We start from the raw sequence: 228,969 nt of genomic DNA, 5'->3' as shown, positions 1-228,969 counted from the left end.
GACGCCTGCGCGACAAGGTCCCGATCGCATCGCTGGGCGACTGGACACCGCCGCCGGATCGCCCGGACCCGGTGCAGCAGATCGAGTACTCGCACCAGGGCCGGATCGAATGGCTCATCCCCACGCGCCTCGAGCGCATGGTCGAATCCCCGTACGGCTTCCTGCGCGGGACGGCCATCGTCATGGCCCGTGACGTCGCGATGCTGCCGTCGACCGGCATCAACCCGGTGATCAGCGGCGACGCCCACCTCGGAAACTTCGGGTTCTACGCCTCCCCCGAACGCGACCTCGTCATCGACCTCAACGACTTCGACGAAGCACACCCGGGTGCCTGGGAATGGGATCTACGACGCCTCGCCGCGAGCATCTGGGTGGCCGGCCGTCAGAACGGACGCAGCGAGGATCGGTGCCGCGATGCCGTCGCCGCCTGCGTGTCCGCGTATCGAATCGAGGTCGCGCGCCTCGCCGACGAACCGCTGATGTCGCGGTCGTTCCAACGGCTGACGGCCGAGAAACTGCAACGGGATGCCACTGCGGGATCGTTGCGCAAGGAGATCAAACGCGCCACCAAGAAAGCGCGTCGACGCACGAGTGACCGCGTCCTGCCGCGATTTACCGAGGAACACGAGGGCACTCGCAGGATCGTCGAGGAGCCGCCGATCACCACCCGAATCTCGGCCGAGGACGAGGAGTTGCTGGCCGTCGGACTGGACGAATACCTGGGCACTCTCACCCCGCATTGGCGTCGGGTATTGGGGGGATACACGTTGATCGACGTCGCGCATCGCGTCGTCGGAGTCGGCAGTGTCGGGCTCCGGGCGTACGTGGCACTGCTCGAAGGCACCAGCGCGGACGACGTCGTGTTCCTGCAGCTCAAGCAGGCCAGACGGTCGGTGCTCGCGCCATATGTGCACGGCGAATCGGCCTGGCACGACCACCAGGGACAACGCGTGGTGGAGTACCAGCAGGATCTGCAGACGGTCAGCGATCCACTGCTGGGGTGGTGCACGATCGCCGGACGGCAGTACTACGTGCGGCAGTTCCGGAACATGAAGGGGACGATCGACCTCTCGTCGATCGATGCACCCGCGCTGGTGGACTACGCGCGGGTGGTGGGGCGACTGCTCGCGAAGGGACACGCTCGCACCAGCGGCGCGTCGATGATCTCGGGATACACGGGCGATTCCGATGAACTCGACGTCGCACTGTGCCGATTCGCGCGGCTCTACGCCGACCAAACCGAGGCCGATTGGGAGCGTTTGAGCGCTACGCGCATGTGAGTGTGGAGCCCTCGGGTCGTTCCGCGGGCTCCACTCCCACCTCGTACCCTGCTACGAATTTCCACTCACATGCGGCGAAGCCGCTCAGGCGTGCTTGGCGACCAGATCGCCGACGCGCGGCAGTGCCTCGGTGACGTTCTTCTTCGCCGAGCCACGCAGGCTGCCGTAGAACTTCTTCACGACGGACTTGTCCGTCTCCTCGATGCGCGCATCGGTGACCGAGAGCAGAGCGTCGGACGCGGCATCTCCGTTGGCAGCAAGGTACTCACCGAACGTGCCCTGCGGGGCGGCGTTGTACGACTGCCAGAACGGATCGAGCTTGTCGACGAAATCGGGCCACAGAGCCGAGACCGCATTGTCGATGTAGGACGGACCGACCTTCTTCACTGCGCCGTAGCCCCCCTTGACCGCGAGGCCACTCGCGCCCTTCTTGTCGGCTACCTCGGCGTCGATCAATGCCAGTACGTCGACGCGCAGAGCGTCGGCCTTCGACTCGTCGAGCAGCGAATCCTTCAGTGCAGCAACCACTTCGAACTTCCTCCCAGATGTCGGCGGCCCCACGCGGACCGGGCGCAACACTACCGCAGCAGTGCGTGGCAGCGCCGCACTCGCTCGATCCACCACTGCGTGCGCTCGGCGTCGGCACCGAGTTCGATCAACGCGTGCGGATCCGGCTCGACGCTCTGGACCGGATACGTTCCGTCGACCACCTCGGGTGCCGGTGCGACGTCGCGAACGAACAGGCTGCCCGTCCCCAGTCCGCAGGCGAATTCGAGATGCGGCAGCGCGGCGGCAGCGGCGAGCCCGGAGGCGATGCCCACAGCCGAATCGAGTGCACTCGACACGACCACCGGCACGCCGTACTCCCCCAGTTCGCCGGCCAGTTCGAGCAGTGCGCGCATGCCGCCGAGCGGAGCGACCTTGAGTATCGCGATGTCCGCGCCGCCGGCCCGCACGACCTTCATCGGATCCTCGGCCCGGCGGATGCTCTCGTCCGCAGCCACCCGTACTCCCGGAGCCCGGCGGCGCAGCTCGACGAGCTCGGCAACCGTGGCGCACGGCTGCTCCGCGTATTCGAGTGGCCCGTCCGCAGTGAGAGCAGCCAACGCAGTGACTGCCTCGTCGACGGTCCAGCCCCCGTTGGCGTCGATCCGCACCCGCGGCACCAGCTCGCGCACCGCACGAACGCGAGCCACGTCGTCGGCCAGGCTCTGCCCCTTCTCGGCCACTTTCACCTTCGCCGTTTCGGCCCCGGGTGAGCGGCTCAGCACGCCCGCCACATCGGAGGCGTCGACCGCGGGCACGGTCGCGTTGACCGCGATGCGTCGACGCACCGCATTCGGTGGGCCCTTCCACGCGGCCTCGATCGCCGACGCCAACCACGGGGCGGACTCGACGTCGTCGTACTCGGGGAACGGCGAGAATTCACCCCACCCACCGGGACCACGAATCAACATCACCTCACGGGTGGTGATCCCACGGAACTTCGTCCGCATCGGCATCGAGAGCACGTGCGCACCGTCGAGCAGATCGTCGATCGGGGGAATCATTGCTGCCCCGGGAGCAACTGCACCATCAGTGCCTCGCAGTCGGCGAGCAGGTTGCCGTCCAGATCCGTCAGCCTCGCGCTGATGAACGTCTTACGACCCTCCACCTTGTCCACGGCACCCTCGACGACCAACTCGGTGTTCAGTGGGGTCACCTTGCGGTAGTTGATGTGCAGATATGCGGTCCGGCTGATGGGCCGACCGTAGGCATGCTGGATCAGGCCGAAGAGGTCGTCGAACAGCAGCGGAAGAGTGCCGCCGTGCGCGGCGGCGTTGCCACCGAGGTGGAAGCGACGGAACATGCCACGGCTACGGACGCCGTCGGCTGCGAATTTCTCGATGATCCACGGCGGCAGCAGCAGTGAACCACGGCCCGGCAGAGCAGGTACCCGCCCCGCGGTCTGCTTGCCTTCGGCGACCACGTGCGGCTCCAACAACTCGATCAATTCTCGAGTCTTGCTCGCGGCTGCCTCGGTGACGTCTGCGGGCAACGACGTGGACACCGCGAGATCCTGGACCGTGCGCAGTGCCTCGAGCAACTGTCCGTATTCCGGCCCCACCTTCGCCGGAACGAAACGAGGGAAGCCGCCGTGGTGGTCGTAATCGGGGTCGGAACTGCGGTCGAGCTGCATCGGATCGGTCATGACCTGCACGCTAGCTGCATCACCCGGCCGCAACGGATTCAGCCCTCGCCACCGTTAAGCTGGCCCACGTGACCTTCACTCCCGCACTGTGGCGTCCCGTTCCCGGCTTCGAAGATCTGACCGACATCACCTATCACCGCCACGTGTCCGACGCGACCGTGCGGGTGGCGTTCGATCGTCCCGAGATTCGCAACGCTTTTCGGCCGCACACCGTCGACGAGCTCTACCGCGCGCTCGAACACGCACGCGTGAGTTCGGACGTGGGAACGGTGCTGCTCACCGGCAACGGGCCGAGCAGCAAGGACGGCGGCTGGGCGTTCTGTTCCGGCGGCGATCAGCGCATTCGCGGACGAAGTGGCTACCAGTATGCGGACGGTGAAACGGCCGAGACGGTCGACAAGGCGCGCGCGGGCCGACTGCACATTCTCGAGGTGCAGCGGCTGATCCGCTTCATGCCCAAGGTCGTCATCTGCCTCGTCAACGGGTGGGCAGCGGGTGGCGGGCACAGCTTGCACGTGGTGTGCGATCTGACGCTCGCGAGCCGCGAGCACGCTCGCTTCAAGCAGACCGACGCCGACGTGGGCAGCTTCGACGGTGGTTACGGCAGTGCGTACCTGGCCAAGATGGTCGGGCAGAAGTTCGCCCGAGAAATCTTCTTCCTCGGCGAGACGTACTCGGCCGAGGAAATGCACCGCATGGGCGCGGTGAACAAGGTGGTCGATCACGCCGAACTCGAGAACACCGCCATCGAGTGGGCCGCGAAGATCAACGCCAAGTCGCCGCAGGCGCAGCGGATGCTCAAGTACGCGTTCAACCTGCAGGACGACGGTCTCGTCGGCCAGCAGTTGTTCGCCGGTGAAGCCACCCGGCTGGCATACATGACCGACGAGGCCGTCGAGGGACGCGATGCGTTCCTGGAGAAGCGCGAGCCCGACTGGTCGCCGTTTCCTCGATATTTCTGACGCTTCGTGACCCCGAACTCACATCACCGCGATCGCGGTACTGCCGCGGGTGCTCTGTGGGCCTGGTTCACGCAGCCGTACGACTACCGCTGGATGGCGGACTTCCAGAACTCGCGGCCCACCGGAAAGCTCATCCGATGGGTGATGGCGATCCTGACGCTGAACTACGGCGCTCTGGCGGTGGTGGCCCTCTTCTCCGACGGTGCCACGCGGAACGCCGCGGCGATCGGCTGGAAGGCATTCCTGGTCGTCATGGCGGTGGCGGTCGCGGCCGCGTGGATCGTCAAGCCGTTCCCGGGTCGTCTCGGGGTGGTGGCATTCGCGGTGTTCGCCGATCTGGGCACCGCGTCGTCGATCCTCGTCAACCCGATCGCCGACGCGATCCTGACGTGCGCGTTGTTCGCCGTCATCGGCACGTTCTGCACGTTCTTCGTCAGTCCACGGTGGCTGGTGGCTCACCTGATCTTCTCGGTGGCGTGCACCGTCGTTGCCGCGGCGGCGACGTACCGCACCGGCGACGTGGACGTCGCATCGCTGATCTTTCGGACCGACGTGGTGTTGCTCGCGATCGCCGGGGTGCCGCTCACCTCGCATCTGTTGGTCACCGTGTTGACCGACGACGCCCGTAGTTCGTTGCTCGACCCGCTCACCGGGTTGCTGAATCGGCGCGGGCTCGAATCGGTGATCCACGACGTCTGGTTGCTCGGCCGCGAGGAGGATCGCTGCTCGGCCGTCGTGGTCGTGGACATCGATCGCTTCAAAGCCGTCAACGACGACTATGGGCACGAAGAGGGTGACGCCGTCATCGTTCGCGTCGCCCAGCGTCTGGGCGCACACATGGGGCGGTACGGCGTGATTGCACGCACCGGCGGCGAGGAATACCTCGCCGTGGTCTCGACGTCGCGCCTGCACATCGATGCGTTGATCCACGGTGTTCGACGAGCCATGCGCGATCCCGACGACGGCGTCGCCGTGACGGTCAGCGTGGGGGCAGCCATCCTGCACGCGAGTTCACCCCTGTGGGAGCAGAACGTCGACCTCGTGACGCGGGCGATGCGGGTGGCGGACTCGATGATGTACGAGGCCAAGGCAGCCGGCGGAAACCGGATCGTCACGACGGTGCTGTGACGCCACTGATCGATGCCATTGATCCGGGTCGTTCCGCAGGCTCCACTCTCGCTGTGACCATCCTGCGGCAGTGATGGTCGGTTGCGTGATATCCATGCGAGGTGGACATCCTCGCTGCACGTACCATCCTGCGCCCGGTCGACTACCGGAAGACCCTCGAGTTCTATCGAGACGGCCTGTCCCTTGCGGTGTGCCGTGAATATCCCGGCGGCACGGTGCTGTTCGCAGGCCAAGGACTGATCGAGATCGCAGCGCACGGTGGCACCGAGGAGCCGGGATCGTTCTCCGGGGCACTGTGGCTGCAGGTTCGCGACATCGATTCTGCCACAGCGGAATTGGAGCAGGCCGGCATTGCGATCGTGCGGGAGGCGACCACCGAACCCTGGGGGCTCATCGAGATGTGGATCGAGGATCCCGACGGAATTCCCATCGTGCTGGTGCAGATTCCGCAGGACCACCCACTACGCCGGGATACTCGCTAGCCACCCGAGACGGTTCGCAGCACCGCCGACGCCGATTGCGGCCTCGACCACAGATATCCCTGCGCCAGAGTGCATCCGAGATCGAGAGCGGCGTCGGCCTGAGCTCGACTTTCGATCCCCTCGACGATCATCGTCAGCTCCAGATCCTTGGCAACCGAGGCCAACGACTTGATCATCGCCCGACCGGCCACGGTGTCGATGAACCGCGTCAGATGTCCGTCGATCTTGATGCCGTCCGGTTGCAACGTCACCAAGCGTTCGAGAGACGACCAGCCGGAGCCGAAGTCGTCGAGCAGGACGCGGAAACCCAGCCGGTGCACGTCGTCGATGTGCTTGCGCAGCAACGGCCCTGGCGTCACCGACGAGGTCTCGGTGAGTTCGAGCGAAATGGACTTCGGCGACACCTCGGTCGACGAGATCGCACGTTCGAGTTGGCCGACGCCGTCCGGATGCGCCAGATGACGTCCGGAAATGTTGACGGTCAGCCGCAGGTCCGGTCGGTGTACGTGCCACTTCTTCATCTCCGCGGCTGCCTGCGCGAGCACGCTCAGATCCACGTCGATGATCAGTTCACTCGCCTCGGCGAACGGCACGAAGTCCGCGGGCACCACCAGACCCCGAGTGGGATGGTGCCAGCGCGCCAATGCCTCGAAGCCGACGATCTCCTCTGTCCGTAGGTCCACGATCGACTGGAACCACGGCACGATGTGACCGTCGGCGAGGGAGTCGGCAATGTCGTTGTCGCTGCCGAGTCGGGTGGATCCCGAGCCGACCCGCCGATGCAGATCGAGCTGCTCTTCGAGGACGGACGCGAACTGTTCGAGCTCCTGCATCTGGTCGTTGGAGAGGGGCCTCGAAGTGCGGTCGAGCAGACACAGAGTGCCGATCACCAGACCTTCTCGTCCGCGAAGCGGAACCGAGGCATAGGACTCGATGCCGTTCTCGTCGAGCAGCGCGCGTTGCCGGGTGGTGGCATCGACCCGGCCGTGGGCGACGACCGCAGGCACTCCCGTGCGCACCACGTCGTCGCACAGGGTGTCGGCCCGAACCACGGTGGACATCGGCGGACCGCCGATGTTGACCAGTGTGTACTGGGTGTCCTCGTCCAACACGTTCAGCTGGGCGATGGCGAATCCGACACTGCGTGCCGCGAATTCGACGGTGGAGCGCAACGCGGGTGTGGTTGCTTCCAGATCGAGGTAGCGGCGAGCCGAGTCGCTCTGCCGCCGAGACTGGGAGCGTGCGGTGTCGTGCACCTCACCGTCCACCAGCATCTCCTCGCAGCCGACATCCGGGCACGCTCTCGACCCGGGTGGAACCGAGTTTAACCGTGCACGAACGGCAGACCGCAGGCAAACCCCATCTCGAGCTCGTCACAATGCCGGGAAGCGTGTGTGCAGGAGCCGATGACGCAACACAGCCGCGGCCACCCGTGCGCCTTCGTCGGTTGCGACGCGGTTGTCGGCCGAGCGGAACGCTCCGAGAGCGTCGAGTTCTGCGATCAACGTGTCCGCCAGAGTCTCGGCGTGCTCCGACTCCGGCTCCTCCCCCGCGTGGGTCCATCCCTCCGCACGCAACAGTCGAGCCGAATCGTCGGCCGTCGCCTGCGCGTCGGCGATGTCGTTGCCCAGGATCATCCGGGCCAGGAGAACCTCCGCAGCGATCGAGTCGGGGTGGTAGTCACTGCCGACGATTCCCCCGGTGAGCACGCGCCACAATCCGTCCGAGCTCAGCTGCCGGGTGCGCGTCATCGGAACCAGCCGGCCTGCGGATCGACGCATCAACCGAAGTCGCATCACCAGACGCCGGAGAGCGAGAACCTTGTCGGTATCGAGTTCGCGTCCGACGAACTGCGGACGCTCGGCCACCGGAAACACAGTGCGAGCGATCCGCGCCACCAGATCGTCCGGCAGATACCCGCCATCGGTCAGCGCCACGCCGTCGCCGATGCACCCGATGAAGCTCTCGAGTCTGCGCACGCACCCGTACACCGGCTCGACCGCCTCGTGCAGCGCCTCGCGCAAACCCAGGTAGAGCTCGGCACGTGGAGCGCTGTAACTGCTCCACAGTTCGATGCGGTGGTCGAGAAGTTGTTCGAGCAGAACGTCGTCGGTGCCGTTCTTGCCCTGCTCCGAGGTCAGCACCGCGTCGGTCACGCCGCGACGACGCGTCGCCCGTGCGGTGACTCCCAGCGGCCTGCCACCGGGCTTCGACGGCTCGAACTCACCGGCAATGGTCGCCACTTCGAGTGTCTCACCGATCTTTTCGACGATGGCCCGCTCGACCCCGGTCGGAGCGTCCTGCCACGTCACCAACTCGGTGTCGACTGCTCCGATACCGGATTGCTCGGTGGCGGCGCGGTACTGCTGCAGCCAGATCACATCGTCGGTGGCACGTACGAGCTCGTCCGTCACGCCGCTGCGTGCGATCTCCGCATACGCGACGCGTCCCAGCCGCTCGAGCAGATCCCCGAGCGCACGGGCGATGTCGACGGCCCGATCGGGGCCCTCGGCCGCGTGGCGCAGATAGATCCACAGAAACGTCTGTACGGAATGCTGTGTCGGCCCCGCAGGCGGCGACACCGCGGCCAGTCCGTCCCACCCGAGCCGGGCGTCGGCGGCAAGAGCCGGATCGACGGAATCGAAGTACGACAGGGCGGCCGACACCGCATCATCCATACCCGATCCCTTCACGTCGTCCACTGTTCCACAATGCTTCGACCGGAGGAGACCACCGCCGTGCGCTACGCCACAGACGAAGTGGACATATAAGGCAAAAAGGTGAACTGCAGGTGAACTGGAGACGACTTCGCGGCACCCGAGAAGAACACTTCGCAAGAAATTTCCTTCAATGACCGTTCGTGTCCCACACTTTCCACCGTGAGCGCTGAATTTCTCGTACTTCTCGTGGTGGTCGTGACGGCCCTGGCCTTCGACTTCACCAACGGTTTCCACGACACCGCCAACGCCATGGCGACGTCGATCGCAACGGGGGCATTGAAGCCCAAAGTCGCGGTCACCCTGTCTGCCGTCCTCAACCTGGTCGGCGCCTTCCTGTCCGTAGAGGTCGCAGCCACCGTCGCGAAGGGGATCGTCAATCTCGGCGACACCGGCGGCCAGGCCCTGCTGACCATCATCTTCGCCGGCCTCGTCGGCGGCATCCTGTGGAACCTCGCCACCTGGCTGCTCGGCATCCCGTCGAGCAGCTCGCACGCACTGTTCGGCGGCCTCATCGGTGCCACCATGGCGGGCCTGGGAACCAGCGGCGTCGTGTGGGACGGAGTGTGGAGCAAGATCGTGTTGCCCGCCGTGCTGGCCCCCATCGTCGCCGGCCTCGTCGCCACCGTCGGTACCTGGATCATCTACCGCATCACCAACGCAGTTCCCGAGAAGTCCAAGGAGCGCGGATTCCGCTGGGGCCAGATCGGTTCGGCCTCACTCGTCTCGCTCGCCCACGGCACCAACGACGCTCAGAAGACGATGGGCGTGATCTTCCTGGCGCTCGTCGCGTACGGGACCGTCTCGCCGGACGCCGAGATGCCCCTGTGGGTCAAGGTCACGTGCGCCCTCGCCATCGCGTTGGGCACCTACCTCGGCGGCTGGCGTGTCATCCGCACCCTGGGCAAGGGCCTGGTCGAGATCGCATCTCCGCAGGGCATGGCCGCCGAATCGTCCTCTGCAGCAATCATTCTGACGTCGAGCCACCTCGGCCTCCCGCTCTCGACCACCCAGGTTGCCACCGGCTCGATCCTCGGATCGGGACTCGGCAAGCCCGGTGCCGCCGTGCGCTGGAACGTCGCAGGACGCATGGCCGTCGCTTGGGTCATCACCTTGCCGCTCGCCGGCGTGGTCGGCGCTGCATGCTGGCTGCTCGCCCACACGATCGGCGGTCTGCCCGGCATCCTCGTGGTCTTCGCCATCCTCGTCGGCCTGGCCACCGTCATGTACATCCGCTCGCGCCGCGAACCCGTCGATCCGGACAACGTGAACGCCGAATGGGACGGCGGACTCGTTCCTGCCGCCGCCGAAACCGACTCCCCCGCGAAGGTCTGAACATCATGGAAACCCTCAAGCACACACTCGATTCGCTCTGGCAGGTCGTTCTCGTCGGCCTGCTGCTCGGTGCCGGACTGCCCGCGATCTTCGCTTTCGGACTCAAGGCACTCTCGGTCGGTGAGCCCTCGGACGAGGCCACTGCCTCGGGCACCACACGCGTGGCCCGACCCGCAGTCGCCACCGCCGCGGCCGTCCTCTGTTTCGCAGTGGTCGTCGTCGCCATCGTGGCCGGAATTCTCTTCATCATGAAGAACTTCCTCGACAGCACATTCGGCATCTCCGTCTTCTGACACACCCGAGAAGGGGTACAGCTCTCATGACCGACTCCACCAAGACCGCATTCCCGGCCTCGGTGCTCGAATGGCTCCGAGCCGGATACCCCGAGGGCGTTCCGCCCAAGGACCGATTCCCACTCGTCGCCCTTCTGCGCCGCGCCGCACTCACCGACGCTCAGGTGCAAGAGATCGTTCTCGAACTCGTCTCTCCCGCCAACGGTGCACTCGACGACGGTGCCATTTCGACCGAGGAGATCGCGACGTACATCCGCGACCAGATCGACGCCGAGCCGACGGCCGAGGACATCTCCCGTGTCTCGGCACGACTGGCCGCCGGTGGCTGGCCGCTCGCGGATCCGGCTGCCCTGTAAGACCATGGCGGTCCCGTCGTTCCTCCACTCGATCGTCGAGTGGCTCCGCGGTGGGTATCCCGACGGGGTACCCGAAGCGGATTACGTTCCCCTCCTTGCCCTTCTGAATCGGCGGCTGTCCGACGACGAAGTGCAGTCGGTGATGGATGCCCTCATCGCCGACGGCCAGTTACCTGCCGACAAGGCCGGAATTTCCGTCACCATCACCAAGGTCACCAACGAGCTGCCCCGAGAAGAGGACGTCAATCGGGTGCGCGCGAACCTCGCCGCCGGGGGTTGGCCTCTGGCCGACCCGTTCACGATCCGGCGCAAGGACTAATCTCGCCAGTGTGCTCGAGAGCGTTCCCATTCCAGCAGGCTCGGCCGCGGCAGACATCCTGCCGCGGCTGAGCCGTCTGCTGGCCGGCGACGGCCCGGCCGTCCTCCCCGTCCCCGCCGACGATCCACGCGAGATCCGACGCCTGCACGACGCGTTGGCCCCCGGAACCCCCATCGACGACGACGTCGCATTGGTCGTCGCGACATCGGGGACGACGGGAATTCCCAAGGGTGCCATGCTGTCTGCGTCCGCACTGGTCGCGTCGGCGACGTCAACCGAGGAGCGTCTCGGCGGCCCCGGCTCGTGGCTGCTGGCTCTGCCCGCACACCACATCGCCGGGATGCAGGTGTTGCTGCGCAGCGTGCTCGCCGGCACGTCGCCGGTGATCATGGACGTATCTGCCGGCTTCGACCCGGCCGCGTTGATCGAGGCCGTGGGACGGATGTCGGGTCCGCTGCGCTACACCTCCCTGGTGCCCGGCCAGTTGGTCAAAGCACTCGAGAACCCCGAGGCCACTGCTGCACTGGCATCGCTGGACGCCGTGTTGCTCGGCGGCGCTGCCACGCCGATTCCGTTGCGCGAGAGAGCCATTGCCGCGGGCGTTCGATTGGTACGCACCTACGGCATGAGCGAAACCGCGGGCGGCTGTGTGTACGACGGAGTTCCGTTGCACAGCACCGTCGTTCGGATCGACGACGGACGAGTGGTTCTGGGCGGGCGGACTCTGGCCTCGGGCTATCGCGGATTACCCGATCACCCGGCGTTCGCCGAGCCGGGATGGTTCCGCACGGACGACGCAGGCACGATGATCGACGGGGTGCTGAGCATCACCGGTCGACTCGACGAGGCCATCTCGACGGGCGGCTTGACCGTCGTACCGCAGGTGGTCGAAGCCGCGCTGGCAACGCATCCCGCTGTCCGCGAGTGCGCTGTCGTCGGATTGCCGGATGAGCGCCTCGGCCAGAAGGTGGTGGTAGCAGTGGTTGCCTCTGCGCCGGTGACGTTGGCGGAGTTGCGCTCTCACGTCGAGCAGTCGCTCGATGCCACCGCTGCACCGCGGGAGCTGTTCCTCGTCGACGCACTGCCGACCCGAGGCCCGGGCAAACTGGACCGCGCGGGATTGCGAGCCGCGTTGGCAGCGCGGTGAGAGCACCCGACGCGCGTATCCGTCAGGACACGATTCGACCGTCCTCGAGTCGCACGACTCGGTCGGCCGCGGCCAACACCTCGGGATCGTGAGACACACACGCAACGGCAACTCCGCGCATCGTCTCCTCACGCATGACGGCTCGAATCCGTTGTCCACTAGCGGCGTCGAGACCTGTCGTGGGTTCGTCGAGCAACAGGAGATCGGCCCGGCGGGCCACACCCTGCGCCAGTAGGGTCCGCTGACGCTGCCCTCCGGACAGGTCGGCGAACGGCATGCCGGTCAGTTCCGCGATGTCGAGGCGCTCGAGAGCGTCGCGCACCGATGCCCGAGCCTCGGTGTTCATCGGACGCCACCGGCCGAGGCGTCCCCACGCACCCACTGCCACGACGTCCCATACGGTCAACGGCAACCGATCCGGCACAGCAGCGCGCTGCGGAACGAATGCAATTGCGCGAGTTGCGCTTCGGGTCCCGCCCGTCAGTGGCCGGGTGCCGGCGACCACCTCGAGCAACGTGGACTTGCCGGCACCGTTCGGCCCTGCGATGGCCGTGAGCCGACCGGGTAACAGGTCCAGATCGACGCCTGCGAGTGCCGTGTGGCCGGAGAACTCGACGCGGACGCCCCGGAGGCGAGCGAACTGGGACGACGCGCTGACAGCTGAGGTGTTCACATTGCCACTATACGATTTTGAATATCGTTATCAATCTCATTAAGCTCCCGAATGTGCCATTTCAGACAATCGACGCGCTGTTCGAGCCGTTCGACCTCGGTTTCGTACAACGCGCCCTGTTCGGCGGAGCCCTGGTCGCCGTGCTGTGCGGGGTGGTCGGAACGTGGGTGGTGATCCGCGGCATGGCATTTCTGGGTGAGGCGCTCGCACACGGAATGCTGCCCGGTGTCGCTCTCGCGACCGTTCTCGGAGTTCCGGTGATGATCGGCGGCGCACTGAGCGCGGTCGCCATGAGCCTCGGGATCACCGCGCTGCAACGCCGCGGAACACTGTCCTACGACACGAGCATCGGGATGTTGTTCGTGTCCATGTTGGCGCTCGGCGTCATCGTCATCTCCCACTCGGGGAGCTTCGCCACCGATGCCACGTCCATACTGTTCGGCGACATTCTTGCCATCTCGCACACGGACCTCTATCTCCTGGCAGGAGCGGCCGCACTCGGAGTTGCTGTCGCGGCGCTGTTTCATCGACCGCTGGTCGCCGTTGCGCTGGACCCCCGAATTGCCTCGGTGCTCGGACTCGGGCCGCGCTCGGCTCAAGCAGTTCTCGTCGCACTGGTGACGCTGGCAGTCGTCGCGTCGTACCAAGCCGTCGGCTCGCTGCTGGTCGTCGGACTCCTGCTCGCCCCTGCCGTCGCCGCCGGGCAGTGGACCACCCGCATTCCCACTCGAATGCTGGTGGCGGCCGCCCTCGGCGTGCTGTCCGTATTCGGCGGCCTACTGATCTCCTGGCACGCGGCCACCGCCGCCGGTGCCTCCGTGGCGGCGACCGCGATCGCGGTGTCCGGCCTGTCGTACGCGATACGCAGTGCCGTCACCGCCATCCGTCCTCGCCCCACTTCACCCGAAAGGAACACGTGCGCACCCGCATCCTGACCACCACAATCGCCGTCGGTGCCCTCGTTCTCGCATCGACGGCCTGTTCCTCGGAGACGAACCTGCCACGCACAGACGAACCCGCAGGCGAAGGCCACGGGGCAATAGCCGGTGCCGCCGAACTCGCCGAACCGCGGCTCGGGCTCACGTCCGTGGACCCGACGGGGCGGGTGTCCCATCGCGATCTGCTCGACGACACCGTCACCGATCTCGGGACCATCGGAGCCCCGCAGGCTCTGCACACCGACGGCCGCTACCTGTTCGTGCAGACCGACGCGGGCGTCGAGATCGTCGACAGCGGGGTCTGGACCTGGGACCACGTCGACCATTTTCACTACTACCGCAGCGAGCCTCGACTGCTCGGCACGGTCGGCGGCTCAGGTTCGGCAACCGTTGCCACGTCCAACCTTTCGACTTCGGGAGGTACCGGACTGTTCTTTGCCGACTCCGGCGAGGCTGTGCTGCTCGACACCGAGGCCCTGTCGAAAGGCACAGTCGTGGAACGATTCCGAAAGGTCACCACGCCCGGTGCCGGAACGGTCGTTCCCGTCGGCACTTTCGCGCTCGTGACCGAGGGCTCCGGTCCGTCGACCTCGGTCGTCGGATACACCGCCGACGGAGAACGCACCGGGCCGGTCGAACCGTGCCCGCACGCCCGCGGCACGATCACCACCAGGGTCGGTGCCGTGATCGGGTGCGCCGACGGCGCACTGCTCGCCTCGGCCACCGGTGACGAGTTGGCGGTCGAGAGAATCCCCTACCCGGCCGGCGCTACCGCCGCGGCAGCGACGTCGTTCGACAACCGCGAGGGCCGCCCCACGGTCGCAGGTTCTGCCGGTGCAGAGGGCATTTGGATGCTGGATACCCGCGAACGGTCGTGGTCCCTACTCCCGGCACCGGCACCCCTGGTGCACGTCACCGCCGTGGACGATGCGGACGAGCACGTGCTGGCCCTCACCGAGGATGGCCGAGTCCTGGTATTGGACGGCAACAACGGAGCAATTCTGGCCGAAACCGAACCGCTGGTGGCCGAATCACTCGAGGCCGGCGCGTCCCCGACTCTCGTCGCCGACGATCAGCGCGCCTATCTCAGCGCCCCGACCGAACGACGGCTGTACGAGATCGACTACGCCGACGGTGCCCGCACAGCGCGGACCTTCGACACCGCCACCGAACCGGCCTTCACCGCGGAGACCGGACGATGACGAGCGGACGCGTCAGCCGCTTCTCATCGGCAGTGGCGGTGGCCGCAGCAATCGGACTGTGCCTGAGCGGCTGCTCCGCCGACGGTGACGACCGCCCGGTGGTGATCGTGTCGACGAACATCCTCGGCGACGTCGTGCAGCAGCTCGTCGGCGACGAGGCAGACGTGGTGACGCTGATGAAGCCGAACGCCGACCCGCATTCCTTCGAGATCTCGGCGCAGGAAGGTGCCCGCCTACGCACGGCAGACCTGATCGTCTCCAATGGTCTCGGCCTCGAGGAAGGTCTGCAGCAACACCTCGACGAGGCAGCGGCGGAGAACGTGCCCACCTTCGTCGCGGGCGACGCCATCGATGTCCTCGAGTACACGGAAGGGGACGCCGCAGGCAGTCCCGATTCGCACTTCTGGACCGATCCCGCGCGCATGACAGCCGTCGTCGATGCCCTCGAGCCGGCGCTCGCCGGGCTGGACGGTGTCGATTCTGCCGAGATCGCCGACCGCACAGCAGGTTACCGGCTGCAATTGAAGGGGCTCGACGACGACATGAGCGCCACCTTCGCTGCGATCCCGGATCAGCGCCGCGCACTCGTCACCAATCACCATGTATTCGGTTATCTCGCAGACCGTTTCGATTTCACGGTGATCGGGGCAGCCATTCCCGGCGGCACCACCCTGGCGGCACCGTCTGCTTCCGATCTGGCCGAACTCGTCGGAGCCATCGAGAAGACCGGTGTTCCTGCAATATTCGCGGAATCGTCTTCTCCGGATCGTCTCGTCCAGGCCTTGGCGAGTGAGGCCGACATTCGCGTCGCTGTGATCGAACTGTTCACCGAATCCCTCACCGCACCCGACGGCGGTGCCCCCGACTACCTCACCATGATGCGCGTCAACACCGAGCGCATCTCCGATGGACTCACCAGCTGACCGATTCGTCACACAGAAAAGGAACAATCATGCGTATCAACGATTTTCGAAGGGCGAGCGTCACCGCGCTCGCCCTCGGTGCGGTAGCGACCCTGGCGGCGTGCGCCTCCGGCACCACACCCGCCGCCGAATCCACAGCGATTGCGGCCGGGCCACGGGTCGCAGTGTCCTACGAAGGCGGCCTTCGGGTGCTCGACGCCGAGACGTTCGAGACCGTCGCTGATTTCGACTCCGAGGAGTACACGCGCCTCAACCTCGCCGGCGACGACCGCAACGTCATGGTCACCACGAGCGAGGGCTTCCGTGTGCTCGACACCGCGGCCGGGACGACCGAGCAACCGCAACTGACCGACACCGTCTTCGAAGCCGAGAAGCCCGGTCACGTCGTACGACACGGCGGCAAGACCATCCTGTACGCCGACGGCACCAGCGACACCACGATCTTCGACACCGCAGCGCTCGAATCCGCAGACGGGCTCCCGGAGACCGAGAGCATCCCCGGTGTCGACGCGCACCACGGCGTCTCGATCGTCCTCGAAGACGGCACGTTTCTCACCACGGTCGGGAACTCGAACGGCCGCACCGGCATCGAGGTTCGTGACGCATCGGGCGCGGTCGTCGCCAAAAACGATCAGTGCCCCGGCGTCCACGGAGAGGGAACAGCGGAAGGCGAGATCGTCGTCTTCGGTTGCGAGAACGGCGCTCTGATCTACGACAAGGGCCAGATAACCAAGCTCGACGCTCCGGACCAGCCCTACGGACGGACGGGCAACGCGTATGTGAGCGAGACCAGCCCCCTCATCGTCGGAGACTACAAGGACGACCCGGACGCAGAGGGCTCACTCCTGCACGCGGTCACCGTCATCGACCCCGCGGCCAAGACCCTCGACGTCGTGAAGCTCCCCGACGGTGCCGAATACACCTGGCGCGGAGTCGCCCGAGGCCCCGGCGACCTGGCCTACATCATCGGATCGGACGGCGCAGTCCACGTATTCGACCCGACGACAAAGACATTCACCGCCTCGTACCCCGTCATCGACGCCTGGGAAGGTCCCGCGAAATACCAGGACGCCCACCCCGGCATCTCCATCGCGGGTGACACCGCCTACGTCACCGAACCGGCCGGCAACAGCATCCACGCCGTCGACCTCACCACCGGAAACGTCACCGAGAGCAAGCAACTCGATGTCACGCCCAACGAATTCGTCGTCGTGACTGCCTGACCCTGCAACCCGGGGACGCAGAAATCCACTCTGCGTCCCCGGGTTCGGCTACCCCGTCCGATCCGGCGGACCGTCGACCACAGGTGTGCCTTGGTGATGCACCAGTTCCCATCCATCGGAGGTGCGTCGCCAGATCGACGATCGACGGGCTCGACGTCCCGACCGTCGTGACGTCCACTGCACCAGAACGACACCCACGCCCAGTATCCGTCCGGAGAGATCGTGGACCTCGATGATGCCGTCGTCCGCACTTTCTCCGCCCAACAGCTCGAGTATCGACTGCTTGGTCCACACCACCCCCGATGCTCCGATCTCGACGAAATCGTCCGCCAGCAGCGCCACGAGTCTGCTTCTGTCACGCCGGGTTTCGGCCCGCTGCAACTGCCGCTCCAGCTCCAACACCTGGCCGACCTCGTCGTTCTCCCGCACCGATGTCAACCCGCCCTTTCGAGGTACAGCCGCTCGACGTCGGCGTCGGACCATCCCGGCGGTTCGAGGATGTCGGCCCACATGCGCACCGCGTCGGCTCCGTAGCTGTGGCCGTGCCCGTCGTCGACATCGGTGGAGAACACCTGGTCGAAGGTCAATTGCCAGAACGTCACGAACGGGAACCACTGCACTCCCGGATCGACGTCGGTGCCGCGGGGTTCCCGCAGCCAGTCGGGCCTGCCGAGGATCAGATCGGGTGACCACCACACGATCGGGTCGGATGCGTGCTGCCAGTACACGATTCGCGGCTCTTCCCACGGACCACCGATGTCGAGATCCCCGGACGAACTCGCGAATCGCACGTGCTCTCCGCCGTCGATGACAGGCAGGATCTCGCGGGAACCGGCGTCGCGTCCACCGGTGATGCGGGCCCACTGAGGCGTGAAATTGGGGTTGCCGACCCACAAGGCACCGTCGATGCGCGCGATCATGTCCTGCGCACCGCTGAATGCATCCTGCCCGCCGTAGGCGCCGAGGCTCTCGCCGAACAACACCAATTTGGGTCGTGAATCTTCCGGGAGTTCGCTCCATACCGCGTAGATCGCCTCGAACAGGGCTCGTCCGGCATCCTGCGGGGTCTGCCGGTCGGCCAGAAATGCCATCGGGCTCGGCAGGAACGAGTACTGCATCGACGCAATCGCCGAATTTCCGTCGTACAGATACTCGAGAGGGCCGGCGACGGATTCGTTGACCCAGCCACGTCCGGTGGTGGTCGCGACACCGAGCACGGCCCGTGAGAATGCGCCGGTACGTTCGAGTTCGGCCACCACCCGCTCTGCCACACCCTCGACCGTTTCGGCCGACTCGACACCGGCGTACACGCGGATCGGTTGCACTGCAGGCCTTCCGGTGAAGTCACTGATCTCGTCGGGCGATGCCCCGGAGACCACGAAGCGTCGCCCCTCCTGACCCAGCGACTCCCAGTCCTCGTTCGACGCATCGGACCCCGACAGTTCTGCTGCATCAGGCTTTTCCACACCCTCGTGGTTGCCGCGGTCGGCGGTCGACGCCGACTTCTCCGCGACGGCCACGATCCCCCGGATCAGTGCACCGTTGACGGCGAACACCACCAGCAGGGCAACGACGATCACGCTGGCGATCCGCGCCACCGGCCTCGGCACGTACTGCTTGCCCCATCGCGTCAGAGCCCGAGTTGCTCTGCGCAGCAGGCGGCCGAGAGCAAGCACCCCCACCGCTACCACCAGCGAGAGCACCAGCACCGCGATGTAGAGCGGCCGGCCGGGGTCTTCCACGCCGACCAGCTTGCGCACGATCTGCTGCCACCACGAGCCGAGGATCAGGAAGAGCGGAATCACCACCACCGCAGCCGCGGCCAACGCCCACCACCCACGTCGACGCCACTGCTCCGACCAGTCCGGTGACACTCCGCAGAGCCGAACCACCCAGGCAACGAGGCACCCCACGCCGTACCCGATCGCGACGCTGATCCCCGTGGCCACCGCCTGCAGGTACCACACACGAGGTAGCAGAGAGGGAGTCATCGACAGCGCGAAGAACACCAGAGCGAAGAAGATCCCCACCGGATGTAGTGCGCGACAGTACCGATCCGCTCGCGAATCCCGCCAATACGAACGTATCGAGGCCGACCGCCGTGTGGTCACCCATAGATCGTATTGGCCCGCCGACTGGGCCGCACCCACTTCGACGTGCAAGCATTCACGCCATGAGTGTTCTGGTCTGCTTCCACGCGCATCCCGACGACGAAGTGTTCGGCACGGGCGGCGTCATGCGGCTCGCGGCCGACGCCGGCCACCGCGTCGTACTCGTGACGGCCACCGACGGTGCCGTCGGCGAATATCCCGACGGCATCCTCGCCGACGGGGAGACGTTGGCCGCGCGCCGACACATCGAATTGGACCGTTCGGCTGCCGTCCTGGGCGTCGCGCGCGTCGTTCGCCTGCACTATGCCGATTCCGGAATGGCCGGCACACCGGAGAACGGCAACCCGGAGGCGTTCTGCAATGTCGACGTCGACACCGCGGCTGGGCGATTGGCCGACGTGTTGCGCGAGGAGCAGGCCGACGTCGTCACCATCTACGACCCGAACGGTGGATACGGCCACCCCGACCACATTCAGGTGCACGTCGTCGGCAAGCGCGCCGCCGAGATCGCCGAGACGCCGTACGTGTACGAGACGACCACCAACCGTGACCACATGCGCAGGTTGATGGAAGCCAATCCCCACTGGAGCGAAGAGGCGTCACCACCGGACATGGAGTCGTTCGGACTGCCGGAAACCGAAATCACCACTGTCGTGGACGTGTCGAGCGTCATCGCGGCCAAGCGGGCCGCGATGGAAGCGCACGAAACGCAGGTCGGCGATTTCGGGCCGTTTCTCGCAATGCCGATCGAGCAACTGACCACAGCGTTCGGTCTCGAATGGTTCCGCAAACTGCGGGGCACCGGCGGGGTCGGACTGACAGAGACATCGTTGCCGCTCTGACGAGACAGCTGCTGCAAGCGCGACGTATGCGTCGTGCAAGCGGTCGGGGCGATCGTTGTCCCATGACCACACCAGCTATCGAGGCCGACGGCCTCATCAAGACATTCGGCAAGCAACGCGCGGTCGACGGCGTCAGCCTGACCGTCCCAACCGGGGCGGTCTACGGCGTCCTCGGCCCCAACGGCGCAGGTAAGACCACCACGGTCCGCATGCTCGCCACCCTCCTTCGACCCGACGGCGGCTCAGCCCGAGTTTTCGGCCGAGACGTCGTCGCCGACGCCACCGCGGTCCGGTCGTTGGTCGGCGTCACCGGTCAGTACGCATCGGTGGACGAGGATCTCACCGCAACCGAGAATCTGGTCGTCTTCTCACGGCTCCTCGGCCTGAGCCGCCGCGACAGCAAAGCCAAGGCCGTCGAACTCCTCGAGGAATTCGGGTTGGCGGACGCAGCGTCCCGACCCTTGAAGTTGTTCTCCGGTGGCATGCGGCGGCGCCTCGATCTGGCCGCGAGCCTGATCTCGGCACCGCCGTTGCTGTTCCTCGACGAGCCGACCACCGGTCTCGACCCCCGCACCCGAGCCCAGATGTGGGACACCATCCGCCGGCTCGTCGCGGCGGGCTCGACAGTTCTACTGACCACTCAGTACCTGGACGAGGCCGATCAACTGTGTGATCGCATCGCCGTCATCGATCATGGCCGCGTGATCGCCGACGACACCGCCGACGGGCTCAAGTCTTCGGTAGGCACCTCCGCACTGTCACTGACTCTCACGGATCGAAACCAGATCGACGACGCCAGAGCTCTGGTCGCGAAGCAACTGGGCACAGAAGTGTCGGTCAGCCCCGAGTCCGCTCGTCTGACAGCACCCATGACCGACACATCGATCACCCCCGACATCTTGATTCGCCTGCGCGACTTCGGCATCGACGTCAGCGAAATCACCGTCACCAAACCCAGCCTGGACGAGGTATTCCTGACCCTCACCGGCAAGAGCGCAGACGAGGACGCAGCATGACCACTACTCTCACTCCGCAACCGGCGACGTACATCGACCCCGCCGACCGTCCGGTCGTCCGACACATCGGCCTGGCCCGCACCGCCGCCCAGTCCGCCACCATGGGATATCGCGGGCTGCTCAAGCTTCGCCACAATCCCGAACAACTCACCGACGTGGTGCTGCTACCGGTGATCTTCACCCTGATGTTCAGCTACATCTTCGGCGGCGCGGTTGCCGGCGACGTCACGTCCTACCTGCCGATGATCGTGCCCGGAATCCTGGTACAAACAGTCATCACCGGTTCCGTCGTCACCGGCACACAGCTGCGAGAAGATATGGACAAGGGTGTCTTCGACCGATTCCGATCTCTCCCGATCGCCCGAATCTCCCCGCTTGCAGGAGCATTGATGGCCGACGTCATCCGCTACCTGATCGCGGCTGTCGTCTGTTTCCTCACCGGGTTCGCGATGGGTTACCACCCGGCCGGAGGATTTCTCGGCCTCGCCGGAGCCGTCCTACTGGTGATGTTCTGCGCCTGGGCGATCAGCTGGATCTTCGCACTGCTGGGCACCCTGATGAGCAAAGCCTCCTCGGTCCAGGGCATCTCGATGCTGGTGCTGTTCCCGCTGACGTTCCTGTCCAACGCCTTCGTCGACACCTCCACGATGCCGAGCTGGCTCCGGTCCTTCGCGAACATCAACCCCGTCTCGCACCTGGTGACCGCGGTGCGCGAGCTGGCGAACAACGGGCACTTCGGTATCCACGTCGTGTACTCACTCGTCGGAGCCGTGGTCATAGTCGCCGTCTTCGCCCCACTGACCGTGAAGTCGTACATGCGCAAGGCCTAGGACACGGGTAGCGAACTCAAGATCTCTTGCAGTGCAGCATGTCTGGTGATACCAGCAGCCCGCGCGATACCGGCATCGACCGTAGGGTCACCGACAATCGCGCGGGCCGCGGCGACGTGCCGATCGATGCGCATCGACGGAAAATCCTGGCGACCCACCGCCCGCTCCGACGCCGCCAACAAGCGCAGACCCAACTCTGAGTCCCCGCAGTGCACCTCGAAAGAACCCACCGCGCAGGCGACGGCACCGAGCATCGGGATATCGTGGAAACCGCTCGGCATCAGCTTATTCCACGGTGTGCGCACCAGCTGCTCCACCGCGCCGCGCACATCCTCGGCACGTTCGTGCAACACATGTGCGCCCACGGCTGCGCACACCAGGATCGACATGAACGGATCCGTCGGATCGTCCGACGGCCACCCACCCATCTCCAGCGCCTCACGAAACAGCGTCAGCCCCTGCTCGATCGAACCGTCCTCCAGATCCGCCGCGGCTCGCGCCGCGGTCAACGACGCCGACGTCGACCTCTGTTGAGCTCGATCCCATCGAGCACCGACACCGTCGCCCTCACGTTCCGTTTTTTCTGCACCCCCATCGAGAACCCACTCCGGTTGCCCCGTCGACGAGGATAATTCGTCGATCAGCGTCCGAGCCTCGGCAGTCTGCCCCGCGCCGGTCAAGGCCATCGCGAGAAAGGTTCGGGTCTGCACACTCTCCTCGTACGCATGCATCTCCCACATCACGTCAGCGGCCGTGCGGTAGTACTCGGCCGCGCGAGCGTGGTCACCGGACAGACCGTACGAGCTCGCCAACGTCTGCGACGTCGACCCGACCGCCCACAGGTCGCCGCGTCGACGAGCGATACTCAACGCGCGCTCACCGTCCCTGATCGACTCGAACAGTCGACCCGAGTTCTGCGCGAGCATGGAGCGAACCACGTACGCGTTGCACCGCACATCCTCATGTTCGGAACGACTGGCGCGGGCCAGTTTTCGGGCCAGCCCGCGGCCGCCCGTGTGATGGACCACCACCTCGGAATTGAACCTCAGACCCGGCGACATTCCGGGCCTGGTGCGCAGGAGATGCCGTAAGTCGATCCGCATCCTCGCCACCTGGCGCAGGTTCCCGCCGTAGGCGAAGTGCGCCACCAAGACCAGCAGGCACATCGCGGCATTGTCGTCAGGTGCCCCGGCAAGGCCGCGGCGCATACTGTCCTGCACTCGGCCGGCCCAATTCAGCACCTCCGCGTGCGCGCCGCGCATGGCCCAGAAATAGCCCAACACCGAGAACAGGGTGCACACGTTGGCCGAAACATCATGCGCGAAGGAATGTCTCATCACCGACAACAAATTGTCGTGCTCGGCCTCCAACACCAGAACCATCTCGGCCGGTTGTCCAGCAGAGTAGCCCGTGGACACCCGAACCGCGACGGCCTCGGCCCACAAGCGCATCCGCGCGGCGACGTCGGCCGCCTCTCTGCTGACGTCGAGCTGCTCCTCACCGTACTCACGGACCGTCTCGAGCATGTGATAGCGGATTCCCGACTGCGTTTCGGCAACGGAGAGCAAGGACTGATCGACCAACCCATCGAGTGCAGCCGAAACATCCTCGACGTCGGCCCATTCCGCGACCCGGCGTGCGGCATCGAGATCGAAGCCCGCCGGAAACCGACACAGACGCCGCAGCGCCGCCTGCTCGATGGGTGCGAGCAGATTCCAACTCCAGGCGATCACCGCATGCAGGGTCCGGTGCCGTTCGGGCCTCGTCCGATCGACCGAACGTAGCAAGACCAAACGCCGGTCCAATCTGGCGGCGATGTCCTCCACCGTCATTGATTTGACCCGCGCCGCAGCCAATTCGATCGCCAGCGGCAACCCGTCCAACGATCTGCACAACCGCGCGACCGCATCGAGATCGAGCACCACAGAAGGGCGAACCGCGCGTGCCCGAAGGCAGAACAGTTCGATGGCAGGCGAATTCGGACCGGTTGACCCCAGAGGCGGCAGCGGATATACCGTTTCCGACGTCGACCCGATCGGAGAACGTGAGGTCGTCAACACGGTCACCGCATCGGTCGCCGAGACCAGCTTGTCCACTACCGCCGAAACCTCATCGATCACGTGCTCGCAATTGTCGAGAACGAGCAGACCGGGTCGGGCCGAGAACACGTCGACCAGGCGTTCCTGAATCGAATGTATCCGAGCGACCTGCAACCCTCCCACCAGGTAATCGGCCTCGGCCAGACCGAGGGTCGCAGCCACGGCGGATGCCACGTCCTCTCCGCTGCGGAGCGAGGCCAGCTCGACGAACGCAACCGGCATTCTCGCAGCAGCCCGACGTCCGAGCGCGTGAGCGATCCGCGTTTTTCCCGCCCCACCGGGCCCGAGCACGGTCGTCACGCGCGAGCCGGCCAGGACTCGTTCGATCGCGACGAGATCGTCGTCTCGACCGATAAGGGCATTGGGTGCGGCACGCAATCCTATGGTGTGCAACACCTTCGGGGCCGCATTCATCCGTCCGAGAATGTCGGCGTTCACAGCCGCCGCCGCGGGCGACGGATCGGTTCCCAACCGCTGTGACAATTCGGTTCGCAGCGACGCGAACACCATCAACGCATCGTTCGATCTACCTGCGCCGTGCAGAGCCCGCATGAGCTCCACGGCAGCGCCCTCGTCCGCTGGATCGGCCGTGACCCGAGCTCTGACGAGCGGGATCACCTCGCCGAATCGTCGCAGCCCTAGCAACGCGGCTATCCGAAGGGATGTCAGGGCAGCCTCCACCACGTCGGCCTCGACGCGCACGGTTTCCGGTGGCTCGCCGCGCCACAGGCCCAGCGCCTCGGTGACGGTATCGAGGGCCTCCTGACAGTGCCCGTCTTGGAGCATGCTGCCCGCTGCCCCAGCCAGCGCCTGCGCACGGCCGAGGTCGGTGTCCTCGGCACCGAGGACCAACCGATAGCCCCCAGGGCCGCCGGCCAGTGCACCCTCGGGCAACACCGACCGCAACCGAGAGATCTGCGTCTGTAACGCGTTCTTGGGAGATCGAGGCGGTTCGTCGGGCCACACGTCGTCGATGAGAGTTTGCGGTGATCGCGCCCGCCCCGGATGCAAGGCCAGAGACACGAGCAGGGACTGCGCTCGCGCACCGGGAACCGGCACCGAACGGCCGTCGATCGCCGCGGTGACCACGCCGAGAAGCCCCACCACCGGTTTGTCGGTCGTGGGGTCCGTCGTATTGGGGTCGGAGATGTCACTGCGCACTGACATCAGATCGTAGGCCGCCCGTCGAACACCCTCGACCTGACGTTCGGATTGTTTTGGACCTCTAATCAAACCTCGAGACGGTACAGTGTCCACGTCGCCGTACAGGAGAGGCCGGTTGGAGATGCGTTCGTCGGTAGGTGTGTCCCTGGGAACGTGCGGCATCCGCACGTCTCGGACGACCGAAGACGGCACGTGGACAGACGCCGCTCCCTTCGACGACTGGCAGCTCTCCCCCTCCCCCGAGGACGTCGCGCGGGTCGTTCGCGGAATCGTCGACCGCCCGGACGCGCCGCAATCGCTGGGCATTGCATACCGGACCGCCGACGAGCGTGATCGCATCACGAAGGCTCTGGCCGAGGAATACGTCTCGGACGTACATCTGATCGACGAGACCGACGCTGCCCTCGAGTACCTCCGTCCCGGCCTGGCCAGCCAGCACCGCACCATCGCCCTGTTCGACGCAGGCGAGACCGGTGTCGACATAGACATCGTCGACGTCGAATCCGGCCGCTCCTACGGCTCGACTCGTACGACAGCAATCAGCGGAGCCTCGTTCGACGCGGTGGTTCGGGAACACATACTGGGCCTCGGCATCGTGCGGGAGCCGCACACACACGACGAGGACACTGCTCTGACGGCATTCTGCCGTGGCATCAAAGAGGCACTGTCCACGCACGAGACCACGAGCACGCCCGACGGCGAACACATTCTTCTCGAGCGCCACATCTTCGAGCTGTCGATCGCCCGGGCCACCGAACAGGCGGCCACCACGGTCCGCCAACTGGGGCTCGAAGCCGAGTTCTATCCCGACGCCGTCATCGCCATCGGCGGTACGAGCAATGTCCCTCTGGTCCGCACGACACTCGAACGGTTTCTGCAGCTGCCGATCATCGTCCCCGAGCAACCAGAACTCGTCGTTGCAGGTGGGGCGGCCGTGCACGCTGCACGCGTCGACGTCGACCGCATTGCACCGGTCGTCTCGCACCGACCGGCGCTGGCGCGGCTCGGATTGATCGCGCTACCGATCGTGGGCGTCATCGCTGCCGTCGGACTGTTCTCGGGCCTGAGTTCCGAGAGCGAAGACCAACCGCTGAGCACCCCTGCCAGCGTGGACGAGGGCATCCGGCAGACCACGACACCCTCGGCTGCACGGACCACCACCGCCACACCGTCACCGACCCCGGACATCCCGGCCCCGCCGCCGACGTCAGCTGCACCACCTCCGGCCGCCGACAGCGTGCCGTACGTGCAGTATCAACCGCACTACAACCCGCCGCCACCGCCGCCCGCTCCGACGGTGCCGCTACCGCAGATCCCCGGAGTCCAAATGCCTGTCATCCCGCTGCCGGTACTGCCGCGTCTGCCGTTCTGACCGGCCGCGTCCGCACCCTTCCGGCAGATACGGAAAGATCGTCGCTCATGGCCACCACAGCACAATGGATCGAAGGGGCGCGACCCCGAACGCTCCCCAACGCTATCGCCCCCGTCCTCGTCGGCACCGGTGCAGCCGTGTCCCTGGACGCAGGCGTGTGGTGGAAGGCTCTACTGGCACTGATCGTCTCGTTGGCGCTGATCGTGGGCGTCAACTTCGCCAACGACTACTCCGACGGAATCCGCGGCACGGACGACGACCGAGTCGGCCCACTCCGACTCGTCGGCTCCAAGGCCGCCTCGGCAGGAGCCGTCAAACGGGCAGCCATCGGCTGCTTCGCGGTCGGTGCCGTCGCAGGTCTTGTCCTGGCCGCCACGAGCGCTTGGTGGTTGGTGATCGTCGGCCTGATCTGCATAGCCGGTGCCTGGTACTACACAGGCGGCTCGAAGCCCTACGGCTACAGCGGATTCGGCGAGATTGCCGTGTTCGTGTTCTTCGGACTCGTCGCCGTGCTCGGCACCCAATACGTGCAGGCCGAGCAGATCGACTGGGCGGGCGTGCTGGCCGCGGTAGCCGTCGGATCCTTCTCCAGTGCCGTACTCGTCGCGAACAATCTTCGGGACATCCCCACCGATACCGAGTCCGGAAAACGGACGCTCGCAGTGCGATTGGGCGATACCCGCACACGCTATCTACACCTGGCACTGCTGGTCGTCCCGTTCGCCATGACCGTCGCGCTGATCGCCCGAACCCCATGGGCCCTGGTCGCTCTGCTCGCGCTACCCCTCGCTGCGCGCGCCAACTCGCCGGTTCGCGGCGGTGCTCACGGCTTCGAGTTGATTCCTGCGCTGCGTGATTCGGGATTGGCAATGCTCGTCTGGGGTGCCGCTACCGGTGTGGCGCTGGCGTTCGCCTAACGCTTCTCGGGCACGAATGCGCCCAGCAGAAAGTTCACGATCGAGATGATGATCGCGCCCCAGAACGCGGCCGCGAAACCGACGATCTCGAGGCCGTAACCGGTCTGCGACGACAGCCACCCCGTCAACATCAGCATCAACGCGTTGATCACGAGAGTGAACAGCCCGAGGGTGAGAATCAGCAGCGGCAGTGACAACAGCTTCACCATCGGCCTGATGAACGCGTTGACGATCGTCAACACGGCCGCAATACCGAGCAGGACCACGATGTCCCACCCGTCACCGCGGCCCGAGCTGGTCACGGTGATGCCGTCCACGAATTCCTTCGCAACCCAGATGGCGACGGCATTGATCACGAGCCGAATCAGAAAGTTCATGGCGCCCATCGTAGAGTTCGGGCCCGCTCGGAGCTATGACGTGTGAACCAGCAGGACGGCGTCGCGCAGATCGTCCAGGCCTCCGCGAACACTCACGAGCTCGGTGAACGATGGATCGGCACCTGCGATCACACCGAGAAGCATGTGCTCGACGCCGATCTCCCTGTCCCGCAATCGGACGGCCTCCTTCAAGGCCCGCTTCAGCGCTTCCTTGGCCGACGGCGCGAACGGCAGGTGAGAATCGTTCGAATGGTCGACGTCTCCGAACCCCACCGCAGTCTCGACGGTGTCGATCACATCGTGAAGGTCGATGCCGATGGACCGTAGGGCCCGGGCGTCCCTCGACAGCACGTCCTCGAGCGCGTTGTCGAGGGTGAACCCCGCCTCGGCCAGCGCAGACCCGAGCGGTTCGTCGGCATTGTCGAGCGCACCGAGGAAGAGATGAATGGGTTCGACCCGCTCCGAGTGCAACACCCGGGCGTGCAGCCGGGCACTGATGACGACCGCCCTGGCCTGAGTGGTGAATCGCTCGAACATGATTGTCTACCTTCCCTTTCCGCCGTGCTTCTTGTGAACCGCCTGTCTGCTGACACCCAGCGAATCCGCTATCGCCTGCCACGCCCATCCCTGATTCCGTGCGTTGCGAACCTGGACGGCTTCCAGACGTTCGAGCAGACGGCGAAGTGCGGCTACGGCACGCAACCCCTCCCCCGGATCGGAACTGGCGGCCGCGGCGGCCAATGCAGTGGCTTCTGTCATGTATGTCAATTTAGGTTGACAGAAAGGGGGTTGTCAACCTTTATTGACATACAGGTCGGCCGGAGCGTCGACGCCCCTCGGCGACAGATCAGTGGTCCACAGTGATATCGACGGACACCCGCCCACGGTCGTCACGGGTCGCCGTCGCGAGCCCGGAGTACTGGACACCGCCGAGGTCGACATCGACACGACCGCCGCCGTCCACGAAGTTTCGCCACCAGTTCTTCTTGTCCGGCATCGCCACCCTGACCTTCAGGTGCTCACCCTTCCGGCTGATCGCAACCGGCAATGCGATCCTCTTGCCGGACTTCCGGCCGGTGTAGGTCAAAATGCCCATCGAGCGTCCGAGCACCCTGTCGAGCACCGGTGCCTTCATCACGACCATGAAGACCTTGTTGAACCCTGCCGCCGACTTCTGAAATGTGTTCATCGTGTCCGCCTTACGAATCGCCCCGCACGTGTTGGCGAGCGTAGCCGTGACACAGGCCGACAGGAACGTCACTGAGACGGCAGACCGGACTCCATCGACTCGGCGAGCGTAGTCAGGGCCTCGAGAACACGGTTTCGACGTGCACCCAACGCATCGAACAATCGTCCGTGCGCTTCGAGCTCTCGGGGAAATACATCATCCACGATGCGCCTCCCCTGATCGGTCAGGGTGATCGACGCAGACCGTCGGTCTTCGGCGCTGGGCACGCGCTGCAGAAAGCCGCGACGTTCGAGCTTTCCGAGCGTCTTGCTCACACCTGCGCGGGTCATGCCGAGCAGCTCCGCCAACCGCGCTGCCGTCACCGGTTCGATCGCGTAACGCAGGGGCACCATCAATTCCACCTCGGCGACGGATACATCGGCCGCGGCGTATATCGGTTCGACGGCCACGTCGAGCAGCGCGACGATGCGCTTGATCTCGGCCACCACCTGCATCGGCGAGGTGTCCAGCTCCGGGTTGAACTCGGCCCACCGTGCACAGGTCAGCTCACGAAGCGAGGCATCGGTCATCGGCACCACCAATATTGTTAACTAGTTGACAGTTCTGCTACGTTCACAACATATCGCACCACCGAGGAGGCATCTTGACGTACGACACCGTGGTAATCGGTGGCGGCCCAGCCGGACTCAGTGCCGCGACACTTCTGGCTCGCGCCCGCCGAAAGGTGATCGTTGTCGATGCCGAAGAACCACGCAACGCGCCTGCCGACCATGTTCACAACTTCCTCTCGCGCGATGGTTCCACACCCGAGGAGTTGCATCGGGCTGGATGCGAGGAAGTCCTCCGATACGGTGGAGAAATTCTGCGCGGCAAAGTAATTGGACTCGACGAGGGATTCGAGGTCCGCCTCGAGGGCGGCGAGTCCCGGCACTCGCGGTCGGTCTTGGTGGCCACCGGGCTTCGAGACGAACTGCCCGATATCCCCGGCGTTCACGAACAGTGGGGCTCGGGAGTACTGCATTGTCCGTACTGCCACGGCTACGAAGTTCGGGATCAGCCGATAGCCGTGGTCGGCGGATCCAACCGACCGTTCACGATCCACCAGGCGTCGCTGATTCGCCAATGGTCGGACGACGTCGTCTTCTTCACCAACGGCATCGAACTGAGTGAAAACGAACGCCTTCGACTCGACGCGCGGTCCGTCGGAATCGTCGACGTACCGGTTGCTCGAATCGTTGTGCAGGACGGTCGCGTCATAGCCATCGAGCTGACGAACGGGACCGTCGTTCCTCGAACAGTCGTGTTCGTCGGGCCGACGTTCGTTCCGAACGACGCGCTCCTGCGATCGATCGGATGCACTCGCCTCGACAACGGCTGGGTGGCCACCGACCCGACCGGGCTCACCAGCGTCGACGGCCTGTGGGCTGCGGGGAACGTCTCGGATTCCCCCGCCCAGCTCATCAATTCGGCAGCCGCAGGATCGAAGGCTGCAATCGCCATCAATCACTACCTACTCGAACTCGATGTGACCCGAGCCGTCAGCGCGGTCTGACGCCTCCTGCCAGCGCCGAAGAATGTGTCGGTGCCCTGTTCTACACTTGCCGCAGTGGATCGAATACGTGTTCGACCTTCAGTCGCTGGGGGGGGTGACATGGGGCTACGGAAAGCGGTGTGGGTGACGGGGGACCATTCTCCGCTCGCCGACGTTCTGGGAGCGCGACGGACGATCAACGCTGCCGTAGCTTCGGAACTTGCTCTGCTGGACGAGTATGTCCGCAGCCGAACGGCCAGCGCGGCACCGTGGGACACCGGGGTCAACGAGAAGGATCTGTTCAACTCGGCAGTCTGTGAACTGGCGGCGGCTCTGTCGTCCACGTTTGCCGCCATCAACAACAAGGTGCAGATGTGGCGTCAACTGCGCCCTCTCGTGCGTCAGGGCTTCATCGACGGTGCCCTCGATCTGGAGCGAGTCAGAACGATCCACGATCATCTACTTCATGCCCGTCCGGAGACGGCCGTTGCCCTGGAGACCGAGATTCTCAAGGCCGCCCGGGAGATGGCACCGGGAGCTCTGGGCCGCGAAATCGATCGACTGCTCATCGAGGCCGACGCCGACTGGGACCGTGCGGTACGCAAGCGTGCCGCACGCACCGAGAAGCGAATCCGCCTTCGTCGCCGGGCACGAGGACTGTCGAGCCTGACCACACTGATGACCGACGGCGAAGCCGACGAACAACTTGCGCGGATCGACGCCGAGGTCATACGCCTGCACCCGGAGGATCCGCGGTCGGACGACCAACGACGGGCCGACGCTCAGACCGCCTTGATGCGCGGGGAGACACTGCTGTGCGAGTGCGCGACATGCCTGACGCCGCGCGACGGCGACAGGGCCCCCGAGCACGATGATCCGGACACAGCGGACAACGAACCATCGGACACCGACTGCGCCGCAACCGACGGAACACGCAGCGGCAGTTTTACTTCCGCTGCACCGGGGGACGAGCCGCCGACGAGCCAATCACCGAACACGATCCCACCGGACGCACCGCCACCCAGGCTTCCCACGCCCGGCTCTGTGAATACCAGAGCTACCCGATCGCGGCCGGGTGGGGGAACGCTGATCGAACGGTGGCGTGCCATCGTCGGGGACGACCCCATCGGGATCCACGCCTTGTACCCCGACGGCCATGGGGGCATGAAACTCCCGCCGCCAGGCGCGCTGAGCTATACGCCCAGTCGAGCTCTCGCGGCGACGGTTCGAGCCGAGAACCCGTACTGCCTGCATCCTGGCTGCAACGTGCCCTCGGAACGATGCGACCTCGACCACATCGTCGAATTCGACCGACACCGCCCCGAGAAGGGCGGCTGGACCATCCTCACGAACATCGGTCCGCGCTGTCGGCTCCACCACAACCTCAAAACGCGCAAACTTTGGCGCACCGAACTGCTTCCGGACGGAGTGCTGCATATCGTCGATCCACTCGGACGTCACTACTTCACCCCACCCGCCCTGTGAAAAACAATCACCTAGGGTTGGTTCGGTGAGCACCGCGAATCTGACCCGAACCGAAACTCGCAGGCGATCGCGCCACATAGACGGGGTGAAATATCTCGTCGATCTGAACCTCTTGCGCGCCGAGGACACGGACGTCGACACCTTCGAGTCGGTGACGACTATCGAGTTCGATGCCACGACTGCGGCGACATGGGTCGATTTCATCGGTGCGTCCGTGGACGAGGTCACCGTCAACGGCACCGATGCGCAGGTCGATTACGACGGAGCTCGCATTCAACTGGTCGGACTCGCCGACCACAACGTCGTTCGGATACGGGCACGCGGGCGGTACAGCAGGTCGGGTGAAGGACTCCACCGCTTCGTCGACCCCGTCGACGACAACGTCTACCTGTACACCCAGTACGAACCTGCCGATGCGCGACGGGTGTTCGCGAATTTCGAGCAACCCGATCTGAAGGCCTCGTTCACGCTGAGGGTCACAGCACCCCCGGCATGGACGGTCCTGTCCAACCGCGCGGGAGTCACCGACGGCACAGTCACCACGTTCGCCCCGACGCTGCCCATATCGACGTACATCACCGCGGTTGCGGCCGGGCCGTACCACGGTGTCGAATCGTCCTGGACCCGAGGCGATCTGACTGTCCCGCTCGGCGCGTACTGCCGCGCATCCCTCGCCGAGTATTTCGACGCCGAGGACATCTTCGACATCACCGAGCGTGGCCTGGACTTCTTCCACGACAAGTTCGACTATCCGTACCCGTTCGGTAAGTACGACCAGATTTTCGTCCCCGAATACAACCTCGGTGCCATGGAGAACCCCGGTCTCGTCACGTTCACCGAATCGTACGTATTCCGTTCGGCGGCAACCGAAGCCCAGTACGAGGCTCGGGCGAACACGATTCTGCACGAGATGGCGCACATGTGGTTCGGCGACCTCGTCACGATGCAATGGTGGGACGATCTGTGGCTCAAGGAGTCGTTCGCCGACTACATGGGTGCGTACGCGTCGGCCGAAGCCACCCGGTTCACCGATGCCTGGGTCAGTTTCGCGAACCGCCGAAAGGCGTGGGCCTATTTGCAGGACCAGCTTCCCACCACTCACCCGATCGTCGCCGACATCACCGACCTCGAGGCAGCCAAGCTCAACTTCGATGGCATCACCTACGCCAAGGGCGCAAGCGTGCTCAAACAGTTGGGGGCGTTCGTCGGTGCCGACGCCTTTTTCGCAGCGTCCCGCAACTACTTTCGTACGCATGCCTTCGGTAATACGACCCTGACGGATCTCTTGAGCGAGATGTCCACCGCCAGCGGGCGAGACCTCGAGACCTGGGCGGGCGCGTGGCTGCAGACCACCGGCGTGTCCACCCTGACTTATACCGGCGACGCCGTCGAGCAGACGGATCCGCGTCCGCACCGCATCGCGGTCGGGCTCTACGATCCGGACGAGGCCGGAAATCTCACGAGGACCCACCGCTACGAACTCGACATCACCGACTCGCGAACGCCCGTCGACTTCCCCGATTCTGCACTGGTTCTGCTCAACGACGACGATTTGACCTACGCCAAGATCCGATTCGACGAGCGCTCCACCGCCACAGTGCGGACCTCCCTCGATCGCATCGTCGATCCCCTTGCACGAGGGCTGGTGTGGTCGGCACTGTGGAACTCCACCCGGGACGCCGAGCTCTCTGCGATCGAATACCTGGACATCGCAACCAGATTCGCGCCGACCGAACCCAAGATCGGGTTGCTCTCCGCAGTCACGGCCAACGTCGCGTACACACTCGCGCACTACCTCCCCGAAGACCGACGGGACGAGCCCACCCGGCATTGGTTGGAAGCGTCGTGGCGGCAGCTGCAATCTAGCGAACCCGGAAGCGACGCGCAGTTGGTGTGGGCGCGGGCGGTCGCATCGGCTGCGCAACTCGATGACTTCCTGGCCGACGATCTACGCTCCCTGCTCGATGGCACCGCGACCATTGCCGGGCTGAGGCTGGACCCCGATCAGCGCTGGGCATTCTGGCTGGCACTCGCCGCCACCGGACACGCAACGACCGCAGAGCTGGATACCGAACTCGGTTCGGACGACACACTTTCGGGGCGCACTGCCCACACCGCGGCGGCGACAGCGATCCCTGACGCCACAGTCAAAGCGAGCGCGTGGACTTCCATCACCGAGCGCGACGACGTGTCCAACGATGTTCTCGACGCCTTCATCACCGGGTTCGGGGCGGGTCACCGACCGGACCTCACTCAACCGTACGAGGACCGGTATTTCGAGTCCATCTCCTCGTTGTGGACCTCACGCAGCATCGAGATCGCACGGAGGATAGTTGTTCGCCTCTTTCCTCAGCGATCGTCGACCGACAGTGCAGACGTGTGGCTCGCCGAGCACGAGTGGGCACCGGCTGCGTTGCGGCGCTTGGTGATCGAGCAGAGAGATCACCTGGCCCGGAGTTTGCGCGTGCAGGCTCGGCTAGGGTGACGATCATGTCCGACCATGATGCTCGACGTTCGTTCGCCACGTCCGCTCTCGCCGCAGGCGGCTTGCTCGGCGGCTTCGCTGTTGCTCGCCGGTCGCACAATCGCCAACTCGGCGGAGCAGTGCTCGCTGCAGTCGGCGTTGTCTGCACCACGCAATGGCAGAAGTCGTCGGGCTCGGCTCGTGCCGGCGCACTGCTCGGGACGTACCTCGTGGCGTTCGGTGCGTCGCACCCGCTCGCGAAGAAGATCGGTGCGTGGCCGGCCGTCGGGACGGTCGCCGCTGTCACTGCGGTGACGTCGATGGTCGTGACCTGGTAGATCTGCTCAGAACACCCCGGTACGGATGAACTGCTCGAGCGCGGCGGTCGGTTCGTCGAGATCCATCCCCTGGCCCGCGACCCAGGTGTCGTCGAAATAGGTTTGCGAGTAACGGTCTCCGCCGTCGCACAACAACGTCACCACACTGCCGGTGCGTCCCGCGGCAATCATCTCGGAGATCAATCCGAAGGCACCCCAGATGTTGGTGCCGGTGGATCCTCCCACTCGTTTACCGATCGCAGCCGAAGTGAATCTCGCGGCCGCCACCGACGCAGCGTCGGGCACCGCGATCATTCGATCGATCACTTGGCCGACGAAGGACGGTTCCACCCGCGGTCGCCCGATGCCTTCGATTCGTGAGGACTTACCGGTCTCGAAACTCGCGTCACCGGTTTCGTAGCCTCCGATGAAGGCCGAGTTCTCGGGGTCCACGACGGCCAAACGCGTTGCGTGTCTGCGGTATCGGATGTAGCGACCGATGGTGGCGCTCGTTCCGCCTGTTCCCGCGCCTACGACCACCCAATCGGGGATGGGACATTTCTCGAGCCGGAGTTGATCGTAGATGGACTCGGCGATGTTGTTGTTTCCTCGCCAATCGGTGGCCCGTTCGGCGTGGGTGAACTGGTCCATGTAGTGGCAGTCGGGTTCGGCTGCGAGCCGGTGCGCTTCGGTGTACATCTCGCCGGGGTGGTCGACGAAGTGGCAGCGCCCACCGTGCGATTCGATGAGGGCGATCTTGGCGGGACTTGTACTTCTGGGCATGACTGCGACGAATTTCAATCCCAGCAGGCCGGCGAAATATGCCTCACTGACCGCCGTGGAGCCGGAAGACGCCTCGACGACCGTGGTTCGCGCGGTGACCCAGCCGTTGCAGATCGCGTACAGAAACAGCGATCGCGCCAGCCGGTGTTTCAGGCTGCCGGTGATGTGAGTGGATTCGTCCTTGAGGTACAGCGAGATTCCCCATGCGGCAGGCAGTGGATAGCTCAGCAGGTGTGTGTCGGCACTGCGCTGAGAATCGGCTTCGATCAACCGGACTGCGTTGTCGACCCACTCACGCGATCCGGAGCGGTCCACCGATGCGGTCACTTGCGGCCGTCTTCACCGCGCAGCTTGGACTGCAGGTCCGCGCGAGCGGTGCGTCGGTGTTCGTCGACCGCAGCGATGGACTCGTTGACGCGGATGCGCATCTGCTTGAACAGAAGCAGGGACAACGGCAGCGAGATGAGGACGCCGAAGATCGCGGCGACGAGGATCGGAACCTCGATGCCGAAGAGTAAACCGACACCGATGATGATCGCGGCAATGACGATGACGAGCGCCAAACGCGCGAACGTGTACACGGCGAGATTGATGGCAAGGGACTTCTTCGCAGAACGGCCGGGCGTGGGGTTTCCGCTGGTCGGGTCGCTTCGGTCGGCATTCGTCGCATCGCTCACGAGCTCAAGGTTACCGGGCCGTGCGGGGCTCACCACCCACCCCTAACGTGACCGATTTGTCCATTACCTCCCCTTTACCAACCTTGTATCAGTCGAGTACCTAGGGGTCCGAGTGCAACCATGGGGCTCACAACACCGCAGACCGATATCTCCGGTTCGACGCAAATGCACAGAACCGCACCGTAGGAGGACACGACAGATGAGCGCACCCACGTTCCACAAAGCTCAGGACTCACTTCTCACACCGGGTCAGGTAGCAGCGCTTTTTCACGTCGACCCCAAGACCGTGACTCGCTGGGCGCACGCCGGACGTCTTGGATCGCTCCGCACTCCCGGCGGACACCGTCGCTTCCGCGAAACCGAGGTCATGCAGCTGCTGACTTCTCTGACGACCGAAGCCGGCGTACAGCACTGAGACAGGCCATTCGGCGCAGTTTCGGCAACGACCTCCGCACCCGTACGAACTCATCGAACATTCTCAGGAATCTTCGACGCTCGACGGGTGCGGAGGTCGTTGCATGACGGCTACCCTCGTAGTAGGAGGTGCGTCGTGATCTATCTATTGGCGTTAATCGGTTTGGTGGCAGTGATTGTGCTGCTGTGGAAGGCATTCGGACCCAGCACGCAACCTGAACCCCCGCGGACTGTCGGACCCGATGACGATCCGGAATTTCTCTGGAAAATCAACCGGGACGCTCGTCGCGGAGGCAAGGACGGGACCGACGCCGGCACTGAAGTCGGCGAATAAAGTTTCCGATCAGCTGCGGCGAGAAGTAGTGGGCGAGGCCGGAAAGCCTGCTGCCACCGCCGCAGCTACTTCGAGGAGTGCCTTTCGCGTGCGTCCACGAAGCCTGCCCAGTTCGATCTCAGCCCCCTCCTCCAGATGCGGGTCGAACGGAACCGTCCGAACCTGAGCGCACCGCTGCTCGAAATGTTCGACCACCTTCTGCAAGTCGACTTTTCCCGCCCTCGGTCTTACCGCGTTGACCACCGCCACCGACGTGGCCACCAGTTCTCGATAGCCATGAGCATCCAGCCAATCCAATGTCGCCGACGCGCTCCGCGCCCCGTCCACAGACCCTGAGCTGACGACGACCAGAGTGTCCGCGCCCTCGAGAATGCTTTCCATCGCCGAATGCATCAATCCGGTGCCGCAGTCGGTGATGACGATGCTGTAGAACTTCTCGAGCAGTGTCACCGTTCGGTCGTAGTCGTCACCGCTGAATGCCTCGGACGCCGCCGGGTCCGAATCGGAGGCCAGCACCTCCAGCCGATGGACGTTCTGTGAGGTGTAGGCCCGAACGTCGCTGTAGCGCTCCAAGGAATCCATGTCTCGCAACAGATTTCGGACCGTCGCCGTCGTTTCCGACGGTACTTTCTGCCCCAGCGTTCCGCGGTCGGGGTTCGCGTCGATCGCAATCACGCGGTCACCGCGGATGTCCGCGAACGTCGAGCCCAACGTGGCCGTTGTCGTCGTCTTTCCGACCCCACCCTTCAACGAGAGCACCGCGACGCGGTAGCACCCCACCAATGGTCGATCGACCTGCGCGGTCAATTCGAGGCGTCGCTGTTGCGCCGGACTGTTCCCCACATCGATCCGACCACCGGACATCAGATACAGCGCACGACGCCACCCGGCCACCGGAGCGACACTTGCCGACCTGATCAGCAACGAATCGCCGAGGTCGGCCGCCGACATCGGCTGCGACAGCGGTCGATGATCCGGCTGAACGACAGCAGCCACGGCAGGAACCACAACAGGAACATGGGCGGGCAACATCGGTTGCGGCCACGAACCGGGTTGCGGAGCCCACTGCCCATACCCCTGACCCTGCCCATTTCCCTGCCCCTGCGTCGGCCAGCCGTTCTGGGCCTGCCACTGATTCTGGGCTGCCCACTCGTTGTTCGGCTGCCAATATTGCTGGGGCACAACAGCATTCTGGGGAAACACCATCCCGTTCTGCGGCTGGACAGGGTGCTGACCCTGTTGCCCAGGCGGCTGCGGCTCGCGCATGGGCCGAGTCGGCGGACCAAGGGGCATGGCCATGTCGGACGAAACAGGTGACACAACCGGTGGACCCGATGCTTCGGGCATCGTCGGCATCTCGTCGGTCGGTGGCGTCGCCTCGACGGGTGGAGTCGACATTGCCGCGACAACAGGAGTCGGGCTCGGAGCATCCGCGGGCGGCATGGAGATGGGGGTGGATCGGAACGGTTCACGCTCCCCCGAAACCCGAGACTCCCCCACAACCCGAGAAGACCCCGCAGGCTCAGCAGACCCCGCAACCCCCGAAACTTCCCCAACCCCGGCAGACCCGACAACCGGGGTCTCGGTCACCACCGGCTCCGGCGTGTTCGGGGTTTCGTCGTCGTCCATCGGTCGGACGGGTTGCCAATTGTTTCCGTGCCGATCGGCCATGACCGATTTCCCCCCAGTGTGCGTCCCGCGTCGAGTGCCGGCTCGGATGTCTCCCCCATCGAGCCGGATCGGACGCTACCAGCTGCACGTCGGCAGCGGAGCGTGTGGAACGCGCAGAGGTCAGTTCAGTCCTGCGTAGCTGTGCAGACCGGAGACGACCATGTTGATTATGAAGAGGTTGAACAGCATGGCAGTGAATCCACCGACGTTGATCCACGCGGCGCGGGTGTTTCGCCAGCCGGAGGTGGCGCGGGCGTGCAAGTAAGCGGCGTAGATGATCCACGTGATGAAGGACATCGTTTCTTTGGGGTCCCAGCCCCAGAAACGTCCCCATGCGGCCTCGGCCCAGATCGCGCCGAGGATGACGCCGGCTCCGAACAGCGGGAAGGCGACGATGGTCGTCTTGTAGGCGAGTCGGTCGAGGGCTTGGGCGTCAGGGAGCTTGGAGGCGAAGCGGCCCCAGAATCCCACGCTCTCCTCGCCGAGCGGTTGTTTGATGCGCAGCAGGAACAGCAGGCTCGCGACTCCGGAGACCAGCAGGATGCCGCTGCCGACGCTGACGATGGTGACGTGGATGGGCAGCCAGTAGGAGCGCAGTGCCGGGACGACGGGTGCGGCGTCGGCGTAGAGCTTGGTGGCGGCAAAGAACATCAGCACGATGATGGGTGCGAGGACGAACACCAGCATCGGGCGCATCGTCTTCTTGCGCAGCACCACCACGGAGGTCAGTGCTGCGGCAGCAGTTGCCATGGTGACGAACTCGTACATGTTGCCCAGCGGGAATCGGTGGGTGGCGAATCCGCGGAGCACGACCGAGGCGATGTGTAGGACGAGGGCCGGTGCGAGCAGCGCGAAGCCCATGCCCGCGAGGCGTTCGGACAGCGGGCGCTTGGGTGCCTCGATGACGCGTCCCGGGCCGGAGGACGCAGCCTGCGACGACGCGGTTACGGGGGCTCCGGCACCGACGAGTTCCTTGGCCTGAGCGGCCGTCGCCTTGGCGGAGGCGTACTGAGCGATGAGCAGGACGAATGCGAGCACGTAAATGGTGAAGGCTGATTCGAACGACCAGTCGCTGTACTGCGAGAGTGTCTCGTTGATCGGCATCGGTCAGTTCTCCTGTTTCGAGGTGTCGCCGAGCAGGCGGGTGCACAGGCGGTCGAACTCTTCGCCCCACCCCGCCTGATCGGTGCGTGCAAGTCCGCCGAGTTCTACTACAGTACGTCGTGAGTCGCCGTCGGCGGTGAGTCGGACCCAGATTCTGCGACGTTTGATCACCAGTGAGACGAGCAGTCCGCCCATCATCGTCAGCGCGAACACCAGGACCCAGGTCTGAGCCGGGTCGTGCGAGACCTGCAGGTTGACGAATTCCTTTGCCCCGTCGAATCTCACGACGGTGCCGTCGCTGAGTGTGGCCGATTCCCCGGGCATGAGGTTGACGCGGTCCTGCTTGACGAGCCTGCCCTGGGCGATCATTTCCTGATCGAGCGAGAAGATGGACTGCGGGAGTCCGGTGTCGAGTCCGGTGTCGCCTTTGTAGATGTCGATGGCGACGGCCGGGTCGTTCATCGCCGGGAAGCTCGACGACAGCAGACTGCCGTGGAACGACGCCGTCGGGGCGAACAGTCCTTCGATGGCGATCTGGTTCTTACGCCGGTCCAGCGCGTCGGGGTAGAGGCCACCGGGTGGGTCGACTCGCAGTACCCCGCTGGAGAGGAATGTGGTGGCGTCCGTCGGCTGCCATTGGATGGTGTCGGTGCGGGTCTCGCCGTTCGGGAACGTCACCGTGAACGTGGGCGCGTAGCCGTGGCCCTGCAGGTAGACGCGGTCGCCCGCGACCCGCAGCGGGTGGTTGACCTGCAGTCGGTCGTCCTGCCAGACGTTGTTCGCCAGGTCTTCGCCGGCCTGGTACTGGATGTTCGAGGTGAACATTTCCGCCTGGCCGTTGTCGAGGTAGTCCGCCTGGAAGTCCTTGACGCGCAAGCACAACGGCTCGAGGTCGGTGCCGTCGACGAGGTTGCCCGCCCGGAACGAGTCGTAGTTGGCGGGCGTGGAAGTGCAGAATCCGGGGCCGTCGTCGGCGATGACGATGCGGTTTCCCTCGTAGCCGAGCAGCTTGCCCATGGCGATCGCGGCCAACAGTCCGACGAGCGAGAGGTGGAACACGAGGTTGCCGAGTTCGCGAACGTAGCCCTTCTCCGCCGAGAGCGTCACTGCCCCGCTGCTCTCGGACCGTTGCGCGACGCGCCACCCACGCAGCTGAGTACGGACCTGGGCTGCGATCTCCTCGGGTCCTCCGGCGACGTCGTACCGGGTGTGGTGCGGCAGGCGCGAGAGGTTCCGCGGCGCACGAACGGGCTTGGTGCGCAACTGTTTTGCGTGCTCGATGCACCGCGGCAGGATGCAGCCGATCAGGGAGACGAACAGTAGTGCGTAGATCGCGGTGAACCAGAAGCTGCCGAACACGTCGAACAGTTCGAGCTTGTCCATGATGGGGCCGAGGGTCGGACGGTCGGCGATGTATTGGTCGACCTTGCCCGCGTTGAGGCTGCGTTGCGGTACCAGGGCACCGGGCACGGCGGCGAAGGCCAGCAGGAACAGCAGCACCAGTGCGGTCCGCATACTGGTGAGCCCGCGCCAGGTGTTGCGCACCACGGCCACGGCCTTACCGAGTACGGATTGCTTGTGCGGCGGCGACGCTTCTGTCCGCTCCTCGGTCTCGGTGGTCATATCGGCAACACCACATCGGAGACGAAGGCGTCGCGCACCCAGCCGACGAATTGATCCCAGGCACCGGTGACCAGTGCAATTCCTACCGCTATCAACATGATTCCGCCGAACACCTGTATCTGTCGTGCGTGTGTACGTAGCCAGCCGACGCCTCGAAGTGCGCTGACCGATCCGAACGCGAGGATCACGAACGGCAATCCAAGACCGAGGCAGTACGCCACGATGAGGGTGACTCCGCGGGCAGCCGTGGCACCGTCGGTGCCTGCGGCGAGCGAGATGACGCCGGCGAGGGTGGGCCCGAGGCACGGAGTCCAGCCGAGTGCGAACACTCCCCCGAGCAGGGGCGCTCCGGCGAGGGAGCCGATCTGCTTCGGCTCGAACCGCACATCGCGCTGCAGCGCGGGAATCAGTCCGACGAACACCAGGCCCATGGCGATGGTGACGACGCCGCCGATTCGCATGAGCAGTTCGCGGTTGATCGCCAGCACCGAAATTGCGCCGAACACCGACGCGGTGGCGAGAACGAACACCACGGTGAATCCGAGGACGAACAGCCCCGCGGCTCCCGCGACGCGCAGCCGACCGCTGCGCACCTTCGTCTTGACGGCCGCTTCGTCGGCGCTGACCGCCGGTGCGTCGGCTCCGACGACCCCGGCGAGGTACGACAGATATCCCGGAACCAGCGGTACGACGCACGGTGATGCGAAGGAGACGAGCCCGGCCAGGACGCAGGCTCCGAGGGCCAGCAGCAGCGGCCCGGAGGCCGCAGCTTCCTGGAAACTCGCGCCGACGCCGGCTAGGTACATCTCGCTCACGGCTGCACAGGCTCCTCGGCTGCTACGCGCTCGACGACGGGCTGCAGGTCCTCGACGAGCAGTTCACGCAGGAACACTGCGGCCACGCGGTGCTGTCGATCGAGCACGATGGTCGTCGGAATGACGGAGGTCGGAACACCACCGAGCGCGGTCAGGGTGCGCATCGGCGGGTCGTAGATCGAGGAGTACGTGACGTTGTTGCTGACGACGAAATCCTGTGCTGCGGTCTGTGATTCGTCGCGCACGTTGATGCCGAGGAATTCGACGCCGGAGGCCTTGGTGGCCTCGTAGACCTTCTCGAGGTCGTCCGCTTCTCCGCGGCACGGTCCGCACCACTGACCCCAGACGTTGAGGACGACGACGTCACCCTCGTAGTCCGACAGCGAGGTCGTCTTGCCCTCGGTCATCAGATCGGGCCCGGAGAGTTCGCCGAGTGCGCCGCGGTCGGACGGCGGATCGTAGAAGATTTCGGTCTTTCCGCCGGGCGAGACGAACTGGAAGGTACCGCCCTGAGCAACCGCGTCGGTGCCGGTCGAACACCCGGCGACGAGGGCCACAGCGGAAACCGCGAGCAGTAACCTACGCACCGGTGATCCTCGGGTCGGATGCTCCTGCTGGCTCGGAGTAGACGAGATCGACGAGCTGATCGCCCTCGTAGACCAGTGACGTCAGCGACGCGAGTCCGCACTGGCGATTGCGCGGGTCGTGCCAGAGCCGGTCGCCCTGGAGGAACCGGCGCAGCGTCCAGACCGGGAGTTGGTGGCTCACGCAGACGGCCTCGTGCCCGACGGCTGCGACTCTGGCCGCGTTGACGGCGGCGAGCATGCGGTGTGCGATCTGCAGATACGGCTCGCCCCAGGACGGGGTGAACGGGTCGCGCAGCTTCCACCAGTGCCGAGGCCTACGCAAGGCTCCGTCGCCGACAGCAACGCGCAGCCCCTCGAACTCGTTACCCGCCTCGATGAGGTTCTCGTCCTCGGACACCGTCAGGCCGTGGGCTGCCGCGATCGGGGCAGCAGTCTCCTGGGCGCGTTGCAGCGGCGACGCGACGACGTGCGTGATGTCGTGACCGGCGAGCGCATCTGCGACGGCCTTGGCCTGGGACTGGCCGGTGACCGACAGCTTGAAGCCGGGCAACCGCCCGTAGAGGATGCCCTTGGGGTTGTGCACCTCGCCGTGCCGGAGGACGTGCACGATGGTGCGCGTCGTCGAGTGCGGGTGTGTTGCGGGGGCCTCGGTCACGTCGGGGTCCTGTTTCTCGCTAGTCGGGTGGTGATCACTTCTGAGTGGACGTCACAGTGGTGCTACAGCGGCTGCCGCAGCCTTCGCGGCAGCCGGGGCCGCGTCGGCGATGATCTCGAAAGCTCGGTCGTCGAGAGCAGCCGAGACGAACCATGCCTCGAATGCGCTCGGCGGCGGGTACACCCCGCGAGAGAGGAACGCGTGAAAGAACGCCGGGTAGCGCCACGTCTGGGCAGCCTTGGCCTGCGCGTAGTCGGTGACGGGTCCATCGGCGAAGAACACACTCACCATAGTGCCCGCGAACTGCACGTGGTGGTCGACGCCTTCGGCGGTGAGAGCGTCGCCGAGCAGTGTTCCGAGTCGCTGCGAGTTGGTCTGCAGCTTCTCGTAGACGGCGGCGTCGGCCAGTTGCAGGCTCGTCAGACCGGCAGCGACGGCGACGGGGTTACCGCTGAGGGTGCCCGCCTGGTACACCGGCCCGGCCGGTGCGAGGTAGGCCATGACGTCCGCGCGGCCACCGAATGCTGCGGCCGGCAGCCCGCCGGACATGACCTTGCCGAAGGTGTAGAGGTCGCCGGCGACACCGTCGATGCCGTACCAGCCTGCGGCGCTGACACGGAATCCGGTCATCACCTCGTCCATGATCAGCAATGCGCCGCGCTCGGTCGCGAGTCGGCGTAGTCCCTCGTTGAAGCCGGTGACCGGCGGGATCGCGCCCATGTTGCCCGCGGCCGCTTCGGTGATGATGCACGCGATCTCGCCGGGATTGGCGTCGAACGCGGCGGTGACGGCGTCGAGGTCGTTGTAGGGAACGACGATGGTGTCCGACGCCTGCGCGCCGGTGACTCCAGGCGACGTCGGGAGTCCGAAGGTGGCCAGACCCGAACCGGCGTCGGCCAGCAGGGCGTCGACGTGGCCGTGGTAGCAGCCGGAGAATTTGAGGATCTTGGTGCGGCCGGTGAAGCCGCGCGCCAGACGCACCGCGCTCATCGTGGCCTCTGTGCCCGAATTCACAAGGCGAACCTGGTCGACGGGGCCGACGCGGCGCACGATTTCCTCGGCGAGTTCGATTTCGCGCTCGGTGGGTGCGCCGAACGACAGTCCGGTTGCGGCCGCCTTCTGGACTGCCTCGACGATGGCCGGATGCGCGTGTCCGTGGATCATCGGACCCCAGGACGAGATGAGGTCGACGTAGGACTTCCCGTCCGCGTCGGTCATCGTGTATCCGCTGGCCTGCGTGATGAAGCGTGGAGTGCCGCCGACCGATGCGAACGCACGCACCGGAGAGTTGACGCCACCTGGAATCACTGTGCTCGCGCGGGCGAAGAGTTGGGCCGATACGGGGGCGTCGTTGCCGTCAGGAACAGTCACGACTTCCAGTGTCCCAGGTTCTGCGAAATCACCAACTACAGGGCGTAATAATCACCGAAACGGGGAGTCGGCCTGGTTTCGGCGATTGAAGACCCCCGCCCCGGGTATTTACTTTCGATGACAAACACCGAGGGCGTCACCAAGGTCGCCGAACTGATGTCCGAAGCCGGACTGTGCATGTTCACCACCGTGGGCCGGGACGGCCACCTCATCTCGCGTCCGATGGCACTGCAGGAAGCGGAGTTCGACGGGGACCTGTGGTTTTTCGCAGCGCAGGACTCCAGAAAGGTACGCGACATCGCCGCCGACCCGGCGGTCAACGTCTCGTTCCAATCCGGTCAGGGCTGGGTGTCGCTGTCCGGTACTGCTGCGGTCGTCGAGAACAAGGCCAAGGCGGAGGAGCTGTGGAATTCTCGGGCGGCCGCGTGGTTCGAGAAGAACCCCGACTCGCGTGAGGTCGCTCTGATCCACGTGGCCGCCGAAGGTGCCGAGTACTGGTCCACCCCGGGCTCGAAGGTGTCGACCCTGCTGGCCTACGCCAAGGCGAAAGTCACCCACGAGCGTCCGAACCTGGGCGAGAACGACGTGGTCGAACTCGAACTGCCCAATACCTCGACGAGCTAGTTGCGCTCGTGCCGGGCCGCCGTCGGGGGCAGGTCCGGATTACCGGTCACGTCATGCTGTCCTGCCTCGGACCGGTCGGCACTCGCGTTCCGATCGACAGTCGCATTCCGATCGGCACTCGCGTTCCGATCGACAGTCGCGTTGTGCTGCGCACCGAAGTCCCGATCCGCGCCCGCGTCGCGGCCGACGTTGTGGTCACCGGTCACCTTGCGGTCGCCCTTCACATCCGGATCGATGTGGTTCGCGCGCTCGAACTGTGAGTTCACTTCGTCGCGTGATGCCGCCGCGACTCCCTGGTGAGACTGGGCCTGCTGAGCAAGTTTCTCTGCCTCGGCAGCTTTGACGTCCGCCTCCGCCTGGGCGCGGCGTGCCTTGGCCTCGCTCTCGCGGGCCTGCAGTTCACGCTCCTCGACGACGGTCGCTTGATCGGCCGCCTTCTCGCGAAGGTGGTTCGCTTCCAGCCTCTTTCGCTCTTTGCCCTTGCGTGCCACAACCAGGGCGACGGCAACGACCAACACTACGACTACTACTGCAACGATGATCCACACTGCGGTGCTCATGATGGAACTCCCGATCTGTTCCGACTGCCGAAGTGGCAGACGTTCCGAGCCGGTTACCCGAGTAATGAGCCGGCAAACTCGCCGAACATCGTCCAGGCGAGCGCACCGAAGTCCTGTGCGTCCAGCGCGGCGGCCCCGTTCGGCACACATGCCAGCAGCTCGACGCCCGTCACGAGCGGCAACTCCTCCACGTTGACCCGCGCCGCCAGATCGGGTTCGGCCGGCCACGATCCGATCACCAGGCCCGCACATGTCACACCCGCTGCGCGCACCGCGGCGACGGTCAGCGCGCTGTGGTTGAGCGTCCCCAGCTCTGCCCCTGCCACGATCAGGACCGATGCGCCGACGGCACCGGCGACATCGAGTGCAGTAAACCCGCCGGCACCCAGGCGCACCGCTACCCCGCCCGCACCCTCGACCACGACGAGATCGTGGGCCTCGTCGAGCCCTCGCACCGCGTCGACGACGTGGTCGAGTTCGAGCATCGACCGACCCGAACGGCGTGCTGCGACGTCGGGCGCGAGTGGCTCGGGGTACCGCGCCAGCTCGATTCCGCGGACTCCCGAAAGACGTTCCACCACATCCATATCCGACTCGTCCAGGCCGTCGTCACCGACTCCGGTCTGCGCCGGTTTGCACACCGCCACCGTCCGTCCATGTGCCCGGGTTGCGGCCGCGAGCGCCGCGGTCACCACGGTCTTGCCGACGCCGGTCGACGTTCCGGTGACGAGAAGAACCGTCATCCCGACACCGCCGCACGCAACACCGTCGAGAGAACGGACGTGGCACGGTCGATATCGGTGTCGCTGAGGTCGGCACGGGCGGTCAATCGCAGCCGAGATGCGTTCGCGGGAACCGACGGCGGCCGAAAGCACCCGACGCGCACGCCCAGGTTCAGACACTCCCCGGCCGCGCGGACGGCACGCACGGCGTCGCCGAGTACTACCGGAACCACCGCCGACGCCGTCGGCGATACACCGGCGGCCACCGCCAATTGCCCTGCCCGCCGACCGATCGCAGCGACCCGATCGGGTTCGCTGCGCAGCACCGCCAGCGCTGCCGATGCCGCGCCGACCGCGGCCGGGGCGAGCGCGGTATCGAAGACGAAACTGCGCGCACTGTGCAGTACCTGGTGCCGTACCGCCGCCGGCCCGAGCACCACCCCGCCCTGCGATCCGAGCGCCTTGGACAGCGTCGCGGTGATCACCAGGTCCGGCAGTCCCGCCACACCGGCGTCGTGCACGGCACCGCGCCCACCGTCACCTCGGACGCCCAGCCCGTGGGCTTCGTCGACGACCAGAACCGCGTTCCATCTCCGGCAGGCCGCGTACAGCTCGTGCAGCGGCGCGAGGTCGCCGTCGGCGCTGAAGATCGAGTCGGTCACCACGAGCGCGCGAGATTCCGTTCGTTCGCGGAGCAACTGCTCGACGTGCTCGACGTCGCGATGCCGCGCCACGGCCACCCGCGCCCGAGACAGACGGCAGGCATCGATCAACGACGCGTGCGACGCAGCGTCCGAGATCACGACGGAGTCGCGGTCGGCGAGCGCGGTGACGACTCCGAGATTGGCGGTGTAGCCGGACGAGAAGACCAGTCCGGTCTCGGCACCGACGAAGTCGGCAAGGTGCTGCTCGAGCTGTTCGTGGGCGGTGGTCGTGCCGGTGACCAGTCGAGATCCGGTGGACCCGGCACCCCACCGACGCGTGGCCGCGCAGGCCGCGTCGACGACGTGCGGATGACGAGACAGGCCGAGGTAGTCGTTCGACGCCAAGTCGAGTGTCGAATCCTCGGGACTGCGAGCGTGGACGACGCGCTCGAGCCCGGCCGCGCGACGGTCGTATGCGGCGGCGTCGAGCCAATCGAGTGCACTCATGTCCACGACCATACTTGAACAGTGTTCAAGTATGGGTGTTCAAGTATGGTCGCGCGCCACCGCCACCATGGCGTCGGCGATGGCTGCCACATCGGCCTCGGTACAGACATACGGCGGCATCGCATAGACCAACCTGCCGAACGGCCGCAGCCACACACCTGCGTCCACGGCGACGGCCGTCGCACGTGCCATGTCGACCGCGCCGGTCAGTTCGATCACCCCGATTCCGCCGAGCACGCGCACGTCGGCCACGCCCGGGAGCGACCGGGCCGGCTCGAGCCGTTCGGTCAGTACGTCTGCGACGGCGGCGACCTCGGCGCGCCAGTCGCGCGAGAGCAGCAGCTCCACCGACGCCACCGCGATCGCGCAGGCCAGCGGATTGCCCATGAACGTGGGCCCGTGCATCAGACCGCCCGCCTCACCGCTCGACACCGTCTCGGCCACCTCGGTGGTGCACAGCGTCGCCGCCAGCGTCATGTAGCCACCGGTCAACGCCTTGCCGACACACATGATGTCGGGTGCGATGCCCGCGTGATCGGCGGCGAACAGCTCACCGGTGCGGCCGAACCCGGTGGCGATCTCGTCGAAGATCAACAGCACGCCGTACTCGTCCGCGAGTCGGCGTAGTGCGACCAGCAGACGTGCGTCGTGGAAGCGCATTCCACCGGCACCCTGCACGATCGGCTCGACGATGATCGCGGCCACGTCGTTCGCATGCGCCGCGAGCTGCTGCTCGAACTCGGCGACGTAGGCGGCGATACCCGCCGCATCGGACGCGGCAGGTGGCGCGGGCGCGAACACCTGCTGCGCCAGCACACCGGTCCACAACCTGTGCATCCCGCCGTCCGGATCGCAGACACTCATCGGCGCGAACGTGTCCCCGTGATAGCCGCCCCGCCACGTCAGCAACTTCGTACGCCCGCTCTCACCCCGCCCACGCCAGTACTGCAATGCAATCTTCACCGCGACTTCGACGGACACGGACCCGGAATCTGCGAGGAACACCTTGTCCAGCCCGGCCGGCGTGATCGAGACCAGCAGCTCCGCCAATCGCGCCGCCGGCGCATGAGTGAGGCCTCCGAACATCACGTGACTCATGCGGTCGAGCTGGTCTCGCGCTGCCGCGTCCAGCACCGGATGCCGGTAGCCGTGCACCGCCGCCCACCACGAACTCATGCCGTCGACGAGTTGGCGGCCGTCGGCCAACGTCAGTCGAACCCCGGACGCGCTGTCGACGACCAACGGTGTCGTCGTCGACGGAAACCCGCTGTAGGGATGCCAGAGATGCTCGGTATCTATTCGACGGACGTCGTCTGAAGTCAGCACGCCAGAGCACACTGCCACAGCACCCGACCGGCCGTACCGAGACTGGGCGGGTGGCGAAATGTCCGAATCCTTTAGCATTGCGACATGACGACGCGCACCGTGACGAGACTGGCAGGGGTGGTCGTGGCCGTAACTCTGACGCTGTCCGCCTGCGGGGGACCGTCCGAAACGCCGACGCCCACGACCACCACGGCACCGGCGTTCGCGATCGACACCTCGACGCCGCTGGGCGCGATCAACGACCGAATTCTGCAGTGGATCAACGCCGACGCCGCCCCGGATCCGGCGGCGGTGGACGCCGTAACCGGCGCGGAGCTGGCGGCAGCACTCGAGCCGATGGGCGGGCTCGTCACCCCTCTCGAGCAGTTGCGCGCCGGGGCGCCGAACGTGGCGACGGGTTTCGAGGCCGGCCCGGACAGCGCCGTTCTTCGCTTCACCACCGCCGGCATTCCGGCCACGATCACCACTTCCCTCGGTGCCGACGGCACGCTCGACGGCATTCTGGCCAGTCCGGAAACTCCGACGATCTCGTCCTTCGACGAGCTCGATGCTGCCCTGTCGAAGGTGGCTCCGAATTACTCCTACAGCGCGTCTCGTCTGAACGGCGGTGAGTGCGAGTCGGTGTACTCGGTCAATGCCGACGCGATGCTCCCGCTGGGATCGGTGTTCAAGCTGTACGTTCTCGGGGCGCTGACCGACGAGATCGAGGCGGGCAGCGTGCGATGGGACGACCAGCTCACCATCCGCGACGAGAACAAGAGTGCGCCATCGGGTGAGCTGCAGAATCGCCGCGACGGCACGACGGTGTCGGTGCGCGAGGCCGCGGAGAAGATGATCTCGCTGTCCGACAACACTGCCACGGACCTGCTGATGGAACGCCTCGGTCGGGACCGCGTCGAGGCTCAGCTCGCCACGATGGGTCATCACGATCCCGCGGCGATGACGCCGATGATGGACACCCGACAGTTCTTCGTCATCGGATTCGGGAATCCGAACCTTCGTTCTGAATGGGCGGACGCGGACGCCGACGCTCGCGAGCAGCTCCTGAAGCAAGCCGATTCCCGGCCGCTGGACATCGACTTCGAGAATTTTCTCGACAACCCGGCATCGGCCGACGGCGTGGAGTGGTTCGCCAACGCGCAGGACGTGTGTGCGGCCGTGGGGTACCTGGCGACCGGCCCGTCGGCGGAGGAGAACCGTCGGATCCTGGCCATCACCCCGGGTGTGCAGCTCGATCCCGCTCGATGGCCGTACTCCGGCTTCAAAGGCGGAAACGCTCCCGGCGACCTCGCCGCGGCGTTTTTGACAACCGACGCCTCGGGCCAGGACTGGATCGTCACCGAGCAGTTCCGGGCGGACGGTGCCATCGACCTGATCCCGTCCAGCTACGCGTTCCTGGTTGCGCAGGAAGCTTTCGCTCTGTTGAAGTGAGTGGGATTTGTAACACCGGTGTTACCGCTGGATTACACTCGTGCCCGTGGAGGCACAACACGAACCGGCTCAGCAGGCGTGGCCGACGGGCTTCAAAGAGTTCCTGGTCTGCGAGTTCACCGACTTCAGTCCCCTGGTGACCAGGGCCATGGAGGACAACTGCGCGTCGCTGTTCCACGACGGTCCCTACGGCAGATCCGGCTTCTGGCGGACCTTCCGGGCCGTGTTCCGAGAATTCGTCTGGCCGGTCTGAAGTTCCGGGCCTCACGGGCCGCGGCAAAAGGTTACCGTCGAGTATGGCAACCACAACGGATCACCTTCGGAACACTCTGGACGGCCGCTGGCGTGATGTGAAGAACGAGGCGCGCAAGCAACTCGCGCGCGACGAGTTCCGCCCGCATTACACACCGAATACCGTCATCGCCCGCACCAAGGCGCTCGAGCAGCTCAAGCTTCTCGCCGCGGCCGGGGCTGCCGACAACGGATTCAAGAAAGAACACGGCGGTACCGGAGACGTCGGTGCCGCGGTGACGATGATCGAAATGCTCGCGATGAGCGACCTGTCGTTGATGGTCAAGGCCGGGGTCCAGTGGGGACTGTTCGGCGGTGCCATCGAGAACCTGGGTACCGAGCGGCACCACGAGGCGTACGTACCGAAGATCATCAACCTCGAGTTGCTGGGTTGCTTCGCCATGACGGAGACCGGACACGGCAGTGACGTGCAGTCTCTCGAGACGACGGCGACGTACGACCCGAAGACCGACGAGTTCGTGATCAACTCACCCACTCCGTCCTCCCGCAAGGACTACATCGGTGGTGCCGCCGAGACCGCGACCGTCGCTGCCGTCTTCGCGCAGCTGATCACCGCAGGGCCGGGCGAGGAGCCCGAGGGCCACGGCGTGCACTGCTTCTTCGTACCGCTGCGGGACGAGAACGGCGACGATCTCCCCGGCGTGACGACCTCGGATTGTCAGTACAAGGGCGGACTCCCCGGCGTGGACAACGGCCGACTGATGTTCGACCATGTCCGCATTCCGCGGGACAACCTGCTCAACAAGTACGCCGACGTCTCTGCCGACGGCACGTACACCTCCCCCATCGAGAATCCGTCCAGGCGGTTCTTCACGATGCTCGGCACGTTGATCCGCGGGCGCGTCACAGTCGGTGGCAGCGCTGCGGCCGCAGCTCGTGTCGCCCTCGACATCGCGACGCGATATGCGTTGCAGCGCAGGCAGTTCGCTGCCCCCGGTTCCGATCAGGAAGTGCTGATCATGGACTACCTGGTGCATCAGCGTCGACTCTTCCCGCTCATCGCCAAGTCGTACGCACTGCAGTTCGCGCAGAACGAGCTGGTGTCGAAGATGCACGAGCTGCAGACTGCGGACAACCCGGATGCCGAGGAGCAGCGCGAGCTCGAGTCGCGTGCCGCCGGCCTCAAAGCCGCCAACACCTGGCACGCCACTGCCGCGATCCAGGAAGCACGCGAGGCATGTGGCGGCGCTGGCTACCTGGCCGAGAACCGGCTGATCTCACTCAAGGCCGACACCGATGTGTTCACCACCTTCGAGGGCGACAACCACGTGCTCACGCAGTTGGTGGCCAAGGAACTGCTCACCGCGTACGCCGACGACGTGAAGTCGATGAGCCCGGTCGAGTGGGTCAAGTTCGCAGCCGACATGGTCGGCGATCGCGTCGTCAAACGCACTGCGGCGCAGGCGATCATGCAGACCATTCTCGATCGGCGTCAGGACAACGAAGAGGAGGGGTCGCTGTTCAACCGCGGCACCCAGGTCAAGATGTTCGAGGATCGTGAGGAGTACCTGCTGTCCACGGTCGCGCGCCGTCTGCAGTCGAAGTCGAAGGAGAGCAGTTCGTTCGACGCGTTCAACGCGGTACAGGACCACGTTCTGCACGCTGCGAGCGCCCACATCGACCGCATCATCTTCGAGGCCTTCATCGCCGGTATCGAGTCGTGTGAGGACGAGACCACCAAAGACCTGCTCGAGGAGGTCTGCGATCTCTACGCCCTGTCGGTGATCGAGGACGACAAGGCCTGGTTCATCGAGCATCGCTACCTGTCCACCGAGCGCTCCAAGGCAGTGACTCGCGCGATCAACGAGCGGTGCCGCACCCTGCGTCCGCATGCGGAGTTGCTGGTCGACGGCTTCGGCGTGCCCGAGGCTCTCGTCGGTGCCGCGATGCTCGGCGAGCCCGGAGCGGGTACCGAGGAAGAACCGGCCGGAAACCCCAGCCACGCGCACTGACGCGTAGTCGGGGTTCAGCCGGGAGAGATCGCGAAGACCCGGCAGGGACCACCGGTCGCGCCCGCGTGCTTCGGTGCGCCGACGACGACCGTGGCCCCTGCCGGGGGCACGGCATCCAGATTCGCCAGTGCCTCCACTCCGTATCGGCCCGCGCCGAGTACCGCTGTGTGCGCTGGATAGTCGCGGTCGCTCATCCGATCGAGACTGAGCGTGTCTACCCCGATTCCGACGACGTTGCGCTCGCGCACCAGCATCCGTGCCGCGTCACCGCCGAACCCGGGTGCGGCACGTTCGGCGAGCCGGTCCTGCCATCGACTGTGCATGACCACCAGTGCGCGATCGGGTATCCGTCCGTGCTCGCGCTCCCACCGGGCGATGTCCTCGGTCGTCACGACCGATTCCGGATCCGACGCGGCCCGCGCGGAGATGTCCAGCACGACCAGCGGGGCGATCAGGTCTTCCAGCGGCAGGATGTCGGCCGTCGCACCTCCGCGCACTCGATGCGCGGGGGCATCGATGTGCGTGCCCGTGTGCTCGTAGTACGAGAGCTTGTTGACGAGGAAGCCGCCCAACTCGTAGGCGGCGACCGGGTGCATCGAGAACGGTTCGTTACCCGGCCACACCGGAAACGTCGGACTCAACGTGTGCGTCAGATCGATCAGTCGACCTGCGGGGATCACCGCTGCGACCGCCGGTGCGGCGCGTGCAGCACCGCCGGCCGCGACCGTCAGAGCAGCTGCCCCCAACGACCCGAACAGCGCCCTACGTCCGATCCTGCGGTGAACAGACTCGACGACCTCGGGGCCGCACATCAGTCGGCAGCAGGGGTGACGAGAAGAACCTTGTCGTCGGATCCGTTGTCCGTGGTGAGCAGGAAGGCTCCGTCGCTTCCGAAGCTGGTGAGCGAGCGCAGCCGACCGTAGGTACCCACCAGGGCGTCGGCTTCGTCGACGTAGTCCGTGCCGTCCTCGGACAGCTTGAGGAACACGAGCTTCTCGCCCTGCTGACTCGACACCACTGCGGAACCGTTCCAGGAACCCCATCCCGCGCCGTTCGCGAACGTCAGGCCGGGCGTCGCGATCGTGGGGCTACCCGAACTCCACACCGCCGCGCGGGCCCCGGGCACCCGGGTGGGATCGGTCATCGGCACCGACTCGTCGTAGACGAACGGCAGCCGATCCGGCCGGTAGCCGTAGTTGCCGCCGGGGACCAGTAGGTTGAGTTCGTCGTCCCTGGTGGTTCCCTGCTCCACCTCGTAGATGTCTTGAGTGCCGGGCCGTATCGCGAGCCCCTGTACGTTCCGATGACCGAGCGTGAAGACACGTCCGGGTGCATCGGCCGCCGCCGAGCCATCGGCGTTGATGTGCAACACCTTGCCGCCCAACGAGTTTCGATCCTGCGGCACCGACGGCGACGCGGTGTCGCCGGTGCCGATGTACAGGGTGCCGTCGGGGTGGGCCAAGATGCGGCAGCCGCCGTGGCGACCACCGTCGGCGACGGGGATGTCGTCGACGAGTGTGCCGGTGCGCGTCAACTCGGTCCATGCAGAGTCGACGGTCCACGACACCACGGCGATGTGGTTGTCGGTGCCCCCGCCCGCACTACCGGTGCCCGCACTGCCGGCACCTGTTCCCTGACCCTGCACGCCCTGGCAGGTGTAGATGGTTCTGGATGTCGCGAAGTCCGTCGCCAGTGCGATGCCCATCAGGCCTGTCTCGCCCGACGCGTAGAGATCGCCGAGATCCGCTTCGAGCTCGCGGGTGGCACCGCCGACGTCACGAATGACGAATTGCCCCGCTCGCTCGCCGGTCAGCACCGTCCCGTCGGGAGCAACCACGGCATCCCACGGTTTCGCGAGCCCGTCGAGCACTGTGGTGACCGTCAGGTCGGGCAGTGGATCGGCCTGTGCCGTCGCTCCCGTCGAGCATGCCAGCGTCAGGAAGACGCTGGCGGCGAGTACTCCGGAACTGGACACCAGCTTGTTCATCCACACTCCTGACGACGATCGGCCACCAGCCCGATATGACCGGTATCACACGATCATAAACACACCGAGGAGATGGCCGACGCAGTCAGGACGCGATTCGGTAGCCGGCTTCTTCGATCGCGGCGTCGACGGCAGCAGCGTCGAGTTCCGCGTCACTGCTGATTACGACGGCTCCGGTGTCGACGTCCACATCGACGCCCGTGACGCCCGGAACCTCGGACACTTCTTCCTTCACCGACGCTGCGCAATGCGCGCACGTCATACCCTCGACGGAGTAGGTCGTCTGCATTTTGTTGCCTCCCATGTCTGGTCAGGAACGTACGAGACGCGCAATGGCCTCGGACGCCTCTTTGACTTTGGCGTCTGCTTCGGGCCCGCCCTGCCGGGCGGCGTCGACGACGCACCCGGCGAGGTGGGCGTCGAGCAGCTTCAGCGAGACGGACTGCAACGCCTTCGTCACCGCGGATACCTGCGTGAGAACGTCGATGCAGTACCGGTCGTCGGCAACCATGCGTGAAATGCCGGCCACCTGCCCCTCGATGCGACGCAGTCTTTTCAGCAGGTCGTCCTGTTCGGCGCTGTAGCTGCTCATGCCGTCGATCATACCCCTACCCGGTATGGGAAGGTTCGTCTGTCAGCAGTCGACGGACGCCATCGATGGCAACCAGTCCCCCGACGATCACCGCCAGGGCGGCGACCGCAATCCACGACCCCGAGTAGTAGGTGCCCGTGTACGCCGGAGACACGTCGGGAACGGCGGCGAATTCGGTGGTGCGCACGCCTGCCTTCCAGCACACCACCGCGCAGATCACCGCGACCACTGCGAGGACCAGTTCCACCCAGCCGACGAACTTCCTCACACGTACTCCTGCTTCGCCGTCTCGAGTGCGGCGCGCAGACCGTCGTCATCCTTCGCCCACGCTTGCACCAGACCGCCGCCGACCAGTCGCAACCCGATGCCGTGCCGTTTGCGCGGCACCCCCGAGAGCTCACCGAGAACGCGTGCGGTTTCCCACTTCTTCGGCTCGTATTCGCCGTCCTCGTACTCGGCAGGCGGGAAGATCTCCGTGATCTCGGCGACGTCGACGGTCTCGGTCCCCTGGCGCAGCTGCCGAGTGGTCAGCTCGACGCTGACATGCATCCGGGCCGCGCGGAGCTGTACGTAGGTCAGTCCGACGAGAATGAGCGAGAACAGCGCCAGGGCGAACCAGTGAATCACCGGTCCCGACGCCAGCTCGACTGCGAGCACCACCAGACAGAACGCGGGGCCCCACAGCAGGGCGCGCCAACGGCCACCGGGCTCGTGGAACAGAACGGGGTCGGTGCCGCCGAGATCATTGCTCACGAACGAACCACTCTCGCGCCGACGGGCGATACACCAGCACCGATGCAACGACCAGTGCGATCGTGATGATCAGCAACACGAACGGGAAGACGAGCGCGGCGAAGGTCAAGAGCAGCGCGGTGGCCCCGGACAGCGCCACCAACGCCCGTCGGAACCGTCGGTCGCCACCTCGGACGGGGCCCGACATCAGCCCCACTGCCAGGCCGACCACGCCGAAGATGACACCGAGCCCTCGGAACACGGTCAGAAAAGAGTCGATCTGTTCGTCGCTCGCACCGCCGTCGGTGAACGACGCGCGGATCTGATCGACGGGCAACGTGAGCGCGATCATGCAGACGACGATCAGCATCACTGCCGACGCCAACCACAACCAGTACGCGGTGGAGACCACCCGGGGACGAACCATCGATTCGTCAATGTCAGCACTCACGCTCGACATACTGCCACCGCGCGGTGGCACGGAGTTCAGCCGGCAGAGATTCCCAGCGCCATGATGGCGATGGCCGCCGACACGGCGAGCAGCAGACCGAGCAATGCCCACCCGGGCCTGCCGTTCTCGGCGGGACACGCGTTGCTCTCGGCCGCCGCGATCGACTCCGGGAGGGCACGACTGGGCGGCACCGGAATGTTCTCTGCCATGTTCGATCCGATCACTCGATACGTTTATCGAAAGTGATGGTAGTCACACCGACAGGCTCGGCGCGCGGAACACGCTCGAAATCAGCGCTTCCGCGAGGACAGGAAGTACTCGTTGGATTCCTTGCGGTGCATCAGGTAGATCGCACCCGCAGCGAGCACACCCTGGCCGATGCTCAGCACGCTCATGACGATGTTCATCGCACCGGTACTCGATGCGATCGCGAACAGGTCGAGAATCGTGGTGAACACGGTGATCGAGCCGATGATGGTCAGCAGCATGCGCGCCCACATCTTGCCGGCGCGCATCCGCTTCACCCAGAACAGGAACAACGCACCGAATCCCGCGACGACGAACAGCGTCACGACGAGCATCACCGTCACCATGGACTGCGTGGATTCGACGGTCATGTCCGCCGCCGCACCCTGTGCTGCGAGGTCGTCGAGCAAAGACTGCGCGAATTCCGCGCGTGCGCCGAACAGCGTCCACACCGAGTACAGCGCCGAGATCGCACCAATCAGTGCAACTCCCCACCACAGGTGCCGGGCAGTCTCCACATCCACCGGTGCCGGGCGAGCGGACGGCTCGAGCTCGGGACCGGACTGAGGGAAGCCGTGTTCGAGCTCCCAGCGCTGCCAGTCCGGTTGCAACGGAGGATTGTTCGGCACGTTGCTGTCAGGATTGCTACCGTCCGCGTTGTTGCTCGGAGGAAAATCGTTCACAGCCAGCCCGCCACTTCGGTTGCCCAGTAGGTCAGTACGACATCTGCACCGGCGCGCCTGATGCCGACGAGCGATTCGAGGACCGCGGCATCCCGGTCGATCCACCCGTTCTGGGCAGCGGCGGTGATCATGGCATACTCCCCCGAAATCTGGTACGCCGCAACCGGAACCGGTGACATCTCGGCCACGTCGCGGAGAATGTCCAGATACGACATCGCCGGCTTGACCATCACCATGTCGGCACCCTCGGCAAGATCGAGCTCGACCTCGTGGGTCGCCTCACGGCGGTTGGCCGCGTCCTGCTGATACGTCCGACGGTCACCCTGCAGCGACGAGCCGACCGCTTCACGAAACGGTCCGTAGAACGCAGACGCGTACTTCGCCGAATACGCCAGCTGCCCCACCTCGACGTGACCGGCCGCATCGAGTCCAGCCCGAATGGCACCGACCTGGCCGTCCATCATGCCGCTCGGCCCGAGCAGGTGCGCTCCGGATTCCGCCTGCGCGACGGCCATGTCGACGTACCGCAGCAACGTCGCGTCGTTGTCGATCGAGCCGCTCTCGCTCAGCACACCGCAGTGGCCGTGCGAGGTGAACTCGTCGAGGCAGGTGTCGGCCATGATGACCGTCGAGTCACCGAGATCGGCTTTCAGACGGGCCAGGCCCCGGTTGAGGATTCCGTCCGGATCCGTTGCCCCCGAACCGATCTCGTCCTTGTCCTCGACCTTGGGGACACCGAACAACATCACGCCGCCGACACCGGCTGCGACTGCTTCCTCGGCGGCCCTGCTCAGCGAGTCCAGCGTGTGCTGGAACACTCCGGGCATCGAGCTGATCGCGCGTGGCTCGGAGATGCCGTCGGCGACGAACATCGGCAACACCAGATGCCGTGGCTGCAGCGACGTTTCGGCCACGAGGCGGCGCAGTGCCGGAGTGCGGCGAAGGCGTCGGGGACGGTCGGTGGGGAACAAGCGAACCTGCCTCACTTAGTTCGTCGTGCGCGTTGTGTGTGGCCGGAGCTACGCACAACGCGCACGAGGCGCATTCAGCGCCTGCGTGACTTCTTACCGCCTGCGTGACTTCTTACCGCCTGCGTGACTTCTTACCGCCTGCGTGACTTCTTGCGCGGTGGCGGCAGTGCACCCTCGGCCCGCAGCCGAGCCGCGTGTTCTGCCAGTGCCTCGACCAGCGGTCCGACCTGAGCCGACTCCGGCTGCACGTCCACGCGCAGACCGAACTCGACGGCCGTCTCGGCGGTCTTCGGGCCGATGCACGCGACGAGCGTACGAGCGTGCGGCTTACCTGCGATGCCGACCAGGTTCCGCACGGTGGAGCTCGAGGTGAAGCACACCGCGTCGAATCCACCGGTCTTGATCATCTCGCGGGTCTCGGCGGGGGGCGGCGCTGCCCGGACGGTGCGGTAGGCCGTGACGTCGTCGATCTCCCAGCCGCGTTCGCGCAGCCCTTCGGCGAGCGTCTCGGTAGCAATGTCGGCGCGCGGCAACAGAACTCGATTGACCGGGTCGAAGACCTCGTCGTACGGCGGGAAGTCCTCGAGCAGTCCGAGCGAGCTCTGCTCCCCCGACGGAACGAGTTCGGGATTGATGCCGAACGAGCGCACCTTGGCCGCGGTTGCCTCACCGACACAGGCGATCTTGACGCCGGAGAACGCACGCGCGTCCAGGCCGAATTCCTCGAACTTCTCCCACACCGCGCGAACGGCGTTGGTCGAGGTGAACACGACCCACTGGTAGCGGCCGTCGACCAAGCCCTTGACGGACCGTTCCATCTGAGCCGGGCTGCGCGGGGGCTCGACGGCGATGGTCGGAACTTCGATGGGGATGGCCCCGTGGGTGACGAGGCGATCGCTCATCTCGCCGGCCTGATCCTTGGTGCGCGGCACCAGCACGGTCCAGCCGTACAGTGCGCGAGACTCCCACCAGGACATCTTGTTTCGTCCGGAGACGACCTTGCCGACGGTGACCACCAGAGATCCGACGAGCTCGGATCCCGCGTCGTTGAGGGTGGCCAGTGTTGCCTCGACGGTGCGCTGCTGACGGGTGGTGCCGCGCACGGTGATGGCTGCAGGTGTCTGCGGTGCCAGGCCGTGTTCGACGAGGGCACTGGCGGTTTCGGCCAGGTGCCCCGCCGTGGCGTGCAACACCAGCGGGCCGGGAGCAGCCGCGAGTGCAGCCCAGTCGACCTCGCCGCGAACGTCCGCTTCGGTGTGGCCGGAGCCGAGTGCCATGCCTGCGTAACTGGGTACCGCGGAGCCCGAAGGCAGACCGGGCAGCACCTCGAACGGCACGTGAGTGCGGGCCACGGCACTGACCTCGGCGATCACCGAGTCGGTGGTCAGCGGATCTCCCGAGACCAGACGCACCACATCGTGGCCGTTCTTGGCTTCGGCGAGAAGGGTTTTGGCGACCTCGGCGGGCTCGCCCAGTGCCGGGCGCACCTCGACCCCGTTCTCACCCGTCTCGGCATCGCGAGGGACGTCGGCACCGACGAGAGCGGTGACACCCTTGTCGACGTCGGGATCGGTGAAAGCGAGCTCGGCCGCTCCGAGCACTTCCCGTGCCCGGACCGTGAGCAGAGCCGGGTCACCGGGCCCGGATCCCACGAACAGGATCCGTCCGTTGGTGTTCTTGCGGACTGGGCTCATCGGTTGTTCTCCAGTGCTGTCTTGTATGGGTACTGCAGTTCTATCGGGGTTGCGGTGCCCCGTTTGGGAATCAGCCGGGCAGTGGCGATCGACTCTCTTCGCACTACGGGACGGGTCGCCGCGCGTTTGGCGCGTCCGCGAACGGGTGCCGTTATTGCCCTAGACATGAGATCCGCCCTGTGCTGGTTCGGTGACCGAAACGAGTTCGCGTGCACCGAGATCGAGTAGTTCGCGGGCCAGTTCGCGGCCCAGTTCCTCGGCCCGGTCGGGTGACCCGACGATCGACGCGCGAATGGTGTCGCTGCCGTCGATGGCCGCGACGCAGCCGCGCAGCGACAACTCGTCGAAGATGCGGCCGTCCTCGTCGATGGACTCGACGACCTCGGCGATGGCACCCACCGGCGCGGTGCAGCCGGCTTCGAGTTCGGCGAGCAGTCCGCGTTCGGCGGCCACTGCGGCCCGCGAATGTGCATCGTCCAGTGTGGCGATGGAGGTGGCGAGATCGGTGTCGCCACTGCGACATTCGACGGCCAGTGCACCCTGTGCGGGAGCCGGCAGCAACTGCACCGGATCCAGCGCTTCGGTGACGACGTCCAACCTGCCGATACGGGCCAGTCCTGCCCGCGCGACGATGACGGCGTCGAGCTCACCCGAGGCCACCTTGCCGATGCGGGTGTCGAGGTTGCCGCGCAGGGGTCGAACGTCCAATCCCTGTCCGAGAGCACGCAATTGAGCAATTCGGCGGGGTGCGGAGGTACCCACCTTCGCGTCGGCGGGCAGCTCACCGAGCACGAGCCCGTCGCGGGCCACCAGTGCATCGCGGGGATCTTCACGCGCCGGAATGGCAGCGATGGTGAAGCGCTCGTCGGCGGCGGTCGGCAGATCCTTGTACGAGTGCACGGCGATGTCGACGGTGCCGTCGGCCAGGGCCTCACGCAACGCCGCGGTGAACACCCCGACGCCGATGGTCTGCACCGGTGCTGCCGACAGGTCGCCTGCGGTCTTGACGATCACCAGTTCGGCTTCGACTCCCGCCGCAGCGAGAGCCACCCGAACCGTATCGGCCTGAGTGGTCGCGAGAAGGCTTCCGCGAGTACCGATCTTGACGACGCCGGTCATTCCTGATCCCCCTCGGCGGTAGTTCCGGGGCGAAGATCGGTACGGCTTGCCGTGAAGTCGTCGACCAACTCCAGGGAACCGATTTCCATGGGAGTCGCCACGGCATCGACCGAACCGGGGCTGAGCTCGAACAATTCGCGCAACGCCGCAGCATAGGAATCTCCGCCGGGAGTGCTGGCGAGCTGCTTGACGCGCACCGTCGGTGAATGCAGCAACTTGTCGACGACGCGGCGCACGGTGCGGGCCACTTCGTCACGCTGCGGGGAGTCGAGCCCGGGCAGCCGCGACTCGAGCCGCAGCAGTTCCCCCTCGACCACCTCGGCGGCGCGCTGGCGCAGCGCCGTGACGGTGGGGGTGACCTCGGCAAGTCGTTGTCCCGCAAGGTAACCCGAGAGTTCGTTGGAAACGATCTCGCGTGCGGCCGACGCGTCGTTCGCGGCAGCTCCGGCAGCGGGGTCGCGCTGCAGGGATTCCATGTCGAAGACGGTGATGCCCGGCAGACCGGAGACGGCCGGGTCGACGTCGCGCGGTAGTCCCAGGTCGCAGATCACGAGCGGCCGGTCTGCGTCGCGGCGGGCGAGTGCGAGGTGGGCGTCGGCGATGGAGACGACGGCCCCCACCGCACCGGTACAGGTGACGAGGATGTCGGCGGCGGCCACTGCGTCGGCCAGGTTCTCGAGCGCGACCGAGGAGGCGGTGATTCCGTTCGAGACGGCGTTCTCGGCCAGGTGGTCGGCTCGTTCGCGGGTGCGGTTGACGACGGTCAGCGAGTCGATTCCGGCGCGGCCCAGGTGTGCGACGGCGAGTCCGCCCATCGCTCCTGCGCCGAGGACCACCGCGGTGCGGCCGCGGAGCGAGCCGCCGAACACGTCTGCGGCGCGGTCGAGAGCGACGGACACCACCGAGGCTCCGGCGGCGTCGATGCCGGTTTCGCTGTGCACGCGCTTGCCGACTCGCAGAGCCTGCTGCGCGAGTTCGTGCATGACGCGGCCCGATGCCTGCTGACCGTCCGAGGCGGCGTAGGCCGATCGAATCTGGCCGAGGATCTGCTGCTCTCCGATGACCATCGAGTCCAGGCCACTGGCCACGGCGAACAGGTGCTCGACGGCTGCCTCGCTGTACCGAACGTAGGCGTGCTTGGTCAGGTCGGCGATTTCGAGGCCGGAGTGCTCACCGAGAACTTCGCCGACGGCGGTCAATGCGCCGTGGAACGCGTCGACGACCGCGTAGATCTCGACGCGGTTGCACGTGGAGACCACCATGACCTCGGAGATGTTTCCGCTGGCCATCAGTTTGTCGGTCAGTTTCGGGCGATCGGTGTCCGTGATGGCGACACGCTCGAGGACTGCGACGGGAGCGCTACGGTGCGATATCCCGACGAGAAGGACACTCACGGTGCAATCACCGATCCGTTTCTTGTCGAACTGTTGACTGGGCTTGGATTACCGGCGATGCGCGGGCCGTGACTGCGGCCCAGACGCGAGGTGGAAGGCAGTGGTGACGCCGACACGGGCGTCGGCACCGGGGCCGTCACGATCGTCGGCCCGGACACGTTGCGGGAGCTGTTGAAGGACAGAACCTGCATCTCGACGGCCAGGTCCACTCGGCGTACCTCGACGTGGTCGGGGACGTCGAGCACCATCGGCGAGAAGCTCAGGATGCACTCGACTCCGCCCGAAACGAACCGGCCCGCCACCTGGTGGACGGCCTCGTCGGGAGTGGCGATGACACCGATGGTCGCCTCGAGTTCGCGGCAGGCGTCTTCGAGCTCGTCGATATGCCGAACCGTGAGTCCTTCGACCTCGGTGCCGACTCGCGCGGGGTCGTTGTCGAACAGGCCGACCATGGTGAATCCGCGACGTGCGAAGCCGCCGTATCCGGCGAGAGCCTGACCGAGGTTGCCCACACCGGCCAGTACGACGCGGTGGCCACGGTCGAGCCCGAGAGCACTGTCGATCTTGGCGCGCAGGCGCGCGACGTCGTAACCGACTCCGCGCACACCGTTGGGTCCGAGGAACGAGAGATCTTTGCGCAATTTCGCAGATCCAACGCCTGCTGCGGTGGCAAGCTCTTCACTCGAGACGATGAGAACACCTTCGTCTGCAAGGATCGAGAGGACCCGCAGGTATGTCGCCAGACGAGTGACCGTAGCCTGAGGGATGACCCGCTCTACGCCGCTGGGCGACGGGCGCTCTTCGGTCACGTCTGGGGCTCCTCGTCCGAACGGCGTCGATGCCGGTCTTCACGCTGATCCTGCGTTCGTGTCTATTTCACGAATGCTGTTCACACCACGGTAACTGCTTGTGAACGAATGAACAAAGTTGCGCATACCGGCCCTCACCTGCACACGGAGAGCAATCACACGTTCTTAGGGTGCCCTGCCCGGCCCAGATCGGCCCGCAATCGGGGCACGTCGACCTCCCAGTAACTGTGCTCGACACCGTCGAGTAGCACCACGGGCACTCGATCCCCGTACTCCGCGCGCAGGTCAGGCGATTCGGCCGCGGCCTCGTCCACGTCGATGACCGTCACGGCGACGCCGAATTCGGCGCACACCTCGTGCAGCACCGCGGACGCGTGGGTGCAGGAATGGCAGCCTGCGCGGGTGAGAAGTGCCACGCCGGACGGAGTCGTTTCCATCCGTCCACTCTGACATGCCGGTAACAGAGACGAAGGTCACAGCTGCGCGGTGCGTCGGGAACTGTTCATCGTCGGTAGGTGCCGTCGTGCGACGCTCGTGTCGGACGCACGCATTAGGCTGCGAGTGACGTACTGGCGAGGGAGGTGGACGTGGTGACTGACGGGGGCACAGACCTGCCGATCGAGGACACGCCCGATGTCGACATGGTCGACACGAACGATCCGGACGGGGACAAGCAGCGCAAGCGGCGTATTCGCCGGATTCGCAATCCGTTCGGCCCGTCCGATGCGGAGGTCCGCGCCAACGTCGCGGGTGAAGCGAGCGCCGATGCCGCTCTCGCCCTGCAGGTCGAGTCCGAGGGAGCGGTTCCCCGCGATCTGACCGCAGCCGCCTTCTTCGACGTGGACAACACCATGGTCCAGGGCGCATCGATCATCCACTTCGCGCGCGGACTCGCCGCCCGAAAGTACTTCACCACGGGCGACGTGGCCCAATTCGCTTGGCAGCAAGTCAAATTCAGGGTCAGCGGCAAGGAGAACAGCGAGGACGTGGCCAGTGGCCGCGAGAAGGCGCTCTCGTTCATCACCGGTCGTCCCACTGCCGAACTGAGCCGGCTCGGCGAGGAAATCTACGACGAGATGATCGCCGACAAAATCTGGGCAGGCACCCGTGCCCTCGCCCAGATGCACCTCGACGCAGGTCAGCAGGTGTGGCTGGTTACCGCCACTCCCCTCGAACTGGCGCAGATCATCGCCAAGCGGCTGGGCCTGACGGGCGCGCTGGGAACTGTCGCCGAGAGTAAGGACGGCGTCTTCACCGGCCGTCTCGTCGGCGACATCCTGCACGGCATCGGCAAAGCTCATGCGGTGCGGTCGTTGGCCGTACGAGAAGGCCTCAACCTCAAGCGGTGCACCGCGTATTCGGACAGCCACAACGACGTGCCGATGCTCTCGCTCGTCGGTACCGCGGTCGCGATCAACCCCGATCCGGACCTGCGTGAGCTGGCGAAGAACCGCGGCTGGGAAATTCGCGACTATCGCACCGGACGCAAGGCCGCCAAGATCGGCGTTCCCACTGCGCTGGCCCTGGGCGCGGTGGGCGGCGGTCTCGCCGCGGTGATCGGTCGCCGCAAGGCCTGACCTCGCTCGCCCGTCGGGTCAGAGCGTCAGTTGCATCAGGGTCAGGTCCAGCCAGCGCCCGAACTTGACCCCCACCTCCGGCATCTGTCCGACGCGAACGAATCCGAACTTCTCGTGCAGTGCGATGGACGTGGTGTTCTCGGATTCGATGAACCCCACCAACACGTGGATGTCGCCGCCTCGGGCGCGGTCGATCAATTCGCTCAGCAAGGCACTGGCCAGGCCGCGGCGATAGAAGTCGCGGTGGATGTACACCGAATGTTCCACCGAGTGCCGGTAGCCGCTCTTGACTCGCCACTGGCCGTACGACGCGTAGCCGGCGACCCGGCCGTCGACCTCCGCGGTGAGTACCGGGTACCCGGCAGCGATCCGTCCCTCGAACCACGCTGTGCGATCGGCGAGGTCCACCTGTTCCTCGTCCCAGATGGCGGTGGTGTTGGCGACCGCATCGTTGTGGATGTAGAGAATGTCTGGGAGGTCTTCTACCGTGGTGTCGCGAATATGCACTGGCAGAGGATAACCCGAGCTATCCGAGAAACACGTTGCGTCTCTTGGCAAGCAGTCGGTACAACGTGTGCTGAATGGTTTCGCGCACGTGGTCGGTCAGCTCGAAGAGCACCATCGGATCCTCGAACGCGGTGGCGTCGTAGGAGTCGGTGTGGATGGGCTTGCCGAACTCGATGTACCACTTCGACGGCAACGGAATCAGGCCCAGCGGCCCGAGGTGCGGGAAGAACGGTGTCACCGGGAAGTACGGCATCCCCATCAGTCGTGCCAGCGGGGCGATGTCGCCGATCTTCGGGTAGATCTCCTCGGACCCGACGATGGAGCACGGAATGATCGGCGCACCCGTTCGCAGTGCAGCCGAGACGAAGCCGCCGCGGCCGAACCGCTGCAACTTGTACCGCTCGCTGAACGGTTTGCCGATCCCCTTGAAGCCCTCCGGGAACACGGCGGCAACTTCCCCGGTGCGCAGCAGCCGCTCCGCGTCGGGATTGCACGCCAACGTATGCCCGGCCTTGCGGGCGATCGTGCCGACGCCGGGCATCTCGAATGCCATGTCGGCAGCCAACATTCGCAACGGCCGGTGGGCAGGGTGATGATCGCGCACGGCAACCGACGTCATCAGCGCGTCGACCGGTACGACTCCGGCGTGGTTGGCTACGACGAGTGCACCTCCCTCGACGGGGATGTTCTCGATGCCTTTGACCTCGACGCGGAACCACTTGTCGAACAGCGGACGCAGCAGTGGCAACCAGACGGCATCGGCGAAGTGCGGGTCGTAGCCGAACTCGTCGACGCTGTAGTCGCCGGCCAGGCGTCGACGCACGAATTCGGCGACCGAGGAGATCTGGTCGACGATCGCGGTCTTGGTGTCGTCGATCATCGACAGCACGGGTGCCGCTTCTGCGGCGATCGTGGCCGCACCGGCGGCGGGGGTCGGGTCCACCAGCGGCGTCGGCTCACGTGGGTCGGCGTAGGCCGATGGGTGCCGCTCGCGTGAACCCTGCGCTGCGCGGGCGGACCGGGCGGACGCGCCGCCGTGCAAGGGAATGACTTTGGCCACGTCGCTCACCTGTCCGCTCCGGATTCTCGCGCCGTGTCGGCACTGCCGAGCGAGGCCAGTACGCGCGCCGCGGACGCCCCCGTGTCGACGGCCCCGAGCAGCCGATTCTCGATGGCGTCGACCCATTCGGTTCGGACGACCGGCCGAAGAGCCGCGCCGCGCACGAAGTCGTCGAACGCCTGGACTGTGGTCCACCGAGGCTCGAACCCCAGCACGGACCGCATCCGCGTGGTGTCCAGCCCGCAGCCGAAATGGAAGTAATCGAGTTGCTCGGTCGTGAATTCGCGCATCATTCCGCCCATGAGCGCCCGCCCCACGCTCTTGAACAGTGGAAACGGCACCGGAACCTGCACGCGACCGGCACGTCGAATCGCCTGCGACAGCATGATGGTGCCGTCGGCACCGATGTTGAACGTGCCTGCAGGCCCGCCGATGGTCGCGCGTTCGAGGGCCGCAAGGGCGTCCTCCTCGTGCAACAGCTGCATGCGCGCGTCGCGTCCGACGATGCTCGGAATGAGGGGTGACGTCATGTACCGCGAGATGGTGCCGTTGAGCCGCGGGCCGATCAGTGGGGCCATACGCAGAATCGACACCGCGATATCCGGGCGACGACGACCGAGTCCGCGAATGTAGCCCTCGATGTCGATGGTGTCCTTGGCGTACGCGCCGCTCGGTGGGCGTCGGGCACTCATCTCCTCGGTGAATTTCACCGGATCCTTGGCGCTGCATCCGTATACCGAAGACGACGACCGCAGGACCACCTTCTCCACGGTCGGCGACTTCTGGCACACCGCGAACAGCTGCATGGCTCCGATGACGTTGAGGTCTTTCATCGTCGCGCGGCCGCCGGATTTCGGAGGCTTGGCGACCGTGGCCGCATGCACGACGGTATCGACGCCGGCGTTACGAATCACCTTGCCGATCAACGGGTTTCGAATATCGGCACGAACGAATTCCGCGCGACCCATACGTCGCAGCAGATCTTTGCTCGGAGATTTCTCGTCGACAGCGATAACACGTTCGATGCGAGGGTTCTGAGCGAGCCGGGTGACGAGGTATCCGCCGAGGAATCGACTGGCACCGGTCACGAGCACCACTCGGGGCGCGGCAACACCACGATCGCTCGGACTCACTGCGCCTCCCCAACTTCGGCTCCCGTGCCGAGCCTACTGGATCGACAGGTTTCCGCGAGGTCTGAAAGGAAAGGAGGCCTGGAAAGGAAAGGAGGTCCGAAAGGAAAGGTGCCACTCGCCTTCGAACGAGCAGAGCCCGCCACCGATGGTGACGGGCTCGGCCGTGAAGCAGATGACGGCAGGCTTATTTGCCGAGTTTCCTGCGCTGCACGCGGGTACGACGAAGCAGCTTGCGGTGCTTCTTCTTCGACATGCGCTTGCGACGCTTCTTGATCACTGAACCCATGCGGGTGTCCTCACGTTCTTCTCTAGCGTTTTCGCGCACGCCGTTTGCGTACGCCTACCTGACAACCAAGCCCGAAGGCTTCGAGCCAACAACCTTGGTCACCGAGCTGGCGCTGGGGCCACGTACTCGCCCACGGCTGCACACCGGCTGGCTGGCACGACGAACGCCAATCCTACCGGTGTGAGCCGTGACTTACGAAACCGGCCCGGTCTTACGACCTAGCTACGTGCACTAGCCTGCGTCGAAATACGAGGTCTCGAGATAGTCGTGTACCGCCTTGGCGTGCACACGAAAAGATCGACCCACCCGTACTGCGGGCAGCTCTCCGCCGTGCACCAGTCGGTACACGGTCATTTTCGAAACTCTCATCAGAGTCGCCACCTCGGCGACAGTGAGGAACTGTGTTCCGGCCAGAGCCGGTTGACCGTCCGGGGACGAACCCTTGGACGGCTTGTTTATAGACGCCATCAATCCACTTACCTCCGGCACGTCTCATGCGGCAGGCTTCCCCTCCTGCCGAACAGACACGCACGTGCTGCCCCCGAGCCTATAGGGACAGATGGGGTTACTGCGACGGGTGTGGGGAAAAGATTTTTTATTCTGCTGTGATGCCCATCTCAATCGATCGGGCGTTGGCGGCACCGAGAGCATCGAAAAAGGCAGCTCGGAGGCCGTTTCGCTCCAATTCGCGCACCGCCGCGGCGGTCGTTCCGCCCGGCGAGGTCACGGCATACCGAAGCTCGCTGGCGGACTCGTCCGAGCGATCCAGCATCGCTCCCGACCCCACCATCGTCTGCGCGACGAGTGCAGACGCGACATCCCGGCTCAATCCCAGGCCCACTCCCGCGTCGATCATGGCCTCGGCGACCAGGAAGAAATAGGCCGGACCGGACCCGGACACGGCCGTCACCGCGTCGAGCTGATGTTCCTTGACGACGACGACCTTGCCGACGGCCGAGAGGATGGAGCGCACGAGCTCGAGGTGCTCGGCGCGGGCGTACTTCCCCGGGGCCAGCACACTGACGCCCTCCCCTACCAGCATGGGGGTGTTGGGCATGACCCGTACGACCGGGAATCCGGCGGGGAGCTTGGGCTCGAACTTGGCGGTGGGCACGCCTGCGGCGAGCGAGACGATGAGTTGTTCGCGGTCACCGTCGAGCTCGATCTTGGTGATCTGATTCAGTGCGCCCTCGACGTCGGCCGGCTTGACCGCCAGCACGATGACGTCGGCTCCCTCGGCCGCGTCGGCGACACTGGCGGTCAGTACTCCGAAGTCCTTCGCGATCTCTTTGGCGCGCGGCTCGGACTTCTCGGCGACCACGAGGTCGCGCACGGCATGACCGGCCTCGAGGAGTCCCGCAATCAATGCCTCGCCGATCCGTCCGCCACCGATCACTGCAATTCTCGTCATATGGCCAAGCCTGCCATGTCAGTTCGAGCGCGGCACCATCGCCAACTGTCGGCTCTGCACCACCACGGCACCGGTCGAGTCGAGTATCAGGTGGTCCTCCTCGAACCAGGTGCTGCCGATGACGGAGCTGGTCGCTGCCACTCGCAGCCACCCCGGAGCCGGGCGGCGACGCAGATATGTCGTCAGCTGGACCGTCGGTGCCCAGCCGAACATTCCGCGGTTCATCGTCACCGGGGCCGAGATGTCGCCTGCCATCAACGCGAAGAGCACCGACGTGTCGGCGTCGGCTTCGTCGCCCGCGAAGGGGCGCACCCACAGTCGAATTTCGGCCTCACCCTGCTGACCGGTGAGAAACGATGCCGACGACGGTTCGATCCGCATCTCGCAGCCCTTGGCGACGTGCACGATCGACGCCATGGGGTGATCGCCTGCCACCGCGAGGGTGTCCGCAGGAGGCTCCGCGGCCATCGACGTCAGCGACAACGGGGTTTCGTGGTTCGGTTCCTCCGAGTCGGGCCGACCGAGGGTGACCACCGCCCGCACTGCGACGCGTCCGGCCTGAGTCAGCTCGACGTCGACGTGCGAGACCTGCCTGCCGCGCTTGCGCACGATCGTCGTGAGCGCCACTTCGCCTGGGTCGGGCGCGGCCAGATAGCTGACGCTGACGGCCAAAGGCTGGATCTCGACCTGGGCCGGGTCGATCAGCACGATCTGCTGACGCGCCGCGGCCGCGCAGATGGCGAGCATCGCCCCGCCGTGCACTTTGGGGCCGATGGTCCAGGTGGAATCGATCGCACCGGCGAAGGACGCCGTGTCTGCGGAGACGTCGAGTGGGACCAGTGTGGTTGCGGCCCGGAACGGGCTGGTGGAACTCATTCCGGACAACTTACCGGCAGTCAGGACAGGTGTGCGCGGGCGAACTGCAGCGCCTGGTCCAGCATCGACGAACGCTCGGGCACCGTGCGCGCATTCTGAGTGTTGATCTCGATGACGGCTTGACCGTCGAATCCTCGCCGCACCAGTTCGGTGCAGACCTGGGCGCAGGGCTGGCTGCCGTGCCCCGGGATCAGATGCTCGTCCACGGACGCGCCGCGGCCGTCGGCCAGATGCAGGTGCGCTATCCCGTCGCCCATCCGGTCGAGCATCTCGAGTGCGTCCGAGCCTGCGGTCGCGGTGTGCGAGAGGTCGAGTGTGTAGTGGCCGTGACCGACGTCGGTCGGGTCGTACGACGGCGAGAACGCCGACAGGGCCGCTCCCGGGCCTCCGCGTCGTTCCAGCCGTTGGGCGGATTTCTCCTTGCGCCCGAAGAATCTGTCGGCACGCATCGGGAACATGTTCTCCACCGCGACCACGACGTGGGAATTCGATTCCAGTTCCGCCACCTGATCGGCGAATCCGTCGCTGTACTTGCGCTGCCAGCGGAACGGCGGATGCACGACGACGGTCGCCGAACCCAGCTTCTCGGCCACTTCGACCGACCGGGCCAGTTTGACGATCGGATCCGATCCCCACACCCGCTGTGAGATCAGCAGACACGGCGCATGGATGGCCTGCACCGGTATCGAGTACTCACGTGACAGCGCAGCCACCGCATCGACGTTCTGACTGATCGATTCGGCCCACACCATCAGTTCGACGCCGTCGTAACCCAGATCGGCGGCATAGCGAAACGCTGCCTCGGTGTTCTGCGGGTACACCGAGGCCGTGGACAATCCGACTTTGATTCGCTTCGCCGCCATCGTTGTCGAAACTCAGCCGGTACTGAGCTGGAAGGCCAACGGACCGAGCGTGACGAACACACCGACGGCTATGGCAATGACGATCGAGACCAGATCATCGGTACGCCGGAGAATCCTCACCACCGCGACGAGACCGACGATCACCAGAACCGACAGCACCAGCGCCACCCATGGCAACACGTCCCACAGCTGCTCGAAGCCCTTGAACAGCAGCGCACCGACGACGATCGACACCACGGCCTGCCCGATGAGCACCAGCCACTGCCGAACCGCGCCGCCCTTGCCCTTGACCGGGGACTTGTCCTTGCTTCCCGTGTCCTTGCTCGCCGTGTCTTTGCTCGCCTGATCCTTACTCGCCGACTTGCGACGATCGGCACGCGACCCGGTACTCGGGGTGTCGGCGGTCTTCGGGTCGACGGTCTTCGGGTCGGCCGTGTCTTCGTCGGTAGTCGGCTTCGTGAGGTCGACTAGCTCGGGTATGACCTGAGTGCCGGCCTCGTCGGCCGATTCATCAGTGGCCTTCTCGTCGGCGGTCTTCTTGTCGGCGGTCTTCTTGTTGGCGGTCTTCTTGTCTGCGGTCTTCTTGTCGTCGACCTCGTTGCCGCGCGTGATGCGCGGGGTGACCGCAGTCTTCGCCAGGTCGTCCACCTCTACGAGAGCGGCATGTGGGCTCTCCACCAGCGGCGCACGCGAGGTGACGTCGGTCTTGGGTTCGGCGGATTCGGTCGAACGCGGCGGCTGGAATCCCGCCGATCGGCGGGCCCGTCCCTGCTCGGCCTGGGTCGACCCGTACGGGCGTCGCTCCGATCCTTGCGCGGCAGGAGCAGCGGGCCGCAACCCGCGCGCGGTGTCGTCGTGAGATCGATTGAGCAGGTCTCCGGCGACGGTCGTGGAGCCCGACAGCAGTTCCGGTTCGGGCTGCTGCTTGTCGCGCTTGCCTGCCGGTTGGTACGGGGTCGGGCGGGTGCTCTGGGGCCGGGCCGGTTGCGGCCTGGACGACGTGGTCGTGTTGCCGTCGGATGCACTGCTCGTGGGCTCGTTCGCAGCGGTATCGGGAGCTTCGTCCTGCGGCTCGTCGACGACGGGTGCGCTGCGGTCGCCGGGTTCGTCACGAACGACGGGAATCTCCCCGGTCAGTTCGGCCACGGAGATGCCGCCCTTGACGCCTCGCCTGCGTCGCCCTCCTGCAGTCAGGTTGGTCTTCTGGCCGTTTCTGGCCAACAGCTCGGCGACCGAGATCTGCCCGGTGTCTTCCGGGTTGGCGTCGCTCATCTCGAACTCCCCACCAGATCGCCGTCGGCTTCGGTGTCCAGCTTCCTCAAAATCAAACCTTCCCTCAGCGCCCACGGACAGATCTCGAGTGATTCCACCGACAGTGCCCGCATGCTCGCCTCCGCTACCAGCGCCCCGGCCACCAGTTGTGGTGACCTGTCGGCACTGATGCCTTCCAATTCTGCACGGTCGGCGGCCGTCATCCGCGATATGAACGCGATGAGTTGCCTCAGACCGCTCGCCGTCAGCGTTCTCGTCACTCGCGGACCGGCCGCGGAAGGCGCAGCACCGGTCAAGCGAGCCAACGAACGAAATGTCTTCGACGTTCCCACCGCGCGGTCCGCATCGCCCGCAGCCAACAGTTCTTTGGCCGGTGTCGCGAGTTCGGCATCCAACCAGTCACGAAGAACGGCAATACGACGCTTTCCCGGAGGATCCTCGTCGAGCCAGTCCCGGGTGAGGCGGCCGGCACCGAGCTGCAGGGAGAACGCCACGTCGGGATTCTCGTCGCTGCCGCTGGTCAGTTCCAGCGATCCGCCGCCGATGTCGAGTCCGAGGATGCGCCCGGCGCTCCAGCCGTACCAGCGGCGCACGGCCAGGAACGTCAATCTGGCCTCGTCCACGCCCGACAGAGTTTCCAGGGCCACTCCGGTCTCGGCGAGAACACGCGCGAGAACGTCGTCGGAGTTGTAGGCGTCGCGCACCGCAGAGGTGGCGAACGCCATCAGTTCACTGCAACCCGACCGGGCGGCGATGGCGGCAAACTCACGCACCTCGTCGACGAGCCGATCGGCACCTGCAGGAGTGATGTTGCCGAACGCGTCGGTGTTCTCCGACAGGCGCAACGTCGCCTTGCTCGAGCTCATCGGCGTCGGGTGTGCGCCACGGTGTGCGTCCACTACGAGCAGATGCACCGTGTTGCTACCGACGTCGAGCACCCCTAATCGCACAACCCCACGGTACTGGGTCTACCGTCGTCATTTGTGACAGCAGGTCGTGAGCAGCAGTCGTTCGCTGCAGAGGTCGAGTTGGATTTCCCGCGAGAATGGGTCGAGTTTCCCGATCCCGACAACTCCGAACATGTCATTGCCGCCGATCTGACGTGGCTGTTGTCCAACTGGACCTGCGTGTTCGGCACCCCCGCCTGCCAGGGCACCGTCGAGGGTCGCCCCGACGACGGATGCTGCTCGCACGGCGCGTTCCTGTCCGATGAGGACGACAAACGCAAGCTCGACGAGTCGGTGAAGTTGCTCACGCCGCAGGACTGGCAGCTGATGGACAAGGGTCTGGGCAAGAAGGGATACGTCGAATACGACGATCTCGACGACGAACAATCTTTGCGCACGCGGCGGTACAAGGGTGCGTGCATCTTCCAGAACCGACCCGGGTTCGAGGGTGGCATCGGGTGCGCACTGCATTCGATGGCGCTGCGCAAGGGCATCGAGCCGCTCGAGGTCAAGCCCGATGTGTGCTGGCAGTTGCCCATCAGGCGCACTCAGGATTGGGTGACGCGTCCCGACGGCTCCGAGATTCTCAAGACCACCATCGGCGAGTACGACCGACGCGGTTGGGGCGAAGGCGGACTCGATCTGCACTGGTACTGCTCCGGCTCACCCGACGCGCACGTCGGAGCCAAGCAGGTGTTCGAGTCGTACAAGCCGGAATTGACCGAGCTGCTCGGCAAGGCTGCGTACGAGGAGTTGGCGTCCCTGTGCAAGCGTCGCCGTGGCCTCGGTCTGATTGCCGTACATCCGGCCACTCGTGAGGCCCAGCGCCGGTAGGGCGGCTGGCGCCGCACGTGAGTGGAAACTCGTAGTGGGCTACGCGTTTCCACTCACATGCCGCAGGCTCTACCCCTCGAGCTTGTAGCCCAGACCGCGCACGGTGACGAGATGCTCCGGCTTGGCCGGGTCGGTCTCGATTTTCGACCGCAGTCGTTTGACGTGCACGTCGAGAGTCTTCGTGTCGCCCACGTAGTCCGCACCCCACACTCGGTCGATCAACTGGCCCCTGGTCAAGACCCGGCCGGAGTTGCGCAGCAGGTATTCGAGCAGGTCGAACTCCTTGAGCGGCAACGTGATCTGATCGGATCCGACCATCACCACATGCCGTTCGACGTCCATCCGCACCGGCCCGGCTTCGAGCACTCCGGTGTCGGTGCCGCCGTCGACCTCGGCGTCACTGCCGCGGCGCAGTACGGCGCGGATACGAGCGATCAGCTCACGAGCCGAATACGGCTTGGTGACGTAGTCGTCGGCACCGAGTTCGAGCCCCACGACCTTGTCGATCTCACTGTCACGCGCGGTCACCATGATCACGGGAACGCCTGAGCGCGAACGCAATTGCTTGCACACGTCGGTGCCGCTCATTCCGGGAAGCATCAGGTCGAGCAGCACGATGTCCGCGCCGGCACGATCGAATTCGGCAAGAGCCGACGGACCGTCGCCGACGACGGTGGCCTCGAACCCCTCTTTGCGGAGCAGGAAGGCCAGTGGATCGGCCAACGACTCTTCGTCTTCCACGATCAGAACGTTGGTCACTGATTCTCTCTTTCTGTAACCGCGGCGTCGTCTTCTTCTTCGAAGTACGCGGGGATCTGGAGGGTGAAGGTGGATCCGGTGCCCAGCTTGCTCCACAGCGAGATGCTGCCGTTGTGGTTGGCTGCGACGTGTTTGGCGATGGCAAGGCCCAGGCCTGTGCCGCCGGTGGCCCGCGACCGAGCTTTGTCGACGCGGAAGAATCTCTCGAAGACGCGTTCCTGGTCCGCCTTGGCGATACCGATTCCGCGGTCGGTGACGGCGAACGCGACGTTCGATCCGCGCAGTGCCCTACTGACCGAGACGGGCGAACCGTCGGAGGAGTACGCGATCGCGTTCTGGATGAGGTTGGCCAGGGCCGTCACCAGGAGCGCCTGGTCGCCGAGTACTTCGAGCCCGCTCGGGTGGTCGGTGGTGACGGAGATGCCCGCGTTCTCGGCAGCGAGTTTGGACCGGTCCATCGCCTCGTTGACGACGGTGTCCACGTCGACCACTTCCAGGTCGGGCAGTTTCTCGGCCCCCTGCAGACGCGACAGTGCGATCAGCTCGGTCACCATGTTGCCCAGGCGTTTGGATTCGGCGACGACCTTGCCGCCGAAGTGCCGGACGGAATCGGGATCGTCGGCGGATTCGAGCAGCGCCTCGGCCAGCAGGCTCATCGCACCGACCGGCGTCTTGAGTTCGTGACTGACGTTGGCCACGAAGTCGCGACGCGTGGCCTCCATCCGTACCTGCTCGGAATCGTCGTCGGCGAAGAGAACGACGAACCGTCGGTCCTCTTTGCTGAGAAGTCTCGCGACGCACCGGACGGCGATCTTGTCGCGGCCGGGCCGGGGGGCCTTGGCACTGAGATCGACTTCGACGGGATTGCCGTCGGACAGCACTTTCGTCGCCGCGGCCCACGCCCGCTCGTCGATGGAACGGTTACGCACCAGGCCGAGCTCCTCGGCCCGTGGATTCGACAGCACGACGTCGTGAAATTGATCGACGACGGCGATACCGCTCTCCGACGCCAGCACGATCAGGTCCAGTACCTGCGACATCGTCAATCCGGAGGTGGCGCGGCGACGCTCCGAGTGTCGAGTGTTGAGGTACGGGATCAGAACACCGCCGACGAGGTATCCCACGAAGGCCGCGGCAATTGCCAGTAGTACGGCCGATGCAACACTCACACCGGAATCGTACGTTCGATGGACGGCTCACATACGCAGGGTGCAGGCATTTCCCTGGTCGTCATAGCCCTCGTCGGCAGTGTTCTTCGTTCGTTCACCTGCAGTTTCGACAAACTGCCGGTTTGTGCGTGGCGGAGTTACTTACCGCCCTGGTTTGCCACGGCAGCCGCACCCGCAGCCGCTGCTTCCGGATCCAGGTAGGTGCCACCCGGATTGGTCGGCTTCAGCTTGCCGTCGACCTCGGTGAGGTCGTACTGCAGTGGGATGCCGGTGGGGATGTTCAGTTCGGCGATGTCCGCGTCGGAGATCTCGTCGAGGTACTTCACGAGTGCACGCAGCGAGTTGCCGTGTGCGGCGACGAGCACGTTCTTGCCGGCCTTCAGATCGGCGACGATCGTCTCCTCGAAGTACGGGATGAGCCGTTCGACGACGTCGGCGAGGCATTCGGTCAGCGGAACGCTGTCCAGGTCGGCGTAGCGGGGATCGGCGTCCTGGCTGAACTCGCTGCCTGCCTCGATGGCGGGCGGCGGCGTGTCGTAGCTACGACGCCACAGCATGAACTGCTCGTTGCCGTACTTGTCCTTGGTCTCGGCCTTGTTCAAGCCCTGCAGTGCGCCGTAGTGACGCTCGTTCAGACGCCAGTCGCGCACGACGGGGATCCAATGCCGCTCGGCCGCGTCGAGCGCGAGGTTCGCGGTGCTGATCGCGCGGCGCAGCAACGAGGTGTACAGCAGGTCGGGCAGTACGCCCGCCTCGGCGAGGAGCTGGCCGGCGCGCTTGCCCTCGGCCTCGCCCTTCTCGGTCAGTCGCACGTCGACCCAGCCGGTGAACTGGTTGGACGCGTTCCATTCGCTCTCGCCGTGACGAAGCAGAATCAGGGTTCCGATACTCATGTGGTCAGTTTCTCATGCGGGACGCTGGGGAGTGGAGCCTGCGGAACGACCTAACGCTGGGGGTCGTGGCCCGCGTGCGACGAGCACGCCGACGACGACGATCATGACGACCGCGGTGAGGGTGATCGGGATGGGAATGATCGGGTCGAACAAGACGAGCACGGCACCGACCGGAACCGCGATGTTGACGACGCGATCCGCGTGGGCGCGCATGGCGATCAGCCAGACGCCGAGGACGAATATCGCAATCGGCACCGTGACGGTGAACGACGCGGCGACGTCCCCGAGCTTGCTGTGTTCGGTGAGCACATCGATCTCGACCTCGATGCCGGCCGAGAACGCGCCCGCCGCGGCGAAGATGAAGTAGTGCGTGTAGCCGTAGATCAGCGAGTTGCCGAACTTTCCGATGGCCCGGTGATGCGGCGGCCAGAAGTAGATCCACCACAGACTCGCGGTGACGACGAGGGTGAGGACGGAAATCGAGATCAAGGGTGCCAGCGCCGTCTCGTCGTGCAGCGCTTCGATGATGGCGTTGGCCGATGCGAGCAGACTCTCGCCGAGCAGTATCAGCGTGAACAGCCCGTAGCGTTCGGTGATGTGATGCGGGTGCCATGGCGTCGACCCGCTGCGTTCGGCGATCAACGGAACCGCCATTTCCGCGGCTGCCAACACGAAGAACAAGACGACGGCGGCTGTGCCGTCGAACAGCACCAGCCAGAGAATCCACAGAACTTGAACGCCCGCAATGCCTGTCGCGTATGTCAGTGCGGTCTTCTTGTAGTCACCGGTCCGAGACGCTCGAACCCATTGCGTCACCATCGCCACGCGCATCACGACGTAGCCGAGCACGACGACCGCAAAGTCCTTGTCCACGAACGCTGATTCGACTCCGGCGGCGAGCACCAGCACGCCGGCCATCTGTACGACGGTCAGCGTTCGATAGAGCCAGTCGTCGGTATCGAAGGAGGTGGCGAACCACGTGAAGTTCATCCACGCCCACCAGATCGCGAAGAACACGAGCGCGTAACTGAGCAGGCCGTCGGCGACATGGTTCTCGGTGAGCGCGTGATGGAGTTGCACCGCCGCGATACTGACGGCCACGACGAACACGAGGTCGAAGAACAATTCGAGTGGACTCGCCGCGCGATGCGGTTCGTTCGGATCGCGCGGACGCATCTGTACCAGCCGGGCCGTGGAAAGATTCACGAAGGCAGAGTAAGGCATCCGATTCGCGAATGTTGTCGTGATTGCGTTGCCGTAGTTGCCTTTACGGACATTTCGGGCAGGTCGACGGTATGGCGTTGGCAATGCACGGAACCTCCCACCCTTTTGGGCGACCGCACGCCGGGGTTCCGCGCATAGCGGGGGTGCGAGGTCCGGAGAAAGGGTGTGAGGTTGCGGGACTACTCCCCCAGCGCCGCCCCGATCTCGCCGACCCGAGCACCCACACTCTGATCGACCTCTTCGGTGTCGACGAAATAGCGACGAAATAGCGACGAAACACCGAGCGCATCAATTCGATGACCTCGATGTGTTGCCTGATCGCAACAGCCGCCGACCGTTCCTCACCATCGGCCAGTCGCTTGAACTTGCGACCCAGCTGTCGAGCTGAAGGAAGCGTTCCGAATGCGTCGAGATCGACGAGAAACTCCGTCTGCTGCACCATGCCCTCCAGGTGGGCGATGTACGTGACGCATGCAGCGTCGCACTGCGCCGCAACACCTTCCGGTATATCCAAAATTCCGGCTGCGGCCTGATGCGACAAGTGTCGCCAGTTCTGCATCGAGTCGAACAGATCCCCGGGGTCTTGTCCCACAGTCATACCCTCCAGTTCAGTTCGAAATAGGTGGGAGCGATGCGCGCGTACTGCGCGCAATATTCTCGATTTCCACACACGGATCTCTTGCTGGCTCGCTCGCCGCGCGAGTGTCGAGGACGAAATACACCAGACCCTTCTCCACCTCGAATGCCATGCCACAACTTCGTCCGGCGGGGCGATCAGCGCGCAAGAACTGGTAACCGCCGAGACCGTCGACTTTCGAGAATTGATTGAAGCGGTCGTTCGCCTCCAGATCGTCCAGCGAGTGGAAGCCCGAGAACGCGCCCAGGAAGTACCACGATCCAGGGTCAGGGTCTGTCCAGATACACGTCTTCCAGTCGTTGGACAGCGGGGCGTCTCCGAACAAGTTCGAGCTTTTGCTTTCCACATCCAATCCCGCGGCCTCGACGGCATTGTCCGGGATGGTGCATGGATCCCAGGGCTCGGTGGCGATCGGCGCAGCGCTGGTCGACGTCGGCAACGCAGCATTCGGTGCACTCGGCGTCGACTCACCACATCCGGCGACCAGCATCATCAGTCCGACCACACCCGTCACCCAGCGCCCTGTTGCTCTCACAACTGGTTGGACGCGGCGAGCACCCTCTCGGTTCCCCGGCAACCTCACACACCTACTACCGACTGCGCGCCCCCGCTCACTCAGGAGCGAGGGCGCGCAGTCGACAAATGCAGTGCGAGGTCACCACCCAGCGGACATCAGCCGCAGTTCGACGGTGCCGGCTCTCCTCGGAATCGTGCGTCCACGTAGGCGTAGGCCTCGGGCAGTCCGACGATCGATCCGCTGAAGTGCTCGGCGAGTGGATACGCCCGGAACTGCACGGTTGCCCCGGCTGCGCAGTAGCGGTCGACCGTCTCCTTCACCGGCGCGTAGGGGGTGATGAAGTCGTTGATCCCATGCCAGATGTACACCGGGGCCGTGGGGACGCCGTCGTAGTCGACGAGACTGTTCTTCTTCAATACCGCCTGCGCAGAGGGCAGGGACGCGATGTCGACGTTCGACAGATCTCTTGCGCTCTTGAACGCTCCGCCGATGATGATGGGCGCCTGCATTCGTTGCTCACGCGATCTCGCAGGGCCAGGCCCGCTGCATTCAGGTTCTCCGAGACGGGAAATTCGGTCGGGTATTCACGTTCGAGTCCCAGTGATGCCGCGAGTGCCATTCCGAAGGCGGGGTGCGGAATCGCGCTGTAGCCCAGGTTCTGTGCGATCAATCCCAGGTCGGCCGGAGTTCCGCCGTGCACGCTGGCCACGATGTTCAGCTCCGGCGCGTAAGTGGGTGCCATGGCACCGGCCCACGAGGTCGCCAGTGCGCCTCCCGAGTAACCCAACAGTGCAACGGGACTGTCCTTCAGCGGCAACTGCTCGAAGTTCTGCACGGCCCGCACGCCGTCGAGCGTCAGACGACCTTCGTACTCCGCGGCTCCGTAGGCTCCGGTCGGGCCGAGGTAATCCGGCACCGCAACCGCCCAACCGCGGGCGACCATACCGACGTACAGGCTCGGCGCTTCACCGATCTCGTATGTGAAAAGACCATGCGACGGTGCACATTTGACGCCCAGGGCATTGATGACGGCTTGATAGGACACCAGTGGGGTTCCCGCGCCCTTGCCTCGCGGCATCAGCACGGTCGTCACCGCGGCGACGGGTGCACCTGCGGAGTTGGTGGACCGATACTTGAGTTGCCAGATGTCGGTGTTGGGGTACATCCAGGCGTCGGCCCGTCGGCTGGCCAGGATGTCACCCGGCGCGTGATCGGCGATGTCGGCCGGTGCCGCGTAGAAGACGTCCGGATCCGGGGCAGTCGGCGCGGGAGCCGCCGAAGCTGTTGTGCCCACTGCGAACAGGGACGCGCAGAGCGCCACCAGGATGGACCCCAGGGTAAAGAGTTTTCGGATCACAGCGAGCCTTTCGGGTGAGCAAAATCGAAGATCACGGGACTACGGGAAGAGAGAACTGGTTGATCGGATCCGTCGAGGACACGGTGACGTCCGCTGGGCCCGGCCCACCTGCGAAGGACGGATCCGACGCGGTGATCTCGACGGCGACGCGATGACCGCGGTCGAATCGATGGACGATGCTGGGTAGCGAGATGGTCACCGGTTCAACGGATCCGGTGAGTACGGCGGGTGCAAGGAGTCCGTGAATCGGGCTCCGCGCACCGTCGGGTGCTACGTCGAGCACGGTGACGAAGACGGTCGCGGGACCGGACACCGTGGGACCGATGGACAATTCCGGGGCGCCGACGACGTCGATGGGTTCGGTCAGTGGCGGCGTCGTCCAGTGCGCGGCAGAGCCGGGTAGCGAGACCCGCGGCACGGGCAACTCGGCCGCGAGATTCGGCAGTCCGAACGTGGTGGGCATCGACGCACCTGCACCCCGAATCGTCTGCGTCCACACTTCGTTCGACGAATCCCGCTCCGCCAGTGATCCATTCGACAAACGGAACGCGCGGCGAGCACCGACGGGAAATGTCTCGGATTCGACGTAGGCCGGCGACGCGACACCGGTATAGGGCACCCAGTCCCGGAAGTAGGTGAAAGCCGGTCCTGGGTCGACGTCACGATCCTTGAGGTATCGGTCGAGCCAATTGCCCACCAGTGCCGCTTCGTGCTGCGTGAACGGGTCGGGGGCCTTGATGTCGAACTCACCCGGATAACCCTTGCGATCGTTGTGTCCCCACGAGTGCCAGACCATGGACGTCTCCACTCCCCTCGCCCGCAGGGCCTCGAATGTGGCTACGGCCTCGTCGAGACTGAACAGCGAATCTTTCTGACCCTGCGTGAGCAGCACCGGCACATCGACTCGATCGAGGTAGTCGACGGGCGAGACATGACGCATCGCCGCCAGAGTTCCCGGGTCGGGTTCGCGATTGTCAGTGAAGGCGGACGCGGCGTCGCACACCCACTGGGCGTAGTTCGGGCACCCCTGTGCCCGTGCCGGATCGACGGCGTATCCGCCCGGGCCGGTCAGAACGGCACCGGCGGCCAGAAATGCCGAACCGAACACGCTCTTGACCGGCCCGACGGATCTGCGGCCGGCCCCGTCCGGTGCCAACGACCGCGCCAGATCGTTCCAGGTGATCATCGAAGCGACGGTGTCCAATCGTGGATCGACCGACGCCGTCGCCAATCCCGTTGCGCCGGCGTAGGAACCGCCGAGGTAGCCGACGCGCGGGTCACCCGGTGCGTCGAGGCGAACGACATCCAGTGCCGGGGCGGCCACCGTCCGTGCGGGATCGGTGAACACCCCGCCGCTCTCACCGGCCAGATAGCCGATCAGAGCCGATGCGGCCATGCCGTCGTAATCGGGATCGGCGAAGTAGATCTTGCATGTCGAGCCGCCGAAACCCAGGGCCGAGTACGTCAGAACCACGTAGCCGTGAGTGGCGAATCTGGCAGCGGCACCGGCCTGGTCGTCCTTGGATCCGCCGAAACCGTTGCTGGTCAGAATGGCTGGAGCTCGGTGGTCCGGTCCGAGCCCGACAGGAACGTACACATCCCCGACGACGGTGCAGTGCTGGTCGTGTTCGGGCCCCACTGCGACGTCGAAGTACCGAGTCTGCACCGAGAAGTCGCCGAGTGTCTGCGGTGCCAGGACCGGAAGATCCGCTGCATATCCGGGCGCGGAAGCCGCGACCAGAGCCGTCGTCACAGCAGCGACGACGGTTGCCAGTCTTCTCATCGGAGGCAGTTCGTCGGCGGCGCGACACCCCGGAACCTGTTGTCCAGGAATGTCAGTGCCGCGGGAAGACCCTCGAACGCCGCCTGGATGTGCTGCGGTGCGTGGACGACGTCGAACTGCAAGGTGGCACCACTCGCGCAGTACCGAGCAGCAGTATCACGCAACGCTCCGATCGGAATGAGCGGATCGTTGTCGCTTCCCCACAGAAGTGTGGGTGCCGTCGGCACACCCGCGTACTTGACCAGACTGTTCTCGTCGATGATCTGCTGCGCCTCGGGGCTGTCCACCAACGACGTAGTGGTCGAGACCGCCAGCGCACTCTTGAAGGCTCCGGTCGCAAGAATCACCGGCGTGCACGCATTCGACACCTGATCCTTCAACGCCAGACCGGCGGGATTGAGCTGCGCGGTGATCGGCAGGCGATCCGGGTATTCGCGTTCGAGTCCGAGGGCGGCCGCGAACGCGAGACCGAATGCCTGATGGGGCTGAAAACCCAACGCGCGAGCGATGTTGTCCAGATCCGCAGGCACACCTCCGGCTGCGGCACCCACGATGTTCAGCTCGGGTGCATAGCTGGGAGCGAGCGCCGCGGCCCACGCCGTCGCCATACCGCCGCCGGAGTAACCGGCCATACCTACCGGGCTTGCTGCCAAACCTAGTTCCGGCACGCGCTGTGCGGCGCGGACGCCGTCGAGCGTGATCTGTCCGCCCAACTTGGCTGCGCCGTACGCACTTTTCGGCCCGAGGTGGTCCGGTACCGCCACGGTCCATCCACGCATCAGCGCGAGGTTGAGAAATTCACGTTCCTGCACACCGGTCGTCGGGTCGGCACCGAACAGGGACTCCGACGGTGCGCACTGCAATCCGAGCGCATTGACGAACGGCTGATACGACAGTAGAGGCCCACCGGGTGCGCGGTTCGTCGGTGCCAGAACGGTTGTCACTGCGGCGATGGCGTCGCCTCGGGAATCGGACGACCGGTACTGGAGCTGCCAGATGTCGGCACCGGGATACAGGGGGCTCGAAAACCGCCGACTGGCAACGACATCGCCGTTGTTCTTCCCGTTCAGGTCCGCAGCCGCCGCATACAACGTGCCGGGTACCGGGGCCGGATCACCGGGCGCGGCCGACGCATGGGGAGCAGATACGAACAACAGCGACATCAACCCGACGACGAGTGTCGAGGTCACGAGGGTGCGAAGCATGGTGTAACTCTTCTCGATTTCGATCGGCCCGAACTCCTGGTCCGGGTGAGACATTGTTGGATACTGTTGCGGGACAATCACTTACGAATATTCACGGCACACCCTGGGAGACCATCGACGAGCTGCGTTCGACGACGCCGCGGGGCAGCGCGGCCGCGACTGCGGTGGCCACCACCATGGTCGCGGCCAGCCCGAACAACACCGTCCGCTGAGACGCCAGATAGTCCGCGGCAACCGGCTCCGCAGGAAGCAGACCGAAGTACAGGGCCCCGGTCACCGCGGTTCCCACAGCCGATCCCACTTGTTGGACGGTCGGCAGAATTCCCGATGCCGAGCCGATGGCGTGCGGGGCCACCCCCGCGACGATGGTGCTCTGCAACGGCGCGATCACCGACCCGAGACCCGCTCCCAGTACCCCGAGCGGCACGACCGCCCACCAGGGAAAGCCGGCACGGTCCAGATATTCGGTGGTGACTCCGAGAACGAGCAGAGCCAGTCCCATGGCAGCCGCGCCGGCCGCAACGACGCGAGAATCCCAGTGTTGGAACGAGATCGGTGCGGCCACGGAAGCGAGCACTGCCCCGAGCGCGAAGGGAACAGTGATCGCACCGACCGTCGACGCGCTCTCACCCAGTCCGGATTGCAGTGTCACCGACATCGTCAGAACGAACCCGGTGAAGGTCCCGTACACGAGAGCCGATACGGCGCATCCCACGGAGAATCCTCGCTCACCGAAGACGCCGATGTTCACCATGACGTGTGCTCCTGCAGCACGTCGACGACGCTCCCACATCGCGAACCCGGCCAGCGTCGTCAGACCGAGCACAGCCGCGGGCAACGCTGCGGCGACACTCGAGCTGATCATGACGGGACAGACGATCAGCAGGGCCCCGATCGACCACAGGATGGCACCGACCGGGTCGAACCGCCCGCCGTGTCCGGCCGGGACCTGCTCGGTACCCGATGCCACGAACCTGCGGCCGAGAACGACCGCCGCCGCCGCGATCGGGACGTTGATCAGAAACAGTGCTCGCCAACCGGTTCCGAGGATGTCGAGGTGCAGCAGCGCTGCGCCGATGGACGGCCCGGCGAGCCCGGCCAGCCCCGCGGTGCCACCGTACAGCGCGAACGCGGTGGTGCGCCGCGTGCCGGAGTAGGCCGCTGTCACGATCGCCACCGTCTGCGCCGACATCGCCGCTCCCGCGAGCCCCTGCAGCACGCGAGCGAGGACGAGCAGTTCGACCGTGGGCGCGTAGGCGCAGAGCACCGATGTCACGGCGAACAGCGCAGTGCCGGTGACGAATACCGTTCTGCGCCCGAACAACTCACCTGCGCGCGCCATCGTGAGCAGCGCGCAGGCGAAGGCGAGCAGATACGCCGTCGGGATCCAGACCTGCTGGGTGCCCGACGCGTCGAGGTCACGCGCGATCGTCGGCAACGCCACGGTGACGGCGGTGACGTCGATCATCTGCATCGTGACGGCCAGCAGGCAGGCACCCAGCGTCAGCCACGACCCGCGGCGAGGGAGCGTCATACCCTGCTGACGTCCGGAAGCTCGTGGGCCAACACGTGAGCCTCGGGTGGCTGTGGGATGTAGTCGCCCTCGTCGACCACGGCGGCGTAGATTTCGGAGATCTTGGAGAAGTACAGGTCGATCGAACGATCGGCCTCGTCGGTGCCCGGGTACAGGAACTCGACGCCGGTGTGGTCCTCGAAGCGGTTGATCCACATGAAGACTTCCTCGGAACTGCCGCGGTTGCCGTACAGACCCGCTCCCGCCGCATCCAATTCGGCTTCGCCCGGCAACTTGCGAACGTCGACGTACGAGATCATCGGCGCGGTCCATCCCGGCTGCGTCGTGATTCCGTGTTCCGGCAAGGCCAGCTCGAGCACCCGGTGGTACGACGTGTTCGCCAGCAACTTTCCGGAGTCGAATGCTGCCTGTGCGAGCACTGCGAGGGTCCGGAACGTCGGCTGCTCACCGAGGTCGAATTGCACCGGAATCAGGCTCGAATACCACCCGATCGACGCGAATTCGCCCGGGGTCGCCCGAGTGCTCTTGGGCGTCAGACCGAGGTAGCTGCCCCGGCCGGCGAGCTCGTACTCCGCCAGAGCTGCGGCGGCGAAGATTCCGCCGATGAACTTGACTCCCACGGCTGCACACGCCTCGTCGACTGCCTGCGCGGTGGCACCGTCGAACAACGGGAACGAGCTGTGCGAGGTCCGCGTGTAGTCGACACTGCTGCGTCCCAACGGAAGTGGGAACGTCGGCAGATCGCCCCCGTTGTCGGTGACCAAGTCGATCCAGGTCCGAACCGCAGGGCTCTCGAGGGTCGTCGCGTCGCTCTCGAGGCGTTCGCGCTGGCAGTACTCGAGGTAGCTGCCCGGGGTGAACAGGCCGTCGGACTCCCCCGTCACCGCGTTGCGATAGAGCTGGCGCAGTTCGTAGTAGGTCAGGGCCTGCGAGATGCCGTCGGTGTCGAGGTGATCGACTGCCGCGTACACCACGAAGTGATCGTCGTGTTCGATCGTTCCGAACGAGAAGCAGTCCCAGCTCTCGGGACCGGGCGTGCTGTCCTGCACGTGACGCCGAATGGCCTCGGAGTCCGCAGGCGTTCCGAAATCGGTCGCTTCGAGCGCGATGTCGGCGACGTCGACGAGGTGGCGCGTCGAACCCTCGGCCGTCGTCGAGAACCAGCTGCGGAACGAATCGTGTCGGGTGACGAACGTGTTGAATGCTCGTCCCATCGCGGTGCGGTCCAGTGCGCCTTCGATCTTGAACGTCACCAGGCACAGCCGCGAGAATCGGAACGACGATCCCCGGTTGCGGTAGGCGGCTTCGAGATACGCCTGCTGGATGTGCGAGGGCGGTGCCGGGTGAACGGGCGCAGCCGCGGCAGCAGCTCGTGAGGCGACGGTGGGTGACCACGTGGTGAGCGGTCCTGGAGCGGGCTTCCACTCGTCGATGAGTCCGAATGCGACCACGACACAACCTTTCGAAGGAGACAGAGCGATTCGACGCGGCGAGGTGCGTCGGAGGGGCCAGTGCATCACCCGGGCAGAGGCCGAGAAACCCCGTCGACGAGCATTTTGGAAAATTGACAACGATTCGCGGGATATCTGTGTCAGAACTGAAGGATCGTCAACATTGTTGTCGACACCAGTGATTCGCATTACCGTCCAAAGGCACATCGCGCTCGCCGGAGATTTGTCGTGCGTGGCTCCCACAATGTCAGGAACCGTTGATGCCCAGTCGATTTCGCCTCGGTCAGGCGACCTTGTCGGCTCTGAGTGTGCTCGCTACCGTCGTCGTTCTCCTATCGATCACGACGGGGTCGGCTTCCGCCGACGCCGTCTCGTCGGTGGTCGGCGTCGAGGGAGTTGCCGACCGACGAGGCATCGTGTGGGTGCATTCGGCAGCCATGGACCGCGATATCCAGCTCGACGTATTTCGGTCGGCGCAGCCCGGTTCACCCACGCTCTATCTACTCAACGGAGCGGCGGGCGGTGACGGGGGAAGCAGCTGGTTCGACCAGACCGACATCGCCGGCTTCTTCGGAGACAAGAACGTCAACGTGGTGGTTCCGCGGGGCGGCGCTGCGAGCTATTACACCGACTGGTTGCACGACGATCCGGTACTGGGCCGAAACATGTGGTCCACCTTCCTCGGTCGCGAACTTCCTCCGGTGATGGATGCTCTGCTCGACGGCAACGGGGCCAATGCGGTCGCCGGTATATCGATGGCAGGCACGTCCGTTCTGCAGTTGGCCATCGCCCATCCCTCGGTGTATCGATCCGTCGCCGCGTTCAGTGGATGCGCACGCACCAGCGACCCGGTGGGTGCCATGTACGTCAGGTCCGTCGTCGAGGCCCGCGGCGGTGGGTCGACCGCCAACATGTGGGGACCACAGGGCAGCGCCGACTGGATTGCCAACGACCCCTACGTCAATGCCGAGGGGCTGCGCGGCATGGCCGTCTACATCTCGTCCGGAACGGGAGCGCCCGGTGCGTTCGACGTGCCGGGCGGCCCCGGTATCGGCAGCGATTACGGCAAGCTCGCCCAACAACTCGCCGTCGGCGCAGTGATCGAAGCGACGACCGATGTGTGCTCGCAACAGATGCAGAAACGGTTGCAGGAGTTGAACATCGAGGCCACCTACAACTTCCGACCCAACGGGACCCATTCCTGGGCCTACTGGCAACAGGATCTGCACGATTCGTGGTCGGTGATCGCACCGTCGTTGGGGCTGCCGACCGGCCCGTCCTGAGCCGTGCACTCCTCGAGCGATGACGAAGGAAAAGCGATGAACCGAACCGACGTTGCGGGCACTCCGGCTCTGGCTGCCACCTGGGCCCGCTCTCCGTGGCCACTGGCAGACATCATCCGGGCCAAACGTGGCCGGACCGTCTCGGTCGTGCTGCCCGCTCTCGACGAGGAAGACACCGTCGCCGGCGTCATCGCCTCGATGACTCCCCATCTGGGCAGCCTGATCGACGAGCTGGTGGTGCTGGATTCGGGGTCGACCGACCGCACCGCGGCGCGGGCCCGCTGCGCCGGTGCCACCGTCGTCTCCAGGGAGGACGCCCTACCCGGCACACCCGTGGTTCGCGGCAAGGGTGAAGCGCTGTGGCGCGGAGTGGCTGCCACCTCGGGCGACCTCGTGGTGTTCGTCGACTCCGATCTGGTCGATCCCGGTTCGCACTTCGTTCCCTCCCTCGTCGGTCCACTGGTCATGTCCGACGACGTCGAGTTGGTCAAAGGCTTCTACCGTCGGCCGCTGACGATCGGTGACACGACCGACGAGGACGGCGGCGGCCGCGTCACGCAGCTGACGGTACGTCCGCTGCTGACGGCGCTTCGGCCCGAACTCGCCGGCGTCTTCCAACCGTTGGGCGGGGAATACGCCGCGACTCGTCGCCTCCTGGAAGCACTTCCGTTCGCCCCCGGCTACGGCGTCGAGATCGGTGTACTGCTCGATACGTGCGACCGGTTGGGTATCGGCGCGATCGGACAGGTCGGACTGGGAACCCGACGGCATCGAAATCGGCCGACGTCGGAGTTGGCGGTCATGAGTCGGCAGATCATCGCCACGATGTTCTCGCGCCTGGGTCTGAGCGATTCCGGAGCCGGGTTCACCACGTTCTCCACCACCGGAACTCAGCTCTCGATGAGCGTGGCACCGTTGTCTCTCGTCGACCGTCCCCCACTGACCACCCTGGACGAATACAACCGCCTCACCCGATGCCCAGCGATGAGTGCACCCGGCTGATTCGAGCGCGGTTCCACGACAACCTCACACCCCTGCTACCGACTGAGCGCCCATGTTTGCCCCCGAGGAGGGTCGCGCGGTCGAGAAAAGGGTGTGCACTATCGAAACGTCTGCGCCACAACACAACACCCCGCCCCACTGAGTGTGGGACGGGGTGTTGTCGTGGAACGGAGTATTACTTTCCGGCCTCCGCTGCCCGCAGATCCTTACGAAGAATCTTGCCGGCCGCAGACTTCGGGACGATGTCGATGAACTCGACGCGTCGAACCTTCTTGTGCGGGGAGACGCGCTCGGCGACGAACGCGATGATGCCCTCTTCGTCGATCGTGGCACCCTGCTGGCGGACGACGAACGCCTTGGGGATTTCCTCGCCCTCGTCGTCGAGAACACCGATGACGGCCGCGTCGGCGATTTCCTCGTGCGTGAGCAGCAGCGCCTCGAGCTCCGCCGGGGGCACCTGGTAGCCCTTGTACTTGATCAGTTCCTTGAGGCGGTCGACGATGTAGACGACGCCCTCGTGGTCGGCGACGGCGATGTCGCCGGTGTGCAGGTAACCGTCGGAGTCGAGGGTCTCCGCGGTGGCGGAGGGATTGTTCAGGTATCCCGCCATCACGTTCGGTCCCTTGACCCACAGCTCGCCCGGCTTGCTCAATCCCTCTGTGGGCAGCTCGATTTCCTCGAGCGTGCCCGGGTCGACGAGCTTGTTCTCGGTGTTGGCCAGTGGCTGGCCCACCGAGCTGAGCGGCATGTCGTCGCGATCGAACGGGATCGCGTGGCTGACCGGGCTGAGCTCGCTCATGCCGTAGCCCTGACGCACCCGCGTGTTCAAGCGCTTGGCGACGGCCTTGCCGAGCTCCTCGTCCAACGGTGCGGCGCCGGAGAAGATGGTGTGCACGCTCGAGAGGTCGTATTGATCGATCATCGGGTGCTTGGCGAGCGCGACGGCCACCGGCGGGGCGATGAACAGGTAGGTCAGCTTCTGGTCCTGGATGATGCGCAGGAACTCGACGAGGTCGAACTTCGGCATCGTGACCAGGTGCGCGCGCAACTTGAGGGCGATGTTGAGCAGCACCGTCAGTCCGTAGATGTGGAAGAACGGCAGCAGCGCCAGGATCGCGTCGTTGCTGTCGATGCCCACGCGCGGTTCCATCTGGGCCACGTTGGCGACGAGGTTGCGGTGCGTGAGGATGACGCCCTTGGGCACACCCGTCGTGCCGGACGAGTACGGCAGCACGGCAACGTGCGTCGCCGGATCGAACGAGACCTCGGGAGCAGGCGCGCCCTGGGTGAGCAGGTCGCGCAGGCTCGGGTGGCCCTCGGCGCCGTCGAGCACGATGACGTGATCGGCGTCGATGCCCACCTTGTCCGCGGCGGCCTTGGCCTGCGGGTACAGCGGGGAGACGGTGAACAGGAACTTCGCGCCCGAGCCGGTGAGCTGCTTGGCGATGTCCTCGGCGGTGTAGAGCGCATTGATCGTCGTCGCAGTTCCGCCGGCACGCAGAATGCCGTGCAGCACCGACGCGAATGCGGGGACGTTCGGCGAATGCAGTCCGACGACGTCGCCGACCTCGAGCCCACGGGCAGCGAGCGCCCCGGCGATCGCGTCGACCTGGCCGATCAGGCTCTTGTAGGTGGTGACGTCACCCGACGTGCCGTCGATGAGCGCAGGCTTGTCCAGATCGGACTCGGCGATGGACCCGAACAGGAAGTCGTAGACGCTCAGATTCGGGATCTCGACGTCGGGAAAGGGACTGCGGAAGCTCATGGCTCTCCTTCGAAAAACTGCGGCAACAATGATCGAACCTTACAGTGAAAGCGGTCACATCGGACAGCGACCCTACCGCTGAGTCAGATGGCGAAACCGTCAACTCCTGGACGCGTACGGTTTGCCCGCCGCTGCTGGTCCTCGCACGTGGCCCACCAAACCGGCGACGGCGAAAATGGTGACCACGTACGGCAGCATCAGCATGAACTCGCTCGGCACCGGGGACCCGATGATGCCCAGTACGTTCTGCAGATTCGACGCGAATCCGAACAGCAATGCGGCCAGGGTTGCACGCACCGGATCCCATCGGCCGAAGATGACCGCGGCGAGTGCGATGTAGCCGGCACCTGCGGTCATCTCCTTGCCGAAGGCTCCGACGGACCCGAGCGTGAAATACGCACCGCCGAGCCCGGCGATGGCACCGGCGAGGCAGACGTTCCAGAACCGCGTTCGGGCGACGTTGATCCCGACGGTGTCGGCGGCTTGCGGATGCTCGCCCACGGCACGCAGTCGCAGACCCCACTTGGTGTGGAACAGACCGAAGAACACCAGGGCCACGGCGATGTACATCAGGTACACGATGAGCGTCTGCCGAAAGAGCACCGGCCCGAGGATCGGAATCTGCGAGAGCACCGGAATGTCGATGCGGGCGAAGCGCGGTGGTGAGTTGAGCGTTTCGGCGTTCTTGGTGAGCACCACCGAGTACAGGAAGCTCGTCAGTCCGACGACGAGCACGTTGAGCACCACACCGACGATGACCTGATTGACGAAGTAGCGAATCGAGAACACGGCCAGCAGAGACGCCGTCAGTGCGCCTGCGACCAGAGCGGCGAGCAAGGCCACGTAGGTCGAACCGGTGATCGACGCGACGACGGCGCTGACGAAAGCCCCTGCCAGCAGCTGCCCCTCGATGGCGATGTTGATGACGCCGACACGCTCGGAGATCACTCCGCCCATCGCACCGAAGATCAGCGGTGTGCTCAAAGCGACTGCGCCGATGAGCAATCCGGGTACGGGGATCGTCTCCCCGTCCGCGGCCCACGCGAGAAATCCGAATACGAACAGCACTGCGAACACGGCGAGCAGCCACAGCGGCGTCGACCGGTAACGCGACGCCAACAGGGCCGCGTAGCCGGTGATGACGGCCAGCAATACGACCACGACCAGGCCGGCACCGTACGACGGTACGCCGACGGCGGGCAGTGCGAAGAAGTCGTCTTCCGAGGCCAGCGCGAATGTACTGGTTCCTGAGCCTTTTCGGACCACGAACAGCACCAACGCCAGCAGTGTCACGACCCCGAGGATCGTGGGCACCTTCCAACTACGACCGAGGACCGTCTCTGCGGGTGAGTCGACGGAGGTGGTCACAGTGCACCCACCTTCGCGGTCTCGGCTTTGGCGAGTTTCTCTTCACCGGGTTTGGGCAATCGGAACACCGCTCGCACCAACGGCGGTGCGGCGATGAACAGCACGATCACCGACTGCACGACGAGCACGATGTCGATGGGTACGCCCTCGGCCGCCTGCATGGCGAACCCGCCGGCCTTGAACGCGCCGAACAGGATTCCCGCGAAGAAGACGCCCCACGGTTTGGATCTCCCGAGCAGGGCCACGGTGATGGCGTCGAATCCGATACCGGCGTCGATGTCGGCACTGAAGCCGGTGGTGACCGTACCGAGCACCTGCGCTACACCGGCCAGGCCGACGAGAGCTCCGGACAGGATCATCGCGTAGAGGTAGATGCGGTTGACGTTCATTCCGGCGACGCGGGACGCGTGCGGGTTCTCACCGACGGCACGGAATCGGAATCCGAGGCTCGATCGTTCGAGCAGCCACCACACCGTGACCGTCACGAGGATGACCAGCACGAACCCGAGATGCAGGTTGTACTTGTCGCCGAACAGCTTCGGGAACACGGCCGTCGATTCGATGGGGGGCGTCTTCGGATTGTTCGATCCCGGAGCCTGCAACGCACCGGGAGTACGCAGCAGGTACGAGATGAGATAGAACGCAACGTAATTGAGCATGATCGTGACGATCACCTCGTGGGCACCGGTGCGGGCCTTGAGGAATCCGGCGATGCCGCCCCAGACCGCGCCGCCGACAACGCCTGCGACAACGGCCACCAGCAGATGGATGCCGGCAGGCAGGCTCACCCCGAAACCGACCCAGCCCGCGCATGCGGCGGCGATCAGCATCTGGCCACGACCACCGATGTTGAACATACCGACCCGAAAGGCAAGGGCCACACCGAGTCCGGCGACGATGAGCGGTGTCGCGAACGTCAACGTCTCGGTCAACGGCCGGATGCCGTTCTCGAACCCCGGACGACGGAAGTTGTACACCGCCCCCTGGAACAGCGACGAATACGCGCCGGACACCGAATCCCAGATCGCCGTCAGCATGTCCGACGGACGGGAGAAGAAGTAGCCTGCCGATTCCTGGACGCCGGAGTTGGTCGCGGCAATGAGGACGGCACCGACGATCAGCGCAAGCAACACCGCGAGAACCGAGATGATCGCACTGCCGGTGAAGATCTGCCGAAGCACGACATGAGCTTTCGACGGCTGCTCGGTCTCACTCACCGCGCTCGCCGCCCATCATCAATCCGAGTGTTTCGCGGGACGTATCCCCGGGGACGATTCCCACGATTGCTCCTCGATACATGACGGCTATGCGGTCGGCCAGTGCGGCGACCTCGTCCAGTTCGCTCGACACCACGATGACCGGGATCCCCGAATCCCGGGTGGCGACGATGCGCTTGTGTACGAATTCGATGGATCCCACGTCGATTCCGCGAGTGGGCTGCGCGGCGACGAACAGTCGCAGATTGCGGCTCAGTTCGCGTGCGAGTACCACCTTCTGCTGGTTACCACCGGAGAGGCGTCCGACGGCGGTTCCGATTCCCGGTGCCCGCACATCGAATTCGGTCAGTTTCTCCGACGCGAACGTGTCGAGATACTCCCGCTGTACCGCTCCGCGCCGCACGAACGGCTCGCTGATGGAGCGGTCGAGCATCAGGTTCTCGGCAATCGAGAACTCCCCCACCAGGCCGTCGACGGTCCGGTCCTCGGGCACGAACCCGACGCCGGCGTCGAGCACCTGCTGAACTGTCGCCCCGACGAGCGAGCGACCGTCGAGGGCGATCTTTCCGGATACGTTCTCCTGCAAGCCGAGTAGCGCCTCGACGAACTCCGTCTGGCCGTTGCCCTGCACGCCGGCGATGGCGAGGATTTCTCCCGCGGCGACCTCGAGACTGATGTCGTCGACGGTCTTGTTGCCCTGGGCGTCGAACACCGACAGGTTCTCGACGACCAATGCTGCAGCACCCGGCTCGGCCGGTTCCTTCGAAACGGTCAGCTGCACATCACGTCCCACCATCAACGCGGCGAGTTCGGTGTTGCCTGCCGTCGGCTTCGCTTCGCCGACGACCTTGCCGAGCCGGATGACGGTGATCTTGTCTGCTACTTCGCGCACTTCACGGAGCTTGTGGGTGATGAACACGATGGTGGTGCCCGACGCCGCAAGTTCCCGCATGATCCGCATCAGATCGTCGGTTTCCTGCGGCGTCAGCACGGCCGTCGGCTCGTCGAACACGAGCACCTTGGCTTCTCGGGAGAGCGCCTTGACGATCTCGACCCGTTGCTGCACGCCGACGGGGAGATCGTCGACGAGAGCATCGGGGTCGAGGTCGAAGCCGAACCTCGCGGATATTTCTCGTACCAGCTTTCGTGCTGCCACGAGGTCGAGTCGTCCACCGAGCGAGGTGGTTTCGTTGCCGAGCACGATGTTCTCGGCCACGGTGAACACCGGAATCAGCATGAAGTGCTGATGCACCATGCCGATTCCTGCAGTCATCGCCTCGCCCGGTCCGGCGAAGTTCTGCTCGACGTCGTCGAGCAGGATCTGGCCCTCCTCGGCGCGGTACAGGCCGCTGAGCACGTTCATCAACGTGGACTTGCCTGCGCCGTTTTCACCGAGGAGGCAGTGGATCTCGCCGGATTCGACCGTCAGATCGATGTGATCGTTGGCGATCAACGAGCCGAATCGTTTGGTTATACCGCGAAGTTCGAGCTTCATATCCCTTTACGACCGGGGCTACTTGGGTGCCGACGGCGATTCGACGGTGATGGACCCGTCGACGATGCCGGCCTTGATCGTGTCCAGTTCGCCCTGCAGCGCGGGGTCGACCTGGGACTCGAAGTCGTGGAACGGCGCGATGCCGACGCCGTCGTTCTCGAGCGTGCCCACGTACGGGCTGTTGTCGAAATTGTCTGCACCGGAGTTGGCCACTACCTCGTCGACACTGGTCTTGAGGCCCTTGGTCACCGAGGTGAGCAGCAGGTCGCCGACCGACGGGTCCGACTCGAAGACGTCGGCGTCCGCACCGATCAGCGCGACCGGACGAGAGGAGTCCCGAATGGCCTGCGCCGCACTCTGATAGATGGGTCCACCGACCGGGAAGATGACGTCGGCGTTCTGGTCGATCAGGCCCTGGGCGGTGTTCTTGGCGACCTCGTTGGCGGTGAATCCACCGGTGAACGAGCCGTTCTGGGAAGGCACGTCCCAGCCGATGACGCGGACTGCCTTGCCCTTCTGCTCGTTGAAGTAGTTCACACCGTCGGCGAAACCGTCCATGAAGATGGTGACGGTCGGCAGCTGCGAGCCGCCGAAGGTGCCGACGACTCCGGTCTTGCTGTAGCTGGCGGCGGCGTAACCGGCCAGGAATGCCGACTGCGACGCGTCGTAGGTCAGCGGCTTGACGTTCGGCAGATCGATCGAGGAGTCGTCGATGATCGCGAAATCGATGTCGGTGTTGGCCTCGGCCGCGACCTTGGTGGCGTCGGCCAGGTCGAATCCGACGGTGACGATCAGGTTGCAGCCCTGATCGACGAGGTTGTTGATGTTGGGGGCGTAGTCGGTGGGCGACGTGGACTCGACGGTGCGCGGCTCGACGCCGAGCTCGCCTGCGGCCTCGGTGAGTCCCTCGAATCCGAGCTGGTTGAACGACTTGTCGTCGAATCCGCCGCTGTCGGAGACCATGCAGGGCAGGAAGTCACTCGAGCCGCCCCCGCCCGATCCTTCGTTCTCGGGTGCGGATCCACAGCCTGCGATCAGGGCAATGGCACCGAGCGACGCGACGCCGCCGAGTGCTGCCTTCCGCGTACTCGTGCGGGTAACGAATGACAAGATGTCCTCCAATATCGATGTGTGTTTCGTCTGTTTCGGGACGGTACTCGCGCGAACCTGGGTGCGCAGGATTTCACTCAGGTATCGGTTTCGGGCGCGACCTTGCCGGGCAAGGTTCCGCCTTTGCCGAGTACCCGTGCTTCGTCCTCGCGCACCATCACTGCCGGGCCCGCGGCGACCACCGATGGATTCGACGGCGTACCGGGCTTGAATACGTTGAAGAATACGTTGAGCACCACTGCGACAATGCTTGCGGCACTGATTCCGGAATGGAACACCGTGACGAACCAGTCCGGGAACTCGTCCCAGAAGTCGCTCGCAACAACAGGAATGAGACCGAAAGCCAAGGTCACCGCCACGATGACGACGTTGGCGTTGTTGTCGTAGTTCACCTTGCCGAGGGTGCGGATTCCACTGGCGGCGACGGTTCCGAACAGGGCGATTCCGGCGCCGCCGAGCACGGGCAGCGGAACCACGCCGACGACCGCCGCGAGAATCGGCGAAAGCCCCAGCAACGCAAGCACGCCGCCGCCCAAGGCGACGACGAAGCGGCTCTTGATGCCGGTCATCGCAACCAGTCCCACGTTCTGTGCGAACGCCGTGGCCGGGAACGTGTTGAAGATGGGGGCGACGGCCGAGGAGACCATGTCTGCGCGCAAACCGTCGCCGACGCGTCGGGAGTCGACGTCGGTTCCGACGACCTCTCCCACGGCCAGGATGTCGGCCGTGGTCTCCACCATCACCACCAGGATCACGATCGTCATCGACACGATCGCGCCGACGGCGAAGATCGGCGAGCCGAAGGCGAACGGGGTGGGCACCGCGACCACCGCGGCGTCCCCGACGCCGCCGAAGTCCGTCTTGCCCACGATCAGTGCTGCGATCGTCCCGACGACGAGCCCGAGCAGGATGGACAGGCGCGAGAGCACCTTGATCTTGGTCATCACCAGCACCGCGAGCAGGGTGAACATCGCCAGTCCGATGTTGCCGGGGTCCAGGTACTCGGGGTTCGGCGCACCGCCCACCATCTCCTGGCCGGTGATCCAGCGTGCGGCGACCGGCATCAGCGACAGCCCGATGACGGTGATGATGCTTCCGGTCACCAGGGGTGGGAAGAAGCGGACGATCTTCGAGAAGAACGGGGCGATGGCCAAACCGATCAGCGCGGCCACCAGGACGGCCCCGAGGACCGTGCGGAGCCCGGTTCTACCGTCCTCGGCGCTGCCGATGATGGTCAGCACCGTCGACACCGATGCAAACGAGATGCCTTGCACCAGCGGCAGTTGCGAGCCGAAGAAGGGCACTCCGACGGTCTGCAGCACGGTCGCGACGCCACTGACGAACAGCGCGCACGAGATGAGCAGCGCTTGATCGGCCCCGGACAGGCCGGCTGCTCCGCCCACGATGATCGGGACGGCGATGACACCGCCGAACATGGACAGAATGTGCTGCATGCCGTAGCCGAACATCTGCACTAGCGGCGGGCGAGTGTCCTCGGGCCTGGTCATGACCTCAGGCTAGGAACCGGACGTTACCAAGGGCAATACCCAGCCGTTTCCGGCGAGTTACGGATGTTCCGGCTCGTCGCTGCTGCCACTGGCCACCAGGTGCTCGAACGCCTTCAGATTCGCGAGCGATTCACCGCGTGACACACGCCAGGCCCATTCGCGCTTGATCGACTCCGCGAAACCCAGCTCGAGCAACACGTTGAAGTCGCCGTCGGCGGCCTCGAGGGTCTGACCGAAGATACGATCGAGTTCGTCACCGTCGACGGCGCGCAACGACATTCGGCCCACCAGGTAGATGTCACCGACCTTGTCGATCGTGTAATGCACTCCGTACAGCCGACGGTTGCGACGCAGCAGGTATTTGTAGACGCCCTCGAAGTTCTCGTCGGGCTTGCGGCAGACGAACGCCTCGATGCGCACCCCGTGGTGTCCGACGGTCACCATCGTCGTCGTCTTCAGTTTGCGTTCCCCGGGCAGTTCGACGGTGAACACCTCGCCGCGCCGCGTGTAGTCCAGTTCGCGGTCCTTCAGGACCCGGTCGATCAGTTCGGCGGTTTCGCTCATGCAGTCACTGCTCCCGATCTGCGCAATTTCGACAATCCTCGGACTCGTCGCGGCGAGAATTCACTCGGTGCCTCGCCTCGATCGAAGTGGAATCGGGCCTGTCGGTAGCTCTCGATCAGGCCGTCCGCGGTGTGTTCCCACGAGAAGTTTCGCGCATGGAGCGGTGCGGCAATTGCCATCTCGGACAACGTCGCTCGATCGACGAGCATCGACGCCAATGCGTCGGCCCAGTCCGCGATTCGGTGTCCCTGCACCAGTCGCCCGGTTTCACCGGATCGCACCGCGACACCGAGCCCGCCGACATCTGCCGCGAGAACCGGTGTTCCACAGGCCTGGGCTTCGATCGCCACCAGACCGAACGATTCGTTGTAGCTCGGCACCGCCACGAGATCGGCGGCTCGGTACACCTGCGCCAGGCGCGCGGACGGCTGCGGCGGCATGAACGTCACGTGCGGGGTGATCCCGAGCGTATCGGCCAGATCGATCAGACTGTCGGGTCGGTCCAACCCGCTGCCGGACGGTCCGCCGACGATCAGGATCCGCAGCGGCATGCTCGGATGTCGTTGCAGCACTTCGGCAGCCGCAGCGACCAGAACGTCGGGGGCCTTGAGCGGTTGGATCCGCCCGACGAACGCGACGACGGCCTCGTCCTGCGAGAGTCCGAGTGCGGCACGTGCAGCCCGCTTGTCTCCCGGATTGTATTGCGCCAGATCGGCTCCCGGGGCAACCACGTCGATCGACTCCTGCCGAGCCCCGTAGATCTCGACGAGCGATTTCGCTTCCTCGGTGGTGTTGGCGATCAATCGATCGGCCTCGGCGACCACCTGCTGCTCACCGATCTGACGGGCCGCGGGCTCGGGTGCATCGCCCTGAGCCAGGGACGCGTTCTTGACGGCGGCGAGGGTGTGCGCCGTGTGCACCAACGGCACTCCCCAGCGATCACGCGCCAACCACCCCACCTGACCCGACAGCCAGTAGTGCGAATGAACCAGGTCGTAGTAGCCGGGCTCGTGCCGAGCTTCCTCGCGGAGCACCCCGGCCGCGAACGCACACAGTTGAGTGGGCAGGTCGTGTTTGTCCAGACCCTCGAACGGCCCCGCGACGATGTTGCGTACCAGCACCCCGGGAGCGGCCTCGACGACCGGCGCGTCGCTCGACGACGTCGCGCGGGTGAATATCTCGACCTCGACGCCGCGTTCGGCCAACTGCTTGGCGCTCTGCAGTACGTAGACGTTCATTCCCCCGGCATCGCCCGTTCCGGGCTGCGCCAGCGGGGAGGTATGCAAGGACAACACAGCGACCCTGTTCAGCCGGCGTCCAGTCACTTCTTCAGCGTGCACGCCTCCACATTACGTCGCCACGTCTGCCGCTTCGCACGGCCTGCGCTTTTGCTCACCCGTCCAGACCGTCGACGAATTCGCTCACCTCGCCGAGAAAGCGCTCGGGATCGGCGACGAACGGGCCGTGGTCGACGCCGTCCCAGTACGACGCGCCGGCTCCGGGAATGAGGTCCGCGGCGTGCCGACCGGCCGAGACATCGACGACGGTGTCGTCGGTTCCGTGCAGCACGAAGGCGGGGACATCGAGGTTGCGCAGCAGCTCGTCGTGGCCGACGGCGCGATCGAACAACGCGGCGCGAACCCTCGGCCGGGTGGACAGGGTCAGCCCGAACAGGGCCTGCGCCTCGGTGCCCTTTCCCTCGACGGGGCCTGTCAACGCATTACCGAAACTACCCAGCGCCTTGATCGCGATACGCGGTTCCTCGGCCATCGCCCCGGGAATTGCCGCCCGCATGGCCGTGCCCACCCGTCCGCCTGCCTCGCCTCTGCCGATACTCGTGATCGCACCCACGAGCACGATGCCCGCGATCGCGTCCGAGCCGTGAGTCGCGAGATAATCGCAGATCACCAGCCCGCCGTACGACCACCCCAGCAGTACTGCGCCTGCGGTGATGTTCTCGGCGTCCAGCACCGCGGCCACGTCCCCGGCCCAGATCTTCGAGTCGTCGTATCCAGTCGCGGGGGCATCGGAGTAACCGTGGCCACGCAGGTCGACGGCAACGACGCGGTAGCGCGAGGACAGATCGGCCAGCAGCCCGTCGCCCCAACACGCCGAACTCTGCGCCCACCCGTGCAGCAGAACCAGCGGTCTCGCCGCCGGGTCACCGGTGACGCGATAGACGATGTTCGTTCCGTCGATGCCGGTGGCCTGCCGAACCGGTCCTGCTGCAGGGGTGCTCATGTGGGGTCAACTTACGCGGCTGCTCGGCGCATCGAGGCCAGTGGATCCGAGTACAGGGAACTGAGCGAAACCACCGTTGCGGCGAACTCCTGCACCCGGTCGCCGAATCCGGTGACCCGAATGTCCCTGCGCGGCAACGTCGAATTGGCCGCGAAGGCCTCCCCCACGTGCGGAATCCCGGCGGGATACGCCGTGAACGCCTGGCCACCGAGTACCACTCGATCCGGATTGAACATGTCGCGTAACAGGGCGACCGTCCGACCCAACGTGACGGCCCGTTCGACGAGCAAGTCCCGGGCCGACTCCGAGCCGTCGGTCGCGGCTCGGTACACGGCGGAGATAGTCGGCCGGGCTCCGCGGGCTACGCTCGCGAAAATTTTGCGGTCGATCGCCGCGGTCACGATCGCGCGATCGCTGACGGCCGCTTCGAGGCAGCCCCGGTTGCCGCAGCTGCACAGCACCGACGAGCCGGTGGGCAGGTGAGCGATCGACCCGGGTCCGCTGGACGGAGTGTGCACGCGGCCGTCGATCGTCAGCGCCATGCCTGCGCTTTCGCGTGCATAGAAGTAGAGCGAGGTGCCGTTGGTGCTCGGCGGAGCAGCGGCGTCCGATACGCGGGGCGCGAGCAGAAGTTCCGACGCCGCCATCGCTTCGACGTGGCCGGAAACAGAGATCGGTAGCCCCAACCCACCGCCGATGACACCCGCCACCTGGGCGTTCTCCCAGCCCAGACGCGGATGATCGACGGTGCCCGTCGTCGTGTCGACACGGCCGCCGAGGGCAACCCCCACCCACAGTGGGGTGCGCCGATGCCATCTGCCGGCGAAGGCCCCGGCGCTGCGGGTGATCGAAGCGAGCGCCGCATCGGCGGACCCGCTCGGCGTGGGAATCTCCACAGCCCCCAGGATCTTTCCGCGCGGGTCACTGACGATGATCCCGGTGACGACGGCACCGATATGGATCCCGATGGTCGAGAACGGCTCGTGATTGACCTCGAACGGCACGCGGGGTCGTCCGATCGCACCGGCGGCCGTGAGGTCCGCGCGCTCGCGCAGCAATCCGACGCCGAGCAGAGCAGACACCTGACGATTGACCGTGGCAATGCTCAAACCCGTTGTGCGCGCCGCACTGTCACGCGAGATCGGGCCCTCGACGCATGCGACCCGCAGTACCGACGCCGCGGGACTGTCGGCAATCCGAAGATCGGGCGCGACGAGCTGGACCCGCGATCGCAGCGGGGTGTGGGAGGTGGACCGCGCCGGCGAGCGCAGCGCGGTGGGGCGAGAGTGGTGGTGCAGCGTGGATACGGACATCCGTCGTGTTCCTCAGCAGTGGAAAACTCTCGTCTCGTGTGCAACGTCGACGAAAGAGCGAAGTGATGCAGGTCAAGGGGTGAGGCAGACCGGGGAGGTCCACGTCACGCGAATCGACTGCCCATAGCGCGAGAAGGCTAGAGACAGGTTCCTTGGCCGAGACAACACAATTCCCGAGGAAGCGGGAGGCGAGACCCGAGGGACGCGGTCACATAGGTGACCCGCATCGCGGTGGTCTCGCTGGCGGACATGAACCCAAAATTAGCACTCGAAGCCCGATTGTCCAATCGGGCCCGTCCGGATGCGCTGTTTCTCCCGAACTAGAATTTCTCCATGACCTCGCCCGAACACTTCGCACCCGATACCCGCATCGCCGTCGTCACCGGAGCGAGTTCCGGCATCGGCGCGGCCACTGCGCGCCAACTCGCCGCCGACGGATTCCACGTCGTCATCGGCGCACGCAGGCTCGACCGCCTCGAAGAACTGGCCTCGGAGATCGGCGGCACCGCCCTGGAACTCGATGTGACGGACGAGGATTCGGTGGCCGCCTTCACCGCCGTCATCCCCCGCGTCGACGTCCTGATCAACAATGCCGGTGGCGCAAAGGGATTGGCCCCGGTGATCGACGCCGACCTCGACGACTGGCGCTGGATGTGGGAGACCAACGTTCTCGGCACACTGCGCGTCACGAAAGCGTTGCTGCCCAAGCTGATCGATTCCGGCGACGGCCTGATCGTCACCATCACCTCCGTCGCGGCATTCGAGGCCTACGACAACGGCTCGGGATACACCTCCGCCAAACATGCTCAGGCCGTACTGCATCGGACGCTGCGCGGCGAGCTGCTCGGCAAGCCGGTGCGGCTGACCGAGGTTGCACCGGGTGCCGTGGAAACCGAATTCTCACTGGTCCGCTTCGACGGCGACGCGGCCAAGGCCGACGCGGTCTACCAGGGCATCACGCCGTTGGTCGCGAGCGACATCGCCGAGGTGATCGGCTTCGTCGCCTCGCGCCCGTCGCACGTCAATCTCGATCAGATCATCATCAAGCCACGCGATCAGGCCGGTCCGGGGCGCTTCTCCCGTAAGTAACCCATGTGAGTGGAACTTCGTAGTGGGCTACGAGGTTCCACTCACATGCGCGCAGCGCTCTACCCAGCGGGCGCAGGTGCCGTTGTCGTCGCGGGTGCCGTTGTCGCAGGCGTCGTCGTAGCTGGTGCCCCGCCGGCAGGGAGCGCCGACATCGACTCCCACGTCGGCCAGTCGATGGCCCAGTCGTACAGGTCACCGTCCGCTGCGGAGAGGTCGATGCGGGTGCCGGTGACCTCCACCGGGTCGCCGTACATCGCCGTACCGAAGTACTGCTGCGCGTCCTCGGTCGAGAGGTTGATACACCCGTTCGTGACGTTCGATGCACCCTGCACGCCGGTGGTCAGTGGGTTGGCGTGGATGAACTCGCCATTGTTGGAGATGCGCACCGCCCAGCGTTCGCGCACGTTCTCGTAGAACGGCGGGTTCGACATCAGGAAGTCCTCGTGCTTCTCGGTGACGACGTGGATGCCGCTGCGGGTGACGTTGCGATCCTCGTTGCCCTCGCCGTAGCTGACGGGAATGTCCATGATCGTCGCGCCGTCGCGCACCACCTGCATGCGGTGGCTGGTGGCGTCGGCGACGACGACCTGGCTGCGTCCGATGCTGAAGTTGAGGGTGACGTCGTCGGCCCCGTAGGCACCGTCGCCGTAGTTCACGCCGTAGAGCTTGGCGTTCACCGAGACCGTCGTGCCGGGCGTCCAGTAGTTGGTGGGACGCCAGTGGATGCGCGAGCCGTTGTCGTCGGGGAACCACGCCCAGGCACCGGGCGTCGGCGGGTTGGTGGTGACGGTCAGCGCCTTCTCGACGGCTGCCTTGTCCTCGATCGCCGAGTCGAACTGCAGGATGATCGGCGCTGCAATGCCGACTTCCTGGCCGTCGCCGATGTTGGTGCTCACCGAGGTGCGGCTGTCCGGTTCGACGGTGGTGAAGCTGCCCTCGATCGGCACGGTCTTGTTGTCCGCGCCGACGGCGGAACCGGACCACGTGTATTTCACCCCGTACCCGAGTGGCTCGGTGACGGCGTAGGACGCCTTGTCGGGTGCCAGTGCCCCCTGAACGACCTTGCCGTCCGGGTTCGTCAACTCGACCTGGGTGAGCGTTCCGTTCGTCACCGACACCGAGATCGGTGCCACCGGGCTGACGTCGGTGGCACCTTCGGCCGGGTTCTGCGTGATCTGCGCGACGGGCGCTGCCTCGGTCGTCGGTGCCGAAGCACCGGGGCTCTTGTCGCCCGATCCGACGGTGCAGCCGGCTACTAACGCAACCAGTGCGACGAGCACGGTGACCAACCACACCATGCGCGTCCGTTTTGTCTGTTCTACCTGCTCATGCACGTTGTCCAACGTACCTGCGTCTGCGAACTACCCCACTTTTCCCACTGTTTTTGGGGGGAGTCTCACAGGGAACCGTCACGAACCGGTCAGAGCTTCTGCGAGCGCAGCTCGTGTCCCTTCGACGTCAGGCAGCGTCCCGAGTCCAGGTTCCAGTCCCAGCCGTGCAGGTTGCAGGTGAGCTTGTTTCCCTCGACGATTCCGAACTTCGTCAGGTCCGCCTTCAGGTGCGGGCAGCGACGTTGAATTTCGTAGCCACCCATCGTGATGGTTGCCGTGTCGTCGTGCGCCTCGGAGAACCAACCGTCCGCGTAGGCGATGCGTTCGTCGGTGAGGCACTTGAAGAACGTGTACAGGAACTCGTTGTACCCGCCGACCCGTCGGGCCCGGAACCGGGTGGACAGGAAGATCGAGTTGACCCAGTCCGGCTCCTGATCACGCACTGCGGTGCGTACGAGTTCTGGCGGGATGGTGAAGCTGTAACGGAATTTCTCGTTCGAGATCGGTTCTCGGACAATCCTTTTCGGGAAGTCCAGCACAACCGTCTCGTCACCCATCGTGATCCCGACGGGGTAGCCGATGCCATCACAGATCAGATCCGTCTGCGCCATGATCGGCTCGAAGAGTCCGCGCAGCGGCTCGAGGAGCGGCTCTCCCTCGGCCGGTGCCCAGCCTGCCTTCTCGGCCGCGATCACCGACGCCTGACGCTGGGCGTAGGCCTCGATGTAATCGGCTTTGCCGGTGGTGAAGATGGCTTCGGCGTCGGCCGTGGGGATGGGATGCTCGTGGGACTTCAGATCCGAACCCTCGAACGTGGCCGTCGTGCCCGGAATCATCAGCAAACCCTTGTCGTGCCCGTGCAGGCGCATCTGCTCGAGAAACACCATCTGGTCCGGGAACACGTTGGCCGGGTCGCCGTAGACGTCGTTGAGCGAGCGCAGTTCGTCATCGAGGAAACACGGCGGGCCCGCCGACGGAATGACCCAGGTGGAGCCAACCTGCTCGATGTACTGACGCGCACGATCCATCTGTCGCTGACGTTTCTGGATACCGAAGTTCCGCTTCGCACGCGAGACCATGTCGTAGACCATCGGGTACCAGATCGCGCCCGAATACTGCAGCATGTGGACGTCGACGGGACCGAACTGCTCGGTCATCATGTCCAGGTCCACCGGCCGCGCGTCGTTCATGTTGAACGCGACTGTCTTCCCGTCGGACACCACCAGGCCCGAGTCGCCGATCGGGCCGTCGGCAGGCGCGCGGAGCGCGATGATCATGATGTCGAGATCGCCCTTGGGCCCGGTCAGCGTGTGCTTGACCGAGTCGGTGGTCTCGTAGAACTTGTGGAAGCCGAGCTTCTCCAGCTCGTGCTTGAGATCGAGCACCGGGTAGTCCGGCAGCAGGACCGTCGCGTCCTTGTTGACGTGTTCGGCCAGGTTGCGGGGATCGAAGTGATCCTTGTGCAGGTGCGAGACGTAGAGGTAATCGCAATCACCCAACTCGTCCCAGTCCAGGCCCGAGTTGTCGGGGAAAGGGAACCACGACGCGTAGAAGGACGGGTTCACCCACGGATCGCACAGGATGCTCCCCGCCTCGGTCCGAATATGGAATCCCGCGTGCCCCACGCTGGTGACCTGCACTGACTTACCTCCTACGAGCCGAACTCTCGAATCTCCATCGTATGCGCCGTTTCGAGCGTCCCTAACCCAGAGCGCAGTTGACGAGGTCACACTCGGGGGTCAGCGTGACCCCGAACTTCTCTCGCACACCGTCTCGGACGTGCGCGGCAAGAGCCATGATGTCCGACGCGGTGGCCCCGCCCCGGTTGGTGATCGCGAGTACATGTTTGGTCGACAGGGCCGCAGTACCGCGGCCGAACTCGGTGCCGTAGCCCCGCGGGAATCCCGAGTTCTGAATGAGCCAGGCGGCCGGAATCTTCGTGCCGGCCGGATCGGGGAAGCTCGGCGCGTGGGTTGCCTGCTCCGGCACCTCCGGCAACACCGGGTTGAGGAAGAACGACCCCACGCTCCACGTGTCGTGATCGGCCGCATCCAGCACCATTCCCCGCTCACCGCGCAGCGCGAGCACTGCTGCGCGTACGTCGGGCACCGGAACGACGTCGCCGATCTGCACATCGAGCCGCTCCGACAACGCCGCGTAGCGCACCGGCAGCGATTCGGTGGTCTTCTTCAGCGCGAACGTCACGTCCAGAATCACGTAGCGCGACGATCGCTTGAACACCGACGACCGATGCGTTCCGAATCCGCACTGCTCGGGCGTCCACACCGAGGTCTCCTGCGTCTGCCGGTCGTAGACGGTGAGGCTGTGCAGCAATTCCGACGTCGACGCACCGTAGGCCCCGACGTTCTGAATCGGCGTCGCGCCGGTCGTTCCAGGAATCCCCGACAGCGCTTCCATACCGGACAGCCCGGCATCGATCGTCGCTTCTACGACGGCATCCCACTCGACACCGGCGTCGACGGTCACCCGCTCGCCGTCGATCTCCAACCGCGAGCCGGTCACCCGAACCACCCGGCCGTCGAACCCGTCGTCGCCGACGACCAGGTTGGATCCGCCGCCGATGACCAGCACATCCGTCCCTGCACGGTCCGCGTCACGCACCAGAGAGACCAACTCGTCAGCGTTCGTCGCGACGGTGAATTCACGGGCTGGGCCGCCCACCCGGATGGTGGTGAGTTCGGAAATTGCAGTAGGCACGGACTCTCACGCTACCGGTCGCGCACGAACGTCCTCAGTCACCCGGTAACCTGCGGGGATGCCTCGCCCTATTGAGCACAGCTCGACTGTGCCCGCCTCCGCCGACAAGGTCCACGCAGCGCTGACGTCCGAGCAGTACTGGAAGGACCGCATCGAGCAGATCGGCGGCCCCGGTGCCAGCTTGAAGAGCGTCACCGTCGGCGACGGCACCATCGACGTCGTCATGACCCAGTCGGTCCCCGAAGAAGAGCTGCCGTCCGCGGTCACCGCCTTCAAGAAGGGCGACCTCATCATCGAACGCACCGAGAGCTGGGGACAGTTCGACGGCACCCACGCCGCGGGCACCTTCGGAGCCACCGTCGAAGGAGCACCCGCGCGCATCACCGGCACCACCACCCTCGACGGCAAGGGCGAGACGACCACCGTCGCTCTGGCCGGCACCACCGAGGTCAAGGTCCCCATCTTCGGCGGGAAGATCGAAGCGATGATCAGCGAGCAGGTCCTCGCCCTCATCGACAACGAGCAGGACTTCACCGGTAACTGGATCGCCGCGCAAGCAAGCAGCTGAGCCTGGTCGTTCCGCAGGCTCCACTCCTGGGTAACCTGGTCGCTCCGCAGGCTCCGCTCCTGGGTAACCTGGCGCACTATGGCTCGCCGAATGAACTACTCTGCCCGGTTCACCCACTCGACGCAGCAGGTCTATGCAGCGCTGTCCAGTCGCGAGCACTGGGACGCGCGCATCGAGGAGATGCGTAAGTATTCGGAGAACGAGCTGAAGAGCTTCGAGGTGTCCGACGCCGGAATCGACATCGTGATGCACCACGTCATCCCCCGTACCGAACTGCCCGACATCGCACAGACGGTGATGAAGAAAGACATGGTCATCACCCGCAACGTGCATTTCGACGCGTACGGGGAAACCACTGCGGGGCACTACGACGCGTCGATTCCGGCCGGACCCGGCTCGCTGAAGGGCACCACGTCACTGTTCCCCACCAACGGTGGCTCGACGCTGCGCACGTCCTCCGAGGCCAAGGTGTTCCTGCCGTTCATCGGCGGCAAACTCGAGCAACTGATGCTCGTCAACCTGATCGACCTGTGGCGCGGCGAGGGCGAAGTGACCGCCGACTGGCTCGAGAAGAACGCCTAGCCCACTGAAAGGGCCTGAAGGCGTCATCACCCGCGGCACCACCGGTATCAATCGGTTGCGTCGCAGCGACCGGTGGTTGATGCACGATCCCGATGTCCGACGCGTCCTGCGCGAATCACCGGACCCCCTCGTCGTCGACCTCGGGTACGGGGCGATGCCGAACACGACTCTCGAACTCGCGGGCCGACTTCGCACCGTCAGGCCCGATCTCCGAGTCACCGGTCTGGAAATCGATCCCGCGCGGGTGGTCGAAGGAAGCGGCGGCGTCGAATTCGCCCGTGGCGGCTTCGAGTTGGCCGGACTGCGACCGAATCTGGTGCGGGCCTTCAACGTGCTGCGGCAATATCCCGAGGACGCGGTTCCCGGTGCCTGGCACCGCATTCTGTCGGGCCTGGCACCCGGCGGCCTGTTGGTCGACGGCACCTGCGACGAACTCGGTCGACGCTGCGCGTGGGTGCTGCTCGACGCCGATGGGCCACGATCTCTGACTCTGGCCTGGGACCCGTTCGATGTCGAGATGCCGTCGGACATCGCGGAGCGGCTTCCGAAAGTGTTGATACACCGCAACATCGAGGGCGAGCTGATCCACGATGTGCTGCGCCGCGCCGACCGCGCGTGGTCGGTCTCGGCACCACTGGCCCCGTTCGGCCCCCGGTTGCGTTGGCGGGCGGCATTGAAAGTGCTTGCAGAGCAAGGACTCCCGGTCGCACTCCCCCGCCGCCGCATGCGAGACAACGTGCTCACAGTGCCCTGGTCGACGGTCGCCCCGACGTGACCGATCCTGCTGCGAAGGAAATGCGCATGAACACACCTGACGCTCTCACGGTGAGGCCGTGTGTGCGCGACGACCTCGAAATACTCGAGCAGTGGCGCACTGTGGAGCCAGTCGAGTGGGTCGATTCGACTCGCCTCCACGAGGACATGGCGTCGGGCAATTACCGGTTCGAGTGGACATGGCTGGCCGAACGCGCCGGCCGTCCGGTCGGGCGCGCGGTGTGGTGGGGCCGTTCCGACGCAACGAGCCCGGTCACCCTCGACTGCTTGTCGGTCGCCCCGGACGAGGAGAGACCGGACGACGTCGGCGCTGCCCTGGTCGGTGCCGCCCGTGCAGCGTTCGATCACAGCATCGCATTGGAGTTCAATGTCGATGTGCCGGTAGGGAACTCGATGGACGATTCCCTGCCGCGGGCGTTGGCGTGGCGCGCATCGGCTGCGTACGGAGGCGGATTCACCCGCACGACCGAACGCGTCTCGTTCGCCCGGACGGCTGACGCCCCGCAGCCCGAGACGTCGACCCGACTGCACTTCTCGGCGGGCACCGATGCAGAATTCCTCGAGGTGTTCGAAGCCGTCGCAGCCGGAAGCCTCGACTCCCATACTCGAGAGATGGTCGCCGAGCACGGCGTCGCCGCACTCGCCGCGGACGATCTCGTCTTCTATGGTTCGCTACCGGGGCGGCGGGAGTCCTGGCAGATCGCCGGCCGACTCGACGGCACGACGGTGGGCTTCGTCGTCCCGACCAGAAATGCCTACGACGCGGCCATTAGCTATCTCGGGGTGCTCCCCGAGCATCGTGGTCAGGGCTATGTCGACGATCTACTGTCCGAGATGGTCCGGATACACCACGACGACGGGCAGCACCGCATAGTCGGAACCACCGATGCAGCAAACGCACCCATGCGAGCAGCCTTCGAGCGCGCAGGCTTCGTCGTCACCCGCACCCGTATCGTGCACGCGGGCTAGCGATCACGTACAGGCGGACAGTGCCAGTTCGACGCGTTCGGCCACTCGATCGGTGCTGCTGCCGGCCTCGGAGTACAGCGCCTGCGGGTCGACGCGACCGATAGCCACGGCGTCGCCCACCACCTCGTCGAGGGTGATCTGCGAGATGCCACCTGCGGCGAGGTCGAGGACCGTGCGTACGGGAGTGGTGATGTTGAACGTGCCGGCCGATTCGACGTCACGCGGCTCGAGCCGCAGTCGATGCACTGCCAGGCGAGTGTCGGTGAGTCGTAGGTCTCCGAACGCGCAGAGATGTACGAACTGCGGGTGCAGGTGTCCGAAACCGTGCAATTCGGCGGCGCTCTGGTGTGAGATCACTGCCTCGCCGCCGAACCACGCGCACCACATAGCGAACACTTCGAGTTCGCTGTGCGGCCACTGCCCGAGCCGAAACAGGTTGCGCTCGACGCGAGTCCACGTGGCCGTCGCCAGGTTGACGCGCACCATCGCAGAGTCGAAGCCGAGTTCACCGGCCTGTTCGGCGGTGAAGTAGCCGTCCTGCCGGGTAGCGAGCGAGTGCAGCTCCTGCACACTCGGTCCTATCGTGCTCATGCAGCAAGAGTACGTCAGAATGTGTTACACATCACAAACTTTCGAATCGAATCCCCGGACTCGGCGAGTTTCACAGAGCTTGCTCAGAAACTTCGGGAAGACTGCCGGGAATGACATCCTCAGCCAGGCGCAGCACAGTACCGCTGATCGCAGTCTCCGTTGTTGTCGTCCTCCTCGTCGCCGTCATCGGCGGAGAACTGTTCGTTCGGCAGCAGATAAAATCCTGCCTCGCCGGCCAGCTCGAGTCCGAGCTGGGCAGCCAGGTGGAGGTGGGTCTCGGCTTCAAGCCGGTCTTGCTGTCCTTGGTCGACAAGAAGGTCTCGTCGGTGACCGTCGACAGCGACGATGCTCGATTCGGCCCGGCCGAGGGCATGGTCGTGCACGCCGAGGCGAACGATCTGAACCTGACCCAAAGCGCCGACTCGGGCGGCACCATCGGTAGCTCGAGTGCCGACATCTCGTGGTCGACCGACGGCATCACCCGCACCCTGCAGAGCCAGGGCATCGGTGCCATCGTCTCCGGGGTCACGTCCGACGCGTCGGCGGGCACCCTGGAGTTCGCCGTCGGCGCGCTTGCGAAGCTGACCGTCAAGCCGCAGGTCACGGGCGGCAAGGTCGACGTCCAAACCGTCGACGCATCGATTCTGGGCCTGGGAATCCCCACCGATCTGGTCGATTCCGTCGTCGGCGTGCTCACCGACAGCCTGCAGGCGTACCCGCTGGACATGGCTCCGACGTCGCTGACCGTCACCGACTCCGGCATCGAACTCGCCCTCGAAGGCGGCCAGTACACCATCCCGGCCAACCAGCAGAACCAGAATCAGCAGACGCCCGAGGGTTGCTCCCTGGTTGCGTAAACCATGTGAGCGGAAACTCGTAGCCCACTACGAGTTTCCGTGCACGTGCGACGCAGTCGCTCTAGTTCAGCCCGTCCAACACCGCACGGGTACCCGATAGCCCCAACCGCGTGGCACCGGCGTCGATCATGGCCAGGGCAGCATCAGTGGTGCGGATGCCGCCGCTGGCTTTGACGCCCAATCGTCCGCCGACGGTCTCGGCCATCAGCCGCACGGCCTCGACGCTCGCGCCGCCTGCGGGATGGAATCCGGTGGATGTCTTGACGAAGTGAGCTCCGGCCTTCTCGGCGGCGCGGCACACTTCGACGATCGCCTTATCGGACAGCGCTGCGGATTCGATGATCACCTTGAGTACGGCGTCGCCGATGCCTTCGCGGACGGTCACGATGTCGGCCAGCACGGCGTTGTAGTCCCCGGCGATGGCCGCGCCGACGTCGATCACCATGTCGACCTCGTCGGCACCCTGCTGCACGGCCAGTCGCGCCTCGGACCCTTTGATCAGCGAATGATGCTTGCCCGACGGAAATCCGGCCACCACAGCGGTGAGCATTCCCTCGGCGCGAATCGGCAGCATCGACGGGGAGACGCACACGGCGAGCACTCCCAGCTCGCGGCCTTCCTCGATGAGGGCCTCCACGTCGGCGGCCGTGGCCTCCGGCTTGAGCAGGGTGTGATCGACCATTCCGGCGAGGGCGGCGCGGGTGAGTGTCATGAACCCAGCTTTTCACAGCACCGCATGTCGCGGCCCTGTCGGTCTACCATTCTCGGCTATGGACGCAGCCTCGCTCGCCGACACGTTCAACGCCACCAGCAGGGAGTTCGACGCGGTGACGCCGCTGGTCTGGGGCCCGGCCGGGCAGTCGCTGACGTTCGCTCTCGGGCTGCGATCCGGCGACGCCGTACTGGACGTGTGTTCCGGCACGGGGGCGTCGGCGCTTCCCGCCGCGGCAGCTGTCGGCCCGGACGGCCTGGTCCATGCCGTCGACCTCGCCGACGACCTGCTGGAGGTGGGCCGGGCGAACGCCACCGAGCGCGCCCTACGCAACATCGACTTCGTCGTCGCCGACGCCACTGCCTGGGAACCGCCGTCTACCGTTCCCGACGCCGGATACGACGCCCTGGCGTGTTCGTACGGCATCTTCTTCCTGCCGGATCCCGAGCGGGACTTCTCGCGTCTGGTGTCGCTGGTCCGGCCTGGTGGCGGCGTCGGGGTGACGGTGTGGCGTCAGGGCGCAATCGAGGCGTTCTCCCGTGCGTACTTCGAGGTGATCGCAGCACATTCACCGTCCACCGAGCAGGAGGGCCGCCTCGCGCAGGAGGGGTACGACAAGCACCCGATCCGGCGGATGGAGACGGCCGATCTGCTCGGTACGTGGCTCGCGGCGGCGGGTACGACGGACGTCCGGGTATCCGAGCTGAGCAATCATGTACCCGCCACCGAGTCGTTCGTGTGGAGCTTCGTGTTGGGCAGTGCTCTGCGCGGTGCCCTCACCCCGTTCGACGATGCAGCCGTCGGGCGGATTCGAGCGGACTTGTTCGCGTCGCTGACCGAGCGCGGCATCGATTCGATCGATCTCGGGACACTGGTGGCAACCGGGTTGCGAGCGCCCTGAGAGAATTGCCCTCATGAGTTCTTCCGTGTCCGAGGATCGCCGCTACGTTCTGTCCCTCGGTTGCCCAGACAAGACGGGCATCGTCGCCCGTATCTCCACGTTCCTCGCCGAGGTCGGCGGCTGGATCGTCGAGGCCGCCTATCACGCCGATCCCGATACCGGTTGGTTCTTCACGCGTCAGGCCGTGCGGGCCTCGTCGGTGAGCATGAGTGTCGAGGATCTGCGTGCCCGCTTCGCCGAGGTGGCTGCCGAGCTCGGCCCGGAAACCGAATGGGCACTGCATGATTCGGGCGCACCCAAGCGAGTCGTGCTGCTGGTGAGCAAGGAAGCGCATTGCTTGCACGATCTCCTGGGCCGCGCGGCCGGCGGGGAGCTACCCGCTCAGATCTCGGCGGTGATCGGCAACCACAGGTCGCTCGAGCCCGTCGCTGCGGCGCACGGAACACCCTTCCATCACGTCGAGTTCGCGAAGGACCCGTCCGAGCGCGGACCGGCCTTCGAGGAAGTTCGGTCGCTCGTCGACTCCTACGACCCGCACGCGGTCGTGTTGGCGCGTTTCATGCAGGTGTTGCCCGAGTCGCTGTGCGAGCACTGGGCCGGTCGCGCCATCAACATCCACCACAGCTTCCTGCCGTCGTTCGTCGGTGCTCGGCCGTACCACCAGGCGTTCGCCCGTGGCGTCAAGCTCATCGGCGCGACGTGCCATTACGTGACGGCCGAGCTCGACGCAGGTCCGATCATCGAGCAGGACGTCATCCGCGTCGACCACTCCGACGAGGTGACCGACATGGTGCGTCAGGGGCGCGACATCGAGAAGCTGGTGCTCTCCCGCGGCCTGCGCTGGCACCTCGAGGATCGCGTCCTGGTGCACGGACGCAAGACCGTGGTGTTCAGCTAGACCGTTAGGGTCACAGGTTCCGCAGGCGAACCACTTCGGCGTTGAAGTCGTCGATCGCTTCCACCGAGCTCATGTGGCCGATTCCGGGGATCACGATCAGTCGGCTCAGGTGATCGTGGTCGTCGAGTGCTCGGGCGAGCTTGCGCGCGTGCACGGGCGGGGTCAGTCGATCCGCAGATCCGACGAGCACGCTGGTGGGCACGGACATGTTCTCGAGCGCCTCGCGGATGTCGAGGTCGCTCAACGCAGCGCCCCAGATACCCCGGGTACGCGGCGCGCACTCGAGCACGATCTTCTCGCAGAACGCCACCTCGGCGGGCGTGGCACCGGGAGCCATCGAGATGTACTTGATGGCTTGGCGGGTCACCGGGGACGGCCGTAGCGGTAGCGCCGAGCTCAGCACAGCGCGTCCCACCGGAGCGGGTACCCGTGGGAAGCGCTGCGGCAACGGGATGACGGTGGTCTCTCGGACGAGGGAATCCGTCGCTGTGCTGGCGAGCAGCACGGCGCTGACCAGGCGGTCGACCTGATCGGGGTAATTTCCGGCCCACGCCATGATCGACATGCCGCCCATACTGTGCCCCACCAGGACGGTCTTGTTGCCCTCGGTGACGGTGGCCGAGAGAACGGCCGACAGGTCGTCGGCCAGTACGTCGGGGCTCAGCGGACGCGTTCCGACGTCGCTGCGCCCGTGTCCGCGCTGGTCGTAGACGATGACGCGGTAGCGACCTGCGAGCGCATTGATCTGCGGAAACCAGTAATCGGCCGAGCAGGTCCAACCATGACTGAACAGGACTGGTTCGGCATCGGGGTCACCGTAGCTCCGCACGTGCAGGTGTGCGCCGTCGTCGGTGACGACTTCGGTGACGGTCGGCTCGGCCGTGGGATGCTGCAGCAACTCGTCCGGCTGCACGTCCGTGGTCTTGGTGAACGAATGCAGTCGACGTCGCCGAACGACGAAGGCCCCGATGCTCGCGGCCGCGGCGATGCCTCCGACTCCGAGCAGCGAACGTTCGATTACCTTGCGTGAAACCACTGATATTCCCCTCTACCTGTGACCCCCGAGCGGGTGCGGTAGAGGTTACGCCCAGCGCCGAACAGGCACCGAAGCCCCTCTACCAGCGCGGTCCGCGCTGAATGCCGTCGATCTTGGGACGCACGTCCACCAGGTACACCGCGATCGCGACGACTCCGATGATCCAGAACATGATGACGATCGGGCCGATCAGCGTCAGCAGCAGCCCGACGGCCAGAATGCCCAGCCAGGCGTTCTTGGTCAGCTTGCCGGTGGCCGGAAAAGCGTCGGCACGTTGGCGTAGCGCGTGGAAGATTGCGTACGCAGCCCCTGCAATCGAGATGATTTGCAGGATCAGGAAGATCGTCTGGGAGAAGCTGCTCGCAATCACGTCGCCCAGTGTACGAGAAACGACCCCTGCACCGTGCGGTGCAGGGGTCGTTTTCTTTACGAGTGCTTTAGCTGGTGGTCTTCTTGGCCGGAGCCTTCTTGGCAGCCGGTGCCGGTGCGGTCTTCTTGGCGGCCGGTGCCGGTGCCGTCTTCTTGGCCGGTGCCGGAGCAGCCTTCTTGATCGGTGCGTCGGCGGTGCCGCGGGTCTTGGATTCGACCTTGCCTGCCACGCCGCTCACCTTGTCGGACGCCTCGACGGCCTTGTCCTTGGCTTCGTCGCCGGCTTCGTCGATGTTCTCGGCGAGCTCGTCGGCGGCCTCGGAGATCTCGTCGGCACCTTCGCGAACCTTGTCCGACGCGATGCCGGCCAGAGCTGCGGCGCGCTCGCCGACTGCGCGGGTCTGCGATGCGACAGTTCCGAGAGCGTGCTCGGTGAGGTCGACGACGTCGTTGGCGGCGGAGTTGGCCCGTTCAAGGCCTTCTTCGACTGCCGGGGTGCGGCGGATGCGCTCGACGGTCTCTTCGCCGCGCTCGGCGAGCGAGGTGTACAGGTCGGACGCGACCTTGAGGTACGCCTCGGCTACCTTGCGAAGCTCGTCCGGGGTGAAGCGCTCGCGGAGCTCGGCGATCTCGTCGGGCAGCTCTGCGGGCAGGTTCGTCAGGCGCTCGCGGAGCGACTCGACGCCCTCGGTGACCTCGTCGGAGAGGTCTGCGATGCGGGCGTTGACCTCGCTGGTCCGGCTCTCGGCGCGCGAGCGCACCTGTGCCACGACATCTGCTACGGCCTGGACGACTGCGTCGCCGGCACCGACAGCTGCGTAGATCGGAGTCTTGACGTTCTCGAAGTTCTTGGAATCAGACATCTGGTGTCTCCTGTTCGTCGGTTTCGGGCTCTTGCGTCGACTCGTTCTCACGACAGAACGAGTCGTAGATCTCGATCAGCACTTGCTTCTGCCGTTCGGTGATGTGCTCATCGCCGAGCAGAGCTTCGCGCACCGGACCGTGGGGACGCGCTTCCAAGATCCCGGCCCGGACGTACAGCACCTCGGAGGAGACGCGCAGACCCTTGGCTATCTGCGCAAGCACTTCTGCGGACGGATTGCGTAGTCCGCGTTCGATCTGGCTCAGATACGGGTTGCTCACTCCGGCCCTGCTCGCGAGCTGCCGCATGGATACTTGTGCGGCTTCTCGCTGGGACCGGATGTAGCTTCCGATGTCCTGGGCTGCAGTCGTGACGACTGCGGCGACAAGGTCTCCGGCCTCGGCGACCACCTGCGTCGCCTCGGTCGCTTTGGCGACCAGATCCCCCTCGTTCTCGGCCATCTCGGCCTCCTGGTTTCGGTGTCCTACTGGACGGTACCGAAGGGTGCTAACTATTGCAAGCACTCTGCTAGCACTAGTGCCCGAAGATCAGATCGGAGACGGTGTAGATCGCCAGGCCTGCGATGGAACCGACGACGGTGCCGTTGATCCGGATGAACTGGAGATCCCGTCCGACCTGCAGTTCGATCTTCCTGCTCGCTTCCTCGGCGTCCCAGCGCGCGACGGTGTCGCCGATGATCGTCGTGATCTCGTCTGCGTAGTTGGCAGCCATGTAACGGGCCCCACCCAGCAGCCAACCGTCGGCTTTTCCGCGCAATTCGTCGTCGTCGCGCAGTCGAATGCCGAAGTTGGCCGTGTTCTCCTTGATCTTGTTGCGCAAAGTACTCGTCGGATCGTCCACCGACTCGGTGATCAGACGCTTTGCCACCTTCCACGTCGACGCGGCGAGCCCGGTGATCTCCTCGCGGCCCATGATCTGTGCCTTGAGCTTCTCGGCCTTCTCGATGGTGGCCGGATCGTTCTGCAGATCGTTGGCGTAGTCGACGAGGAACTTGTTCGCCGCCAGGCGCACCTCGTGTTCGGGATTGGAGCGGATCTTCCACGTGAACTCGACGAGTTCCTTGTAGACCTTCTCCCCCAGCAGCGTGTCGACGAACTTCGGCGACCAGTTGGGCGAGTCCCGGGCGACCACACGATCGATCATTTCCTGGCTGCCCAGTGCCCACTGATGAGCCCGCTCGGCCAGCATGTCGATCAGCGGCAGCTGACGGTTCTCGCGAAGCAGCTCGTCGAGGATGCGGCCGATCGGCGGACCCCATTGCGGATCGGCCAGTCGGCGCACGATGGTGCTGTCGATGACGGCGGTGATGTCCTCGTCGTTGAGCACGTCGACCACGCCGTGCAGCACCGTTGCCGCCTCGGCCGCCACCCGTTCCGCATTGTCGGGTTGGGCGAGCCAGGTGCCGAGCCGCAACGGCACCTGAGCCGACGCGACCTTCTCCGAGACGACCTCGGGCGCGAGGAAGTTGCTACCGACGAACGAGCTCAGGCTGGCACCGAGCTGGTCCTTCTTCTTCTTGATCAGGGCTGTGTGCGGAATCGGAATGCCCAGCGGATGCTTGAACAGGGCCGTCACTGCGAACCAGTCCGCCAGCGCGCCCACCATGCCTGCCTCCGACGCCGCTCGGACGTACCCCACCCATGCCCCGGCCCCGGTGGATTCCTGCCAGCGGCAGAAGAGATAGACGATCGAGGCGAAGACGAGGAATCCCGTCGCGACGGTTTTCATCTTGCGGAGGTCGCGACGCTTGGTCTCGTCGTCGAAGTTCATGAGCTGCACACCCGACATTGTGCCCAGAATCGCAACCGATCAACCGGGCACGGCCCCCTCCTGTGTCGTACCCGACGCATAAGGTGGGTGACGTGGTGAAAAATAGTGCGGCGGCAGCCTCGGAGGACGCCCCCGAGGCGGACGCGGACAAGCCCAAGATCGAGAAGCCGGACGGCCGCAAGCGTCGATGGCGAGAGCACAAGATTGCCCGACGCGAGGAGCTCGTCGACGGTACGTTGGCCGCGATCCGGCTGCGTGGTCGAGAGATCGGGATGGACGAGATCGCGTCGGAGATCGGTATCTCGAAGACGGTGCTCTATCGGTATTTCACCGACAAGAACGATCTGACCAGCGCGACGATGTCCCGGTACGTCGAAACCACCCTCGCGCCGCGCATCTACTCCGCGATCTCCCACGAGCTCGACGAGTACGAGCTGACCCGGGTGGTGGTGACCGCCTACGTCGAGACGGTGGCCACCGATCCCGAGGTGTACCTCTACGTGATGGCCAACAACGCCGGCAACAACCGGGACGTGGTGGCCGAGTCCGAGCGCATGATCGCCGAACTCCTCTCCACCGTGTTGGGTGAGCGGCTGCGCCAACGCGAGATGGATTCGGGCGGCTCGGTGCCGTGGGCGTTCGCCATCGTCGGCGCAGTCCAGTTGGCCACGCACTGGTGGATCTCGAACAAGTCCATGTCCGCCGATGACCTGATCGACTACCTCTGCATGATGATGTGGGGCGGCATCCACGGCGTGGCCATGGCCGACGGCTCACCGGCCAAGTTCAAGTCGCAGCCGCATCCTCTGGTGGACGACGAGCCGGGTAAGTCCTAGCGCTCGTCGTATTCGTCGTCGAGCGGAACTTCGGTGCGTTGTTCGATGACGTCCGTGGCGTCGGCCTCGACGGGGAGATCGCCCGCATCCGGCTCGTCCGGTTCGTCCGCGATCGGCAGATTCTGCTCGACGCGATCCTCGGTCGGAGATTCGATCGGTGATTCGCTCATGTGTCCATTCGTACCACTGCCGCGCACACGGTTCTCGTTTGAAACTCGATCGCGCCGGTAATCCGAACGAGCATGAGCAACGAAACATTGTCCGGACGCCGCATTGCCGTTCTCGCCACCGACGGTGTCGAGCAGGTCGAATTGGTGCAGCCTCGTGAAGCCGTCGAAAATGCTGGTGCCACAGTCACATTGGTGTCGCTCGATCACGGCGACATCCAAGCCATGAACAGCGACGTGAACGCAGGCGACACGTTCAGTGTCGACAAGATCGCGGGCGAGGTATCGGTCGACGACTTCGACGCGTTGATCCTGCCCGGCGGCACCACGAATCCCGATCAACTGCGCGTGGATGCGGACGCAGTGGAATTCGTGCGCGCATTCGTTCAGGCGCGCAAACCGGTCGGAGTCATCTGCCACGGCGCGTGGACGTTGGCCGAAGCAGACGTACTGAAAGGCCGCACGCTGACGTCCTACCCGAGCATTCGGACCGACCTGCGCAACGCCGGTGCGACTGTCGTCGACGAGGAAGTGGTCGTGGACGGCAACCTGGTGTCGAGTCGTAACCCCGACGACCTGCCTGCCTTCTGCGCGAAGATCGTGGAGCACTTCCGCGCTTGATAGGTTAGCGTGCCCTATGCGCATTTCTCGATCTCTGGCCCTGCCTGCGGCAGCCGTGGCCCTCGCTCTGACCCTGACCGCGTGCGGATCCGGTAATTCCGACGGCGGCGACTCGGCCGACTCGGCTGCTGAAGGCACCGTCGTCACCGACATGTTCGGGGAGGTCGAGGTGCCGGCCGACCCCCAGCGAGTAGTTGCACTCGGCTGGTCCGACGCCGAAACCGCACTGGCTCTCGGCGTGCAGCCCGTCGGAGCCAGTGACTGGCTCGGCGTCGGAGGCAACGGCCTCGGCCCCTGGGTCACCGAAAAGTACGACACAGACCCGACGATCCTGGCCACCTACGACATCGACGTCGAATCGGTCGCCGCCTTGGCACCGGACCTGATCCTGTGGACCAGGAGCACCAACGACAAGGCCGTGTACGACCAGCTGTCCGACATCGCCCCCACTGTCGCGGCCCCTCCGGGAACCGACGTCGCCTACGGCACCACATGGGACGGGCAGACCGAGATCGTCGCCGAGGCGCTCGGAAAAGTCGACGAAGGCAAGAAGCTGATCGACGACACCAAGACCCAATTCGCCGAGACCGTCGCTGCCAACCCGGAATTCGCCGGCAAGTCCGTCGCCGTCGGCACGCTGTACAGCGGCCAGAGCGGGGCCTACGTACGCGGCGACACCCGAGTCGACTTCCTCGAAGCACTCGGACTGACGAACGCCCCGGCCATCCAGGACCTCGCCCAACCCGGGAAATTCAGCGTCGACCTCTCCGAGGAGAACATCGCGAACCTCGACGCCGACCTGACGGTCATGTTCCCCATCGGCAGCGGACCCGAGGTCATCACCGAGAACCCGCTCATCCAGGGACTCCCGTCGGCCCGCGACGGACGCCTCGTCGTGCTCGGTGACACCGACCTGTCCAACGCATTCTCGGCCGCGTCGGTCGCGGGAACCCGATACGCACTCGACAACGCAGTGCCACTGTTCGCAGCACCGCTGAAGGGCTAGCTCACACCCGCCCGGGCGGACTTGTCACACTCTTCCCGGGCGGGCTTGTCACACTCTCCCGGGCGGGCTTGTCACACTCTTCCCGGGGGAAATCCACCCGCGGCGATCGGGCCCCAGGTGTCGATCGTGATGCGGATCAACGACTTTCCCTGCTTCACCATCGCTGCGCGGTACTCGTCCCAGTCCGAGTGCTCGCCGGCGATGCTGCGGAAGTACTCCACCAGAGGCTCGACGGCGTCGGGGAGATCGATGATCTCGGCCGTCCCGTCGACCTGGACGTAGTCGCCGTTCCAGTCGTCGCTGTGCACCAACACGGTGACGGCCGGCGTGCGGCGGATGTTGTGCACCTTGGCGCGCTCGGGGTAGGTGGCGATGACGATGCGGCCTTCCGAGTCCACTCCTGCGGACACCGGGGAGACCTGCAGACCGTCGTCGCGCTTACGCGTGATCAGGGTGTGGTGGTGCCGCGGAGATACGAATTCGAGCAGTTGCTCACGCGACACAGTCTCGGCTTTTGCGATGGTAGGGGCCATGAATCCCATGGTAGAGAAGTAGTCTTCCGCCTATGGCCGACAAGTCGAAACTGTGGACGCTCTCTCCCGTCGATGTGCTGCGCGCCAGTGCCTCTCCTCGTGTGGAGGACATCGATTTCACCGCCACTCCGGGGTTCGACGGCGCGAAAGCACACGGCAACGACGTCCTCGAGCAGCGCGGTGCGGTGCTCGCGGCGCTTCAGGAAAAGCTCTATGCCCACGGGCGCGCAGGCGGCACCAAGTCGGTTCTGCTCGTGCTGCAGGGCATGGACACTGCGGGCAAGGGCGGCATGGTCAAGCACGTCATCGGGATGGTCGATCCGCAGGGCGTCGACCTCGCGTCGTTCGGGGTGCCGACCCAGGAGGAGAAGCAACACCACTACCTGTGGCGCATCCGCAAAGCTCTTCCGCGCGCAGGCCGAATCGGGGTGTTCGATCGGTCCCATTACGAGGACGTTCTCGTCGTCGCGGTCCACGACCTCGTGCCACGGCAGGTGTGGGAGAAGCGATTCGACGAGATCAACGCCTTCGAGAAGGAGTTGGTCGACGAGGACACGGTCGTCGTCAAGGTGGCCTTGTTCGTCTCGGCCGACGAACAGAAGAAGCGACTGCAGGAACGGCTGGATCGACCCGAGAAGCACTGGAAGTACAACCCGGGCGACGTCACCGAGCGTGGTTTCCTGCCGCAGTACCGGACGGCGTATCAGCGGGTTCTCGATCGCACGGATACCGACCACGCACCGTGGTACGTCGTCCCGTCCGACCGCAAGTGGTACAGCAGACTGGCCGTCACGGAAATTCTCATCGACGCGCTCGAAAAGCTCGATCTCGATTGGCCCGCAGCCGATTTCGATGTCGAATACGAGAAGCAGCGACTCGCCGAGAGCTGAACCCCCTTCGAAGGCGTGAATGGTCCATCGACCCCCGTCTGGGCAGGTCAATGGACCATTCACGCGTCCAAGGAGACAGTTACAGCGTGGCTGCGTCGATCACGAAGCGGTAGCGCACGTCGGACTTGACGACGCGGTCGTATGCCTCGTTGATCTTCTCGGCCGGAATGACCTCGATCTCGGCACCGATGTGGTGCTCGGCGCAGAAGTCCAGCATTTCCTGGGTCTCGGCGATGCCGCCGACCATCGAGCCCGCGAACGAGCGACGGTTGGTCAACAGGGCGAATGCCGGGATATCGAGGGGCTTCTCGGGAACACCGAGCTCGACGAGGGTGCCGTTGCGGGCCAGCAGTCCCAGGTACTTGCCCATGGGCAGGTTGGCCGAGACGGTGTTGAGGATCAGGTCGAACTTGCCCTGCAGATCCTTGAGCGCGGTGGTGTCCTTGGTGGCGTAGTACTCGTCGGCACCGTAGGCCTTGCCGTCTGCTTCTTTCGCATCCGTCTGGCTCAGCACGGTGACGTGCGCGCCCATGGCGTGAGCGATCTTGACGCCGATGTGTCCGAGGCCGCCCATACCGATGATGGCGACCTTCTTGTCGGGGCCGGCTCCCCAGTGCTTGAGGGGCGAGTACAGCGTGATGCCTGCGCACAGCAGCGGCGCTGCGACGTCGAGTTCGACGCCTTCCGGGATTCCGAGTACGAACTTCTCGGTGACGACGATCTGGGTGGAGTAGCCGCCGTTGGTGAACTCACCCTCGTAGGTGGTGGAGTTGTACGTCTGGACGACGCCCTTGGTGCAGTACTGCTCGTCGCCGTCGAGACATGCCTCGCACTTGCCGCAGGAGTCGACGAAGCAGCCGACGCCCACGCGGTCGCCGACCTTGCGGGTGGTCACCTCGGAGCCGACCTCGGCCACGATGCCGGCGATCTCGTGTCCGGGAACGACGGGGTACGTGGTGCCGCCCCACTCGTTTCGGGCGGTGTGGATGTCGGAGTGGCAGATGCCCGCGAACTTGACGTCGATGAGGATGTCGTGCGGTCCGACTGCGCGTCGCTCGATCGTCGCCTTCTCGAGCGGAGCGTCCGGAGCGGTGGCCTGGTAAGCGGTAGCTGAAGTCATATCTACATTGCTACCTACGCATCTGTGTAAGCGCAACACAGCTACCGCTACGACCAGGCTATTCCTGCTCCGAACGAGTCGTTCGCAACAGTAACGTCAGCTGTTCTTGGCGATATTGACGCCGAGCCATCCAACATACGCTGCCAGACCGACCAGTCCGATCTTGCGGGTCTTGGGGTACGCGATCGCCACGCCGACGGCCAGTTCTGTGGCCCCGTTACGACTGATCCAGGTTCGAGTGTCCTTGGGGAACGGAAGCTTGGTGATTCCCTCGAAGGCCTCCGGCACCACGAAATGGGCCGCGCCTGTTGCGGCCAACCCGATTCCGAATGCCTTGGGCACCAGACCGTTCGACTTCTTGGACTTGCTCACTGACATGCTCCCTGGGATCGATGGATTTGCACCGGCAGACCGACAATAGCGCTCGGCAAGCCGCTGCGCGGCGACCCGCCCGAGACGCCCACTACTTTGCTACGCGGCCGTTCTCGTAGCGGTAGAACCCGGCCCCGGTCTTCTTGCCCGTCTGTCCCGCCTCGACCATGCGCAGCAACAACGGCGGTGCCGCGAACAGCGGCTCGTCGAATTCCGAATACATGGAGTCGGCAATGGACTTGACGGTGTCGAGACCTACGAGATCCGCGAGCGCGAGCGGTCCCATCGGGTGCGCCAAACCCAGAACCGTCGCTTTGTCGACGTCTTCCTTGGTGGCAAATCCCGACTCGACCATGCGGATCGCCGAGAGCAGATACGGAACGAGAAGTGCGTTGACGACGAAGCCCGAGCGATCCGCGGATCGCACCACCTGTTTGCCGAGAACATCTCCCGCGAAGGCTTCGGCGCGGTCGGCCACCGCAGAGGACGTTGTGCTCGTGGTGACCAGCTCGACGAGTGGCAACACCGGTACCGGATTGAAGAAATGAAGTCCGACGACGCGCTGCGGTGCCGTGGTGGCCGACGCGAGCGTCGTGATCGGAATGGACGAGGTGTTGGACGCGAGCACGGCATTCGCGTCGGACACCACCGCGTCGAGTTCTGCGAATATTGCCGACTTGATCTCTTCGTCCTCGAGGACTGCTTCGACGACGAGTTGACGGTCTGCGAAGTCCCCGAGGTCGCAGGTGAACCGCAACCGGGAGGCGGCGTGTTCTCGTTCGCGCTCGGTGATCTTGCCGCTGCTCACTCCGCGGTCCAGTGATTGCAGGATGCGACTGCGGCCGGCCGTCGCCAGTTCGCGAGTCTGTTCGTAGACCGCCACGTCGACGTGCGCGCGGGCGCAGACCTCTGCGATTCCCGCACCCATCTGTCCGGCTCCGACGATCCCCACCCTCTCGACCGTCACAATGACACTCCTTCGAAATACATTGCGCAACAACAGCTCAAAGCGAGATGGGGGTAACTCTGCTGGGGTACGCCCAAAACCTTCGCAAGACAGAACAGGCGGCCCGCAACGAAAGTTGCGGACCGCCTGACGGGTGCGCTGAAGATCCGGGGAGGCGGGCTAGCTCAGTGGAACTGGCCTTCTTCGGTGGAGCCCTTCAGTGCTGCGGTCGACGTGTTGGGGTCGACGGTGGTGGCGATGCGGTCGAAGTAGCCCGCGCCGACCTCACGCTGGTGCTTGATGGCGGTGAAGCCACGCTCTTCTGCAGCCTTGAACTCGCGCTCCTGCAGATCGACGAACGCGGTCATGCCTTCGCGGGCGTAGCCGTGTGCCAGGTCGAACATGCCGTAGTTGAGCGAGTGGAAGCCCGCGAGGGTGATGAACTGGAACTTGAAGCCCATGGCGCCGAGTTCCTTCTGGAACTTCGCGATGGTGGCGTCGTCCAGGTGTGCCTTCCAGTTGAACGAAGGCGAGCAGTTGTAGGCCAGCAGCTGGTCCGGGAATTCGCTGCGAACCGACTCGGAGAACTTCTTGGCGACCTCGAGGTCCGGGACGCCGGTCTCCATCCAGATGAGGTCTGCGTACGGTGCGTAGGCCTTGGCGCGGGCGATGCAGGGCTCGATGCCGTTCTTGACGCCGAAGAAGCCTTCTGCGGTGCGGGTTCCGTCGAGGAACTCGCGGTCACGCTCGTCGACGTCGGAGGTGATCAGCGTGGCTGCCTCGGCGTCGGTGCGGGCGATGATGACCGAGGGGACGTCGGCGACGTCCGAGGCCAGACGGGCGGAGGTCAGGGTGCGGATGTGCTGCTGGGTGGGGATGAGCACCTTGCCACCGAGGTGGCCGCACTTCTTCTCCGACGCGAGCTGGTCTTCCCAGTGCACGCCGGCAGCGCCGGCCACGATCATGGCCTTCTGCAGCTCGTATGCGTTCAGTGCGCCACCGAAGCCTGCTTCGGCGTCGGCCACGATGGGTGCGACCCAGTTCTTGACGGACGTGTCGCCCTCGATCTTGGCGATCTCGTCGGCGCGCAGGAGTGCGTTGTTGATGCGACGGACGACCGACGGAACCGAGTTGGCCGGGTAAAGGCTCTGGTCCGGGTAGGTGTGGCCCGAGAGGTTGGCGTCGCCGGCGACCTGCCAGCCGGAGAGGTAGATCGCCTGGAGGCCGGCGCGAATCTGCTGCACGGCCTGGTTGCCGGTGAGGGCACCGAGCGAGTTGATGTAGTCCTCGTTGTTGACGAGATCCCACAGGATCTCGCTGCCGCGGCGAGCGAGTGTGGCTTCTTCGACCACAGTGCCCTGGAGGTCGGAGACCTGCTGCGCGGTGAAGTTACGGGTGACGCCCTTCCAGCGCGGGTTGGTGTCCCAATCCTGCTGAATCTCGGCGGTGGTCTTCGGGGTGCCGGTGGTCGACATCGGAGCTCCAGTCTCTTCTCTGCTTCTCGGCCTGCCGCGAGACGAATCTTCACATCGTTGCCAGGCCCTTCTGGTGTACTCCAAAACAATGGCACACCCGAAAACAGGCGTCTACCAGTTGTTAGTGCCAATCTTGGCTAGCTTTCCAGAGCCCTTTGCTAAGTCTGCAAATTTTCGGGGCTCACATACCTCGTCGATCGGGCAGCGTGGTTACTCGTCGGTAGCGACGAATCCCCAGTTGGTGAACGGAATGAACAAAATTCTTTACGGGACGCTTGTACGGTTTGAATCGAGCGTCTGAATCGAGTCAGTAAACGGCTCGGTAGTGATGGACGTCACACACGCTGTGTCTCACGATGTGGACGCTGCACAAGGTGCTCCACTCGCGATCTCTCGTCGGAGAATCCCCCCTGCGAGCGCGTCGAGTGGAGCAGGAATTGCACCATCCACAAGCCATCGGCCATGCACAGGCCATTCCATTTCCCCAGGTCGACCGATCAACACCTCACAACGACACACCGATGCTCCAGCCATGACACACCACAACCCCGCAGGTCGTTCCGCAGGCTCCACTCCCACCCCCGCAGGTCATTCCGCAGGCTCCACTCCCACCCCCGCAGGCTCCACTCCCACCACGTGGAGGGATCTCGTCGCCGCAGGGATTCACCCCAGCACCATCTCGCGTCGCTTCACCCGCGTCCTGCCGACGGTCCATATGCGCGGGGAGCCGTCGACGATGGACCGTTGTCGGGCGATCACGCTGTGGCGACCCGATGCCGTCCTCAGTCATCGATCGGCCGCGTACCTGCGCGGCTGGACCACCGAACCGACAATGCTCGACGCCACCGTCCCTCGAACTGCGCGGCTGCGACCTCCGTCGTGGCTTCGGCTGCACCGTCGCGACATGGACTCCACGCTCGTCGACGAGGTCGCGGCGCTGCCCTGCACCATCTCTGCGCAGACGATGCTCGATTGCCTGGCGCTACTCCCCCGCCCCGATGCCGAGTTGCTGATCGACGAGCGCCTGAAGTTCGGAATGGACCCGGCTTCGCTGCTCTGCCTACTCGACCGCTACCCGGGTCGGCACGGGAACGTCGAGCTGGCTCGTCAGGTGCGGCTCGAGGTATCGAGATTTGCGTCGGAGCCCGAGCGCGCCCTGGGCCGCGCAGTGCATCGACTCGGCCTGCGCCTGGAGATGAACGCTGCAGTCGGTCCGTTCGTGTGTGATTTCGTCGACCGCCGCAGCCGAACGATCGTCGAAGTCGACGGTCGCGAATTCCACAGTGCAGCAGCTGTATTCAGCAAGGATCGCCGACGACAGAACGCGCTGATCCTCGATGGCTGGTTGGTGCTGCGCTACTCGGCGTTCGATGTGCTCACCGCGCCTGACGACGTGGCTGCCGAAATCGCGTCGGTTGTCAGGCGGCGCCGGGCATCGCGGCGATGACTGCACACAATGCTCCACTCGCCGGGCCCCACACGAGATTCATCGCGCCCGCCCCGGGGAGTGGAGCACCAGTTGCATCAGGCCGGTCGCAGTGGCCGACCCGGCGCTGAATGCACGAAATGCTCCACTTCCCGAGGCGAGCACGGGATTTACCGCGCCCGCCCCAGTCAGTGGAGCATCAGTTGCAGAGAAGGGCTCAGATGCGAACGCCGGTGCGCTCGTTGCTGGAGGCCACTACTCGCGAGGTGACCGGTGCCCGGCGCGACGCGATGACCCCCAGCGCACCCATGGCGGCGATCACGAGTCCGCCGACGATGGCGAACAGGTCCGCGGCCAGCAATCCGGAGGGGAAGACCATCAGCGCGGGTGAGACGGCGAGCAACACACCGAGGCCGACGTGAGTCCAGTGACTCTGCCTGGACGCGGATCCGATGGCCCAGAGCGCCGACGATGCCGCAAGGATGCCGAGCACCAGGATGGCTCCGGTGACTTCTTGGTCGCCCTGGACGGGAAGCCAGACGGTGGAGGCGACCAGAACGGCTCCGGTGACGAAGACGACGACGTCCCTGACGATTTCCGATGTGCGCTGACGATTGGACATGACCGCTCCTCGAGGTGCGTGATGAATAGCTCGTATATCGGTATACGCCTTTACTTCGGCTAATGTTCCCGACGGTCACCGAATCGTGACCCAGCAGCTAGTTGCGAACGGTGTTAAGGCAATTCTTCGCAGGCGTAGCCTGGCAACCGTGTCCAAGACTTTCGTCGGCGTTCGCCTTCGGCAGCTCCGCAGCGAACGCAGCATGAGCCAGGTATCTCTGGCGCAGAAACTCGGCATCTCTGCCAGCTATCTCAACCAGATCGAACACGACGTGCGTCCGTTGACGGTTCCGGTTCTGCTGCGCATCTCGGAGGTCTTCGGCGTCGACACCTCGTTCTTCTCCTCCGAGGACGACACCAGGTTGGTTGCCGAGTTGCGCGAAGTCGCACTCGATCAAGACATGGGCATCGACGCCGATCCGCACGAGATCGCGCAGATGGTCAGCTCGCACCCACAGCTGGCTCGGGCAATGGTCAATATGCATCGCCGATACCGCAATACGACGGCTCAGCTGTTGGCAGCGACCGAGGAACGATTCTCCGACGGCAGCGGCAGCGGCTCGATAAGCAAGCCGCACGAAGAGGTGCGCGACTACTTCTATCAACGACAGAACTATCTGCACGAATTGGATACCGCCGCAGAGGCATTGACATCGCGGATCCGGTTCCATCGCGCCGATGTGGGCGGTGAGATCGCGAAGCGGTTGCGGACGGTGCACGACGTGCAGATCGTCAATCGCATCGACCTCGGTGAGAATGTGCTTCATCGGTTCGACCCTCAGACGCGGGTGTTGGAGATTTCTCCTCACCTCTCCGGCGGGCAGAAGGTGTTCAAGTTCGCCGCCGAGCTCGCGTATCTCGAATGCGGTGATCTGTTGAACAAGATGGCCGACGAGGGAAACTTCACGAGCGAGGCGTCGAAGAAATTGGCGGTGCTCGGGTTCGCCAACTATTTCGCGGCCGCGACGGTGTTGCCGTATCACCAGTTCCACGACGTCGCCGAGGATTTCCGATACGACATCGAGCGGCTGTCGGCCTTCTTCTCGGTGAGTTACGAGACGATCTGCCACCGACTCTCCACGCTGCAGCGCCCCGAGATGCGCGGTGTTCCGTTCTCGTTCGTCCGGGTCGATCGCGCCGGAAACATGTCGAAACGACAGTCCGCCACCGGCTTTCACTTCTCCTCCAGCGGTGGCACGTGCCCGCTGTGGAACGTGTACGAGACGTTCGCGTATCCCGGCAAGATCATGACGCAGATCGCCGAGATGCCCGACGGGCGCAACTACCTGTGGATAGCGCGAACGGTGGAACGCCGCGCCGCGCGATACGGGCAGCCCGGCAAGACTTTTGCCATCGGCCTCGGTTGCGAACTGCGCCATGCAGGACGGCTCGTCTATGCCGACGGACTGGACGTGCAGGGCTCGGCGGTCGCGACTCCGATCGGAGCGGGTTGCCGGGTCTGCGAACGCTCGAATTGCCCGCAGCGTGCGTTTCCGCCGCTCGGCAAGGATCTCGACATAGACGAGCACCGAAGCTCGGTGTCCCCGTACCTCGTTCGCTGAGTAGAAAGAGAATTCCCATGACCCGAATCGGCGTTGTACTCAGGCCCGAGATCGCCCCGGAGGCACTGGTCGAGGCGGCTCGCGCAGCCGATGCCGCGGGCGTCGACGAGGTCTGGCTGTGGGAAGACTGCTTCTTCTCCGGCGGACTGTCCACTGCTGCACTGATTCTCGCGAGCACCGATCGCGTGAACGTCGGCATCGGGGTGTTGCCCACTCCGATGCGGAACGTGGCGTCGACGGCCATGGAGATCGCGACCGTCGCTCGGGTCCATCCGGGCCGGCTCCGCGTGGGACTCGGCCACGGCGTCCAGTCGTGGATGGGCCAGATCGGCGCACGAGTGCAGTCTCCGCTGACGTTGCTCGACGAGCAGATGACAGCCCTCACCGCTCTCCTGGCGGGCGAGAGCGTCACCACGCAGGGTCGGTACGTCTCGCTCGACAATGTGCAGCTCGATTGGCCTCCGCTGCAGGCACCTCCACTGCTCGTCGGGGCCACGGGCCCGAAAACCCTTGCTCTGAGCGGCCGCAGGAGTGTCGGCACCATTCTCACGAGCGAGACGGACCCGGATCAGCTGCGGACTGCCGTCGGGCATATCGCCGCAGGGCCGGGTCACGACATCGTCGTATATGTCGCCGTCGGATCCGATTCCGATGCCGCCATGAGCAATCTGCAGCGCTGGTTCGATGCGGGCGCGACCACTGTCGTACTCGAACCGACTGCAGAACAACCGGATCCGACCCCACTGTTCGCGCACGCCGCGTCCTTGACAAAGGTGTTCGGAGCCCGGTAACCAGCAGCCTCAGCGAAAGTCTGACACTAGCGCTCCCGCAGATAGCGTCCCGCGTCGGCGAACGCGCGTGCTCGACGCGTCAGCGTGGGTGGCGCAGCGGGTTCGCCTCGCCACAGGCGGTAGAGCGTGCTCATGCTGAGGATGAGTCGCTCCGGCGAATCCCAGTGCGCGTAATGGCCGAATTCGGGTGATTTGAGCAGGTTCAGGGCGGCCTCGGTAGAACCGAGTCCCGCGTCGAAGCACGCTCGTCCGGCCTCGCCGACCCAGGTCCAGTAGCTGCGCACGGCGCGTATTTCGTCGGTGCCGCACAGGGGTCCGTGGCCGGGAACGTACACGTCGGCGTCGAGTTCGAGGAGGTGGTCGAGGGCGTCGATCCAGTTCTGCAGCGGGCCGTGCCAGAGCACCGGGGTGGCGTCGATGAAGAGCAGGTCGCCCGCGAACACGACCCCCACGTCCGGGAGGTGAGCGATGAGATCGCCTTCGGTGTGCGCCGGGCCGAGGTAGCGCAGGTGTACCGATCGTCCTGCGACATCGATGGTTTCGGTGGTTTCGAAGGTGTGATCAGGCAGCCGGGGCAGCGCCGACGGAAACAGCGCATCGCCGCGAACACGGTTCATGTAGGAGCCCATGGCACCGATCGGTCCCGGCACCCAGCCGACTGCCTTGCCGAAGGACGCGAATGCGGATACTCCCTTCGGCGGGGTCTCCTCCTTCATCGCGTGCAGCGACGCCGCACTGGTGGTGATCCGTGCGGAGGCGGGCACGCTGTCGTTTCCCCACCAATGATCACCGTCCGAATGCGTGTTGAGGACCTCGGTGATCGGTGCGGCGGCAACCAACTCGGCGGTGTCGGCGGCAACCCGCTCGGCCCAGTTCACGTCCCAGACGGTGTCGATCAGCATCGACGCCGAACCGGGTGCCACGACGAGCCCGGTGTTGGTCTGACCCCAACTTCCCGGTGGACGCATGAAGGCCCAGGTGTCGTCGGCGATCTGCTGGTATCCCACCTCGGTGTTTCGCACTGCCACAGGCTATCCGCTGAGCATCTTCCTGTACTTGCTTGTTCTTCCGACGTTTCGTCCTGATTACTCGCATCGTCGTGTACATCTTGTCGGGTGGCAAAGTCTCGTCCGTGGGTGCAGGCTTTGCAGAACCGAAATAGTCGACGCTAGGGGTTGTGATGACGGTGCCTGTCCTGCAGAACTACATCGACGGGGCATTCGTGACCCCCTCGGGTACCGAGATGCTCGATGTCGTCAGTCCGGTGGACGAGTCGGTGGTCGCTCGAGCCCCGATTTCCGATGCTGCCGATGTCGACGCCGCAATGTCGGCTGCCGCCAAAGCTTTCGAGACCTGGGGCAAGACGACTCCGAGTGAGCGGCAGAAAGTACTGCTGAAGCTCGCCGATGCCATCGAGGCCCACAGCGACGAGATCGTCGAGGCGCAGAGTCGCAACACCGGTCAGCCGAAGGCCACCATCGCCGCCGAGGAAGTCACCGTCGGAGCAGATCAGATTCGATTCTTTGCCGGGGCTGCACGGATGCTCGAAGGCAAGTCGGCCGGCGAGTACATGGACGGGTTCACCTCGTACGTACGCCGCGAGCCGATCGGCGTCGTAGGGCAGGTGACTCCATGGAACTACCCGTTCATGATGGCGATCTGGAAGATCGGGCCTGCCCTCGCGGCCGGCAACACCGTCGTCCTCAAGCCGAGCGACACCACCCCCGAGAGCACCCTGGTGCTGGCGAAATTGTCCAAGGGCATCGTCCCCGACGGCGTGCTGAACATCGTGCTCGGCAACGGCGGCACCGGCGCAGCCATCGTCGAACACAAGACGCCCGGCCTGGTCTCGATCACCGGTTCGGTGCGGGCAGGCATCGCCGTCGCCGTCGCCGCTGCCAAGCAGCTCAAGCGCGCGCACCTCGAACTGGGCGGCAAGGCGCCAGCCATCGTGTTCGACGACGTCGACATCACCAAGGCCGCCGACGGCATCGCCGAGGCCGCGTTCTTCAACGCCGGCCAGGACTGCACGGCGGTCACTCGCGTGTTGGTTCACGAGTCGGTACACGACTCGCTCGTCGACGCACTCGTCGCCAAGGCGAAGACACTGAAGGTCGGATTGCCCGACGACCCCGACACCTTCCTCGGCCCACTGAACAACGTCAACCACTTCGGCCAGGTCAGCTCCAAGGTCGACGGTATCGGCGCGCACGCCACCATCGTCACCGGCGGAAAGCGCATCGGCGACAAGGGATTCTTCTACGAGCCCACGATCATCACGGGCGTGCAGCAGTCCGATCCCATCGTGCAGGAGGAGACGTTCGGCCCGGTGCTGACGGTGCAGAAATTCTCCGACGAGGCAGAGGCGATCGAGCTGGCCAACGACGTCGACTTCGGTCTCGCGTCGAGCGTCTGGACGTCCGATCATGCTCGCACGCTTCGTATTTCGGCGGCTCTGGACTTCGGTGCCGTCTGGGTCAACTGCCACATCCCGTTGGTGGCCGAGATGCCGCACGGCGGCTTCAAGTACTCCGGTTACGGCAAGGACCTCTCGGCCTACGGCGTGGACGATTACACCCGCATCAAGCACGTGATGAGCTCGACGGAGACCATCGCATGACACTTCATCCCCTGGACCCACTCTCGAGCGACGAGTTCTCCGCCGTCGCCGAGGTTCTGGGCCGGGAACACGGTGTCGGCGACGGGTGGCGATTCGCCTCGATCGAGATGATCGAACCGTCCAAGTCCGAGGTCGCCGCGTTCGATGCGGACGGTACCGTCCCCGCCCGTCGCGCAGTCTCGGTGGTGTTGAACCGCGCCGAGAACAGCACGTTCAAGGCCGTGGTGTCACTGGACAACAGGAGCACCGAATCCTGGACCCACATCCCGGACGTGCAGCCCAACTTCACCGTCGACGAGTGGGAAGAGGCCGACGCGGCGCTGCGTGCACACCCCGATGTGATTGCCGCACTTGCCGATCGCGGGATCACCGATCTCGATCTGGTGTTCATGGACACCTGGACGTACGGCGAGGCGGTGACGCCCGAGAAGTACAAGGGTCGACGCCTGGGCTGGTCCGACACGTGGGTCAAAGCCGCCGAGGGTGCCAATCCGTACGCGGGTCCGGTGGGCGGCTTCCACTGCGTCATCGACGTGAACACGATGGAATTGCTCGAGATCGAGGACACCTACCGCGTCGAGCGGCCGGAGATCATGGGCGAGTACGTGCCCCGCCATATTCCGGAGCGCATCCGTAACGCCAGCAGCCGTCCGCCGCTGAAGCCGCTCGAGATCACCCAGCCGGACGGCCCGTCGTTCGAGCTGGACGGCAACAAGCTGACGTGGCAGAACTGGTCGCTGCGCGTGGGGTTCAACTACCGCGAGGGCATGACGCTGCACGCCGTCACCTACGACGACAACGGGAACGTGCGATCCGTCGCGAACCGAATGTCGTTCGCGGAGATGATCGTTCCGTATCGTGACCACACCGAGGATCACTATCGGCGCACCGCATTCGACATCGGCGAGTGGGGCCTGGGCTTCATGACGACTTCGCTCGAGCTCGGCTGCGATTGCCTCGGTGAGATCCGGTACCTCGATGCCGTGCTGCACAACAGCAAAGGCGAGCCGTACACGATCACCAACGCGATCTGCATCCACGAGGAAGACAACGCGGTGCTGTGGAAGCACGTCGATCACGACGCCGGGGCAGAAGTGCGTCGGATGCGCCGTCTCACCGTCAGCTTCCACGCCACCGTCGCCAACTACGAGTATCTCGTCTACTGGCGCTTCTATCAGGACGGCAACATCGAGTGCGAGGTGCGCGCGACGGGCATCATGGTCGTCACCCACTTCGACGAGGGCAGCACCCATCCGTCGGGCACGCTGATCGACAATCGCACGTATGCGCCGTACCACCAGCACTTCCTGGTCGCCCGGCTCGATCTTGACATCGACGGCACCGAGAACACCGTCTATTCCAGCCAGACCCAGATGGTTCCGATGGGTCCCGACAATCCGTACGGCCTGGCCCTGACGCAAGTGAACACCCCGCTCACCACCGAGTCCGAGGGCAAGCAGGATTACGACTGGAACACGCAGAAGGCGTGGAAGGTGGTCAACGACAACGTCACCAACGGTCTCGGCACCCGGCCCGCGTACAAGTTGGTGCCCGGCTCGGCGATTCCGGCGATGTTCGATCCGGCGTCGCCGATCTTCCAGCGTTCCCAGGTGATCGGTCACACCGTATGGGTCACGCCCAATTCACCCGACGAGCGTTGGCCCAGTGGCGAGTTCGTCAATCAGAGTGGCGTCGACCATGGCCTCCCCGAGTGGACCGAGAAGAACCGTTCGATCGAGAACACCGATGTGGTGGTCTGGTACACCTTCGGCATCCATCACATCACCAGGCCCGAGGACTGGCCGGTGATGCCGTCCGACACCGTCTCGTTCTGGCTCAAGCCTTTCGGCTTCTTCGACCGCAACCCCTCACTCGACGTCGCACCATCGGAGCAGAAGCACTGCCACACCGATCCCGGCAGCACCTGTCACTGACTGGCGCGACCCGACGGCAGCCAGGACCGACAACACAGCGAAGCGGCGCGTAGCTCACCTGAGCTACGCGCCGCTTCGCTGTGTTGTGAGCCGAGGTTTACGAGCTGCGTCGGACCTCGAACTGCTCGCCGACGACAGCAGTCTGCGATTCGGTGACGCAATCCAGGCGTCCGTCCAGACGCAGCGAGACGTTGTACTCACCCGGCTTGAGCGCGAACGTGGTGATCGTGATGCTTGTCGCGTTGTCTTCCACGACGACGCGTGGGCTCAGCGACAGCATGCCGTTGTGCAGGACCTCGCATACCTGACCCGGAAAAACGTTGTCCACATCGACGGTGATGGTTCTGGGGCCGCCCAGAACCTCGATCGTGGGAGTGCTCGACCCTACGAGTCTGAGGTAGCTCTTTTCTCTGCGCACGGTCTCGACTTCCCTGTTTGCATGCTCCACCGGAAGGTGGACGCCCGACACGGTCTCGTTGGTACTTCGTGGCGCGACGGAGGACGGATTGGTATTACACGTCGTCATCGCCGTCCACCCGAGCCTCCCTTTACATCGAACGTGCATCCGTCCGCGTTACCGAAACCGCCGCCGAACAGCACCCCTACAGCCGCAACACCGGGAAATCGCGATGTCATCGGTCAGAACATACCCTCCGGCCTGCAAATCTGCGAAACGGAGACGGTCCAACCTAAGCCTTTACGCATCCTTGCACCCTGTAACAGATCGTGCGACACATTCGAGACCAAATTCATTCGTCCGTATCGAAAGCCCGCTGCTCGGCCAGCTCCGCAGCATGCTCGGCCTTTCGCTGTTTCCGCTGCTTGCGCTTGACGCCCACTACAGCGCCGGCGATCCCCAGCGGTACACCGATAGCCGCCCCGATCCAGACGGACCCGAGATCGCCGCTCACGTAGCGACCGAGCAGCCGTACGAACGCTCCACCCACACCCAGCAAGTACAGAACGATGAAGACCGCAAATCTCGCGCGGAGCCATTGCTGAGCGCTCTGCACTTCGACCCCCCGAGCTCGGGCGTACCCAATTACCACGTAGGAGACAGCAAGGAGAGTGACGATGATCCCGATTGCGATCCATGCCCCGGTGACACCCGCCGCGTACGGCAGGATCGCCGCCGAGATGAACCCAATCCACAGCAAACACTGCAAGCCGACGGCCGAGGCCTCGTTCCAGATGTCGCGTTGTAGTTCGTCGGCGTAGAAGTCGTCGTCCAGGTCTCCCACGAAGCGGGCAGCTTTGGTGAATGCGCTCATGTTCGTTTCCCTTCGTCGTCGCCGAACAGTGTTTCGACTGTCGTGTCGAGTGCTCGGGCCAATCGCAGTGCCAGGTACACGCTCGGTGCGTAGTCGCCGCCCTCGACGGAGACGATGCTCTGCCGGCTGACTCCGCAGATGGTGCCGAGTTCGGCCTGCGTGATGCGTGCCTGTTTGCGATGCGCGCGAACGTTGTTGGATCCGGGCATGACAAAAAGTCAACTCTGCTTGTCACAAATTGTCAAGCAGTCTTGTCATTCGCTCGCCTTTACCTACTCGTAACGCGAGAAACAGACTCGTCACCGCAGAAAATACCAACGCAATAAGTTGCCTTTACTGTTCGCAATCGCGAATACATCTCCGTATACACACTTTCCGAAAGGGCCGTAGATGCCTGCTGTCTCGAAGCGCATGTCCGTCAAGCGCGTCATGGTCGTTCCCGCAGCACTGGCTGCATTGAGCCTGGTTGCCACTGCCTGCGGTAGCAAGGCGAGCGACACCACCACCGCCGAGGGCGGCGGAGGCTCGTCCACCTCGTGTGTGGACACCTCCGGTGACACCATCAAGGTCGGCTCGCTCAACTCCCTGTCTGGCACGATGGCGATCAGCGAAGTGACAGTGCGTGATTCGATCGCACTGGCCGTCGAGCAGATCAACGCGGCCGGTGGCGTCAACGGAAAGCAGATCGAGGTCGTCGCAGAGGACGGCGCATCCGAGCCGACCGTGTTCGCCGAGAAGGCCGAGAAACTCATCAGCAGCGACTGTGTCGCAGCAGTTTTCGGTGGCTGGACGTCATCGTCGCGCAAGGCGATGCTGCCGGTGTTCGAGGACAACGATGCACTCCTCTACTACCCCGTGCAGTACGAGGGCCTCGAGGCGTCGAAGAACATCTTCTACACCGGAGCCACCACCAACCAGCAGATCATCCCGGCCCTGGACTACCTGAAGGAGAAGGGCGTCAAGTCCCTCTACCTGGTGGGCAGCGACTACGTGTTCCCGCAGACCGCCAACCGCGAGATCAAGGCGTATGCGGCCGCCAACGGTATCGAGATCAAGGGCGAGGACTACACCCCGCTCGGTTCGACGGACTTCTCCACCATCGTCAACAAGGTGCGCTCCGCCGACGCCGACGCCGTGTTCAACACGCTCAACGGTGATTCCAACGTCGCATTCTTCCGCGAGTACACCAACGCCGGCCTCAAAGCTGCTGACATGCCGGTCATCTCGGTGTCCATCGCCGAGGAAGAGGTGGCGGGCATCGGAGCCGCGAACATCGCTGGCCAGCTCACTGCCTGGAACTACTACCAGACCGTCGACAGCCCGGAGAACACCAAGTTCGTCGCCGACTACAAGGCGAAGTACGGTGCCGACAAGCCCACCTCGGACCCCATGGAAGCCGCGTACACCTCGGTCTACCTGTGGAAGAACACCGTCGAGAAGGCAAATTCGTTCGCGGTGGCCGACATTCAGGCCGCAGCGGACGGTGTCAGCTTCGCCGCTCCGGAGGGCGAGGTCGTCATCGACGGCGACAACCACCACATCTCCAAGACCGCCCGCATCGGTGAGATCCGGCCCGACGGCTTGATCTACACGGTGTGGGAGTCCCCCGAGGCCATCGCTCCCGACCCGTTCCTCGAGACCTACGACTGGGCCTCCGACCTCAACTGACCACCACCCATGTGAGTGGAACTTCGTAGCCTGCTACGAAGTTCCACTCACATGCTCCGAAGGAGCTCCCCCATGGACGTCGTGATCGGACAGTTGTTCACCGGCCTGTCGATCGGATCCATTCTCTTGCTCGCCGCCCTCGGGCTCTCACTGACGTTCGGTCAGATGGGCGTCATCAACATGGCGCACGGCGAGTTCATCATGGCCGGCTCGTACACGGCTTACGTAGTGCAGCAGATCGTCTCGACCGGCGGCGCATCACTGTTCATCTCGCTGATCGTCGGCTTCCTCGTCGGCGGCGCAATGGGTGTGCTGCTCGAGGTCACGCTGATCCAGCGCATGTACCACCGTCCACTGGACACCCTGCTCGTCACGTTCGGCGTCGGGCTCATCCTGCAGCAGCTCGCCCGCGACATCTTCGGTGCCCCGGCGGTCAACGTCGTCTCGCCGGAATGGCTGAGCGGCGGCGTCGACATCCTCGGTGCCGTGGTGCCCAAGACCCGAATCTTCATTCTCGTGCTGGCGGTCGTCGCCGTCGTCGCACTGTCGATCGCGCTGAAGAAGACCGCAATGGGTCGACGCATCCGCGCGGTGGTGCAGAACCGCGATCTCGCGGAAACCTCGGGCATCTCGAGCCGCCGGACCGACATCTCGACGTTCTTCCTCGGCTCCGGTTTGGCGGGTGTCGCGGGCGTGGCACTGACTCTGATCGGATCCACGAGTTCCACTGTGGGACAGAGCTACCTGATCGACGCTTTCCTGGTGGTCGTCGTCGGTGGACTCGGCCAGATCAAGGGCGCGGTGATCGCCGCCTTCGCCCTGGGAATCCTCAACTCGTTCATCGAATACAGCACCACGGCCTCGATCGCCAAGGTCATCGTGTTCGTCCTCATCGTGATCTTCCTGCAGGCCCGCCCGCAGGGCTTGTTCGCCGTCAAGACAAGGAGCCTGGTATGAGCGAGTTCATCGCCAAGCGCGGCGCTCTGCTGGGTTTCGCGCTCGCCGCAATCCTGTTGTTCGCTGTGGCGCCCGCCGTCCTCAGCGACTTCCGGTTGAATCTGCTGGGCAAGTTCATCTGCTACGCGATCGTGGCTGTCGGTATCGGATTGGCCTGGGGCCGAGGCGGAATGCTCACCCTCGGCCAGGGTGTCTTCTTCGGCATCGGTGCCTACATCATGGCCATGCATCTGAAGATCTCCGACGCCGATCTGCGCGGCGACGCGGTACCGGACTTCATGTCCATCGCCGGTATCCGTGAATTGCCCTCGTACTGGCTGCCGTTCACCTCGCCCATCACGACGATCCTGGGCATCCTGTTCGTGCCGGCACTTGTGGCGCTGGTGCTCGGCCTCGGCGTGTTCAAGCGTCGCGTCAAGGGCGCGTACTTCGCGATCCTCAGTCAGGCACTGGCCGCCGCCTTCGCAATCCTGCTCATCGGACAGCAGACCACCGGTGGATCCAACGGGCTCAACAGGTTCCGCACGTTCTTCGGGTTCAACCTCAACGACCCCGCCAACAAGCAGATGCTGTTCTTCATCGCTGCGGGCGTACTGCTCGTCGTCGTCGCCATCACCCGCCAGCTGATGTACTCGCGCTACGGCGAACTACTGGTGGCCGTCCGCGATCAGGAAGAGCGAGTGCGCTTCCTCGGCTACGACCCGGCGAACGTGAAGATCGTCGCGTACGTCGCCGCAGCGTTCTTCGCCGGTCTCGCCGGTGCGCTGTTCGTCCCGATCGTCGGCATCATCTCCCCCAACGACGTCGGCATCGTTCCGTCCATCGCGTTTCTCATCGGCGTCGCCATCGGCGGCCGCACCACTCTGCTCGGCCCGGTTCTCGGCGCGCTCGGAGTCGCGTGGGCGCAGACCACGCTGTCCGAGCAGTTCCCGTCCGGTTGGACGTACGCGCAGGGTCTGCTGTTCGTCGTGGTCGTCGGATTCTTCCCCGCCGGCATCGCCGGACTCTTCGCACTGCGCAAGCGAAAGAAAGAGCCCGAATCGGTCCCCGAGGCCAGCGCGGAACCAGAGAAAGAGCTCGCACGATGATCCATGTCGAAGGCCCGCAGCCCACGTTCGGCGGCAACGCCGGCATGTCCAGTCAGTACCTCGAAGTCCGCGATCTGACAGTCAGTTTCGACGGCTTCAAGGCCAACACCAACGTCGATCTGACGCTGATGCAGGGCGATCTTCGCTTCCTCATCGGACCGAACGGAGCCGGCAAGACCACGCTGATCGACGCAATCACCGGACTTGTTCCGGCCACTGGCTCTGTCACCAAGTCCGGAGTGGAACTGCTGGGCAAGAAGGTGCATCAGATCGCGCGCCTCGGCATCGGCCGAACCTTCCAGACCGCCAGCATCTTCGAGAATCTGACGGTGCTGCAGAACCTGGACATCGCCGCCGGATCCGGACGATCGGTGCTGACGATGTTGCGTCGTCGCGGATCGGTGCTGCCTGCCATCGAGGAGGCTCTCGAGACCATCGGTCTGACGGCCCAGAGAGACAAGGCCGCAGGAATTCTGGCGCACGGCCAGAAGCAGTGGCTCGAGATCGGAATGTTGTTGGTGCAGAACGCCGATGTGCTTCTGCTCGACGAGCCGGTCGCCGGCATGAGCCACGAGGAACGTGAGGAGACGGGCCAGCTGCTGCAACGCATCGGCGGTGAACGGACCGTGGTGGTGGTGGAGCACGACATGGACTTCATGCGGATGTTCGCGACCTCGGTGACAGTGCTGGCGGCCGGACGCGTTCTGGCCGAGGGCACCGTGGCCGAGGTGCAGGCCGATCCTAAGGTTCAGCAGGTCTACCTCGGCACCGCCGCGGCGGGCGAGGAACTCGAGCACATCGCAGAAGGGGGAGCCGATCATGCTTGAACTGGTCGACGTCAGAACAGGTTACGGCCGCAGCGAGGTCGTTCACGGTGCGTCGCTGACGGTTCCGGCCGACGGTGTCGCGGCGGTGATGGGCCACAACGGTGCGGGCAAGACGACGCTGCTGCGCGCGGCGGTCGGGCTGTTGAAAGTGAACTCGGGCAAGGTCATGTTCGACGGTGAGGACGTCAGTGCGTTGCGGCCCAGCGCCCGCGTCGCCCGCGGTCTGGCGTACGTGCCACAGGGCCAGCAGTCGTTCGGTCAGTTGACGACAGCGGAGAATCTGCAGGTGGTGGCCGACGGGCGCAAGCGCGGCAAGGCACTGATCGACGAGGCACTCGACCTCTTTCCGGCGCTGAAGGAATTGCTGACTCGCAGAGCCGGCCTACTGTCCGGCGGCCAGCGCCAACAGCTCGCCATCGCAAGAGCCTTGATCACCGAACCGCGGATGCTGATTCTCGACGAGCCGACCGAGGGCATTCAGCCGTCGGTCGTCGCCGAGATCGAGCGCACCGTCATCGAGCTCACCCGCCGCGGCGGTCTCGGAGTGCTGTTGGTGGAGCAGCACATCGGCTTCGCATTGGAATCTGCCCAGAAGTACTACATTCTCGAGGCCGGCCGGATCACGTCCACCGGTGTGGGCGGATCCGATTCCGAGGCCGACGTGCGCGCAGCCATGGCGATCTGACCGGGCGTATCGTGCCGCGCAAGGACCTTCGCGAGAAGGTCTATTCGTCACTGCGCCGGGATCTGATCTCCGGTGCGATCGGCTCCACGGAACGGCTCGGCGAGGAGCGTCTCGCCGAGCTGTACGGCGTCTCGCGCACTCCTGTGCGGGAGGCGCTGGCACGTCTGCAAGCCGACGGTCTGGTCGTGCGCGACGAGGCCGGTCTGCATCCCTATCGTCCCCGGCTCGGCGACCTACCGGATCTGTACGAACTGCGGTCGACTCTCGAGTCCCGCGGAATCACTCGCTCGACACCGCAGTCCTTCGATCGGGTGGCGTTGTCGGCGTTGGCGTCGACGTGGGCCGGGTTGCGTGCGCACCCACCGGAGACCACCGACGACATGGTCGCCATGGACGAACAGTTCCATGTCGCGTTGTCGGCCGCGTCGGGCAATGCGGCTCTGACCGAGGCCCTGTGCGCCGTCAACGCCAAGGTGCGGCCCGTGCGTATTCTCGGTGGTCTCGACGCGTCGGCCGTGGTCTCGGCGATCGATGAACATCTCGCGATCGTCGAGCACCTGCTGGCCGGGCAGCTGGACACGGCGCTGGATACGCTTGTTGCACACATCGATTCGTCCCGCGACCGAGTGGTCGAGCGCGCCCGTCAGGCCGCGGCGTTGGCCGGCGCGGTCCGACTCTGATGCGTCACTTGGCATCCGACAGAATACGATCGATGTCGTCGAGCACGGTCTGTCCGCCCATGGGCCCGACGCCGGTGATCCAGTACGACAGGTCCACCGCATGCGGATTGGGCAGTGTCGCAGCGTTGTCGGTGATCGACGACGGGATTGCGCCGGGGTCCGACGGGTTGTCGGCGGTGACGACGATCAGGTCCGCGGCCGCCTGAGCCGCCAGCTCGGGCGAGAGGTCGACCGAGATCTCGTCGGCCCATTCCGGCCGCGGCGGGGTGGTGAAGCCCGCGCATTCGAGCGTGCTTCCGGCGAACGACGACGGCCCGTACAGCGTCAGCTCACCACTGCGCGGCCTGATCAGTTGCGCTGTTTTCCCGGCGGTGTCGTGCTTTTCGGCGATCTCGGCGCACCGGTCGTCGTAGGCGGTGAGCAGTTCCTCGGCCTTCGCTTCCTTGCCGAGAACGCGCCCGACGAATCGGACACTGTCGCGCCACGGATCGGACTGGGAGGCGATGAACACCGTCGGCGCGATGGCGGAGAGTTGGTCGTAGTACTGCGCGTGCCGAGTCTCCGTCCCGAGAATGAGGTCGGGTTGCGCGGCAGCAATGTCCTCGATGGTCGGTTCGGCCACCGTGCCGACCGTGGCGATGCCGGCCGCTTCCGTACCGAGATAGGCCGGCACACCGGCGGTTTCGCTGAGCACCGCCGTGCCGACGGGCACGATGCCGAGCGCGACCGTGGTGTCGAGTTCCACCGGTTCCAGGGTGACGACCCGCAGAGGATGGTCGGGAACGTCGATCGAGCCTCGAACGGTCTCGACCGTTCGAGTCGCTTCGCCGGCGGACCCGTCGGCGGTATCGGCCGACGAGCATGCCGTCGCTCCTGCCGCCACCGCGAGCGCGGTGATGGCCAACGCTGTCAGACCGAGCTTGAACTGCACCACTTCGAGGGACCTCCGGGTAGAACAATGCGAGACACAAAAGAGGTTAGCCTACCCTCCAGATCATCACCCCGCCGCGTCCCCGGACGGCGGAGCTACCAGTCGGTAAGGTGTGATCGTGACCACTCCTCGCATTCCGTCCGGTACCGCCCGCACTCTCGGCCCCGTCAACTGGGTCATCTGCAAGGTCATCGCCAAAGGCGCGGGAGTACCCAACCCCCACCTGTTCACCACTCTCGGTCGAACCGGCGGCCTGTACCGGGCGTGGCTGTTCTACAGCGGCCATCTGATGCCGGGCGGAAAGATCTCCCGCAAGGAATCGGAAATGGTGATTCTCCGGGTGGCGCACCTGCGCGAATCGGCATACGAGATGGACCACCACATCCGCCTGGGCCGTCGAGCCGGCATCGACCGAGACCTGCTCGAGCTGATCATGACCGGCCCGCACGCCCCTGGGCTGTCGACTCGCTACCGCACCATCCTCACTTCCGTCGACGAGCTGATCGAGACCAAGACGCTCACCGACGCCACATGGTCCGAACTGGCGACCCAGTTCGACGAACGTCGCCTCATCGAATTCGTCTTGCTGGTCACCCAATACGACGGGCTCGCAACCACATTGGGCACCCTCCGCGTCGAACGCGACTACGGCGACCGGCCGCCACGACGATGAACGAGACACCCGAGACTGCACTGCGCCGCGCTCTGGCGATGATCGAACCGGAGTCGGTCCGCACGAGCGCCCGGATCGACGGCGGCTACGTCGAACTCATGGGCGACGCCAAAGCCCCCAATCCGACGATGGCCAGCCGAGCGATGAACAACCCCGGTGTCGCGGCGATCTACGAGAACATCTGGCGCCCGTTCGGAGTGTCGATGATGGGAATCGGCGGGCTGCCCATGTCCGCCGAACGCGCCAAGGCCGTCGCCGACCTGCGGTTACACGGGCCACAGCGAGTCCTGGACGTCGCCTGCGGCCCCGGCAACTTCACCAGATTCCTGTCGGAGCAGCTGACCGAGGACGGTATCGCCGTCGGCTTCGACATCTCCGAGGCCATGATCGCTCGCGCAGTCCGCGACAATCGGGGGCCGCGTGCGGCGTACGTTCGCGGCGATGCCGACGAACTCCCGTACGCCGACGCGACATTCGACGCCGTATGCTGTTATGCCGCACTGTATCTCGTGCCACATCCACTGCAGGTGGTCGACGAGCTCATCCGCGTCCTGCGCCCGGGTGGACGCATCGCCATCATGACCAGCTGTCAACTGGGCCTGGCACCGCTGCGTACCGTCGTCGGCCTGGGATCTGCCGCCGTCGGGGTACGCATGTTCCCGAAGGGGCAGTTCACCGAGATGTTCGCTGCTGCGGGCATGACCGACATCGAGCAGGACATCCGCGGTCTCGCCCAATTCGTCAGTGCCACCAAGAATTAGCGCTACCGACCCTGCTGTACCCCCGGCGATGCGAGACCTGACCGTGGTCAAGAACGAACCGGAAGGGCTTTTTACTGATACTTTGGCAAACAGACCGATCAGACTGGGAGCCACACAGTGACACACGCACCGGACCGTACTCGTATCGAGTTTCCCGATATCTCTTCTCGCACTTGGGAACACCCTTCGGACCGAGCAGCCTTGGTCACTCTTCGTACCCTCAAGGGCTTCGACACGGTGCTGCGAACGCTGTCCGGACTGCTGCGCGAGAGACAGCACCGCCTGATGTACTTGGCCACCGCGGTGCGCGTCGACGAACGCCAGTTCAAGGATCTGAACGATCTTCGAGCCGATTGTGTGCAGATTCTCGGCGCGGAGGAAACTCCGGAGCTGTTCGTGGTTCAGTCGCCGATGGTCAACGCGTTCACCATCGGAATGGATCGACCGTTCATCGTCCTGACCACCGGCATGCTCGACATCATGACCTACGAGGAACAGCGATTCGTCGTCGGCCACGAACTGGGCCACGCCCTGTCCGGCCACGCGGTGTACCGCACCGTTCTCATGCACCTGATGCGCCTCGCCGGCACGGTCGGCTGGGTTCCGGTGGGCGGCTGGGCCTTGCGCGCGGTCATCGCGGGACTGATGGAATGGCAGCGCAAGTCCGAATTATCCGGCGACAGAGCAGGTTTACTGTGCGGACAGGACGTGCACACCGCGATCAGCGTGCAGCTCAAGTTGGCGGGCGGCGCACGTATCAGCGAAATCGACGTCGACGCCTTCCTCGCTCAGGCCGCCGAGTACGAGGCCAGTGGAGACCTGCGCGACGGCGTGCTCAAGCTGCTCAATCTCGAACTCCTCTCGCACCCGTTCTCGGTGCTGCGCGCTGCGGAGCTGAAGAAGTGGGTCGACACCGGCGAGTACGCGGCGGTCCTCCGCGGCGACTACCCGCGCCGGTCCACCGATCACGAGGCCAAGGTGTCGGAGGAGTTCCGTAACGCGGCCCGCACGTACAAGAACAACTTCGACACGTCGGAGGACCCGCTGATCAAGACGGTCCGCGACATCGGCAGCGGCTTCACCGGTGCCGTCGACGCCGTCGGCAACGGAATCGGCGACGTGGCGTCGGACATCAAGGGCCGATTCGACCACTGGCGAAAGTCCTAGCACCCGACAGCAGTCCTAGCACCCAACAACGAAGCGAACGGCGGCGACCACCGAGGTGGTCGCCGCCGTTCGTCGTTCTACAGCAGAGATCAGAAGTTGATCATGTGGCCTGCGAGGCCGTGGATCGCTTCCTGCAGTGCCTCCGACAGCGTCGGGTGCGTGTGGACGTTGCGGGCCAGCTCGTTGACCGTCAGGTCCCACTTCTGGGCCAGGGTCAGCTCCGGCAGCAGCTCCGAGACGTCCGGTCCGATGAGGTGGCCACCGAGCAGCTCACCGTGCTCGGTGTCGGCGATGAGCTTGACGAAGCCCGTCGCGTCGCCCAGGCCGTGTGCCTTGCCGTTGGCGGCGAACGGGAAGTTCGCGACCTTGATGTCGGATCCACGAGCCTGCGCTTCTTCGCGGGCCTGGTCCTCGGTGAGACCGAAGCTGGCAACCTGCGGCTGGCAGAACGTGGCGCGCGGCATCATGCGGTAGTCGTCGATCGGCAATGTCTCTGCGCCGCCGATGGTTTCGGCAGCCACCACGGCCTGCGCCTCCGCCACGTGGGCGAGCTGGAGCTTGGCGGTGACGTCGCCGATGGCGTAGATGTGCGGGACGTTGGTCTGCATCGTGTTCGTGATGCCGATGGCACCGCGATCGGTGAGCTCGACACCGGTCTTCTCGAGACCGAAGCCCTCGACGCGAGGAGCGAATCCGACGGACTGCATCACCTTGTCGACGGTGAAGGTCTCGCTCTCACCGGACTTGTTGTGCTTGATCTCGACGGTGACCTTGGAGCCGTCGTCGTCGATGCTCTGCACACCCGCGCCGGTGATGACCTTGACGCCGAGCTTCTTGTACTGCTTCTCGATCTCCTTCGAGACGTCCTTGTCCTCGTTGGGGAGCGCGCGATCGAGGAACTCGACGATGGTGACGTCGACTCCGTAGTTCTTCAGGACGTACCCGAATTCCATACCGATGGCGCCCGCGCCGACGATGAGGATCGATCCCGGCAGATCCTTGGTCATGATCTGCTCTTCGTACGTGACGACGTTCTTGCTGAGCTCGGTTCCCGGGAGCAGCTTGGTGGTGCTGCCGGTCGCGATGATCGCGTTGTCGAACGTGATCGTCTCGGTGCCGCCCTTGGACAGTTCGACCTCGATGGTGTTGGCATCGGTGAACGTGCCTTGGCCGTCGTACTCGGGGATCTTGTTCTTCTTCATCAAGAAGTGGATGCCCTTGACGCGTCCGTCGGCAACCTTGCGGCTGCGGTCGAATGCTGCGCCGAAGTCAAAGGATGCTTCACCCGAGATACCGAACAGCTTGGCCTCTTTGGTGAAGAGGTGCGCCAGCTCGGCGTTACGGAGAAGCGCCTTCGAGGGGATGCAGCCCACGTTCAGGCACACACCGCCCCAATACTTCTTCTCGATGATGGCAGTGCTGAGTCCGAGTTGTGCCGCGCGGATAGCAGCGACGTACCCACCGGGACCGGCTCCGAGGACAACGACGTCATAGTGTGAGGTCACGAGTCCCCAGCGTAGTCGTGCCCTCCGACACTGTCTCGACCTGGTCTTCGTTACCAGCCGGTAGCCTCGCACGCGTCCTGCACCCGACCGCACGTGTGCTGCTAGAACTGTGCCATGGCTTTCTCGGACGACCCGTACCTCTGGCTCGAAGACGTCACCGGCGACGACGCACTCGCGTGGGTACGCGAGAAGAACGAGGTGACGATCCAGGCGCTGGCAGGCGAGCGTTTCGACGCCACCGTGGCGGGTGTACGCGAGATTCTCGACACCGATGCGCGGATCCCGTACGCACGCAGGCGCGGGCAGTTCCTCTACAACTTCTGGCGCGACGCCGAGCACATCCGCGGGGTGTGGCGACGCACCACGATGGACGAGTACCGCACGGACGAACCCGAGTGGGACGTCCTGCTCGATCTCGACGCCCTGGCCGCCGACGAGGGCGAGAACTGGGTGTGGGGCGGCGCTCAGGTACTGCGCCCCGACCAGCTGCGCGCTTTGGTGACGCTGTCCCGAGGCGGTGCCGACGCGACGGTGGTACGCGAGTTCGATCTCGACTCCCGCACGTTCTGCGCTACGGAGGACGGCGGTTTCACGCTGCCCGAGGCCAAGACCGACATCGGCTGGATCGACGCCGACACCGTGTTCGTCGGCACCGATTTCGGACCGGGGTCCCTGACCGAATCCGGCTATCCGCGGATCACCAAGCGATGGCACCGAGGCACACCGCTCGCCGACGCGGAGACCGTCTACGAGGGCGAATCCCAGGACATCTCGATCTCTGCGTGGCACGACCGCACGCCGGGATTCGAGCGCGACTTCGTGCAGCGGTCCACCGACTTCTACAACTCCGAGACCTACGTGCTCGACGGTACGGCGGTGACCCGCATTCCGACGCCGACGGACGCATCGACCTCGGTCCACGAGAACTGGCTGCTGGTTCGGACGATGACCGAGTGGACCTACGACGGCGTCACCCATCCGGCGGGCGCTCTGCTCGCGGCCGACTTCGACGAATTCATGAGCGGCACAGCATCTCTGGCGGTTCTGTTCACTCCGGACGAGCACACGTCCCTGCATCAGTACGCGTGGACCGAGAATCATCTGCTGCTGGTGACGCTGCAGGATGTCCGTACTCGTCTGCATGTGCTCACACCCGGTGCACATGGGTGGGATACGACCACCGTCGACGGGCTGTCGGAGTTGGCGTCGACCGAGATCATCGGTACGGACGCCGAGGAGAACGGGGACGAGTTCTTCCTCGGCTCCTCGGGTTACCTCACCCCGGCCACGCTGCTGGTCGGTACGGTCGGCGGCGCGCTCGAGGTACTCAAGCAGGCTCCCGCTTTCTTCGACGCGGACGGCATGACCGTGCAACAGTTCTTCGCGGAGTCGGACGACGGCACTGCGATCCCCTACTTCGTCGTCCGACGCGGCGACGCAGGCCCCGGCCCGACACTGCTGTACGGCTACGGCGGCTTCGAGATCTCGATGACGCCCGGCTACAGCGGAGCAATGGGTCGAACGTGGCTCGAACGCGGCGGCACCTACGTCGTTGCCAACATCCGCGGCGGCGGCGAGTACGGACCGTCCTGGCACACCCAGGTATTGCGAGCGGGCCGGCATCTGGTCCACGAGGACTTCGCCGCGGTCGCCCGCGACCTGGTGGCCCGAGGGATCACCACCGCCGATCGCTTGGCCGCCCAGGGCGGCAGCAACGGTGGCCTGCTGATGGGCATCATGGAAACGAAGTACCCGGAACTGTTCGGGGCGTTGGTATGTCAGGTCCCGCTACTGGACATGAAGCGGTACCACCTGTTGCTCGCGGGAGCGTCCTGGGTGGCCGAGTACGGGAACCCCGACGACCCCGCCGAATGGGAGTTCATCTCGCAGTACTCCCCGTACCAGAACGTCGTGGCCGCGTCCGAGCGGAAGTACCCACCGATACTCATCGCCACGTCCACCCGAGACGATCGAGTCCATCCCGGTCACGCCCGCAAGATGGCTGCGCGGCTGGCCGAGCTCGGTCAGGACGTGAGCTACTACGAGAACATCGAGGGCGGCCACGGCGGGGCGTCGGACAATGCGCAGCTGGCTTTCAAGACCGCACTGACGTACGAGTTCCTGTGGCGGCACCTCGAGAGCCGGTGATGTCAGTCGGCCAGAGCCTGCTCGAACATCGGCCAGGAATTGTGGAGATCGTCCTGCCAGTATCCCCAGGAGTGCGTCCCGCGTTCCCGTAGCTCGAAATGGGCTGGGATGTCCAGCTTTTCGAGCGCGCTCTTCAGTCGACGGGTGCAGTCGCCGGTGGCGACCTCGATGGCGCCGCCCACCACCATCTGGTTCAGCAGCACGAAACCGGGGCCGTTGGGGTTGGTTCCGTCGAAGGTGTCCGATGCCCCCGCCAGGCCACTGCCGTTGGAGATGTACAGCGCGGTGCCGCGCAATTTGTCGGCGTTGACGACAGCGTCGTTGTGCACCCAGTCGGGGTCGCCGTCCGGGCCCCACATGTTCTTCACGTCGGTTCCGAGCGCCATCGATACGACGGTCTTGACGTACGCGCGGCCCAACGGATCGGTGGTCGAGGCGCAGCCGCTGTAGGAGCCGACCGCCCGGAAGAGACCGGGGTTGTGCGCCGCCAGATTGAGCACCGACGTCGCAGCCATCGAGATCCCGGCAATGACGTTGCGGCCGTTGGTCTTCAGCAGCTGGTCGACGAGTGGCGGCAGTTCGCGGGTCAGGAAGGTCTCCCACTTGTTGCGGCCGAGCACGCGATCGTCGTGCTGCCAGTCCGTGTAGTAGGAATAGGCCCCGCCGACGGGTGTGACCACATTGACGTTCTTGTCCGCGAAGAACGACACGACATCGGTCTGGGTGTACCAGTCCATACCGTCCACCCCACCGCCCGCGCCGTTGAGCAGGTACACGGTGGGGCTCGGTTTCGCACGGTCCGGAGAGCGGAGAATCTTCAGCGGGATGGTCCGCTCCATCGCGGCCGAATGCACGAACGCCGTCATGGCGACGGCGTCGGTCTCCTCCGTTCGCACCACGTACGACGTCGACGCGTCGGGCGCGGCGAGGGCCGTGCCCTGCGAGGCCGACGCAGCGATACACGCGGCCACGAGCACACCCCTACCGATCCGACGAGCTGTAGCCCCCAGGCCGTTCATACACGTGCTCGCTATCTTCGGCAGAACAGAAGTTGAGTCACTAGCGTTGTACACCAGAACGGGCGCGGAGTTGGAACTTATCGCATGAATTAATCCAAACGACCGTATCGTTCGGCACGGGGTTGTGTCAGCGGTGCATCCACCGCTCGACCAGGTCGGCCACCGCTGTGGGATTGCGGATCCACCCGTTGTGGCCCAGCGGCTCGTCGATGTGTTCGGTGGTGATGTCGGCGTTGGCAAGCTTGGCCGTCAGATTCTCCATCGAACCCTTGGGTGCCAGATCGTCGCCCTCGATGGTCACTGCCAGCACCGGTAGGGTCAGCCGGCCCATCCGTTCCTCGTAGTCGATGTCGGCACCGGCCGGCTCGATCGAGCCCGTTCGGGCGAACCTGGACCAGTCGTCGATCAACACTCGTGATTGACGACCGAATCCGCCGACCCCGATGCGGTCCCCCGGCCAGAATCCGGCGATGTTGCTGGTGATCGCCATCGCCGCCGCGCCGAAGTACAGCGGGACCCCGCGAGTGGTGCCGAAACCGCGGTGGTACGGCGACCCGGATGCCACCAGGATCAAGCCACCGAGCCTGCCTCGAATTCGGGCGGCGTACATCGCGCCCAGTTGTCCGCCCATACTGTGGCCCAGCAGATACGGGGTTGCGGCGGGAAACTGCTCGCGCACCACCTCGAAGATCGCCGGAAAGTCGACCGAGACCAGTTCCTGATATCCGTACCTGCTCGACGAACTCGGCTTCGGCTTACTGTCCCCCTGGCCCCGAAGATCGCCGATCGCAGCATGGAATCCGCGGGCGACGAGCGCTTCGGCGAACAGCCGGTAGTAGCCGCCGGGGATGCCGAGACCCGGGAGAACGACGATGACGGGCGCATCGTCTCGGCCCTCACTCGGAAACAGCGTCACCGGCACCGTCGAACCGTCGGGCATCTGAATCGGAACCGTCTGCATCGGCCAACCCTATGACGGTGCGACCGCACCTTCCCCAGGGCACTACCTCACAGGATGATCGGGTGGTAGCTGCCGGTCGACCAGCTGAACCAGAACAGTTGACTGTTGATGAAGCCGACTACGGCTTCGAGCATGGTGCCCCCTCTACTACCGTCGATACCGAGCGCATCGACGATGAGGTTCAGGTCTACCCGGTCGGCGGCGAATCATCGACCGCTGGAGCATATTTCGGTCGAACGAATGACACTTCGAAACCACGAAAACCGGGCCCGACGGTAAGTCGGGCCCGGCTTCGGAGTCGCGCTTCAGCTGGGAAGCGTGCCGGGGATGTTGACGACCGAACCTGTTCCTTCGGAGCTGCCGACAGCGAGCAACTGCAGCAACAGCGAGAGAAATTCCATCAAAACTCCTTCGAGAGAGGGGGATTCGCCGCCGACGCGGCGTCGCGGGCCTTACTGTTCATCGATTCGGCTCCGGTCGGCCGTCCAGGCCGAGGCCTACGGCGCGGAGCCGGGATGTCAGTCGGAGGAAGAACTGATACCCGAGAAGAGCTGGATGAAGATTGCCAAGAGGTCACCGAGTTCAGCGGACATGCGACAGGCTCCTTGTTGTTCGAGGGATGTGCAGATCGAACGTGACGGTCGTCACTCGATTACCTCTGCATGAAGATTTCTACCCGAACGGATAACGTTTCGTACACGCATTGGCATCGAAAAGTCAGAAATCTTGGTGAGCTGTCACAAAACGGTCACGGAGACGAAAGTCGCGGCCGCCCCCGACAGCGACCGCGACTCGTAGACCGACGAATTACGCGGCGCTACCCGACGTCAGCACGCCGACGATCTGCTCGACGATCGCGTCGACGATGCCGTCGTAGACTCCGGTTGCAATGTCGGTGATGAACTGCGCAGCTGAACCCATGAGAACTCCTGATGCTCGTCTCTTCGTACAGCCGTAGGTAATACGGCCTACCACTTTCCTACCGCAACCACCGTCGCGGTGCACAACGCGGCACGAACTCACTGCGCGGATACCGAAGCGACGCAGGACGTTCACCGAGCAGACCCCGGTATGTAGCCCAGAATTATTCTCCGAGCACGTCTTTCGCGCGACCGACGAGCAACGGGTCTGTTTCGCCCACGATCTCGGAGTCCTTGTTGGCGTAGTCGAACTTGTTGAGTACGAACCGCATCGCGTTGATCCGCGCGCGCTTCTTGTCGTTGCTCTTCACCACGGTCCACGGTGCTACGTCGGTATCGGTGGCGCGGAAGTTCTCTTCCTTCGCAGCGGTGTACGCATCCCACTTGTCCAGTGACGCAAGATCCATCGGCGACAGTTTCCACTGCCGTACCGGATCCACCTGCCGGATCGCGAAGCGAGTGCGCTGCTCGTGCTGCGACACCGAGAACCAGAACTTGGTCAAGCTGATGCCCTCGTCCACCAACATCTGCTCGAACAGCGGTGCCTGCCGAACGAACTGTGCATGCTGCTCCTCGGTGCAGAACCCCATGACCCGTTCGACACCGGCACGGTTGTACCAAGACCTGTCGAACATCACAATTTCGCCGGCCGCAGGCAGATGCCCGATGTACCGCTGGAAATACCACTCCGTCGACTCCCGCACCGACGGCTTCTCCAACGCGACGACGCGTGCGCCGCGGGGATTGAGGTGCTCCATGAACCGCTTGATCGTGCCGCCCTTACCGGCGGCGTCCCGACCCTCGAAGATGATGACGTGGCGTCGTCCGGTGTCCTTGGACCACATCTGCAGCTTGAGCAGTTCGATTTGCAGCAGCCGCTTTTCGAGTTCGTACTCGGCGCGGGTCATACGCTCGTCGTAGGGGTAGTTCTCCCGCCACGTGTCGACGACGTGACCGCCCGGGACCGTCAGCAGCACCGGGTCGTCGTCATCGGAGTCGTCGACGACGAACCCCGAAGTATCGGCAAGATCCACGGCGGTCGTGATGTCCCGCACGTCGCTGAGATTCTTGCGTGCAGCCACGCCGTTGCGGAGATCGAAGTCGGTCATGCGCCGAAAGTTAGTGCTCATCGGTGACCGGTCCATGGCGATTCGGTGAACACCGAGCGCAACCGGACGCATCGGACACGCTTCCGGTCTGCAAGGGGGACGGACCGGAAGCGACCGACACTTCCGACCGTAATCCTCGCGCCGACAACAGGTCGAGTGTCTGCGTCGTAAAAGTCACCGAACTTGGTCGGCGACTTTTTTCTCGATCGTTCGATTCTCCGGGTCGATATGGGTGAAAGCCCCGATGTGCCCACAGGCGTCGGCGACGCAGACTTCTCACCATGACATTCGAGAGCAATTCCCCCAGAGAATTCACCCTGTCCAACTCGCAGAAGATGATCGGAGGCGTCTGCGGCGGTATAGCCGACTACTTCGGTTGGGACGTCAACCTCGTTCGCGTCGCCACCGTCGCCGGTGCAGTGCTCAGCGGTGGCACAGTCGTGCTGATCTACCTGGCGGCCCTGATGCTGATGCCGCGCCGCCCGTGAGCTCCCGCGACCGCGGAAAGGCCCCGCATCCTCGCCGGTGGAGGAACGGGGCCTTGCCGTCGGACTTCGCGGAATGGGGCCTAGCTGGAGCCGAAGCTACCGGTGCTTCCGCCGAGCAGTCCGTCGAGAAGTTCACCGAGACCATCGGTGAGGCCACCGGTGATGGGTCCGGTGATGCCACCGTCTTCGCCGCCGCCGAGGATGGGCAGGAGGCCGGTGAGGAGATCGAGGAGCATGGGTAAGCCTTTCGAAAGACACGTCGTGGCCCAGTCGGAGGGTGACCAGGCCACAGGAACATAACGTTCCAGACGCGATCCATTCCATCGTTTCGGACAAAAAGGACCCACTGGCTGTTTCGGGGCTCGAAAGCCGACCCGGTTCTTCGCCGTTCCGGTGATCAGTCCTCGGTTTTCCCGGTGATCAACCAACCGCAGGGCGCAGCCAGATCGTCGGCTTCCGTCGGTCCCATCGAGCCCGGCGCATAGTTCTTCACCGCGGGCGGATCGTTCAACAGCGGCGCCGCCACCTCCCACACGTGGGCCAGGCCGTCGGGTCTGGTGAACAGCGATCGGTCCCCGTTCAGTACATCGAGGATCAGCCGGGAATACGGGCTCAACGGCTCCGCGTCGGGCACCGATTTCAGCGGCAACGACAGATGCCCGACGGACAGGTCGAAATCCGGTCCCGGTTCCTTGACCGTCATCGCGATATCGATGCTGCCGTCACCGGACAGGTCGAACGAGAGCACCGCGCCGTCTTCCGGCAGCGTCGACAGTGGACTGTCGGCGGGCTTGCGGAACACCAGCGACACCCGCTGCGCTCCGGCACCGAGCATCTTGCCGGTACGAAGCAGGAACGGCACCCCGCGCCAGCGATCGGTATCCACCCACAGCTTCGCGGCCACGAACGTGTCGACCGTCGAATCCTCGGCAACGCCGTCGACGTCGCGGTAGCCGTCGTACTGCCCCAGAACCACCTCGTCGGTGTCGAGTGGACGGAACTGCCCGATCACCGTTTCGCGAGCCGACTGCAGATCCTCGGCCTTCAACGACGCAGGGGGTTCCATGGCCACCTCGGCGGCCACCTGGAACAGGTGGGTCACCAGCATGTCCAGAACGGCACCGGTCTCGTCGTAGAACTCGGCACGGTCGTCGATGTCGAGTGTCTCGGGCACGTCGATCTGCACATGCTCCACGTGCTCGGAGTTCCAGATGCCGCTGATCATGCCGTTGGCGAACCGCAACACGTGCAGGTTCTGCGTTGCTTCCTTACCGAGGAAATGGTCGATGCGATAGACCTGTTCCTCCTTCACGACCTCGTGCACGGCCTTGTCGAGTTCCTCGAAGTTGTGCTGCGAGGTGCCGAACGGCTTCTCGTACACCACTCGGGAACCCTCGGCGAGATCGTGTGCACCCAGGGCCTTCGTGTAGTCGACGAACGTGCTCGGCGGCAGCGCGATGTAGTGCACCAGCTGTGCGTCGTCACCGATCTCTTTCCTGGCGTCGGCGACGACGTCGGGGAGCTTGCCGGGATCGTCGACGGTGAAGCCGTTGCCCGCGAAACGGATTCGCTTCGAGAACGCCGACCAATCGTCGTCGGCCACGTTCTCGGCGAACTCGTCGAGCACATCTTTCACGTGGTCGCGGAACTCGTCGTCGGACGAGTCCTTACGACCGTTGCCGATCAGGATCCATTTCTCCGGCAGCAGGCCTTCGACGTGGAGTTGGTAGAACGACGGCAGAACCATTCGCTTCGCGAGGTCTCCGGTCGCGCCGAACAGGACGAATACAGTGGGTTGCGAGGACGCCATGACCTCCACTATGCACCGCATAGTGCTACCTAGGTGAGAGTGCACGAAGATGACCAGATCACGGTTTCACGGAGAGATCTACGGGGTAGGTACGACGTCGGGAGTGCGCATCGTCGTCGGACACTGGACGCGCTCGCCCCTCGGCGAATTCACCGATGTGATGGTCCAATTCGCGGACGGTCGACGCCTACTCGTGGCCCCGAACGAGGCAGTACGTGAATTCGTCACGGCGACATACTCGTTCGATTCCACCGAGCTGGTACCGGTCACCTTCTCCGACCAGCCCGACGGGTGGCGGTCCGTCGTCGCCGGGGATCTGTCGGTACGCATCCGAGTGGCCGGACCGACGGTTCTCGGCCGCGCCCTGAGCCTCGTCCCCGACGCCGTGTCCACCGCACCGTGGTTCTGCACGATCAGCGACCCCATCGCCCGAGTGATACTGCGCGGAGTGCGAACTCGCGGCAGCGCCGGCGGAGGCAGGCGCGAATACTACGGAGCCAGGCACCAGCACCGCGTCGTCGACGTCGTCGCATCCTGGCAAGGAGAGGACCTCGGCTCGCTGACGCCCGTCACTCCCCCGGTGACGTTCGGATTCGGCAGCACCCCCGCGGCACCGTCGGTCACGTCCATCACCACCACGATCGACTCGTAGACCACTGCAGTTTCACACCACTGCTGCTCCGACTTCGCGGAGTTCGTCGAGAGCCGCTGCGGAAGTCTCGGGAGCGACCCCGGCCACCAGATCGGTGAGAACCCGAACGTCCAGGTGCTGTGCCACTGCATCTTTCGCCGACGCCAGCACGCAGTAATCGGTGGCGAGACCGACGATGTCGACGGCCGTCACCTCGTTGGCGGTCAGGATCTCGGACAGGGATGTTCCGTCCTCGGTGACGCCTTCGAACGCCGAGTACGACGGTCTGCCCTGCCCCTTGTAGACATGCACGTCGACGCTGCCGGTTCGGTAATCCGGGTGATATTCCGCGCCGACCGTTCCCGCGACGCAGTGCACGGGCCACGTGGTGACGAAATCCGGGGCAGCGTCGGTGGCGAAATGTCCACCGTTGTCGCTGTCGCCGTCGTGCCAGTCGCGTGAGGACACCACGAGGTCGTAGGCGTCGCCGCTCCGGGCGAGGTACGCGCTGATCCTGCGCGCCACCTCCCCACCGCCGACCACGGCCAGAGCACCACCCTCGGTGAAATCGTTCTGAACATCGACTACCAACAGAGCACGAGTCATGTGTCCCAGTATCCTCGACGGGTGCGCGTGTCGTCTCTGGTGACCTACCCCGTCAAAGGATGTGCCGGTACGGCACTGGACTCGGCCCGGGTGAGTACAGCCGGTCTCGAACACGACCGAGCGTTCATGATCGTCGACTCCGACGGCTCCTTCCGCAGCCAACGCACCGATCCCGTACTGGCCGTTGTTCGCTGCTCGGTGGAAGACGGTTCACTGACACTGCGCCACGAGAACGCAGGAAGCGTCACCGCCGTCGTCGATCGTGAATCCGCGGGCCGCGAGGTCACGATGTTCGGCACGCCGCTGCGGGGCATCGACCAGGGCGACGACATCGCCGCCTGGCTCACCGACGTCATCGGCGAGCCCTCCCGCCTCGTCGCCGCGCCCCACGATCACGGCCGCGTCACCGACGGAATCCGCCCCGGCTCAGCCCACTTCGCCGACAGCGCCGCCGTCCACATCCTCTCGACCGCCACGCTGGCCGGGCTCAATTCCCGCCTCGACGCCCCGCTGCCGATCGACCGATTTCGGCCCAACATCGTCGTCGACGGCTCGCAGGACGCTCATGTCGAGGACGAAGTGCGCGACATCTCGATCGGCGACGCACGATTGGCGTACACGAAGCTGGCGATCCGCTGCGCCGTCACCACGGTGGAGCAGAGCACCGGTGTTCGCACCGGACCCGAACCCCTGCGCACTCTCGGCACCTACCGCCGGGCTCGGCAGAAGGGCGTCGCCTTCGGTTCGAAGTTCTCGGTGATCGAGGAAGGAACCATCTCGGTCGGGGACGAACTACGCGTCGAGACCTGGGGCGAGTCGGAGCTGTAACTCGAACGGCATGTGGTTCGCCCACCCGTTACGCGCTCGCAGCCGAAGATGCTGTTCTGCACCGAGTTCGACGCGTCGCCGTCCGATGCCGAGTGCGGACGTCGTGCCGCGGTAACGGATGAATGCGGTGAGCTCGTGGCCACCCGGTGCCAGCTCGTAGGTCGACGGTTCCGACCACGACTGGCGATGCTCCACGCCGTCGATCGTCACGAACGGCCGCGCCAGCGTGCGCACCAACGACGCGTTCACCCAATGTGGAGCGAATTCGATCTCGATCGTGCTCACGTCACGCCTCCTTGGTGCGCTGAGTGTCCACTGTTCGGCTCCGTAGGCGGGATCCCGCCTAGGCGAACGAATTGTGGACGACCACGTCAGTAGCTCCAGTGGCGACCAGCGCCGCCAACTGGATGCGCGCCTGTCCGGCCCGGAGTTCGCGGGAGAACACCGCACCGGCGTCGAGCAGATCGTGGCCGCCGCCTCCGCCGCCGTACGTCGGCGAGGTCTCACCGAACGGCACCCGCGTCGTGACGACCACGTGCAGCCCAGCAGCAACGGCCTCTTTCACCGCGTGCACCACCAGAGCGTTGGTGTTACCCGAGCCCAACGCCTCGAGCACGATGCCCGACGCCCCGGCTTCGCGACAGGCATCGATCTGCACCCCGTCCGCACCCGGGTACAGGGCCACGACGTCCACGCGCACTCCCGCGACGGGCTGCCACCGCAGCGGGTCCGGCCTCGGCACTGCTGCCGACCGAAAGGCGTCGAGTTCGGAAGTGTGTTTCTTGATCGCCCCGCGGGCCGGCAGTACTCGTCCGCCGAACGCGATCAGCACCCCCTGCTCGGACCGCGCCGCCGTCACCGCTGCGGCGATGTTGCCGGGGCCGTCCGGGTCCGGATGATCGGCGGTGCGTTGGGCCCCGGTGAACACCACCGCACGCGCGTCGTCGTGGAACAGGTCGACGTACAACGCCGACTCCTCCATGGTGTCGGTGCCGTGCAACACCACCACTCCGGCGCAGCCGTCCTCGGCCAACGCGTCGACCACGGCAGTGCGAATGGCGTCGAGATCAGCGAGGTCCAGGGCGGAGCTGTCCTTCGACATCACCTCGCGCACCACCACGCCGTCCATGTCGACGCCCACGCCTGCGACCGGCCGAGAAACCCCGTGCTCGTCGCGACTACTGGCGATCGTCCCACCGGTGGTCAACAACACGACGAACTCAGCACTGTCGGGTCGTTCCGGCAGGCTCCACTCCTCAGTCATTACGGGCGGCTACCTCTCGAATTCTGTTGCGGCACATGTACCATCCGGCGATCAGCATCGGCGCGATGAGCAGGATGGACGCGACGGTCCACGTACCGACGGGTTTGTCGAAGGCCATCAGTACCAGTACACACGCCAGAAAGCCTAGCGTTGCGTAGCCGGTGTACGGGGCACCGAACAACCGGAACGCAGGCCGGGTGACCGCGCCGGTCCTGGACAGAGACCAGAACTTCAGCTGGCACGCCACGATGACGGCCCACGCGCTGATGATGCCGAGCGCAGCAAGGTTCAGCACGATCTCGAACGCCTGCGCCGGGACGACTGCGTTGAGGACGACCCCGAGCAGCGTCACCACCGACGTCAATGCGATGCCGCCGTACGGAACTCCCTGCTTGTTCATGCGGGCCGCGAATTTCGGTGCCGAACCGGCGACCGCCATCGAATGCAGGATGCGACCGGTGGAGTACAGCCCGGCGTTGAGAGACGACAGCGCTGCGGTGAGCACGACGAGGTTCATGATCGCGTCGGCACCCTCGACGTCGATCGCTCCGAAGAACGTGACGAACGGGCTCTCCCCGGCCTGATACGCGGTGTACGGCAGCAACAGCGAGAGCAGCAGCACCGAGCCGACGTAGAAGACGACGATGCGGACGATGACGGTGTTGATCGCCTTGGGGATGACCTTCTCGGGGTTCTGCGTCTCTCCGGCGGCGGTACCGACCAATTCGATGGAGGCATAGGCGAATACGACGCCCTGGATCACGACGATCGCCGGAAGCAGTCCGTTGGGGATGAGACCGCCGTTGTCGGTGAGGACGCTCAGACCCGGAGCCTGCCCGTCGATGGGGGTACCGAAGATGACGTAGTACGTGCCGATCGCGAGGAACGTCACCAGGGCCACGACCTTGATGAGCGCGAACCAGAATTCGAGCTCACCGAACACCTTGACCGACACCAGGTTCAGACCGAGAACCAACACCAGGCCGGCCAGCGCGAACACCCATTGATCCACGTTGCCCAGTGGTGCCCAGTACTTCTTGAAGAAGTTCATGTACAGCGCCACTGCCGTCACGTCCACGACGGCCGTCATCGCCCAGTTCATCCAGTACAACCACCCGGCCGCGAACGCGACCTTCTCACCGAAGAACTCGCGGGAGTACGAGACGAACGATCCGGACGACGGGCGGTGCATCACCAGCTCACCCAGTGCGCGCAGGATCAGGAATGCGAAGAAGCCGCACAGTGCGTAGACCAGAACCAACGCGGGTCCGGCGTCGCGCAGTCTTCCACCGGCACCCATGAACAGGCCGGTGCCGATCGCGCCGCCGATGGCGATCATCTGAATCTGGCGCGGAGCCAGCTCTTTTCGATACCCCAGCTCCTCTTCGCGGAAGGCCTGCTTCTGGGTCGGGTTCTCGGTGCTCATCGCATTACCTCGTCGACGTCTCGGGAGCAACGGAATGCTCGGTGGGAGCCACCCGCAGGTTCGCGAGATGCTCGGGGCTCAGCAATCGATCCAGCTCTTCTCGCGCCAGCAGGCCCTTCTCGAGCACCAGGTCGACGACATTGCGACCGGTGACCAGCGCTTCCTGCGCAATGGCCGTCGATTCCACGTACCCGAGGTACGGGCTGAGCGCGGTGACCAGACCGATCGAGTTCTCCACCCGCTCACGCAGTAGATCGACATTGGCGGTGATGCCGTCGACGCACCGATGCGCGACGGTCCGGCAGGCCGCACTCAGATGCGCCATACCGTCGGACAGGGATTTGACGATGATCGGCTCGAAAGCGTTGAGCTGCAACTGCCCTGCCTCGGCGGCCATCGTGATGGTGACGTCGTGACCGATCACCTCGTAGGCAACCTGATTGAGAACCTCGGGAATGACGGGGTTGACCTTGCCGGGCATGATCGACGAACCCGCCTGCATCGGAGGCAGATTGATCTCGTTGAAGCCCGCGCGCGGCCCGGAGGACAGCAGCCGAAGGTCGTTGCAGATCTTCGACAGTTTCACTGCGACGCGCTTGAGCACACCCGACAGGTGCACGAACTGACCGACGTCCTGCGTTGCCTCGATCAGGTCCGTTGCGGTGACCAACGGCAGGCCGGTGATGGTGCGCAGGTGCGCGACGGCCGATTCGGTGTATCCGGCAGGAGCATTGAGCCCGGTGCCGATGGCCGTGGCCCCGAGGTTGATCTCGTGTACCAGCAGCGCGGCTTCCTCGAGCCGGGAGCAGTCCTCGTCGATCATGATCGCGTAGGTGCCGAACTCCTGACCGAGTGTCATCGGCACCGCGTCCTGCAGCTGGGTGCGGCCCATCTTCACGACGGTGGCGAACTCGCTTGCTTTGCGGGAGAACGAATCTCGCAGGACCTTCATCGATGCGATCAGCTCGTGCACGGCGAAGATGGTCGCGATGTTCACCGACGTCGGATACACGTCGTTGGTGGACTGCGAGGCGTTCACATGCTCGTTGGGGTGCAGCATCGAGTAGTCACCGTGCGCGTGGCCGAGGATTTCCAGGGCACGATTGGCGATGACCTCGTTGGCGTTCATGTTGGTCGACGTCCCCGCGCCGCCCTGAATGACGTCGACGACGAACTGCTCGTGCCACTGGCCGTCGAGAATTTCCTGGCACGCGGCCCGGATCGCTTCCCCGCGGGTGGTGTCGAGTATTCCGAGGTCCTGATTGGCCGCCGCGGCCGCCCACTTCACGGCTGCGAGCCCGCGGACGAGGTGGGCGTTGGTGGAGATCGGCCGCCCCGTGATGGGAAAGTTCTCCAGCGCGCGCAGGGTATGGATTCCCCAGTAGACGGTCATCGGAATCTCGCGTTCGCCGAGAAGGTCTTTCTCGATGCGGGTATCGGCCACGGTGGGTGCGCTCCTTCAGGGATGTCCAGCTGTCCGGCTGTCTGACAGGTAGAGTGTGGCGTAGAACACCTCGTCGGTCAACCCCGGGATAGGATCACTGCATGAACCTGTCGGACAGCTGGGCAGTCAGTGCGCCCACCAATGCCCGCATGAGTGCCGCCGAGGCAGTCTTCGCCGACCTGCGTGCCGCGATCTCGTCGGGAAAGCTCCCCGTCGGGCAGAAGCTGCCGTCCGAGGCGGCGCTGGCCGCCAGACACAGCGTCAGTCGTTCCGTCATCCGCGAGGCGCTGCGCTCGTGCCACGCGCTCGGTCTGACCGAAACCAAGACGGGCCTCGGCACCTTCGTCGTCCGCGATCGAGTGGGTAGCGACCTCGACATCGGCAACTACGAGGCCCGCGAACTCATGGAGGCCCGCCCCCACGTCGAGGTACCCGCAGCCGGGTGGGCGGCCGAACGACGTACCGCCGACGAGTTGGCGGTTCTCTCCGGCCTCGCCGACGAGATGCGTTCCGAGGACGACCACGAGGCCTGGGTCCTGTTGGACGCGCAGTTCCACACCGCGATCGCGCGGGCCAGCAGGAACCGCGTGTTCGAGTCGATCGTCGTCGACATCCGAGATGCCTTGACGCGGCAGTCCGAAACGTTGAACCTCGTCGCGCACCGGCAGCAGCAGTCCAACGTCGAGCACGACGCCATCGTCGCCGGTATCCGATCCGGCGAGTACGACGCAGCAGCCCGCGCCATGACCGCCCACCTCGATGCCGTCCGTGGTGCAGTGGAGTCGCTCGCCGATCGGCCCAGCTGACCGTACGACTAAGCTGCGGGCCGTGACGAAGGTATTGAACTCTCTCCCGGTCGGTGAACGAATCGGCATTGCATTCTCCGGTGGTCTCGACACCTCGGTGGCCGTGGCGTGGATGCGCGAGCACGGCGCGATCCCGTTTGCCTACACCGCCGACATCGGCCAGTACGACGAGCCGGATCTGTCCGACGTACCCGCCCGCGGCCTTGCGTACGGTGCCGAGCAGGCCCGGCTGATCGACTGCCGCGAACCGCTGGTCGAGGAAGGCCTCGCGGCACTGACCTGCGGCGCGTTCCACATCCGATCGTCATTGCAGACGTACTTCAACACCACTCCCCTCGGCCGCGCGGTGACCGGCACGCTGCTCGTGCGCGCGATGCAGGAGGACGGCGTCTCCATCTGGGGCGACGGCTCGACGTACAAGGGCAACGACATCGAGCGGTTCTACCGTTACGGCCTGCTCGCCAACCCCGAGTTGCGCATCTACAAGCCGTGGCTCGACGAGGCATTCGTCGCCGAACTCGGCGGCAGGCACGAGATGTCGCAGTGGCTCACCCAGCGCACCCTCCCCTACCGTGATTCGGCCGAGAAGGCGTACTCCACCGACGCCAACATCTGGGGTGCCACCCATGAGGCGAAGCGTCTCGAATACCTCGACACGTCCCTCGAGATCGTCTCGCCCATCATGGGTGTCCGCTTCTGGGATCCCGAGGTCGAGATCGCAGCCGAGGACGTCACCGTCGACTTCGAGCGTGGCCGTCCCGTTCGGATCAACGGCAAGTCCTTCGACAGTGCCGTCGACCTGGTGATGGAAGCCAACGCCATCGGCGGCCGCCACGGACTCGGCATGTCCGACCAGATCGAGAACCGGATCATCGAGGCCAAGAGTCGCGGCATCTACGAGGCCCCGGGCATGGCACTGCTGCACATCACGTACGAGCGGCTGGTCAACGCCGTCCACAACGAGGACACCATCGCCTCGTACCACAACGAGGGCCGCCGACTCGGACGCCTGCTCTACGAGGGCCGCTGGTTCGATCCGCAGGCACTCATGCTGCGCGAGGGCCTGCAGCGCTGGGTCGGCAACGTCGTCACCGGCAGCGTGACGGTTCGCCTGCGCCGCGGTCAGGACTTCACCATCGTCGACACCCAGGGCAGCAACTTCAGCTACCACCCCGAGAAACTGTCGATGGAACGCAGCCAGGGGCAGGCCTTCTTCCCCGGCGACCGAATCGGCCAGTTGACCATGCGCAACCTCGACATCGCGGATTCGCGCAGCAAACTCGAGCAGTACGCTGCTCAGGATCAGCTGACCGCCTGGGGCGACCTGATCGGCGAACTCGCCCCCGGTGGAGCCGACGCCATCGCCGCCAGCAGCGCCGAGAACTCGGTGGACTCCGCAGCCCTCGACCACGCCGCAATCGAGTCCGGCACCGACTGACTCCTGGCTGCCGAACTCGAAGTTATGGACGGATTTCTGCCGATTTCCGTCCATAACTTCGAGTTCGGCTACTCCTCGGGCTCCGTCAGGCCCTGATGCTCGTCGCGTTCCGCCCATTCGAGTAGCTCGTCGATTGCGAACACCGCGTCGTCGATACCCGCATGTAGGTCGCCCAGTTCGGCGTATCTGGCCGGCACGGTGAAGATCGTGAACTCGCGTGGATCGACGTCGGGTACCTCGGCCCACGAAATGGGTGTCGACACAGTCGCTTTCGGGTTTCCCCGCACCGAATACGCGCTGGCGATCGTGTGGTCGCGGGCATTCTGGTTGTAATCGACGAACAACTTCGACGGGTCGCGATCCTTGCGCCACCACGTCGTCGTCACGTCCTCGGGTGCGCGGCGCTCCACCTCCCGCGCGAATGCCAGTGCAGCCCTTCGTAAGTCCTTGAAGCCGTGCGCGGGGTCGATGCGAACGTAGATGTGCAGACCGTGACCGCCCGAGGTCTTGGGCCAGCCGACTGCGCCGAGGTCACCGAGCACGTCCTGCACGACACCGGCGACGCGTTGCACCCGATCGAAGGGGCAGTCGGGCATCGGATCGAGGTCGATGCGCCATTCGTCGGGCATCTCGACGTCGGCGCGGCGCGAGTTCCACGGATGGAACTCCACCGTCGACATCTGCACCGCCCACGCCACGTGCGCCAATTCGGTCACGCACAGCTCGTCCGCCGTGCGGTTGTAGCGGGGGAACGTCACCTCGACGGTCTCCAACCACGGCGGGGCTCCGTGCGGCACCCGCTTCTGGTGCACTTTTTCACCGGCGAGGCCCTTGGGGAAGCGATGCATCATGCACGGCCGTTCCCGCAACGCGCGGACGATGCCGTCGCCGACGCTCAGGTAGTAGTTCACCAGGTCCAGCTTCGTGGCACCGCTCTCGGGGAAATACACCCGATCGGGGTTGGAAATGCGCACCGTGCGCGTGCCCACCTCGAGTTCTATTGCCGGAGATGCCATACCAGCGACACTAGATGTACCCGCGGCCGCGCGCGCTCGGAAGTCGGAGATTTTCTCGCAGGTCCACCGAAGCTACGTGTGGGAACGCAGCGTGATGCCGTAGCGGTCTCGCTTGCGGTAGATCGTGGCCCGACTCATTCCCAGTTCCTCGCCCGCCTGATTCATCGTGATGCCGGGCCGGCTGAGCACTCGAATCATCTCGTCGCGTTCGAACGTCTCGATTCGTGTCAGACGTTGCGTGGTCCGCGAAAGCACCTCGGGCGGCAAGTGATTGACGCCGACGACGTCGGCGCGGACCGCCGCCTCGTGCATCACCGTCGCCAACTCGGTGACGTTCCCCGGCCACGAATATCCGACGAGGGCTCGTTCGGCGTCCCCGGTCAGGCTGACCTCGCGTCCACGCGCCCGCAATGCCAGATGCCGAGCGAGCGGAGCGATGTCCTCGGGCCGATCGCGCAGCGGCGGGACCTCGACGACCGAACGCACCAGCTGCGCCAGGGCAGCGGGAACAGCGTCGTAATCGGAGGCCGTCAGGGTGACGGGCACGCCGTCACCGACACGAGAGATCAGTTCCGCCAACGCGTCTGCCCCTCGCGCCGGAAGACGGTCCACGTCGCGGACGATGACTGCGGTGTCCGGCTTGGGCAGCTCGGGAGTCCACAGGTCCAGCCAGGCGTCGACGTCGCGTGCCGCCGGAACTCCGGCACTCAGAATTCGACCCCGTGGGCGGATGGTACGCAGCGCTCGGGCCAGAATCGTGGCACGTCCGGTTCCCGGTTCTCCTACCAACAGGACCGAATCATGTTGACTCAGAGCTGTTTCGGAGGAAGCGAGAGCCTGATTCCACCGCGTCGACAGCGTCGGGACGCTGCCCGCACCCGGCCGACCCGATGACGCCTCGACGCGAAAGACCGTCCCACGTGGAGCCGGACGCGCGTGCTGTCCCTGCGCTCGCGCGAGCATCATCGCCGCGGTGTTCCCTGCCGCCGACTGAGCAAGGGCCAGCAGCAGATCCGTCGACGACTCCGACCACGTGGTGAGGTTGACGCAGCCCTCCACGGTGCCCGTCATCGGGTTCAGCACCGGTGCCGCGGCGCAGGTGTATCCGGTGAGCGAGAGCGAGTAGTGCTCCGAGGCGCGCACCACTGCCGGAATTCGATCGGCGAGCGCGAGGGCGAGACCGTTGGTGCCCGCCTGGTTCTCGCCGTACGAGAAGCCGGGGGCCAGATGCACACGGTCGAGCGCGGCCAACAGCTCGCGGTCCGCGCTCACTCGATCGAGCACCAGACCGTCGGCGTCGGTCAGCATCATCGACACCGGCTCGTTCGCCAACGTGTCGCGCAGTCCATCGAGCACCTCGCGCCCACATCGGTAGAACAGCGATTCGCCGTCGTAGGTGCCCGAAAATGCGGGTACGACGTCTTCGAGTGGCACTCCGAATTCCTGGCTTCGGTGCCACGAAGCGAGCAACCGATGCGACACGGCAGTGAGGGGCTCCGAGTGCAAGCGGGCCCGTACGAGACCCTCGGGATCTGCCATGTGATTCAGGTTACATTCGCTGGTCGCCATGGATCCGAAACCAGCGTCTCGAATTGAGACATCACGCCACTTCGTCGAGCCTCCGGCGCGCCTACCGTCATCCACAGATCGCTTGTGACAGACGTCACGCACAGTCTCTGGAGGTCAGCCATGTACAGCAAGAACGGCGAGAACTACTTCATCGTGGACGCCCACGTCGCGCTCTGGGATGCGCGGCAGGAAAACCAGCGCAACATCCACGGCAAGCAGTTCATCGACTGCTTCTACGACTACCACCGCAACCTCTCCCCCGAGAGCGAGCTGTGGACCTACGACGAGTACCTTTACCAAGGCGGCGATCGGTTGATGCGCGACCTGTTCGAGATCGGATACGTCGACCACGCCATCTTCCAGCCCGCTCACCTGGGCGAGTTCTATCACCGCGGGTTCGGCCAGACCGACGAAGCATCGGCGCTCGCTGCAGCTCACCCGGACAAGCTGACCTACAACCATCACTTCGACCCACGCAACGGCGAACGTGGCCTGGACCAGCTGCGTGCCGATGCAGAACGCTTCGGGCTCAAGGGCGTCAAGCTCTACACCGCCGACTGGCACGGCGATTCTCGCGGCTACAAGCTCGACGACGACTGGACCCGGCGTTACCTCGAGGTGTGCCGCGAGGTCGGCATCAAGAACATCCACGTGCACAAGGGACCCACCATCCGTCCGCTCGATCGCGATGCGTTCGACGTCGCAGACGTCGACCACGTGGCCACCGACTTCACCGATCTGAACTTCGTCGTCGAACACTGCGGACTGCCGCGCCTGGAGGACTTCTGCTGGATCGCCACCCAGGAACCCAACGTGTACGCCGGCCTCGCGGTGGCCATCCCGTTCATGCACACGCGGCCGAAGTACTTCGGTCAGATCATGGGCGAGCTGCTGTACTGGCTCGGCGAGGACCGCATCTTCTTCTCCTCGGACTACGCGCTGTGGACGCCCAAGTGGCTGGTCGAAGGATTCGTCGACTTCCAGATCCACGAGTCCCTGGACGAGTACGCGCCGATCACGCTCGAACAGAAGAAGAAGGTGCTCGGACTGAACGCCGCCAAGCTGTACGACATCCCGGTGCCCGCCGAACTGCAGCTGCCCGACGCGAACGAAACCGAGACCGGACCGCGTCAGCCCGAACGCGCCGACCTTGCGGCGGTGTGAGATGACGGTCGTTGCAACCCTGTCGAGGCACGACGAGGCCTACGCCGCGCTCGGCGTCGTCCTGGATCCCGAATTGGACGAGCCCATCACCGATCTCGGGTTCGTGCGATCCGTCGACGTCGACGACGGCGCAGTGCACGTTCATCTTCGACTGCCGACGTCGTTCTGCTCACCGAATTTCGCGTATCTGATGGCGGGAGACTCCAAGGACGTGCTGACGGCGTTGCCGTGGACCGAGCACGTTCTCGTCGAACTCGACGATCACCACGACTCGGACAAGATCAATGCCGGCCTCGCCGCCGACGCCGGCTACCGCGGCACCTTCGGACACGAGGCCGAGGAGGATCTCGAGGAACTACGAGCGACGTTCCGTCGCAAGGCCTATGTGGCGGCGATGGAACGGTCGCTCATGGCGTGGTTGCGCGCCAATCCCGACTCGACCGAGAACGACTTGGCCGCAGTGGTTCTCGGAGATCTACCGGACGATCGCACCTCGACCGCGCTGCTTCGCCGACGCGAGGCTCTCGGCCTGCGGACCGATCCGGCCGCACCGGCACTGGTCGATCATGCGGGTCGCCCGCATACCGGCGACCTGACGATGGTGATGCGACGCGCCCGCGCCACCCGCGTTTCGATCGACGGTAATGCGCACTTCTGCCGCGGATTGCTGCAGACCCGCTACCCCGGCGCAGAGGAACAGCAAGTCCCTCGCGAGGAGGGCGCGTTCGTTCCTCTCACCACTCTCACTGTCCCCCTCCGCACTACACAGGAGCATGTTTCATGAGTTCGATGCGCGCCGTCCAGGTCGTCGGATATCACAAGAATCTGGAGATGACCGAGGTCTCGATTCCAGAAGTACAGGGCCCACTCGACGTCATCGTCAGGATCGGCGGTGCCGGCGTGTGCCGTACCGATCTGCACATCCTCGAAGGCCAGTGGGCCGAGAAATCCGGCGTCACACTGCCTTACACGATCGGCCACGAGAACGCCGGGTGGGTCCACGCCGTCGGCTCGGCCGTCACCAACGTCCGCGAGGGCGACAAGGTGATTCTGCATCCACTCGTCACGTGCGGGTTGTGCCGGGCGTGCCGCTCGGGCGACGACGTCCACTGCGAGACGAGCGATTTCCCGGGTATCGACACCAACGGTGGATACGCCGATTACCTACGGACCAATGCGCGAACCGTCGTCAAGATCGATGATTCACTCGAACCGTCCGCAGTCGCTGCACTTGCCGATGCCGGCCTGACCGCCTATCACGCGGCTGCGAAGGCGGCCCGGCGTCTGACTCCACGCGACAAGTGCGTCGTCATCGGAGCAGGCGGCCTCGGCCACATCGGCATTCAGGTACTCGAGGCACTCTCCCCCGCCGAGCTGATCGTCATCGACCGCAATGCCGACGCCGTGAAACTCGCGCTCACCTTGGGGGCCGATCATGCGGTGGTCGCCGACGGCAGTCAGGTCGATCAGGTCATGGAACTCACCGGCGGCTTCGGAGCCGAGGTGGTACTCGACTTCGTCGGCGAGAACGGTTCCACCGCAGAGGGATTGGCCATGACGAGGCGGGCCGGCGACTATCACGTCATCGGGTACGGAGAGAACGTCGACGTGCCGACCATCGACCTGGTGTCGGCGGAGAAGAACATCGTCGGCAATCTCGTCGGGTCCTACAACGACCTGTGCGACTTGATGTCCCTCGCCGCCCGTGGTGCCGTCAACCTGCACACGCAGACGTACGCACTGGACGACTTCCAGAGCGCCATCGACGACCTCGACAACGGACGGGTTCGCGGCCGCGCGATTCTCGTACCGTGAAATCGGGTACAACCCAGATTCGTCACTACAACCACAGGGAGCAACGTTGATCTTCATCACCGCCAAGTTCAAGGTGAAGCCCGAGCACGCCGACAACTGGCCCGAGATCTCGCGCGACTTCACCGAGGCCTGCCAGGCCGAGGAAGGATGCCTCTGGTACTTCTGGTCGCGCACCCTCGACGACCCCACCGAGTACGTCCTCGTGGAGGCGTTCAAGGACCCTGATGCCGGTGCCGTCCATGTGAATTCGGATCACTTCAAGCAGGCCCAGAAGGATCTTCCGCCGTACCTGGTGGAGACGCCGAAGATCATCAGCCAGGAAGTCGACGGCACCGACTGGAACGAACTGGGCGAACTCGCGGTCGACTAGTTCCTTTCGCGATCCCGGATCACCTGGCCGAGCGTCATGACGGCGTCGGCGAACTGCCCCGGCAACTCCTGGGGCGGGTTGTGGCCGCACTCGACCTGACGAACATCGATCAGGTCGCTGAAGTGCGCCGTGTGGTCTGTGCGGCCATACAACGAGGCGACGGTGTCCTCGGTCGGATCGATCACGACCGTGGGCACCGTGATCGCCGGTTGCCGTGTCAGCAACTCCTGCGTCGCGGCGTAAGCGGCGTCGCCCGCCTCGATGCCGTATCGGTGCCGATAGGAATGCACGGACACGTCCACGAAATCGGGGTTGTCGAACGAGGGCGCGGTGGCCGCGAATTCGGAGTCCCCGAACCGCCATGTCGGCGACCAATCCGTCCACAGAGTCTGCGCGATCTCGGCGCGGTAGGCCGCGAGCCCGGCCCGGCCGCGCTCGGAGTGCAGGTAGTACTGATACCAATACCGCTTCTCGAGGTGCGGCAGCACGGGCGTGGTCACCGCCGCCTCGATGTCCTGCACGAGGTACCCGGACACGCTCACCAGACCGGACACCAATTCCGGCCACAGCGCGGCGACGACGCACGCCGCTCGGCCACCCCAGTCGTAGCCGGCGACGATGGGGTCGTTCAGCTCCAGGGCGAGGATCAGCTCGCGAAGATCGTGGCCGATCGCAGCCTGCTCACCCGAGCGCATCGTATCGGCGTCGACGAAGCGAGTCGGTCCGAAACCGCGCAGGTAGGGCACCACCACGTCGTAGCCGGACTGAGCGAGCAGCCTGGCGACGTCGTCGTAACTGCGCGGGTCGTACGGAAACCCGTGCATCAGCACCACCGATCGACCCGACGGATCACCGACGCGGTCGTACGCAACCTCCAGCACCCCTGCGCGAATCATCATGGGTCCATGCTCGCATTGCCGGGCTCAGGGTCAGCTGCTCAACACGTCCTGCATGCCGGGAGCGAGGACGTCTGACAGGTCGGTCCACGGGACGGTGATCGTGATGAGGCCGATGCCGTAGGAACCCACCTGGTAGTCACCGAAGTGAATGTTCATACCTTCCGGCGATGCCGTCCAGTTCCCAAAGTTGGCCACCGTCGGTTCGATGCCCGAGCGCTCGAAGCTGCCGCCCGCGCGGGTGGACGGGAGAATTGCCGCTGCTCGATCGGACAGTCGAGACAGGCCTACATCGAGGTCGGTGAAGGCATCACCGAGAGTGATCGGCTGTGCGGTATCGGCGTCGATCGTCACGGTCGCAAGCAGTGAATTACCGTGCGCTCCGGGCGGTACGGCGATCCAACTCGTGATCTGTTCGGCACTGATCACGCGCCGCCCGACGTGGGTCGTACCCGTCGAGTAGCCGTCGCTGAGAGCGAAGTCGTTCCCGTAATCGCGGTCGATCTGATCCTGCAACGCCGCGCGCATCGACTCGTTGAATTCGGCTGTCACGGCCGGATTGCCGCCGCTCAGCTGTGGAATCGCGACGTCGTAGGTCGCACGCGCTGTCGATCCGGTGATGCGCGTACTGCCGACGACGTACGGCTCGGCGGCACTCGAGGTAGTGGTTGGCGTTGTAGACGTCGGCTCGGCGCGCTCGGTGGTGGCGGTGACATCGGTTGTGGTCGGTGCCGATACGGGCGTGGCAGTTCCGGAGGTGGAGCAGCCCGCGAGGGCCGCTGCCAGAGCGAGTGCGACCGTCATCGAGCGGATTCGCGTCATGCCCCACACTAACCACCGAACAGCCGGCAACTCCGCTGCTAGCGTCGAACCTCCCGGTCTCCGACCGGCCCACGTTCGGAAAGGGAGTTCGATGAAAACGACGAGCATCATCACCAACCTGCGGGTTCCGGACGTCGACGAGGCCAAATCGTTCTACACCGAGTTTCTCGGTCTGAAATCCGAGGAGTTCGATATGGGGTGGGTCGCGCGGCTGTCGTCACCCGATCGCCCGGTCAGCGTTCAGCTGGTGACGAGCGATCGGAGCGCACCCGAGGATTCGGTGATGTCGGTGCACACCGACGATGTCGATGGCGCGTACGCCGAAGCGCAGAAACTGGGCTACGAGATCGTGCACCCATTGACGACCGAGCCGTGGGGTGTGCGCCGCTTCTTCGTTCGCGCTCCCGACGGCAACGTCGTCAACATCGCGTATCACCGGGACTGACTACAGCACACGAAAAAGCCCGACCCCCTCGAAAAGGAGTCGGGCTTTTTCAGCGAGGGGCTGGACTCAGAAGTCCATGCCGCCCATGCCACCGGTCGGATCGCCAGCGGGCGCTCCGGCCTTCTCGGGCTTGTCGGCGACGACGGCCTCGGTGGTGAGGAACAGAGCCGCGATGGACGCTGCGTTCTGCAGTGCCGAGCGGGTGACCTTGACCGGGTCGTTGATGCCTGCAGCGAGCAGGTCCTCGTACTCGTTGGTCGCGGCGTTGAGGCCGTGACCTGCGGGCAGGTTGGAGACCTTGTCCGCAACAACGCCGGGCTCGAGGCCTGCGTTGAATGCGATCTGCTTGAGCGGGGCGGACAGTGCGACGCGAACGATGTTCACGCCGGTTGCCTCGTCACCGTCGAGCTTGAGGTTGTCGAGTGCGGGCGCTGCCTGGAGCAGTGCCACGCCGCCACCGGCGACGATGCCTTCTTCGACGGCTGCCTTGGCGTTGCGCACTGCATCTTCGATGCGGTGCTTGCGCTCCTTGAGCTCGACCTCGGTTGCCGCTCCGGCCTTGATGACTGCAACGCCACCGGCCAGCTTGGCCAGGCGCTCCTGCAGCTTCTCGCGGTCGTAGTCGGAATCGGAGTTCTCGATCTCGGCGCGGATCTGGTTGACGCGACCGGCGATGGCGTCGGAATCTCCCGAGCCTTCGACGATGGTGGTCTCGTCCTTGGTGATGACGACCTTGCGTGCCTGACCGAGCAGCTCGAGTCCGGCGGTCTCCAGGGAGAGGCCGACCTCTTCGCTGATGACCTCGCCGCCGGTGAGGATGGCGATGTCGGCGAGCTGCGCCTTGCGGCGGTCACCGAATCCGGGAGCCTTGACGGCGACGGACTTGAAGGTGCCACGGATCTTGTTCACCACGAGGGTGGAGAGAGCTTCGCCCTCGACGTCCTCGGCGATGATGACGAGCGGCTTGCCGGACTGGATGACCTTCTCCAGCAGCGGCAGCAGGTCCTTGACGGTGCTGATCTTGGAGCTGACGAGCAGGATGTACGCGTCTTCGAGGACGGCTTCCTGACGCTCTGCATCGGTGGCGAAGTACGCCGAGATGTAGCCCTTGTCGAAGCGCATGCCCTCGGTGAGCTCGAGCTGCAGGCCGAAGGTGTTGGACTCCTCGACCGTGATGACGCCTTCCTTGCCGACCTTGTCCATTGCCTCGGCGATGAGCTCGCCGATGGACGGGTCGCCTGCGGAGATGCCAGCGGTAGCAGCGATCTGCTCCTTGGTGTCGATCTCCTTGGCGGACGCGAGCAGCGACTCGGTGACGGCTGCAACAGCCTTCTCGATGCCGCGCTTGAGGCCGAGCGGGTTCGCGCCGGCTGCGACGTTGCGCAGGCCTTCACGGACGAGTGCCTGAGCGAGAACGGTAGCGGTGGTGGTGCCGTCGCCTGCGACGTCGTCGGTCTTCTTGGCGACCTCCTTGACGAGCTCGGCACCGATCTTCTCGTAGGGATCTTCGAGCTCGATCTCCTTGGCGATGGAAACACCATCGTTGGTGATCGTGGGAGCTCCCCACTTCTTCTCGAGTACGACGTTGCGACCCTTGGGGCCCAACGTCACCTTTACTGCGTCGGCGAGGGCATTGAGGCCTCGCTCGAGGCCACGGCGTGCCTCTTCGTCGAACGCGATGATCTTGGCCATTGCGAAGTGATCCTCCGGATTGGGGGTGACACATTGCTGGCCGAGCTCGGTGCCCGCGACGGACGACCAGGGGTGTCGTTGATTCCCCGGCCTCACCGTGTCCCGACCTGGCACTCACGTGTCGAGAGTGCCAACTGCATTTCTAGCACTCGCCCATGGTGAGTGCAAGGTCGCCCGCCGCCGGCGAACCGCCGCACCCCCCATGCTCGACGCCACCGCGGGACGCAGGTCTCGAGCAGATGCTCGGCCGAGCCGGTATCCGTCACACACTGTTCACACCTGTACGCATTGTTAACATCCGAATACTGTGCATCGGACCCGCGACGCTAATACCGTTGAGCGACAACGGTTTCGACACCCGAAAAATTCGGACAAACCCCCGCAAAAGCGACAGTGAGGATCGAACATGTCCGATACGGTCGACACGTCGTACGACAACTCGGCGATGGACCACGAGGAAGAGGGCTACCACAAGGGCCTCAAACCTCGACAGTTGCAGATGATCGCGATCGGTGGCGCAATCGGCACCGGCCTGTTCCTCGGCGCGGGCGGACGCCTCGCCAGTGCCGGCCCAGGCCTGTTCCTCGCCTACGCGCTCTGTGGAATTTTCGTCTTCTTCATTCTCCGCGCCCTCGGCGAATTGGTGTTGCACCGCCCGTCGTCGGGCAGCTTCGTCTCGTACGCTCGCGAGTTCTTCGGCGAGAAGGCCGCATTCGTCGCCGGGTGGATGTACTTCCTCAACTGGGCGATGACGGCCATCGTCGACGTCACCGCCATCGCGACCTACATGCATTACTGGGGAAGTTTCGAGGTGATTCCGCAGTGGGCCATCGCGCTGGTCGCACTGGTTCTGGTGATGAGCCTGAACCTGGTGTCGGTCAAGTGGTTCGGTGAGATGGAGTTCTGGGCGGCCATGATCAAGGTCATCGCGCTGGTGACCTTCTTGATCGTCGGCATCGTCTTCCTTGCCGGCCGCATCCCCGTCGGTTCCGAGATGCCCGGAATCAGCTTGATCACCGACAACGGCGGTCTGTTCCCGTCCGGCGCGTGGCCCCTGGTCATCGTCATCTCGGGTGTCGTGTTCGCTTATGCCGCAGTGGAACTGGTGGGTACCGCGGCCGGTGAGACCGAGAACCCGGAAAAGATCATGCCGCGGGCGATCAACTCGGTCATCGCCCGTATCGCACTGTTCTACGTCGGCTCGCTGGTACTGCTCGCACTACTGTTGCCGTACACCGCATATCAGGCCGGTACCTCGCCGTTCGTGACGTTCTTCTCGAGCATCGGCCTCGGCGGCGCGGGCACCATCATGAACATCGTGGTGCTCACCGCGGCGCTGTCCAGCCTCAACGCCGGTCTCTACTCGACCGGCCGAATTCTGCGGTCGATGGCGATGAACGGCAGCGCACCGGAGTTCACCAAGAAGATGACCAAGGGCGGAGTACCGTTCGGCGGCATTCTGCTGACCTGCTTCATCACGTTGTTCGGTGTCGCCCTCAACGCCATCGCCCCCGGCGAGGCCTTCGAGATCGTGCTGAACATGTCCGCACTGGGCATCATCGCCAGCTGGGCGACCATCGTGCTGTGCCAGATTCAGCTGTACCGCTGGTCCAAGAAGGGCATCCTGAAGCGGCCCAAGTTTCGACTGTTCGGTGCGCCGTACACGAGCTACGCGACGCTGGTGTTCCTGTTCGGCGTGCTGGTCCTGATGGCCTTCGACGCCCCGATCGGCTCGTGGACCATCGCGACCCTCGTCGTCATCATCCCCGCACTGATCGGCGGCTGGTTCCTGGTGCGCACCAAGGTGCTCTCGGTGGCCGAAGAACGAATGGGCTACACCGGCCAGTACCCGGTGGTGGCAAACCGTCCGACCGAACCGGAGGAGTGACCCTTCCCAACCCCCTCTCGAGCCAGGGCCCCGCATCGACCCGATGCGGGGCCCTGCTCATGGAGTCAAGAAAACCTGAGCCATCGCGAGCGGGTGAACGGTGAGCGTCGCACCGGCGGCTCCGGCACTCCGGCAGAAACAGCAGCGGCGACGGCGTCGGCAAGCTCCACGCAGGTCTGGAATCGATCCGCCGGGTCCTTGGCCAACGCGCGTGCGACCACCGCGTCGAGACCCCGCGGCAGTGATCGGCGGCGCCTCGTCACCGCAGGCGGTTCGGCCGACAGATGTGCGGCGGTGATCGCGAGCGGCGTGGCCAACGGGTACGGCGTTCGCCCGGTCAGCAATTCGACCAGCGTCGCCCCCAATGCGTAGACGTCGGTCTGCGCGCTCAGCACTCCCCCGCGAAGCAGTTCCGGTGCCGCGTAGTGGATGGACGCCAGTACAGTTCCGCCGACGACCAGCGGCGTCGAGTCGTCGACCAGACGCGCAATTCCCCAGTCGGACAACAACACCTGCTCGTACCCGTCCACTCGCTCGGTGGAGATGAGGATGTTCGACGGCTTGACGTCGCGGTGCAGGACGCCGTTCGAGTGGGCGTAGTCGAGGCCCTTGGCCACCTCGGCGACGATGCGCGCCACACGGGAGACGTCGAGAGCGATCTGACCGCGAGCGACCAACCGTGCCGCGCTGTACCCGTCGACGTAGTGCATCGACATCCACAACTGGCCCTCGAATTCACCGTGTTCGTGCACCGACACGATGTTCGGATGCACCAGCAGCTCGGCCACCGTGGCCTCGGTCCGAAATTTGGTGCGCAGTCGCGGCGAGCGCGAGGCGTCGTGGTCGAGGATCTTCAGAGCTTCGAGCCGATCGTGTCCCCGGCCGAGTACGAGGTACACCTCACTCATGCCGCCGACCCCGAGGCGACGCTGCACCTGGAAGCCGGCGAACTCCGCACCCGGCTGCAGCTGGCCGGGCGTCATGGAATCACCTGCTGCGCAGCCTCACTCACAGCCCACAGGCTCACGAGAGGGACGATCGGACGAGGCCGCAGCATCGACAGAACTGTAGTCCGCGGGGCACATTCCGGCGACTCGGTGGTGCCGCCGGGGCGTGCGGCAGTTTCGCCACCAGCGCCGATGTCGCTTATGGTGTTTACCGGTACTTGACCGAAACAAGAGAAATATAGCGGCATACCGATAGTGGTCAGCCGATCACCGTGACTCGAGTTCAAAGGAAGTCAAGTAAATGAAAGCTGTGAAGGAAGCGTGGGGAGGACTGCTCAAACCGGTCTTCGTGCCCGCGTCCATCATCATCTTCGTCATGATCGCCTTCTCCGTGGTCTATTCGAGCACCGCGGCGGATTCGTTCGACACACTCAACAAGGCGATCACGTCCGGCGTCGGCTGGTGGTACATCCTCGCCGCGACCGGCTTCGTGCTGTTCGCGCTGTACTGCGGCCTCAGTAGGGTCGGCAACATTCGCCTGGGCCGAGACGACGAGAAGCCGGAGTTCGGCGTCCTGTCCTGGTTCGCGATGCTCTTCAGCGCCGGCATGGGAATCGGCCTGGTGTTCTACGGCGTCGCCGAGCCCCTCTCGCACTACGTGACACCACCCGAGGCCGGAGGTATCCCCGGCAGCACCGACGCGTCCGCACGCCAGGCGATGGAGCTGACGCTCTTTCACTGGGGTCTGCATGCATGGGCCATCTACGTGGTCGTCGGCCTCGGTATGGCGTACATGACCTACCGCAAGGGTCGCCCACTGACCGTGCGTTGGCTGCTCGAGCCGCTGCTGGGCCGCAAGCGCATCGAGGGCGCAATCGGGCACACCATCGATACGGTCGCCATCGTCGGCACCCTGTTCGGTGTGGCGACCTCGCTCGGATTCGGTGTGCAGCAGATCTCCGCCGGGCTGGAATACCTCGGCTGGGTGGAGACCACCAACTGGTTCGTCATCCTGCTCATCGCCGCCATCACCGGCATCGCCACCTTCTCGGTGGTCAGTGGAGTATCCAAGGGCCTCAAGTGGCTGTCCAACATCAACATGGGTCTGGCAGCTGCGCTCGCCCTGTTCGTGCTGCTCCTCGGCCCGACGCTGTTCCTGATGCAGTCCTGGGTGCAGAATCTCGGCGGTTACGTCCAGGCCCTGCCCGAGTTGGCGCTACGCACCTCTCCGTTCTCCGACGACGGTTGGGCCGGCGGCTGGACCATCTTCTACTGGGGCTGGTGGATGAGCTGGGCACCCTTCGTCGGCATGTTCATCGCCCGCATCTCGCGCGGTCGCACCATCCGTGAATTCGTCTTCGGCGTACTGCTTGCACCGACCATCGTCGGTTCGCTGTGGTTCACGATCTTCGGTGACACGGGCATTCTGCGTCAGCGCAACGACGGCGATCTGCTCGACGCCGAAGGGGCCGTGAACACCAACACCAGTCTGTTCCAGGTGCTCGACGGTCTGCCGATTGCGGCGTTGACCAGCGTCATCGCCATTGCTGTGATCGTGTTCTTCTTCGTGACGTCCTCGGACTCCGGCTCGCTGGTGATCGACATCCTCGCGACCGGCGGCGAGCTGGAAACCCCGAAGATCACGCGGGTGTACTGGGCCGTCCTGCAGGGCGTGGCTGCGGCCGTGCTGCTGCTGATCGGAGGAACCAGTTCTCTGACTGCCCTGCAGACGATGTCGATAGCCACGGCAGTACCGTTCTCGATCGTGTTGGTGCTGGCATGCGTGTCGATGCTCAAGGCCTTCCGCTACGACGTCGCCACCACCCCGCGGTACTTGCGCGTCACCGCGACACCCGATGTCGGGGAGGACGAGCCTCAGGCAGCACCGGTGTCACCGGCGGCACGCAAGCGAGTGAGTGCCGGAATTTCGTCGACGTTCTCCGGCTTGGCACCGTCTCGGGAAGGGGTGACGCCGCCGCGCACGGACGGCAGCGTCGTACTGGCGGTGCACGAGGTGCCCACCGAACAACTCGAGATTCACCCCGAGACGGGTGCGGTCGAGTACTCCGGTGACAACGCACCGGTCGATCCCCTGGGCGGCGAAGTGTTCGACACTCAGGAGTTCGCAGATTCGGCCGAAGGCCAGAACGTCAAGAACGGCGACTGAACACCTTCTCACCCACCGATCTCTGGCCCTCGCGACATGTTCGCGGGGGTCAGAGGTTTTTCGAAGCCCAGTCGGTCAGTGCCTGCAGTGACGGCAGCAGCGCCGCTCCGGACTGCGTCAGGCTGTACTGCACCGAGAGCGGCGGTCCGTTGTCCACTGTTCGCTGGACCAGGCCGGCTTTGCCGAGCTCCCCGAGCCGTTCGGACAGGACCGAATCGCTGATGCCACCGACGGCCCGGCGTAGGTCCGCGAATCCCATCGACCCGTTCATCAGAGTGGCCAGCAGAATTCCGTTCCATCGCTTGCCGAGGAAGCCGAACGCTTTGGTCAGGGCTCCGTCGCAGGCACGAGGTTCGTGAGTGGGTTCGTTCGCGGCCATGACCCCACCGTACCGAAGTGCTACTGTCTGCCTTGCCACTTCTGTTTCACTAGTGGCCTCAGAAATGAAAGCAGGGCTCATGTTCATCGCAACAGTCGTCGTGTCGGTGCTGCTGGCCGTGGCACTCACGTTCTCCGCCGTCGGGAAGCTGACGCGCAACCCCTCCGTCGTCCCGATGCTCGAGCAGGTGGGCGTGCCCGCCGACAAGATTCCGTGGTTGGCCTACGCGGAGATTCTCGGTGCCGTCGGCCTGCTCGTCGGCCTGTTCGCATGGCCGATCGGAGTCGCGGCAGCCATCGGCGTCATCGCGTACTTCGTCGGAGCAGTCGTCGCGCACCTGCGCATCAAGGACAAGGAATTCGGGCCGGCGGCAGGCCTGGCCGTGTTCGCCGTCGTTGCCCTGGTCCTACGGGTGCTCAGCGCCTGACCAGTCGTAGTCCATCTGGCCCGCGGTGGCGAGAGCCTGATCGGCGCTCGTCCACCGCGCGACCAGATGCAGCGCAAGGTCCAGGCCTGCACTGATACCGGCCGACGTCGCCAGATCACCGTGGTCGATGTATCGAACTCCCTCATGCACGGCCAGCGCGGGCCAGCGGGTGCGCAACAGGTCGAGGTCCTCCCAGTGCGTGGTGACCGGACGCGAATCGAGCAGGCCCGCCGCGGCGAGAACGAAAGCACCGGTGCACACCGATGCGACAACTTCTGCGGTGGGTCGAAGTCGCTGCAGCCACTGAAGCACTCGGCCGTCCGCTTCGACCGCGTCGACGACACCGCCGGGAACCAGGACGAGGTCGTAGGTCCGTGGATCGTCGATCGTGGTGTCGACGCCGATCCTCATCCCACCTCGCGCGCGTACCGCTGCGTCGTCGAGCCCGACGAGCGTCACGTCGAAAGGCACCGCGCTACCGGCACGTTGGGCCACCCGATTGGCCACCGAGAACACCTCGAACGGCCCGCAGGCATCGAGCACCTCGACGTCGTCGAACAACAGAATCGCAATACTTCTCATTTTCGCCCTCAGCTGCTCGTGGTCGAAACGATGACGGGCACCATGATCGCTGCCGTCACCGCGGCATTGACGTCCGAGACCGCTTTGCGGACAGCTGCACCCGCCCACTCACCCTCGGCGATCTGTTTGGCCCTCGTCTTCAGCACCTTCTTGTCGGCATCGACGATGACCTTGTGCGTCAGATCGACTGCCGAGATCAGTGAGATCAGAGCAGCCGAATGCGGCGTCGGCGTTGTGCCGTCGACGAGGGCGCTGCGCAGCGCATCCCGCAGCACCTTCTCCCGCGAGGTGTCGCGAGCCGGCCACGTCGTCGTCGGGAAAAGCCCCCAGACCTTGTCCTGCTTCTCGGTGACGAAGCCCTGCGCGACCAGACGCGCAGCCAGTTCCTTCGCCAGATTCTTCTGCGACTTCTCTATCACCTTCTGCGGCTTCATCGGCCGCGACGCCGTTGCCACCAGATCGAACACCCGGCGCAACAACGGGTCTGCGGGCGGATCTCCCGCGACGACGACGTGGTCCTTCGTGGTCTGCTCACCGGGACCGGTGATGCGGAGCGACCCGCCCAGGGCGAGCTCGACGACCAGCGCACCCGCCAGAACACGGGGCAACTTGGTGGAATCGGCCGATGGCTTGCCCGATTCGTCGTCGAGCAACAACAGCAGCAGGTCCTCCGCAATCAAGGTCATGCTGCGAGATTACCCACAGTGCGCACTCGATTTGCGGTGTTCATCCGAGCGAAATCGACTGTTCAGTCGGCCCAGCCCACTCAGTTGATCAGACTCTGCCAATTCGAAGGCACCCGTTCACGGGGGCCCGGAACCGTCTGATCGAGCGGATGATGTTGCGGCGGAGAAAGTTCGGGCCCGTCGTACATCTGCTCGTCCTCGTAGTTGTAGAACCAGTCCTCACCGGGCTCGTAGCTGCGCACGAACTGGTGCCGAGTGGATTCGGCGTGCTTGCTGGCGTGCTGCGACGGAGACGAATCACAGCACCCGATGTGCCCGCACTGCGCACATCGCCGCAGATGCACCCACCACCCCTGCGTCTGCGTGCACTCCACGCAGCCCGGGCCGGACGGCGGGACTGTCGGATCGATACCGTCGATTGTCATGATGCCTCCTCGATTGCTGGATGAACGGGCAGTCGCACGATGAATCGGGTGTCCCCCGGCTGGGACACCACTCGCAGATCGCCTTGATGTTTCTTCACCACGATCCGCCACGAGATGTCCAAACCGAGCCCCGTACCCTCACCGACGGCCTTGGTGGTGAAGAACGGCTCGAATATTCGCGACCGAATGTCCTCCGGAACACCGGGTCCGGTATCGCACACCTCGATCTGCACCTGATCGTCGTCGAGAAGTGTGCGGACGGTGAGCGTGCCGCGGCCCCCCATGGCCTGCACCGCATTGTCGATCAGATTGGTCCATACCTGATTGAGCTCGGCGGCATACGCGGGAATGGGCGGCACCGACGGGTCGTATTCCTTCACCACGCGGATATCGTCACCGATCTTGCGCCCCAACATGATCAGCGTGCTGTCGAGCAGTTCCCGAACATCCACCGTCTGGTATGGCGCTCGATCCATCTGCGAATACTGCTTGGCCGCGCCGACCAGAGTGGAGATCCGAGTGGTCGAATCCGAGATCTCGTTCATCAACAACTCGGTTTCCACCGTGTAGTTGAGCCACCTGATCGCCCCTTCGAGCATGGCCGGATCCCCCACCGTCGCCGACACCCGATCCAGCCACGGCACGTCGAGACCCGCCGAGACGAAAGTGGGGGCCAGATCCCATCCCCCGTCGATTCCGTTGTCGTCGAACCACTCTCCGAGCTCGTCCTCCCGGTCCGACGCTTCCATTGCGGTGAGCTTCGGAGCCTTGGCCACCAACTCCACGGCCTCGTTCTGCAGTCCGACCAGATGCGACAAGCTCGAGCGATCGAGAGTCCCGCCGGCAATCATTGCCAATTTCTGCCGCATGTGCGCCACCCGATTTCGCAACGCGGACGTCGCCCGCACCGCGGCCGCGGCCGGATTGTTCAGCTCGTGCGTCAACCCGGCCGACAGAGAGCCCAACGCCAACAAGCGTTCTCGCTGCTCGACGACCTGCTTGGTGTTCTGGTTACCGAAGAACAATCCCTCGAGCAGATGGAGGGCCATCGGGAACCACTCGCGCACGATCGAGGCGAAGCAGTCGGCATCGAGGACGAAGAACCGGGACTGCGCGGTCACCCGCATCGAACCCTGGTAGGTCTGCGGTACTCGATCGCCCAGATACGCTTGCCACGCACCGGCATACACCCCGCGCTGCGAGGTGCGATTGACCACCAGGTCTTCCCCGCCCGACAGCTTCGAGAGCACCACCGAGCCCTCGATCAACACGTAGAAGCACGTCGCTGGGTCGCCCTCCGCGTACACCGGCCCCGGCTCGATCGTTTCGATACGGCCGTCTCGACACAGCTCGACGAGCTGTGCGTCGGTGAGCTGCTCGAACAAGAACAGCGTCCGCAACTCCTCCGGATCGCACAGGGGCGCGTTCACGGATTTGCCAGGTATCTGTGCACCAACATCACGGCCATCGCTCCTTCTCCCACTGCCGAGGCAACCCGCTTGGCCGAGTCCGACCGGACGTCACCGGCCGCGAACACTCCCGGCACGCTCGTCTCGAGGTGATGCGGCAACCGCGCGGGTGTCCACCCGGCAGGACCACGGCCGTCGACCACCAGATCGGGGCCCGTCACCACGAATCCGTGATCGTCACGCACGAGCACGCCGTCGAGCCAATCGGTCCGCGGTGCCGCGCCGATGAACAGGAACAGGTACTGCGCGTCCACCGTCGTCGTCTCGTCGGTTGCCCTGTTGTGCAGCGTGATCTGCTCCAGGTGCCCGTCACCGGAGACGCCGACGACCTCGGTACACGGCCGAACGCTGATCTTCGGGTTCTCCTCGATCTGCTTGATGAGGTAGTACGACATCGATGCCTCGAGGGACGCCGCACGGATCAGGATCGTCACCGACCTCGCGCCCCGCGAGAGATAGACCGCCGCCTGGCCTGCCGAGTTCGCGCCGCCGACGATGAAGACGTCCTGTTCGGCGCAGCGAGCTGCCTCGGTCATCGCCGACCCGTAGAACACCCCGCGGCCGGTGAAGTCGTCGATTCCGGGGGCCTCCAACCGGCGGTAGGCGACGCCGGTGGACAGGATGATCGTCTGGGCACTGATGCTGCGGCCGTCGGCGAACCGCACGGTCCGCGCAGCGCCGTTGGTCTCCAGGGCCACGACGTCCTGCGTGGTGACCACCTCGGCACCGAACTTCAGCGCCTGCCGACGAGCCCGCTCCGCGAGTTGTGCGCCCGAGACGCCGTCGGGAAAGCCGAGGTAGTTCTCGATGCGTGAACTCTGCCCGGCCTGCCCGCCGGTCGCAGTGCGCTCGATCAACGTGGTGCGCAGGCCCTCGGACGCGCCGTAGAGCGCAGCGCCGAGTCCGGCCGGGCCGCCGCCGATGACAACCAGGTCGTAGAACTCTTCCGACGGTGAGACCGTCAGCCCCAGACGGTTGCCGAGTTCGGCATCGGACGGCTCGATCAGCGCGTCACCTTCGGTGGTGATGACCACCGGGAGGCGGTCGTCGGCCACTCCGGCCGCGGCCAACAGCCGCGCACCCTCCGATTCGTCGGACATGTACCAGCGGTACGGCAGTTGATTGCGGGCGAGAAACTCCCTGATCTCCGAGGACCGCGCAGACCAGCGGTGGCCGACGATCTTGGTGTCCTCCACGGCCCGGTGGTCGTACGCGCACCAGGCTTCGAGCTGAGCGTCGAGGACGGGGTAGAGCTTTTCCTCGGGTGGATCCCACGGCTTGAGCAGGTAGTAGTCGAGATCGATGACGTTGATGGCGTCGATCGCAGCGTCGGTGTCGGCATAGGCGGTGAGCAGGATTCGCCGCGCCGTCGGGAACAGATCCATGGCCTGTTCGAGAAATTCCATGCCGCTCATGTTCGGCATGCGGTAGTCGGCCAACAGAATCGCGACCGGAGTGCCGCGCAACGTCAGTTCCTTGAGCGCATCGAGCGCCCCGGCACCGGATTCCGCGCGCACGATGCGGTACTGCTCGCCGTACCGGCGGCGCAGGTCGCGGGCGACCGAACGCGATACTCCGGGATCGTCGTCGACGCTGAGAATGACCGGTTTCATGACCCTCCAGGACTGGTGCTCGTCAACCTCATGAGCATGCCACCACCGGACCCCCTATGGGAGGTGAGTGACGGCGTCGAGCCTGGGAACAGCAGGGTCAGATTCGGCCGCGCCTGATCAGATCGATCTCCTGCGGGGTGAGCAGCCGCTCGAGCTTCTCGGCAGGCCAGGTACGCGGACTGCCGCTCATCCTGGCGGTCTTCAACAGGGGCAGATCACTGCTGGTACGACGCATTATCGACTGTAATTTCACGGTGGATCACTCCGAACAATTTCTTCGTTGGTCCCGACACTCCGCTTGCTACATCGATCAGTGTCCGCCCGGCGTTAACGCCGGGCTGGGATCTCGTACGGCGTTTCGCGCCGAAAGACCGTTTCTCCCCGCTCTACGTGGGGTAAACATCGGCCCACATCAACTGATCGGGGAACGTTCGTGAACACGTCGGGAAAATCCACGTCGGGACATTCGGGAACAGGAAAATCGGCTACAGGAAAATCACTGGCCAATTCGGTTCAGGACAACGGTGCATTCGAGAAGGCGGCCCGGGCCGGCCACTTCGTCAGCGGAGTGCTGCACGTCCTGATCGGGTACATCGCCATCCGATTGGCGTTCGGTCAGGGCGGTAACGCCGACCAGTCCGGAGCACTCGCCGAACTGGCCGAGAAGCCCGGCGGCAAGATCGCACTGTGGGTTGCCGTCGTCGCGTTCGTGGCACTGGCCCTGTGGCGCATCGTCGAGGCCATCGTCGGCAAGAAGTCCGATTCCGACGAGGGCAGCGCGATGGATCGACTCAAGGCGGCAGCGCTGGCCGTCGTCTACATTGCCTTCGCATTCTCCACCTACGGTTTCGCGACCGGATCCGGTAAGTCCAGCGGACAACAGAACGCCGGCTACTCGGCGCGATTGATGGAATCCGGTGGCGGCAAGCTCGTATTGATCGTCATCGCCCTGATCGTCATCGGCGTCGGCGGATACCACGTCTACAAGGGCGTCTCGAAGAATTTCCTCGACGACCTCGAAGGCAGCCAGAGCGGAGCGGTCGTCAAACTCGGCATCGCCGGATACGCGGCCAAGGGCACGGCGCTCGTGGGGGCCGGAATCCTCGTCGTCGTAGCGGTACTGCAGTCCGATCCATCCAAGGCCACCGGAATCGACGGTGCCGTCAAGACCCTGGGAGCCCAGCCGTACGGGCAGGTTCTGTTGATCCTCGCCGGCGTGGGAATCGCTCTGTACGGCCTGTATGCATTCGTTCTGGCCCGCCGCGCTCGCATGTGAGCAGGAGTGGAGCTCGCTTCGCTCGCATGTGAGTGGAAGTTCGTAGTGGGCTACGAGGTTCCACTCACATGGTGGCCGAGTGTGGTCACGGCCACATAGGATGCACACGATTGGTGTGACGATCAGTTGCAGCTATTCCTACAACCCGGAGGCCCACGTTGAGCAAGACCCTCGAAGCCACGATCGACATCGATGCCAGTCCGCAGGCCGTGTGGTCGGTCGTCTCGGACCTACAGCGCATGGGCGAGTGGAGTCCGCAGTGCAAGAAGATGAAGGTCTTCGGCGGACCCGTCGGCAAGGGCACCCGAACGCTCAACATCAACCGCAAGGGCCTGCTCGTGTGGCCGACCAGCGCCAAGGTCGTCACCTTCGAGCCGAACAAGGCACTGGCGTTCCGCATCGTCGAGAACAAGACGATCTGGTCGTACACGCTCACTCCGACGGCAAACGGAACCACCGTCGTCGAGAAGCGGGAAGCCCCCAGCGGCACCTCGGCCGTGTCGTCGTTGCTGGTCAAGCGGATCCTCGGCGGGATCGACGAGTTCGATGTCGAGCTGGTCGAAGGCATGAACAGCACGCTCCGACGCATCAAGACCGAAAGCGAAAAGTCGAGCCGAAAATAACTTTTCTCAGGAAGGTTTCAGGTTTGTTACCCCTGGGCATCCATGGTTTCGACAAGCAATCGATACACACGGAAAGTGGGGGCAACACATGTTGGGTCTCGGAATCATCGGCTGGATCATCATCGGCGGTCTCGCCGGCTGGATCGGCAGCAAGATCATGAAGACCGATGCTCAGATGGGCATCATCCTGAACATCGTCGTCGGCATCATCGGCGGCCTCATCGGCGGTTACCTGCTCAAGGTCTTCGGCGTAGACGTCGAAGGTGGCGGCCTGATCTTCAGCTTCATCACCTGCATCCTCGGTGCATGCATCCTGCTGTTCCTGGTCAAGCTCGTGACCGGTCGCAGCCGCGTCTGATTTCACTCGCACTTCCCGACTGCCGGGGCCGCTCACGTACTCTGTGAGGGCCCCGGCAGTCGTTTTGTTCGCCGTCCGATCAGTCCCCGGCGTCCAATCCCTGCCCGCATCCGAGCTCGCCCGACAGTAAGAGGAGACCGTGGCACGCCGTCCCGCCCCGATTGATCAACCACCCCGCACGGGAGTGGCTCACATCGTCGACCTGGTTCGCGAAACGGTTCCACCGCTACACCCCGCCGGACTGCCCTTCGTCGGTGGTCCCCTGGCCGTCGCAGTGCTCGGCCGTCGGTCGAAGTGGGTCCGCAATGCCGGGCTCGTCGCTGCAGGAGCCTGCGCCACCTTCTTCCGCCACCCGTCGCGGGTGCCGCCGAACCGCCCCGGCGTCGTCGTCGCTCCCGCCGACGGTTTGGTCACCCTCGTCGACACCGCCGTCCCGCCCGCCGAGCTCGATCTCGGTGCACAGCCCGTGCCGCGAGTGAGCATCTTCCTGTCCGTTCTGGACGTGCACGTGCAGCGTGTTCCCGTCGGCGGACGCGTGGTCGAGGTCGTACACCGCCGCGGCCAGTTCAAGTCCGCCGACCTGGCCGAGGCCAGTGAGGTCAACGAGCGCAACAGCATGCACATCGAGACCGAATCCGGCCACCACGTCGGCGTAGTTCAGATCGCCGGTCTCATCGCTCGACGCATCGTCAACAACGCGAAGGTCGGAGACGTGCTCTCCATCGGCGACACGTACGGCCTGATCCGATTCGGCTCCCGCGTCGACACCTACTTCCCGGCCGGTACGACGCTGCTCGTCGAACGCGGCCAACGAGCGGTCGGTGCCGAGACGGTACTCGCCGAGCTCCCCCAGTAGAAACGACATGATCACCAGACGCGCCAAGCCGCCTGCTGCTATCCGTCTGCTTCCGTCGGTCGTCACCATCCTCGCGTTGTGCTCCGGTTTGTCGGCGGTCAAGTTCGCTCTCGACGGTCAACTCGGAACCGCGCTCGCGATGATCGGTGCCGCTGCGATCCTCGATGCACTGGACGGCCGCATCGCTCGTCTGCTCGACGCCACCAGCAAGATCGGTGCCGAGCTGGATTCTCTGTCCGATGCAATCTCGTTCGGCGTCGCGCCCGCCCTGGTGCTCTACGTGACTCTGCTCGAGGGCAGTAGTGGCGGTTGGATCGTCGCACTGGTGTACGCCGTGAGTATCGTGCTCCGACTCGCCCGGTTCAACACCCTGCTCGACGAGGACGACACCCCGGCGTACGCCCGCGAGTTCTTCACCGGGGTCCCCGCACCCGCAGGTGCACTCATCGCGCTCGCCCCGATCGCTGCGTTCGAGGAATTCGGCGACGGCTGGTGGGCCTCGTTCTACGTCGTCGCCGGCTGGTCGATCCTCACCGCAGGTCTGATCGTCAGCACCATCCCCACTCTCGCGCTCAAGACGGTCTCGGTGCCACCGCGCCTGGCCGCCGGTTTGCTGGTGTTGGTCGCGCTGCTCGCTGCCGCGCTCATCACCTTCCCGCTGGTCCTGCTGATGGGATTGGTGTTCGCCTACCTCGTGCACATTCCGTTCGCGGTGCGCTCGCAGCGCTGGACGGCTGCACGCCCGTATACGTGGGATGCGAAGCCGGCCGAGCGTCGCGCGGAACGCCGCGCCATTCGACGGTCACCCGGCAACGCGCGCCGGTCGCAGGCGCGTCTGGGACTTCGCCGACCGCGCAGCTGACGACCCCATTAGGTTGGACGTGTGACCGAATCCCGAACCCCCGAGCTCGTTCTCACCACCCGATTGAACACCTCGGCCGCCGACGCCAGGCGAGGCGTCGTCCGGCTCCATCCCGAGGTCCTGGCGGCGCTCGGTCTGCGGGAATGGGATGCCGTCTCGCTCATCGGTTCTCGGCGTACGGCTGCGGTGGTTGCCGAGGCTCCCAGCGGAATCCCGCAGGGTACCGCGCTGCTCGACGACGTCACGCTCTCCAACGCCGGACTACGCGAAAATGCCTCTGTGGCAGTCGCTCCCGTGACGGTCTACGGGGCGAGAACCGTCACGGTAACCGGGTCCGCCCTGGCCACCGGTTCCATTTCCGACACCACCCTGCGCCAAGCGCTACTCGGCAAGGTCCTCACCGTGGGCGACACCGTGTCGCTCCTCCCCCGCGATCTGGGGCCCGGCACATCGACGTCGACGGCCACGCAGGCACTGTCGCGAACGTTCGGGGTGGCGTGGACGACCGAACTGTTGACGGTCTCGGCCGTCGAACCCTCCGGCGGTCCCGTGAGCGTGCAACCCAATTCTGCGGTGAGCTGGGGACGCGGCACAGTCGCCTCGGGATCACCCGAATCGGCCTCGGCCACATCGGTTCCGACGCCCGGAGCTGCGGCCCCGCCACGCGTCAGCGCAGCCGACCTGGTGGGTGTGAGCACTGCACAGGCCAAACTCACCGAGTGGCTACGACTGGCGCTCGACGAGTCGGAACTGCTCGCCACCCTCGGCGCATCTCCGCATCTGGGTGTGCTGATCACCGGCCCCGGCGGAGTGGGCAAGACGACGTTGGCACGCGCCGTCATCGGCGAACGGCGATGCGTCGTGCTGGACGGGCCGTCGATCGGCGCATTGGAGGCATCGGCTCGCGTCGAACGCGTCACTGCTGCGGTGGACGAACTGACCGGCGCGGGGGTGCTGCTGATCACCGATGTCGACGCGTTGCTGCCGTCCGATCCGGAGCCTGCGTCGACGTTCGTCCTCGATGTGCTGCGCCGGGCCGTCGACACTCCCGGCTTCGCTCTGATCGTCACGACGGCACATCCCGAGGCCACCGACGCCAGAGTGCGTGGGCAGGATCTGTGCGATCGCGAGCTGACCCTCACTCTCCCCGATGCCGCCGGTCGCAGAGCGTTACTGGAGCATCTACTGAAGAAGGTTCCACAGGATGACGTCGACCTCGTCGAAATAGCCTCACGGACACCGGGTTTCGTTGTCGCCGATCTCGCCGCCCTGGTGCGCGAAGCGGCGCTCCGAGCGGCTGCGCGGGCATCGAACGATGCCACCGCCGCCTCGCTGATGCACGACGACCTGATCGGCGCGTTGCAGGTGATTCGGCCGTTGTCGCGCTCGGGTGCCGAGGAATTGGCGATCGGCAGCCTCTCCCTCGAGGACGTGGGAGACATGGTCGAGACCAAGCAGGCCCTGACCGAGGCCGTCCTGTGGCCGCTGCGCCATCCGGATTCGTTCGCGCGCTTGGGCATCGAGCCACCGCGAGGGGTTCTGCTGTACGGCCCACCCGGATGCGGCAAGACGTTTCTGGTCCGCGCCTTGGCCAGCTCGGGCCAGCTCAGCGTGCACTCGGTCAAGGGCGCGGAACTCATGGACAAGTGGGTCGGGTCCTCGGAAAAGGCTGTGCGCGAACTGTTTCAGCGCGCCCGAGACTCTGCCCCCTCGCTCATATTTCTCGACGAGGTAGACGCCCTGGTACCGCGTCGCGGGCAGACTTCGGATTCCGGTGTCGGCGACCGAGTGGTCGCGGCTCTGCTGACCGAGCTCGACGGCGTCGAACCACTGCGCGACGTCGTCGTTCTCGGCGCAACGAACCGGCCCGATCTGATCGATCCCGCTCTACTGCGGCCCGGCAGGCTCGAGCGCCTGGTCTTCGTCCCGCCGCCGGATGCCGATGCGCGAGTGGACATCCTGAAGGCGTCGGGCAAGTCGATCCCGCTCGCCGAGGATGTCGATCTCGAATCCCTCGCACGCGATCTCGACGGCTACTCCGCCGCGGACTGCGCGGCCCTGCTGCGCGAGGCCGCACTGACGGCGATGCGTCGGTCGATGGACGCAGCGGACGTCACCGCCGAGGATGTCGCCACCGCTCGGGCGACGGTCAAACCGTCACTCGATCCCGAGCAGGTGGCGCATCTGCGGGCCTACGGGTCGTGAGCGGAAACTCGTAGCACGCTACGAAGTTTCACTCACATGCGGCGCAGCCGCTCTCACTTCCAACGGGCGAGAACTTCTTCGGCGCGCTTGGCGAGCACCATCTGGAAGATCGGGCCGAAGCTGATGCGACCGACGCCGAGGGAAGCGAAGTGCGAGAGGTCGCCCTCGGCGGGGTTGGCGATGGCGTTGATGGGCAGCGGGAGTTCTTCGGCGAGACGCTTGTAGTCGTCGTCGTTGTGGAAGCCGACGGGGTAGAGCGAGTCGGCACCGGCAGCGGCGGCCAGTTTCAGGCGTGCGATGGCGCGGTCGACGCGATCGTTCTCGTCACCGATCTGCTTGACGAACAGGTCGGTGCGGGCGTTGATGACGACGTGGACGTCGGTGGCGTCGGATGCCGCGCGGAGGGCTCCGACGAAGTCGGCGTGTTCCTGTGCTTCACGAAGTCGGCCGCCCTCGCTGTGGACGGTGTCCTCGATGTTGAGGCCGACGGCTCCGGCGGAGATCAGTCCGTCGATCAGGCGCTTGGGGTCTTCTCCGTAGCCGGATTCGATGTCGACCGAGAGCGGTGCGTCCACGGCGGCGGAGATCTGGGAGATGCGGGTGAGCAGTTCGTCGAAGGTGATGCCCTCGTTGTCCGGCTTGCCGATGGAGTCGGAGACGGGGTGGCTGCCGACGGTCAGTGCAGTGAAGCCGGCGGACACGGCGAGGTTGGCGGACCAGGCGTCCCATACGGTCGGCAGGACGACCGGGTTGCCCGGCTGGTGCAGCTCGAGCAGGGTGGTTGCCTTCTGGGACAGGTCGGTCATGGAGACTCCTTCGCGGCGGTTGAGGAGAACGTACGTTCTCCCACATCCAACATACGCGCTTCAGTCGATCAAATCGAGGGCCTTCATTCGGTCGAACACCATCAACGACCCCGGGGCGACATCGGGCATGGCGGCGTACTCGTCGCGAGTGAAGTACCGAATCTCGGCGATCTCGCTGGTCGGCGTCGGCTCGTCGGCAAGATCGGCGAGAAAACACGTGATCTCGAGCGGGGTGCCCATCGGATGGCCCCAGGCCTGGCACTCGAATACTCCGAGCAGCCGAACGTCGATGACCGCGGCGTCGAGTTCTTCCCTGATCTCGCGGTGCAGCGCCTGCTCGGGCGACTCGCCGGGATCGATCTTGCCGCCGGCCATGTAGAAGGCAGATTTGCCCGTCGACCGCGTCTGAAGCATGCGGCGGTGGCGAACGTAGGCAAGACCGGCGGTGCGAATGGGTCTCGAATCACTCATCGACGATCGACTCTCTCTATCGGAAACGTCCGGTTTGTACCGCATGGCACGCCGTCGACCACGCAAAGTAGGATGGAAACCGACAAACGTGCCCGCCACCGTTCGGTGGTCGGTCCGCTATTTCTCAAAGACCGAGTCTTCGGAGACCCAGGTCGATTTCACACACAATTTCACGACCCTACTCATCGCCGCCCTACGACCACCGCCCCGGCCCGAAAGCCGAGGCGACCGAGACGACGGAGTGATTTTTGCTCGCTATTCTTCTTGCGCACGCCGCCGCCGCGCTGCTCGCGCCGCTTCTCGTCCGGTGGTGGGGACGTACTGCATTCTTCCCTTTGGCCCTGGTGCCACTACTCAGCCTGATCTGGGTGTTCGGCAACTGGAACACCGACCAGAAGCTGCACATCGAATGGGTTCCCGGCCTGTCGATGGACATCGACATGCGCTTCGATTCGCTCGCCGCCATCATGTCGTTGCTCGTTCTGGGCATCGGTTCGCTGATCCTGCTGTACTGCGCCCGCTACTTCGAGGACGACGAGCCCAGGCTGGGCCTGTTCGCCGCCGAGATGGTCGCGTTCTCCGGAGCCATGTTCGGTCTGATCACCAGCGACAACATGCTCGTGCTCTACATCTTCTGGGAAATCACGACGGTGTTGTCGTTCCTGCTCGTCGGTCACTACGCAGAACGCGCATCGAGTCGGCGCGCCGCGACGCAGGCTCTGCTCGTCACCACCGCAGGTGGTCTGGCGATGCTGGTGGGCATCATCGTCCTCGGCCAGGCCGCTGGGTCGTACAACCTGTCCGACGTCGTCGCGAACGCCCCGGGCGGCTGGCTGCCCGGAGTGGCGGTCGTGTTGATCCTCATCGGCGCGCTGAGCAAATCGGCCATCGTGCCGATGCACTTCTGGCTGCCCGGTGCCATGGCCGCGCCGACACCGGTCAGTGGTTACCTGCACGCCGCCGCGATGGTCAAGGCCGGTATCTACCTGGTCGCGCGCCTCGCTCCGGGTTTTGCGGACTCCGGTCCGTGGCGCGCCACGGTCATCAGCCTCGGATTGCTGTCGATGATTCTGGCCGGCTGGAGAGCCCTGCGCGCATTCGACCTCAAACTGATTCTGGCGTTCGGCACGGTCAGCCAGCTGGGCTTCCTGATGGTCCTGGTCGGCATCGGATCCGAGAAGGCCATGCTGGCCGGCCTGACGATGGTGATCGCGCACGCGATGTTCAAAGCCACCCTGTTCATGGTGGTCGGCATCATCGACCACACCACCGGCACCCGAGACATTCGTAAGCTCGCCCACCTGGGCAAGAAGGCCCCGTGGCTCGCCGCGATAGCCGCGCTGGCCGCGGCCAGCATGGCCGGACTACCACCGATGATCGGCTTCGTCGGCAAGGAAACAGCCCTGTCGGCCGTGATCAGCACTCCGACGCTCGACCCCACGGTCGCGGCTGTCGTCGTCGCAGGCTTGGTGATCGGCTCGATTCTGACAGTCACATACAGCATTCGGTTCGTCTGGGGCGCGTTCGCCCGCAAACAGCTCAAGCGTCCGAGCCCGTCCGTCAGAGCAATGCATGCACCCTCCGCTTTGTTCCTCGCCGCGCCCGCGTTCCTCGCCGTTCTGGGTCTGATCGCCGGATTCACGTCCTCGGTCGTCGACCACATCGTCAGTCCCTACGCCCGAACCCTGCCGTCGTACGGGCAGGAGCCATACCACCTGGCGTTGTGGCACGGGTTCAACCTGCCGTTGGCGCTGACGGTCGTCGTGGTCACCGGCGGTGTGGGGCTGTTCATCGCTCACCGCGTGGTCAACCGGCTCAAGTTCGAGCATCCCCCGCTCGGTAACGCAGACCGCATCTACGACAACGTGCTCAAGTTCATGGACACCCTGTCCATCCGCCTCACCGGCACCACGCAGCGCGGTTCGCTCCCCCTCACTCAGGGCACGATCCTGCTGACGCTGGTGCTGCTGCCGATCATCGTGTTGATCGTCGGCCAAGAACCCGGCCTGGACTACACCCTGTGGAACACCCCGCTCCAGTTGGTCATCGGAGTGATCATGATCGCGGGTGGCCTCGGCGCGACAGTGATGCGCAACCGTCTGGCCAGCGTCATCCTCGTCGGACTCACCGGCTACGGCTGCGGCGTCATCTTCGCCATCCATGGCGCTCCCGACCTCGCCCTGACTCAGTTCCTCGTCGAGACGCTGACTCTCGTGGTGTTCGTCCTGGTACTGCGCAAACTGCCCGCCGAGGTCGACGACCGGGGCTCGGCCGGATCCCGCGGACCCCGTGCCGCGCTCGCCGTCGCCGTCGGTGCCACGGTCAGTGTGTTGGGCGCGTTCGCAATGAACGCCCGCAGCGCCGCCCCGGTCTCACTGCAGTTCCCCGAGGCCGCGTACGAGCTCGGCGACGGCAAGAACATCGTCAACGTGATCCTCGTCGACATCCGCGCCTGGGACACGCTCGGCGAAATCTGCGTACTCCTCGTCGCCGCGACGGGCGTGGCCAGCCTGGTGTTCCGCAACCGCCGGTTCGGCAGCGCTCCGCGGGTGTCCGACGCCCCCGCATCGTCGTCGGACACGAACGACGCGGCGGAGACGACGTGGCTGCTCGGCGGCGATCTGATCGATCCGCGGCATCGTTCGTTGATTCTCGAAGTCACGACGCGGTTGATCTTCCCGACGATCATGGTGCTGTCGATCTACTTCTTCTTCTCCGGGCACAACGCCCCCGGCGGCGGTTTCGCCGGTGGTCTGACGGCGGGCCTCGCGCTGGTGCTGCGGTATCTCGCCGGCGGCCGGTACGAGCTCGGCGAAGCGGTCCCGATCGACGCAGGCAAGATCCTCGGTCTCGGGTTGATCTTCGCGGCCGGCACGGCGGTGGCGTCGATGTTCCTCGGCGCTCCGGCACTGTCGTCGGCGACGTTGGAAGTGACACTGCCGATTCTCGGTGACATCAAGCTGGTCACCGCATTGTTCTTCGACCTCGGTGTCTATCTCATCGTGGTCGGGTTGGTACTCGACGTGCTCCGCAGTCTCGGCGCGCGTCTCGACGCACAGGTGGAAATGCAGAGCCAAGGCCGAGTGAGCGCCCGATGACCGCTGATCTCGGAATGCTCGTCATCGTCGGCGTTCTCGTCGCATCGGGTGTGTACCTGCTGCTCGAACGCAGCATCACCAAGATGTTGCTCGGCCTGCTGCTGTTCGGCAACGGAGTCAATCTGCTGCTGCTCACCGTCGGTGGTCCCGCTGGTACACCACCCATCGTCGGACGCGACAACGCGCTCGGTCAGCAGATGGCCGATCCGCTGGCGCAGGCGATGATCCTGACGGCGATCGTCATCACCATGGGTATCGCTGCCTTCGTGCTCGCGCTGGCGTATCGATCGTTCACGCTCAATACCAAGGACGACGTCGAGAACGACCCCGAGGACACCAAGGTCTCCCAGCGTCGATCGATGGCGGAGGCACCCGACCGCGACCGCTCCGACGACCCGGTCACCGGTGAGCCGAGCTTCGGCGGCGACGCTTTCGACTCGAAGGGCAACCCGATTCCACTCGAGCAGATCAGGAACCTCGAGGACCTCGAGTGCTATGAGGATCTGCACGACGGCGACTTCGACAACGACGACGACAACCCCCAGCTTCGCGGTCTCGACGGACTCGACACGGCCGAGAAAGACGACAGCCGACCGGAGCACCCCGGCACTGACGACTCCAGCTCCGACGACACGAAGGGAGACGACAAATGACGATCTCCCCGGGCGTGATCGATGCCCTGACCCCGCTGCCCGTGCTCATCCCGATGCTCGCCGCGGCACTGACTCTGGTGCTGGGTCGACGACCCCGCGCGCAGCGTTTCATCACTATCGTCGCGTTGACAGCGGTGGTCGCGATCTCGTCGACGATGCTCTATCTCGCCGATCGCGACGGGACCAGCGCACTGCAGGTCGGCGGCTGGGACTCACCACTGGGCATTTCGCTGGTGGTGGACCGGCTGTCGGCGATGATGCTGGTCGTCTCGTCGATCGTGCTGCTGGCGGTCATGGTGTACTCGATCGGCCAGGGCATCCGAGACGGCAGCGAGGATCAGCCCGTCTCGATCTTCCTGCCCACGTATCTCGCGCTGACCGCGGGCGTGTGCAACGCGTTTCTTGCCGGCGACCTGTTCAATCTGTTCGTCGGCTTCGAGGTGTTGCTCGCGGCGTCGTTCGTGTTGCTGACGCTCGGGGCAAGTGCAGACCGAGTCCGCGCCGGTGTCTCGTACGTGATGGTCTCGATGGTCTCCTCGCTGATCTTCCTGATCGGCATCGCGCTGGTCTACGGCGCCACCGGAACACTGAACTTGGCCCACATCGCAGTGCGGATGGACGACATCCCGTCCGGCACTCGCACCGCCATCTTCGCGGTGCTGCTGGTCGCGTTCGGCATCAAGGCCGCGGTGTTCCCGCTGTCCACATGGCTGCCCGACTCGTACCCCACGGCTCCGGCTCCGGTCACCGCGGTGTTCGCCGGCTTGCTGACCAAAGTCGGTGTCTACGCGATCATTCGCGCACACACGTTGCTGTTCCCCGATGGCTCACTCGACAACGTGCTGATGGTCTGCGGTCTGCTGACGATGCTCGTCGGCATCCTCGGCTCCATCGCGCAGAGCGACATCAAGCGACTGCTCTCGTTCACTCTCGTCAGTCACATCGGTTACATGATCTTCGGCGTCGCGCTGTCGACTCAATCGGGACTGTCCGGCTCGATCTACTATGTGGCCCACCACATTCTGGTGCAGACGACCCTGTTCCTCGTCGTCGGCCTGATCGAACGTCAGGCCGGTTCGTCGTCACTGCGACGGCTCGGTGGATTGGCCGCGGCCAGCCCGGTGCTGGCCATCGTCTTCCTGGTGCCGGCCCTCAATCTCGGTGGTATTCCACCGTTCTCGGGGTTCATCGGCAAGGTCGCCCTGCTGCAGGCCGGCAGCGATCAGGGCAGCGTACTGGCCTGGTTGCTCGTGGCCGGCGGCACCGTCACCAGTCTGCTGACGCTCTACGTGGTTGCTCGCGTCTGGACCAAGGCGTTCTGGCGAGCCCGCGCCGACGCACCGGAAGGCGACCTCGCGGACAACAGCCCCTCTGCTCTGCTCGACGATTCCTCGGACATCCAGTTCGGTGACCGCGAGGATGTGGGCCGGATGCCCGCCTTCATGTTGATCCCGACGATCGGCCTCGTCGTCGTCGGTTTGGCGATGACGGTGTTCGCCGGGCGCATCATCGACATCAGCGATCGGGCGGCGGCGGATCTGCGGGATCGCTCGGTGTACATCGACGCCGTGCGGGGAGCCGAGTTCGTCGGCGATCAGGCCTACGAACAGGCACGCGCAGACGAGGAGGGCACCCGATGAAGATGAACCGTTCCTTCCTGCTGCGGATCTGGACACTGGGATGGTTGACGGCCATCTGGGTTCTGTTGTGGGGCAACGTCTCTGCGGCCAACATCCTCGGCGGACTCGCGGTCGGCCTGCTCATCATGGTGCTGTTGCCGTTGCCGCGGGTGCCGGTCGAGGGACGCATCCACGTGTTCTCGCTCGTCAAGCTCGCAGTCGTATTCCTCTATTACGCAGCCGAATCCAGTGTCAGTGTGGCGTGGTTGGCGATCCGCCCGAAGGCACCGCCGGTCACCGGTGTGCTGCGCTGCCGCATCGCCATCAAGTCCGATCTGGTGCTCACCCTCTTCGTCGACGCGATGAATCTCGTCCCGGGCACGATGGTCCTCGAGATCGATCGCACCCGACGCCTGCTGTACGTGCATGTGCTGGACATGGGCACGCAGAAGGCAGTCGACGGGTTCTACACGTACGTTCGGAACCTCGAGAAACTGTTCATCGCGGGATTCGAGCGCGACTCCGACTGGAAGCCGAGCCCCCTGCACTACCAGGAGTACGAGCAGTACCACGGGGTTCTGGGCGACGATCCCGAATCGGGCGATCTCGATACCCCGCGCGACGACAAGATGACCGACGACAAGAGGAAGGGGGACTGGTCGTGACCGTAGTACTGGCGATCGCAGGCGCGCTGCTGATCGCCGCCGCGATCCTCACCGCATTCCGGTTGCTCGACGGCCCGAGCACGTTGGACCGGTTGGTCGCGATGGACACCATCCTTGCCGTGTCGATGTGTGGGCTCGGTGTGTGGGCCGTCTACAGCCGCGACACCACGCTGGTGCCTGCCATCGTTGCGCTGTCCCTGGTCAGCTTCGTCGGGTCGGTCAGCATCGCACGGTTCAGAGTGAGGGACGAATGAACGACACAGTGAGGGGCGAACGATGACCGCAGCCCAGTGGATTGCATCTGTCTTCATCCTGTTGGGAGCGCTGTTCGCCTTCACGGCCGCCGTGGGCATCGTGCGTTTCCCCGACACGCTCTCGCGCATGCACGCGGCCACCAAGCCGCAGGTGGTCGGGTTGATCATGGTGTTGGTCGGCGCGATCATCAGCCTGCGCGGCAATGTCGACATCTGGATGCTGGTGCTGGTCGGCATCTTCACTCTCGTCACTGCTCCGGTGATTGCGCACACCGTGGGACGCGTCGCCTACCGGGAACAGCGCGGGCGCGACGGCCTGCTCATCGTCAACGAGATGGAACCGAACGAACCCGATCAGTGAAGCGCGAGCGATCGGCGAAGAACGCGGTATGGAAACCGAACGCCATGCCGATCAGGATTCCGAGCACGAGCGGACCGAACACCAGTGGGTTCGCGGCGAATTCCTCGGCGAGGTAGCGGTAGCTCGCCAGTAGGGCGGCCATCGCGACGCAACCGTAGGTCACCAGCGTGATCCGGTCGCGGTCCCATCCCCGTTCCGGGTCGCGCAGCAAAGATTCGATGGTGAGGCACAGGACCGCGCCCGCGACCAGGTCGACGCCGTAGTGGTAACCGAATCCGAGCGTCGCAGCCAGTGTTCCCAACAGCCACAGTGTGCCGCCGGTGCGCAGCCACCAGGGGCCGCGTCGGGAATGGATGAAGATGCTCAGAGCCCACGCGGTGTGCAGGCTCGGCATGCAGTTGCGCGGCGTCTGCGAGTCGAACGGGATCTCGCCGAGGCTGCCCAAGAGCGGAACCGACTGCGTCGGCCACGACTCGAACGCGAACATCGGGCCCACCACCGGGAACAGCAGGTAGAACACCGGTCCGACGAGTCCGATGAGCAGGAACGTGCGGAACAGGAAGTGTCTCGGCCACGCTGAGCCCGCGGCGACCCCACGCAGTTGGTACAGCGCAACAATGATCGCCGCGACGGGGAGCTGAATGTAGATCCAGTGCAGCGTTCCCTCGGCGACCGGGCCGAGTCGGTCCAGAATGCTGCCGAGCACCCAGGACGGATTTCCCAGCGCATGATCGGCGGCGTATGCGTATTCGTCGAGAACGTAGGGCCGGACCAAGGTCGTGATGTGCAACCAGGCATCGCCGGCCTTGGTCGCGAGCAGCAACAGTGCGCCGAGGGCGACGCCGCGCATCGCCCGAGCGTCATGCCGCCGGACGACATGGAACGCGAGCGCGACCAGCACCAGCGACGGCCCGTTCCCGACGGTCAGCGGCACATCGAACAGATACCGGCCGCCCAGTACAACGGCGTCGAGCGCAGCAGCGACGGCCAGTACGCGCAGGCGGGTGGAGTTGTTCAGACCTACCGTGGCCAGGACGAGCGCCGCCCACGGCAGCGACATCGACTTCGGTGTTCCGAACATGTCGTTCCACATGCTCGGCAGCGGGCCGGGGAAGTTCCATTTCCACGCGACGACCTGCAGCGTCAGCAGAAACGCTGCGACAAGGACGGCACCGACGATCAGAGGACGAACAGAGTCCTCACGTGTCGCATCGACCTCGACGCTCTCGACGTCCCCCTGCAGCACGCCGTTGATCGTAAACGCTGAGTGAACACAAAATTAAATACAGAGGGTCACGATTGGAGATCGGTGACCAACGACTCCACGACGGCACGTAGATCGCCGCCGGATTTCGCGGCCACTGCACGCTGGCGTTGATACGAGGCACCGAGGCGGGGAATGTCGGCCACCGCGGCAAGCTCGTCGACGCAATTCAACCGGACCGCCGTCGGAGTCAACTTCTCCAGTAAGTCGTGCAGATCATCGGTGACCAGCCGCTCGTTGCTGTCGGCGTCGAGAATGATCTCGGCGTCGAGGCCGTACCGGGCAGCTCGCCACTTGTTCTCCTGGACGTGCCACGGCGGGATCGTCGGCAGGGTCTCGCCTGCTTCGAGTCGTTCGTCGAGATGCACGATCAGGCAGTGCGTCAACGCGACGAGGGCCGCGAGTTCACGCTTGGTCGATGCGCCGTCGCACACCCGAACCTCGATGGTTCCCCACTTCGGAGCCGGGCGGATGTCCCAGTGCATGCCCCCGAGCTGTTCGATGACGCCGGTCTTGAGCTGATCACGAACGAATCCCTCGAACTGCGACCAGTCGTCGAACTGAAACGGCAGACCGGCCGTCGGCAACTGCTGAAACATCAGTGCTCGGTTGCTGGCGTATCCGGTGTCGTTGCCCGCCCAGATCGGCGACGACGCCGACAGTGCCAACAGATGCGGGTACTGCAGCAGCAACGAGTTGAGGATGGGAAAGACCTTGTCGGGAGAGGACACCCCGACGTGGACGTGTACGCCCCAGATGAGCATCTGTCGACCCCACCACTGGGTACGCGCGATGAGCTCGTCGTAGCTAGGGGAGCTGGTCAGCTGCTGCGTCGACCATTCCGCGAACGGGTGCGTCCCGGCCGAGAACAGATCGATCCCCAGAGGATCCGCGGCTCGGCGCACCAGGTCCAACGAGCCGCCGAGGTCCTCCATGGCCTCCCCGACGTTCTCGCACACTCCGGTGACGAGTTCGACGGTGTTGCGCAGCAGTTCCTTCGTCACCCGAGGGGTGTCTCCGGCAAGGTCACGAACGCCGTCCATGACTGCCTCGGCGGAGTTGACCAGATCCCGCGTGCTCTTGTCGACCAGCGCGATTTCCCACTCCACGCCGAGCGTGGGTCGCGGAGAACTCGCGAAGTCGATCCGGGGAGCGTTCAAACTACTTCAGTACCGCGCACGCCGCCCGAGCACCGGCATCACCGGTCATCAGGGTCGCCATGTCGGGTACCGCAGCACCGTCGGGCAACGTGTACCGCGGCGGGATGTTGGCGAAGTTGTCGGCACCCTCGTGCACGATGACCGACGTTCCGGCACCACCGGCGCGCAGGTCGTCCAGCGTGATCGCATCGGTGGTGGTGACCAGGCGGCCCGTGCCGTCCTCGCCCACCTGGATCGACGACAGGTCGCCGCTGGAGGGGTGTTCGGTGCGTCCGTCGACCTGCAGGTGACCACCCGCAGAGAGGAAGTTGCCCGGCTCACCGCCGGTAGGTGCCACCGAGTTGGGCTCGCAGGCTCCGACGGTGTGGACGTGGAAGCCGTGGAAGCCCGGCGTCATGTTCTCGACCTCGGCCGTGACGGTGAGCTTCTCGCCCTCCGACGCGAACGACACGGTGCCCACCTCGGCACCGGACGCGTTGCGGAGCACGCCCTCGATCATGTTCTCGGAGCTGCCTTCCGAGCCACTCTCTGCCCGACCGTCACCGGCGACTGCGGCCGCGGACGGGTCTGCTTCACCGGTCCACACCGGCGGCACCGTGCCGGGTGTGTCGGACGCGACCTCGCCGTTGCTGCAGGCAGAGAGCCCGAGAGCGGCGATCGCGAGGACCGGGGCCACGTAACGCAAAGAGCGGGTCGCAGCAGTGCGTCGCTTGAACAGGTCCATCGAAGAGTGCTCCTCTTTCGGGCAGGGTGAAGGGCTTGCAAAATCATAACGTGCCGACCGATTCGGCCGAACCGGACAGGTTGTCATGCCGGCGAGTTACTGCGTCACGATGACGACGACACCCGCGGTGGATTCGAGTGAACTGGGTTTGGGCTCGGCCGGAATGCCGAGTTGGGTGGCGATCGTCTGCGCTGCCTGCTGCTCACCGGTGTCGGTGCCGTAGTACACCGCGGTCTGGGCGAACTGGGCTTCGCTGAAGTTGCCGGTCTCGGCGACCGTCCAGCCCTCGGCGGTGAGTGTGCTCGCAGTGCCGGCGGCGAGCCCGGAGACGTTGGAGTTGTTGAGCACGCGCACCTCGACATCGGCGGCGGCGCGGGAGGTGGTTGCTGCGGAGGACGTGGTCGACGACGCGGCAGGAGCCTGCGCGGCGGGAGCTTGGGTACCGGGAGCTTGCGCCACCGGAGCGGCAGCCGTCGTCGTCGCGGCAGCGGGCGCCTCTGCGGCGGCATCCTCGGAATCGGAGCCGGTCAGAGACAGGGCACCGATCGCTGCGAACAGGATCGCGAGCGAGATCAGCACCATGGCCAGGGCACGGAGGGGTGGCCCGGTCTGTTCCGGGTTGGGGCTGCTCACGTACTCGACCCTAGCCGACCGTCGATCGAGACCTTTTCAACGGAGCTTGCGCCTTCCCCACGGAGCAACATCTCTCGGCAGAGTCGAAACCCGACGCGGAGGATCAGACGTCGAAACCGAGCCGACGTGCGGCGCGGGCCTTCTGCCTGCTCGCGCGCAAACGGCGCAGTCGCTTGACCAGCATCGGGTCTGCGGCAAGGGCTTCGGGACGATCCACCAACGCGTTGAGGATCTGGTAGTAGCGGGTTGCCGACATGGAGAAGAGTTCCTTGATCGCCTCTTCCTTGGCCCCGGCGTACTTCCACCACTGGCGCTCGAAGGACAGGATGTCGTGCTCTCGTCGGCTCAAGCCGTCCGCACCGACTTCGTTCGGATCGTGAGAGCCGTCCGATCCCGGTTGCTGAGACTGGTTCGAGTCACGCGCTGCTGCGCCGTCCATCCCACTCCTCGACTTCTCGACTCCCCTGGGCCCGTGCGACAACCGACCCCGAGGAAATCTGCTTCCCCCAGTGCTGCCGGCACCCGTACGAGTACCGACCGAACTTCGAGCGAATTACACAGTTGTACTTCGGGGATCATTCAACCACGTTCGACCGCCCGGACCCGGCTCCCGCGAGGTACTCGCGCGTGGCGTGTTCGTCGACGACCGAACCGTCGGTGCGACACTCGTCCACCGGCTCCGCTCCCGACGGGCCGGTGGGTGGGCCGGGCGTCACCCACTATCCTTGTCGACCATGGCAATTCTTCCCATCCGGATCGTCGGCGATCCGGTGCTCCATACTGCGACCGATCCCGTCACCGAGTCGCCGGCCGAGCTCGCCGAGCTGATCGCCGACATGTACGAGACGTTGGCGGCTGCCAACGGCGTCGGACTGGCGGCGAACCAGGTGGGCGTCGGTAAGCGTCTGTTCATCTACGACTGCCCCGACCAGGGCGCGGACGGCAAGGTTTTTCGCCGCCGCGGAGAGGTCGTCAACCCGGTGCTCGAGACGTCCGAGATTCCCGAGACGATGCCCGACCCCGACGATGACGACGAGGGGTGCCTCTCGGTCCCCGGTGAGCAATACCCCACCGGTCGGGCCGACTGGGCGCGAGTGACCGGTACCGACGCCAACGGCGATCCGGTGGACATCGAGGGCCGCGGGTTCTTCGCCCGGATGTTGCAGCACGAGGTGGGTCACCTCGACGGCTTCCTCTACACCGATGTACTCATCGGTCGCCACGCACGAGCGGCGAAGAAGGCGATCAAGCGCTCCGGGTGGGGCGTCCCCGGCCTCAGCTGGGTGCCGGGCACCGTCGACGACCCCTTCGGCCACGACGACGAGGACGAGGACTGATCGCTGCCGTGACCGTTCAGCCGGGGACGCGGGTGATGCTGCGGTACCGACTGCCACCCGGCCACACCCACCCGATGACGGACGTCATCGGGGAATTGGTGTCGGCCGACGCGGTCGCGGTGTCGGTCCGCGCCAAGGACGGCGCTCTGGTGCAGGTGGCCGCCGATCGCATAGTGGCCTTGAAGCCGTTGGGCCCCAAACCTGTTCGTACCTCGGAGATTCGGGCTCTCGAGGCGGCCGCGGCCGACGGGTGGCCGGGTGTCGAACAGGAGTGGATCACCGGCTGGCAGTTGCGTTTCGGGCACGGCTTCACCGGGCGCGCCAATTCGGCGGTGCCTCTCGAGCCCGGCGCAGCAGCAGATTCCGAGACGGTGGCCGCGATCTCCGCCCGCTACGACGCACGAGGACTGTCGCCGATCCTCGCCCTCCCCGACCGTCTCGCGACCGCACCGGCCGGTTGGTCGACGTTCAACGAGACCGTCGTCATGGCGGCGGATATCTCGAATCTTGTTTTACGCGAGGGCGACTCGCCTGTCACCATCACTCCCGAACCGACCGCCGACTGGCTGAGTTCTCTGCGCTACCAAGGCCGACAGGCGACGACGGGTGCTGCCGAGGTGGTCTCGGCGGTGCGCAACGGAACCCTCGGTTTCGGCGCGATCGGGAACGCAGGAGTCGGATCGATCGCAGTGGGCCGAGCGGCCGTCACCGCGGCCCCGGACTGTCGGTCGTGGGTGGGCTTGACCTCGCTCTGGGTGTCCCCCGAGCATCGCCGCAACGGTCTCGGCACGCTGATCTGCGGCGAGCTGGTGCGATGGGGACGCGAGAACGGTGCCACGCACGCATACCTTCAGGTGGCCGTCGACAATACCGATGCCCAGGCGCTCTACCGAGATCTGGGATTCGGCGAGCATCACCGCTATCGCTACGCGCGCCCGGACGACACGATCGGCCGCGAGCCTGTCGGACGCGTTCTATAGGGTTCCTTCCCGTGCGCTTTGCTACCTGGAATGTGAACTCCGTCCGCTCTCGGCAGGATCGAATCGTCGATTGGTTGCAGCGATCCGACGTCGACGTGCTGGCGATGCAGGAAACCAAGTGCAAGGACGCACAGTTTCCGTACGAGCGGTTCACCGAGATCGGCTACGAGGTTGCCCACGTCGGGCTCAGTCAGTGGAACGGCGTGGCGATCGCGTCGCGCGTCGGCTTGGACGACGTGCAGGCCGGCTTCGAGGACCAGCCCGGGTTCAGCAAGGATCCCGAGGTCGAGGCCGCAGACGAGGCCCGAGCCATCGGAGCGACCTGCAACGGGGTGCGCATCTGGAGCCTGTACGTGCCGAACGGCCGCGAGCTCGCCGATCCGCACTACACCTACAAGCTCGAGTGGCTCGCGGCACTGAAGGCCGACGCGCAGGCGTGGGTGGCGGCGGACCCACAGGCGCAGATCGCGCTCGTCGGCGACTGGAACATCGCTCCCACCGACGACGACGTGTGGGATCCCGCCCTGTTCGAGGGCAAGACTCACACCTCGCAGCCGGAGCGTGATGCCTTCGCGGCACTCTCCGAGGCCGGTTTCACCGAGGTGACGCGGCAGTTCACTCCCGAGCCCAGGACGTTCACGTACTGGGACTACACCCAGCTCAGATTTCCGAAGAAACAAGGTCTGCGTATCGACATGGCGTTGACCTCACCTGCCCTGACGGCTCGCGTGACCGGCGCATCGATCGATCGCGAGGAGCGTAAGGGCAAGGGTGCCAGCGATCATGCTCCGGTGATCGTGGAGATCGGCTGAGCCGCGGCCGTCTCTGCTATTCGACGACCAGGTCCAAGAACTCCGGGTGCTGCGCCAGGTAGCGACGGACGTAGGTGCAGATCGGCACGATGCGCCAGTCGCGGTCGCGCGCGGTGTTCAGCGATGCGCGCACGAGCACTCCTGCCCAGCCGCGGTCGCCGTATTCCTCTTTGACGACCGTGTGCATCAGGGCGACAACCGATTCGTCGCCGGCTGCATCGTCGCCATCGCCGAACCGATAGCCGAGGATGCCGACGAGATCGTCGTCGACGAACAGATCGAATCTGTTGTGATCGGCGTTGTCCTCGATGCGGACCAACGGCCGCTCGACCGGAATGGCCGCGTCGGAGCGGCGGTGAATGATGTGACTCATGTCACTTATGAGACCAGAGTTGCTCGAGTGTCGCGGGGAAAGTGCACCGATCGACGCCTAGTCGAGTCCTTTACGTAACCAGCCGTGGCGTGACCGGCCGGGCTGTGCGTACTCAGAGAGCGACGAGCATGTCGTTGTACTCGGGGTTGGCTGCCGCGAAGCGCTGGACGTAGGTGCAGACCGGCTTGACCTTCCAGCCGTAGGACCGCGCGCTGTCGAGGGCGCGGCGAACCAGAATGCCGGCCAAGCCTTGATGACCGAAGTCCTCGGTGACGACGGTGTGCATGAAGGAGACGACATGCGTGCGTGTCGCACGGGCTCCGTTTCCTTCGACTTCGAAGAATCCGACGATGCCGACGAGGTCGCCGTTCAGTCGAAGCTCGAAGCGATTCTGGTCTTTGTTGATCGAGACATCAGCACTGGGAGAACTCGCAAGCATGGACGCCTCCTTTGCTGGGTGTGGAGTGGTGGAGGAACTTCGGAACCGAGACGGTATGTGACGTGCACCACTATTAAACATGCGCGAGGTGGGTCTGTCACCTTTTCTACCAACAAACCTTCGGATGCGTAGGTTTGTCCATCGATCCCGAACCGGATGCTGGTACAGCTCATAAGTGTCCCCGTGCGGCGTTGTGATACAACAACATTCAAAGTGTCACCATGTTTTCACCAACATTCACCTCCGGCGTCTCGCCTGCCGAGACCCTGCCGATCGCGGCCCGCCGGTACTGTCGTCTCTCGTGAAGTTCCTACCGCTCACGCCCAACGGCGAGACTCCCGTCCGCGCGCTGACGATCGCCGGAACCGACTCCGGCGGCGGTGCCGGAATCCAGGCGGACAGTCGCACGATGGCCATGTTGGGCGTGCACGCATGTGTTGCCGTCGCGGCGGTGACGGTCCAGAACACCGTCGGCGTGACGGGCTTCCACGAGATCCCGCCGGAGATCGTCGCGGCTCAGGTTCGCTCGGTGGTATCGGACATCGGCGTCGGCGCAGCGAAGACCGGGATGCTGGCGTCCACCGCGATCATCGAGGCGGTCACGGCCGTGTGCACCGAGGTGGGTATCGGCCGCGACCACCCGGTTTCGCTCGTCGTCGACCCGGTGTGCGCGTCCATGCACGGTGACCCCCTACTGCACGCCGAGGCGCTCGACGCCATCCGGCACACGCTGTTTCCCATCGCCTCGCTGGTGACTCCCAACCTCGACGAGGTTCGGTTGATCACCGGCATCGATGTCGTCGACGACGCCGGCGCGCGTCGCGCCGCCGAGGCGCTGCACGGATTGGGCGCGCAATGGGCCCTGGTCAAGGGCGGTCACCTCCGCACCTCGACCCACAGCACCGATCTACTGTTCGACGGCGACACCTTCCTCGAATTCACCAGCGAACGCATCGACACCGGCAACGATCACGGCGGCGGCGACACCCTCGCGGCCTCGATCGCGTCGGCGCTGGCCCACGGATACTCGATGCCCGACGCGGTAGCGTTCGGCAAGGAATGGGTCACCCGTTGCCTCGCCGCGTCCTACGACCTCGGTGCGGGCCACGGCCCGGTGTCACCGCTGTGGCGACTGCACGAGTCGGAGAATGCGTAGGTCGTCGGGTGCGCCCTTGATCTTCGGAGCGAAGAAACTGCGCCGATAAGGCTTGGCGACCACGTGCAACGCGTCGAGCACCTCCGGTGACACGGCGTCGAGTGCGGCGGCCGAGATCATGATGTTGCCGTTTCCGCCGGTCTGCATGACCCGCGCTGCGACGGTGACGTCGACACCGAGCCAGTCGGAACCGACCTGACGCGGGCTTCCGGTGTGGATTCCGACTCGCATCGTCGGGGTGTAGCCGTCGACGTTCACACTGGTGAGGGCCTCGCGCGCCGCGAACACGGCGTCGACGGCTTTGCCCGCATCGGCGAACACGGCCATGATGCCGTCGCCCAGTCTTTTCACGACGTGGCCACCGCGGAACACGACCTCGGGTTCGACGGCTTTGGAGACTTTGCGGAGCAACGTCAATGTGGCGGTATCGCCCGCGCGCAGCGACCACGACGAGAACCCGACGAGATCTGTGAAGACGATCGTGACGTCCTCGTCGCCGCGGCCCCGACCGGCTCGCTCGAGGATGGCCTGCCACACCTGCAGGGCACCGAGGCCGAGTTCGCGGGAGGCACCCGGTTCGTCGTCGAGTCCGTTCGCTGCCAGGAACCGATCCGCCACCCGCGCGACGGCCAGTGCGCGTCCCGGACCGTCGATCGACATTGGATCACCGAACGTGGGGTCACCGGGTAATGCGCGACGCACACGCCGAACCGCCCCGACGACGGTGGGCGCTCGGTTGGTGGTGCGGACCCACTCCACCACCGAGGAGACGACTGCGTTCACAGCATCGAGCGTAACTCACGGTTACACATACTTCCCTTACCCTTCGGCGCGTGCGGCCTCGCGCGCAGCCCCGACCGGTACTCCGTTGGGGCCTTCCACCGACTGCGCGTAGACACCGATGCCGTATGCCACGGCGGCACCGTTCTTCGCCAGCGCCGCGCGGTCGACGTTCGCCAGGGTGTCCTGATCGGTGTGGTAATTCTCGTCGAACGTCTGATCGGCCGTGCCACCCCACTTCGCGGCCTGCTCGGCGGTCTTGTTCTCGTCCGCGCCGCTGAAGACGCCGCCTGCGGGGATGCCGACCTCGATGAACGGCCCGTAGTCGGATCGACCGTCGAAATCCGTACCGTCGACGGCGATACCGTCGGCCGCCAAATGCTCGACGAACGTGCGCTCGATGGCGTCGGATCCGGCCGGTCCCGCGGGCTCACCGACCTGGTCGGAGTCGTCGCCGTCGTAGGCGAGGTAGCCGGGGTTGTGCGAGCCGATCATGTCGAAGTTCAAGTACAGCGCGATGTTTCGCTTGTCCTCGTCGGACAGGCCCTCGACGTACTTGGTCGAACCGACGAGCCCGTTCTCCTCGGCACCCCAGAATGCGAACCGGACCGCGTTGGTCACCTCGGGCGCACTACCCATCTGCAGAGCAGTCTCGAGCACGGCGGAGGTGCCGGTGCCGTTGTCGTTGATGCCCGGGCCCTCGGGGACGCTGTCGAGGTGGGCACCCGCGACCACCACGTTCTCGGTCGAGCCAGTGGTGGTCTGCGCGATGATGTTGCGGCTCGTGGTCGACTCGGTCGTCGTGACGAGAGTCAACGTGACCTCGGGGGCCGCGAGGACCGCTGCCCCGTCCTCCTGGCTGACACCGCCGGTCGGAATCTTCGCAGTCTCGGAATCACCGAGCGTTCCCGAATCCAGTGGTCCGGGTTCGTTGTTGACGATGATCGCTGCTGCCGCACCCAATTCGGCGGCGACGGTCTGCTTCGCACCGAACGGGCACACCCCTCGCGGCACGACTGCCACCGCTCCCGTCAGGTCGAGACCGGCGTAATCGGTTGCCTCGCACCCGTCTGCCCCGGCGGGAGCGCCGACGACGCGTGCGGTGATTCCCTCGGCGGATGTGGTGGGCGAGTAGCTGAGCGCGAACACCGGAATGTCGGTGCCCGCAAGCGACAGGGTTTGCGTCTGCGCCTCGAAGGTGTCGAAATCGAATTCGGGAGTGGTGACGTCGAATCCGGCCGATTCGAGTTGGGAGACAACGTAATCGACACTGGCGTCGTATCCGGCAGTCCCGGCCGCGCGGTTACCGTCGTGCGCGGCGGCGATGTTCTCCAGTTCCTGCAGGTGCCCGACGAGGGCATCCTCGGTGACCGCTTCCGACAGGCCGGCCCCGTCGGGTGTCGCGAAAACTCTGGCCGGTTCCTCGTCCCCCGTACCGGAGGAGGACGAGCAACCGGCCAGAATCAGGACAGTGACGGCGCTACCTGCAAGCAAGGAAATCCGCATAGCGGACACCCTACCCAGGCAGGTGTCAGGCGTCCCGGCGATTGACGACGAACACTGCCACTCCGAAGATCACCGCGGTGAAGACGACGAAGTAGATCAGGCTGCCGATCGGTCCCCAGTGGAAGTCCGTTCCCGCACTTCCGCCGAGGAAATGGTCGGCGTTCTTGAACGGCAGGAAGGGCTGGATCTTCTCACCGACCTTCGGGATGATCCCGACGAGGCTCTCGATGAGCAACGGCCACAACAACAACACGGCGATGGCTCCGGCGGACTGACGAATCAGCGCACCCACGGCGACGGCCAGAACGATCTGCACGAACGCCAGAACTGCGGTGCCGTAGACGACGCGCCAGGTGCCGTCGACGTCGAAGCTCAGCAAAGCGCCGGCTTCCTCACCGGCGATGGATTTGGCCAGGAACAACGCGCCGAAGGCCAGAACCAACGACAGCACGGCCCCGTACACGCCGACGATCAGTGCCTTCGCACCGAGTACCGAGGCCCGGTTGGTGATCGCCTGGAACGTGGTCCGGATCAGGCCGAAGCGGTATTCGCTGGTGACGGTGAGTGCACCGAGGATCATCAGCACCATGATGCCGAGTCCGCCGACGCCGCTGCCGACGACGTCGTATGCGGTGGTCGGTGGCAGACCTTCCGGCGCATCCGGGCCGACGGCGGTCTTTGCGGCCCAACCCAGGATGGCTCCGAACCCGAGGCCGAAGACCACCACGATCGCGCTGCACCACCACGGCGACTTGGTCGAGGTGAACTTGATTCTTTCTGCTGCCAAGACGCCCATCAGAGTGCACCGCCCATTGCTTGCTGAGTGTTCTGGTCTTCGGCTCCCGAGCCGTGATATTGCACTGTGTCTCCGGTGAGTTTCATGAATGCTTCCTCGAGCGAGCCGCGCTGAGAGGCCAACTCGTGCAATGTGATTCCGGCCCGGCCGGCGAGGTCGCCGATCGCGTCGGTGGTGGAGTTCAGCACCACCAGCGAGGGCTGCAATTCGTCGGACTTGTCCGGCTCACGCACCGTGAGGCCGGCGGTGGTCAGCACCTGACGCAGGCCGTCGAGCTGTGGGCTGCGCACGCGTACCGAGGCCTCGGAGGCATGGTCGATGAATTCCTGCACCGAGGAATCGGAGATCAGCTTGCCGCGTCCGATGACGATGAGGTGTTCGGCCGTCTGCGCCATCTCCGAGAGCAGGTGGCTCGACACCAGGACCGTGCGGCCCTCGGCTGCCAAGCGCTGCATGAACTTTCGGATCCAGACGATGCCCTCGGGATCGAGTCCGTTGACCGGCTCGTCGAACAGCAACACCTTGGGGTCACCGAGAAGAGCGCCGGCGAGACCGAGCCGCTGCGACATGCCGAGCGAGAATCCGCCCGCATTCTTCTTCGCGACCTCGGACAGGCCCACCAGCCGCAGCACCTCGTCGACGCGGGACTTGGGGATGCCGTTGGAGGCGGCCATCCATTCCAGGTGCGCACGCGCAGACCGGTTGGGGTGCACCCACTTGGCGTCGAGCAGAGCGCCGACGGTACGCAGTGGCTGCTTCAGGTGGCTGTAGCTCTTGCCCTCGATGGTCGCCGTCCCCGAGGTGGGGCGGTCGAGCCCGAGAATCATTCGCATCGTGGTGGACTTGCCCGCACCGTTCGGTCCGAGAAAGCCGGTCACGATGCCGGGTTTGATGGTGAAGGTGAGGTTGTCGACCGCCGTCACCGCTCCGTACTGCTTGGTCAGTCCTGTCACTTCGATCATGGGACAACTGTCCCCGATCGACGGCGTGTCCACATCGCCCCACAGTCGCGACTTGCATCATCCTTTTGGATGACACAGACCCTGAGACAGCCGAGGCCTGGCTGGGTCGTGCGGTGCATAAGCGCGGCCGCAAATGCGCGCGCGTTTGCCAGATGCGCGGGAATTCGCCCTCGTTTTGGCCACTATTCTGCGCGCGTTTCGCAAACGCGCGCGCGTTTGCGAAATACGCAGCACCACACAAAGTGCCGCGCCGCCGATGCAGCCGCTACATCGGCGAGCTGGCTTGCGCCCAGAATCGTTTCGGGATGCGGCCTGCATGTCGGGCCTGGTAACCCGCGGCCACCGCATGGCGCATCGCCGACGCCATCAGCGCCGGATCCTTGGCGCGTGTCACTGCGGTCGCGAGCAGCACTGCGTCGCAGCCGAGTTCCATCGCGAGGGTGGCGTCGCTCGCGGTGCCGATGCCCGCGTCGAGGATCACGGGCACCCCTGCGGCCTCGACGATCATCTCGATGTTGTGTGGGTTGGCGATGCCGAGGCCGGTGCCGATGGGTGAGCCGAGCGGCATGACGGCAACGCAGCCGATGTCTTCGAGACGCTTGGCCAGTACCGGGTCGTCGGTGGTGTACGGCAGCACCTGGAAACCGTCGTCGACGAGTTGCTCTGCAGCCTTGACCAATTCGATGGCGTCGGGCAGCAGGGTTCGCTCGTCGGCGATCACTTCGAGTTTCACCCAGTCGGTCTCGAGCGCCTCGCGGCCCAGCTGCGCGGTGAGCACGGCCTCGGCCGATCCTCGACACCCCGCGGTGTTCGGCAGCGGAGCGATGTTCAGCCGGCGCAGCAGATCGAGCACTCCCGTCCCACCCGCGGCGTCGACGCGGCGCATCGCGACGGTGGTCAGTTCGGTTCCCGATGCGACGAGGGCTTCCTCGAGGACGGCGAGGTTGGCCGCTCCCCCGGTGCCGGTGATGAGCCGGGACGTGAAGGTGCGATCGGCGATGGTGAGTGCGCTAGCCACCCTGAACCGCCGTGAGAACGTCGATGGTCCAACCCTTTTGGACGTCGGTGGTGTCCCATCGACTCTTGGGCAGCACGGCACCGTCGACGGCGACGGCAATGCCTTTCTCGGGCATGTCGAGGAATTCGAGCAGCCGACGCATGGTCATGTCCTCGGTGAGCAGGTGATCCTCGCCGTTGACGGTGATCCCGATGGCAACCTGGGTCATGGTGTCCTTTCGATCTGTGAGAAGCGTTCGGGTGTGGCTGCTTTCGCCTCGGGCAGCGTCTCGCCCGAAACGAGAGCGGCGACGGCGTCGGCGGTGATCGGCGCGAGCAGAATGCCGTTGCGCCCGTGCCCGGTAGCGACGATCACGTTGTCGGCGAGTCTGCCGATCAACGGCAGCCCGTCGGGGCTCATCGGCCGTAATCCTGCAGCGGTTTCGTACAGCTCGTACTCGCCGATACTCGGCATGAGTCGTTCGGCGTCGGCGATCAGGTCTCGTACCCCCGCCACGGTGACCTGGGTGTCCTCACCGGATTCGTATTGTGTTGCGCCGACGACCAATCCGTCGCCGCGTGGCACCAGGTACACGGGTCGGCCGTGTACGGTTCCGCGGATCGTGCGGTGCGGTGGCGGTGCGGCGCTGGGCCGGCGACGCAGCCGCAGGATTTCGCCTTTCACCGGCCTGACCGGCAGTGTCGGCCACAGTGCGGCGCAGCGAGAACCGGCGGCCAGGACCACCTGATCGGCGTCGGGAATTGCGTCGACCGAGGTTGCCACGAACTCCACTCCGGCGTCGAGACATCCCTGTTCGAGCGCGGCAACCAGGGCCCGATTGTCGACGGACAGCTCGGTCGGTGCCAACAACCCGAGCCGAATGTTCTGCGCCAATGCAGGTTCGAGTTCACGCACCTGCGCGCGGCCGAGAATCTCGAGCTCGTGTCCCTGCTCGCCCACCCATTCGGCGATCGTGCGCAGGTCGGTGGCGTCGGCGGAGTCGAGGGCAACCGTCATCGATCCGGTGGCCGAGAACACCGACGGGCCGGGAAGGCGTCCGGCGAAGTCCGGCCACCGTGCGAGCGACGCGGCACCGAGCCGTAGAAGTTCGTGTTCACCGGGCCACCCCTCGGACAGCGGGGCCAGCATGCCGCCGGCGACCCACGACGCGCCTCGACCCAGCGCAGGATCGTGCACCACCACCCGGTGGCCGTCCTGGCTCAGGCGCAGCGCCGTCGACAGCCCGATGACGCCTCCGCCGATAACGACGATATGCACGCGATTCACGTCCTCACTCCCTGCGCCCGCATGATCGGGTTCAGGTATTGACGGTAAGGGCGGCGAACCCACTCTCAGCCCCACGATCCTCGGGACTCCCGCGATATGTCGGCCACTCCGTCGTCGGTCGCGGCTGCCATGAGAATACAGTTCGTTTCGTGCACCCAACTCAGACCGTCCGCAACCAGACTCCTCGCGAGCGTCTTGCGTCCGCTCGCCTCTACCTGTGTACCGATGCCCGACGCGACAAGGGCGATCTCGCGCAGTTCGCCGAGGCCGCGTTGTCCGGTGGCGTCGACATCATCCAGCTGCGCGACAAGAACTCCGCCGGTGAGCGCCAGTTCGGGCCGCTCGAGGCCAAGGACGAGCTCGCTGCGCTGGCGATTCTGCTCGCGGCCACCAAACGCCACGGCGCCTTGCTGGCCGTCAACGACCGCGCGGATCTGGCGCTGGCCTCCGGTGCCGACGTCCTGCATCTGGGCCAGGGCGACCTGCCGGTGCACTACGCGCGCCAGATCCTCGGCCCGGATGTGGTGATCGGACGCTCGACGCAGAACCGCGCGCAGTCCTCGCTCGCCGCGATCGAGGACGGCGTCGACTACTTCGCCGTCGGTCCGGTGTGGCCGACGCCCACCAAGCCCAACCGCTCGGCCGCCGGGCTGGAGACTCTGCGGGCCACCGCGGATGCGTTGCCGGAGCGGCCGTGGTTCGCCATCGGCGGCGTCGACGCGACCAATGTGGATCAGGTTCGGGCGGCGGGAGCCGAGCGCATCGTGGTCGTTCGGGCGATCACCGAGGCGCGCGATCCGCAGGCTGCTGCACGCGCGCTGGTACAGGCGCTACAGAACTGATGTCACCGGGCTGATGTCACGGAACTGACGTCACAGCCAGGCGAGCACGGCGGACGGCGAGAGCACCTGCACCGCGCCGGGCAGTCGATTCTGCAGTCCGCGGTCGGCGGTAACCAGTGCGGTCAGGTCTGTCGATCGGTGGGCCTGATCGGTCAGGGTGTCGTCGCCGGTGCCGTCCGCGAGGATCACCGGGATGCGCGGATCGTCGACAACGGCGTCGCGCGCTTGCCCCTCGAGCACGGCCTCGATGCGGGTGAGCCAGCCGTACTGGCCGCTGGGTAGTTCCACCGTGCGCGGCAGTGTCGCGGCCAGCGACGTCAACAGTGCGCCGGTCGAGCCGGCGCGGTCCTTCCACCAGCCGTCGGGCCGGGAGCCGAGAACGTTGGCGGTGTCGAGCAGTACGCGCAGCGGCTCGGTACGCAGCGACGGCCAGCTCGACGCGAAACCCGGGTGCAGTGGCAGCTCGCCGACGATGGACTCCGGCACCCACCGCAGTTCCGTGCTCTCGCCGTTCGGGACGGTGGCCAGCGGGTGATCGGTGTCGGCGATGACCGTGGTGTACGACCAACCGCTCGGGACTGCGGCGGTGACACGCTCGCTGCGCACGCTCAACTGTTCGGCCGAGATACCGGCTTCCTCGTGCGCCTCGCGGACCGCCGCATGCTCGGTGCTCTCGTGCGAATCGCGAGCCCCGCCCGGCAGGGCCCACGTTCCGCCCTGATGACTCCACAACGCGCGGTGCTGCAGCAACACCATCGGTTCGCCCCTATCGGAGGGCGCACGGAGCAGCAGACCGGCGGCACCGTGCTTGCCCCAGTGCCGAGAACCGTTCTCACCGATCACCCAACCGTCCCCGTCACCGCGCATGCTCCCCACCCTAGGTGAACCGCCTCGCCGTAGTGACTGTGCTGTAGTGGCTGCAGTGCGGTCCGCCTGCTTATATGCTCGATGCGTGATCGCGGCCGGCATTACTCCCTCTGCTGCCGTCCCCCCGACAACGGCACCCCACGTCGGTGCCGCTGCAGGCAAGCCACCGGTTCGATACACGATGCGTTCGACGCCTGCGCGGTTGGTCGCGATGGGTACCGCGCTGGTCGTCTTGGCGCTGACGGTCGGAAATCTCGCGTCCACGGCGGTGACCGATCGAGTCGACACTCTCGGGACACTGCTGGTGCGCACCGAGCCGTTCGCCAACTCGGCTCAGAATCTCTACGGTGCCCTGTCGGTGGCCGACGCGGCGGCCGCGTCGGCCTTCATCGCCGGTGGGCTCGAGCAACCCGAAGTACGTGACCGGTACTCGCAGGCATTGGGTGAGGCGTCGTCGGAATTGATCGCCGCGTCCGCCGGGGTCACCGACAAGGACGAGGCCACCAGCGCGGTGCTGACGCAGATCGCTACCGGGTTGCCGGTGTACAGCGGGCTGGTCGAGACGGCGCGAGCGAACAATCGCAGCGGGAACCCGGTGGGTGCGGCTTATCTCGGCGAGGCGTCGACGATGATGCAGTCCAGCCTGTTGCCGCTGGCCGAGAAGTTGTACACCGAGCAGGCCTCCCGCGTCTCGGCCGATCAGGAGAGGTTCACCAGTCCCCCGTACTTCGCGATCGGGTCGGTGGTGTTCCTGTTGCTGATGACCGGTCTCGCTCAGTGGTATCTGTCCCGGACGACGCGTCGCACACTGAATGTCGGTTTTCTCGGTGCCACGGCCGCGCTGGCCGGCTTGCTCGGGTGGATGTTGGTGGTGGGGTTGATCTCGTCGATCGCCACCGACCGCGCTATCGACCGCGGGGTGGCGCCGCTGAAGTCCTACACGACGGGTTTCATTCTGGCCCAGCAGGCCAGGGCGGACGAGACACTCGACCTGGCCCGCCGCGGTGGCAGTCAGGATTACGGACAGTCGTTCGCCGGCAACGTCTCTCGGCTCGCGGACATGTTCGAGGGCGACCCCGAGGTGACCGAGGCCCTGAACAACTGGTCGGCCTCGCATGCGCGCATCGATTCGGCGCTCGAGGTCGGCGACTTCAACGGTGCGGTGTCGATAGCGACCGGATCGGGTGACTCGGATTCGGCGGCCGCGTTCAATGCTCTCGACAGTGTGCTGGTCGACGGGATCGACAGTGCCCGAAGCGAACTGCGCTCCAACATCGACCGATCGGTCTGGGTCCTGTCGGGTTTGTCGAACGGCGCGTACGTGCTGACGGTCGTGGCGTCGGTGGCGTTCGGCGTCGGCCTGTTCCCGAGGTTGCGTGAGTACCTGTGAAACGTCTGCTCGCCGCCGGCCTCGTCGCGACTGCCCTGCTCGTCGGGTGCTCACCGCCGGAAAGAATTGCGGCACAGACCGATACGACGTTCACCGAACCCCCTCTCCCCGACGGTGCCGCCGTCGCAGCTCGGCCCACCGAAACACCGGCGGACGACGAGTGCGCTCGCCCCACGGCGAGTCTGCGGCCGCTGCCGACCGGCACCGACGCGCCACTTCCTCCGCAGCCGACCATCGATGCACTCCGTGCCAAGGGTCGCCTCGTCGTCGGCCTCGACACGGGCAGTAACCTTTTCAGCTTTCGCGACCCCATGACCGGGCAGCTGGTCGGGTTCGACGTGGACATCGCTCGGGAGATTTCACGCGACCTGTTCGGAGACCCGAACCGGTTGGACTTCCGAATTCTCACGTCCGCACAGCGCCTCGAAGCTTTGCAGGACTCGACGGTGGACATCGTGGTGAAAACCATGACGATCACGTGCGCCCGGCGTAAGGACGTCCAGTTCTCCACCGTGTACTTCCAAGCGCAGCACCGAGTTCTGGTGGTGCAGGGCTCGGGTATCCGTGGGGTCGGGGATCTGGCGGGCAAGCGGGTGTGCGCGGTGGAGGGCACCACGTCGCTGCGTCGCCTGCAGCGGGTGCAGCCTGCGGCGACCGTGGTGACGGTGCCGATGTGGTCGGATTGCCTGGTGGTACTGCAACAACGACAGGTCGACGCCATCAGCACCGACGACGCCATCCTGGCCGGACTGGCCGCACAGGACCCGTACCTCGAGATCGTCGGCGACAGTCTGAGCCCGGAACCGTACGGCGTGGGCATCAACAAGAAGAACGAGGATCTCGTGCGCTTCGTCAACGGAACGTTGGCACGCATCAGGTCCGACGGCACCTGGAACCGCATCTACAACAAGTGGCTGACGGTGCTCGGCCCCTCCCCCGGTCCACCCACCGCGTCGTACAGCGATTAGAGGCGCACGTCATGGACGAGGACGAACAGCAACCCACCGCTCCCGCGCAACGCACGCAGGCGGTGTCACGGGATCAACTCACATCGACGGACGGCGTCGAACGCACGCAGGCGGTCTCGCGGCCGGAAGCAACGCCGACGGACGGCGTCGAACGCACGCAGGCGGTGTCCCGGTCGCCGATCGACGACCGGACCGCACCGACTCCGGGGCCGAATTCGCCGGTAGGCGACGGCAACTCGAAGTCCGCGGTTGCCAAATCCTCAGCGGCCAAATCCGGCATGTCGCAGAGCGCGTCCACTCGGGCAAGGACCGGTCGATCTCGCTCCGGTCGTTCCCGCAGTACCGGCATTCGGCGTCGTCTCGGCGGCGGCCTGGTGGAGGTTCCGCGGGTCGAGCCGATCGATCCGGCGACCGCGGTGATGTCGGATCCTACGGTGCCGCAGCACAAACGGTTCTGCTGGAAGTGCAACGCCAAGGTGGGGCGCAGCGAACCGGGCGAGCCCGACATCTCGGTGGGCGTGTGCCCACACTGCGGCACCACCTTCGATTTCACGCCGCTGCTCGAGCCGGGTGATCGAGTGGTGGGCCAGTACGACGTGCAGGGGTGCATCGCGCACGGCGGTCTGGGGTGGATCTACCTCGCCATCGACCGTAACGTCAGCGACCGCTGGGTAGTACTCAAAGGCCTACTGCATTTCGGCGACGAGGAAGCACATGCGGTGGCGGTCGCCGAGCGTCAATTCCTCGCCGAGGTAGCGCATCCCGGCGTCGTCAAGATCTACAACTTCGTCGAACAACCCCGCGGCGACGGCACCTCCGTCGGATTCATCGTCATGGAGTACGTGGGTGGTCGTTCGCTGCGCGACATCCTGACCGCATGCGGCGACGACGCTCGCATGCCGGTCGAGCAGGCACTGGCCTACGTACTCGAAGTGCTTCCGGCACTGGGTTATCTGCATTCGATCGGGCTGGTCTACAACGATCTCAAGCCCGAGAACATCATGGTCTCCGAGGACCAGATCAAGTTGATCGACCTCGGTGCGGTGGCCGGCATCGAGGATTACGGCTACCTGTACGGCACGGTGGGGTACCAGGCACCGGAGATCGTGAAGACCGGGCCGACAGTGGCGTCGGACATCTACACCGTCGGCCGCACCCTCGCGGTGCTGACGCTGGACATGCCGTCGAAGAACGGCAAGTACCTCGACGGCCTGCCCTCGGTCGCAGAATCGGACGTGCTGCAGCAGTTCCCGTCGCTGCATCGCCTGCTGCTTCGAGCCACCAACGCAGACCCGACTCGGCGGTTCCGGTCCGCCGACGAATTCGCGGGGCAGGCAACCGGCGTGCTGCGCGAGATCCTGGCGATCCGGACGGGCGTCGAGCGGCCCGGCCTGTCCGCGGTCTTCAGCCCGCCGCGTACGACGTTCGGTACGGAGCAGTCGGTGGGTCGTACCGATACCTACGTCGACGGCAAGGTACGCCACGAGCGCATGACGGCAGCCGAAGTGGTTGCCGCACTGCCGGTTCCCCTGGTCGATCCCAACGATCCGAGCGCTCCCCTGCTGGCTGCCGCCGTGCACGTCGAAGCTCAGCAGACTCTGGACTCACTGCAGCACGCCAAGCGGAACGGCATCGAGCGGGTGTCGGCCGGTACGTCAGGTGCCACCGGTTCCGCGCCCGCGGGAGCGAGCCTGGAGATCACCCTCGCGGAGGTCAAGGCGCACCTCGATCTGGGGCACGTCGTGGAGGCCACCGACATCCTGTCGAAGGTGCAATCCGAGGATCATGCCGCCGATCCGTGGCGGGTGCAGTGGTACGCCGGATTGATCGCCTTGCTCCACCACGAATACGATTCTGCGTTCACGAGTTTCGACAACGTGCTCGGAGCGATGCCCGGCGAGCTCGCGCCCAAACTGGCGCTCGGTGCCACGTCGGAATTGTTGGGGCATGTCGCGCTCGGCAACGACGAGGACGCCGAGAAGTGGCGGGCCAGAGCCGAGGGCCTGTACCGCGCCGTGTGGCGCACCAACAGGGGCATCGTCAGCTCGGCGTTCGGTCTGGCCCGGCAGCTGCAGCGCCGCGGTGATCAGACCGGTGCCATCGCTGCACTGGACCAGGTTCCGATCAGCTCGCGGCACTACTCGATGGCACGGATGACCAGTGTGCTGACCTTGCTGATGGATCGCTCGCGCGCCGAGCTGTCCGAGGCCGATTTCCGTTCTGCCGCACGGCGAGTGGCGCTGCTCCCCAAGGCGGAGAGCCGAGCACTGCAGATGCGGACGTTGGTCCTGGCGATGGCCCTGGACTGGATCGTCTCCGGTCACGCGTCCACGGCAGAACGCGAACCGATACTCAGCGTGCCGTTCACCGAGGACGGTTTGCGGCGCGGCACCGAGAAGGGTCTGCGGGCCCTGGCCCGCAGCGCAACCGATCGCGCGCACCGGTTCTCGTTGGTGGACCTGGCGAATGCGATCCGTCCGCGTTCACTGTTCTAGCGGTACGTCAGGAGCGAACCAGATCGTCCGTCGATCGGGCGATCGCCAGCTCCTCGTTCGTCGGCACCACCAGCACCGTGACGGCCGAGGAGTCGGCCGAGATCACGCGAGCCGACTTGCTGCGCACGGCATTACGTTCGGGGTCGATCCGAATGCCGAAGTGCTCCAGGTTCGCCAGCGCGTCGGCGCGCACGGCAGCGGCGTTCTCGCCGACTCCCGCGGTGAACGTGAGGACGTCGAGCCGCCCGAGCCCGATCATGTACGCGCCGATGTACTTACGCAGCCGGTGGATGTACACGTCGTAGGCCAACCGGGCCGACGCGTCGCCGTCGTCGATGCGTTGCTGCAGTTCCCGGAAGTCGTTGACCCCGGACAGTCCGATCAGACCCGACCGGCGGTTGAGGAGAGTGTCGATGTCGTCGACACTCATCCCAGCGCTACGACGCAGATGCATGATCACACCGGGGTCGATATCCCCACTGCGGGTGCCCATCACCAGTCCCTCGAGTGGGGTCAGACCCATCGACGTATCGACCGCCCGGCCCCCGTCGACCGCCGATGCCGACGCACCGTTGCCCAGATGCAGCACGATCTGCTTGAGATCCCCGAGATCGCGTTCCAGGAACTGCGCAACCTGCTCGGACACGTAGCGGTGCGAGGTGCCGTGAAAGCCGTAGCGCCTGATGTCGTGTTCGGCTGCGACGGCGGCGTCGATCGCGTACGTCGCAGCAGCGTCGGGCAGAGAATGGAAGAACGCCGTGTCGAACACGGCTACATGCGGCACGTTCGGCAGTTGCTTGCGCGCCACCTCGATACCGAGGACGTTGGGCGGATTGTGCAGCGGCGCAAGACTGCTCAGATCCGAGATCTGCTGAACGACAGCGTCGTCGATGATCGTGGGGCGATAGAACACCGTGCCACCGTGCACGACGCGATGCCCGACGGCGGTGACGTCGGACCCCAGTTCGATGCCGGCGTCGGCAAGCATCTCGAACGCGAGAGCCAACCCGTCCCCGTGGTCCTCGATGTGCTGGATTCGCTCGGTGCTCTCGCCGCGGTAGTCCAGTTCGACGCGCCCGTCGGATTCACCGATGCGCTCGACGAGACCACTGGCCAGCGATTCGCCCGAATCGGGATCGACCAGTTGGAATTTGACCGAGGACGAACCCGAGTTGACGACGAGGATGCTCACGCCTGTGCCTCCTGCTGGGAGATACCCTGCGCCTGAATGGCGGTGATGGCGACGGTGTTGACGATGTCCTCGACCAGTGCCCCACGCGAGAGGTCGTTGACGGGCTTGCGCAGGCCCTGCAGTACCGGCCCGACAGCGACGGCACCGGCGCTGCGCTGAACGGCCTTGTAGGTGTTGTTGCCGGTGTTGAGGTCGGGGAAGATGAACACCGTTGCGCGGCCTGCCACGTCGGAATCCGGCAGCTTCGATTTCGCGACCGACGGTTCGATGGCCGCGTCGTACTGAATGGGGCCCTCCACCAACAGTTCCGGGTTACGTTCGCGCACGATCGCCGTCGCTTGCCGCACCTTGTCGACGTCGGCTCCCGAACCGGATTCGCCGGTGGAGTACGACAGCATCGCCACCCGCGGTTCGATACCGAACTGGGCCGAGGTCTGCGCCGAGGAAATGGCGATGTCGGCCAACTGCTCGGCCGTCGGGTCCGGCACGACGGCGCAGTCGCCGTAGGCCAGTACGCGATCGGACAGGCACATCAGGAAGATCGACGAGACCGTCGACACGCCCTCGGTGGTCTTGATGATCTCGAACGACGGCTTGATGGTGTGCGCGGTCGTGTGCGCCGCTCCCGACACCATGCCGTCGGCAATACCCTTGTGCACCATCATGGTTCCGAAGTAGGAGATGTCGGCCATGATCTCGCGGGCACGCTCGATCGTCATCCCCTTGTGCTTGCGCAGTTCGGTGTACTCCTGCGCGAATTCCTCGGCGTAGTCGCAGTTCTTGGGGTCGAGGATAGTTGCCGAGTCCAGATCCACTCCCAGTTCCGATGCACGACGTCGAATCGGGCCTTCTTCGCCGAGGATCGTGAGGTCCGCGACCTGGCGTTGCAGCAGCCTTCCGGCGGCCCGCAGAATTCGGTCGTCGCCGCCCTCGGGGAGCACGATGTGCTTGCGATCGGCACGCGCTCGATGGATCAGCTGGTACTCGAACATCTGCGGAGTCGTGATGGTCGGAATGGCGATATCGAGCCGCCCCAGAAGGGTTTTGGCGTCCACCCGTTGCTCCATCAGGCCCAGCGCGGTGTCGACCTTGCGCTGAGAACCGACGGCAACACGGCCGCGGGTCTGCGCCGCAGCCGATGCGGTGTCGAAGGTTCCGAGCTCGGTGGTCAGAATCGGCAGTCTCGGTCCGAGACCGGCGACCAGTCGTGCGATCGCCGGGTGCGGTTCGATGCCGCCGTTCATGATGATGCCAGCGAGGGACGGAAAACCCTCCGCCTCATGAGCATTGACGAGTGCGAGCAGTACGTCGGACCGGTCTGCCGGCGCGATGACGACGACACCTTCGGTGAGCCGCTCCAGAATGTGCTCGGCCGTCATACCGCCGACCATCACCCGCATCGCTTCTCGCTGCAACAACGACGAGTCGCCGCTGTAGAGCGTTCCGTCCACCGCGTCGAGCAACTCCGCCATGGTCGGAGCGACGAGCAACGGAATCTCCGGCAGGCTCCACGCCGGAACGTCGACCGACGCCAATGCGTCGGTGACGGCGTCCAACTGATCCGGATCGCACCGGTTCGCCACGATCGCGGCGAGATGGGCGTGATGCTGCCGCAGTTCGGCCTGGCACAGCGCCGCCAACTGGGCGATCTCGTCGGGGGTTCGGTCGGAGCCTCGCAGCGCGAGGAGCACGGGGGCACCGAGATTGACCGCGATGCGCGCATTGAAGCCAAGTTCACTCGGGCTGCCGACGTCGGTGTAATCGCTACCCACGATCACCACGGCGTCGCACTGCGCAGCCACCTCGTGATACCGACTGACGATCTCGCTCAGCGCCGCATCCTGATCGGAATGCACCTGCTCATAAGTGACCCCGAGAGACTGCTCGTAACTCAGATCGGCGGTCGTGTGCTCGACGAGCAATTCGAGAATGTAATCCGGCTCCTCCGTCGAACGAGCGATAGGCCGAAACACACCGACCCGGGCCGTCGTCGCGGCGAGCATCTGCAGCACACCCAACGCAATCGTGGACTTGCCGGAGTCGCCTTCCGGTGACGCGACATAAATACTCGAGGGATACATGTCAGCCGTCTCGGCACCGGTGGACTCAGCCATGCCCGCCAGCTTAATGGTTGGGGTGTTGACACCGAGCACAGTCGGGTTGTCCCATGAGCCATGGCCGAATCACCGTTTCCGGATGTTCGTTGGGGCAGCGAGACATCGTTCATCCGCAAGCCCGCCGTCAAGTTCGCGTCGACCAAGCCCGGTTCGTGGGTGATCAGGAACCTCGCAGGCGTAGACCGCTGGTTGTTGACCAAGTCGAACGGCCGATTCACCGTCCTCGGACCGATCGCCGCTCCGGTGGTGCTGTTGACCACCACCGGACGCAAATCCGGTAAGCCGAGGACGAGTCCGCTGTTGTACTACCGGGAGGGTGATCGGATTTTCGTCGTCGGATCCAATTTCGGCCAACAACACCATCCGGCATGGACGTCGAATCTTCTGGCCGATCCGAAGGCCGTCGTCACTATCGGCGGCAGGAAGATACCGGTCACCGCCACCCGAATCACCGGCGACGAGAAGGCGCGTATCTACCGACAGTTCGACGCGATGGTGGAGGTCTACGGCGAGTACGAAACAAGGACCGACCGAGACATGCGATTGTTCGCACTCTCGGCCGATCCCCGCACTTCGACGTAGCTAGCCGAGCTTGCGCAGGCGCGGTGCCAGATCCTTCTCGAACAGCTCGAGGAAACGCTTCTGGTCGTGTCCGGGCGCGTGGAACACCAGGTGGTTCAGGCCGGCGTCGGTGTACTGCTTGACCTTCTCGACGGCCTCGTCCGGGTCCGAAGCCACGATCCAACGCTTGGCGACCTGCTCGATCGGCAGCTCGTCGGCGGCTTTCTCCATCTCCATCGGGTCGTCGATGGAGTGCTTCTGCTCCGGCGTCAGCGACAGCGGGGCCCAGAAACGGCAATTCTCCAGTGCCAGTTCGGGATCGGTGTCGTAGCTGATCTTGATCTCGATCATCTTGTCGATCTCACCGGCGTCACGCTCTGCCTTGCCTGCACCCTCTTCGACGGCCGGGAGGAGCTTGTCGGTGTAGAGCTCCATGCCCTTGCCCGACGTGCAGATGAAGCCGTCGCCCGCGCGTCCCGCATATCGCGCGACGACGGGTCCGCCGGCCGCGATGTAGACGGGGATGCCGCCCTCGGGGACGTCGTAGATCGACGCGCCCTTGGTCGTGTAGTACTCGCCCTCGAAGTCGACGCGATCGCCGAGCCACAGCTCGCGCATCAAGCGGACCGACTCACGCAGTCGTGCGAAACGCTCCTTGAACTCCGGCCATTCACCGGTGAATCCGGTGGCGATCTCGTTGAGCGCCTCACCGGTTCCCACTCCGAGCATGATGCGCCCGGGGTAGAGGCAGCCCATCGTGGCGAACGCCTGCGCGATGACCGACGGGTTGTAGCGGAACGTCGGCGTCAGAACGGACGTCCCGAGCTGGATCGTCTTCGTGCGCTCGCCGACGGCGGTCATCCAGGCCAGAGAGAACGGGGCATGACCGCCCTCGTGACGCCACGGTTGAAAGTGGTCACTGACAGTCGCGGAGTCCATACCGTGTTGCTCGGCGAGAACACCGAGTTCGACGAGCTCCCGCGGCCCGAACTGCTCCGCCGATGCTTTGTATCCGAGCTTGAGACCCTGCGCCACGCCGAACTCCTGTCGTTGGTCGTCTAGTACTTCGATTGTGCACCTGCGGCGATTAGCGGTGTGCTACTGGATCCCCAGAACAGTGACCACCGCAGCCAATACTGCTACTGCGCCGATGCCGACCGCGAAGATCCACAGGTCCCGGGACTCGGGCATGGGCGCTCCGCTCTCGAGGGCGGCGCGCACTCGCATCCATCGCCGTAGTCCGATGACGGGTGCAGCGGCCGCGAGGCCGATGAGAATCAGACCGAGTGCAGTGCGAACCCAGCCGGTGCTGAATCCTGGAACCAGGTGAACGATTGCAATCCCGCCGGCGAGCAAACCGAGCGAGGTTCTCAGCCAGGCAAGAAAGGTGCGTTCACTGGCGAGGGTGAACCGCTCGTCGGGGCGCGTCACGCTGGAGCGGTGATGCGTTCGCGGATGAGTCGGGCAACGAGTTCAGGATCGTCGGGGGTGAAGACCGGCGAGATGCGGCGGATGGTGAGCACCACTGCAGTGTCCTTCTTCGGACGCATGACGTCCAGCGGGAGCCACTGGTCGGTTGTCGACGCGCCCCACAGTCGCCAACGTCCGTTCCAGTTGCCCAGCACGGCGGTGTCGACGGCGCGAATGTCACCGTAGGGAACGAACTTCTCGATCGCGAACGGAAAGTAGTAGTGCCGCAACGTGACCCCGCTGTCGTCCACGCGCACGAGACCGTCGCCGTAGTGGACCGTGGATGTTGTTCGCATAGTTAACGGTAGGCCTGCTCTGCACGCTCTCGCAACCGTGATCTGGAAACCTGTCGGCGGGTCGAGATACTCTTCCTTCAGTTCGAACACGCGTTCTGAACTGGGGGTCACCGGGGGGTGAAAAGAATGGCTGCACCAGTGGTGTCGTTGGATGCGTTGATCACTGCCGCGCGGGAAGAGAATCGGCATGCGGCCCGAAAGATCGCTGCCTGCTACGACTTCCACCTCACCTGCATCGCCCAGGATGCGAAGCATCGGCAGTACAGCCGGTACGGACGCACCGAAATGGCACTCGCGTTGAGCTGCTCCGCCACCGCCACCGTCGCCGAAGCGTACGTGTCCGTCGGCGTGGCACTGCACACCCGGCTTCCTCTGCTGAAAACCGCATTCGAGGCCGGCGACATCGACCTCCCCCGCGTAACCCACTCACCGACCGAGCCCTGATCTACCGGCCCGAAGCCCTCACCACCGTCAACAACCTCCAATGCCTCTGCGAATACCACCACAGCGTCAAAACCGCCGGCTACTGGACCGCCGTCATGCTCCCCGGAGGTGCCATCCTATGGACCTCCACCTCGAAGACCACCCGAATCACCCTGCCAGCCAACGGAACAGCCGTACCCATCATCGGCAACGACCTCCGGCCACACATCCCCACCCAACCCAGACGATCAGGCGTCATCGCCTACCCCGACCCACCAGACAACCCGACCCCGGAACCAGAACCGACCAACGAAGAAGACGAGGAGCCGCCATTCTGACCTCAGACGTCGGCCGCTCGTTCCGGCGTTCTCACCAGCGTCAGCTGCGACGTCTGGCGCAGCGAGAATCCGATGGAGAGGTACAGCTCGATAGCGCGGATGTTCGTCGCGGCGGCATGCAGGAACGGCTCGTCGCCTCGGGCCCTGATGCCGTGACCGACCGCGCGGACCAGCTCGGTGGCCAAGCCCTGTCCGCGATGAGCCGGGTCGGTACACACTGCGCTGATCTCGGTCCACCCCGGCGGACGCATGCGCTCCCCTGCCATCGCGATCAGAGCGCCGCCCCGTCGGATACCGAGATACGTGCCGAGTTCGCGGGTGCGAGGAAGGAACGGGCCTGGCTCGGTGCGTCGCACGAGATCGAGCATCTCGGGCACGTCGTCGGCTGTCAGTTCTACTGCCTCGGCCAACGGCCGGGTCTCGAGTTCAGTGCCCACGAGTTGAACGATCCCGAAGCTGTCGACCACGGACCACCCCTCGGGCACATCCAGCACCGGCCCCCGCAATCCCACGATGCTTCGCGGCCCGAACAGCACTGCGATGTCGTCCCAATCCCGTGGCTGCAGAACGTCGGGATGCGCCAGAAAGGGCGAGACCTGGGGATCAGCGCGAATCACTCGGCCGCGCGTGATCGCAAACCGCGACAGCGGACCCCCGAGGGAGGTACGAATGGGATCGTCGAGAGGGTGAACAGACACGTCGGTCAGCGTCCCATGTCGGGCTCGGTCAGTTGCTCACGACCCACTCCGTCACCAATACTTATACCGGTATAGTTATTCGCATCGAACCGAAAGGCATTCCGTGATCGAAATCCTGCCCCCGAGCAAGATTCCCCTTGCCCGTGAAACCGGCGCACTCGTAGCCGAAATTCTCGAGACCGTCCGCGAACGCGCGGCCGTCGGCACCAACCTGCTCGAGATCGACGAATGGTCCAAGGACATCATCCTCGGGGCGGGGGCGACGTCGTGCTACGTCGACTACGCGCCGTCCTTCGGGCGCGGACCGTTCGGCCACTACATCTGCACGTCGGTCAACGACGCTGTGCTGCACGGTTTACCGCACGACTACAACCTGGCCGACGGCGATCTGCTGACCCTCGATCTTGCCGTGATCCTGGGCGGCGTGGCATCGGACTCGGCCATCAGTTTCGTCGTCGGCGAGAACAAGCCGGCAGAGAGCCTGGCGATGATCGATGCCACCGAACGAGCGTTGGCCGCGGGTATCGCCGCGGCACGTCCGGGCAACAAGATCGGCGATATCTCCCACGCCATCGGGACGGTTCTTCGCGAAGCCGGCTACCCCATCAACGTTCAGTTCGGTGGTCACGGAATCGGGTCGACCATGCATCAGGATCCGCACGTATCCAATACCGGCAGGCCCGGTCGCGGCTACGGCCTTCGCCCCGGCCTGATGTTGGCACTCGAGCCCTGGGTGATGGCGGATACCGATGAGCTGGTCACCGACCCCGACGGGTGGACGTTGCGTAGCACCACCGGTTGCCGCACCGCGCACAGCGAACACACCGTCGTCATCACCGACAGCGGGGCCGAAATCATGACCCTACGTTCGTGATTCTGCGTCGGTAGTGAGTCACAAACGCTTCTCGAAAGTGTTGGAGAACGGCAGCAGTTCGTACGGCGGAAACACCGGGATGCGGGTGTAGCCGCTCTTCTCGTACAGCCGCACCGCGTCGGGCTGACGATCACCGGTCTGCAGAATCAAGCGTCGCAATCCCTGGTCGCGGGCCGCATTCTCGGACGCCTGCAGCAGCGCGGTGGAGACTCCCGACCCACGGTGATCAGGATGAACGAACATTCGCTTCAGTTCGAGGTCGGGGCCGTTCCACCGCAGAGCGGCATGCCCGACGGCCTGCTCGACGTTCTGCGCATCGCACCGATAGACGACGAACGTGCGATGCACGTCGCCTTCGTCCACGGCATTGGCCTGCGTCTTCGCCATCAAGGCCGCTCGGTCCGCGTATCGGGGACCCACCTCCGATGCCATTGCGGCACGGAGCGATTCGGCGTCGGGATGGTTCCAGTCGACGGCGCGGGTGACGAGGTCGGTTCGGGACTGCGCTACATCGGTCACGCTCGATCGGACCACGCGCTACGGGCCGGCGTCAACCGCTGCAATCACGGTGAGTTTATTGCTGGTGCGCCCAGTCGTCGTCGTGCACTGTGACAGCGTGAACACGAACTGTCGCTGCCCACGCTGACCATCCGACTTCCCCCATCGTCGACAGCACTTGTCACAGTCGACAGCACTTGTCACAGGAGCCACAGCCATGAGCACCGAAGCGACCGTCGTTCTTCGCATCTCCGATTCCGGGACGTCATCCTTGCAGGGATTGACTCGACCGCAGTTGCACGCCCTCGCCGATGCTCTTCGCGTCGCCGCCAAAAGCTATGC

237 protein-coding genes and 1 pseudogene (2 of these 238 only partly in view) are annotated in these 228,969 nt (G+C 65.1%); 96 read left to right on the top strand and 142 right to left on the bottom strand.

Annotation, left to right across the window (positions count from 1 at the left end):
- Positions 1-1,280: the 3' portion of a DUF2252 domain-containing protein gene (locus tag CH262_RS07540; protein ID WP_179274925.1), read on the top strand. The gene continues 118 nt to the left of window position 1, outside the view; 1,280 of the gene's 1,398 nt are visible here — the last part of the coding sequence; its start codon lies off the left edge, out of view; it ends in the stop codon at positions 1,278-1,280.
- An 84-nt stretch (positions 1,281-1,364) separates the two neighbouring features.
- Here the strand turns inward: CH262_RS07540 and CH262_RS07535 are convergent, their stop codons facing one another.
- The 3 genes from CH262_RS07535 to CH262_RS07525 are packed head-to-tail and all read right to left on the bottom strand — an operon-like array spanning position 1,365 to position 3,471.
- Complete coding sequence (locus CH262_RS07535; RefSeq protein WP_027498296.1) at positions 1,365-1,808, bottom strand: DUF6918 family protein; 444 nt, start codon at positions 1,806-1,808, stop codon at positions 1,365-1,367.
- 50 nt (positions 1,809-1,858) lie between these two features.
- Positions 1,859-2,830, bottom strand: coding sequence for an o-succinylbenzoate synthase (locus CH262_RS07530; RefSeq protein ID WP_094717304.1), 972 nt, complete (start codon positions 2,828-2,830; stop codon positions 1,859-1,861).
- Entirely contained in the window at positions 2,827-3,471 is a 645-nt protein-coding gene (locus CH262_RS07525) for a PaaI family thioesterase (protein WP_027498298.1), read from the bottom strand. The genes CH262_RS07530 and CH262_RS07525 overlap by 4 nt, the downstream gene beginning before the upstream one ends.
- A 68-nt stretch (positions 3,472-3,539) precedes the next feature.
- Here CH262_RS07525 and CH262_RS07520 point away from each other — a divergent pair, with 68 nt between their 5' ends.
- From CH262_RS07520 to CH262_RS07510, 3 genes are all read left to right on the top strand, one after another.
- Positions 3,540-4,433, top strand: coding sequence for a 1,4-dihydroxy-2-naphthoyl-CoA synthase (locus CH262_RS07520; protein WP_027498299.1), 894 nt, complete (start codon positions 3,540-3,542; stop codon positions 4,431-4,433).
- A gap of 6 nt (positions 4,434-4,439) precedes the next feature.
- A complete protein-coding gene (locus CH262_RS07515) occupies positions 4,440-5,561 on the top strand; it encodes a GGDEF domain-containing protein (protein WP_256988727.1) in 1,122 nt (373 codons plus the stop codon).
- A gap of 101 nt (positions 5,562-5,662) precedes the next feature.
- Positions 5,663-6,043: a VOC family protein gene (locus tag CH262_RS07510; RefSeq protein ID WP_094717303.1), complete on the top strand. Its 381-nt coding sequence runs from the start codon at positions 5,663-5,665 to the stop codon at positions 6,041-6,043.
- Here CH262_RS07510 and CH262_RS07505 read toward each other — a convergent pair.
- Positions 6,040-7,311: a sensor domain-containing phosphodiesterase gene (locus tag CH262_RS07505; RefSeq protein WP_256988726.1), complete on the bottom strand. Its 1,272-nt coding sequence runs from the start codon at positions 7,309-7,311 to the stop codon at positions 6,040-6,042. The two genes, CH262_RS07510 and CH262_RS07505, sit on opposite strands and share 4 nt — an antisense overlap.
- 105 nt (positions 7,312-7,416) lie before the next feature.
- On the bottom strand, positions 7,417-8,745 hold the full coding sequence (locus CH262_RS07500) for a hypothetical protein (protein WP_256988725.1): 1,329 nt from the start codon (positions 8,743-8,745) through the stop codon (positions 7,417-7,419).
- Between the two features lie 177 nt (positions 8,746-8,922).
- Between CH262_RS07500 and CH262_RS07495 the strand changes: the two genes are divergently transcribed.
- Genes CH262_RS07495 through menE form a run of 5 tightly spaced genes read left to right on the top strand, consistent with a single transcriptional unit; the run spans position 8,923 to position 12,210 of the window.
- A complete protein-coding gene (locus CH262_RS07495; RefSeq protein ID WP_027498304.1) occupies positions 8,923-10,095 on the top strand; it encodes an inorganic phosphate transporter in 1,173 nt (390 codons plus the stop codon).
- Positions 10,096-10,100: 5 nt separating this feature from the next.
- Positions 10,101-10,388 carry a hypothetical protein gene (locus CH262_RS07490; RefSeq protein WP_027498305.1) on the top strand — a complete coding sequence of 96 codons (288 nt, stop codon included), beginning with the start codon at positions 10,101-10,103 and terminating at the stop codon, positions 10,386-10,388.
- Between the two features lie 26 nt (positions 10,389-10,414).
- Entirely contained in the window at positions 10,415-10,744 is a 330-nt protein-coding gene (locus CH262_RS07485) for a DUF3349 domain-containing protein (protein ID WP_032369750.1), read from the top strand.
- 4 nt (positions 10,745-10,748) lie between these two features.
- On the top strand, positions 10,749-11,063 hold the full coding sequence (locus CH262_RS07480) for a DUF3349 domain-containing protein (protein ID WP_027498307.1): 315 nt from the start codon (positions 10,749-10,751) through the stop codon (positions 11,061-11,063).
- A gap of 10 nt (positions 11,064-11,073) precedes the next feature.
- Positions 11,074-12,210, top strand: coding sequence for an o-succinylbenzoate--CoA ligase (gene menE / locus CH262_RS07475; RefSeq protein WP_094717301.1), 1,137 nt, complete (start codon positions 11,074-11,076; stop codon positions 12,208-12,210).
- Positions 12,211-12,232: 22 nt separating this feature from the next.
- On the opposite strand, the gene aztA is transcribed toward menE, so the two are convergent.
- Positions 12,233-12,883, bottom strand: coding sequence for a zinc ABC transporter ATP-binding protein AztA (aztA, locus tag CH262_RS07470; RefSeq protein WP_094717300.1), 651 nt, complete (start codon positions 12,881-12,883; stop codon positions 12,233-12,235).
- A 53-nt stretch (positions 12,884-12,936) separates the two neighbouring features.
- Here aztA and aztB point away from each other — a divergent pair, with 53 nt between their 5' ends.
- From aztB to aztD, 4 genes are read left to right on the top strand one after another with little or no spacing between them, the layout of a single operon-like run.
- A complete protein-coding gene (gene aztB / locus CH262_RS07465) occupies positions 12,937-13,818 on the top strand; it encodes a zinc ABC transporter permease AztB (protein ID WP_206498030.1) in 882 nt (293 codons plus the stop codon).
- Entirely contained in the window at positions 13,800-15,023 is a 1,224-nt protein-coding gene (locus tag CH262_RS07460) for an ABC transporter (protein ID WP_094717299.1), read from the top strand. The genes aztB and CH262_RS07460 overlap by 19 nt, the downstream gene beginning before the upstream one ends.
- Positions 15,020-15,946, top strand: coding sequence for a zinc ABC transporter substrate-binding protein AztC (gene aztC / locus CH262_RS07455; RefSeq protein ID WP_094717298.1), 927 nt, complete (start codon positions 15,020-15,022; stop codon positions 15,944-15,946). The genes CH262_RS07460 and aztC overlap by 4 nt, the downstream gene beginning before the upstream one ends.
- A gap of 29 nt (positions 15,947-15,975) precedes the next feature.
- Positions 15,976-17,169 carry a zinc metallochaperone AztD gene (aztD, locus tag CH262_RS07450; RefSeq protein ID WP_179274924.1) on the top strand — a complete coding sequence of 398 codons (1,194 nt, stop codon included), beginning with the start codon at positions 15,976-15,978 and terminating at the stop codon, positions 17,167-17,169.
- Between the two features lie 48 nt (positions 17,170-17,217).
- Here the strand turns inward: aztD and CH262_RS07445 are convergent, their stop codons facing one another.
- Positions 17,218-17,598 (bottom strand): nuclear transport factor 2 family protein, encoded by a 381-nt coding sequence (locus tag CH262_RS07445; RefSeq protein ID WP_032390384.1) that lies wholly within the window; start codon positions 17,596-17,598, stop codon positions 17,218-17,220.
- A 5-nt stretch (positions 17,599-17,603) separates the two neighbouring features.
- Positions 17,604-19,280, bottom strand: a complete 1,677-nt coding sequence (locus CH262_RS07440) for an alpha/beta hydrolase (RefSeq protein ID WP_256988724.1) — start codon at positions 19,278-19,280, stop codon at positions 17,604-17,606.
- Positions 19,281-19,342: 62 nt separating this feature from the next.
- On the opposite strand from CH262_RS07440, the gene CH262_RS07435 reads away from it, so the two are divergent.
- The 3 genes from CH262_RS07435 to CH262_RS07425 are packed head-to-tail and all read left to right on the top strand — an operon-like array spanning position 19,343 to position 21,968.
- Positions 19,343-20,122 carry a PIG-L family deacetylase gene (locus CH262_RS07435; protein WP_027498315.1) on the top strand — a complete coding sequence of 260 codons (780 nt, stop codon included), beginning with the start codon at positions 19,343-19,345 and terminating at the stop codon, positions 20,120-20,122.
- Positions 20,059-21,138 (top strand): ATP-binding cassette domain-containing protein, encoded by a 1,080-nt coding sequence (locus CH262_RS07430; protein WP_441344380.1) that lies wholly within the window; start codon positions 20,059-20,061, stop codon positions 21,136-21,138. Before CH262_RS07435 ends, CH262_RS07430 begins: the two co-directional genes overlap by 64 nt.
- Positions 21,135-21,968, top strand: coding sequence for an ABC transporter permease (locus CH262_RS07425; RefSeq protein ID WP_094717296.1), 834 nt, complete (start codon positions 21,135-21,137; stop codon positions 21,966-21,968). Before CH262_RS07430 ends, CH262_RS07425 begins: the two co-directional genes overlap by 4 nt.
- On the opposite strand, the gene CH262_RS07420 is transcribed toward CH262_RS07425, so the two are convergent.
- Positions 21,965-25,234: a BTAD domain-containing putative transcriptional regulator gene (locus tag CH262_RS07420; RefSeq protein WP_094717295.1), complete on the bottom strand. Its 3,270-nt coding sequence runs from the start codon at positions 25,232-25,234 to the stop codon at positions 21,965-21,967. The two genes, CH262_RS07425 and CH262_RS07420, sit on opposite strands and share 4 nt — an antisense overlap.
- Positions 25,235-25,352: 118 nt before the next feature.
- Here CH262_RS07420 and CH262_RS07415 point away from each other — a divergent pair, with 118 nt between their 5' ends.
- Both CH262_RS07415 and CH262_RS07410 read left to right on the top strand, forming a co-directional pair.
- Positions 25,353-26,603, top strand: a complete 1,251-nt coding sequence (locus tag CH262_RS07415) for an Hsp70 family protein (protein WP_057472748.1) — start codon at positions 25,353-25,355, stop codon at positions 26,601-26,603.
- A gap of 47 nt (positions 26,604-26,650) precedes the next feature.
- A complete protein-coding gene (locus tag CH262_RS07410) occupies positions 26,651-27,520 on the top strand; it encodes a 1,4-dihydroxy-2-naphthoate polyprenyltransferase (RefSeq protein WP_032375571.1) in 870 nt (289 codons plus the stop codon).
- On the opposite strand, the gene CH262_RS07405 is transcribed toward CH262_RS07410, so the two are convergent.
- From CH262_RS07405 to CH262_RS07385, 5 genes are all read right to left on the bottom strand, one after another.
- The gene (locus CH262_RS07405) at positions 27,517-27,897 is read right to left on the bottom strand and encodes a phage holin family protein (RefSeq protein WP_032365232.1); all 381 of its coding nucleotides are present in this window, start codon (positions 27,895-27,897) and stop codon (positions 27,517-27,519) included. The genes CH262_RS07410 and CH262_RS07405 overlap by 4 nt on opposite strands.
- Before the next feature lie 33 nt (positions 27,898-27,930).
- On the bottom strand, positions 27,931-28,434 hold the full coding sequence (locus tag CH262_RS07400) for a Clp protease N-terminal domain-containing protein (RefSeq protein WP_094717294.1): 504 nt from the start codon (positions 28,432-28,434) through the stop codon (positions 27,931-27,933).
- Positions 28,435-28,440: 6 nt separating this feature from the next.
- Positions 28,441-28,656, bottom strand: coding sequence for a hypothetical protein (locus CH262_RS07395; protein ID WP_032365231.1), 216 nt, complete (start codon positions 28,654-28,656; stop codon positions 28,441-28,443).
- An 88-nt stretch (positions 28,657-28,744) separates the two neighbouring features.
- Positions 28,745-29,086, bottom strand: a complete 342-nt coding sequence (locus CH262_RS07390; protein ID WP_094717391.1) for a hypothetical protein — start codon at positions 29,084-29,086, stop codon at positions 28,745-28,747.
- 68 nt (positions 29,087-29,154) lie between these two features.
- A complete protein-coding gene (locus CH262_RS07385) occupies positions 29,155-29,655 on the bottom strand; it encodes a MarR family winged helix-turn-helix transcriptional regulator (protein ID WP_045840678.1) in 501 nt (166 codons plus the stop codon).
- A gap of 74 nt (positions 29,656-29,729) precedes the next feature.
- Between CH262_RS07385 and CH262_RS07380 the strand changes: the two genes are divergently transcribed.
- From CH262_RS07380 to CH262_RS07365, 4 genes are all read left to right on the top strand, one after another.
- The gene (locus tag CH262_RS07380) at positions 29,730-30,638 is read left to right on the top strand and encodes an NAD(P)/FAD-dependent oxidoreductase (protein WP_094717293.1); all 909 of its coding nucleotides are present in this window, start codon (positions 29,730-29,732) and stop codon (positions 30,636-30,638) included.
- A 123-nt stretch (positions 30,639-30,761) separates the two neighbouring features.
- Positions 30,762-32,102 carry an HNH endonuclease signature motif containing protein gene (locus tag CH262_RS07375; RefSeq protein WP_143547080.1) on the top strand — a complete coding sequence of 447 codons (1,341 nt, stop codon included), beginning with the start codon at positions 30,762-30,764 and terminating at the stop codon, positions 32,100-32,102.
- 25 nt (positions 32,103-32,127) lie between these two features.
- Positions 32,128-34,587 carry an aminopeptidase N gene (gene pepN / locus CH262_RS07370; protein ID WP_094717291.1) on the top strand — a complete coding sequence of 820 codons (2,460 nt, stop codon included), beginning with the start codon at positions 32,128-32,130 and terminating at the stop codon, positions 34,585-34,587.
- Positions 34,588-34,592: 5 nt separating this feature from the next.
- Complete coding sequence (locus tag CH262_RS07365; RefSeq protein ID WP_027498322.1) at positions 34,593-34,904, top strand: hypothetical protein; 312 nt, start codon at positions 34,593-34,595, stop codon at positions 34,902-34,904.
- A 6-nt stretch (positions 34,905-34,910) separates the two neighbouring features.
- Here CH262_RS07365 and CH262_RS07360 read toward each other — a convergent pair whose 3' ends face one another.
- Positions 34,911-35,993 carry a PLP-dependent cysteine synthase family protein gene (locus tag CH262_RS07360; RefSeq protein WP_032390602.1) on the bottom strand — a complete coding sequence of 361 codons (1,083 nt, stop codon included), beginning with the start codon at positions 35,991-35,993 and terminating at the stop codon, positions 34,911-34,913.
- On the bottom strand, positions 35,990-36,343 hold the full coding sequence (locus CH262_RS07355) for a DUF4229 domain-containing protein (RefSeq protein ID WP_082519146.1): 354 nt from the start codon (positions 36,341-36,343) through the stop codon (positions 35,990-35,992). Before CH262_RS07355 ends, CH262_RS07360 begins: the two co-directional genes overlap by 4 nt.
- 199 nt (positions 36,344-36,542) lie before the next feature.
- Here CH262_RS07355 and CH262_RS07350 point away from each other — a divergent pair, with 199 nt between their 5' ends.
- Complete coding sequence (locus CH262_RS07350) at positions 36,543-36,758, top strand: BldC family transcriptional regulator (RefSeq protein ID WP_027498325.1); 216 nt, start codon at positions 36,543-36,545, stop codon at positions 36,756-36,758.
- Positions 36,759-36,893: 135 nt separating this feature from the next.
- Positions 36,894-37,091, top strand: a complete 198-nt coding sequence (locus CH262_RS07345) for a membrane protein (RefSeq protein ID WP_027498326.1) — start codon at positions 36,894-36,896, stop codon at positions 37,089-37,091.
- A gap of 9 nt (positions 37,092-37,100) precedes the next feature.
- On the opposite strand, the gene CH262_RS07340 is transcribed toward CH262_RS07345, so the two are convergent.
- From CH262_RS07340 to hemL, 7 genes are all read right to left on the bottom strand, one after another.
- Positions 37,101-38,384, bottom strand: a complete 1,284-nt coding sequence (locus tag CH262_RS07340; RefSeq protein WP_179274944.1) for a MinD/ParA family ATP-binding protein — start codon at positions 38,382-38,384, stop codon at positions 37,101-37,103.
- 498 nt (positions 38,385-38,882) lie between these two features.
- Positions 38,883-39,866 carry a c-type cytochrome biogenesis protein CcsB gene (gene ccsB / locus CH262_RS07335; RefSeq protein ID WP_027498328.1) on the bottom strand — a complete coding sequence of 328 codons (984 nt, stop codon included), beginning with the start codon at positions 39,864-39,866 and terminating at the stop codon, positions 38,883-38,885.
- A gap of 3 nt (positions 39,867-39,869) precedes the next feature.
- The gene (gene resB / locus CH262_RS07330) at positions 39,870-41,489 is read right to left on the bottom strand and encodes a cytochrome c biogenesis protein ResB (RefSeq protein WP_094692683.1); all 1,620 of its coding nucleotides are present in this window, start codon (positions 41,487-41,489) and stop codon (positions 39,870-39,872) included.
- Positions 41,486-42,295, bottom strand: a complete 810-nt coding sequence (locus tag CH262_RS07325; RefSeq protein WP_032369910.1) for a cytochrome c biogenesis CcdA family protein — start codon at positions 42,293-42,295, stop codon at positions 41,486-41,488. The genes resB and CH262_RS07325 overlap by 4 nt, the downstream gene beginning before the upstream one ends.
- A 5-nt stretch (positions 42,296-42,300) precedes the next feature.
- A complete protein-coding gene (locus tag CH262_RS07320; RefSeq protein WP_045840652.1) occupies positions 42,301-42,891 on the bottom strand; it encodes a TlpA disulfide reductase family protein in 591 nt (196 codons plus the stop codon).
- Complete coding sequence (locus CH262_RS07315) at positions 42,884-43,546, bottom strand: histidine phosphatase family protein (protein ID WP_027498332.1); 663 nt, start codon at positions 43,544-43,546, stop codon at positions 42,884-42,886. The genes CH262_RS07320 and CH262_RS07315 overlap by 8 nt, the downstream gene beginning before the upstream one ends.
- Positions 43,547-43,597: 51 nt before the next feature.
- Entirely contained in the window at positions 43,598-44,917 is a 1,320-nt protein-coding gene (gene hemL, locus CH262_RS07310; protein WP_094665515.1) for a glutamate-1-semialdehyde 2,1-aminomutase, read from the bottom strand.
- Between the two features lie 117 nt (positions 44,918-45,034).
- On the opposite strand from hemL, the gene CH262_RS07305 reads away from it, so the two are divergent.
- Complete coding sequence (locus CH262_RS07305; RefSeq protein WP_094717290.1) at positions 45,035-45,541, top strand: pyridoxamine 5'-phosphate oxidase family protein; 507 nt, start codon at positions 45,035-45,037, stop codon at positions 45,539-45,541.
- On the opposite strand, the gene CH262_RS07300 is transcribed toward CH262_RS07305, so the two are convergent.
- Genes CH262_RS07300 through CH262_RS07285 form a run of 4 tightly spaced genes read right to left on the bottom strand, consistent with a single transcriptional unit; the run spans position 45,538 to position 49,300 of the window.
- Entirely contained in the window at positions 45,538-46,101 is a 564-nt protein-coding gene (locus tag CH262_RS07300; RefSeq protein ID WP_052073657.1) for a hypothetical protein, read from the bottom strand. The genes CH262_RS07305 and CH262_RS07300 overlap by 4 nt on opposite strands.
- 53 nt (positions 46,102-46,154) lie before the next feature.
- Positions 46,155-46,844 carry a dethiobiotin synthase gene (gene bioD, locus CH262_RS07295; protein ID WP_032365222.1) on the bottom strand — a complete coding sequence of 230 codons (690 nt, stop codon included), beginning with the start codon at positions 46,842-46,844 and terminating at the stop codon, positions 46,155-46,157.
- Entirely contained in the window at positions 46,841-47,974 is a 1,134-nt protein-coding gene (locus CH262_RS07290; protein WP_094717389.1) for an 8-amino-7-oxononanoate synthase, read from the bottom strand. Before CH262_RS07290 ends, bioD begins: the two co-directional genes overlap by 4 nt.
- Before the next feature lie 39 nt (positions 47,975-48,013).
- Complete coding sequence (locus tag CH262_RS07285) at positions 48,014-49,300, bottom strand: adenosylmethionine--8-amino-7-oxononanoate transaminase (RefSeq protein WP_373453765.1); 1,287 nt, start codon at positions 49,298-49,300, stop codon at positions 48,014-48,016.
- An 84-nt stretch (positions 49,301-49,384) separates the two neighbouring features.
- On the opposite strand from CH262_RS07285, the gene CH262_RS07280 reads away from it, so the two are divergent.
- Genes CH262_RS07280 through CH262_RS07270 form a run of 3 tightly spaced genes read left to right on the top strand, consistent with a single transcriptional unit; the run spans position 49,385 to position 52,995 of the window.
- The gene (locus tag CH262_RS07280; RefSeq protein WP_052056988.1) at positions 49,385-50,731 is read left to right on the top strand and encodes a serine hydrolase; all 1,347 of its coding nucleotides are present in this window, start codon (positions 49,385-49,387) and stop codon (positions 50,729-50,731) included.
- Between the two features lie 46 nt (positions 50,732-50,777).
- Positions 50,778-50,984, top strand: coding sequence for a hypothetical protein (locus CH262_RS07275; RefSeq protein ID WP_027498338.1), 207 nt, complete (start codon positions 50,778-50,780; stop codon positions 50,982-50,984).
- 43 nt (positions 50,985-51,027) lie between these two features.
- Complete coding sequence (locus tag CH262_RS07270) at positions 51,028-52,995, top strand: acyl-CoA dehydrogenase family protein (protein WP_032365221.1); 1,968 nt, start codon at positions 51,028-51,030, stop codon at positions 52,993-52,995.
- A gap of 14 nt (positions 52,996-53,009) precedes the next feature.
- On the opposite strand, the gene CH262_RS07265 is transcribed toward CH262_RS07270, so the two are convergent.
- From CH262_RS07265 to CH262_RS07195, 15 genes are all read right to left on the bottom strand, one after another.
- Positions 53,010-53,807 carry a cyclase family protein gene (locus tag CH262_RS07265; protein WP_032365220.1) on the bottom strand — a complete coding sequence of 266 codons (798 nt, stop codon included), beginning with the start codon at positions 53,805-53,807 and terminating at the stop codon, positions 53,010-53,012.
- Positions 53,807-54,982, bottom strand: a complete 1,176-nt coding sequence (locus tag CH262_RS07260; protein WP_094717289.1) for a PQQ-dependent sugar dehydrogenase — start codon at positions 54,980-54,982, stop codon at positions 53,807-53,809. Before CH262_RS07260 ends, CH262_RS07265 begins: the two co-directional genes overlap by 1 nt.
- Positions 54,983-55,067: 85 nt before the next feature.
- Complete coding sequence (locus CH262_RS07255; protein WP_027498341.1) at positions 55,068-55,271, bottom strand: heavy-metal-associated domain-containing protein; 204 nt, start codon at positions 55,269-55,271, stop codon at positions 55,068-55,070.
- A gap of 21 nt (positions 55,272-55,292) precedes the next feature.
- Positions 55,293-55,574: a metal-sensitive transcriptional regulator gene (locus CH262_RS07250; protein WP_027498342.1), complete on the bottom strand. Its 282-nt coding sequence runs from the start codon at positions 55,572-55,574 to the stop codon at positions 55,293-55,295.
- Between the two features lie 16 nt (positions 55,575-55,590).
- Positions 55,591-55,842 carry a hypothetical protein gene (locus tag CH262_RS07245; protein WP_094717288.1) on the bottom strand — a complete coding sequence of 84 codons (252 nt, stop codon included), beginning with the start codon at positions 55,840-55,842 and terminating at the stop codon, positions 55,591-55,593.
- The gene (locus CH262_RS07240; RefSeq protein ID WP_027498343.1) at positions 55,839-56,327 is read right to left on the bottom strand and encodes a hypothetical protein; all 489 of its coding nucleotides are present in this window, start codon (positions 56,325-56,327) and stop codon (positions 55,839-55,841) included. The genes CH262_RS07245 and CH262_RS07240 overlap by 4 nt, the downstream gene beginning before the upstream one ends.
- On the bottom strand, positions 56,317-56,757 hold the full coding sequence (locus CH262_RS07235; protein ID WP_027498344.1) for a hypothetical protein: 441 nt from the start codon (positions 56,755-56,757) through the stop codon (positions 56,317-56,319). Before CH262_RS07235 ends, CH262_RS07240 begins: the two co-directional genes overlap by 11 nt.
- Before the next feature lie 35 nt (positions 56,758-56,792).
- Positions 56,793-56,966 carry a hypothetical protein gene (locus tag CH262_RS27505; RefSeq protein WP_155288423.1) on the bottom strand — a complete coding sequence of 58 codons (174 nt, stop codon included), beginning with the start codon at positions 56,964-56,966 and terminating at the stop codon, positions 56,793-56,795.
- 81 nt (positions 56,967-57,047) lie between these two features.
- Positions 57,048-57,686 (bottom strand): hypothetical protein, encoded by a 639-nt coding sequence (locus CH262_RS07225; protein ID WP_053068625.1) that lies wholly within the window; start codon positions 57,684-57,686, stop codon positions 57,048-57,050.
- A complete protein-coding gene (hemB, locus tag CH262_RS07220; protein WP_094717387.1) occupies positions 57,683-58,657 on the bottom strand; it encodes a porphobilinogen synthase in 975 nt (324 codons plus the stop codon). The genes CH262_RS07225 and hemB overlap by 4 nt, the downstream gene beginning before the upstream one ends.
- Positions 58,658-58,788: 131 nt before the next feature.
- Positions 58,789-60,351 carry a uroporphyrinogen-III synthase gene (locus CH262_RS07215; protein WP_027498347.1) on the bottom strand — a complete coding sequence of 521 codons (1,563 nt, stop codon included), beginning with the start codon at positions 60,349-60,351 and terminating at the stop codon, positions 58,789-58,791.
- 159 nt (positions 60,352-60,510) lie between these two features.
- The gene (hemC, locus tag CH262_RS07210; protein WP_094717287.1) at positions 60,511-61,470 is read right to left on the bottom strand and encodes a hydroxymethylbilane synthase; all 960 of its coding nucleotides are present in this window, start codon (positions 61,468-61,470) and stop codon (positions 60,511-60,513) included.
- The gene (locus CH262_RS07205) at positions 61,467-62,864 is read right to left on the bottom strand and encodes a glutamyl-tRNA reductase (protein WP_094717286.1); all 1,398 of its coding nucleotides are present in this window, start codon (positions 62,862-62,864) and stop codon (positions 61,467-61,469) included. The genes hemC and CH262_RS07205 overlap by 4 nt, the downstream gene beginning before the upstream one ends.
- Positions 62,861-63,673 carry a redox-sensing transcriptional repressor Rex gene (locus CH262_RS07200; protein ID WP_027498350.1) on the bottom strand — a complete coding sequence of 271 codons (813 nt, stop codon included), beginning with the start codon at positions 63,671-63,673 and terminating at the stop codon, positions 62,861-62,863. Before CH262_RS07200 ends, CH262_RS07205 begins: the two co-directional genes overlap by 4 nt.
- Before the next feature lie 155 nt (positions 63,674-63,828).
- Positions 63,829-64,110: a glutaredoxin family protein gene (locus CH262_RS07195; protein ID WP_027498351.1), complete on the bottom strand. Its 282-nt coding sequence runs from the start codon at positions 64,108-64,110 to the stop codon at positions 63,829-63,831.
- 204 nt (positions 64,111-64,314) lie between these two features.
- Here CH262_RS07195 and CH262_RS07190 point away from each other — a divergent pair, with 204 nt between their 5' ends.
- Positions 64,315-65,250, top strand: coding sequence for an HAD family hydrolase (locus CH262_RS07190; RefSeq protein ID WP_045840673.1), 936 nt, complete (start codon positions 64,315-64,317; stop codon positions 65,248-65,250).
- A gap of 18 nt (positions 65,251-65,268) precedes the next feature.
- On the opposite strand, the gene CH262_RS07185 is transcribed toward CH262_RS07190, so the two are convergent.
- From CH262_RS07185 to CH262_RS07140, 10 genes are all read right to left on the bottom strand, one after another.
- Complete coding sequence (locus CH262_RS07185; protein WP_094717285.1) at positions 65,269-65,757, bottom strand: GNAT family N-acetyltransferase; 489 nt, start codon at positions 65,755-65,757, stop codon at positions 65,269-65,271.
- A 19-nt stretch (positions 65,758-65,776) separates the two neighbouring features.
- Complete coding sequence (locus CH262_RS07180) at positions 65,777-66,826, bottom strand: lysophospholipid acyltransferase family protein (RefSeq protein WP_094717284.1); 1,050 nt, start codon at positions 66,824-66,826, stop codon at positions 65,777-65,779.
- Positions 66,823-67,950 (bottom strand): NAD-dependent epimerase/dehydratase family protein, encoded by a 1,128-nt coding sequence (locus tag CH262_RS07175; protein WP_228139283.1) that lies wholly within the window; start codon positions 67,948-67,950, stop codon positions 66,823-66,825. The genes CH262_RS07180 and CH262_RS07175 overlap by 4 nt, the downstream gene beginning before the upstream one ends.
- Before the next feature lie 184 nt (positions 67,951-68,134).
- Entirely contained in the window at positions 68,135-68,236 is a 102-nt protein-coding gene (locus CH262_RS07170) for a 30S ribosomal protein bS22 (RefSeq protein ID WP_003402602.1), read from the bottom strand.
- A 231-nt stretch (positions 68,237-68,467) separates the two neighbouring features.
- Positions 68,468-68,704: a helix-turn-helix domain-containing protein gene (locus tag CH262_RS07165; RefSeq protein ID WP_008713658.1), complete on the bottom strand. Its 237-nt coding sequence runs from the start codon at positions 68,702-68,704 to the stop codon at positions 68,468-68,470.
- A 127-nt stretch (positions 68,705-68,831) separates the two neighbouring features.
- Entirely contained in the window at positions 68,832-69,647 is an 816-nt protein-coding gene (gene proC, locus CH262_RS07160) for a pyrroline-5-carboxylate reductase (RefSeq protein ID WP_027498355.1), read from the bottom strand.
- Positions 69,648-69,665: 18 nt separating this feature from the next.
- Complete coding sequence (locus tag CH262_RS07155; RefSeq protein ID WP_032369773.1) at positions 69,666-70,523, bottom strand: thioesterase family protein; 858 nt, start codon at positions 70,521-70,523, stop codon at positions 69,666-69,668.
- A gap of 20 nt (positions 70,524-70,543) precedes the next feature.
- Entirely contained in the window at positions 70,544-71,386 is an 843-nt protein-coding gene (locus tag CH262_RS07150) for a sugar phosphate isomerase/epimerase family protein (protein ID WP_032365210.1), read from the bottom strand.
- A gap of 12 nt (positions 71,387-71,398) precedes the next feature.
- On the bottom strand, positions 71,399-72,658 hold the full coding sequence (locus CH262_RS07145) for a hypothetical protein (protein WP_094717283.1): 1,260 nt from the start codon (positions 72,656-72,658) through the stop codon (positions 71,399-71,401).
- Positions 72,655-73,608 (bottom strand): Ppx/GppA phosphatase family protein, encoded by a 954-nt coding sequence (locus CH262_RS07140; RefSeq protein WP_032365208.1) that lies wholly within the window; start codon positions 73,606-73,608, stop codon positions 72,655-72,657. The genes CH262_RS07145 and CH262_RS07140 overlap by 4 nt, the downstream gene beginning before the upstream one ends.
- A 33-nt stretch (positions 73,609-73,641) precedes the next feature.
- Here CH262_RS07140 and CH262_RS07135 point away from each other — a divergent pair, with 33 nt between their 5' ends.
- Positions 73,642-74,439 (top strand): hypothetical protein, encoded by a 798-nt coding sequence (locus tag CH262_RS07135; protein WP_032365207.1) that lies wholly within the window; start codon positions 73,642-73,644, stop codon positions 74,437-74,439.
- Between the two features lie 69 nt (positions 74,440-74,508).
- Here CH262_RS07135 and CH262_RS07130 read toward each other — a convergent pair whose 3' ends face one another.
- From CH262_RS07130 to CH262_RS07080, 10 genes and pseudogenes are all read right to left on the bottom strand, one after another.
- A complete protein-coding gene (locus CH262_RS07130; RefSeq protein WP_027498361.1) occupies positions 74,509-75,198 on the bottom strand; it encodes a response regulator transcription factor in 690 nt (229 codons plus the stop codon).
- On the bottom strand, positions 75,195-76,367 hold the full coding sequence (locus CH262_RS07125) for a sensor histidine kinase (protein WP_027498362.1): 1,173 nt from the start codon (positions 76,365-76,367) through the stop codon (positions 75,195-75,197). Before CH262_RS07125 ends, CH262_RS07130 begins: the two co-directional genes overlap by 4 nt.
- Before the next feature lie 137 nt (positions 76,368-76,504).
- Positions 76,505-77,260, bottom strand: coding sequence for a phosphoglyceromutase (locus CH262_RS07120; protein ID WP_027498363.1), 756 nt, complete (start codon positions 77,258-77,260; stop codon positions 76,505-76,507).
- A gap of 12 nt (positions 77,261-77,272) precedes the next feature.
- Entirely contained in the window at positions 77,273-78,436 is a 1,164-nt protein-coding gene (locus CH262_RS07115) for a low temperature requirement protein A (protein WP_094717282.1), read from the bottom strand.
- Between the two features lie 656 nt (positions 78,437-79,092).
- A complete protein-coding gene (locus tag CH262_RS07105; protein ID WP_143547079.1) occupies positions 79,093-79,635 on the bottom strand; it encodes a DUF3558 domain-containing protein in 543 nt (180 codons plus the stop codon).
- 158 nt (positions 79,636-79,793) lie between these two features.
- Positions 79,794-80,992: pseudogene (locus tag CH262_RS07100) on the bottom strand (lipase family protein).
- 34 nt (positions 80,993-81,026) lie between these two features.
- Entirely contained in the window at positions 81,027-82,778 is a 1,752-nt protein-coding gene (locus CH262_RS07095) for a CocE/NonD family hydrolase (RefSeq protein WP_094717279.1), read from the bottom strand.
- Entirely contained in the window at positions 82,775-83,983 is a 1,209-nt protein-coding gene (locus tag CH262_RS07090) for a lipase family protein (RefSeq protein ID WP_094717386.1), read from the bottom strand. The genes CH262_RS07095 and CH262_RS07090 overlap by 4 nt, the downstream gene beginning before the upstream one ends.
- Before the next feature lie 91 nt (positions 83,984-84,074).
- Positions 84,075-85,517, bottom strand: coding sequence for an MFS transporter (locus CH262_RS07085; protein ID WP_094717278.1), 1,443 nt, complete (start codon positions 85,515-85,517; stop codon positions 84,075-84,077).
- Entirely contained in the window at positions 85,514-86,968 is a 1,455-nt protein-coding gene (locus CH262_RS07080) for a condensation domain-containing protein (RefSeq protein ID WP_094717277.1), read from the bottom strand. Before CH262_RS07080 ends, CH262_RS07085 begins: the two co-directional genes overlap by 4 nt.
- 260 nt (positions 86,969-87,228) lie before the next feature.
- On the opposite strand from CH262_RS07080, the gene CH262_RS07075 reads away from it, so the two are divergent.
- Positions 87,229-88,251, top strand: a complete 1,023-nt coding sequence (locus tag CH262_RS07075; RefSeq protein WP_094717276.1) for an alpha/beta hydrolase — start codon at positions 87,229-87,231, stop codon at positions 88,249-88,251.
- A 36-nt stretch (positions 88,252-88,287) separates the two neighbouring features.
- Complete coding sequence (locus CH262_RS07070; RefSeq protein ID WP_094652021.1) at positions 88,288-89,253, top strand: glucosyl-3-phosphoglycerate synthase; 966 nt, start codon at positions 88,288-88,290, stop codon at positions 89,251-89,253.
- 175 nt (positions 89,254-89,428) lie between these two features.
- Here the strand turns inward: CH262_RS07070 and CH262_RS07065 are convergent, their stop codons facing one another.
- The 10 genes from CH262_RS07065 to CH262_RS07020 all read right to left on the bottom strand — a co-directional run bounded on the left by CH262_RS07065 (position 89,429) and on the right by CH262_RS07020 (position 101,834).
- A complete protein-coding gene (locus CH262_RS07065; protein WP_032365199.1) occupies positions 89,429-91,018 on the bottom strand; it encodes an AMP-binding protein in 1,590 nt (529 codons plus the stop codon).
- A 99-nt stretch (positions 91,019-91,117) separates the two neighbouring features.
- The gene (locus CH262_RS07060) at positions 91,118-92,386 is read right to left on the bottom strand and encodes an ABC transporter permease (protein WP_027498372.1); all 1,269 of its coding nucleotides are present in this window, start codon (positions 92,384-92,386) and stop codon (positions 91,118-91,120) included.
- Positions 92,383-93,603, bottom strand: a complete 1,221-nt coding sequence (locus CH262_RS07055) for an ABC transporter permease (protein WP_094717275.1) — start codon at positions 93,601-93,603, stop codon at positions 92,383-92,385. The genes CH262_RS07060 and CH262_RS07055 overlap by 4 nt, the downstream gene beginning before the upstream one ends.
- Positions 93,596-95,098 (bottom strand): ABC transporter ATP-binding protein, encoded by a 1,503-nt coding sequence (locus CH262_RS07050; RefSeq protein WP_094717274.1) that lies wholly within the window; start codon positions 95,096-95,098, stop codon positions 93,596-93,598. Before CH262_RS07050 ends, CH262_RS07055 begins: the two co-directional genes overlap by 8 nt.
- A gap of 18 nt (positions 95,099-95,116) precedes the next feature.
- Positions 95,117-96,208: a BMP family lipoprotein gene (locus CH262_RS07045; RefSeq protein WP_256988720.1), complete on the bottom strand. Its 1,092-nt coding sequence runs from the start codon at positions 96,206-96,208 to the stop codon at positions 95,117-95,119.
- A 77-nt stretch (positions 96,209-96,285) separates the two neighbouring features.
- Complete coding sequence (locus CH262_RS07040) at positions 96,286-97,716, bottom strand: nucleobase:cation symporter-2 family protein (protein WP_094717272.1); 1,431 nt, start codon at positions 97,714-97,716, stop codon at positions 96,286-96,288.
- A gap of 57 nt (positions 97,717-97,773) precedes the next feature.
- On the bottom strand, positions 97,774-98,280 hold the full coding sequence (locus CH262_RS07035) for a YbjN domain-containing protein (RefSeq protein WP_032369782.1): 507 nt from the start codon (positions 98,278-98,280) through the stop codon (positions 97,774-97,776).
- A complete protein-coding gene (mshA, locus tag CH262_RS07030; RefSeq protein ID WP_032365422.1) occupies positions 98,277-99,605 on the bottom strand; it encodes a D-inositol-3-phosphate glycosyltransferase in 1,329 nt (442 codons plus the stop codon). Before mshA ends, CH262_RS07035 begins: the two co-directional genes overlap by 4 nt.
- A 67-nt stretch (positions 99,606-99,672) precedes the next feature.
- On the bottom strand, positions 99,673-100,521 hold the full coding sequence (locus CH262_RS07025; RefSeq protein ID WP_094643916.1) for an alpha/beta fold hydrolase: 849 nt from the start codon (positions 100,519-100,521) through the stop codon (positions 99,673-99,675).
- A gap of 11 nt (positions 100,522-100,532) precedes the next feature.
- The gene (locus CH262_RS07020; protein WP_094717271.1) at positions 100,533-101,834 is read right to left on the bottom strand and encodes an ROK family transcriptional regulator; all 1,302 of its coding nucleotides are present in this window, start codon (positions 101,832-101,834) and stop codon (positions 100,533-100,535) included.
- A 333-nt stretch (positions 101,835-102,167) separates the two neighbouring features.
- On the opposite strand from CH262_RS07020, the gene CH262_RS07015 reads away from it, so the two are divergent.
- Positions 102,168-102,923, top strand: a complete 756-nt coding sequence (locus CH262_RS07015; RefSeq protein WP_032386178.1) for an SDR family NAD(P)-dependent oxidoreductase — start codon at positions 102,168-102,170, stop codon at positions 102,921-102,923.
- A 59-nt stretch (positions 102,924-102,982) separates the two neighbouring features.
- Here the strand turns inward: CH262_RS07015 and CH262_RS07010 are convergent, their stop codons facing one another.
- The 3 genes from CH262_RS07010 to CH262_RS07000 all read right to left on the bottom strand — a co-directional run bounded on the left by CH262_RS07010 (position 102,983) and on the right by CH262_RS07000 (position 106,972).
- Complete coding sequence (locus CH262_RS07010) at positions 102,983-104,257, bottom strand: L,D-transpeptidase (protein WP_371831577.1); 1,275 nt, start codon at positions 104,255-104,257, stop codon at positions 102,983-102,985.
- An 86-nt stretch (positions 104,258-104,343) separates the two neighbouring features.
- Positions 104,344-105,894, bottom strand: coding sequence for an MBL fold metallo-hydrolase (locus CH262_RS07005; RefSeq protein WP_027498380.1), 1,551 nt, complete (start codon positions 105,892-105,894; stop codon positions 104,344-104,346).
- Between the two features lie 61 nt (positions 105,895-105,955).
- Positions 105,956-106,972 (bottom strand): UDP-N-acetylmuramate dehydrogenase, encoded by a 1,017-nt coding sequence (locus tag CH262_RS07000; protein WP_094715090.1) that lies wholly within the window; start codon positions 106,970-106,972, stop codon positions 105,956-105,958.
- Positions 106,973-107,030: 58 nt separating this feature from the next.
- Between CH262_RS07000 and CH262_RS06995 the strand changes: the two genes are divergently transcribed.
- The 4 genes from CH262_RS06995 (at position 107,031) to CH262_RS06980 (ending at position 109,865) form a co-directional block, all read left to right on the top strand.
- The gene (locus CH262_RS06995) at positions 107,031-107,540 is read left to right on the top strand and encodes a DUF2505 domain-containing protein (RefSeq protein ID WP_032365188.1); all 510 of its coding nucleotides are present in this window, start codon (positions 107,031-107,033) and stop codon (positions 107,538-107,540) included.
- Positions 107,541-107,618: 78 nt separating this feature from the next.
- Positions 107,619-108,122 (top strand): DUF2505 domain-containing protein, encoded by a 504-nt coding sequence (locus CH262_RS06990; protein ID WP_032381240.1) that lies wholly within the window; start codon positions 107,619-107,621, stop codon positions 108,120-108,122.
- 79 nt (positions 108,123-108,201) lie between these two features.
- Positions 108,202-108,897, top strand: coding sequence for a methylase (locus tag CH262_RS06985; protein ID WP_032386176.1), 696 nt, complete (start codon positions 108,202-108,204; stop codon positions 108,895-108,897).
- 26 nt (positions 108,898-108,923) lie between these two features.
- Positions 108,924-109,865: a GNAT family N-acetyltransferase gene (locus CH262_RS06980; protein WP_179274502.1), complete on the top strand. Its 942-nt coding sequence runs from the start codon at positions 108,924-108,926 to the stop codon at positions 109,863-109,865.
- A gap of 3 nt (positions 109,866-109,868) precedes the next feature.
- Here CH262_RS06980 and CH262_RS06975 read toward each other — a convergent pair whose 3' ends face one another.
- Positions 109,869-110,456, bottom strand: a complete 588-nt coding sequence (locus CH262_RS06975; RefSeq protein WP_032365186.1) for a type IV toxin-antitoxin system AbiEi family antitoxin domain-containing protein — start codon at positions 110,454-110,456, stop codon at positions 109,869-109,871.
- A gap of 110 nt (positions 110,457-110,566) precedes the next feature.
- Here CH262_RS06975 and CH262_RS06970 point away from each other — a divergent pair, with 110 nt between their 5' ends.
- A complete protein-coding gene (locus CH262_RS06970) occupies positions 110,567-111,313 on the top strand; it encodes an LmeA family phospholipid-binding protein (RefSeq protein WP_179274922.1) in 747 nt (248 codons plus the stop codon).
- A 61-nt stretch (positions 111,314-111,374) separates the two neighbouring features.
- Here CH262_RS06970 and deoC read toward each other — a convergent pair whose 3' ends face one another.
- Complete coding sequence (gene deoC, locus CH262_RS06965; RefSeq protein ID WP_094717269.1) at positions 111,375-112,025, bottom strand: deoxyribose-phosphate aldolase; 651 nt, start codon at positions 112,023-112,025, stop codon at positions 111,375-111,377.
- A gap of 58 nt (positions 112,026-112,083) precedes the next feature.
- Here deoC and CH262_RS06960 point away from each other — a divergent pair, with 58 nt between their 5' ends.
- Both CH262_RS06960 and purU read left to right on the top strand, forming a co-directional pair.
- The gene (locus CH262_RS06960) at positions 112,084-112,926 is read left to right on the top strand and encodes a class I SAM-dependent methyltransferase (protein WP_094717268.1); all 843 of its coding nucleotides are present in this window, start codon (positions 112,084-112,086) and stop codon (positions 112,924-112,926) included.
- Positions 112,927-112,939: 13 nt separating this feature from the next.
- Positions 112,940-113,824, top strand: coding sequence for a formyltetrahydrofolate deformylase (gene purU, locus CH262_RS06955; RefSeq protein ID WP_032365183.1), 885 nt, complete (start codon positions 112,940-112,942; stop codon positions 113,822-113,824).
- A 10-nt stretch (positions 113,825-113,834) separates the two neighbouring features.
- On the opposite strand, the gene CH262_RS06950 is transcribed toward purU, so the two are convergent.
- The 5 genes from CH262_RS06950 to CH262_RS06930 all read right to left on the bottom strand — a co-directional run bounded on the left by CH262_RS06950 (position 113,835) and on the right by CH262_RS06930 (position 117,900).
- Complete coding sequence (locus tag CH262_RS06950) at positions 113,835-114,866, bottom strand: alpha/beta fold hydrolase (RefSeq protein ID WP_179274941.1); 1,032 nt, start codon at positions 114,864-114,866, stop codon at positions 113,835-113,837.
- Positions 114,867-114,939: 73 nt separating this feature from the next.
- Positions 114,940-115,230, bottom strand: a complete 291-nt coding sequence (locus CH262_RS06945; RefSeq protein WP_027498392.1) for a DUF2516 family protein — start codon at positions 115,228-115,230, stop codon at positions 114,940-114,942.
- Positions 115,231-115,297: 67 nt separating this feature from the next.
- A complete protein-coding gene (locus CH262_RS06940) occupies positions 115,298-116,092 on the bottom strand; it encodes a heparin-binding hemagglutinin (protein WP_032390624.1) in 795 nt (264 codons plus the stop codon).
- Positions 116,085-116,552, bottom strand: coding sequence for a helix-turn-helix domain-containing protein (locus CH262_RS06935; RefSeq protein WP_027498394.1), 468 nt, complete (start codon positions 116,550-116,552; stop codon positions 116,085-116,087). Before CH262_RS06935 ends, CH262_RS06940 begins: the two co-directional genes overlap by 8 nt.
- A 73-nt stretch (positions 116,553-116,625) precedes the next feature.
- The gene (locus tag CH262_RS06930; protein ID WP_179274921.1) at positions 116,626-117,900 is read right to left on the bottom strand and encodes a DUF445 domain-containing protein; all 1,275 of its coding nucleotides are present in this window, start codon (positions 117,898-117,900) and stop codon (positions 116,626-116,628) included.
- 140 nt (positions 117,901-118,040) lie between these two features.
- Here CH262_RS06930 and CH262_RS06925 point away from each other — a divergent pair, with 140 nt between their 5' ends.
- On the top strand, positions 118,041-118,718 hold the full coding sequence (locus CH262_RS06925; RefSeq protein WP_228139367.1) for a TetR/AcrR family transcriptional regulator: 678 nt from the start codon (positions 118,041-118,043) through the stop codon (positions 118,716-118,718).
- Here the strand turns inward: CH262_RS06925 and CH262_RS27500 are convergent.
- On the bottom strand, positions 118,715-118,888 hold the full coding sequence (locus tag CH262_RS27500) for a hypothetical protein (protein WP_167326064.1): 174 nt from the start codon (positions 118,886-118,888) through the stop codon (positions 118,715-118,717). The two genes, CH262_RS06925 and CH262_RS27500, sit on opposite strands and share 4 nt — an antisense overlap.
- Positions 118,889-118,960: 72 nt before the next feature.
- On the opposite strand from CH262_RS27500, the gene CH262_RS06920 reads away from it, so the two are divergent.
- Complete coding sequence (locus CH262_RS06920) at positions 118,961-119,506, top strand: type 1 glutamine amidotransferase domain-containing protein (protein ID WP_176457040.1); 546 nt, start codon at positions 118,961-118,963, stop codon at positions 119,504-119,506.
- Positions 119,507-119,522: 16 nt separating this feature from the next.
- On the top strand, positions 119,523-120,512 hold the full coding sequence (locus CH262_RS06915) for an iron-siderophore ABC transporter substrate-binding protein (protein WP_094717266.1): 990 nt from the start codon (positions 119,523-119,525) through the stop codon (positions 120,510-120,512).
- 71 nt (positions 120,513-120,583) lie between these two features.
- Here the strand turns inward: CH262_RS06915 and CH262_RS06910 are convergent, their stop codons facing one another.
- Positions 120,584-121,045 (bottom strand): PPOX class F420-dependent oxidoreductase, encoded by a 462-nt coding sequence (locus CH262_RS06910; protein WP_027498399.1) that lies wholly within the window; start codon positions 121,043-121,045, stop codon positions 120,584-120,586.
- A 32-nt stretch (positions 121,046-121,077) separates the two neighbouring features.
- Between CH262_RS06910 and CH262_RS06905 the strand changes: the two genes are divergently transcribed.
- Positions 121,078-121,935, top strand: coding sequence for a PPK2 family polyphosphate kinase (locus tag CH262_RS06905; protein ID WP_032373733.1), 858 nt, complete (start codon positions 121,078-121,080; stop codon positions 121,933-121,935).
- Positions 121,936-122,014: 79 nt separating this feature from the next.
- Here CH262_RS06905 and CH262_RS06900 read toward each other — a convergent pair whose 3' ends face one another.
- The 4 genes from CH262_RS06900 to aceA all read right to left on the bottom strand — a co-directional run bounded on the left by CH262_RS06900 (position 122,015) and on the right by aceA (position 125,848).
- The gene (locus CH262_RS06900) at positions 122,015-123,055 is read right to left on the bottom strand and encodes an NAD(P)-dependent alcohol dehydrogenase (protein WP_048316316.1); all 1,041 of its coding nucleotides are present in this window, start codon (positions 123,053-123,055) and stop codon (positions 122,015-122,017) included.
- Positions 123,056-123,151: 96 nt separating this feature from the next.
- Positions 123,152-123,433, bottom strand: coding sequence for a hypothetical protein (locus CH262_RS06895; protein WP_205914000.1), 282 nt, complete (start codon positions 123,431-123,433; stop codon positions 123,152-123,154).
- An 85-nt stretch (positions 123,434-123,518) separates the two neighbouring features.
- Entirely contained in the window at positions 123,519-124,394 is an 876-nt protein-coding gene (locus CH262_RS06890; protein WP_094717265.1) for a 3-hydroxybutyryl-CoA dehydrogenase, read from the bottom strand.
- Between the two features lie 164 nt (positions 124,395-124,558).
- Positions 124,559-125,848: an isocitrate lyase gene (gene aceA / locus CH262_RS06885; protein ID WP_027498404.1), complete on the bottom strand. Its 1,290-nt coding sequence runs from the start codon at positions 125,846-125,848 to the stop codon at positions 124,559-124,561.
- 532 nt (positions 125,849-126,380) lie between these two features.
- Between aceA and CH262_RS06880 the strand changes: the two genes are divergently transcribed.
- The gene (locus CH262_RS06880) at positions 126,381-127,295 is read left to right on the top strand and encodes a DUF559 domain-containing protein (RefSeq protein WP_143547078.1); all 915 of its coding nucleotides are present in this window, start codon (positions 126,381-126,383) and stop codon (positions 127,293-127,295) included.
- Positions 127,296-127,491: 196 nt separating this feature from the next.
- On the opposite strand, the gene CH262_RS06875 is transcribed toward CH262_RS06880, so the two are convergent.
- The gene (locus CH262_RS06875; protein ID WP_032381228.1) at positions 127,492-127,896 is read right to left on the bottom strand and encodes an SPW repeat domain-containing protein; all 405 of its coding nucleotides are present in this window, start codon (positions 127,894-127,896) and stop codon (positions 127,492-127,494) included.
- Positions 127,897-128,044: 148 nt separating this feature from the next.
- On the opposite strand from CH262_RS06875, the gene ramB reads away from it, so the two are divergent.
- Positions 128,045-129,457: an acetate metabolism transcriptional regulator RamB gene (gene ramB, locus CH262_RS06870; RefSeq protein ID WP_027498407.1), complete on the top strand. Its 1,413-nt coding sequence runs from the start codon at positions 128,045-128,047 to the stop codon at positions 129,455-129,457.
- Positions 129,458-129,474: 17 nt separating this feature from the next.
- Positions 129,475-130,248 (top strand): LLM class flavin-dependent oxidoreductase, encoded by a 774-nt coding sequence (locus tag CH262_RS06865; protein WP_094717263.1) that lies wholly within the window; start codon positions 129,475-129,477, stop codon positions 130,246-130,248.
- A gap of 26 nt (positions 130,249-130,274) precedes the next feature.
- Here the strand turns inward: CH262_RS06865 and CH262_RS06860 are convergent, their stop codons facing one another.
- Positions 130,275-131,270: an MBL fold metallo-hydrolase gene (locus CH262_RS06860; RefSeq protein ID WP_256988719.1), complete on the bottom strand. Its 996-nt coding sequence runs from the start codon at positions 131,268-131,270 to the stop codon at positions 130,275-130,277.
- 158 nt (positions 131,271-131,428) lie between these two features.
- Between CH262_RS06860 and CH262_RS06855 the strand changes: the two genes are divergently transcribed.
- Both CH262_RS06855 and CH262_RS06850 read left to right on the top strand, forming a co-directional pair.
- A complete protein-coding gene (locus CH262_RS06855) occupies positions 131,429-132,868 on the top strand; it encodes a gamma-aminobutyraldehyde dehydrogenase (protein ID WP_094652000.1) in 1,440 nt (479 codons plus the stop codon).
- Positions 132,865-134,802 carry a primary-amine oxidase gene (locus tag CH262_RS06850; protein WP_094717261.1) on the top strand — a complete coding sequence of 646 codons (1,938 nt, stop codon included), beginning with the start codon at positions 132,865-132,867 and terminating at the stop codon, positions 134,800-134,802. The genes CH262_RS06855 and CH262_RS06850 overlap by 4 nt, the downstream gene beginning before the upstream one ends.
- 97 nt (positions 134,803-134,899) lie before the next feature.
- On the opposite strand, the gene CH262_RS06845 is transcribed toward CH262_RS06850, so the two are convergent.
- The 3 genes from CH262_RS06845 to CH262_RS06835 form a co-directional block, all read right to left on the bottom strand.
- Positions 134,900-135,328, bottom strand: a complete 429-nt coding sequence (locus tag CH262_RS06845; RefSeq protein WP_052053133.1) for a hypothetical protein — start codon at positions 135,326-135,328, stop codon at positions 134,900-134,902.
- 223 nt (positions 135,329-135,551) lie between these two features.
- Positions 135,552-136,073 (bottom strand): hypothetical protein, encoded by a 522-nt coding sequence (locus CH262_RS06840; RefSeq protein ID WP_032369801.1) that lies wholly within the window; start codon positions 136,071-136,073, stop codon positions 135,552-135,554.
- The gene (locus tag CH262_RS06835; RefSeq protein ID WP_027498412.1) at positions 136,070-136,282 is read right to left on the bottom strand and encodes a helix-turn-helix transcriptional regulator; all 213 of its coding nucleotides are present in this window, start codon (positions 136,280-136,282) and stop codon (positions 136,070-136,072) included. The genes CH262_RS06840 and CH262_RS06835 overlap by 4 nt, the downstream gene beginning before the upstream one ends.
- A 181-nt stretch (positions 136,283-136,463) precedes the next feature.
- On the opposite strand from CH262_RS06835, the gene urtA reads away from it, so the two are divergent.
- From urtA to CH262_RS06805, 6 genes are all read left to right on the top strand, one after another.
- A complete protein-coding gene (urtA, locus tag CH262_RS06830) occupies positions 136,464-137,741 on the top strand; it encodes an urea ABC transporter substrate-binding protein (RefSeq protein WP_032369802.1) in 1,278 nt (425 codons plus the stop codon).
- 72 nt (positions 137,742-137,813) lie between these two features.
- Entirely contained in the window at positions 137,814-138,698 is an 885-nt protein-coding gene (gene urtB / locus CH262_RS06825; RefSeq protein ID WP_027498414.1) for an urea ABC transporter permease subunit UrtB, read from the top strand.
- Positions 138,695-139,786, top strand: coding sequence for an urea ABC transporter permease subunit UrtC (gene urtC / locus CH262_RS06820; RefSeq protein WP_027498415.1), 1,092 nt, complete (start codon positions 138,695-138,697; stop codon positions 139,784-139,786). Before urtB ends, urtC begins: the two co-directional genes overlap by 4 nt.
- A complete protein-coding gene (gene urtD, locus CH262_RS06815; RefSeq protein WP_032386165.1) occupies positions 139,783-140,613 on the top strand; it encodes an urea ABC transporter ATP-binding protein UrtD in 831 nt (276 codons plus the stop codon). Before urtC ends, urtD begins: the two co-directional genes overlap by 4 nt.
- Positions 140,606-141,298 (top strand): urea ABC transporter ATP-binding subunit UrtE, encoded by a 693-nt coding sequence (gene urtE, locus CH262_RS06810; RefSeq protein WP_094717260.1) that lies wholly within the window; start codon positions 140,606-140,608, stop codon positions 141,296-141,298. The genes urtD and urtE overlap by 8 nt, the downstream gene beginning before the upstream one ends.
- An 11-nt stretch (positions 141,299-141,309) precedes the next feature.
- Positions 141,310-141,978: a GntR family transcriptional regulator gene (locus CH262_RS06805; RefSeq protein ID WP_094717259.1), complete on the top strand. Its 669-nt coding sequence runs from the start codon at positions 141,310-141,312 to the stop codon at positions 141,976-141,978.
- Between the two features lie 4 nt (positions 141,979-141,982).
- Here CH262_RS06805 and CH262_RS06800 read toward each other — a convergent pair whose 3' ends face one another.
- Positions 141,983-142,912, bottom strand: coding sequence for an ABC transporter substrate-binding protein (locus CH262_RS06800; protein WP_094717258.1), 930 nt, complete (start codon positions 142,910-142,912; stop codon positions 141,983-141,985).
- A 109-nt stretch (positions 142,913-143,021) separates the two neighbouring features.
- Between CH262_RS06800 and CH262_RS06795 the strand changes: the two genes are divergently transcribed.
- The 3 genes from CH262_RS06795 to CH262_RS06785 all read left to right on the top strand — a co-directional run bounded on the left by CH262_RS06795 (position 143,022) and on the right by CH262_RS06785 (position 145,510).
- Positions 143,022-143,582 (top strand): carboxymuconolactone decarboxylase family protein, encoded by a 561-nt coding sequence (locus tag CH262_RS06795; RefSeq protein ID WP_094717257.1) that lies wholly within the window; start codon positions 143,022-143,024, stop codon positions 143,580-143,582.
- Positions 143,579-144,343 (top strand): class I SAM-dependent methyltransferase, encoded by a 765-nt coding sequence (locus tag CH262_RS06790; RefSeq protein ID WP_256988718.1) that lies wholly within the window; start codon positions 143,579-143,581, stop codon positions 144,341-144,343. Before CH262_RS06795 ends, CH262_RS06790 begins: the two co-directional genes overlap by 4 nt.
- Before the next feature lie 117 nt (positions 144,344-144,460).
- Positions 144,461-145,510, top strand: coding sequence for a M48 family metallopeptidase (locus CH262_RS06785; protein WP_032365161.1), 1,050 nt, complete (start codon positions 144,461-144,463; stop codon positions 145,508-145,510).
- 89 nt (positions 145,511-145,599) lie between these two features.
- Here the strand turns inward: CH262_RS06785 and lpdA are convergent, their stop codons facing one another.
- Positions 145,600-147,015: a dihydrolipoyl dehydrogenase gene (lpdA, locus tag CH262_RS06780; protein WP_032365160.1), complete on the bottom strand. Its 1,416-nt coding sequence runs from the start codon at positions 147,013-147,015 to the stop codon at positions 145,600-145,602.
- A gap of 114 nt (positions 147,016-147,129) precedes the next feature.
- Here lpdA and CH262_RS06775 point away from each other — a divergent pair, with 114 nt between their 5' ends.
- The gene (locus CH262_RS06775) at positions 147,130-149,163 is read left to right on the top strand and encodes a prolyl oligopeptidase family serine peptidase (protein ID WP_094717256.1); all 2,034 of its coding nucleotides are present in this window, start codon (positions 147,130-147,132) and stop codon (positions 149,161-149,163) included.
- A 2-nt stretch (positions 149,164-149,165) separates the two neighbouring features.
- Here the strand turns inward: CH262_RS06775 and CH262_RS06770 are convergent, their stop codons facing one another.
- From CH262_RS06770 to ppk2, 3 genes are all read right to left on the bottom strand, one after another.
- Positions 149,166-150,182: an alpha/beta hydrolase gene (locus tag CH262_RS06770; RefSeq protein ID WP_094717255.1), complete on the bottom strand. Its 1,017-nt coding sequence runs from the start codon at positions 150,180-150,182 to the stop codon at positions 149,166-149,168.
- Between the two features lie 127 nt (positions 150,183-150,309).
- Positions 150,310-151,143, bottom strand: a complete 834-nt coding sequence (locus CH262_RS06765) for an alpha/beta hydrolase family protein (protein ID WP_027498426.1) — start codon at positions 151,141-151,143, stop codon at positions 150,310-150,312.
- 1,084 nt (positions 151,144-152,227) lie between these two features.
- The gene (ppk2, locus tag CH262_RS06760) at positions 152,228-153,172 is read right to left on the bottom strand and encodes a polyphosphate kinase 2 (RefSeq protein ID WP_045840630.1); all 945 of its coding nucleotides are present in this window, start codon (positions 153,170-153,172) and stop codon (positions 152,228-152,230) included.
- Positions 153,173-153,453: 281 nt separating this feature from the next.
- On the opposite strand from ppk2, the gene CH262_RS06755 reads away from it, so the two are divergent.
- The gene (locus tag CH262_RS06755) at positions 153,454-153,660 is read left to right on the top strand and encodes a PspC domain-containing protein (protein ID WP_027498428.1); all 207 of its coding nucleotides are present in this window, start codon (positions 153,454-153,456) and stop codon (positions 153,658-153,660) included.
- A gap of 80 nt (positions 153,661-153,740) precedes the next feature.
- Here CH262_RS06755 and CH262_RS27495 read toward each other — a convergent pair whose 3' ends face one another.
- Both CH262_RS27495 and CH262_RS06750 read right to left on the bottom strand, forming a co-directional pair.
- Positions 153,741-153,896 carry a hypothetical protein gene (locus CH262_RS27495; protein ID WP_155288427.1) on the bottom strand — a complete coding sequence of 52 codons (156 nt, stop codon included), beginning with the start codon at positions 153,894-153,896 and terminating at the stop codon, positions 153,741-153,743.
- Between the two features lie 161 nt (positions 153,897-154,057).
- Positions 154,058-155,470, bottom strand: a complete 1,413-nt coding sequence (locus CH262_RS06750; RefSeq protein ID WP_027498429.1) for a glucose-6-phosphate dehydrogenase — start codon at positions 155,468-155,470, stop codon at positions 154,058-154,060.
- A gap of 49 nt (positions 155,471-155,519) precedes the next feature.
- Between CH262_RS06750 and CH262_RS06745 the strand changes: the two genes are divergently transcribed.
- On the top strand, positions 155,520-156,122 hold the full coding sequence (locus CH262_RS06745; RefSeq protein WP_032381215.1) for a hypothetical protein: 603 nt from the start codon (positions 155,520-155,522) through the stop codon (positions 156,120-156,122).
- Positions 156,123-156,134: 12 nt separating this feature from the next.
- Here CH262_RS06745 and CH262_RS06740 read toward each other — a convergent pair whose 3' ends face one another.
- Positions 156,135-156,707: an isochorismatase family protein gene (locus CH262_RS06740; protein ID WP_094717254.1), complete on the bottom strand. Its 573-nt coding sequence runs from the start codon at positions 156,705-156,707 to the stop codon at positions 156,135-156,137.
- Positions 156,708-156,728: 21 nt separating this feature from the next.
- Here CH262_RS06740 and CH262_RS06735 point away from each other — a divergent pair, with 21 nt between their 5' ends.
- On the top strand, positions 156,729-157,535 hold the full coding sequence (locus CH262_RS06735; RefSeq protein ID WP_094717382.1) for an MOSC domain-containing protein: 807 nt from the start codon (positions 156,729-156,731) through the stop codon (positions 157,533-157,535).
- On the opposite strand, the gene CH262_RS06730 is transcribed toward CH262_RS06735, so the two are convergent.
- The 4 genes from CH262_RS06730 to aspA are packed head-to-tail and all read right to left on the bottom strand — an operon-like array spanning position 157,500 to position 161,669.
- Positions 157,500-157,820 (bottom strand): hypothetical protein, encoded by a 321-nt coding sequence (locus CH262_RS06730; protein ID WP_027498433.1) that lies wholly within the window; start codon positions 157,818-157,820, stop codon positions 157,500-157,502. The two genes, CH262_RS06735 and CH262_RS06730, sit on opposite strands and share 36 nt — an antisense overlap.
- A gap of 58 nt (positions 157,821-157,878) precedes the next feature.
- Complete coding sequence (locus CH262_RS06725) at positions 157,879-158,799, bottom strand: asparaginase (RefSeq protein ID WP_048316342.1); 921 nt, start codon at positions 158,797-158,799, stop codon at positions 157,879-157,881.
- On the bottom strand, positions 158,792-160,225 hold the full coding sequence (locus tag CH262_RS06720; protein ID WP_094717253.1) for an amino acid permease: 1,434 nt from the start codon (positions 160,223-160,225) through the stop codon (positions 158,792-158,794). The genes CH262_RS06725 and CH262_RS06720 overlap by 8 nt, the downstream gene beginning before the upstream one ends.
- A gap of 4 nt (positions 160,226-160,229) precedes the next feature.
- Complete coding sequence (aspA, locus tag CH262_RS06715; protein ID WP_094717252.1) at positions 160,230-161,669, bottom strand: aspartate ammonia-lyase; 1,440 nt, start codon at positions 161,667-161,669, stop codon at positions 160,230-160,232.
- 101 nt (positions 161,670-161,770) lie between these two features.
- Between aspA and CH262_RS06710 the strand changes: the two genes are divergently transcribed.
- Entirely contained in the window at positions 161,771-162,475 is a 705-nt protein-coding gene (locus tag CH262_RS06710) for a FadR/GntR family transcriptional regulator (protein WP_032390646.1), read from the top strand.
- Between the two features lie 22 nt (positions 162,476-162,497).
- The gene (gene argG / locus CH262_RS06705; protein WP_032373710.1) at positions 162,498-163,913 is read left to right on the top strand and encodes an argininosuccinate synthase; all 1,416 of its coding nucleotides are present in this window, start codon (positions 162,498-162,500) and stop codon (positions 163,911-163,913) included.
- 68 nt (positions 163,914-163,981) lie between these two features.
- Here the strand turns inward: argG and ligD are convergent, their stop codons facing one another.
- Positions 163,982-164,929 carry a non-homologous end-joining DNA ligase gene (ligD, locus tag CH262_RS06700; protein ID WP_094665594.1) on the bottom strand — a complete coding sequence of 316 codons (948 nt, stop codon included), beginning with the start codon at positions 164,927-164,929 and terminating at the stop codon, positions 163,982-163,984.
- A gap of 72 nt (positions 164,930-165,001) precedes the next feature.
- Positions 165,002-166,468 (bottom strand): helix-turn-helix domain-containing protein, encoded by a 1,467-nt coding sequence (locus tag CH262_RS06695; protein ID WP_094717381.1) that lies wholly within the window; start codon positions 166,466-166,468, stop codon positions 165,002-165,004.
- Between the two features lie 150 nt (positions 166,469-166,618).
- On the opposite strand from CH262_RS06695, the gene CH262_RS06690 reads away from it, so the two are divergent.
- Genes CH262_RS06690 through CH262_RS06675 form a run of 4 tightly spaced genes read left to right on the top strand, consistent with a single transcriptional unit; the run spans position 166,619 to position 169,847 of the window.
- Positions 166,619-167,662: an amidohydrolase family protein gene (locus CH262_RS06690; RefSeq protein ID WP_032386152.1), complete on the top strand. Its 1,044-nt coding sequence runs from the start codon at positions 166,619-166,621 to the stop codon at positions 167,660-167,662.
- Between the two features lies 1 nt (position 167,663).
- Complete coding sequence (locus CH262_RS06685; RefSeq protein ID WP_094717251.1) at positions 167,664-168,446, top strand: iron-sulfur cluster assembly protein; 783 nt, start codon at positions 167,664-167,666, stop codon at positions 168,444-168,446.
- A 5-nt stretch (positions 168,447-168,451) separates the two neighbouring features.
- Positions 168,452-169,477: an NAD(P)-dependent alcohol dehydrogenase gene (locus tag CH262_RS06680; RefSeq protein ID WP_094717380.1), complete on the top strand. Its 1,026-nt coding sequence runs from the start codon at positions 168,452-168,454 to the stop codon at positions 169,475-169,477.
- Between the two features lie 46 nt (positions 169,478-169,523).
- Positions 169,524-169,847, top strand: coding sequence for a putative quinol monooxygenase (locus CH262_RS06675; RefSeq protein ID WP_094717250.1), 324 nt, complete (start codon positions 169,524-169,526; stop codon positions 169,845-169,847).
- Here the strand turns inward: CH262_RS06675 and CH262_RS06670 are convergent.
- Positions 169,844-170,746 carry an alpha/beta fold hydrolase gene (locus tag CH262_RS06670; protein ID WP_094717249.1) on the bottom strand — a complete coding sequence of 301 codons (903 nt, stop codon included), beginning with the start codon at positions 170,744-170,746 and terminating at the stop codon, positions 169,844-169,846. The two genes, CH262_RS06675 and CH262_RS06670, sit on opposite strands and share 4 nt — an antisense overlap.
- A gap of 30 nt (positions 170,747-170,776) precedes the next feature.
- On the bottom strand, positions 170,777-171,565 hold the full coding sequence (locus tag CH262_RS06665) for an RsiV family protein (protein ID WP_094717248.1): 789 nt from the start codon (positions 171,563-171,565) through the stop codon (positions 170,777-170,779).
- 91 nt (positions 171,566-171,656) lie between these two features.
- Between CH262_RS06665 and CH262_RS06660 the strand changes: the two genes are divergently transcribed.
- A complete protein-coding gene (locus CH262_RS06660) occupies positions 171,657-172,010 on the top strand; it encodes a VOC family protein (RefSeq protein ID WP_094717247.1) in 354 nt (117 codons plus the stop codon).
- A gap of 66 nt (positions 172,011-172,076) precedes the next feature.
- Here CH262_RS06660 and groL read toward each other — a convergent pair whose 3' ends face one another.
- Complete coding sequence (groL, locus tag CH262_RS06655) at positions 172,077-173,702, bottom strand: chaperonin GroEL (protein ID WP_008713461.1); 1,626 nt, start codon at positions 173,700-173,702, stop codon at positions 172,077-172,079.
- Positions 173,703-174,108: 406 nt separating this feature from the next.
- Between groL and CH262_RS06650 the strand changes: the two genes are divergently transcribed.
- On the top strand, positions 174,109-175,590 hold the full coding sequence (locus tag CH262_RS06650) for an amino acid permease (protein WP_027498447.1): 1,482 nt from the start codon (positions 174,109-174,111) through the stop codon (positions 175,588-175,590).
- 65 nt (positions 175,591-175,655) lie between these two features.
- On the opposite strand, the gene CH262_RS06645 is transcribed toward CH262_RS06650, so the two are convergent.
- A complete protein-coding gene (locus CH262_RS06645) occupies positions 175,656-176,573 on the bottom strand; it encodes a serine/threonine-protein kinase (protein ID WP_094717246.1) in 918 nt (305 codons plus the stop codon).
- A gap of 265 nt (positions 176,574-176,838) precedes the next feature.
- On the opposite strand from CH262_RS06645, the gene CH262_RS06640 reads away from it, so the two are divergent.
- Positions 176,839-178,704, top strand: coding sequence for a BCCT family transporter (locus tag CH262_RS06640; protein ID WP_032386148.1), 1,866 nt, complete (start codon positions 176,839-176,841; stop codon positions 178,702-178,704).
- Positions 178,705-178,753: 49 nt separating this feature from the next.
- Here CH262_RS06640 and CH262_RS06635 read toward each other — a convergent pair whose 3' ends face one another.
- Entirely contained in the window at positions 178,754-179,083 is a 330-nt protein-coding gene (locus tag CH262_RS06635) for a winged helix-turn-helix transcriptional regulator (RefSeq protein ID WP_032369822.1), read from the bottom strand.
- Between the two features lie 79 nt (positions 179,084-179,162).
- Here CH262_RS06635 and CH262_RS06630 point away from each other — a divergent pair, with 79 nt between their 5' ends.
- A complete protein-coding gene (locus CH262_RS06630; protein ID WP_032386652.1) occupies positions 179,163-179,510 on the top strand; it encodes a DoxX family protein in 348 nt (115 codons plus the stop codon).
- Here the strand turns inward: CH262_RS06630 and CH262_RS06625 are convergent.
- The 6 genes from CH262_RS06625 to CH262_RS27490 all read right to left on the bottom strand — a co-directional run bounded on the left by CH262_RS06625 (position 179,490) and on the right by CH262_RS27490 (position 184,520).
- Complete coding sequence (locus CH262_RS06625; RefSeq protein ID WP_027498452.1) at positions 179,490-180,092, bottom strand: DJ-1/PfpI family protein; 603 nt, start codon at positions 180,090-180,092, stop codon at positions 179,490-179,492. The two genes, CH262_RS06630 and CH262_RS06625, sit on opposite strands and share 21 nt — an antisense overlap.
- An 8-nt stretch (positions 180,093-180,100) precedes the next feature.
- Entirely contained in the window at positions 180,101-180,778 is a 678-nt protein-coding gene (locus CH262_RS06620) for a GOLPH3/VPS74 family protein (RefSeq protein WP_032365144.1), read from the bottom strand.
- 80 nt (positions 180,779-180,858) lie between these two features.
- Positions 180,859-181,203, bottom strand: a complete 345-nt coding sequence (locus CH262_RS06615) for a UBP-type zinc finger domain-containing protein (protein ID WP_094717245.1) — start codon at positions 181,201-181,203, stop codon at positions 180,859-180,861.
- Complete coding sequence (locus CH262_RS06610; RefSeq protein ID WP_094717244.1) at positions 181,200-182,633, bottom strand: ATP-binding protein; 1,434 nt, start codon at positions 182,631-182,633, stop codon at positions 181,200-181,202. The genes CH262_RS06615 and CH262_RS06610 overlap by 4 nt, the downstream gene beginning before the upstream one ends.
- Entirely contained in the window at positions 182,630-184,285 is a 1,656-nt protein-coding gene (locus CH262_RS06605; protein ID WP_032386146.1) for an FAD-dependent oxidoreductase, read from the bottom strand. The genes CH262_RS06610 and CH262_RS06605 overlap by 4 nt, the downstream gene beginning before the upstream one ends.
- A gap of 97 nt (positions 184,286-184,382) precedes the next feature.
- The gene (locus CH262_RS27490; protein WP_155288428.1) at positions 184,383-184,520 is read right to left on the bottom strand and encodes a hypothetical protein; all 138 of its coding nucleotides are present in this window, start codon (positions 184,518-184,520) and stop codon (positions 184,383-184,385) included.
- A gap of 264 nt (positions 184,521-184,784) precedes the next feature.
- Between CH262_RS27490 and CH262_RS06600 the strand changes: the two genes are divergently transcribed.
- The 6 genes from CH262_RS06600 to CH262_RS06575 all read left to right on the top strand — a co-directional run bounded on the left by CH262_RS06600 (position 184,785) and on the right by CH262_RS06575 (position 190,465).
- A complete protein-coding gene (locus tag CH262_RS06600; RefSeq protein ID WP_032390718.1) occupies positions 184,785-185,561 on the top strand; it encodes a DUF1206 domain-containing protein in 777 nt (258 codons plus the stop codon).
- 158 nt (positions 185,562-185,719) lie between these two features.
- On the top strand, positions 185,720-186,184 hold the full coding sequence (locus CH262_RS06595) for an SRPBCC family protein (protein ID WP_057472693.1): 465 nt from the start codon (positions 185,720-185,722) through the stop codon (positions 186,182-186,184).
- 88 nt (positions 186,185-186,272) lie between these two features.
- Positions 186,273-186,542, top strand: coding sequence for a GlsB/YeaQ/YmgE family stress response membrane protein (locus tag CH262_RS06590; protein ID WP_027498459.1), 270 nt, complete (start codon positions 186,273-186,275; stop codon positions 186,540-186,542).
- A 139-nt stretch (positions 186,543-186,681) separates the two neighbouring features.
- Positions 186,682-187,398: a phosphatidylserine decarboxylase gene (locus tag CH262_RS06585; RefSeq protein ID WP_094717243.1), complete on the top strand. Its 717-nt coding sequence runs from the start codon at positions 186,682-186,684 to the stop codon at positions 187,396-187,398.
- Between the two features lie 7 nt (positions 187,399-187,405).
- On the top strand, positions 187,406-188,260 hold the full coding sequence (locus tag CH262_RS06580; protein ID WP_027498461.1) for a CDP-alcohol phosphatidyltransferase family protein: 855 nt from the start codon (positions 187,406-187,408) through the stop codon (positions 188,258-188,260).
- A gap of 21 nt (positions 188,261-188,281) precedes the next feature.
- The gene (locus CH262_RS06575; RefSeq protein ID WP_094717242.1) at positions 188,282-190,465 is read left to right on the top strand and encodes an AAA family ATPase; all 2,184 of its coding nucleotides are present in this window, start codon (positions 188,282-188,284) and stop codon (positions 190,463-190,465) included.
- A gap of 53 nt (positions 190,466-190,518) precedes the next feature.
- Here CH262_RS06575 and CH262_RS06570 read toward each other — a convergent pair whose 3' ends face one another.
- Positions 190,519-191,271 carry an isocitrate lyase/PEP mutase family protein gene (locus tag CH262_RS06570; RefSeq protein WP_032365137.1) on the bottom strand — a complete coding sequence of 251 codons (753 nt, stop codon included), beginning with the start codon at positions 191,269-191,271 and terminating at the stop codon, positions 190,519-190,521.
- 60 nt (positions 191,272-191,331) lie between these two features.
- A complete protein-coding gene (locus CH262_RS06565; RefSeq protein WP_052057132.1) occupies positions 191,332-191,742 on the bottom strand; it encodes an NUDIX hydrolase in 411 nt (136 codons plus the stop codon).
- A gap of 248 nt (positions 191,743-191,990) precedes the next feature.
- Between CH262_RS06565 and CH262_RS06560 the strand changes: the two genes are divergently transcribed.
- From CH262_RS06560 to mnhG, 6 genes are read left to right on the top strand one after another with little or no spacing between them, the layout of a single operon-like run.
- Positions 191,991-194,840 carry a Na+/H+ antiporter subunit A gene (locus CH262_RS06560; RefSeq protein ID WP_094717241.1) on the top strand — a complete coding sequence of 950 codons (2,850 nt, stop codon included), beginning with the start codon at positions 191,991-191,993 and terminating at the stop codon, positions 194,838-194,840.
- Complete coding sequence (locus tag CH262_RS06555; RefSeq protein WP_094717240.1) at positions 194,837-195,493, top strand: Na(+)/H(+) antiporter subunit C; 657 nt, start codon at positions 194,837-194,839, stop codon at positions 195,491-195,493. Before CH262_RS06560 ends, CH262_RS06555 begins: the two co-directional genes overlap by 4 nt.
- On the top strand, positions 195,490-197,133 hold the full coding sequence (locus CH262_RS06550; protein WP_094717239.1) for a Na+/H+ antiporter subunit D: 1,644 nt from the start codon (positions 195,490-195,492) through the stop codon (positions 197,131-197,133). Before CH262_RS06555 ends, CH262_RS06550 begins: the two co-directional genes overlap by 4 nt.
- A gap of 2 nt (positions 197,134-197,135) precedes the next feature.
- Positions 197,136-197,777, top strand: coding sequence for a Na+/H+ antiporter subunit E (locus tag CH262_RS06545; protein WP_228139369.1), 642 nt, complete (start codon positions 197,136-197,138; stop codon positions 197,775-197,777).
- Positions 197,774-198,031, top strand: a complete 258-nt coding sequence (locus tag CH262_RS06540) for a monovalent cation/H+ antiporter complex subunit F (RefSeq protein WP_027498468.1) — start codon at positions 197,774-197,776, stop codon at positions 198,029-198,031. Before CH262_RS06545 ends, CH262_RS06540 begins: the two co-directional genes overlap by 4 nt.
- A gap of 22 nt (positions 198,032-198,053) precedes the next feature.
- Entirely contained in the window at positions 198,054-198,392 is a 339-nt protein-coding gene (mnhG, locus tag CH262_RS06535) for a monovalent cation/H(+) antiporter subunit G (RefSeq protein ID WP_027498469.1), read from the top strand.
- Here mnhG and CH262_RS06530 read toward each other — a convergent pair.
- The 5 genes from CH262_RS06530 to CH262_RS06510 form a co-directional block, all read right to left on the bottom strand.
- A complete protein-coding gene (locus tag CH262_RS06530) occupies positions 198,358-199,647 on the bottom strand; it encodes a phosphatase PAP2 family protein (protein ID WP_094717238.1) in 1,290 nt (429 codons plus the stop codon). The two genes, mnhG and CH262_RS06530, sit on opposite strands and share 35 nt — an antisense overlap.
- Positions 199,648-199,685: 38 nt before the next feature.
- On the bottom strand, positions 199,686-200,816 hold the full coding sequence (locus tag CH262_RS06525; protein WP_027498472.1) for a glutamate--cysteine ligase: 1,131 nt from the start codon (positions 200,814-200,816) through the stop codon (positions 199,686-199,688).
- A gap of 1 nt (position 200,817) precedes the next feature.
- Positions 200,818-201,540 (bottom strand): superoxide dismutase[Cu-Zn], encoded by a 723-nt coding sequence (gene sodC, locus CH262_RS06520; protein ID WP_032365131.1) that lies wholly within the window; start codon positions 201,538-201,540, stop codon positions 200,818-200,820.
- 96 nt (positions 201,541-201,636) lie between these two features.
- On the bottom strand, positions 201,637-202,173 hold the full coding sequence (locus tag CH262_RS06515) for a LytR C-terminal domain-containing protein (protein WP_228139287.1): 537 nt from the start codon (positions 202,171-202,173) through the stop codon (positions 201,637-201,639).
- 103 nt (positions 202,174-202,276) lie between these two features.
- Positions 202,277-202,612 carry a DUF3263 domain-containing protein gene (locus tag CH262_RS06510; protein ID WP_032365130.1) on the bottom strand — a complete coding sequence of 112 codons (336 nt, stop codon included), beginning with the start codon at positions 202,610-202,612 and terminating at the stop codon, positions 202,277-202,279.
- Positions 202,613-202,907: 295 nt separating this feature from the next.
- On the opposite strand from CH262_RS06510, the gene CH262_RS06505 reads away from it, so the two are divergent.
- The 3 genes from CH262_RS06505 to CH262_RS06495 are packed head-to-tail and all read left to right on the top strand — an operon-like array spanning position 202,908 to position 205,302.
- On the top strand, positions 202,908-203,510 hold the full coding sequence (locus CH262_RS06505; RefSeq protein ID WP_027498476.1) for a peptide deformylase: 603 nt from the start codon (positions 202,908-202,910) through the stop codon (positions 203,508-203,510).
- An 8-nt stretch (positions 203,511-203,518) separates the two neighbouring features.
- Positions 203,519-204,490: an N-acetylglutamate synthase, CG3035 family gene (locus CH262_RS06500; protein ID WP_441344379.1), complete on the top strand. Its 972-nt coding sequence runs from the start codon at positions 203,519-203,521 to the stop codon at positions 204,488-204,490.
- 11 nt (positions 204,491-204,501) lie between these two features.
- Complete coding sequence (locus tag CH262_RS06495) at positions 204,502-205,302, top strand: exodeoxyribonuclease III (protein ID WP_094717237.1); 801 nt, start codon at positions 204,502-204,504, stop codon at positions 205,300-205,302.
- 16 nt (positions 205,303-205,318) lie between these two features.
- Here the strand turns inward: CH262_RS06495 and CH262_RS06490 are convergent, their stop codons facing one another.
- Both CH262_RS06490 and CH262_RS06485 read right to left on the bottom strand, forming a co-directional pair.
- The gene (locus CH262_RS06490; RefSeq protein WP_094717236.1) at positions 205,319-205,675 is read right to left on the bottom strand and encodes a GNAT family N-acetyltransferase; all 357 of its coding nucleotides are present in this window, start codon (positions 205,673-205,675) and stop codon (positions 205,319-205,321) included.
- Positions 205,676-205,787: 112 nt separating this feature from the next.
- A complete protein-coding gene (locus tag CH262_RS06485) occupies positions 205,788-206,114 on the bottom strand; it encodes a GNAT family N-acetyltransferase (protein WP_027498479.1) in 327 nt (108 codons plus the stop codon).
- A gap of 301 nt (positions 206,115-206,415) precedes the next feature.
- Here CH262_RS06485 and thiD point away from each other — a divergent pair, with 301 nt between their 5' ends.
- A complete protein-coding gene (gene thiD / locus CH262_RS06480; protein WP_094717235.1) occupies positions 206,416-207,270 on the top strand; it encodes a bifunctional hydroxymethylpyrimidine kinase/phosphomethylpyrimidine kinase in 855 nt (284 codons plus the stop codon).
- On the opposite strand, the gene CH262_RS06475 is transcribed toward thiD, so the two are convergent.
- The 7 genes from CH262_RS06475 to thiO form a co-directional block, all read right to left on the bottom strand.
- On the bottom strand, positions 207,232-208,053 hold the full coding sequence (locus CH262_RS06475; RefSeq protein WP_094717234.1) for an adenylate/guanylate cyclase domain-containing protein: 822 nt from the start codon (positions 208,051-208,053) through the stop codon (positions 207,232-207,234). The two genes, thiD and CH262_RS06475, sit on opposite strands and share 39 nt — an antisense overlap.
- Positions 208,054-208,089: 36 nt before the next feature.
- Positions 208,090-209,556, bottom strand: coding sequence for a M28 family peptidase (locus CH262_RS06470; protein ID WP_048316396.1), 1,467 nt, complete (start codon positions 209,554-209,556; stop codon positions 208,090-208,092).
- A 25-nt stretch (positions 209,557-209,581) separates the two neighbouring features.
- The gene (locus CH262_RS06465; RefSeq protein ID WP_032386137.1) at positions 209,582-210,352 is read right to left on the bottom strand and encodes an ABC transporter permease; all 771 of its coding nucleotides are present in this window, start codon (positions 210,350-210,352) and stop codon (positions 209,582-209,584) included.
- Positions 210,352-211,314: an ABC transporter ATP-binding protein gene (locus CH262_RS06460; protein ID WP_027498484.1), complete on the bottom strand. Its 963-nt coding sequence runs from the start codon at positions 211,312-211,314 to the stop codon at positions 210,352-210,354. Before CH262_RS06460 ends, CH262_RS06465 begins: the two co-directional genes overlap by 1 nt.
- Before the next feature lie 265 nt (positions 211,315-211,579).
- Positions 211,580-212,332: a thiazole synthase gene (locus CH262_RS06455; protein WP_032374723.1), complete on the bottom strand. Its 753-nt coding sequence runs from the start codon at positions 212,330-212,332 to the stop codon at positions 211,580-211,582.
- Entirely contained in the window at positions 212,325-212,540 is a 216-nt protein-coding gene (gene thiS / locus CH262_RS06450; RefSeq protein WP_094717233.1) for a sulfur carrier protein ThiS, read from the bottom strand. The genes CH262_RS06455 and thiS overlap by 8 nt, the downstream gene beginning before the upstream one ends.
- On the bottom strand, positions 212,537-213,589 hold the full coding sequence (gene thiO, locus CH262_RS06445; RefSeq protein WP_094717378.1) for a glycine oxidase ThiO: 1,053 nt from the start codon (positions 213,587-213,589) through the stop codon (positions 212,537-212,539). The genes thiS and thiO overlap by 4 nt, the downstream gene beginning before the upstream one ends.
- Positions 213,590-213,747: 158 nt before the next feature.
- On the opposite strand from thiO, the gene thiE reads away from it, so the two are divergent.
- Entirely contained in the window at positions 213,748-214,440 is a 693-nt protein-coding gene (gene thiE, locus CH262_RS06440) for a thiamine phosphate synthase (protein WP_027498488.1), read from the top strand.
- 30 nt (positions 214,441-214,470) lie between these two features.
- Here the strand turns inward: thiE and CH262_RS06435 are convergent, their stop codons facing one another.
- On the bottom strand, positions 214,471-215,307 hold the full coding sequence (locus tag CH262_RS06435; protein WP_094717232.1) for an NUDIX hydrolase: 837 nt from the start codon (positions 215,305-215,307) through the stop codon (positions 214,471-214,473).
- Positions 215,308-215,392: 85 nt separating this feature from the next.
- On the opposite strand from CH262_RS06435, the gene CH262_RS06430 reads away from it, so the two are divergent.
- The 3 genes from CH262_RS06430 to CH262_RS06420 are packed head-to-tail and all read left to right on the top strand — an operon-like array spanning position 215,393 to position 220,160.
- Positions 215,393-216,697 carry a hypothetical protein gene (locus CH262_RS06430; RefSeq protein ID WP_032365121.1) on the top strand — a complete coding sequence of 435 codons (1,305 nt, stop codon included), beginning with the start codon at positions 215,393-215,395 and terminating at the stop codon, positions 216,695-216,697.
- Entirely contained in the window at positions 216,694-217,665 is a 972-nt protein-coding gene (locus CH262_RS06425; protein ID WP_027498491.1) for a glutamate ABC transporter substrate-binding protein, read from the top strand. The genes CH262_RS06430 and CH262_RS06425 overlap by 4 nt, the downstream gene beginning before the upstream one ends.
- Positions 217,666-217,676: 11 nt before the next feature.
- Positions 217,677-220,160 (top strand): serine/threonine-protein kinase, encoded by a 2,484-nt coding sequence (locus tag CH262_RS06420; RefSeq protein ID WP_094717231.1) that lies wholly within the window; start codon positions 217,677-217,679, stop codon positions 220,158-220,160.
- A gap of 7 nt (positions 220,161-220,167) precedes the next feature.
- Here CH262_RS06420 and CH262_RS06415 read toward each other — a convergent pair whose 3' ends face one another.
- Together CH262_RS06415 and pta are read right to left on the bottom strand one after the other, a co-directional pair.
- Complete coding sequence (locus CH262_RS06415) at positions 220,168-221,352, bottom strand: acetate kinase (RefSeq protein ID WP_094717230.1); 1,185 nt, start codon at positions 221,350-221,352, stop codon at positions 220,168-220,170.
- Positions 221,349-223,466 (bottom strand): phosphate acetyltransferase, encoded by a 2,118-nt coding sequence (gene pta, locus CH262_RS06410; RefSeq protein ID WP_179274113.1) that lies wholly within the window; start codon positions 223,464-223,466, stop codon positions 221,349-221,351. The genes CH262_RS06415 and pta overlap by 4 nt, the downstream gene beginning before the upstream one ends.
- 60 nt (positions 223,467-223,526) lie before the next feature.
- Here pta and CH262_RS06405 point away from each other — a divergent pair, with 60 nt between their 5' ends.
- Positions 223,527-224,051, top strand: coding sequence for a nitroreductase/quinone reductase family protein (locus CH262_RS06405; RefSeq protein WP_027498495.1), 525 nt, complete (start codon positions 223,527-223,529; stop codon positions 224,049-224,051).
- Here the strand turns inward: CH262_RS06405 and fgd are convergent, their stop codons facing one another.
- The 3 genes from fgd to CH262_RS06390 all read right to left on the bottom strand — a co-directional run bounded on the left by fgd (position 224,052) and on the right by CH262_RS06390 (position 225,796).
- Positions 224,052-225,065, bottom strand: coding sequence for a glucose-6-phosphate dehydrogenase (coenzyme-F420) (fgd, locus tag CH262_RS06400; protein ID WP_027498496.1), 1,014 nt, complete (start codon positions 225,063-225,065; stop codon positions 224,052-224,054).
- Between the two features lie 63 nt (positions 225,066-225,128).
- Positions 225,129-225,461, bottom strand: coding sequence for a YidH family protein (locus tag CH262_RS06395; RefSeq protein ID WP_027498497.1), 333 nt, complete (start codon positions 225,459-225,461; stop codon positions 225,129-225,131).
- A complete protein-coding gene (locus CH262_RS06390; protein ID WP_032386131.1) occupies positions 225,458-225,796 on the bottom strand; it encodes a hypothetical protein in 339 nt (112 codons plus the stop codon). The genes CH262_RS06395 and CH262_RS06390 overlap by 4 nt, the downstream gene beginning before the upstream one ends.
- A gap of 126 nt (positions 225,797-225,922) precedes the next feature.
- Between CH262_RS06390 and CH262_RS06385 the strand changes: the two genes are divergently transcribed.
- Positions 225,923-226,240 carry a DUF222 domain-containing protein gene (locus CH262_RS06385; protein ID WP_143547077.1) on the top strand — a complete coding sequence of 106 codons (318 nt, stop codon included), beginning with the start codon at positions 225,923-225,925 and terminating at the stop codon, positions 226,238-226,240.
- Positions 226,241-226,559: 319 nt separating this feature from the next.
- Here CH262_RS06385 and CH262_RS06375 read toward each other — a convergent pair whose 3' ends face one another.
- Positions 226,560-227,255 carry a GNAT family N-acetyltransferase gene (locus tag CH262_RS06375; RefSeq protein WP_094643879.1) on the bottom strand — a complete coding sequence of 232 codons (696 nt, stop codon included), beginning with the start codon at positions 227,253-227,255 and terminating at the stop codon, positions 226,560-226,562.
- A gap of 103 nt (positions 227,256-227,358) precedes the next feature.
- On the opposite strand from CH262_RS06375, the gene map reads away from it, so the two are divergent.
- Positions 227,359-228,129 carry a type I methionyl aminopeptidase gene (gene map / locus CH262_RS06370; RefSeq protein WP_032386128.1) on the top strand — a complete coding sequence of 257 codons (771 nt, stop codon included), beginning with the start codon at positions 227,359-227,361 and terminating at the stop codon, positions 228,127-228,129.
- An 18-nt stretch (positions 228,130-228,147) separates the two neighbouring features.
- Here map and CH262_RS06365 read toward each other — a convergent pair whose 3' ends face one another.
- Complete coding sequence (locus CH262_RS06365; protein WP_080731947.1) at positions 228,148-228,561, bottom strand: GNAT family N-acetyltransferase; 414 nt, start codon at positions 228,559-228,561, stop codon at positions 228,148-228,150.
- Positions 228,562-228,844: 283 nt separating this feature from the next.
- Between CH262_RS06365 and CH262_RS06360 the strand changes: the two genes are divergently transcribed.
- Positions 228,845-228,969, top strand: the 5' end (the start) of a protein-coding gene (locus tag CH262_RS06360; protein WP_032366689.1) for a winged helix-turn-helix domain-containing protein. 355 nt of this gene lie beyond the right edge of the window; the window shows 125 of its 480 coding nt (coding positions 1-125); the start codon lies at positions 228,845-228,847; the stop codon falls past the right edge of the window.

It is taken from the genome of Rhodococcus sp. 05-2255-1e, from assembly GCF_002259025.1.
In the GTDB taxonomy this organism is placed as follows: domain Bacteria; phylum Actinomycetota; class Actinomycetes; order Mycobacteriales; family Mycobacteriaceae; genus Rhodococcoides; species Rhodococcoides fascians.
The sequence above is the reverse complement of the archived record's forward strand: the minus strand, read 5'-3'. Positions and strand labels throughout refer to the sequence as shown.

Bases quoted from the DNA above. Each gene is read 5' to 3' on its own strand.
- CH262_RS07530 (WP_094717304.1), bottom strand. From the start codon at position 2,830: ATGATTCCCCCGATCGACGATCTGCTCGACGGTGCGCACGTGCTCTCG.
- CH262_RS07525 (WP_027498298.1), bottom strand. From the start codon at position 3,471: ATGACCGATCCGATGCAGCTCGACCGCAGTTCCGACCCCGATTACGAC.
- CH262_RS07490 (WP_027498305.1), top strand. From the start codon at position 10,101: ATGGAAACCCTCAAGCACACACTCGATTCGCTCTGGCAGGTCGTTCTC.
- CH262_RS07485 (WP_032369750.1), top strand. From the start codon at position 10,415: ATGACCGACTCCACCAAGACCGCATTCCCGGCCTCGGTGCTCGAATGG.
- CH262_RS07480 (WP_027498307.1), top strand. From the start codon at position 10,749: ATGGCGGTCCCGTCGTTCCTCCACTCGATCGTCGAGTGGCTCCGCGGT.
- aztC (WP_094717298.1), top strand. From the start codon at position 15,020: ATGACGAGCGGACGCGTCAGCCGCTTCTCATCGGCAGTGGCGGTGGCC.
- aztD (WP_179274924.1), top strand. From the start codon at position 15,976: ATGCGTATCAACGATTTTCGAAGGGCGAGCGTCACCGCGCTCGCCCTC.
- CH262_RS07435 (WP_027498315.1), top strand. From the start codon at position 19,343: ATGAGTGTTCTGGTCTGCTTCCACGCGCATCCCGACGACGAAGTGTTC.
- CH262_RS07430 (WP_441344380.1), top strand. From the start codon at position 20,059: ATGGTTCCGCAAACTGCGGGGCACCGGCGGGGTCGGACTGACAGAGAC.
- CH262_RS07425 (WP_094717296.1), top strand. From the start codon at position 21,135: ATGACCACTACTCTCACTCCGCAACCGGCGACGTACATCGACCCCGCC.
- CH262_RS07420 (WP_094717295.1), bottom strand. From the start codon at position 25,234: ATGTCAGTGCGCAGTGACATCTCCGACCCCAATACGACGGACCCCACG.
- CH262_RS07415 (WP_057472748.1), top strand. From the start codon at position 25,353: ATGCGTTCGTCGGTAGGTGTGTCCCTGGGAACGTGCGGCATCCGCACG.
- CH262_RS07410 (WP_032375571.1), top strand. From the start codon at position 26,651: ATGGCCACCACAGCACAATGGATCGAAGGGGCGCGACCCCGAACGCTC.
- CH262_RS07405 (WP_032365232.1), bottom strand. From the start codon at position 27,897: ATGAACTTTCTGATTCGGCTCGTGATCAATGCCGTCGCCATCTGGGTT.
- CH262_RS07400 (WP_094717294.1), bottom strand. From the start codon at position 28,434: ATGTTCGAGCGATTCACCACTCAGGCCAGGGCGGTCGTCATCAGTGCC.
- CH262_RS07395 (WP_032365231.1), bottom strand. From the start codon at position 28,656: ATGACAGAAGCCACTGCATTGGCCGCCGCGGCCGCCAGTTCCGATCCG.
- CH262_RS07390 (WP_094717391.1), bottom strand. From the start codon at position 29,086: ATGAACACATTTCAGAAGTCGGCGGCAGGGTTCAACAAGGTCTTCATG.
- CH262_RS07385 (WP_045840678.1), bottom strand. From the start codon at position 29,655: ATGACCGATGCCTCGCTTCGTGAGCTGACCTGTGCACGGTGGGCCGAG.
- CH262_RS07365 (WP_027498322.1), top strand. From the start codon at position 34,593: ATGTCCGACCATGATGCTCGACGTTCGTTCGCCACGTCCGCTCTCGCC.
- CH262_RS07350 (WP_027498325.1), top strand. From the start codon at position 36,543: ATGAGCGCACCCACGTTCCACAAAGCTCAGGACTCACTTCTCACACCG.
- CH262_RS07340 (WP_179274944.1), bottom strand. From the start codon at position 38,384: ATGCCCCTTGGTCCGCCGACTCGGCCCATGCGCGAGCCGCAGCCGCCT.
- ccsB (WP_027498328.1), bottom strand. From the start codon at position 39,866: ATGCCGATCAACGAGACACTCTCGCAGTACAGCGACTGGTCGTTCGAA.
- resB (WP_094692683.1), bottom strand. From the start codon at position 41,489: ATGACCACCGAGACCGAGGAGCGGACAGAAGCGTCGCCGCCGCACAAG.
- CH262_RS07325 (WP_032369910.1), bottom strand. From the start codon at position 42,295: ATGTACCTAGCCGGCGTCGGCGCGAGTTTCCAGGAAGCTGCGGCCTCC.
- CH262_RS07305 (WP_094717290.1), top strand. From the start codon at position 45,035: ATGACAAACACCGAGGGCGTCACCAAGGTCGCCGAACTGATGTCCGAA.
- CH262_RS07300 (WP_052073657.1), bottom strand. From the start codon at position 46,101: ATGAGCACCGCAGTGTGGATCATCGTTGCAGTAGTAGTCGTAGTGTTG.
- bioD (WP_032365222.1), bottom strand. From the start codon at position 46,844: ATGACGGTTCTTCTCGTCACCGGAACGTCGACCGGCGTCGGCAAGACC.
- CH262_RS07290 (WP_094717389.1), bottom strand. From the start codon at position 47,974: ATGAGTGCACTCGATTGGCTCGACGCCGCCGCATACGACCGTCGCGCG.
- CH262_RS07280 (WP_052056988.1), top strand. From the start codon at position 49,385: ATGACGACGCGCACCGTGACGAGACTGGCAGGGGTGGTCGTGGCCGTA.
- CH262_RS07270 (WP_032365221.1), top strand. From the start codon at position 51,028: ATGGCAACCACAACGGATCACCTTCGGAACACTCTGGACGGCCGCTGG.
- CH262_RS07265 (WP_032365220.1), bottom strand. From the start codon at position 53,807: ATGTGCGGCCCCGAGGTCGTCGAGTCTGTTCACCGCAGGATCGGACGT.
- CH262_RS07260 (WP_094717289.1), bottom strand. From the start codon at position 54,982: ATGAACAAGCTGGTGTCCAGTTCCGGAGTACTCGCCGCCAGCGTCTTC.
- CH262_RS07255 (WP_027498341.1), bottom strand. From the start codon at position 55,271: ATGCAGACGACCTACTCCGTCGAGGGTATGACGTGCGCGCATTGCGCA.
- CH262_RS07250 (WP_027498342.1), bottom strand. From the start codon at position 55,574: ATGAGCAGCTACAGCGCCGAACAGGACGACCTGCTGAAAAGACTGCGT.
- CH262_RS27505 (WP_155288423.1), bottom strand. From the start codon at position 56,966: ATGGCAGAGAACATTCCGGTGCCGCCCAGTCGTGCCCTCCCGGAGTCG.
- CH262_RS07215 (WP_027498347.1), bottom strand. From the start codon at position 60,351: ATGAGCCCAGTCCGCAAGAACACCAACGGACGGATCCTGTTCGTGGGA.
- hemC (WP_094717287.1), bottom strand. From the start codon at position 61,470: ATGACCGGCGTCGTCAAGATCGGTACTCGCGGAAGCCTTCTCGCGACC.
- CH262_RS07195 (WP_027498351.1), bottom strand. From the start codon at position 64,110: ATGGAAACGACTCCGTCCGGCGTGGCACTTCTCACCCGCGCAGGCTGC.
- CH262_RS07190 (WP_045840673.1), top strand. From the start codon at position 64,315: ATGGTCGACACGAACGATCCGGACGGGGACAAGCAGCGCAAGCGGCGT.
- CH262_RS07170 (WP_003402602.1), bottom strand. From the start codon at position 68,236: ATGGGTTCAGTGATCAAGAAGCGTCGCAAGCGCATGTCGAAGAAGAAG.
- CH262_RS07165 (WP_008713658.1), bottom strand. From the start codon at position 68,704: ATGGCGTCTATAAACAAGCCGTCCAAGGGTTCGTCCCCGGACGGTCAA.
- proC (WP_027498355.1), bottom strand. From the start codon at position 69,647: ATGACGAGAATTGCAGTGATCGGTGGCGGACGGATCGGCGAGGCATTG.
- CH262_RS07155 (WP_032369773.1), bottom strand. From the start codon at position 70,523: ATGAGTTCCACCAGCCCGTTCCGGGCCGCAACCACACTGGTCCCACTC.
- CH262_RS07150 (WP_032365210.1), bottom strand. From the start codon at position 71,386: ATGGCGGCGAAGCGAATCAAAGTCGGATTGTCCACGGCCTCGGTGTAC.
- CH262_RS07145 (WP_094717283.1), bottom strand. From the start codon at position 72,658: ATGAGCGACGCCAACCCGGAAGACACCGGGCAGATCTCGGTCGCCGAG.
- CH262_RS07120 (WP_027498363.1), bottom strand. From the start codon at position 77,260: ATGAGTATCGGAACCCTGATTCTGCTTCGTCACGGCGAGAGCGAATGG.
- CH262_RS07115 (WP_094717282.1), bottom strand. From the start codon at position 78,436: ATGCGTCCGCGCGATCCGAACGAACCGCATCGCGCGGCGAGTCCACTC.
- CH262_RS07095 (WP_094717279.1), bottom strand. From the start codon at position 82,778: ATGAGAAGACTGGCAACCGTCGTCGCTGCTGTGACGACGGCTCTGGTC.
- CH262_RS07090 (WP_094717386.1), bottom strand. From the start codon at position 83,983: ATGCTTCGCACCCTCGTGACCTCGACACTCGTCGTCGGGTTGATGTCG.
- CH262_RS07085 (WP_094717278.1), bottom strand. From the start codon at position 85,517: ATGACGCTCCCTCGCCGCGGGTCGTGGCTGACGCTGGGTGCCTGCCTG.
- CH262_RS07075 (WP_094717276.1), top strand. From the start codon at position 87,229: ATGCCCAGTCGATTTCGCCTCGGTCAGGCGACCTTGTCGGCTCTGAGT.
- CH262_RS07070 (WP_094652021.1), top strand. From the start codon at position 88,288: ATGAACCGAACCGACGTTGCGGGCACTCCGGCTCTGGCTGCCACCTGG.
- CH262_RS07065 (WP_032365199.1), bottom strand. From the start codon at position 91,018: ATGAGCTTCCGCAGTCCCTTTCCCGACGTCGAGATCCCGAATCTGAGC.
- CH262_RS07050 (WP_094717274.1), bottom strand. From the start codon at position 95,098: ATGAAGCTCGAACTTCGCGGTATAACCAAACGATTCGGCTCGTTGATC.
- CH262_RS07040 (WP_094717272.1), bottom strand. From the start codon at position 97,716: ATGACCAGGCCCGAGGACACTCGCCCGCCGCTAGTGCAGATGTTCGGC.
- CH262_RS07035 (WP_032369782.1), bottom strand. From the start codon at position 98,280: ATGAGCGAAACCGCCGAACTGATCGACCGGGTCCTGAAGGACCGCGAA.
- CH262_RS07025 (WP_094643916.1), bottom strand. From the start codon at position 100,521: ATGAGCACCCCTGCAGCAGGACCGGTTCGGCAGGCCACCGGCATCGAC.
- CH262_RS07020 (WP_094717271.1), bottom strand. From the start codon at position 101,834: ATGTCCGTATCCACGCTGCACCACCACTCTCGCCCCACCGCGCTGCGC.
- CH262_RS07015 (WP_032386178.1), top strand. From the start codon at position 102,168: ATGACCTCGCCCGAACACTTCGCACCCGATACCCGCATCGCCGTCGTC.
- CH262_RS06995 (WP_032365188.1), top strand. From the start codon at position 107,031: ATGCCTCGCCCTATTGAGCACAGCTCGACTGTGCCCGCCTCCGCCGAC.
- CH262_RS06990 (WP_032381240.1), top strand. From the start codon at position 107,619: ATGGCTCGCCGAATGAACTACTCTGCCCGGTTCACCCACTCGACGCAG.
- CH262_RS06985 (WP_032386176.1), top strand. From the start codon at position 108,202: ATGCACGATCCCGATGTCCGACGCGTCCTGCGCGAATCACCGGACCCC.
- CH262_RS06980 (WP_179274502.1), top strand. From the start codon at position 108,924: ATGAACACACCTGACGCTCTCACGGTGAGGCCGTGTGTGCGCGACGAC.
- CH262_RS06975 (WP_032365186.1), bottom strand. From the start codon at position 110,456: ATGAGCACGATAGGACCGAGTGTGCAGGAGCTGCACTCGCTCGCTACC.
- CH262_RS06970 (WP_179274922.1), top strand. From the start codon at position 110,567: ATGACATCCTCAGCCAGGCGCAGCACAGTACCGCTGATCGCAGTCTCC.
- deoC (WP_094717269.1), bottom strand. From the start codon at position 112,025: ATGACACTCACCCGCGCCGCCCTCGCCGGAATGGTCGATCACACCCTG.
- CH262_RS06960 (WP_094717268.1), top strand. From the start codon at position 112,084: ATGGACGCAGCCTCGCTCGCCGACACGTTCAACGCCACCAGCAGGGAG.
- purU (WP_032365183.1), top strand. From the start codon at position 112,940: ATGAGTTCTTCCGTGTCCGAGGATCGCCGCTACGTTCTGTCCCTCGGT.
- CH262_RS06940 (WP_032390624.1), bottom strand. From the start codon at position 116,092: ATGTCTGATTCCAAGAACTTCGAGAACGTCAAGACTCCGATCTACGCA.
- CH262_RS06935 (WP_027498394.1), bottom strand. From the start codon at position 116,552: ATGGCCGAGAACGAGGGGGATCTGGTCGCCAAAGCGACCGAGGCGACG.
- CH262_RS06930 (WP_179274921.1), bottom strand. From the start codon at position 117,900: ATGTCGGGTGTGCAGCTCATGAACTTCGACGACGAGACCAAGCGTCGC.
- CH262_RS27500 (WP_167326064.1), bottom strand. From the start codon at position 118,888: ATGAGCGAATCACCGATCGAATCTCCGACCGAGGATCGCGTCGAGCAG.
- CH262_RS06920 (WP_176457040.1), top strand. From the start codon at position 118,961: ATGAGCAACGAAACATTGTCCGGACGCCGCATTGCCGTTCTCGCCACC.
- CH262_RS06915 (WP_094717266.1), top strand. From the start codon at position 119,523: ATGCGCATTTCTCGATCTCTGGCCCTGCCTGCGGCAGCCGTGGCCCTC.
- CH262_RS06910 (WP_027498399.1), bottom strand. From the start codon at position 121,045: ATGGCCCCTACCATCGCAAAAGCCGAGACTGTGTCGCGTGAGCAACTG.
- CH262_RS06905 (WP_032373733.1), top strand. From the start codon at position 121,078: ATGGCCGACAAGTCGAAACTGTGGACGCTCTCTCCCGTCGATGTGCTG.
- CH262_RS06900 (WP_048316316.1), bottom strand. From the start codon at position 123,055: ATGACTTCAGCTACCGCTTACCAGGCCACCGCTCCGGACGCTCCGCTC.
- CH262_RS06895 (WP_205914000.1), bottom strand. From the start codon at position 123,433: ATGTCAGTGAGCAAGTCCAAGAAGTCGAACGGTCTGGTGCCCAAGGCA.
- aceA (WP_027498404.1), bottom strand. From the start codon at position 125,848: ATGTCGACCACCGGCACCCCGAAGACCACCGCCGAGATTCAGCAGGAT.
- CH262_RS06880 (WP_143547078.1), top strand. From the start codon at position 126,381: ATGACACACCACAACCCCGCAGGTCGTTCCGCAGGCTCCACTCCCACC.
- CH262_RS06875 (WP_032381228.1), bottom strand. From the start codon at position 127,896: ATGTCCAATCGTCAGCGCACATCGGAAATCGTCAGGGACGTCGTCGTC.
- CH262_RS06865 (WP_094717263.1), top strand. From the start codon at position 129,475: ATGACCCGAATCGGCGTTGTACTCAGGCCCGAGATCGCCCCGGAGGCA.
- CH262_RS06855 (WP_094652000.1), top strand. From the start codon at position 131,429: ATGACGGTGCCTGTCCTGCAGAACTACATCGACGGGGCATTCGTGACC.
- CH262_RS06850 (WP_094717261.1), top strand. From the start codon at position 132,865: ATGACACTTCATCCCCTGGACCCACTCTCGAGCGACGAGTTCTCCGCC.
- CH262_RS06845 (WP_052053133.1), bottom strand. From the start codon at position 135,328: ATGACGACGTGTAATACCAATCCGTCCTCCGTCGCGCCACGAAGTACC.
- CH262_RS06840 (WP_032369801.1), bottom strand. From the start codon at position 136,073: ATGAGCGCATTCACCAAAGCTGCCCGCTTCGTGGGAGACCTGGACGAC.
- CH262_RS06835 (WP_027498412.1), bottom strand. From the start codon at position 136,282: ATGCCCGGATCCAACAACGTTCGCGCGCATCGCAAACAGGCACGCATC.
- urtA (WP_032369802.1), top strand. From the start codon at position 136,464: ATGCCTGCTGTCTCGAAGCGCATGTCCGTCAAGCGCGTCATGGTCGTT.
- urtB (WP_027498414.1), top strand. From the start codon at position 137,814: ATGGACGTCGTGATCGGACAGTTGTTCACCGGCCTGTCGATCGGATCC.
- urtC (WP_027498415.1), top strand. From the start codon at position 138,695: ATGAGCGAGTTCATCGCCAAGCGCGGCGCTCTGCTGGGTTTCGCGCTC.
- urtD (WP_032386165.1), top strand. From the start codon at position 139,783: ATGATCCATGTCGAAGGCCCGCAGCCCACGTTCGGCGGCAACGCCGGC.
- urtE (WP_094717260.1), top strand. From the start codon at position 140,606: ATGCTTGAACTGGTCGACGTCAGAACAGGTTACGGCCGCAGCGAGGTC.
- CH262_RS06790 (WP_256988718.1), top strand. From the start codon at position 143,579: ATGAACGAGACACCCGAGACTGCACTGCGCCGCGCTCTGGCGATGATC.
- CH262_RS06775 (WP_094717256.1), top strand. From the start codon at position 147,130: ATGGCTTTCTCGGACGACCCGTACCTCTGGCTCGAAGACGTCACCGGC.
- CH262_RS06770 (WP_094717255.1), bottom strand. From the start codon at position 150,182: ATGAACGGCCTGGGGGCTACAGCTCGTCGGATCGGTAGGGGTGTGCTC.
- CH262_RS06765 (WP_027498426.1), bottom strand. From the start codon at position 151,143: ATGCAGACGGTTCCGATTCAGATGCCCGACGGTTCGACGGTGCCGGTG.
- ppk2 (WP_045840630.1), bottom strand. From the start codon at position 153,172: ATGACCGACTTCGATCTCCGCAACGGCGTGGCTGCACGCAAGAATCTC.
- CH262_RS06755 (WP_027498428.1), top strand. From the start codon at position 153,454: ATGACATTCGAGAGCAATTCCCCCAGAGAATTCACCCTGTCCAACTCG.
- CH262_RS27495 (WP_155288427.1), bottom strand. From the start codon at position 153,896: ATGCTCCTCGATCTCCTCACCGGCCTCCTGCCCATCCTCGGCGGCGGC.
- CH262_RS06750 (WP_027498429.1), bottom strand. From the start codon at position 155,470: ATGGCGTCCTCGCAACCCACTGTATTCGTCCTGTTCGGCGCGACCGGA.
- CH262_RS06745 (WP_032381215.1), top strand. From the start codon at position 155,520: ATGACCAGATCACGGTTTCACGGAGAGATCTACGGGGTAGGTACGACG.
- CH262_RS06740 (WP_094717254.1), bottom strand. From the start codon at position 156,707: ATGACTCGTGCTCTGTTGGTAGTCGATGTTCAGAACGATTTCACCGAG.
- CH262_RS06725 (WP_048316342.1), bottom strand. From the start codon at position 158,799: ATGACTGAGGAGTGGAGCCTGCCGGAACGACCCGACAGTGCTGAGTTC.
- CH262_RS06720 (WP_094717253.1), bottom strand. From the start codon at position 160,225: ATGAGCACCGAGAACCCGACCCAGAAGCAGGCCTTCCGCGAAGAGGAG.
- CH262_RS06710 (WP_032390646.1), top strand. From the start codon at position 161,771: ATGAACCTGTCGGACAGCTGGGCAGTCAGTGCGCCCACCAATGCCCGC.
- ligD (WP_094665594.1), bottom strand. From the start codon at position 164,929: ATGGCATCTCCGGCAATAGAACTCGAGGTGGGCACGCGCACGGTGCGC.
- CH262_RS06695 (WP_094717381.1), bottom strand. From the start codon at position 166,468: ATGGCAGATCCCGAGGGTCTCGTACGGGCCCGCTTGCACTCGGAGCCC.
- CH262_RS06690 (WP_032386152.1), top strand. From the start codon at position 166,619: ATGTACAGCAAGAACGGCGAGAACTACTTCATCGTGGACGCCCACGTC.
- CH262_RS06685 (WP_094717251.1), top strand. From the start codon at position 167,664: ATGACGGTCGTTGCAACCCTGTCGAGGCACGACGAGGCCTACGCCGCG.
- CH262_RS06680 (WP_094717380.1), top strand. From the start codon at position 168,452: ATGCGCGCCGTCCAGGTCGTCGGATATCACAAGAATCTGGAGATGACC.
- CH262_RS06670 (WP_094717249.1), bottom strand. From the start codon at position 170,746: ATGATGATTCGCGCAGGGGTGCTGGAGGTTGCGTACGACCGCGTCGGT.
- CH262_RS06665 (WP_094717248.1), bottom strand. From the start codon at position 171,565: ATGACGCGAATCCGCTCGATGACGGTCGCACTCGCTCTGGCAGCGGCC.
- CH262_RS06660 (WP_094717247.1), top strand. From the start codon at position 171,657: ATGAAAACGACGAGCATCATCACCAACCTGCGGGTTCCGGACGTCGAC.
- groL (WP_008713461.1), bottom strand. From the start codon at position 173,702: ATGGCCAAGATCATCGCGTTCGACGAAGAGGCACGCCGTGGCCTCGAG.
- CH262_RS06650 (WP_027498447.1), top strand. From the start codon at position 174,109: ATGTCCGATACGGTCGACACGTCGTACGACAACTCGGCGATGGACCAC.
- CH262_RS06645 (WP_094717246.1), bottom strand. From the start codon at position 176,573: ATGACGCCCGGCCAGCTGCAGCCGGGTGCGGAGTTCGCCGGCTTCCAG.
- CH262_RS06640 (WP_032386148.1), top strand. From the start codon at position 176,839: ATGAAAGCTGTGAAGGAAGCGTGGGGAGGACTGCTCAAACCGGTCTTC.
- CH262_RS06635 (WP_032369822.1), bottom strand. From the start codon at position 179,083: ATGGCCGCGAACGAACCCACTCACGAACCTCGTGCCTGCGACGGAGCC.
- CH262_RS06630 (WP_032386652.1), top strand. From the start codon at position 179,163: ATGTTCATCGCAACAGTCGTCGTGTCGGTGCTGCTGGCCGTGGCACTC.
- CH262_RS06625 (WP_027498452.1), bottom strand. From the start codon at position 180,092: ATGAGAAGTATTGCGATTCTGTTGTTCGACGACGTCGAGGTGCTCGAT.
- CH262_RS06620 (WP_032365144.1), bottom strand. From the start codon at position 180,778: ATGACCTTGATTGCGGAGGACCTGCTGCTGTTGTTGCTCGACGACGAA.
- CH262_RS06615 (WP_094717245.1), bottom strand. From the start codon at position 181,203: ATGACAATCGACGGTATCGATCCGACAGTCCCGCCGTCCGGCCCGGGC.
- CH262_RS06605 (WP_032386146.1), bottom strand. From the start codon at position 184,285: ATGAAACCGGTCATTCTCAGCGTCGACGACGATCCCGGAGTATCGCGT.
- CH262_RS27490 (WP_155288428.1), bottom strand. From the start codon at position 184,520: ATGCGTCGTACCAGCAGTGATCTGCCCCTGTTGAAGACCGCCAGGATG.
- CH262_RS06590 (WP_027498459.1), top strand. From the start codon at position 186,273: ATGTTGGGTCTCGGAATCATCGGCTGGATCATCATCGGCGGTCTCGCC.
- CH262_RS06580 (WP_027498461.1), top strand. From the start codon at position 187,406: ATGATCACCAGACGCGCCAAGCCGCCTGCTGCTATCCGTCTGCTTCCG.
- CH262_RS06570 (WP_032365137.1), bottom strand. From the start codon at position 191,271: ATGACCGACCTGTCCCAGAAGGCAACCACCCTGCTCGAGCTGCACCAG.
- CH262_RS06565 (WP_052057132.1), bottom strand. From the start codon at position 191,742: ATGAGTGATTCGAGACCCATTCGCACCGCCGGTCTTGCCTACGTTCGC.
- CH262_RS06555 (WP_094717240.1), top strand. From the start codon at position 194,837: ATGACCGCTGATCTCGGAATGCTCGTCATCGTCGGCGTTCTCGTCGCA.
- CH262_RS06550 (WP_094717239.1), top strand. From the start codon at position 195,490: ATGACGATCTCCCCGGGCGTGATCGATGCCCTGACCCCGCTGCCCGTG.
- CH262_RS06545 (WP_228139369.1), top strand. From the start codon at position 197,136: ATGAACCGTTCCTTCCTGCTGCGGATCTGGACACTGGGATGGTTGACG.
- mnhG (WP_027498469.1), top strand. From the start codon at position 198,054: ATGACCGCAGCCCAGTGGATTGCATCTGTCTTCATCCTGTTGGGAGCG.
- sodC (WP_032365131.1), bottom strand. From the start codon at position 201,540: ATGGACCTGTTCAAGCGACGCACTGCTGCGACCCGCTCTTTGCGTTAC.
- CH262_RS06510 (WP_032365130.1), bottom strand. From the start codon at position 202,612: ATGGACGGCGCAGCAGCGCGTGACTCGAACCAGTCTCAGCAACCGGGA.
- CH262_RS06505 (WP_027498476.1), top strand. From the start codon at position 202,908: ATGGCAATTCTTCCCATCCGGATCGTCGGCGATCCGGTGCTCCATACT.
- CH262_RS06490 (WP_094717236.1), bottom strand. From the start codon at position 205,675: ATGAGTCACATCATTCACCGCCGCTCCGACGCGGCCATTCCGGTCGAG.
- CH262_RS06485 (WP_027498479.1), bottom strand. From the start codon at position 206,114: ATGCTTGCGAGTTCTCCCAGTGCTGATGTCTCGATCAACAAAGACCAG.
- CH262_RS06470 (WP_048316396.1), bottom strand. From the start codon at position 209,556: ATGCGGATTTCCTTGCTTGCAGGTAGCGCCGTCACTGTCCTGATTCTG.
- CH262_RS06465 (WP_032386137.1), bottom strand. From the start codon at position 210,352: ATGGGCGTCTTGGCAGCAGAAAGAATCAAGTTCACCTCGACCAAGTCG.
- CH262_RS06460 (WP_027498484.1), bottom strand. From the start codon at position 211,314: ATGATCGAAGTGACAGGACTGACCAAGCAGTACGGAGCGGTGACGGCG.
- thiS (WP_094717233.1), bottom strand. From the start codon at position 212,540: ATGACCCAGGTTGCCATCGGGATCACCGTCAACGGCGAGGATCACCTG.
- CH262_RS06435 (WP_094717232.1), bottom strand. From the start codon at position 215,307: ATGCGCGGTGACGGGGACGGTTGGGTGATCGGTGAGAACGGTTCTCGG.
- CH262_RS06420 (WP_094717231.1), top strand. From the start codon at position 217,677: ATGGACGAGGACGAACAGCAACCCACCGCTCCCGCGCAACGCACGCAG.
- pta (WP_179274113.1), bottom strand. From the start codon at position 223,466: ATGGCTGAGTCCACCGGTGCCGAGACGGCTGACATGTATCCCTCGAGT.
- CH262_RS06405 (WP_027498495.1), top strand. From the start codon at position 223,527: ATGGCCGAATCACCGTTTCCGGATGTTCGTTGGGGCAGCGAGACATCG.
- CH262_RS06390 (WP_032386131.1), bottom strand. From the start codon at position 225,796: ATGCGAACAACATCCACGGTCCACTACGGCGACGGTCTCGTGCGCGTG.
- CH262_RS06385 (WP_143547077.1), top strand. From the start codon at position 225,923: ATGGCTGCACCAGTGGTGTCGTTGGATGCGTTGATCACTGCCGCGCGG.
- CH262_RS06365 (WP_080731947.1), bottom strand. From the start codon at position 228,561: ATGGCATCGGAGGTGGGTCCCCGATACGCGGACCGAGCGGCCTTGATG.